This window comes from Rhodopseudomonas palustris (assembly GCF_003031265.1).
GTDB classification, from domain to species: Bacteria; Pseudomonadota; Alphaproteobacteria; order Rhizobiales; family Xanthobacteraceae; genus Rhodopseudomonas; species Rhodopseudomonas palustris_H.
The window spans coordinates 3,639,677-3,864,773 of record NZ_CP019966.1 but is presented as its reverse complement, the minus strand read 5'-3'; the positions used below and the strand labels follow the sequence as shown (position 1 = coordinate 3,864,773).

Below are 225,097 nucleotides of genomic sequence, written 5' to 3'. Positions count from 1 at the left end.
GGCCATCGCTGCAAGGGCTATTACACCCGGAGCGGCAACTTCCGCTGCTATCGCCGCTAAGACGAGCGGCTTATAAACAATCTAGGCGCGGCCATCAGGTCGCGCCTTTTTGTTTGCGACGTGTCTGGTGACGAAGCTGCTGCGCTCAGGCCTTCAGGCGATAGCCGGTCTTGAAGATCCACCACACCACCGCGAGACAGGCGAGCAGGAAGCCGAAGGTGGCGGCAAGGCTGACGGCGACATTGACGTCGGCGATCTCGTAGAAGCTCCAACGGAAGCCGGAGACCAGATAAACCACCGGGTTGAACAGCGCGATGGTCTGCCAGACCGGCGGCAGCATCGAGATCGAATAGAAACTGCCGCCCAGGAAGGTGAGCGGCGTGATGATCAAGAGCGGCACGACCTGCAGCTTTTCGAAGCCGTCGGCCCAGATGCCGATGATGAAGCCGAGCAGGCTGAACGCCACCGAGGTCAGCACCAAAAACGCGAACATCCACACCGGATGCGCGATGTGCAGCGGCACGAACAGGCCGGCGGTGGCCAGGATGATCAGGCCGAGGATAATCGACTTGCTGGCCGCGGCGCCGACATAGCCGACCGCGATTTCCAGAAACGACACGGGGGCCGATAAGATCTCGTAAATGGTGCCGGTGAATTTCGGGAAGTAGATGCCGAACGAGGCGTTGGCGACGCTCTGCGTCAGCACGCTGAGCATGATCAGGCCGGGCACGATGAAGCTGCCGTAATTGACGCCTTCGACCTGGTCGATCCGCGAGCCGATCGCGGCGCCGAACACGATGAAATACAGCGACGTCGACAGCACCGGCGACACGATGCTCTGCATCAGCGTCCGCCAAGTCCGCGCCATTTCGAACAGATAGATCGCGCGGATCGCCCGCAGGTTCATGCTCACGTCCTCACCAGGCTGACGAAGATCTCTTCCAGCGAGCTTTGGCTGGTGTCGAGATCGTGGAAGCGGATGCCGGCGGCGCGCAGGTCTTCGAGCAGCGCGGTGATGCCGGTGTGTTCGGCGCGGGTGTCGTAGGTGTAGATCAGCTTGTTGCGGTCGTCCGACAGCGTCAGGCCATAGGCGGCGAGCTGCGGCGGCACCGTGTCGATCGGGGCGTCGAGATGCAGCTTGAGCTGCTTCTTGCCGAGCTTCTGCATCAGCGCCGATTTCTCGTCGACCAGGATCAGCTCGCCATGGTTGATGACGCCGACGCGGTCGGCCATCTCCTCGGCTTCCTCGATGTAGTGCGTGGTCAGGATGATGGTGACGCCGGTCGCCTTCAGCGCGCGCACCACCTCCCACATTCCCTTGCGCAGTTCGACGTCGACGCCCGCGGTCGGCTCGTCGAGAAACAGGATCTGCGGCTCGTGGCTGAGCGCTTTCGCGATCATCACTCGGCGCTTCATGCCGCCCGACAGGGTGATGATCTTGCTGTCCTTGCGGTCCCACAGTGACAGATCGCGCAGCACTTTCTCGATATGCGCCGGGTTCTTCGGCTTGCCGAACAGCCCGCGGGAAAAACTCACCGTGTCCCACACCGACTCGAACGCGTCGGTGTGCAGCTCCTGCGGCACCAGCCCGATCAGCTCGCGCGCCGCCCGATAGTCGGTGATGATGTCGTGGCCGTCGACCGTCACGCTGCCGCCGGTCGGATTGACCAGCCCGCAGATCGTCCCGATCAGCGTGGTCTTGCCGGCGCCGTTCGGCCCGAGCAGGGCGAAAATCTCGCCGCCCATAATGTCGAGGCTGACCCCGTTCAGCGCCTTGCGCCCGGTGCCGTAGGTCTTGCTCAGATTCTTGACGGAAATGATCGGGGCCATGCGGGCTCGCGAAACTTCGGCGGGGACAGGCGGACCGCAGCCGTAACGTGCGGGCGGCTTACATAAGGACGGCTGAGGATTGGCGCAACCGACAGGACGAACAGGCCGGGGAGGGGAAAATTTCGCGTCGCGGCTTGGTGGCACCGACCCTCGCCACCTCATCGCGTCGTGGCTTCCTGGCACCGAAACCTCACCGCGTCATTGCGAGGTGGCGAAGCCGACGAAGCAATCCAGAGACCCTGTGCACTGGGTTTTTGGATTGCTTCGCTTCGCTCGCAATGACGGAGAGAGGCGGGGTTTTACTCCGCCGCGTCTGCGTCGGCGTCAAACTCGATCATCGCCACGATCGCGCTCTTGCTGGCTGCGACGAAGGCGGGGTCTTTGTTCAGTTCATCGATCGACCGCGGCGGATTGAATACGATGGTGCCGTCCGGATCTTCGGCCGCAAAGGCGAGCAGCTCGGCGGCTTCTTCTTCGGCTTCCTCGATCGTCTCGCCGGCGGTGACGACGCCTGGAATGTCGGGAAACGACACGCTGTAGCTGCCGTCGGCGTCCTGATGGATCAAGGCGACGTAGTGCACCATCACACCCGCTCCACGAAACTGTCGACCACCTTCTTCTCGCCGGCCTTGTCGAACACGATGGTGAGTTTGTTGCCGTCGATCTTAGTGACGTGGCCGTAGCCGAACTTCTGGTGGAAGACGCGGTCCTTCAGCGAGAACGCCGACTCGGTGCCGGTGGACTTGGCGACCAGTTCGCCCTCGATAGTGAAGGGGGCGCGGCGGGTGGTGCCAGACGAGTAGGACGAGCCGCTTTCGCCGAAGCCGCCGCTGCGGCCACCGTTGCTGCCGCCACCGCTGCGACCGCGCTGCGCCTGGGCGCGCTGCCAGCCCGGCGTCGAGTAGCTCGAGCCGAACGACTCGACGTTGTCGAACCGCGACGGGCCGTAGCCGCTCATGCCGCCCCAGCCGGAGCCGCCTTTCGACTCGGTGATCTCGACATTGGCGGCCGGCAGTTCGTCGAGGAAGCGCGACGGGATCGTGGTGTTCCAGGTGCCGTGGATGCGGCGGTTCGTGGCGAAGTACAACTTCGCGCGCTTGCGGGCGCGGGTGATGCCGACATGGGCCAGGCGGCGCTCTTCCTCGAGGCCGGCGCGGCCCTGTTCGTCGAGCGCGCGCTGATGCGGAAACAGGCCTTCCTCCCAGCCCGGCAGAAACACGGTCTCGAATTCGAGGCCCTTGGCGGAGTGCAGTGTCATCACGCTGACGGCGTCTTCGTCGGCGCCGCCTTCACGATCCATCACCAGCGAGATGTGCTCTAAGAATCCCTGAAGATTCTCGAACTCTTCCATCGAGCTCACGAGTTCTTTCAGGTTCTCCAGCCGGCCGGCGGCATCGGCGGAGCGATCCTTCTGCCACATCTCGGTGTAGCCGCTTTCGTCGAGCACGATCTCGGCAAGTTCGGTGTGCGCCAGCGCGTCGCGCTGCACCTGCCAGCGTTCGAAATTCTCGATCAGGCCGCGCAGGCTGCCGCGCGCTTTCGGCTTCAGCTCGTCGGTGTCGATCACCATCCGCGCCGCCTCGAACAACGGAATACGGCGCTTACGGGCGTGGTCGTGCAGCATCTGCACGGTGGCGTCGCCGAGGCCGCGCTTCGGCACGTTGACGATGCGTTCGAAGGCGAGGTCGTCGGCGGGCGAGTTGATTACCCGCAAGTACGCCAGCGCGTCGCGGATTTCGGCGCGCTCATAGAACCGCGGGCCGCCGATCACCCGATAGGGCAGGCCGAGGGTGACGAAGCGGTCTTCGAACTCGCGCATCTGGAACGACGCGCGCACCAGGATCGCGATCTCGTTCAGAGCGTGGCCCTGACGTTGCAGCTGCTCGATCTCTTCGCCGATGGCGCGAGCTTCTTCTTCCGAATCCCAGGCGCCGGTGACGGTGACCATCTCGCCGTCGACATCCTCGGTGCGCAGCGTCTTGCCGAGACGGCCTTCATTGTGCGCGATCAGGTGCGAGGCGGCGGCGAGGATGTGTCCGGTCGAGCGATAATTGCGCTCCAGGCGAATGACCTTGGCGCCGGGGAAGTCGTGCTCGAACCGCAGGATGTTGTCGACCTCGGCACCGCGCCAGCCGTAGATCGACTGATCGTCGTCGCCGACGCAGCAGATGTTTTTGGGGGGAGCGGAGGGGGCAACCACGTTGCCACTCGCTCCCACGTCATCGCCGGGCCGACGCGAAGCGTCGAGACCCGGTGATCCATCTTCTTGTGAAGCGATGGATTGCCGGGTCAAGCCCGGCAATGACGATGAGGCAGAAGGCGTCTGCGACAGCAGCCGCAGCCAGAGATACTGCGCGACGTTCGTGTCCTGATACTCGTCGACGAGGATGAACTTGAAGCGGGACTGGTAGCTGCGCAGCACGTCGGGGTGTTCGCGGAACAGCCGGATGTTTTCCAGCAGCAGATCGCCGAAGTCGGCGGCGTTGAGGATCTTCAGCCGTTCTTGGTACTGCGCGTAGAGCTTGCCGCCGCGGCCGTTGCCGAACATTGCGGCTTCGCCGGCCGGCACCTGCGACGGCGTCAGGCCGCGGTTCTTCCAGCCGTCGATTAGTCCGGCGAGCATCCGCGCCGGCCAGCGCTTGTCGTCGATGTTGTCGGCGGCGAGCAGTTGCTTGAGCAGGCGGATCTGGTCGTCGGTGTCGAGCACGGTGAAGTTCGAGGTGAGCTGCACCAGCTCGGCGTGATAGCGCAGGATGCGGCCGCCGATCGAATGGAAGGTGCCGAGCCACGGCATGCCTTCGACCGCCTGGCCGAGCATCTGGCCGAGCCGCAGCTTCATCTCACGCGCGGCCTTGTTGGTGAAGGTCACCGACAGGATCTCGGCGGGGCGGGCGCGGCCGGTGGAGAGGATGTGGGCGATCCGCGTGGTCAGCACGCGGGTCTTGCCGGTGCCGGCGCCGGCCAGCACCAGCACCGGGCCGTCGAGCGTCTCCACGGCGTCGCGCTGCTCCGGATTGAGGCCGGACAGATAGGCCGGGCCGGCCGCGGCGCGGGCGCGCGCGGCGATGCCGCCGGCGGCGGGCTGATAGCTGGAGAGGTCGAGAGGCTGGCGCTTGGTCGGATCGGTCATGCGAATCGTTTTACCACCCACAGCCGCGCTGCGGGGCTCGAAGGGGAGCCTTTAGAGCAGGATTATCCGCCGATATAGGCGCGGCGTGCCGCTATCGACAGGTTCGGGCGTGCATCCCAGGCCGGCGCAGCGGCTCGTTAAGGCGGTTTCGTTCCGATTTCTCGCGTGAAAATGACGCCTTGACACGCCGAAACTGGCCGGAACTTTCGTTCCAGCCTCGGATTGTTTCGCCAAGCGGCGCAGCCGAAACCGGCGGCGCCTCATCCCAAGAGGCAGCCGCCAGCGGGTGCCTGAGCGAAACGGAGGTCATCACATGTTGGGTTGGGTCGTGACGTTTCTCGTGGTTGCTCTGATCGCGGGTCTGCTGGGTTTCGGCGGCATCGCCGGTGCATCGATCGAAATCGCCAAGATCATCTTCTTCATCGCGATCGTGCTGTTCCTGATCTCGGCGGTGGTCAGCATCTTCCGCGGCCGCACACGGGTCTAAGACGCCGGCCGCTTCTTCGAGGGCATCGCGATGCTGCGTCCGATGCCCTCGGGTTGCGGAAGGGCCCGATGAGCTTCTGCCATCCGCGCAATACTGGCGCGGATGTCGTCTGGAAACGGCGCGACTTTCCGGCTCGCCATATCGACGTGCATCGACATGTTCTCGGATGTCGCCGACAGCCAGCCTTCCTCGGCGTGGCGCAGTTCTTCGAAGGTGTGGATCCGCTTCTCGTCCGCCGCGACGATGTAAACCGCGACCTGCACCGGGTCGCCGAGATGAATCTCTCGCAAGTAGCGAACGTGAGCTTCGGCCGTGAAGGTCGAGCCGCCGCGCGTGTTCAGATAGTCGACGCCGATCCCGAGCTCGCTCCAGATCTGGTCGATCGCGCGGTCGAACAGCACGTTGTAATAGGCCATGTTGAGGTGGCCGTTATAGTCGATCCAGCCAGGCTCGATCTGCATCACCGACGACAGGAAAGGCCCAGATACGGTGCCGATTTCGCTGCTGCGATCTACTTCCAAAGTCAATCGTACCTCCCTTGACCCCTCCGGTATCCTTTGCCACGGTCGCCCCGTTCCGAAGGAGTTTTTATCGTGGGCCTGACCATCACCAACACGCCGAAGCGCGCCGAGCCGCAGGCCGTGGCGAGCGCCATTGAAGCGCTCGCGGCGCGGTTCGGCAACCGCCTCGTCACCTCGCTTGCGGTGCGCGAGCAGCACGGCCACACCACGACCTGGCTGCCGAACCAGCCGCCGGATGCGGTGGTGATGGCGCAGGACACCGCGGACATTCAGGACACGGTGCGGATCTGTGCGCAGCACAAGGTGCCGGTGATCGCGTTTGGCACCGGCACCTCGCTCGAAGGCCATGTCAATGCGCCGGCCGGCGGCGTCTGCATCGATCTCCGCGACATGAACAAGATCCTCGCCGTCCACGCCGAGGACCTCGACTGCGTGATTCAGCCCGGCGTCACCCGCAAGGCGCTGAACGAGAACCTGCGCGACCAGGGCCTGTTCTTCCCGATTGATCCCGGAGCCGACGCCTCGATCGGCGGCATGGCGGCGACCCGCGCCTCCGGCACCAATGCGGTGCGCTACGGCACGATGCGTGACAACATCCTGGCGCTGAAGGTGGTGCGCGGCGACGGCGAGATCATCACCACCGGCACCCGTGCCAAGAAGTCGGCCGCCGGCTACGACCTGACCCACCTGTTCGTCGGCTCGGAAGGCACGCTCGGCATCATCTCCGAGCTAACCATCAAGCTGCGCGGCATCCCGGAGACGATCGCGGCAGCGTCGTGCTCGTTCCCCTCGGTCAGCGACGCCTGCCAGGCGGTGATCCTGGCGATCCAGACTGGCATTCCGCTGGCCCGGATCGAGCTGATGAGCGAATCCCAGGTCAAGGCGGTGAACGCCTATTCCAAGCTGACGCTGCCGGAGACGCCGCTGCTGCTGCTCGAATTCCACGGCAGCGAAGTCGAAGTCGGCGAGCAGTCGAAGAATTTCGGCGCCATCGCCAAGGATTGCGGCGGCGGCGACTTCACCTGGACCACCCGCCCGGAAGACCGCAACAAGCTGTGGCAGGCCCGGCACGACGCCTATTGGTCGGTGCGGGCGCTGCGCCAGGGTGACGGCGTCGGCGTCGTCGCCACCGACGTCTGCGTGCCGATCTCGCGGCTGGCGGATTGCGTCGGCGAGACCGAAGCCGATCTCAACCGGCTCGGGCTGCTGGCGCCGATCGTCGGCCATGTCGGCGACGGCAACTTCCATTGCTCGCTGCTGTGCGACGTCAACGACGCCGAAGAGCTGAAGCGCGCCGACGAGTTCATGCACCGGCTGGTGGAACGGGCGCAGTCGATGGACGGCACCTGCACCGGCGAGCACGGCATCGGCCAAGGCAAGCAGAAGTATCTGCAGGCCGAGCTCGGTCTCGAAGCGCTGCAGGCGATGCGCGCGATCAAGCAGGCGCTTGATCCGCAGAACATCTTCAATCCCGGCAAGATACTGCCGCAAGGGATTTGAACCACAACAACTTTGAGCCGTATGAATCCGCTGCTTGAAGTTGCTGTGAGTTCGCCACAGTCTGTCGCTAGGCGTTGAAATCACGAAGGAACGACGCCAGCGAGGGGCGTCACAACGCCCCCGAGGGGAAACCGCGTGCAGACGACGCTGCTCGGCCTGGCTATCGCGCTGATCCTGGCGCTGCTCGCCGCGCTGGTCGGGCCGTATCTGATCGACTGGAACCAGTTTCGCGGGCCGTTCGAGGCCGAAGCGACGCGGCTGCTCGGCGCCCAGGTTCGCGTCGCCGGGCCGCTTGATGCGCGGTTGCTGCCGACGCCGTCGCTGCGGTTGCAGCAGGTGACGGTGGGCGGCGCCAACGACGCCGGTCGGGTCGGTGCCGCCAAGCTCGATGTCGAATTCAGCCTCGGCTCGCTGATGCGCGGCGAGCTGCGCGCCGACGAACTGTCGATCAACGGGCTGTCGCTCGATCTCGGTCTCGATCCGCAGGGCCGGCTCGACTGGCCGGCGGCCGGACTGTCCAATCTCGCCGCGCTCACCGTCGACCGGCTCAATCTCACCGGCCGGATCGCGCTGCATGATGCGGCGAGCCGCAGCAATCTTGAACTCAGCGACATTGCATTCTCCGGCGAGCTGCGGGCGCAGGCCGCGGCGCTACGCGGCGACGGCAATTTCCTGCTCGGCGGCCAGCGCTATCCGTTCCGGCTGTCGACCAGCCGCGCAGCGGACAGCGACGCGATCCGGCTGCGCGCCGGGATCAACCAGGGCGCCGGCGGGATCGCGGCCGATCTCGACGGCTTGGTGAGGTTCGAGCAAAGCCGGCCCCGGTTCGACGGCACAGCTTCGCTGGCGGCGCTTGCGGCTGCGGCGGGAGAGACGCCGCGGACGCCGTGGCGGCTCGCCGCCAAGGTGGAGGCCGATCCTGCGCTCGCGCGGCTGGATCAGGTTGAGGTCTCCTGGGGCGCCGACGACCGCGCGCTGAAGCTGACCGGCGGCGGCGAAGCACGGTTCGGCGGCACGCCGCGCCTCGATGCCAAGTTGTCGGCGCGGCAGCTCGATGCTGACAGGCTGCTGGCGAAGCCCGGCGATGCTGCGCCGTCGCTGCCTTGGCTAGTGCGGCTCCGCGATCTGGCGGCGTCGTTGCCGCTGCCGCCGTTGCCGGCGCGGGTGTCGCTCGACGCCGACCAGATCATGTTCGGCAACCGCCCGGTCACCGATCTGACCGCTGAGCTGCGCGGCGGTCCGCAGGCCTGGCAGATCGAGCAGCTCGAGCTGCGGGCGCCCGGCGGCACGCGTTTGGCGCTGCGCGGCGGGGCGGGGGCTGCTGACGCGGCGATCACCGGCACGCTCGATCTGTCCGCCAGCGATCCGGATCTGCTCGCCGCCTGGCTGCAGGGTCGCACGCTGGCCGCCGGTGGCCTGACCAAGGCGCTGCGGATCGCCGGCGGGGTCCGCGCCGGCTCCGACGCTTGGGTGCTCGATCCGCTGACGGTGCAGAGCGGCGGCGACACACTGCGCGGCCGCTTCGCCTATCGGGCGCGGCGCGACGATCAGGGCGCACAGATCGACGCCGAACTGAAGGGTGACAGCGCCGATCTCGACGCCGCGCTGCAATGGGCCCGCACGCTGGCCGGCCCCGATGGCGGCTGGCCGGAGCAGGCCAGCCTCACGTTCGATCTCGGCAAGCTCAGCGTCGGCGAACAGGTGTGGCGGCCCGCGGCTGTGCGGCTGTCGTATGATCCGCACCGGATCGCGCTCGACCGTTTGAAGATCGGCACCAGCGCCGGATTGCTGGTGGAAGGCGACGGCGCCCTCGACCGCGACAACGCCGCCGGACGATTGAGCCTCACAGCGCGGGCACCGTCGCCGGGGCCGATCGCGGCGGCGATCGATCCGTTCGCGCCGGCCGTTGCGGCCCGGCTGAAGGCATTGCCTGCCGAGGCCGGTGAGGTCCGTGCCAAGCTCAATGTGTCAACCGAGAAAACCGGCGCGGCGCGGGACCACGTCGAGGCGAGCGGCTCGCTCCAACTGACTGCGCCGCAGCTCAGCGGACGTTTGACAGTGAAGGCGAGCCCGACCGCCGCGGATCTGCGCAAGCTCGATCTCGATGCGCTGGGCCGAAGCGAGCTCAAGCTCGATGGCGAGCTGTCGGTGCCTCGCGGCGAGGCGTTGATGGTGTTGCTCGGGCTCGACCGCGTGATCGCTGCCGGCGATGGCGCGGCGACGCTGCAAGCCTCGGGCACCGGCAAATGGCGCGGGGAGCTGCGCGGCAAAGCCAAGCTGACCGCGGCGCGGCTCGACGCCGAGGCGAACGGCGAGATCGAGCCGTTCGCCGCCGAGGCGAAGGCGGCGCTGTCGCTGAACGCGCGCAAGCTCGATCTGGCACCGCTGCTCGATCTGCCGGCCTCCGCCACCAGCGATGCGCCGCTGTCGCTGGCGACGCAACTGACGGTCACCGGCCGCAAATGGAGCTTCAAGGACATCGATGCCGGCATTGCCGGCTCGCGGCTGCGCGGCCGGCTGGTGCTGACCCGCGGCGAGACGGCCGAACTCGACGGCGAAGCCGGGATCGACACGCTGCCGCTCGGACCGGCACTGCGGCTCGCGCTCGGTGCCGCCGGACGCCCCGCCGAAGAGCCGCTCGGGCAGGGCTGGCTGCGCGGCTGGCGGGGCAAGATCGCGTTTCAGGCGGTGCGGGCCGAGCTGCCGGGCGGCAGCGAGCTGCAGCCGCTGCGCGGCGTGATCCGCAGCGACGGGCGGTCGCTGACGCTGGACAGCAGCGGCAAGCTCGGCGGCGGTGACGCCAAGGCGGTGCTGACCGCCAAACCGGTCGACGCCGGGGTGGCGCTCGATGCACAGCTCAGCTTGAAGGACGCCGACTCCGCGGCGCTGCGCGATGGCGCGCTCGCGCTGCCGCCAGGGAAGCTGTCGCTGCAAGGCACGCTGGCGAGCAGCGGCCGCAGTGCCTCGGCGCTCGCCGGCGCGCTGTCCGGCGGCGGCACCGTGATGCTGTCGCAGGCGGCGATCTCCGGGCTTGATCCGAGCGCCTTCGCGGTCGCGATCCGCGCCGCCGATCAGGGCCAGCCGGTCGATGCCGACCATCTGGCGAAGCTGGTCGAGCCGGCGCTGAAGGTCGGGCCGCTGAAAGTCGACAGCGCGCAGTTTCCGATCAGTGTCAGCGACGGCCGTTTCAAGCTGGCGCCGACCACGCTGCAGGCCAAGGATGCCCGCGCGGTGGTGTCGGGCGGCTACGATGTGGCGGCGGGGCAGGCCGATCTGCGGGTCGCGCTGATTCAGGCCGAGCCGGCCCAGGAGTTGCCGCCGGAGATCCGGATGTTCGGGGCCGGGCCGCCGGACCGGATGGAGTGGTCTGTCGATCTGTCGGGATTGTCGTCGTGGCTGTCGATCCGCCGGATCGATCGCGAAACCCGCAAGCTGCAGATGCTCGAACAGGGAAGCAAACCAGCCGCTGCCGTCGATCCTCAGGCACCGACTCAGTCCCCAGCCAATGCCGATCGCGCTCCGGCGCAGACCTCAAGCCTGCCGCCGCCCACCGCACCGGCGAAGTCGGATACGGCGCCGCCGGCGACTCGCGCGCCATCGGGCAATTCCCAAGCTGGGCCGAAAACCGTGCCCGAGGCTGCACCACAGCCGGCCGCTCCGGGCATCGGGCAAGGGGCTGCGATCAGCCCGGCACCGCCGCTCACGCCGCCATTGCCGGACGCCGATCCGCGTCGCGTGACACCGAAGCCGCGCGCTCAGCCGCAACGACCGTCGCAGCCTCAGCCGCAAACGTCATCTCAGCCGCAAGCATCGACCGCTGCGCCTTCGACATCGCGCGAAAAGCTCGCGCCACTGCCGCCGCCTTTGGAGATCAAACCTGCACCAGGAGACGCGCGCCCGTCACGGCCGCGTCCGCCCCTGATGTTGTCGCCCCCGAGTGCGAGGGCGACCGACTGATCAGCGCACCGATCAAACGATCAGTGCGCTGTCAGCGAGCTCTCGGTCTTGGTATCTGCCACTGCCTGCTGCTGCGCCTGCAAGGCGCGGCTGCGGAAGTAGTCGAGCACGAACAGCCGGATCGCCGAGGACAGGTTACCCTGCTGACGATTGCTGTCGATCTCTCCGACGAGCTCGGACAAAGTCATGTCCCGCACGCTGGAGATTTCCTTCATGCCGTTCCAGAACGCTTCTTCGAGGCTGACACTGGTCTTGTGGCCCGCGACCACGATCGACCGTTTCACCACCGGCGATTTCATGACGCGTCCTCGCCACCGATTATGTGTTGATCGAGCAGTTGATTGGCGCGGCTGACATGATGTTGGTCGAGCGCACGCTGCGATTTGGTCCTGCCAAATCGTGCGCGATTGGCATCTGCGAGTTTAGCGGCTGCTTCCCGCTCGGCTCGCTTCTTGAAGCGTTTCAAATTGACCACGTCGGTCATAACGTCACCCATCATCGATTAAATCGGCAACGGGCGTCGCCAGCCAGGCGGGCACGAATGCACGAAGCCATTAGAGGCTCGATCACCATCAAGAACAAAACCATATCGCTGCTTGGATGCGGTTCAACACTTATTCCGTAAATCGAATAAGGCCGCCGAACCACACCGCCGCAAGTGCAAGTTGACCAATCTGGGCGCGCAAGGGATATGATTTACATCAATTTCCGAAAGGGCATTTTTACGACTCTCGGGGCATCCCGCGAGGCTAGCCCGGATGCGTCATTTTGTCCGGCCGCACCAGCCGGTCAAAATCGACCGCACTGATCAACCCCGAGCGCACCGCTTCCTCCTTCAAGGTCGTACCACGCTGGTGAGCCGCTTTGGCGATCTTGGCGGCGTTATCGTAGCCGATGGTCGGCGCCAGCGCCGTCACCAGCATCAGTGATCGCTGCATCAGTTCGCCGATCCGCTGCTCATCGGCGCGGATGCCGTCGACGCAGTTGGTGGTGAACGAACGCGCCGCATCCGCCAGCAGCCCGATCGACTGCAGCATCGCCTGCGCCATCACCGGCTTGTAGACGTTGAGTTCGAAATGGCCCTGGCTGCCGGCGACCGTCAGCGTGGTCTGATTGCCGAACACCTGGCAGCACACCATGGTCATCGCCTCGCACTGCGTCGGGTTGACCTTGCCGGGCATGATCGACGAGCCGGGCTCGTTCTCGGGCAGGATCAGTTCGCCGAGGCCGGAGCGCGGCCCGGAGCCGAGCAGGCGGATGTCATTGGCGATCTTGAACAGCGCGGTGGCGGCGGCATTCAGGGCGCCATGCACGAACACGTAGGCGTCGTTGCCGGCGAGCGCTTCGAATTTGTTCGGCGCCGTGACGAACGGCAGCTTGGTAATCGCGGCGGCCCGCTTGGCGAACGCCTTGGCGAATTTCGGATGGGTGTTCAGCCCGGTGCCGACCGCGGTGCCGCCCTGCGCCAGCGGATACAGCTCCTTCAGCGCCGATTTGATCCGGGCGATGCTGCTGGCGAGCTGCGCCGCGTAGCCCGAGAACTCCTGTCCCAGCGTCAGCGGGGTGGCGTCCTGGGTATGAGTCCGCCCGATCTTGACGATCTTGGCGAACGCCTTCTCCTTCTTGCGCAGCGCGTCGTGCAACAGCGTCAGCGCCGGGATCAGGTCCGAAGTAATCGCCTGCGCCGCGGCGATATGCATGGCGGTCGGGAACGAGTCGTTCGACGACTGGCTCATGTTGACGTGATCGTTGGGATGCACCGGCTTCTTCGAACCGCGCTCGCCGCCGAGCAGTTCGTTGGCACGGTTGGCGATCACCTCGTTGAGGTTCATATTGGTCTGGGTGCCGGAGCCGGTCTGCCACACCACCAGCGGGAAGTGATCGTCATGGGTGCCTTCGATCACTTCGCGTGCGGCGCGGACGATCGCGCCGGCGCGGCGGTTGTCGAGCAGGCCAAGCTCTTTGTTGGTCTCGGCCGCGGCCAGCTTGACGATGGCCAGCCCTCGGATGATGCCGATCGGCATCCGCTCGGTGCCGATGCGGAAGTTCTGACGCGAACGCTCGGTCTGCGCGCCCCAGTAACGATCGGCCGCGACATCGATCGGACCGAAGCTGTCGGTCTCGCTTCGGGTCGCAGCAGAACGCGCGGGGCGGGGGGAATGGGGCGTGCGGGCCATGATCATCGTCCTGGGAGTTGAGGGTCGAAGAGGGGCGCGGCGGCGCAGGCCGGCAACGCCAAGCGCGCCGGAACGATCCAGCGCGCGGAAGACCTGATAATCGGCAGAGTCGTTACTTCTTGCGGAAGCGGTCGAGCCGCACCACTTCGGCGCCTTCGCCGGAGCGCGCAGGCTGGTCGTCGGAGGACGCGTCGCTGTCGGTGGTGGAAGTGGACGACGGCAGCGCCACAGGGGCCGGAGCCGCGGTCACCAGTTCGGTTACGTCGTCGGACTCGCCGGTCTCGTCGACCTCATCGGCGGCTTCGAATTGCAGCCCGAACTTCACTGACGGGTCGAAAAAGCTCTTGATCGCGGCGAACGGCACCACCAGCCGCTCCGGAATGCCGCCGAACGACAGCCCGACCTCGAAGCGGTCCTCGGTGACGACGAGGTCCCAGAACTGATGCTGCAGCACCACGGTCATTTCTTCCGGATACTGCGCCAGCAGCCGCGGCGACAGCTTCACGCCGTCGCCCTTCGACTGGAAGGTGATGAAGAAGTGATGCTCTCCGGGCAGGCCGTTCTGAGCGACGTCGGTGAGGACGTGGCGAAGAACGCCGCGCAAGGCATCGCGCGCGAGCACGTCATATCGGATGTGGTCGGTGGCCATGTCGTCGTCCCGTCTCGTCGTTCCGTCGCTCGGATGCCTGAAGGCTGGTTCGGCACTGGGGCGGGGCCCGACTCGCGCCGAACATCATGCTACCCCGGCTGCCGCGTATGGTCAGCACCTATCGCGGCAGAATTGTGCGGCGCCGCGCCGGAGAAACCGGCGGTAAGCCATCCTCCAGCCTGCAAAATTCTGAACGAGCAAGGCATGATTAGAATGAGTGGAGGCTTCTGTTGCCAGGTGCCTCCGAACCCCGCCTAACGGAGCTTAACCCGTTAGGGCTTTAAAATGGTCTTTCAAACTGCCTTACGCAGCCTGAGCAACCGGAGCATAGTTGTCGTTGGCAACTATTGCAGTAGCCCGATAACGGCGGAACAATACCGGGAAAAAGCGAGCCCTTTACGCCCTCGTCGATCCTATTTCGCCCCCGCCGAAACCCGCCTTTCCGAAACGAAAAGAGCGGGCTTGGGTGGAGGCGCCGGGTACCGCCCCCGGGTCCGAATGGTTTATTGCGGCGGCCATTTATTTCCATAGTCGGGTTGCCCCGACCCTCCCAATATAGGGGGCAATGTCGGCCGGCGAAAGGGCCTAGCGGCCAAGCACTTGTGGGCGGGCGGCCGGAGCTTCCGAACGGCCGGTCCAGCATCCGGGCAGCTTCGCTGTGCGCGGGCAGGGGGACGGCGGAAAAGCCGGTAGTTGTGCTCCTCGCGGCGGTCTAAAGCTTGCGAATGGCTCTTATCGATGCACCCGATCGTGATGCTGGGGGCGCCCCGGCTGCTCCGGCGCCCGGCCTCGGGGAGCTGTTCGTCGCTTTCGCCAAGATGTCGCTGGCGGGGTTCGGCGGCGTGCTGGTGTGGGCGCGGCGGGCGATTGTCGAGCAGCATCGCTGGATGACCGCCGACGAGTTCAACGAGACCTTCGCGCTCTGTCACTTCTTGCCGGGACCGAACATCGTCAACCTGTCGGTGGTGTTTGGATCGCGGTTCCGGGGTATCCCCGGGGCGGTCGCCGCGTTTGCCGGGCTGCTCGGTCCGCCGCTGCTGATCGTGACGCTGCTGGCGGTGCTGTACGCTCATTACGGCGAGCTGGAGACGCTGCGGCGCATCCTGGCCGGGGTGTCCTACGCGGCGATCGGGCTGCTGTTCGCCGTGGTGTTCAAGATGCTGGTGCCGCTGCTGCGCAAGCGTGATCCGGTCGCGATCGGTCTGCTGGTCGCGGTGTTCGTTGCGGTCGGCGTGCTGCGGCTGCCGATGCCGTGGGTGTTGGCGGTCGCGGTGCCGTTCAGCATCGCCGCAACCTACCTGCTGCGGAGACGCGCCGCATGACCGGGGCGCCTTCGCTCGGCGGGCTCGCCGCGACGTTCAGCACGATGTCGCTGTTCGCGATCGGCGGCGCCAATGCGGCGCTTCCGGAGATCCACCGCGTCGCCGTCACGCTCAATCACTGGCTGACCGAGCAGCAATTCGCCGATGCCTTCGCGATCGCCCAGCTCTCGCCCGGGCCCAACGTACTGATCGTCACGCTGATCGGCTACCAGGCCGCCGGGCTTGCTGGTGCGGTGGTGGCGACTGTCGGGATGTGCGGGCCGAGCGGGGCGCTGGCCTATGTGGTCAGCCGGCTGCTGGGCCGCGCCGGCCGATCGCCATGGCCCGGGATCATCCAGGCGGCGCTGGTACCGCTGTCGATCGGGCTGATGGCGGCGAGCGGCCTGATCCTGGCGCTGGGTTCCGACCGGTCGGCCGGGGCCGTGATCCTGACCGCGACGGTCGCGGTGCTGGCGGCGGTGACCCGGATCAATCCGCTGTGGCTGTTGCTCGCCGGCGGGGTGTTGGGATTTGCCGGCGTTGTTTGATCCAAGCCGATAGGCCAAAGACAGAAGATGCCGTTCGCGAGGCGGGCGGTGCGCAGTGCGGGGAGGAACCGATGGACGAAGCGCCGAGCGGGTTGCGTGAGCGATCGGTATTTCCGAGCTGGATCCGCGGACCGCAGGATTTCGTCGGCGGGCTGGCGCTGATGGCGGTTGCGGCCTTCGCGCTGTGGGCGGCCAGCGATCTCGGCGGCATGCAGGGCTTTCGCTTTGGGGCCGGCACGGTGCCGCGGCTGCTGGCGGTGCTGCTGCTGGGGCTGGGCGCGGTGGTCGCTGCGAGCGGGATCTTCGCCCCAGGGGAGCAACTGGCCAAATTCCATTGGCGCGGGCCTTTGTTCGTCGGCCTCGCGATCCTGTCGTTCGCGGTGACGATCCGGCCGCTCGGCCTCGTGATCGCGGCGTTCTCAAGTTTCCTGATCGCGGCGCTCGGTACGCCGGAAACGCGCTGGGGCGAGACCTTCGTGGTCGGCCTGGTGCTGACCGCGGCCTGCTGCGGGCTGTTCGTGTATGGGCTGGCGCTGCCGTTCGCGCTGTGGCCCGCGTTCCTGACGCAGTGAGGCGGGGATGATGGATCTGTTTTCCAATCTCGCGCTCGGCTTCCAGGTCGCCGCGTCGCCGACCAATTTGTTGCTCTGCCTGACCGGCGCGCTGGTCGGCACCCTGATCGGCGTGCTGCCGGGGATCGGCACCATTGCCACGGTCGCGATGCTGCTGCCGATCACGTTCGGGCTGCCTCCGGTCGGCGCGCTGATCATGCTCGCCGGCATCTATTACGGCGCCCAGTACGGCGGTTCGACCACCTCGATCCTGGTCAACATTCCGGGCGAGGCGACCTCGGTGGTGACGACGCTCGACGGCTTCCAGATGGCCAAGCAGGGCCGCGCCGGCCCGGCGCTGGCGATCGCGGCGATCGGCTCGTTCGCCGCCGGCTGCTTCGCCACCGTGCTGATCGCGCTGGTCGGTGAGCCGCTGACCCGGCTGGCGCTGGAGTTCGGGCCCGCCGAGTACTTCTCGCTGATGGTGCTGGGCCTCGTGTTCGCCGTTGTGCTGGCGCGTGGTTCGGTGCTGAAGGCGGTGGCGATGATCGTGTTCGGGCTGCTGCTGTCGACGGTCGGTTCCGACATCGAAACCGGCGTGTCCCGGATGACCTTTGACGTGCCGGAACTGGCGGACGGGCTCGGCTTCGCCACCGTGGCGATGGGGGTGTTCGGGTTCGCGGAGATCATCCGCAACCTCGACTTCGGCGCCGCGACCGATCGCGAACTTGTGCAGCAGAAGATCACCGGGCTGATGCCGACCCGGAAGGACCTGCGCGACGCCGCGCCGGCGATCGGCCGCGGCACCATCCTCGGTTCGCTCCTCGGCATCCTGCCCGGCGGCGGGGCGGTGATCGCCTCGTTCGCCGCCTATACGCTGGAGAAGAAGATTGCGCGCGACCCAAAACGGTTCGGGCGCGGCGCGATCGAAGGCGTGGCGGCGCCGGAAAGCGCCAACAACGCCGCCGCCCAAACCTCATTCATCCCGTTGCTGACGCTCGGTATTCCGCCGAACGCGGTGATGGCCCTGATGGTCGGTGCGATGACCATCCACAATATCGTGCCCGGACCTCAGGTGATGAAGAACCAGCCCGAACTGGTCTGGGGCATGATCGCCTCGATGTGGATCGGCAACCTGATGTTGCTGGTGATCAATCTGCCTCTGGTGGGTATTTGGGTGCGGCTGCTCCGCGTCCCGTACCGGCTGATGTTTCCGTCGATCGTGGTGTTCTGCTGCATCGGGATCTACTCGGTGAACAACGCCCCGGTCGATGTCATCCTGGCGGGTGCCTTCGGGCTGATCGGCTATTGGCTGGTGAAGCACGACTTCGAACCGGCCCCGTTGCTGCTCGGCATGGTGCTGGGGCCGCTGATGGAGGACAATCTGCGGCGCGCCCTGCTGATCTCGCGTGGTGATGCCTCGGTATTCATCACCCGGCCGCTTTCGGCGTCACTGCTGGTCGTCGCCGCCGGCCTGCTGATCCTGGCGGTATTACCTATGCTGCGGCGCAAGCGCGACGAAGTGTTTGTCGAGTCCGAAGGGTAATTTCAGCGCCGCTAATCCCGCATCGCCGCAACGTCGTTTTCGCCGGTTGATCTGATAGCGAGTAATTCGCTATCACCACGTCTTTCCGGCGGAGACGCACAATGAATTTGTTTGACGGAGCGAGCGCCGCGAGATGCGCTGCGATCGCCCTGATGGCACTCTGGGTGTCGCCCGCCGCGGCCGCCGAGCCGGACCGGTTGGACCAGATCGATTTTCCCGTTCGTACCGTCACCGTCGTGGTTCCGTTCGCCCGGGGCGGACCGACCGATACCGTCACACGGCTGATTACTGCCGAGATGGCGAAGACGCTCGGTCAGCCGATCGAAATCGAGAACATGCTCGGTGCCGGTGGTACGCTGGCGGCGACCCGCGTCGCGCACGCCGCGCCCGACGGCCACACGCTGATTGTCGGCCATCTTGGAACTCACGGCGCCGCGGTGGCGCTGTTCCCCAAGCTCGCCTACCGGCCCGATAAGGACTTCTCGCCGGTCGCGCTGCTCACCGAGATGCCCGTCCTGCTGCTGGCCCGCAAGCAGTTCCCGCCGAAGGACCTGAGCGAGTTCGCGTCCTACGTGAAATCGCACACCGACAACCTCAACGTCGCACATGCCGGCTTCGGCTCGGTGTCATACGCGTCGTGCCTGCTGCTCAACCGCCTGCTCAAGGTCGATCCGACCGGGGTGCCGTTCAGCGGCACCGGCCCGGCGCTGCAGGCGCTGGTGGAAGGGCAGGTCGATTACATGTGCGACCAGATCGTCAATGCGGTGCCGGCGCTGCGCGAGGGCAAGGTCAAAGCCTATGTGATTGCCGCGTCGGAGCGCGATCCGGTGGTTCCCGACATACCCACCGCCCGCGAAGCCGGGCTGCCCGGCTTCCAGGTCGGCGCCTGGACCGGCCTGTTCGCGCCGCGCGGCACGCCGGAACCGATCGTCGCCAAGATCAACGCGGCGGTCTCCCGCGCCCTCGACCAGTCGGATGTCCGGACCCGGCTGACCGACCTCGGCGCCCTGGTACCGCGGCCCGAGCAGCGCGCCCCGGTCGTGCTGGCCCAGCTCGTTCAAGACGAGATCAACCGCTGGGAAGAGGTGGTGAAGGGAAACATCCCCTAGCTGCAACCTCCGGGCGGAGGCCGATCACAGGCCTGCGTGTGGAAGGGCGGCGCAGCGGCCTTGCCGTGGCCATCGTCCCGGGCCATTTTCGCAGCCTGTCCGGATTCTCCTTAAAGCCCACGCGCCCGCAGGCCTGAACCGCCGCGTCCGCGGCATTTTCGAGCCACATCGCCGATGATCCAATATCAGGACCTGCTCGAACGCATCTTGAGCGACGGGGCGGAGAAGCACGACCGCACCGGCACCGGCACGCTGTCGGTGTTCGGGCATCAGATGCGGTTCGATCTGGCGGCCGGCTTCCCGATGGTGACCACCAAGCGGCTGCCGCTGAAGGCGATCGTCCACGAACTGCTGTGGTTCCTGAAGGGCGACACCAACATCAAATATTTGCACGATCACGGCGTCACGATCTGGGACGAGTGGGCGGACGCCAATGGCGATCTCGGCCCGGTATACGGCGCGCAATGGCGCTCCTGGCCGACCGCCGACGGCGGCTCGATCGACCAGATCGCCAACGTCGTCGAGATGATCAAGCGTAATCCGGATTCACGGCGGCTGATGGTCACGGCGTGGAATCCGGCCGACGTCGAGAAGATGGCGCTGCCGCCGTGCCACTGCCTATTCCAGTTCTACGTCGCGAACGGCAAGCTGTCGTGCCAGCTGTATCAGCGCTCCGCCGATGTGTTTCTCGGCGTGCCGTTCAACATCGCGTCCTACGCGCTGCTGACCATGATGGTGGCGCAAGTCACCGGTTTGAAGCCGGGTGATTTCGTTCACACCCTCGGCGATGCGCATCTGTATTCCAATCACCTGGAGCAGGCGCGGCTGCAACTGACCCGCGCGCCGCGCGCGCTGCCGGGGATGACGATCAATCCGGCGGTGAAGGACATCTTCGGCTTCCGCTACGAGGATTTCACCCTGACCGGCTATGATCCGCACCCGCACATCAAGGCCGAGGTGGCGGTGTGAGTAGTAACGCCGCGGAGGTGGCAGGCCTGTCGATCGTTCTGGTCGTTGCCGTCGCTGACAATGGCGTGATCGGGCAGGGCAACGCGATCCCGTGGCGGCTGAAGTCGGATCTGCAGCGGTTCAAACAGCTCACGCTGAACAAGCCGGTGATTATGGGCCGCAAGACCTATCAGTCGATCGGCCGGCCGTTGCCTGGGCGCACCAACATCGTGGTGACGCGGGACGCCGCATTCACAGCCCCGGGCGTGGTGGTGGCGCCGTCATTTACGGCGGCCGAAGAGGTCGCGCGCGGCGATGCGCTGCGGCGTTTTGCCACCGAGATTGCGGTGATCGGCGGGGCGGAGATCTACACGCAGTGGCTGCCACGCGCTGTGCGGATCGAACTCACCGAAGTGCATGCGGAGCCCGCCGGTGATACCTCGTTTCCGCCGATCAGTCCGGAACAATGGCGTGAAGTGGCACGCGAACGTCATACGGCCGGGCCGCACGACAGCGCTGATTTTTCCTATGTGACGTATCGACGCGAAACCACGTGCTGAGCGGGGGCGCGGCACCGTTTGCAATTGACAAACCTTCGTCAAGGCTTAGCTCGCAACGCGGAATGACGCGCGTTGTGCCCGGGGGGACGGTCCCCTATAAAGCCGGGCAGACTGCGGCCGTTCGGCTGCGAAGGAGATGTTTGAATGCCGTGGAAGAATCAAGGCGGAGGCCCGTGGGGTTCGGGCCCCAAGGGTCCGTGGGGCTCGGGGCCACAATCATCGGGACCGCGGCCGCCTGATCTTGAAGACCTGCTCCGTCGTGGTCAGGACCGGCTGCAACAGATCCTTCCCGGCGGCCATTTCAGCGGGCTCGGTATCGCGATCGTGCTGCTCGGCGCGCTGGCGATCTGGGGCCTGTCCGGCTTCTTCCGCGTTCAGTCGGAAGAGCTCGGCGTGGTGCTCCGCTTCGGCAAGCACGTCCGCACCGTGCAGCCGGGTCTGAACTATCACCTGCCGTATCCGATCGAGACCGTGCTGCTGCCGAAGGCGCTGCGCGTCAACACGATCAGCATCGGCATGACGCTGATGAACGATCCGGCCCGCCGCGGTGCGACCATGCACGACGTGCCGGAAGAGAGCCTGATGCTGACCGGCGACGAGAACATCGTCGACGTCGACTTCACCGTGCTGTGGCGGATCAAGCCCGACGGCGTCGGCGACTACCTGTTCAACATCCAGAGCCCGCAGGGCACGGTGAAGGCGGTGGCCGAGAGCGCGATGCGCGAAGTGATCGGCCGCTCCGACATTCAGCCGATCCTGACCGGCGCCCGCTCCACCATCGAAAACGCCGTGCAGGAACTGATGCAGCGGACGCTCGACAGCTACGGCGCCGGCGTGCTGGTGCAGCAGGTGCAGCTGCAGAAGGTCGACCCGCCGCAGCAGGTGATCGATGCCTTCCGCGACGTGCAGGCCGCGCGCGCCGACCAGGAGCGCATGCAGAACGAAGCGCAGACCTACGCCAACCGCGTCATCCCCGACGCCAAGGGCCGCGCTTCGCAGATCATCCAGAACGCCGAAGGCTACAAGGGCCAGGCGGTCGCCGAGGCCAAGGGCCAGAGCGCGCGCTTCCTGGACGTGTACGAGGAATACAAGAAGGCCCCTGCGGTGACCCGCGAACGTATCTATCTTGAAACCATGGAGCGCGTGCTCGGCTCCGCCGACAAGCTGGTCTACGATCCGGGCGCCGGCAATGCGCAAGGCATCGTGCCCTATCTGCCGCTGAACGAACTGACCCGGCGCTCGTCGCCGCCGGCAACCGTGCAGCAGAACCAGCAGCCGATGGGCGGAGGCAACCGATGAAGGCCGGAGTCGCAGGAGTCGTCGCGCTGATCGTGGCGCTGGTCGCTGTCATCGTCGGCTGGTCGTCGCTGTTCACCGTCAATCAGACCGAGCAGGTGCTGCTGGTCCGCCTCGGCGAGCCGGTGCGGGTCGTCACCGAGCCGGGTCTGCATTTCAAGGCGCCGTTCATCGATACGGTGATCAGCATCGACAAGCGGATTCTCGACCTCGAGAACCCGTCCCAGGAAGTGATCGCCGCCGACCAGAAGCGGCTCGTGGTGGATGCGTTCGCGCGCTACCGGATCAAGAACGCGCTGCGCTTCTATCAGAGCGTCGGCTCGATCCCGGCCGCCAACGTGCAGCTCACTACGCTGCTCAACGCGTCGCTGCGCCGCGTGCTCGGCGAGGTCACCTTCATCCAGGTGGTGCGCGACGAGCGTGAGGCTCTGATGGGCCGCATCCGTGCCCAGCTCGACAAGGAAGCAGAAGGCTACGGCATCTCGGTGGTCGACGTCCGGATCCGCCGCGCCGATCTGCCCGACCAGAACAGCCAGGCGGTGTATCAGCGGATGCAGACCGAGCGTCAGCGTGAAGCTGCCGAGTTCCGCGCGCAGGGCGGCCAGAAGGCGCAGGAGATCCGCTCCAAGGCCGACCGCGAAGCCACCGTGATCATCGCCGAGGCCAATTCCGAGGCCGAGCAGATCCGCGGTTCGGGCGACGCCGAGCGTAACCGGCTGTTCGCGACGGCGTACTCGAAGGACCCTGAGTTCTTCGCGTTCTACCGGTCGATGACCGCTTACGAGCAGTCGCTGAAGAGCAACGACACCCGCTTCCTGCTGCGGCCTGACTCGGACTTCTTCCGGTTCTTCGGCAGCCCGGACGGGCGGGCGGCCACGAACGGCGCTGCGCCGGCCGCGGCTGCAGCTCCGGCGGCACCTGCCGCACCGCGCTAAACCGGAACCACGATATTGCAACGGGCCGCCCACCAGCGGCCCGTTTGCTTTTGGCCTTACCCTTCGCCTGCTATGGCCGGTTAAGGCTCCGGTCAGAAGGCGCGACAAAACAACCCTGTAGAGCCGCAGTTGGATTTCAATCGGACGCGGAATTGCTCTAGAACAGGCCGATCAACAGCGGCGCGCGCTGAGCTGCGCTGGGACAACAAGGGCCGCGCGCCGGCCAGGAGGAAGCTGTCGCATGAGGTCTTTCGCGTTCGCCGACCTCCTCATCGGCGTGGGATTGCTGTTCGTTCTGGAAGGCCTGATCTTCGCGGCCAGCCCTAATTGGATGCGGCGGGCGATGAAGAGCGCACTGGAAACTCCGGACAATGTGCTGCGTGCGGTCGGCATCGGCTCCGCGGTCGGCGGCCTGCTGCTGATCTGGCTGGTCCGGCACTAAAGCGCGCGCCCGGCATTGCTGCGCCGGTGACGGTGCCGGAATGCTGTCACGACGTTTTCAACCACGACATCGGGTTTGACGCTGGTTTTCGCCGCAATCAGTGGCGCGGATAGGGTAGCTTCGTTCACCACCGATGCTTGCGCCGGTCCCAGGATCGGGCGCAGTGTTCACGCGACTGCGCTCTCTTTTGCGCACGCCAGGAGATGATTCGACCATGCCCGCTGCGATCGCCTTTAGTTCCCGGATCAGGCCCTTGCGGATCAGGCCGCTGTTCGCCGCGCTGTGCCTCGGCGCGGCGGTGATCGCCGGCCCGGCGCCAGCCTCCGCCCGCGGCCCCGAAGGGATCGCCGATGTCGCCGAGAAGGTGATCGATGCGGTGGTCAACATCTCCACCACCCAGACGGTCGATGCCAAGGGCGGCTCGGGCGAGAGCAAGGGCGGCGCTGCGCCGCAATTGCCGCCGGGCTCGCCGTTCGAGGAGTTCTTCGAGGACTTCTTCAAGAACCGCCGCGGCGAAAAGGGCGGCGGCCCGCGCAAGACCAATTCGCTCGGCTCCGGCTTCATCATCGATCCGGCCGGCGTGGTGGTCACCAACAATCACGTCATCGCCGATTCCGACGAGATCAACGTGATCCTCAACGACGGCACCAAGATCAAGGCGGAGCTGGTCGGCGTCGACAAGAAGACCGACCTTGCGGTGCTGAAGTTCAAGCCGCCGGCGGGCAAGACGCTGACCGCGGTGAAGTTCGGCGACAGCGACAAGCTGCGGCTGGGCGAATGGGTGATCGCGATCGGCAATCCGTTCTCGCTCGGCGGCACCGTGACCGCCGGCATCGTCTCGGCGCGCAACCGCGACATCAACTCCGGCCCGTATGACAGCTACATCCAGACCGACGCTGCGATCAATCGCGGCAACTCCGGCGGTCCGCTGTTCAACCTCGCCGGCGAAGTGATCGGCGTGAACACGCTGATCATCTCGCCCTCGGGCGGCTCGATCGGCATCGGCTTTGCCGTGCCGTCGAAGACCGTGGTGCCGGTGGTCGATCAGCTCCGTCAGTTCGGCGAATTGCGCCGCGGCTGGCTCGGCGTCCGCATTCAGCAGGTCACCGACGAGATCGCCGAGAGCCTGAGCATCAAGCCGGCGCGCGGCGCGCTGGTCGCCGGCGTCGACGACAAGGGCCCGGCCAAGCCGGCCGGTATCGAACCGGGCGACGTGGTGGTGAAGTTCGACGGCAAGGACATCAAGGAGCCGAAGGACCTGTCGCGCATCGTCGCCGACACCGCGGTCGGCAAGACCGTCGATGTCGTCCTGATCCGCAAGGGTAAGGAAGAGACCAAGCAGGTCACGCTCGGCCGGCTCGACGACGATGCCAAGCCGCAGCCGGCTTCGGCGAAGTCGCAGCCCGAACCGGAAAAGCCGGTGACCCAGAAGGTGCTGGGCCTCGATCTCGCCGCGCTGTCGAAGGATCTGCGCGGTCGCTACAAGATCAAGGACAGCGTCAAGGGCGTGCTGGTGACGGGCGTCGACGATGGCTCTGATGCTGCCGAGAAGCGGTTGTCGGCCGGTGACGTCATCGTCGAAGTGGCCCAGGAGTCGGTCGGCAACGCCGCCGACATCAAGAAACGGGTCGACCAGCTCAAGAAGGACGGCAAGAAGTCCGTGCTGCTGCTGGTCGCCAACGGCTCCGGCGAGCTGCGCTTCGTCGCGCTCAGCCTGCAATAAGGCGCAATGGCCGAACCGGCCCGGACCGCGCCTGCCGTCGACTTCGTCGGCGGCGCGGTCGGCTATCGGTTTCGCACCCAGGCGGGGCGCAGCCACGCGCTGCTCAAGGCCACCGGCGTCTCGCCGACCCGTCCGCTGCATGTGATCGACGCCACCGCCGGCCTCGGCCGCGACGCCTTCCTCCTCGCCTCGATGGGCGCGACGGTGACGCTGATCGAGCGGGTGCCGGAGGTGCACGCGCTGCTGGCCGAAGCGCTCGAAGCCGCACGCAGCGAGAGCGACGAACTCGCAGCGATCATCGGCCGGATGACGCTGCTGCACGGTGATGCCCGGGTGCTGCTGCCGACGCTGCAGGCCGACGTCGTCACCATCGATCCGATGCATCCGCCGCGAACCAAGACCGCGCTGGTGAAGCAGGAGATGCGGCTGCTGCGCGATCTGGTCGGCGCCGATCCGGACGTCGGCGAGCTGTTGGCTGCAGCGCTGTCGGCCGACTGCGGCCGCGTGGTGCTGAAATGGCCGCTTCGCGCCGCAGCGCCGCCGGCCGCGCGCAAGCCCTCGCATCAGATCGCCGGCAAGACCGTCCGCTACGACGTCTACGTGCGGCCGCGCGCTCCCTGACCGGCGAGTGCCCGCAGGCTTTCCGAGCCTGCGAAATTCGCATGCAGATGCGTACGGGATCGCACGCCTCAGCGCGGGCGAAGGATGTATGTTTTTCATCAACCGGTGAGCCGTGCGCTCACCCATAACAGGCGCCTGCAACACGCAGCGCGAACGCGGTCGCAACGCCGCGAGGGAGCGAAGACCGGACAGCATCGCGACAAGACGATGCGGCCGGACCAAGGAGGAAGACCCCGCATGCAATTGTTTCGGCACACACCGATCGCCGCCGCGGCTGCGCTGCTCGCAGTACTGAGCGCTGGCGCCGCGTTCGCCGGCGGCAGCTACGATCCCGGCGCCAGCGACAGCCTGATCAAGCTCGGCCAGACCATGCCGTATTCGGGACCGGCGTCGGCCTATTCGACGATCGGGCGGGCCGAGGCCGCTTACTTCAAAATGGTGAACGACAAGGGCGGCATCAACGGCCGCAAGGTCGAGCTGCTCAGCCTCGACGATGCTTACTCGCCGTCGAAGACGGTGGAGCAGGTTCGCCGCCTGGTGGAAAGCGACGAAGTACTGGCAATGTTCTCGATCCTCGGCACCGGGCCGAACATCGCGGTGCAGAAGTATCTCAACATCAAGAGGGTCCCGCAGCTGCTGCCGTTCAGCGGCGCGAGCCGCTGGAACGACGCCGCGCATTTCCCGTGGAGCACAGGCTCGCAGCCGACCTACAAGACCGAGGGCAGGATCTACGCGAAGTGGATTCTCGCCAACAAACCGAACGCCAAGATCGCGGTGATCACGCCGGCCGAGGAAGCCGGCCGCGATTATCTCGCCGGCTTCAAGGAAGGGCTCGGCGAGCACGTCAACCAGATCGTCTCGGAGGCGGTGTACGAAACCACCGACCCGACCGTCGACTCCCAGATCGTCAAGTTCAAGGCCGCCGGCGCCGACGTGCTGTTCAACGAGTGCACGCCGAAATTCGCCGCGCAGGTGATCAAGAAAGCCGCCGAGCTCGGCTGGAAGCCGCAGATCATTCTGCCGGCGGTGTCGAATTCAGTCGGATCGGTGCTGAAGCCGGCGGGGCTGGAGAACGCGGTCGGCATCGTCACTGGCGCTTACCTGAAGGATCCGGGCGATCCGCGCTGGGCCAATGATCCCGGCATGCAGCAATGGCGCAGCTGGATGCAGGCCTACAATCCCGGCGCCGATCCGGCCGACATCTTCAACGTCTCCGGCTACACCTTTGCGCAGATGATGGAGCTGGTGCTGCGCCGTGCCGGCGACGATCTCACCCGGGCTAATCTGATGAAGCAGGTGGAGGCGCTGAACGGCGTCGAGATGCCGATGTTGCTGCCCGGCATCAAGCTGCAGATGTCGCCCGATCAGCGTACGCCGATCCGGCAACTGCAGATGGCGCGCTTCAACGGCACCTCGTGGGAGCTGTTTGGCGACGTGCTGAGCGAGTAGTTGCGCGAGACCCAGGATGGGGGAGGGCGCTTGCCGCTCCCGTCCTGCTGAATGGCGTCGCGCTGTCGACGTCGAGTTATTTCCTTCAACCGCATCGTTGAGTCCATGACCGTACCGACCGGGCCGCTCGCCGGCATCCGCATTCTCGATCTCACCAGCGTGCTGTTCGGCCCTTATGCGGCGCAGATCCTCGGCGACTGGGGCGCCGACGTCATCAAGATCGAAACCCTCGACGGCGACATGTGGCGCTACACCGGGCTGTTTCGAAACCGCGGCATGAGCGGCCAGTTCATGGCGGTGAACCGCAACAAGCGCAGCCTTGCGCTGGACCTGAAGCATCCTGACGGCAAGGCGGTGCTGCAGCGGCTGATCCCGACCGCCGACGTGCTGCTCACCAACGTCCGCCCCGCTGCGATGGCGCGGCTCGGCTTCGGCTATGACGCCTGTGCGGCGCTCAATCCGCGGCTGATCTACGCCGCCGCGACCGGCTTCGGCCAGGATGGCCCATGGGCGGCGCGGCCGGCGTTCGACGAGATCATCCAGGCGGCTTCGGGTCTTGCCTCATCGATCGGCTCGGACGACGAGCCGCAATTCGTACCGAGCCTGGTCGGCGACAAGATCTGCGGCCAGGCGCTCGCTGGCGCGGTGTCGGCGGCGCTGTTCAGCCGCGAGCGCACCGGCAAGGGCCAGCTCGTCGAGGTGCCGATGCTGGAGACCATCGCCGGCTTCAACAGCATCGAGATGCTCGGCGGCTACGCGTTCGATCCGCCGATCGGCCCCTCGGGCTACAAGCGGATGAAGGAGCGCAAGCCGGTGCGTACCAAGGACGGCTGGATGACGATGCTGCCGTATTCCGGCGACAACTGGTGCGCGTTTTTCGAAGCGGTCGGCCGCTCCGAACTGATCGACGAACTCCAGGTGCGCGATCCGGTGGCGCGGGCGGAGAACATCGACCGGATCTATGCGGCGATGGCCGAGATCGCGCCGGCCCGCACCACCGCGGAGTGGGAGGAATTGCTGCTGCGCCTCGACGTGCCGCACACGGCGTTTGCCAAGATCAGCGAGATCGGCGAGCAGGAGCACCTCAAAGCCGTCGGCCTGTTCGCCGCGATTGATCACCCCAGCGAAGGCAAGCTCCGCCAGGCCCGCCCGGCGACGCGCTTCTCCGAAGCTCCGCCCAACCTGCACCGCCCATCTCCGCGCCTCGGCGAACATTCCCGCGAGGTGCTGCTGGAGGCCGGCTACCACGCCGACGAGATCGACGCGCTGGTCCAGGCGAAGGCGGTGGGGGAGGGGTGAGGCGCGCTGCTCAGGGGGCAGACGCGCCGGCGGACTGCACCCGCACCGCATCGCGCCGGATCACCTCGCGAAACCGCGCATCGGTCTGTGTCCACTCAACGACGTCGACCTTGAATGGAAGGTCCGACTCCTCGAACGCTTCCTTCAGTTCGGCAACCTTGTGGAGGCCGAGCGGATCATCTCCGAGCACGGCGAGATCGAGATCCGAATATGGCTTCGCCTGTCCACGAGCGCGCGAGCCGAAGGCGAGAACTTCCCGGTCCGGGATCTGCGTCGCCAGGATATCGCGAACCATCGCCCAGTGTTCGGGGCGCAGATCGAGCTTCAGCAGAGGCGCCGTCATGCCAGCCGCTCGGCGAGACGGTCGTAGAGTACGCGGGCTTCCGCGATGAAGCGCGGGATGCCGCCGACCACTTCCAGCGCAACGTCTTCATTGTAGGTGTGGCTGGTTTTGCTGCGCATTTCGCGGAAGCCGCGCCAGTCGGCCCATTCCCCTAGCAATAGACCCTGTTCACCCGCGGTACGGATCAGATCCTGAAAGCTCATACCGTCGATCAGCGCCGGGTTCGGCGAAGCGAATTCCAGATAGCGCTTCACCATCTTGTGCGCGATCTCGTAGGTGAACTCGAAGCGCTGCACCAAGCCGTCGCGGATCTGAGTATCGGAGATGTCGGCCTGATAACGTGCGAGCCCCTCGATCAGACGATCGAGCGCACGCTTGAGCAGCGAGATGTCTGGCTTCGTATCGGTCATCAACGCTCACCCGGCTGGTGCCGTTCGCGCCGAGCGGCGCCGCAGCGATGGGTGAACGATAGGTCGAAACGAGGGATTTTCAATCGGCCTAGGCCGGAACTGGCTGGGGAACCTGGATTCGAACCAAGACAAACAGAGTCAGAGTCTGTTGTGCTACCATTACACCATTCCCCACCGAGAATGCGCTGACGGATCAGGCATTTAGGAGTGATGCACGGGGCACACTCGACACGGTGCCGGGCGCGGCGGGAGTGGCTCGCGACGCGCCTCGGGTGTGCGGATCTTCTAGCTGCGTCGGCTCCGCCCTGCAAGAGGGTTGCTTGCGACAGATGGGGAGATTGGCGTGAAGACTGCGGCGGTTGGCCGGCACCTTAAGGGGCCACGGGCGCGATGCGCCCAGCTCGTGCTAGTTGAGATAATGTATATCCTGCATATGATATACGGGATCACCGGGCATAGAGGATGTGATGCAGGTGTCGAAATGGGGCAATAGCCTCGCCGTTAGGCTGCCCAAAGCTCTGGTCGACAAGCTCGAACTGAAAGAGGGCGATGAGCTGAACGTGGTCGACATTGTCGAACGAACGCTGGTGGTGGAGAAGGAAAACCGGCGCAAGGCGGCGGTGGAGCGCCTTTCCAAGCTGCAATGGAAACTTCCTGCCGACTACAAGTTTGATCGCGACGAGGCAAACGAGCGGTATCGCGACGAGGCGAATGATCAGTGAAGGCGTTCTTCGATACGAATATCCTCGTCTACATCACCACTTCGGACCCGCGTCAGCAGACGGCCGCAACTTGCCTGAGCAGTGGTGGTGTGGCCAGCGTTCAGGTGCTCAACGAATTCGTCCACGTAGCGCGCCGAAAGCTTCGGCAAGACTGGCCACAGATCGAAGTCGCGCTCAAGCAGCTTCGCGCCGCGCTCGATGACGTACTTCCGATCACTCTAAATACCCACGCCGCGGCCGTTGTCCTTGCACGCGATCACAGGCTGCCGTTCCACGACGCGCTGATCGTCGCGGCTGCTCAGGAGGCTGGGTGTGATGTGCTGTACAGCGAAGACCTGCAGCACGGCCGCACCTTCGGCGCGCTGCGCGTCGAGAATCCGTTTCTGTAAGGCCAGCAACGAAGCCGCTGGAGCGAGGGTAGCCTCGCTCACCTGCGCTCGGCCTCACTCCGCCGCGCGCTGGACGCGGTCGTCTTCGTCCTGGTCGACCGGGATGTGGGTGCGGCCCCAGTTGGTGAGGGCGTTGGAGAGGCGGTCGAGATAGAGGTACACCACCGGGGTGGTGAACAGCGTCAGCGCCTGGCTGACCAGCAGGCCGCCGACCATCGCGTAGCCGAGCGGCTGGCGGATTTCCGAGCCGGTGCCGGTGCCGAGCATCAGCGGCACGCCGCCGAGCATCGCCGCCATCGTGGTCATCATGATCGGGCGGAAGCGCAGCAGCGCGGCCTTGCGGATCGCCTGCTCGGGATCGAGATGCTCGTCGCGCTCGGCTGTGATGGCGAAGTCGACCATCATGATGCCGTTCTTCTTCACGATGCCGATCAGCAAGATGATGCCGATCAGCGCGATCAGGCTGAAGTCGAAGCCGAACAGCATCAGCATCGCCAGCGCGCCGACGCCGGCTGAGGGCAGGGTCGACAGAATCGTCAGCGGGTGGATGTAGCTCTCGTACAGGATGCCGAGGATCAGATAGACCACCACCAGCGCCGCGACGATCAACAGCGGCACGGTCGATAGCGACTGCTGGAACGCCTGCGCGGTGCCCTGGAAGCTGCCGCTGAGCGTCGGCGGCGTGCCCATCTCGGCCATTGCGGCCTGCACCGCTTCGGTGGCCTGGCCGAGCGCGACGCCCTGGGCCAGATTGAAGCTGATCGTGGTGGCGGGGAACTGGCCCTGGTGGCTGATCGACAGTGGCCGCACCGGCACCGTGGTCCATTTCGCGAACGCCGACAGCGGCACTTGGTCGCCGGTGGTCGGCGACTTGACGTAGATCTGGTTCAGGGTGTCGAGCCGGCCTTGCAGCTCCGGCAGCACCTCCAGGATGATCCGGTAGGTGTTCACCTGGGTGAAGTACTGCGTCACCTGGCGCTGGCCGAACGCGTCGTACAGCGTGTCGTCGATCAGTTGCGGCTTGATGCCGAACCGCGAGGCGGTGTCGCGGTCGATCGTCAGCGTCAGCGTCGTGCCTTCGGTCTGCTGGTCGGTGGCGACGTCGCGCAGTTGCGGCAGCGACTGCATCTTCGCCAGCACCTTCGGCGCCCACTCGTTGAGCTCGGTGAGGTTGGCGTCCTGCAGAGTGTATTCGAACTGGGTGCGGGTCGGCCGACCGCCGAGCCGGACGTCTTGGGCCGCCTGCATGAACAGCCGCGCGCCTTCGACCTTCTCCAGCTTCGGCCGCAACCGCGCGATAATCTCCTGGGCGCTGGCCGAGCGTTCGTCGCGTGGCTTCAGCGTGATGAACATCCGTCCGGTGTTGAGCGCGGTGCCGCTGCCGCCGATGAACATCGCGACGCTGTCGACGTCGGGATCGGCCATCACGATCTCGCCGAGCTGCTCCTGGCGCTGCTTCATCCCGGTGAACGAGATGTCCTGCGCGGCCTCGGACGCCGCGGTGATCATGCCGACGTCCTGCTGCGGGAAGAAGCCCTTCGGGATCGCAACGAACAGGTACACCGACAGTCCCACCGTCGCGAAGAACACCATCAGTGTGGTGAAGCGCCAGCGCAGCACCAGATCGAGGCCGCGCTCATAGGCGCGCAGCATCGCTTCGAACGCGCCTTCGATCCACTGATAGATCCGGCCGTGGCGCACTTCGGTGGCCGGCCGCATGAAGCGCGACGCCATCATCGGCGTCAGCGTCAGCGACACCAGCATCGACACCGCGATGGTCATCGCCAGCGTCACGGCGAATTCGCGGAACAGCCGGCCGATGATGCCACCCATGAACAATAGCGGGATCAGCACCGCGACCAGCGAGATCGAGATCGACACGATGGTGAAGCCGATTTCGCGCGCGCCCTTCAGCGCCGCGGTGAACGGCTTCTCGCCCTCTTCGATGTGGCGGGCGATGTTCTCCAGCATCACGATGGCGTCGTCGACCACGAAGCCGACCGAGATCGTCAGCGCCATCAGCGACAGGTTGTCGAGCGTGTAGCCGGCCGCCCACATCAGAGCGCATGCGCCGAGCAGCGCCAGCGGCACCGTGACGCTGGGGATGATGGTGGCCCAGAAGCTGCGCAGGAACAGGAAGATCACCATCACCACCAGCGCGATCGTCAGCAGCAGGGTGAACTGCACGTCCTCGACCGCGGCGCGGATGGTGGTGGTGCGGTCGCTGATCACCTCGACCTTGATGGCCGGCGGAATGCCGGCGACCAACCGCGGCAGCTCCGCCTTGATGTGATCGACAGTGTCGATGACGTTGGCGCCGGGCTGCTTGAACACCACCAGGAACACGCCGCGCTTGCCGTTGGCCCAGGCCGCGGTCTTGGCGTCCTCCGGCCCGGTCACCGCGTGGCCGACGTCGCGAATCCGCAGCGGGCCGCCGTTGCGATAGGCGAGGATGACGTCGTTCCAGTCCTTGGACTCGGTGAGCTGGTCGTTGGCGTAGATGGTGTAGCTGCGGTTCGGCGCGTCGAGCGTGCCCTTCGGGCTGTCGACGGTGGTGATCGCGATCTGGGCGCGCACGTCCTCGAGCGACAGGCCCTTGGTCATCAGCTTGGCCGGATCGACTTGGATCCGGATCGCCGGCTTCTGCTGGCCGCCGATGAACACCTGGGCGACGCCGGTGATCTGGCTGATCTGCTGGGCGATCTTGGCGTCGGCGTTGTCGCTGACGGTGGTGAGCGGCAGGGTGTCGGAGGTTGCCGACAGGATTAGGATCGGCGCATCGGCCGGGTTGACCTTGCGGTAGGTCGGCGGGTTCGGCAGGTTCTTCGGCAGCTGGCCGCCGGCGGCGTTGATCGCCGCCTGAACGTCGTTGGCGGCGGCGTCGATGTTGCGGTTGAGGTCGAACTGGATGGTGACCGCGGTCGAGCCCAGCGAGCTCGTCGAAGTCATCTGCGACACGCCGGGGATCTGCGCGAGCTGGCGCTCCAACGGCGTCGCCACCGACGAGGCCATGGTTTCCGGGCTGGCGCCGGGCAGGCTGGCGGAAATCTGGATAGTGGGGAAGTCGACCTGCGGCAGCGGCGCCACCGGCAGCGCAGGGTAGGCGATCAGGCCGAGAAACAGGATCCCCGCCATCAATAGCGACGTTGCGATCGGGTAGCGGATGAACGGCGCCGAGATGCTCCGGTCCATGGCTATTTCCCGGCCGGCTTGGGCTGCACCGGCGCCGCCGGTTCGTTATCGGCGACCTTGAACGCCAACGGCGTGCCCGGCTTGACCTTGTACTGGCCGCCGACCACCACCCGGTCGCCGGGCTCGAGGCCGCGCTCGACCACAGTGTTCTGGTCGTTGGCGGGTCCGACCACCAGCTTGCGCAGCTCGGCCTTGTTGTCGGCGTCGACCGCGTAGGCATACAGCCCGTCGGTGCCGTGCTGGACCGCATCGTTCGGAACCACCACGACGTCCTTCAAGGTTTTCACCAGCAGCCGGGTCTGCACCGACAGGCCGGGCCACAGCGCGTGGTTCTTGTTGGCGAACACCGCCTTGAGCCGCACCGTGCCGCTGTTGCTGTCGACCTGGTTGTTGACCACCGCAAGCGTGCCGTCTTCGGCGAAGGTGGTCTTGGCGTCGGTGGAGAGCGCGATCACCTGGAGCGGGCGGGCGGCGAGGGCGCGGTTGATGTCGAACACGCGCTCTTCCGGCGCGGTGAAGATCACAGCGATCGGCTCGATCTGCGCGATGGTGACGATGCCGGTCTGGCTCGAGGCGTTGACGATGTTGCCCTTGTCGACCTGGCGCAGCCCGGTCACGCCGGAGATCGGCGCCTTGATCGTCGCGTAATCGAGCTGGGTCTGCGCGTTCGCGATCGCGGCCTCGTCGGCCTCGATCTGCGCGGTGAGCTGCTGGACGTTGGAGCGCTGGGTGTCGGTCTGCTGCTTGGTGGCGAATTCGCCAAGCCGCACCGAGCGGCTGAGGTCGAGCTTGGCGTTGGCGAGATTGGCCTCGTCCTGCGCCTTCTTGGCCTTGGCCTGGTCCAGCGTGGCCTGGAACGGCCGCGGGTCGATCTGCGCCAGCAGGTCGCCGGCCTGGACGATCTGGCCTTCGGTGAAGGCGATGTTGTCGAGCTGGCCGTCGACCCGGCTGCGGACCAGAACGGTATTGAAGCCCTGAACGGTGCCGAGCCCGCTCAGATACACCGGAAAGTCGGCCTTCTGCGCGGTCGCCACCGTCACGGGAACCGCTGCGGTGCGGCCGGCGCCGGCTTTCGGCGTGGAGGTACCCGATTGTGCCTGCGGGGTGCCGCCCGGCGCCGCGGAGCTGCCGCTCTGGACGCGTTGCCAGCCCCAATAAGAACCGCCCGCTGCAAGCAGCAGGCACACGACAACGAAGGCCCTGCGATAGGCGCCGGGTTTGTTCATGCCCGATCCGATGTTCGGCCGGCGGTGACGGCTTCTGGCGACCGGTTCAGCCCGCGCGGCGGTGATTGCCTGGATTGAGGGGTAACTATAGCGGCAATTGCCGCCAGCACATCACAAACCGCATGACATTGCTAAACTTTCATGGAGCGGCAGGGTTCATCGAGCGGGCGCGAAGTTGGGTTGCGGCAGCGCCATCGATCGCTCGCCGGTCGTGGTGACGGGCAGGGCATGAGCTCCAGTTAAGAACTCTTCCAATTGTCAGTTGCGTGCAGCTCGGCCATACCACGGCGCTCGATGCGGCAGGGGGAATGTGCTGCCGCGCGACCGGAGTACAGAATGGAAGAGCTCAACGGCCGGATGATCGCCTGCCAGATCCTGATCACCGGGCTGATTGCGCGCGTCGCCAATGAGCAGCGCGACCCGCTGCAATTCCTCAGCGAGTTTCGCGACGAGATCCGCGCAGTGGTCCGCGGCATCCGCATCGACGGGATGGTGGATACCGAGCGGGTGCGACTCACGGCGCAGCAGACCGTCGATGAGATGTTCTCGTTGATGAAGCCGCCGAGCCCCGCGGAGTAAGTCAGCCCAGGTCTGTATGCGCCTCTCTGCGCGTCCGCACGCGCAGCGTGATGTCCACAGCGCCGTTCCATCGCATCGCTCGCTGCTCATGAAGTGAGCAACAATCGATCACTTCGAGGTGCTGAAGTACCGAGATGTGTCGCGCTTCCGGATGTTTACGGAGGCTGTTTCTTAGAATGATTTTGATCTTGAACTATTCCATCTTGTCGATCGTGACGCTTCGTTGACCCTCGATACCCCGCTCGATACCACCTTTGTTGCACTTGATTAGCGGCAGCACATCTGGGGGCGTGGGATGAACGGGGCAAAGGCACCGAGGTCGTTGCGAGCGGAAGCAACGCTTCGGACTTTCAGCGAATTCGACGGCCATCATGGCCGCAAGGTGTCGGCGGTAGCCGGCATGATCGCGGTGGCGTCGATCGGCGGCGCCGAAGCGCAGCAGTCGAGTCTGCCGGCTGTGACCGTCGATGCCCCGGTGGCACGGCCGAAACCGGCGGCGGCGCGCGCAACGCCCGATCAGGTGCGTGCCCGCACCGCGCTGCGCCGGGCGGCGCGCCGCGCGCAGCCGACCCAGGTGCAGCCGGTACCGTTTCCCAATGCCGGCACGCTGTCGGCGGATCGCAACCCCTATGCGGATGCGGCCGCGCCCTACAAGGTCGACCGGCTGTCGGGCACCAAGTTCACCGAGCCGGTGCTCAACACCCCGCGCACCGTGACGGTGCTGACCAAGGAACTGCTTGAGGACAAGAACGCGACCTCGCTGCGCGAAGTGGCGCGTTCCACCGCCGGCGTCACGCTTGGCACCGGGGAGGGCGGCAACGCGTTTGGCGACCGCTTCTTCATCCGTGGCTTCGATGCCCGCAATGACGTATTCATCGACGGCATCCGCGATCCGGCGATCTCGATCCGCGAGAATTTCTTCACCGAGCAGGTCGAGATCCTGCGCGGTCCGGCCTCGACCATGGCGGGCCGCGGCACCGCCGGCGGTGCCATCAACATCGTCACCAAGCAGGCGACCACCGAAGGCAATTTCACCAAGGCCGAAACCACGTTTGGCTCCGACGCCACCAAGCGCGTCACGGTGGATGTCAACCAGGTGCTGAGCCCGACATTGGCGGTCCGTGTCGACGGCCTGTACCAGGACGCCAAGGTTGCCGGTCGCAACTACGTCACCGACGACCGCTGGGGCACGCTGGCGGCGGTGAAGTGGACGCCGACCGACGCCATCAAGGTCACCGCCAACTACGTCCACACTGATCTCGACGGCCTGCCGGATTTCGGTGTGCCGTACAACACCGCGCTGCGCCGGCCGTCGACCGACGTCAACGTGCCGCGCGAAACCTATTACGGCTTCGTCAATCGCGACTTCCAGAAGGCCAAGCAGGATTTCGGCACGGTCACCGGTGAGTTCGCGATCACGCCGGACCTGACGCTGACCAACCGCTCGCGCGCCGCGCATTCGGTGCTCGATTATATCGGCACGCTGCCGAGCAATCCGACCGCCACCACGGTCTCGCTGGCGTCGCAGAGCCGCTATCAGACCACCGACGTGCTCGCCAACCAGACCGACCTGACCTACAAGTTCGACGTCGGCGGGGTGAAGCACACCATGGTCGGCGGTGCGGAAATCTCGCGCGAAAGCGTGATGCGCGACACCTATGCGGGCCTCACCTCGGAGCTCGCCGGCTTCCAGAGCGGCGGCCGCATCACCGTGCCGCTGCTGGCGCCGCCGAACCTGTTCGAGTTCGCCACCCAGCCGCAGCGCGCCTACAACCCGACCTTCATCAATGTCGACACCAAGTCGGCCTATGTGATCGAAACCGCCAACTGGAACGACGTCGTCATCCTCAACGGCGGCCTGCGCTACGACGACTACAACATCACCGGACACACCGCGGCGACCTCCACCGCGGTGCAGTCGGGGATGTGGAACTACAATCTCGGCGCGGTGGTGAAGCCGCTGCCTTACGCCAGCCTGTACGCCGCCTACGCGACCTCGACCAACCCGGTCGGCGCCGAACTCGACGCCTCGGGCACCGCTTACGGCGGCCTCGTGGTCAACAACGCCACCTTCCAGGCGCTGCCGCCAGAAATGAACAAGGCGGCGGAAGTCGGCACCAAATGGGAGCTGTTCGATCGCCGGCTGCTGCTGACCGCATCGCTGTTCGAAACCCAGAAGTCGAACGCCCGCGAGACCGTCGGCAACAACATCCTGTCGACCGGCGTCTATCGGGTTCGCGGTATCGACCTCGAAGCCTCCGGCAAGATCACCGACCGCTGGAGCGTGTTCGGCGGCTTGGTGCTGATGGAAACCAAGGTGCTGCAATCGATCGATCCGAATTCGGTCGGCGCGCAGCTCGCCAACATCGCGCATCAATCGTTCAACCTGCTCACCAAGTACAAGTTCGACGACCATTGGGAAGTCGGCGGACAGGCGGTGTACGCCTCCAAGATCTACGGCGGCACCTTCGCGGCGATCAACGGCAACGTGCTGCCCGAGCACTGGCGGTTCGACAGCTTCGTCGAGTTCAAGGTCGACAAGCACATGACCGCCAAGCTGTCGGTCAACAACATCTTCAACACCACCTACTACGACGCGTTCTATCGATCGAACTCGCCGTTCGTGTTCATCGCGCCGGGCCGTTCGGTCTGGCTGACGCTACGCGGCGCGCTTTAAGCGCGTCGCGAGACTGGAGCGGCCATGCTGGTCTGTATTCCCGAGGTTCTGCCGAAGTCCGAGGTCGCGGAATTCCGCCGCCTGATGGACGCCGCCGATTGGGAGGATGGCCGCTCCACCGCCGGCGCGCAGTCGGCGATGGTCAAGCGCAACGAGCAATTGCCGCCGGACAGCGATTTGGCGCGTGCGCTCGGGCGGCGGATCGTGTCGGCGCTCACCGGCAATCCGAAGTTCGTCTCCGCCGCGGTGCCGCTGCAGATCTTCCCGCCGCTGTTCAATCGCTACGCGGCGTCGGGCGGCCATCATTTCGGCATCCATGTCGACAATGCGGTGCGCGGTGATCATCTCACCGGTCTGCGTATTCGCACCGATCTGTCGGTCACGTTATTTTTGGCCGAGCCTGACGAGTACGACGGCGGCGAACTCGTGATCGAAGACACTTACGGTTCGCACGAGGTCAAACTGGCCGCGGGCGATGCCGTGCTGTATCCGTCCACCAGCCTGCACATGGTGACTCCGGTCACGCGCGGCGCACGGGTGGCGTCTTTTTTCTGGCTGCAGAGCATGATACGTGATGCGCAGGCGCGCAGCATGATCTACGATCTCGACAACGCCATTCAGGCCCTGGTCGAGCGGCTGGGACGCGATGACCCTGAAACGGTCAAATTGACCGGTATTTATCACAACCTCATCCGCTACTGGGCCGAAGTATGAACAAGTTGAGCTTCCGATCGATCGGCGTTGCCCTGATCGCACTGTCGCTGTCCGCGCCGCTCGCACCGTCCGTCGCACAACAGCCGGCGCCGCCTCCCGCCGCCACCGCACCGTCGCAACCCGCGGCTCCCGCGCCAGTCGCCACTGCTCCCGCGCCGGCCGCATCGCAGGCGCTGCCGGAGGCTGGGCATCAGCCCGGTAGCGTCACGCCCGGCCTGTCCGAGCTGTCGCCGTGGACGATGTTCCTCAACGCCGACATCATCGTCAAAATCGTCATGATCGGTCTGGCGATCTCCTCGGTGATCACCTGGACGATCTTCATCGCCAAGAAGGTCGAGCTCGGCCGCGCCCGTTTCCGGCTGCGCCGCTCGCTGAAGCAGATCGGTGAGTCCCGTTCGCTGGCCGAGGCGCAGATGGCGCTCGGCGACAAGCACAGCGTGCTGTCGATGCTGCTCGCCGCAGCGCTGCGCGAAGCGAAGCTGTCGGCCGGTCTGTCGAGCGATGAAGGCATCAAGGAGCGCGCGGCGTCGTCGTTCAGCGAGTATGTGCGCGCCGAAGGCCGTCACATGCGCCGCGGCATGGGCTTTCTCGCCACCATCGGCGCCACTGCACCGTTCATCGGCCTGTTCGGCACGGTGTGGGGCATCATGAACAGCTTCATCGGCATTTCGAAGTCGCAGACCACCAACCTTGCGGTGGTCGCCCCCGGCATCGCCGAAGCGCTGCTCGCCACTGCGATCGGTCTGGTCGCCGCGATCCCGGCGGTGATCATCTACAATCACTTCTCGCGCGAGATCAAAGTCTATCTCGAACTGGTCGCCCGCGCCTCCGGCGCTGCCGGCCGGCTGCTGTCGCGCGATCTCGATCGCAGCCACGGCAGCGCGCATCGCGCCCGCGCGGCGGAGTGAGCGATGGCTGTTTCGCTCGGCAATTCCGACGATCTCGACGACGATTTCGACGAGACCCACGAGATCAACGTCACGCCGTTCATCGACGTGATGCTGGTTCTGCTGATCATCTTCATGGTGGCGGCGCCGCTGTCGACGGTCGATCTTCCGGTCAGCCTGCCGACCTCGAGCGCCACGCCGCAGAAGCGGCCGGACAAGCCGACCTATGTCAGCATCAAGTCCGACCTTGCGGTCGCGATCGGCGAGAACCAGGTCAAGCGCGTCGATCTGGTCAAGACGCTGGACTCGATGCCGGACATGACCAAGGACCGCTTCATCTTCCTGCGCGCCGATCGTGCGGTGCCTTACGGTGAGCTGATGGAGGTGCTCGAGATGCTGCGGTCAGGTGGCTACGCCAAGATCAAGCTGGTGGCGCTGGAAGCTGTGCCGGGCGCCAAACCGGACGGCAATTGAACGCTGGCGCTGCGAGCGGCCGGGACGACTCCACATGTCCAGCGTGGCGCGGCAGGATTGCTTCGCTTCGCTCGTGACGACCGGGAAGCCCGGTTCCGATCAGATCTGGTTCCGATAAGATATTGACGAGATGTCCGACAGTTATTTCGATCGCAATGGTTCGTACCGGCTGTGGCTGATGGCCGCCGTCGGCGCTGTGGCGTTGCACGTCGGCGGCGCCGCGCTGGCGCTGGTCAGCATGCCGGAGGATGCCGACGACGACGCGCTCGGCGCGCCGGCGATCGAGGTCGGCGTCGAGATGATGTCGCCGAAGATCGAGGCCTCCGATCTGCCGCCGGGCCCGGACACCGAGGCCTCGATGGCTTCGCCGGCGCTCAACGAGCAGAAGGCCGAGGTCAAGGACTCCGACCTGCCGAAGGACACGCCGCAGGAGACCGAGGAGCCGGACCGCGTCGTCACCACCGAGACGCCGAAGAAGGTCGACGAGGAGCAGAAGGAAAAGGCGCAGCAACAGCAGCAGGCCTCGACCGAGTCGGTCGCCGCTGAAGCCACCGCGATGCCGAGCAACGAGTCCGCCAAGGAAGGTCCGCGCTCGGTCGCGCCGGCGCAGGGCGTCGGCAAGGCCGCCGCCCGCATCCGCGCCACCTGGCAGAAGGAGCTGGTGGCGTATCTCGACAAGCACAAGCGCTACCCGAAGGATGCGGCGCAGAAGAACGTGCGGATCGTCGTCGGCTTCGAACTCGACCGCGTCGGCCATGTGCTGTCGATGCGGATCGTCGAAGGCTCCGGCGACGCCGCGTTCGATCAGGCCGCGCTCGACATGATCAAGCGCTCCGACCCCGTCCCCGCACCCCCGCCGCTGGTCGCCGACGAAGGCCTGACCTTCAGCCTGCCGGTGATCTTCCGGACCAAGGGGAAGGGTTAGCAGACCCATTCCCGGTGCCGTCATTCCGGGGCGCGAGCGAAAGCTCGCGAACCCGGAATCTGCTGCGGGCAGTGACCAACGCCGTCATCGCCCGCGGAGGCGGGCGAACCAGTATTGTGGTTATCATCGACTCTCTGGGATACTGGATCCCCGCCTGCGCGGGGATGACATGCGGAGACTCGTTCGCGAACGAAGCAAGGCTTTCTCGCGCTGTCGCCAGTGGCGATGCCCGGAACGACAAACACCACTGCCAAAAGCCGTCATCGCCCGCGCAGGCGGGCGAACCCGTATTGCAGAGCCTTCGTGGTTATCATCAACGCCCTGGGATACTGGATCCCCGCCTACGCGGGGATGACACGGGGAGACTCGTTCGGGCACGAAGCAGGGCTTTTGCGCGGCACGCAGAACATCTCGGGATTCCGGGTTCGCTCGCTGACGCGAGCGCCCCGGAATGACGTTCTGTGGTAAGTAAGCGCCGCTCAATACGTCGCGCGTCCGCCGGAGATGTCGAACACCGCGCCGGTCGAGAACGCGCAGTCTTGCGACGCCAGCCACGCCACCAGGGCGGCGACTTCTTCCACCAGCACGAAGCGGCCCTTCGGGATCTTCGACAGCATGAAGTCGATATGCTGCTGGGTCATCTGGTCGAAGATCGCGGTGCGCGCCGCAGCCGGCGTCACCGCGTTGACGGCGATGTCGTAGGACGCCAGCTCTTTGCCGAGCGATTTGGTCAGCGCGATCACGCCGGCCTTCGAGGCCGAGTAGTGCGCGGCGTTCGGGTTGCCTTCCTTGCCGGCGATCGAGGCGATGTTGACGATGCGGCCGTATTTATGCGCGATCATCGACGGCACCACCGACTTGCAGCACAGAAACGGGCCGTCGAGGTTCAGCTTCAACACCCGCTGCCACTCGGCGTAGTCGGTCTCCCACACCGTCTTGTTGACGCCGGCGATCCCGGCATTGTTGACCAGGATGTCGATCTTGCCGAACGCCTGCAGCGTCGCGTCACGTGCGCGGTCGACCGCGGCCGGATCGGTGACGTCGACCGCGACGGCGATCGTCACGTCGTCGCCGATCTCCTTGGCGGTCCGCTCGGCTAGCGCGAGGTCGTGGTCCCACAGCGCCACCTTGGCCCCCGATGCAACAAACCGCTCCGCGATCGCCCGCCCAATCCCCTGCGCTCCGCCGGTGACCACGGCGCAGCGATGGTTGAGATCGATGGTGTTCATGGCTGCTGTGTCCTCCGATCCTATTCGGCAACTCCGTCATTGCGAGCGAAGCGAAGCAATCCAGGATCGCGAGCACTGAACTGGATTGCTTCGTCGCTTCGCTCCTCGCAATGACAATCTTCCATCCCAGCGAAAGGACTCACAACGTCCAACCGCCATCGATGATATGCGCGACGCCGGTGGTGAACGCGCTTTCGTCGGAGGCGAGGTACACCGCCAGCGCGGCGATTTCCTCGGCGTTGCCGAGACGGCCCATCGGCTGGCGCGACACGAACATCTCGCGGCCCTGCGGCCCGAGCGCGGCGGCGCGGCCGAGCATCGACGGGGTTTCGATCGTGCCTGGGCAGATCGCATTGCAGCGGATGCCGCGGGTGATGAAATCGACCGCGACCGCGCGCGTCAGCGCCGCCACCGCGGCTTTGGTCGCGCCATAGACGTAGCGGTTCGGTGCCGCCTTGAACACGCCGGCGGCCGACGAAATATTGACGATCGAGCCGCGGCCCGCTTCCAGCATCGCGGGCAGAAACGCGCGGATAGTGCGATGCATCGACTTGACGTTGAGGTCGAACGAGAAGTCCCAATCCGTATCCGAGCAGTCGAGCACCGTGCCGTGATGTACGAAGCCGGCGGCGTTGAGCAGGATGTCGACGGTGCCGGCCTCTCGGGCAATCGCTTCGACCGCCGCGGTGTCGCGGACATCGAGCTTCGCGGTGCGCGCGATGCCGTGCTCGGTGAGCGGCGCCAGCCCGGCGTCATCGATATCGGTCGCGAACACCTCGGCGCCCTCGCATGCAAACGCGATCGCCGATGCCCGCCCGATCCCCGCCGCCGCCGCGGTGACGAACGCGCGTTTGCCTTTCAGGCGGTCGGTCATGCTGTTTCCTCCCGACGACGTCATGGCCGGGCTTGACCCGGCCATCCATCGTTCTTCGTGTGATGATGGATGCGCGGATCAAGCCCGCGCATGACGATCATAATGGGCACGTGCCGTGCCCGGGCCGCACCCATCAATGATTATGCCGCGCCACGCCGATGGCGCCGGCGATGTTCTGGTAGCGGGTGGCGAACTCCATGCAGGCGCCGGTGGCGTGCTGGCCGACGGTCGAGCGATACAGCTCCTGCCACGGCGTCTGGTGCTTCGGATAGGCGAAGCCGCCATGGGCGGCGAGGTCGGCGCGGCGCTGCTTCAGATCCTCGTCCGAGATCAGGATGTCGGCGCTGCCCTTGTTGAGGTCGATGCGGACGCGATCGCCGGTCTTCAGCAGCGCCAGGCCGCCATTGGCGGCGGCTTCCGGCGTGGCATTGAGGATCGAGGGTGAGCCCGAGGTGCCGGACTGGCGGCCGTCGCCGATGCACGGCAGTGAATGGATGCCGCGTTTGATCAGCGCCGCCGGCGGCTGCATGTTGACCACTTCGGCGCCGCCCGGATAGCCGATCGGCCCGGTGCCGCGCACGAACAGGATGCAGTGCTCGTCGATATCGAGCGCCGGATCGTCGATGCGGTGGTGATAATCCTCCGGCCCTTCGAACACGATGGCGCGGCCCTCGAACGCGTTCGGGTCCTTCGGATTGGACAGATAGCGCTCGCGGAATTCGAGGCTGATCACGCTGGTCTTCATGATCGCGGAATCGAACAGATTGCCGCGCAGCACCAAGAAACCGGCGTCGTGCACCAGCGGCGTGTCGTAGCGATGGATCACGTCGCCATCGGGGGCGGGCGCGCCGGCGCAGTTCTCGCCCATGGTCTTGCCGTTCACCGTCAGCGCGTCCTGGTGGATCTTGCCGTGGCGCATCAATTCGCCGACCACCGTCGGCACGCCGCCGGCGCGGTGATACTCCTCGCCGAGATAGAGACCGGCGGGCTGCAGATTGACCAGCAGCGGAATCGCGTGGCCGACGCTCTGCCAGTCGTCGATCGACAGTTCGACGCCGACATGGCGAGCCAGCGCATTGAGATGGATCGGCGCGTTGGTCGAGCCGCCGATCGCCGAATTGACCACGATGGCGTTCTCGAACGCCTTGCGTGTCAGGATATCGGACGGCTTGAGATCCTCCCACACCATCTCGACCGCGCGCACGCCGGTCTCGTAGGCGATCTGGCCGCGCTCGCGATACGGCGCCGGGATCGCGGCGCAGCCGGGCAGCGACATGCCGAGCGCTTCGGCCAGCGAGTTCATGGTCGAGGCGGTGCCCATGGTGTTGCAGTGCCCAACCGACGGCGCCGAGGAGGCCACGATCTCCATGAACTGTTCGTAGTCGATCTCGCCGGCGGCAAGCCGCTCCCGCGACTTCCACACCACCGTGCCGGAGCCGGTGCGTTCGCCATTGTGCCAGCCGTTGAGCATCGGGCCGCCCGACAGCACGATCGCCGGGATGTTCACGGTCGCGGCCGCCATCAGGCAGGCCGGCGTAGTCTTGTCGCAGCCGGTGGTCAGCACCACGCCGTCGAGCGGGTAGCCGAACAGCACTTCGACCAGGCCGAGATACGCAAGATTGCGATCGAGCGCCGCGGTCGGCCGCTTGCCGGTCTCCTGGATCGGATGCACGGGAAACTCCATCGCGATGCCGCCGGCCGCCCGGATGCCTTCGCGGACGCGCTGCGCCAGATCGAGATGATGCCGGTTGCAGGGCGACAGGTCGTTGCCGGTCTGGGCGATGCCGATGATCGGCTTGCCGGACTGCAGTTCCGCGCGGGTCAGTCCGTAGTTCAAATAGCGCTCGAGATAGAGCGCGGTCATTCCCGGATTATGCGGATCGTTGAACCATTCGCTGGACCGGAGTTTGCGCCGGGGGCTGCCGGCATCGTGCTTCGTCATCGTGTCTCCCGCACCGCACACATCCTTGAAGCGGATGTTTTGAGCGCCTTTGCTGAGCATGGAACGGCGCGCATGCTGGCATGTCGCACCGCGCTACGCAATCGGCGTAGTGTGATCACGCCGGACTAATTTGCGAGCGCGACAGCGGCGAAATATTCTGCTAAGAGTTGCGTCAACATAAGTCTCACGCCGGCGGCAACGACCGCAACAAATGGCGGGACATCGGGAGGTGCTGGATGGCGTCGGTGCAGATTCACGACGTGCGTAAGTCTTTCGGCGGCTTCGAAGTATTGCACGGCGTGACTGTTCCCATCGAAGATGGTGAGTTCGTCGTTCTGGTCGGCCCGTCCGGCTGCGGCAAATCCACTTTGCTGCGGATGCTCGCAGGGCTGGAAAAAATCACCGCAGGAACGATCTCGATCGGCGAGCGCGTCGTCAACGACGTGCAGCCGAAGGAGCGGGACATCGCCATGGTGTTCCAGAACTACGCGCTGTACCCGCACATGACGGTGGCCCAGAACATGGGCTTTTCGCTGAAGCTGCGCGGCGCCGATCAGAAGACCATCGACAGTAAAGTGCGGCGTGCTGCCGACATCCTCGATCTCGGCAAATTGCTCGACCGCTATCCGCGCCAGCTCTCCGGCGGCCAGCGCCAGCGCGTCGCGATGGGCCGGGCCATCGTGCGCGATCCGCAGGTGTTCCTGTTTGACGAGCCGCTGTCCAACCTTGACGCCAAGCTGCGGGTGGCGATGCGCACCGAGATCAAGGAACTGCACCAGCGGCTGAAGACCACCACGGTTTACGTCACCCACGACCAGATCGAGGCGATGACGATGGCCGACAAAATCGTGGTGATGCAGGACGGCGTGGTCGAGCAGATCGGCGCGCCGCTGGATCTGTACGACCGGCCTGACAACAAATTCGTGGCCGGCTTCATCGGTTCGCCGGCGATGAACTTCCTCGACGGCACGCTGAAGGTGAACAGCGGCCAGCCCTATGTCGAGACCGTCAGCGGCGCCAAGCTGCCGGTGACGGCGGCGCCGGCGAATGGCAACGGCCGCCCCGTCTCTTACGGCATTCGTCCCGAGCATCTCGACTTCGCCGACAGCGGCATTGCGGCCGAGGTCGCGGTGGTCGAGCCGACCGGCTCGGAAACCCAGATCGTGGCGCGGGTCGGCGATCAGGAAGTGATCGCGGTGTTCCGCGAACGGCATCCGGTCGCGCCCGGCGATCTGATCCATCTGCAGCCGCGCGCCGACGTCGCGCATCTGTTCGACAAGGAGAGCGGCCGGCGGATCTAGAGCGTGACAGACAAATACAAGAATTGGTCGATCAACGAACCAATGCATAAAGCGGAACATAGGGAGTGAACGACAGATGACGGACTTTACCCTCGATCGCCGCACGTTGTTGAAGGGTGGCGCGATCACGTTGGCCACGGCAGCGACGATGTCCGCCGACCAGTTGCTCGGCTACGCCAAGGCCTGGGCGCAGGCCTCGCCGTGGAAGCCCGAGCCCGGTGCCAAGATCAATCTGCTGCGCTGGAAGCGGTTCGTTGAAGCCGAAGACGTCGCCTTCATGAAGATCGTCGACGCGTTCCAGAAGGCCAACAACGTAACCATCAACGTCTCCAACGAGTCCTACGACGACATCCAGCCCAAGGCTTCGGTCGCGGCCAATACCGGGCAGGGGCTCGACATGGTGTGGGGTCTGTACTCGCTGCCGTTCCTGTTCCCGAACAAGTGCACCGACGTGTCGGACGTCGCCGATTATCTTGCCAAGAAGTGCGGCGGCTGGAGCGACTCCGGCAAGGCCTACGGCATGTTCAACGGCAAGTGGATCGGCATCCCGGTGGCGGCGACCGGCGGCCTCGTCAACTACCGGATCAGCGCGGCCGAGAAGGCCGGCCACAAGGAGTTTCCGAAGGATCTCGCCGGCTTCTCCGATCTGGTGAAGGGCATGAATAAGAACGGCACGCCGGCCGGCATGGCGCTCGGCCACGCGTCGGGCGATGCCAATGGCTGGCTGCACTGGGCGCTGTGGGCGCACGGCGGCGCGCTGATCGACAAGGACAGCAAGGTCGTCGTCAATTCGCCCGAGACCGCCAAGGCGCTCGAATACGTCAAGGGGTTGTACGAGAACTTCATCCCCGGCACCGCGTCGTGGAACGATGCCTCCAACAACAAGGCGTTTCTTGCCGGCCAGCTCTATCTCACCACCAACGGCATCTCGATCTACGTCACGGCGAAGAAAGACAACAAGGAGATGGCGGAGGACATCAACCACGCGCATCTGCCCGCCGGCCTCAACGGCAAGACCCGCGAGCTGCATCTCGGCTTCCCGATCCTGATCTACAACTTCACCAAGTTCCCGCAGACCTGCAAGGCGTTCACCGCCTTCATGATGGAGCCGGAGCAGTTCAACCCGTGGGTCGAGGCGGCGCAGGGCTATCTGTCGCCGTTCCTGCTCGACTACGAGAAGAACCCGATGTGGACCGCGGACCCGAAGAATACGCCGTATCGCGACGTCGCCCGCACCGCCTCGACGCCGGCCGGCGACGCCCAGATGGGCGAGAACGCCGCGGCGGCGATCGCCGACTTCGTCGTCGTCGACATGTTCGCCAACTACTGCACCGGCCGCGAAGACGTGAAGACCGCCATGAGCAGCGCCGAACGCGCCGCGAAGCGGATCTTCAGGGCGTAACGGGGAAGAGAAGGGGTGGTGACATGCGCCGACCCTTCTCAGCCGACAAAGGCGCCACACCAATGGAAACCTTACGTTTGTCATTCCGGGGCGCGCCACTTGGCGCGAACCCGGAATCCATACTCCCGGCGGTGGTTATGGATTCCGGGCTCGCGCTTCGCGCGCCCCGGAATGACGAACGTGAAGGAGTGAGACCTTCACTCGGCCCGCAAGCGGACGGACGGAGTTAGCATGACTACACTTCAGATGCGCGAGCACTCCGGCCCCACCGCTTGGCAACGCCTGCGCACCAGCCGCAATTTCATCGCGCTGTGGTTCATGCTGCCGGCGGCGGCGTTCCTGATCCTGTTCCTGGCGTATCCGCTGTTTCTCGGCGTCTGGATGAGCTTCACCGACGCGCGGATCGGGCGCGGCGGGGTGTTCATCGGGGTTGAGAACTACGAATGGCTGTGGGACGACAGCATCTTCTGGCTGTCGGTGTTCAACACCATCCTCTACACGGTGGTCGCCAGCGCGATCAAATTCGCGGTCGGCCTGTATCTGGCGCTGCTGCTCAATCGGCACATGCCGTTCAAGGCGATTATCCGCGCCGCGGTGCTGGTGCCGTTCATCGTGCCGACGGTGCTGTCGGCGATCGCGTTTTGGTGGATCTACGACTCGCAGTTCTCGATCATCTCCTGGTCGCTGATCAAGCTCGGGGTGATCGATCAGAACATCAACTTCCTCGGCGACAGCAATTGGGCGCGCGCATCGGTGATCTTCGCCAATATCTGGCGCGGCGTGCCGTTCGTGGCGATCACGCTGCTGGCCGGCCTGCAGACGGTGTCGCCGTCGCTGTATGAAGCTGCGACGCTGGACGGCGCCACCGCGTGGCAGCGCTTCCGCTACATCACCTATCCGCTGCTGACGCCGATCATCGCGGTGGTGATGACGTTCTCGGTGCTGTTCACCTTCACCGATTTTCAACTGATCTGGGCGCTGACCCGCGGCGGCCCGGTCAATGCCACGCATTTGATGGCGACGCTAAGCTATCAGCGCGGAATTCTGTCGGGCCGGCTCGGGGAGGGCGCGGCGATCGCCACCGCGATGATCCCGTTCCTGCTCGCGGCGATCGCGATCTCGTGGTTCGGCATGCAGCGGCGCAAATGGCAGCAGGGGACCGACAATGACTGAGACCACCGCCTCCGATCCCCGGCTCGCCGTCAAAGCGGCCGCCACCGTGGCGCAGAGCGACGACAGCGAGGGAATGAGCTATCTGGAGTCGCTGCCGCGCCGGCTGGTGACGCTGTATCTGCCGCTGTTCGTCATTCTCGTCGTGCTGCTGTTCCCGTTCTACTGGATGGGGCTGACGGCGATCAAACCGGACGAGCAGCTGATCGACATGGAGACCTACAACCCGTTCTGGGTGGTGCATCCGACGCTGAAGCACATCCAGAAGCTGCTGTTCGAAACACAATATCCGCGCTGGCTGTGGAACACGATGTATGTCGCGGCAGCCTCCACCGTGCTGTCGATCGCCGCCAGCGTGCTCGCCGCCTATGCGATCGTGCGGCTGCGCTTCCGCGGTGCCGACACCGTCGGCGGCGCGATCTTCCTGGCGTATCTGGTGCCGCCGTCGATCCTGTTCATTCCGCTCGCCTCGGTGATCCAGGCTTACGGCCTGTTCGACTCGCCGCTGTCGCTGATCCTGGTGTATCCGACGCTGCTGATCCCGTTCTCGACCTGGCTGCTGATGGGCTACTTCAAGACCATCCCGTTCGAGCTCGAGGAATGCGCGCTGATCGACGGCGCCTCGCGCTGGCAGATCCTGATCAAGATCATCATTCCGCTTGCGGTGCCGGGGTTGATCTCGGCCTTCATCTTCTGCTTCACGCTTTGCTGGAACGAATTCATCTACGCGCTGACCTTCCTGCAGTCGACGCCGAACAAGACTGTGCCCGTGGCGATCGTCAACGAATTCGTCGACGGCGACATCTACAAATGGGGCTCGCTGATGGCCGGCGCCCTGGTCGGCTCGCTGCCGCTCGTCATCCTCTACGCGTTCTTCGTCGAGCATTACGTGTCGGCGATGACCGGGGCGGTGAAGGAGTGATTCTGCTCCGTCATTGCGAGCGCAGCGAAGCAATCCAGCTCAGTGCACCGAACTGGATTGCTTCGTCGCGTCGCTCCTCGCAATGACGAAGTGCGGAGATCGCTGAGGCATTGCCGCCCGATCGACCTCATCCTGAGGAGCGCGCTCTTGCGCGCGTCTCGAAGGATGGGCCACACTCGCCTCATGGTTCGAGACGGCGCTTCGCGCCTCCTCACCATGAGGGTCACTGCTCGGGGCCGGCGCGCCCTGTCAATCCACGGAGCGTTCCTTGCACATTCTGATACTCGGCGCCGCCGGCATGGTCGGGCGCAAGCTCACCGAGCGGCTGCTGGCGGACGGGCGGCTCGGCAGCCGCGAGATCACCCGGATGACGCTGCAGGACGTGGTGGCGCCGGTGCGGCCGCCGCATGCCTCGATCGCGATCCAGGTGGTGACCAGCGATCTCGCCGAACCGGGTCAGGCGGCGGCGCTGGTGGCGCATCGGCCGGAGGTGATCTTCCATCTGGCGGCCATCGTCTCGGGCGAAGCCGAGGCGGATTTCGACAAGGGCTACCGGATCAATCTCGACGGCACCAAGCATCTGATCGATGCGATCCGCGCCGAGGGCGACGACTATCATCCGCGGCTGGTGTTCACCTCGTCGATCGCGGTGTTCGGCGCGCCGTTCCCGGAGAAGATCGGCGACGAATTCCTGTCGGCGCCGCTGACCAGCTACGGCACCCAGAAGGCGATCTGCGAACTTCTGATCGCCGACTACACCCGCAAGGGCTTTTTCGACGGCGTCGGCATCCGCCTGCCGACGATCTGCGTCCGCCCCGGCAAGCCGAACAAGGCGGCGTCCGGCTTCTTCTCCAACATCATCCGCGAGCCGCTGAGCGGGCAGGAGGCGGTGCTGCCGGTGTCCGACGAGGTGATGCATTGGCACGCTTCGCCGCGTTCGGCGGTCGGCTTCCTGATCCACGCCGCCACCATGGACACCGCCGCGATGGGGCCGCGCCGCAGCCTGTCGATGCCGGGGCTGCCCGCCACGGTCGGCGAGCAGATCGCCGCATTGGAGCGGGTTGCCGGCAAGGCCGTGGTTGAAAGGATCAAGCGGGAGCCGGATCCGACCATCATCGGCATTGTCGCCGGCTGGCCACGCAACTTCTCGACCGACCGCGCGCTGAAGCTCGGCTTCACCACCGCCGAAAAGACCTTCGACGACATCATCCGGATCCACATCGAGGACGAACTGGGCGGCAAGTTCGTGAAGTAACCGCCTTGCCCCGCACCGTCATTGCGAGGAGCAGCCGGATCGGGGCTTCGCGCCGTCCAGGCACAGGCTCCGCGAGAAGCGATCCAGCTCCGTGCACGGTCTCTGGATTGCTTCGCTGCGCTCGCAATGACGCGGATGGGCCGGCGCCCGCCCTTCGTGCCGTGCCCGGCCACCATTCCGTGAGCGGGGATGTCTTTATCTGATGGTCATCCTATAATAAATCCAGGTCCGAGTTTCATCGACCTTCGAGGAGAAAACGCCATGACTGCCAGCATCGTTGGATGGGCCCATATGCCGTTCGGCAAGTTCGACGCCGAAACCGTGGAAAGCATGATCGTCCGCGTCGCAACTGAGGCGATCGCCGACGCCGGGATTGCGCCGGGCGACGTCGACGAGATCGTGCTCGGACATTTCAATGCCGGCTTCTCGCCGCAGGACTTCACCGCCGCGCTGGTGCTGCAGGCCGATCCGGCGCTGCGCTTCAAGCCGGCCACTCGGGTGGAGAACGCCTGCGCCACCGGTTCCGCCGCCGTGCATCAGGGCATCCGCGCGATCGAATCCGGTGCCGCCAAGGTCGTGCTGGTGGTCGGTGTGGAGCAGATGACCCGCACCCCGGGGCCTGAGATCGGCAAGAATCTGCTGCGCGCGTCGTACTTGCCGGAAGACGGCGACACCCCGGCCGGTTTTGCCGGCGTGTTCGGCATCATCGCCCAGAAGTACTTCCAGAAATACGGCGACCAGTCCGACGCGCTGGCGATGATCGCCGCCAAGAACCACCACAATGGCGTCGCCAATCCCTATGCCCAGATGCGCAAGGATTTCGGCTTCGAGTTCTGCCGCGCCGAAGGCGAAAAGAATCCGTTCGTCGCCGGTCCCCTGAAGCGCACCGACTGCTCGTTGGTGTCCGACGGCGCCGCAGCGCTGGTGCTGACGTCTGCCGAGAACGCCAAGGCGATGGGCAAGGCGGTCAACATCCGCGCCCGCGCCCATGCGCAGGATTTCCTGCCGATGTCCAAGCGCGACATCCTGCAGTTCGAAGGCTGCACCGTGGCTTGGCAGCGCGCGTTGGAGCAGGCGGGCGTCACGCTGAACGATCTGTCGTTCGTCGAGACCCACGATTGCTTCACCATCGCCGAGCTGATCGAATACGAAGCGATGGGCCTGACGCCGAAGGGGCAGGGCGCCCGTGCGATCAAGGAAGGCTGGACCCAAAAGGACGGCAAGCTGCCGATCAATCCGTCCGGCGGTCTCAAGGCCAAGGGCCATCCGATCGGCGCGACCGGCGTGTCGATGCACGTGCTGAGCGCGATGCAGCTGCTCGGCCAGGCGCCGGAAGGCATGCAGATCAAGGACGCCAAACTCGCCGGCATCTTCAATATGGGCGGCGCGGCGGTCGCCAATTACGTGTCGGTGCTCGAACCGGCCAAGTAACCAACAGCCGGGGGTGGGGGATGAATCTGGCGGAATGGCTTGCTGCGAGCGCCCGGCTGCGGCCGGGCGCTCCGGCGCTGCTGACGGGCACCACGGTCGATGCCGACTACGCGACGTTCGCGTCGCGTGCGGCCTCGTTCGGCGCGGCGCTGGCGCGCGATTACGGCATCGCGCCCGGCGATCGCGTCGCGTTGTTCGCGCATAATTGCACGCGCTATCTCGAAGCGCTGTATGGCATCTGGTGGGCGGGCGCGGTGGCGATCCCGATCAACGCCAAGCTGCACGGCAAGGAGGTCGCCTGGATCTGCAGCAATGCGGAAGCGAGGCTGGCGCTGATCTGCGACGACACCGCTGACACTTTCAACGAAGCCACCTGCGATCTGCCGCCCGGCATGGCGGTGCTGGCGATCGACAGCGACGGTTACGACCGTGCGCGCAGCGGCGAGGGGGCCAAGGCGCCGGTCGCGCGCGACGATCACGATCTCGCCTGGCTGTTCTACACCTCCGGCACCACCGGCCGGCCCAAGGGCGTGATGCTCAGCCACGGCAATCTCGTGGCGATGTCGCTGAGCTATCTGGCCGATGTCGACGCGGTGACGCCCGATGATGCGGCGCTGTACGCCGCGCCGATCTCGCACGGCGCCGGGCTCTACAACATGATCCACGTCCGGTTCGGCGCGCGGCACGTCGTGCCGGAGTCCGGCGGGTTCGATCCGGACGAGGTGCTCAGCCTCGGCAAGCAGCTCGGCAACGTCGCGATGTTCGCCGCGCCGACCATGATCAAGCGCCTGGTCGAGGCCGCCAAGCGCCGCGGCGAGGCCGGCGAGGGGCTGCGCACCATCGTCTATGGCGGCGGCCCGATGTATCTCGCCGACATCCGCGAGGCGCTCGGCGTGATGGGCCAACGCTTCGTCCAGATCTACGGCCAGGGTGAATCGCCGATGACGATCACCTCGCTGAAGCGCGCGCTGCACGCCGACGTCGATCATCCGCGCTATCTGCAGCGGCTCGCTTCTGTCGGCACCGCGCAGAGCGTGGTGTCGGTGCGGATCACCGGCGCGAACGGCGAAGTGCTGCCGCCGGGCGAGACCGGCGAGATCGAGGTCAAGGGCTCAACCGTGATGCTCGGCTATTGGAACAATCCGCAGGCCAATGCCGAGACGCTGAAGGACGGCTGGCTGCGCACCGGCGATGTCGGGCGTTTGGATGACGACGGCTTCCTGACGCTGTCGGACCGCTCCAAGGACGTCATCATCTCCGGCGGTACCAATATCTATCCGCGCGAGGTCGAGGAGGCGCTGCTGACGCATCCGGCTGTGCGCGAGGTGTCGGCGATCGGGGTGGCCGATCCGGAATGGGGCGAGAACGTCGTCGCTTGCGTCGTGCTCTCCGACGGCGCCGCGGCCGACGACGCCACGCTCGACGCCCACTGCCTCGCCACCATCGCCCGCTTCAAGCGCCCCAAGCGCTACGTCTATCTCGACGCGCTGCCGAAGAATAATTACGGCAAAGTGCTGAAGACGGAGCTGCGGAAGATCGTGAAGTAATTCGGCAACAACTTCCGATTCCTCGTCATGGCCGGGCTCGTCCCGGCCATCCACGCCTTCGGGGCATCGCGAAGTCAAAGGCGTGGATGCCCGGCACAAGGCCGGGCATGACGAACTGATAGGTCCGAGAATGCCAAGGTCGCAAGATGCTGGAGGCAACCCTCCGCCGTCATCGCGAGCCACCGGGTTGGCGCGATGTCGACGACGGTCGCCGGTTATCGCGTCACCCCCACCATCGCCGGACGATCGTCGCCGTTGATCCAGAGGCCGAAGGTGGTGCCGTCTTCGGTTGCGGCCGCGCGCAGCGATGCGATGCGGCCGAAATACACTGGGCCTTTCAACCAGAGGTCGAGCTGCGTCGGTGGCTCTGGTGTCGGGGCGAGGTGGCCGAGGCATTGCGCGGCGATGCGCTGCGGGTGGGCCGAGGCGGCGGCGAAGCCGGTGGCGCGGGCGTAGATATCGGCGAGGTGCAGCGGATTGTAATCGCCGGTCAGCGCCGCCCAACGCAGCCGCTCGTCGCCAGCGACAGTCCATTGCGTCAGCGGCGGCAGCGACGGCTCGATCGGGGGCGAGGCCATCGCCGCACCGTCGTCGGCGCCGTGGCTCGCCGGTCCGTCGAAGCGGCCGCGGTAATAGAACGTGGTGATGCTTTGCCACGGGCAATCCTCGCCCTGCATCAGTTGCGCCAGGACGTCGAGCTCGATGCCCTTGTCATGCACCCGCCAGCCGGTCGCCCGCACGATCAGGTCGGACGGCGTGTCGAGTTTGATCGCGCCGCTGCGGATCACCCGGTTGCGGAGCTGCAGCGCCCGCCAGATCGGCAGCGGCCAGTCCCGGCACATCAGCAGCGCCATCGTCAGCCGGAAGCCGGTGACATGCGGCGCCAGCAGCATCAGGCGGTCGGCCGTCGCCGCATCGTCGCGGCCCGCAGCGCGTTGCAAGGTCGCCAGCGCAGCGGGACTGATCTGATAGCCGCGCCAGATGAAGCTGAAATCCGGGAAGCCGTCTTTCGGATTCCAGCCGCTCGAGGGCGCGAAGGCGTTCAGCATCAGCGCCGGGCCGAATGGCGGCGCGGTGTAGGTTGTATGATGGGTGGTCATCGCCGCTCGTCTCCGCCCCAAACTGCGCGAAGTCAACGGGTCGGCGGCTGCTTGGTCAATGAGGGCGGTCAAAACCTTCCGCGTCGTGGAGTTTGTCCCGCATGGCGCCATGCCGGGCGCCGGCTTGATCTCGGCGAGCCGGTCCCGTTACATCGCCATGACGGCGCCGATCAGAGCGCCGCGAACCAGGGAAGCGAAGCGCCGCGATGGGGCCACTGGCGGGCACAACAATCGTCGACATGACGTCGGTGCTGATGGGGCCTTATGCCACCCAGATGCTCGGCGATTACGGCGCCGACGTCATCAAGATCGAATCCCCCGACGGCGACGTCACCCGGCAGATCGGTCCGGCACGGCATCCCGGCATGGGGCCGGTGTTTCTCAACGCCAACCGCAACAAGCGCAGCATCTGCCTCGACCTCAAGCACGACGCTGGCCGCGCCGCCGCGCTGCGGCTGATCGCGCGCGCCGACGTGCTGGTTTATAACGTTCGCCCGCAGGCGATGGCGCGGCTGCGGCTCGGCTATGACGACGTCGCGCCGCTCAATCCGCGGCTGATCTATGCCGGCGTGTTCGGCTTCGGCCAGGATGGGCCGTATGCGGCGAAGCCGGCCTATGACGATCTGATCCAGGGCGCCACCGCATTGCCTGCGCTGAATGCGCGCGTCGGAGACGGGACGCCGCGCTACGTGCCGAATGCGTTGGTCGACCGCATCGTCGGGCTCACCGCCGTCGGCGCGATTTGCGCCTCGCTGGTGCATCGGGATCGCACCGGCCAAGGCCAGCGGCTCGACATCCCGATGTTCGAAACCATGGCGAGCTTCGTGATGGGCGATCACATGGGCGGCCTCACTTATGAGCCGCCGCTCGATCGCGGCGGCTACGCACGGCATCTGTCGCCGGACCGCCGGCCGTATCAGACTGCCGACGGCTACATCTGCGCGATGGTCTATAACGACAAGCAGTGGATCAGCTTCCTCACCGCGGTCGGCCGCGACGATCTGCTGGCTGACGACCGCTACACCAGCTTCGCCCGGCGCGCGGTGAACATCGACGTGGTCTATGCCGAGCTGGCGCGGATCTTTCTGACCAGGACTACGGACGAGTGGGTGACATTGCTCGACGCCGCCGACGTGCCAGCGATGCGGATGCACGACCTCGAAAGCATCCTGCACGATCCGCATCTGGTCGCGACGGATTTCTTCCCCGTCGTCGAGCATCCTAGCGAAGGCGCGATCCGCGACATGAAGGTTTCGGCGACGTGGTCGGAGACCGAGGCCGAGCGCCAGCGCTTCGCGCCGCGGCTCGGCGAACACGGCGCCGAGGTGCTGCGCGAGGCGGGCTATGGCGCAGACGAGGTTGCGGATCTGCAGCGCTGCGGCGCGCTGAAGCTGCCGCAGCGGAACTAAGCGTATGAAGCAAGCAGCGGTAGTGCTCAATCGCGTTGCTGGGTGGCCGGCACAGCGCCTCTTCTCCCTCTCCCGCTTGCGGGAGAGGGCTGGGGTGAGGGTTCTTGCCACAGGCTCAGTGCCCGCGGCCCCCCACCCCCGACCCCTCCCCGCAAGGGGGAGGGGAGCGCGCTGTGCTCGACGCGTCGCTGACCGCCTTGATCACAATCGGTCTCTCGTTCGTCATTCCGGGATGCGCTGCGTCAGCAGCGCAGGCCCGGAATCCCGAGGTCGTTGCGCACAGAGATTCCGGGTTCGTGAGCTACGCTCACGCCCCGGAATGACGTTGAGAGGCCATGCGCAGCGAGAAGAGGTGTCCACGTCATGAGCTACATCACCGGCGTGGGTCTCACGCCGTTCGGCAAGATCGATGGCTCGACCACGCTCAGCCTGATGCGCGAGGCGGCGGAGGCGGCGATTGCGGATGCGGGCCTGAAGCGCGGCGATATCGACGGGCTGCTGTGCGGCTATTCGACCACGATGCCGCATATCATGCTGGCGACGGTGTTCGCCGAGCATTTCGGCATCCGGCCGAGCTATTGCCACGCAGTGCAGGTCGGCGGCGCCACCGGCATGGCGATGGCGATGCTGGCGCATCAGCTGGTCGAGAGCGGGGCGGCCAAGAACATCCTCGTCGTGGGCGGCGAGAACCGGCTGACCGGCCAGAGCCGTGATGCCTCGGTGCAGGCGCTGGCACAGGTCGGTCACCCGATCTACGAGGTCCCGCTCGGGCCGACCATCCCGGCCTATTACGGCCTGGTGGCATCGCGCTACATGCACGACCACGGCGTCACCGAGGAAGACCTCGCCGAGTTCGCGGTGCTGATGCGCAGCCACGCCATCGCCCATCCGGGCGCGCAGTTTCGCGAGCCGATCAGCGTCACCGAGGTGATGGCGTCGAAACCGATCGCCTCGCCGCTGAAGCTGCTTGATTGCTGCCCGGTGTCGGACGGCGGCGCCGCGCTGGTGATCAGCCGCGAGCCGACCACTGAACATCGTATCAAGGTGCGCGGCTGCGGTCAGGCCCATACCCATCAGCACGTCACCGCGATGCCCGCCGACGGGCCGTCCGGCGCCGAGCAGTCGATCGCGCGGGCCTGGGCGGCGAGCGGCGCTGCGGTGTGCGACGTGAAGTATGCAGCGGTGTACGACAGCTTCACCATCACGCTGTTGATGCTGCTCGAAGACCTCGGGCTTGCGGCGCGCGGCGAAGCGGCGGCGCGAGCGCGGGACGGCTACTTCTCGCGAAACGGCGCGATGCCGCTCAACACTCATGGCGGACTATTGAGCTACGGCCATTGCGGCGTCGGCGGCGCGATGGCGCATCTGGTCGAGACGCATCTACAGATGACCGGCCGGGCCGGTGATCGTCAGGTCCACGATGCCTCGGTGGCGCTGCTGCATGGCGATGGCGGCGTGCTGTCGTCGCATGTCAGCATGATCCTGGAGCGGGTGCGATGAGCGAGATGGCGATGCCCGATTGGACCGGCGGCGAGCCGACGATCACGTATCAGCGCTGCGGCGGCTGCGGCGCGGTACAGTATTTCCACCGGGATTTTTGCGCGGCCTGTGGCGGCGAGGAACTGACGACGATGGTCGCGAGCGGCGAGGGCGTGGTGTGCGCCGCGACCCTGGTGCACCGCGCCGCCACCGCCGAGGCGCGGGCGCATGTGCCGTTCAAGATCGTGCTGGTCGATTGTGCCGAGGGATTCCGGATGATGGCGCATGGCGCCAACGATCTGGTGATCGGCGACCGAGTCCGCGCCGAGTTCACCAGCTTCACCGGCCAGTTGGTCCCGATGTTCGAGAAGCTGCCGGGCTGATCGCTGGAAGTGCTGCGGCGGGCGCGCGGAGCCCGCCGCGCTTGGACGTCTCAGAAATTCAGCCGCACCACACCCGGACGACACGCTGGGTATTGGGGTCGAGCTCGACATTGCCGCGGTCGGTCCGGTAGTCGCGGGTCAGCATGTCGCCGGTGTGATAGACGCGGAGCACTTTGCCGGTCAGGTCGCATTCCGATGATGTCGCGGTGAAGATCAGCCACGGGATCGGATCGTCGTCGCCACGAAACAGGGAGATTGCCTGTGCGAGTTCTTCGGCGTCGCCGAAGGTCGCTTCCCGGGTGCTGCTGCGGGCGTGGATGCGGACACCGCGGAGCGCTTTGCTCGGGCCCCAGTAGTCGGCGGGATCGCGCGGGATGGTGGCTTCGCCCACGATCGGCGTGATCACCGGCAGCACGATCCCGGTCGGGGCGTCGGCCACAAAATCGAAGTCCTGAATGCCGTCGTCCGGTGGCCGGATGTAGAACCACGGCGACAGCCGCGGTTGCTTCCAGCCGGAGGTCGGCACCGTGCCGTGGGTGACGATGTGAATCTGCGGAGGCTTGGTCTTGACCAGGCTGAGCTCAACCGAAGTGACTTCCAATACACGCTGCATTGCAAAGCTCCTTGGTTTGAAACGCCAGGATGCTCAACCAATGCGAGTGGTGTGTCCAGGGAAATCAACCAGCAGACCGCCGCGGCGTCGGTGCTGTGACAGGCGCCGCGGCGGTAACTGCTACACGATGGGGCGGGCGAGACGCTGCCCTCCGCCGTCGCCGCGGCGGACCAGCAGCAGCGCGATCGCCAGCGTCGGGACCAGCAGGCACAGCCCGAGCGAGGTGACCTGCACCTGCGACAGCGGATTGATGCCGCCGCCCGGCGTCGCCAGCACGAAGCCGCCGATCACCAGCGCGATGCGCAGCGGCCATTCCAGCGCGCCGGCGCTACGGAGATTGCCGATGCCGACCTGATAGCCCTGGATGCCGCCGCAGATGCACAGCGTGCCCGCGGCCGCCAGCGTCAGCAGGCCGAGCGCGGCGAGATAGGGGCTCGGCCCCTGCAGCACCAGCGCCGGATTCATCACGAAGAAGAACGGGATGAAGTAGATGATGCTGCCCACCCACATCGATTCCCATCCGGTCTTCATTGCCGGTGAGCCGGCGATGCCGGCGGCTGCAAAGGACGCGATGGCCACAGGTGGCGTGATCGACGACAGCATGCCCCAATAGAAGATGAACATGTGCACCGCCATCCGGTTCAGCCCGAGCTTCTCCAGCGCCGGCGCCACCAGGATCGCCAGGAAGATGTAGCAGGCGGTGGTGGTGAGGCCGAGGCCGAGGATCAGGCTGGTGATGGCGCACATCGCCAGCAGCAGGAAGGCGTTGTCACCGGCGAGCCGCAACAGATCCGCCGCGAGGCTGGAGATCACGCCGGTCATCGAGAACGCGCCGATCAGCAGGCCGCAGCCGGCCAGGATGCCGATCAGCTCGACGAAGGTGCGGCCGTTGACCTCCAGGAAGCGGACGATGCTGCCGAGGGTCCAGCGGGTCTCCTTGGAGAAGATCTGGTTGAGCACCAGCAGCAGCGCGGTGGCGTAGAACGGCGCGTGGCTCTCGCGCTTGAAGTACAGCAGCATCACCACCAGCAGGGCGATCACGAAGGCGTAGTACCAGCCCTCCTTCAGCGTCTGCCACAGGCTCGGCAGTTCCGAGCGCGGGATGCCCTCGAGCCCGTGCCGTGCCGCATAGGCGTCGACCTGCATGAACAGGCCGATGTAGTACAGCGCCGCCGGCACGATCGCGGCGAGCGCGACTTCGGCATAGGAGACGTTGAGGAACTGCGCGATGACGAAAGCGGTGGCGCCCATCACCGGCGGCGCCAGCACCGCGCCGGTCGAGGCGCAGGCTTCGATCGCCGCCGCATAGGAGGCGCGGAAGCCGCTCTTCTTCATCACCGGGATGGTCATGGTGCCGGCGGTCAGCACGTTGGAGATGATCGAGCCGGACATCATGCCGAGCAACGCCGAGGCGAAGATGCAGACCTTGGCGGCGCCGCCGCGGAACGTGCCGCAGATCGAGAACGACAGGTTGATGAAGAACTTTCCGGCGCCGGTCAGCATCAGCGCGGTGCCGAACACCAGAAAGCCGATCACGGTGTCGGCGAACGCCTGGATCGGAATGCCGAGCAGGCTTTCGCCGGACAGCACGTGGTAGGCGGTCGCCTGTTCCAGCGTCGACTGCGAGCCGCCGAGCGGGCCGAGCCAGCGCGCACCGGCGAACAGCGGATACACCGTGAACGGAAACACGCAGAGCAGCAGGCTCCAGCCGCCGGTGCGCCGCAGCGCCTCCATCAGCAGCGCCCACATCACCAGGCCGGCGATGAAAACATGCGTCGGCGCGCCACCGAACTCCCAGCCGGCTTCGGCCGCTTTCCGGATGGCGCCCATCAGCACCAGCGCCGCCACTACAGTCGCGGCGAACAAGGCGATGTCGTAAAGCGGCACGCGGTCGAGCCGCGCGGTCGACGTGCCCGGGAAGATCAGGAAGGTGAACGGCAGCATCAGCGCAATCAGGAGATAGAAGTACTCCGTATTGAGCTGGGTGTAGCCGATGAAGAACCGCAGCGAGAACTGCTGGTTGATGCACAGCAGGATGGTAGCCGCGGCGGCGGCCACCAGCGCCCAGCGCCAGAAGCCGGTCAGGCTTCGGACGCGGGTGACTTCGGCTTCCTGCATGTTGTCGACCGAGTGCGGATCGTCGAGCACGATCCGTTTGGTCGGGCGGGCGGCGGATTCAGCAGCGCGCATGGCAATGTCCCCGGCGTTGCGATGCGTTACTCGAACCCGTTCGGCAGGCCGGCCCGCTTCAATGCCGCGGCCCTTGCTGTCATCCAGCCATCGCGGAATTCCTGATCACCGGACGGCGCCGCGGCTGCGTACTGCTTCCAAGCCGCGGCCAGCACCTCCTGGCGCTTAATCAGCCCGTCATTGTGAGTCTGATCCTCGGCGGTCCACTGGCCGGCTTCCTTCAGCGCCTTCACCGCGCCGGGATGAAACGGCACCACCCATTTCATCGTCTGGGTCTTCACCGCGAGGCCGGTCGCGCCCGGGGCGCTGTCCTTATAGGCGTCGTAGTCGACGATCATCGCCTTGGTGATCGAGTACACCTGATCGGCCGACTGCGTCGCGTACACGGTGGCGATCGGATACGGGTAGTTCGACAGCTCGATCGGCTTGCCGGGCTGGTGCGCGGCGCCGCAGCTCGACATCGCCGGATTGAAGAACGGCGCGACCTTCTTGACGCGTTCCCACGCCGCCTTGTCGGCATGCGGCATCGGCGGCCAGATCAGGCCGCGCGGCGAGTTCTCGGCTTCCTTGGCCGGGCCGGTGATCGTCGTTCCGAACGCGGCGTCGACGTCGTTGTTGACCAGGCCCTTCCACATCGCGCCGTAGCTGGCGAATTCGACGATCTTGACGTCGTCCTTGGTCAGGCCGCCATAGGCCATGATGCCGAGCGCATTCTGGTTGAGCGCCGGCGAGCCGACCACGAAGCCGACGCGCTTGCCGCGCAGATCCTTGATCTCCTTGACGCCGATGTCGGCGGCGACGCCGAGCGAGGAGCCGTTGCAGTCGACCACGCTGAGCGTGATCTGCAGCGGCTGCGGGCCCCATTCCTTGGCGCCGAACTCGAACACGCCTTCCTGCGCGAAGTAAGTGCCCGATCCCATCCAGGCGAGCTGGGCGCGGCCGTTGCGCAGCGGGGCGAGGCGGGCGACGTCGTTGCCGGCGGGCAGCACGCGGACGTCGGTTCCGTGCTTGTCCTTCATCATCTTGCCGACCGCGACCGCGATATTGAAACCGGCGGTGCCGGTGTCGTAGGCGGTGAATGCCATCGTGGTTGGTAGTTTGATGTCGTCAGCACGCGCGGCGGTTGTGGTGATCAGCGCGCAGCCCACGGCGAATGCCGCGAGCGGACCGAAACGTCCCGTCATGTTTCTCTCCCGAGCGCATCCGCTTTGCGGATTGCTTTGTTATCAGGAGAGCATGTCACCGCAGTCGAGTGATGGCAACGCGATGGCCGCGTCGTCTGCACACGACATCGACGCCGCTCTATGCGACATTACGTCCCGACATCGCGCATGACGTGCACGATGGGTCGGAATACTCGCAAAGTGATTTCAGCTTTCGATCACCGCGACGAGCTGGCCTTCGGCAACGACATCGTCGAGCGCGACGTGCAGCGACTTCAAGGTTCCGTCGGCCGGAGAGGCGACCGGGATTTCCATTTTCATCGCTTCGACAAAGACGATGTCGTCGCCTTCACCGACGCCGTCGCCGATCGACAGCGGCAGCGCACAGACGCGGCCCGCGACTTCGGTGACGATCTTAATCTCGGCCATCGGTGTTCCTCCGGTAGGTTTGTTGTTGTCGGCGCCGGGTTCCGCTGCTGCGGTCGCAGCCAAAAATCTTGCGCCGAGTGGTTACGCGTGGGGCCTTGCGCAGCGTCAAGCGATGTTGTCGGCGCAATTTGCCTGATGTAGCTTTGTCTTCAAGCGGAATTATATTCCGCCTAGCGAAACAAAGAGACGTAACAAGAAACCAAGAACGTAAGATGTGCCGGGTCGGGACGTTGGGCAGTCCCGGTGCATCGGGCATCATAACCACGCAGGATAAAAAGACATGGGACGACGCTCAGAACGACTCTGCAGGCAGGGGGATGTGGCCGGTGACGGCGATGTGATTCAGGTGGTGTCGCGCGCGTTCGACGTGCTGCGCTGCTTCGAAGGCCACGACGTCCGGCTCGGCAATCTCGAAATCTCCAACCGCTGCGGCTTGCCGCGCTCGACGGTGTCGCGTCTCACCCACACCCTGACCCGGATGGGCCAGCTGGTGTATCTGCCGCGCGATCAGAAGTATCGCATCGGCCCCTCGGCGGTCGCGATGAGCACGTCGATGACGCGCGGTCTGCAGCTGCGCAATCTGATCCGCTCGCGCCTGCAGGAGGTCGCCGACCAGATTCCCGGCACCATCGGCTTCCTGATTCCGGACCGCTTCCATCTGGTCTATCTCGAATTCGCCCGCGCCGCGCACGCGCTCGGCCTACATTCGACCACCGGCAGCCGCATCTCGATCAGCCGCACCGCGGCCGGTCACGCCTATGCGGCGTCGCTCGACGACAACGTCGCCGCCGCGCTGGTGACGGAGATCCAGCGTGAAGCCCCGGCCGATGCGGCCTTGCTGAGCGAGCGGATCGAAACCGACCGCGCGATGCTGCGCGAGCGCGGCTATGTGGTGTCGTGCGGTCTGTTCAGCCCGCACATCAACGGCATCGCAGTGCCGATCTGGTCGCCGCAGTACCAGACCTACGTGATGGTGACGATCGGCGTGCTGGCCGCGATGTACGACGAACAGCGGCTGCATGACGAAGTGGCACCGGCGCTGCTCAAGCTCGCCGCGGCGATCGAGCCGCTGGTGCAGAATGCGGATGGCGGCCTGGTGGCGGTGCGCCCGTCTGGAAACAATAACAAGAAGACGATCAGGCCGGAGGGAATGAATGAGTTGGAAGCCGGAGCTCGACGAGCTGGCCCGGCGCGAGAACTTCGCGCGGCAGATGGGCGGCATCGACAAGGTCAAGCGCCAGCATGACCAGGGCCGGCTCACGGTCCGTGAGCGCATCGATCGGCTGAGCGACGCCGGCAGCTTCCACGAGATCGGCGCCGTCGCCGGTCTCGGCGACTACGACGCCAATGGCGAACTGATCAATCTGACCCCGGCGAACTGCGTGTTCGGCCGGGCGAAGATCGACGGCCGCACCGTCGTGGTGGTCGGTGACGACTTCACCGTGCGTGGCGGTTCGGCCGATGCGTCGATCCACGCCAAGCCGCAGATGGCGGAGGAGATGGCGCACGACTATCGCCTGCCGATCATCCGCGTGATCGAAGGATCGGGCGGCGGCGGCTCGGTGAAGACGATCGAGAGCAAGGGCGCCGCCAATCTGCCCGGCGGCGTCGATGGCACCCGCTGGTACTGGTACACGACGGCGAACCTCGCGCAGGTGCCGGTGGTGGCGCTCGGGCTCGGCTCGGTCGCGGGCCTTGGGGCTGCGCGGCTCGCCGCCAGTCACTATTCGATCATGACCCGCAGTTCGGCGATGTTCGTCGCCGGTCCGCCGGTGGTGGCGCGGCTCGGCCAGGATCTCACCAAGCAGGAGCTCGGCGGCGCCGATATCCAGACTCGCGCCGGCGCGATCGATCATGCGGTCGACACCGAGGAAGAAGCCTTCGCTTGCGCGCGGCGCTTCCTGTCGTACTTGCCGTCGTCGGTGCACGAATTGCCGCCGACGCTTGCTTGCGATGACGATCCGGAACGCTCCGACGAGAAGTTGCTGAAGGCGGTGCCGCGTAATCGCCGGCAGGTCTACAAGATGCGGCCGATCATCGAATCGGTAGTCGATCAGGGCTCGTTCTTCGAGATCGGCTCGGCGTTCGGCCGTTCGATTATCACCGGCCTTGCACGACTCGAGGGGCGGGCGGTGGCGGTTCTGGCCGGCGATCCGTATCACTACGGCGGGTCGTGGACCTCGGACACCTGCCAGAAGGTCATTCGCTTCGTCGATCTCGCTGAGACCTTCCATCTGCCGGTGGTGTATCTGATGGATTGCCCCGGTTTCATGATCGGACTCGAAGCCGAGAAATCGGCGACGATCCGGCACGGCGTCCGTGCGATGACGGCGGTCAATCAGTCCACCGTGCCGTGGTGCACGATCATCGTCCGCAACGCCTTCGGTGTTGCCGGCGTGGTGCACCAGCCGGCCAACCGGTTCTCGATGCGCTACGCGTGGCCGTCGGCGTATTGGGGGTCGCTGCCACTCGAAGGCGGCATCGAAGCGGCGTATCGCGCCGACCTCGATGCCGCAGAGGACCGCGACGCCAAGATGCGCGAGATCGAGGAGCGGCTGAACAAATTGCGTTCGCCGTTCCGCTCGGCCGAGAAATTCTGGGTCGAAGAGATCATCGATCCGCGCAAGACGCGTTCGCTGCTCTGCGAATTCGCGCGCCTCGCCGAACCGCTGCGCAAGCCCGGCGTCGCGACCGGCATGCGGATGCGGCCGTAAGCCGAATCGTCATTGCGAGCGTAGCGAAGCAATCCAGGAGCTCGGTGCACTGAACCCTGGATTGCTTCGTCGCTGCGTGGCTCGCAATGGCGGCTTTCGATCAGCGGATGCTAGGCCACCGCCGGCTTGGCAGCCTTGCCGATCGTCAGCGCGGCTGCGGCGGCGATCACGCACAGGGCGCCGGCGATGAAGAACGCCGGCAGGTAGCTCGCCAGCAGGTCGCGCGACAGGCCGGCACCGAATGCGGCGGTGGCGGCGCCGAGCTGATGGCCGGCGAAAATCCAGCCGAACACCAGATTAGCACGCTCCGGGCCGAACTTCTGCGCCGTCAGCCGCACCGTCGGCGGTACGGTGGCGACCCAGTCCAGGCCGTAGAACACGGCGAACAGCGACAGGCCGTAGAACGAGAAGTCGGTGAACGGCAGCGCCAGCAGGCTGAGGCCGCGCAGGCCGTAGTACCAGAACAGCAGCCAGCGATTGTCGTAGCGGTCCGCCAGCCAGCCCGACAGGATGGTGCCGATGAAATCGAACACGCCCATCGCGGCCAGCAGGCCTGCGGCCTGCACCTGCGGGATGTTGAAGTCGGCGCACAGCGGGATCAAATGAACCTGCACCAGGCCGTTGGTCGACGCGCCGCAGATGAAGAAGGTGCCGAACAGCACCCAGAACACCCGCGTCTTGGCCGCGTCGCGCAACGCGCCGAGCGCGGCGGCGTCGATCGAGCCCGGCGCAGCCTGCGCCGACAGCGGCACCGGATCGGTGCTGGTGTCGCCATAGGGCCGCAGCCCGACGTCGCTCGGCCGGTTGCGCATTGCGATCAGCACCGCGACTGCGGCGATGCCGATCAGCGCGCAGACATAAGCCATTGCGATCCGCCAGCCGTAGCGTTCGGTGAGCGAGGCGAGGATCGGCAGGAACACGAGCTGACCGGTGGCGACGCTCGCGGTCATCATGCCGATCACCAGGCCGCGGCGGGCGACGAACCAGCGCGTCGCCACCGTGGCGCCGAGCACCAGCGCTGTGAGGCCGGTGCCGACACCGACCACCACGCCCCACAGCAGCATCAATTGCCACAGCGACGTCATCGCAAGCGATGTGACCAGCCCGATGGAGACGACCAGCAGCGCGGTCAGCGTCACCTGGCGCAGGCCGAACCGGTTCATCAGCGCTGCGGCGAACGGCGCCATCAACCCGAACAGCACGAAGCGGATCGACAGCGCGGACGAAATATCCGCGGTGCTCCAGCCGAATTCTTGCTGCAACGGAACGATGAACACGCCGGGCGCCCCGACCGCGCCGGCATTGACCAGCGCGGTGAGGAAGGTGACGCCGACCATCACCCAGCCGTAGTGAATGTTGCGGCGGGCCAGCGCGGCGGCGAGGGCGTCGGAGATCATGCGGCGGTCCTGTCGGCGAGCGCGCCGGCGGCAACGGCTGCCGGCTGATTGGAAATGATGGCCATCATATAAAATACCGGCGGCAACGCAACTCGGGGATTCCCAAGATCGCGTGAACGGCTCAGCGTTTGCGGTTGATGAACTCCGCCATCAGCGCCTGCGGCTCGCCGGTCAGGTACGACTGGCCGAACACCTTGACCGAATGCGCAACCGCCTGCGGCAGCGGCATGTCTTCCCACGCTGCCATCAGCGCCTTTTGCGCCCGCATCGCCTGCGGTGCGCCGGCGAGCAAAGCGCCGACCAGATGCTCGACTGCGGCGTCGAGCTCGCCCGGCGGCGCGATCTTGTCGATCAGTCCCCAGGCAAGAGCGGTGTCGGCGTCGATGTTTTCTGCGGCCATCACCAGATAGCGCGCGCGCGACCAGCCGATCAGCCGCGGCAGCAGGGCGGCGTGGATCACCGACGGAATTCCGACGCGCACCTCGGGCATGCCGAATTTGGCATCGTGCGCCGCGACACGGAAATCGCAGGCGGCGGCGAATTCCAGGCCGCCGCCGAGGCACCAGCCGGGAATCCGCGCGATCACCGGATAGGGCACGGCCCGCACCGCCTCGCACAGTTCCGCAAGGCCGGTGATGAAGCGCTCGGCGGAACTCTGATCGAGCGTCGCCATCTCGTTGATATCGGCGCCGCCGATCATGCTGCGCTCGCTCTGGCCGGCGACGATCAGCACGCGCAGGCCGTCATCCGCTGCGAGTTGCCGCAATCCGTCCCGGACATCGGTGATCACCGTGGTGTTCAGGATATTGAGCTTGCCGGCGTTGCAGATGGTGAGGCGCGCGACGCCGCGGGAATCGCGGTCGACGCCGCAATGGGTGTTGAGCATCTGCATGTTGGATCTCGTCAGCGAGGGGCGGGATAGGCGCGGCATCATGCCCGGCAATGCTGGGGGGCTGTCAAGCATCCAGCCGGCGCGCTTGTCGTGACCTGGGAATTATAATATGAGTATCATCATATAAAAACAGGAGCCCGCCGATGACGATGCTCGATGCCGCTGCGCCGCCCGATCTCTCAGGCTTGTTTGCGGCCGCGCAGCGCCGCAGCCGCACCGTCGATTGGCAGGAGCCGGGGCCGGTCGCGCGCGCCGCGATGACGATGTCCGGCCTCGAGGTGATGCAGGCGATCCGCGACGGCCGGTTGCCGCCGCCGCCGCTTGCGCGGCTGATCGGCTTCAAGATGGCCGAAGTGCATCCCGGCCGGATCGTGATGCAGCTCGATCCGGACCAGAGCCTGGAGAACACCGCGGGCCTGCTCCACGGCGCGATTGCAGCCGCGCTGCTCGACACCGCGATGGGTTGCGCGATCTCGACGCGCCAGCCGGCCGGGCAGGGCTCTGTGACGATGGATCTGAAGCTCAGCTATTTGCGGCCGTTGTCGGTGCGGTCCGGCACGATCATGGCCGAGGGGCGGGTGGTGAAATTCGGCCGGCAGTCGAGCTACACCGAGGGCTTCGTCTATGACGGCGCCGGCAAGCTGGCGGTGCACGCCACTGCAACTTTTGCGATGCTCGGGGGTGCGCCTGCTGCGGCGCCACATCCGCACGATTCCTGAGGTGAACCGAAACTTGAGGCAGACGCCCGCGTTCGGTGTCATAATATGATCCTGAACATGGCATGGATCGCCGATGCGCTATTCGAAGGAACATAAGCAGGAGACCCACGACCGCATCGTCCGGCGGGCGTCGGTGAAGCTGCGTGAGAAGGGCGCCCACGGCATCGGCGTTGCCGATCTGATGAAGGACGCGGGCCTCACCCACGGCGGGTTCTACGCGCATTTCGCATCGCGCGAGGCGCTGGTGATCGAGGCCTTCAGCTACGCGATGGACCGCTCCACCGAGCGCTGGCGCAAGCTGGCGGAGGAGCTGCCACCGGAGCAGCGGCTGACTGCGCTGGTCGACGGTTATCTCAGCGCCAACCACCGCGACGATCCCGGCCGTGGCTGCGCAGTGCCGGCGCTCGGCGCCGAGATTGCGCGTGAGAGCCCCAAGACCCGCAAGGCGTTCGCCGCCAAGCTCGACGACATGATCGCGATGATTGCGGCGCAATATGTCGATGCTTCGCCGAAGACGGCACGGAAGCAGGCGATGGCGACACTGGCGACCATGATGGGAACGTTGGTGTTGGCGCGGATCGCCGGCAGCGGCGAATTGTCCGACGAAATTCTCGCCGCCGGCCGCGAAGCCGCATTGGCCGAGGCCGGCGCCGCTGCGCCGAAGAAGCCGGCGCGGGTGATCACGGCCAAGCCGAAGAAGGCCGCCGCCAAGGCTGCGACACGGTCGGCCGCGCAAGACTGAAACCTGCTTGCAATCGCCTCCGGCGCGGCCAGCGGTGGCCGCATGCCGCAGCTTGGCCGCTTCCGCATTTCGGCACAGGTGTCGCGCGTCCTGGGCCTTCCCAAACCTGAAAAAATTCTGTTCAAGGGGACGAGAACACAGCCTTTCAGGAGGAAGTCCATGCGCACGGTCGGGCATTTCATCGGCGGCAAAGAGGTCGAGGGCAAGTCGGGGCGTTTCGCCGACGTGTTCGAGCCGATGACCGGCGAGGTGAAGGCCAAAGTCGCCCTCGCCACCAAAGCCGAGCTCCGCGCAGCGGTTGAAAACGCCAAGGCCGCGCAGCCGGAGTGGGGCGCCACCAACCCGCAGCGCCGCGCCCGCGTGCTGATGAAGTTCCTCGAATTGGTGCAGCGCGATTACGACAAGCTCGCCGAGCTGCTCGCGCGCGAACACGGCAAGACCATTCCCGACGCCAAGGGCGACATCCAGCGCGGCCTCGAAGTCGCCGAGTTCGCCTGCGGCATTCCGCATCTGATGAAGGGCGAATACACCGAGGGTGCCGGCCCCGGCATCGACATCTATTCGATGCGCCAGCCGCTCGGCGTCGTCGCTGGCATCACTCCGTTCAACTTCCCGGCGATGATCCCGATGTGGAAGTTCGCACCCGCAATCGCCTGCGGCAACGCGTTCATCCTGAAGCCGTCGGAGCGCGACCCCGGCGTGCCGATGGCGCTGGCGGCGCTGATGCTCGAGGCCGGCCTGCCGCCGGGCATCCTCAACGTCGTCAACGGCGACAAGGAAGCGGTCGACGCCATCCTCGACGATCCGGACATCAAGGCGGTGGGTTTCGTCGGCTCGTCGCCGATCGCGCAGTACATCTATGAGCGCGCCGCGCAGACCGGCAAGCGCGCGCAGTGCTTCGGCGGCGCCAAGAACCACGCCATCATCATGCCGGATGCCGACATCGACCAGACTGTCGACGCGCTGATCGGCGCCGGCTACGGCTCGGCGGGCGAGCGCTGCATGGCGATCTCGGTCGCGGTGCCGGTCGGCAAGGCCACCGCGGACGCCCTGATGAGCAAGCTGATCCCGCGCGTCGAAGCGCTGAAGATCGGTCCGTCGACCGATCCGACCGCCGATTACGGCCCGCTGGTGACCAAGGAAGCGCTGGAGCGCGTCAAGAACTACGTCGATATCGGCGTCAAGGAAGGCGCGACGCTCGCGGTCGACGGCCGCGGCTTCAAGATGCAGGGCTACGAGAACGGCTTCTACATGGGCGGCTGTCTGTTCGACAACGTCACCAAGGACATGCGGATCTACAAGGAAGAGATCTTCGGTCCGGTGCTGAGCGTCGTCCGCGCCCACGATTACGCCGAAGCGCTGTCGCTGCCGTCCGACCATGACTACGGCAACGGCGTCGCGATCTTCACCCGCGACGGCGACGCTGCCCGCGACTTTGCTGCGAAAGTGAACGTCGGCATGGTCGGCATCAACGTGCCGATCCCGGTGCCGATCGCCTACTACACCTTCGGCGGCTGGAAGAAGTCCGGCTTCGGCGATCTCAATCAGCACGGCCCGGATTCGATCCGGTTCTACACCAAGACCAAGACCGTCACCTCGCGGTGGCCGTCGGGCGTCAAGGAAGGCGCGGAGTTCTCGATCCCGCTGATGAAGTAAGCGCCGGCTGCCATGCAGTTCGACCTCAACGAAGACCAGCGCGCCATTCGTGACATGGCGCGCGACTTCGCGGCCGAGAAGATCGCGCCGCATGCGCTGAAATGGGATGAAGACAAGCACCTGCCGCTGGATGTGATCCGCGAAGCGGCGGCGCTCGGCATCGGCGGCATCTACATCCGCGACGATGTCGGCGGCAGCGCGATGACCCGGTTCGACGCGGCGCTGATCTTCGAAGCGCTGGCGACCGGCTGTCCGTCGGTGTCGGCCTTCATCTCCATCCACAACATGGCGGCGTGGATGATCGACAGCTACGGCTCCGACGCGCAGCGTCAGCGCTGGCTGCCGAAGCTGTGCAGCATGGAGCAGGTCGCCAGCTACTGCCTGACCGAGCCGGGCTCCGGCTCGGATGCCGCGGCGCTGCGCACCCGCGCGGTGCGTGACGGCGATCACTACATCCTCGACGGTCAGAAACAGTTCATCTCCGGCGCCGGCGCCAATGATCTGTACGTCGTGATGGTGCGCACCGGCGGCGATGGCCCCAGCGGCATCTCGACGCTGGTGGTCGAGAAGGACACGCCCGGCCTGTCGTTCGGAGCCAACGAGCGCAAGATGGGCTGGAATGCGCAGCCGACCCGCACCGTGATTTTCGAGAACGCGCGGGTGCCGGTCGCCAATCGGCTCGGCGACGAAGGCATTGGCTTCAAGATCGCGATGGCCGGGCTCGACGGCGGCCGGCTCAACATCGGCGCCTGTTCGCTCGGCGGCGCCCAGGCCGCGCTCGACAAGACGCTCGCTTACATGAAAGAGCGCAAGGCGTTCGGCAAACGGCTCGACGAATTCCAGGCGCTGCAATTCCGGCTTGCCGACATGGCGACCGAATTGGAGGCTTCGCGCACGCTGCTGTGGCGCGCCGCCGCGGCGCTCGACCGCAAGGATGCCGACGCCACCAAGCTGTGCGCGATGGCCAAGCGCTTCGCCACTGATGCCGGCTTTGCGGTCGCCAACGAGGCGCTGCAGCTGCATGGCGGCTACGGCTATCTCGCCGAATACGGCATCGAGAAACTGGTGCGTGACCTGCGCGTGCACCAGATCCTCGAAGGCACCAATGAAATCATGCGGCTGATCGTGTCGCGCAAGCTGCTCGAGGCCAATCGATGAATGGTGCCGTGACCGAACCCGATCTGATCGTCCGGCGCGAAGGCTCCGCCGGTGTGATCCGTCTCAACCGGCCGAAGGCGATCAATGCGCTGACGCTGGAGATGGCGCGTGACCTCGACAACGCGCTCGACGCCTTCGCCGCCGATCCGCAGGTCGCGCTGATCCTGGTCGAGGGCGCCGGCGAGCGCGGGCTGTGCGCCGGTGGCGACATCGTCGGGCTCTACAACAGCGCGCGCGAGGGCGGCGATCTCGGCAAGGTGTTCTGGCGCGAGGAATACATCACCAACGCCAAGATCGCGAAGTATCCGAAGCCCTATGTGGCGTTCATGGACGGCTTGGTGATGGGCGGCGGCGTCGGCATCGCCGGCCACGGCAGCCACCGCATCGTCACCGACAAGACCAAGATCGCGATGCCGGAAGTCGGCATCGGCTTCTTCCCCGATGTCGGCGGCACCTGGCTGCTGACGCGCTCGCCCGGCGAGATCGGCACCTATTTCGGTCTGACCGGCGATATCATGAATGGCGCCGACGCGATCCACGCGGAGTTCGCCGACGCCTATGTGCCGACCGCGAACTGGGCGGCGCTGCGCCAGGCACTCACCGAGGCGCCGAGCGGAGCATCGGCCGAGCAGGTCAGCGGCATCATCGCACGCTTTGCGGAGCAGCCGGCCAAGGGCCCTGCCGAACTGCATCAGGCCGAGATCGACCGCTGGTTCGGGCACGAGACGATCGAGCAGATCGTCGCCGCGCTGGAGAGCGATGCGTCGGAGTTCGCGCAAGCCGCGCTGAAGACGCTGCGGATCAAATCGCCGACCAGCCTGAAGGTGACGCTGAAGCTACTGCGCGCCGCGCGGCACAGGGCGTCGCTCGAAGAATGCTTGGTGCACGAGTATCGCGCCGCGCTGCAGGTGTTCGTCAGCGACGATTTCGTCGAGGGCGTCCGCGCCGCGGTGATCGACAAGGACCGTCAGCCAAAATGGCGGCCTGCGACGATCGCAGAGGTGACGCCGGAGATCGTAGCGCGCTACTTTGAAGATCGCGGCGACGACGAGCTGAAATTTCCGGGCTGAAGAACCGGGGACAGGCAAGGGGAGGAAGGGGACATGACGGATATCGCATTCATCGGTCTCGGCAATATGGGCGGGCCGATGGCCGGCAATCTCGCCAAGGCCGGCCACAAGGTCGCCGGCTTCGATCTGGTGGCGGCCTCGTGCGAGGCGGCGAAGGCCGAGGGCGTGAGCATCGCGCCGACCGCGATCGATGCGGTGAAGGGCGCGGGCGTCATCGTCACCATGTTGCCGGCCGGCAAGCACGTGCTGTCGGTGTGGAACGAGATCCTGCCGCACGCCGCCAAGGGCGCGCTGATCATCGATTGCTCGACCATCGACGTCGAAAGCGCCGTGCAGGCGCATGCGCTCGCCGCCAAGCACGACATCGCCTCTGTCGATGCGCCGGTCTCCGGCGGCACCGGTGGTGCCAAGGGCGCGACGCTGACCTTCATGGCCGGCGGCAGCGAGGCGGCGTTCGCGGCCGCCAAGCCCGTGCTCGAAAAGATGGGCAAGAAGATCGTGCATTGCGGCGGCGCCGGTGCAGGCCAGGCGGCGAAGATCTGCAACAACATGATCCTCGGCATCTCGATGATCGGCGTGTCGGAAGCGTTCACGCTGGCCGAGAAGCTCGGCCTGTCGCATCAGGCGCTGTTCGATGTCGCCTCGACCTCGTCGGGGCAGTGCTGGTCGCTGACCAGCTATTGCCCGGTGCCCGGCCCGGTGCCGGCGTCGCCCGCCAACAACAGCTACAAGCCGGGCTTCGCCGCGGCGCTGATGCTGAAGGATCTCAAGCTGTCGCAGGAAGCCGCCAAGGCCGCCGGCGCTTCGACGCCGCTCGGCCAGCACGCCGCCGAGATCTACGCCGCGTTCGAACAGGCCGGGCACGGCGGCACGGATTTTTCCGGAATCATCAACTACCTGCGCGAGCAGGGGCGGAAGTAAGCGTTTGATGTTTCGCACGGCGACACCTCCGTAATCGCCGTCATGCGCGGGCTTGACCCGCGCATCCATCGCTCTTCGCAATCCGATGGATTGCCGGGTCAAGCCCGGCAATGACGGGTGAACTGGCGGTGGACGCTGTGCCTCGTGATCGAGGTGTCGCCATGACCACGTTCCAGCAAGCCCGTTCGTTCCTGCTCCAACACCGCACCGATTACGCATCCGCGGTCGCCGGTTTCCGCTGGCCAGATCCGGTGCCGTTCAACTGGGCGCTCGACTGGTTCGACGCCGAACTCGCCAGTCATCCCGACAGCCGTGATCGTGCCGCGCTGTGGATCGTCGACGGCGCCACCGGCAGCGAGGTCAAGCCGACCTTTGCGGAGCTGTCGAAGCGCTCCAACCAAGTCGCGAACTATCTGCGCGCCAAGGGTCTGAAGCGCGGCGATCATCTGTTGCTGCTGCTCGGCAACGTTGTGCCGCTGTGGGAGACGATGCTGGCGGCGATCAAGCTCGGCCTGGTCACCATTCCGGCCACCACGCTGCTCACCCCGGAGGAGCTGCGCGACCGGCTCGACCGCGGCCGTGCCAAGGCGGTGGTGGCGGCGCCGGATCAGGTCGGCAAGTTCGCCGGCCTCGGCGGCGGCGATCTGCTCCGCATCGTCGTCGGCGACGCGCAGGACGGCTGGCTCGCTTATGCCGAGACCGCGCAGCAATCCGATGCGTTCACGCCGGACGGGCCGACAAAGGCCGACGATCCGATGCTGCTGTATTTCACCTCCGGCACCACCGCGAAGCCGAAGCTGGTGCGGCACAGCCAGCGCTCCTATCCGGTCGGCGCGCTGTCGACGATGTTCTGGCTCGGGCTGCAGCCGGGCGATGTGCACCTCAACATTTCCTCGCCGGGCTGGGCCAAGCACGCCTGGAGCTGCTTCTTCGCGCCGTGGAACGCCGGCGCCACCGTGTTCGTCGTCAACCAGCCGCGGTTCGATGCCAAGAGCCTGCTCGCCACCATCGGCCGCTGCGGCGTCACCACGCTATGCGCGCCGCCGACGGTGTGGCGGATGTTCATCCAGGAGAAGCTGGCGGACTATCAGGTTGCCTTGCGCGAAGTCTGCGGCGCCGGCGAGCCGCTCAACCCGGAAGTGATCGATCAGGTCAAGGCGGCCTGGGGCCTCACCATCCGCGACGGCTACGGCCAGACCGAGACCACCGCGATGGTCGGCAATTCGCCGGGCCAGAAGGTCAAGATCGGTTCGATGGGCCGGCCGCTGCCGGGCTATGTGGTCAAGATCACCGACGCCGACGGCCATCCGGCCACGGAGGGCGAGATCACGCTGGCGCTCGGTGATGCGCGCCCCGCCGGGCTGATGCAGGGCTATCAGGGCGAGGGCGGCAAGCTTTCGGGCGCCGACGGTGAGGTGTATCGCTCCGGCGATGTCGCGTTCGCCGATGAGGACGGCTATCTCACCTTCGTCGGCCGCACCGACGATGTGTTCAAGTCGTCGGACTACCGGATCTCGCCGTTCGAACTCGAGAGCGTGCTGCTGGAGCACGATCTTGTAGCGGAGGCCGCGGTGGTGCCGAGCCCCGATCCGATCAAGCTGGCGATCCCGAAAGCTTATGTGCTGCTCACCGCGAACGCCGAGCGCTCGCGCGACACCGCACTGTCGATCTTCAGGCACATGCAGGGCCGGCTGGCGCCGTTCAAGCGCATCCGCAAGCTGGAGATCGTCAGCGAACTGCCGAAGACCATCTCCGGCAAGATCCGCCGCGTCCAGCTCCGCCGCATCGAGCACGACAACGATCAGGCCGATAGTCTCCGCGGACTTGCCTTCTCCGAAGAGGACTTCCCCGAGCTGAAAGCCGCGCCGGCGAAGGAGGGGTAGTCTGTAGGATGGGTTGAGCGCAGCGAAACCCATCGGCGACGGCTGCGTGCTGCGATGGGTTTCGCCTTCGGCTCAACCCATCTACGGACTTCAAGCACGGCGTCATTCCGGGGCGCGCGAAGCGCGAACCCGGAATCTCTCTTTGCAACAAGCTCGGGATTCCGGGTTCGCGAACGTTCGTTCGCGCCCGGAATGACGTACTTCTAAACCGCGCTTACTTGTATTCGCGCTCGTCCCACCACGGGAAGTAGGGCGGCATGTCGGTGGTGATCTTGTTCTTGAACTGCGCCGGGCGCTTTTCCAGGAACGAGGTGACGCCTTCCTTGACGTCGTCGGAGCGGCCGCGCTCGTAGATGCCGCGGCTGTCGATCTTGTGGGCTTCCATCGGATCGTCGGCGCCCATCATCCGCCACATCATCTGCCGGATCAGTGCCACCGACACCGGCGCGGTCTTGGCGGCGATTTCCTTGGCGAGCGTGCGCGCGGTCTCGAGCAGCTGATCAGCGGGGACCACGCGGCTGACCAGCTTGCCGGCGAGCGCTTCCTGCGCCGGGAAGACGCGCCCGGTGTAGCACCACTCCAGCGCCTGGGCGATGCCGACGATGCGCGGCAGGAACCAGCTCGACGCCGCCTCGGGCACGATACCCCGCTGCGAGAACACGAAGCCGAACCGTGCGGCTTCCGACGCAATGCGGATATCCATCGCCAGCTGCATGGTGACGCCGATGCCGACCGCCGGGCCGTTCACCGCCGCGATCACCGGCTTCAGGCACTTGAAGATCCGTAGCGTCACCTGGCCGCCGCCGTCGCGCACCTGCGGGTCGGAGTAGTCGGTCGAGCCGTCGGCGTTGCGGCGCACCGGGCCGCGGCGGGCGTCGCGATCGAAAGTGTCGGCGCCGGAGGACAGATCGGCACCGGCGCAGAACGCGCGGCCTTCGCCGGTGACGATGATGGCGCGGATGTTGTCGTCGGCGTCGGCCTTGTCGAACGCCTCGATCAGCTCGTGCTGCATCGTCGGATTGAAGGCGTTGAGCTTGTCCGGCCGGTTCAGCGTGATGGTGAGGATTTGATCGGCCACCTCGTATTTGATGGTCTCGAACGGCATCTGGTTTCCTCCAGCGTGTTTTTGTTTGTACGAGTCATGCGCGGGCTCGGCCCGCGCATCCATCTTTATGAAGGAGATGGATGCGCGGGTCGAGCCCGCGCAATGACATTGTGCTTGGGACGCCGCGTACTTTAGCGCGGCACGACCGGCCACGGCTTCTGTTCGCCGCGCAGGCCTTCGAATGCCTTCGCCATGCGCAGCACGCCGAGATCGTCGAACCGTTTGCCGACGATCTGCACGCCGATCGGGAAGCCCGTGGCGCTGTAGCCGCCGTTGATCGAAGCGGCCGGATTCTCCGCCATATTCCAGGGCACGGTATAGAGGATGTGATCGAACGGCCGGTCCGGATCATTCCACGGCGAGGCGACGTCCGCGGCGAAGCTCACCACCGGCGCCACCGGCGAGATCAGATAGTCGATGCCGGCGAACAGCTTGGCGCCGAGTGCGCGCACCGCCATGGTCTGGTTGAAGCCGCGGACGACGTCGACGCCGCTCAGCCGCGCGCCGGGCTCGGCCCAGCGCACGATGTAGGGTAGCACCTTGGCGCGCTGCTCGTCGGAGAATAGCGCCAGATCGCTCCACATCCGCGCCCGCCAGAAATTGTCGAGCCCGTCCATCATCTCGCGGGTGAAGCCGAGTTCGACCGGCTTGATAGTCGCGCCCTGCGCCTCGAATTTAAGCGCCGCCTGGGTGACGATGGTGCGCACCTCGTCTTCCAGCTCCATGCCGAAGCCGAGATCGGTGAGCAGGCCGATGGTCTTGCCGCGCAGCGTGGTGTCGAGATCGCTCCAGTCGAAATCGTGCGGCGGCAGGCTCATGCCGTCGCGGCCGTCGGGCTGCGACAGCACGCTCATCATCAGCGCGGCGTCGTCGACAGTGCGGGTCATCGGTCCGGCGCAGCGGCCGACATAGGGCGGATCGATCGGCACGCGGCCGAGGCTCGGCTTCAGCGCGAAGATGCCGCACCACGCGGCCGGCAGCCGCACCGAACCGCCGATATCGGTGCCGAGATGCAGCGGCCCGTAGCCGGCCGCGCCCGCAGCGCCGGCGCCGGCGGAGGAGCCACCGGTGTTCTGCGACACGTCCCACGGATTGCGGGTGACGCCGTGGAAGCTCGACAGGCCCGACGACAGCATGCCGAAATCCGGCATCGTCGTCTTGCTCCACAGAATGCCGCCGGCTTCGCGCAGCCGCGCGGCGGGCGGCGCATCGGCCGCGGCCGGCGTCAGCGGCGTGATCGGCACGCCGAGCGGCCCCGGCACGCCCTCGGTGGCGACGTTCTCCTTGATCGTCACCGGCACGCCGTCAAGCAGGCCGAGCGGCTCGCCCTTGGCCCAGCGCGCGGTGGAAGCTTGCGCCGCCTTGCGCGCGGTGTCGGGATCGAATCCGTACAGCGCATTGATATGCGGCTCCCAGCGCGTCGCCTGGGCGATCACGGCTTCCATCACTTCGCTCGGCGAGAACTGCTTGCCGTAATAGCCGGCGAGCAGCTCGGTGGCCGAGAGGTCGTGCAGCGCGGTGGCGGTGGTGGCGAGGCCGTCAGACATGCGTAGCTCCGTCGTGGCCGCCGACCGGCAGCCGGGTTTCGATCAGCCGGGCGAACATGCTGGCGCCGACCGGCAGGATCTTGTCATCGAGCACGAAGCCCGGGTTGTGCAGCGGCACGTTGCCGTCATGGCCGATCCAGAAATATGCGCCGGGCACCGCCTGCAGCATATCGGCGAAATCCTCGCTGCCCATCTTCGGCGTTTCGCGGGTCTTCACGTTGGCGTCGCCGACGATGCTGCGCGCTACCTCGGCGACGCGCTCGCTGTGCTCGGGCGCGTTCACCAGCACGCTGAAGATGTCGCGGATGTCGACCTTGATGTCGACCTCGAACGCCGCCGCAATGCCGGCCGCGACCGCGCGCATCCGGGTGCGGATCAGGTTGCGGATCTCGTCGGAGAACGCGCGCACCGTGCCGGCGAGCCGCGCTTCGCCGGGGATCACGTTATAGGCTGAGCCGGAATGGATCTGGGTGATCGACAGCACCGCCGACTGCAGCGGATCGACGTTGCGGCTGACGATGGTCTGCAGCGCCTGGCCGAGCGTCATCGCGATCACCACCGGGTCCTTGGAGCGCTCCGGCATCGCGCCGTGGGCGCCGTAGCCCGAGATGGTGATGTCGAAGAAATCGGCGCCGGCCATCGCCGGGCCGGGCCGGATCGCGATCTCGCCATGGCCGAGGTCCGGCGCGTTGTGCAGGCCGTACACTTCGTCGCACGGAAATTTCTCGAACAGGCCGTCCTTCAGCATCGCGCGCGCGCCGCCGAGCCCTTCCTCGGCCGGCTGGAAGATGAAGTGCACGGTGCCGTCGAAATTGCGGGTCTCGGCGAGATAGCGCGCGGTGCCGAGCAGCATGGTGGTGTGCGCATCGTGGCCGCAGCCGTGGAAGCGGCCCGGGATGGTCGAGCGCCACGGCAGGTTGGTGGCTTCGTCCATCGGCAGCGCGTCCATGTCGGCGCGCAGGCCGATGCGGCGGCTGCCTTCGCCTTTGCCCTTCAGCACGCCGACGACGCCGGTGCCGCCGATGCCGCGATGCACCTCGATGCCCCATTGGCCGAGCTTCTCGGCGACGATGCTCGAGGTCCGCACCTCTTCGAAGCCGATCTCGGGATGGGCGTGAAGGTCGCGGCGGATCGCGGTCATTTCGTCGGCGAAGGCGTCGATACGGTCGATGGTCGGCATGCGCGGGTCACCTCGGCTGTGGCGGGCTCTATGGGACGTCTCGGGCGGCCTGCATGCAAGGAACGGGCAACAGCGGGGCAGGGCAGAGGGAGAGCGGAATCGGCATCGGCGTGAGAGAGACCGCCGCGCCCGACGCCGCAGGCGCCGTGCGTATTCCAGCCGACAATGCGGGCGATGTCAAAGCGCGCGGACGGCGAAGCCGCAGCTTCACTGCAACCCCGCTTTGCGTTGCGCCGCAGGGTCGATTATGAATGCGGCGCACTGGCGCGGAACTTGGCAAGGTCACGGCCGCCGAGCCGGACAGCCACCGCCGCAGCCGCCAGTTTTCGGCGGCCTCGCGGTCCGGGATGCGGGCGTGGCGAAATTGGTAGACGCAAGGGACTTAAAATCCCTCGGCTCGAAAGAGCTGTGCCGGTTCGACCCCGGCCGCCCGCACCAATATTAATCGTCAATGGATTTCCGATGAAAAGGCCGTTTACGAAATTCGGTAGTTTGGTTGCGGACTTGCGCCAAAGGGTGGGCATTGCCACTCGGAGTGACCTTGCCAAGCTGCTTAAAATCCCACTGCGATCGATCGACAGGTGGGAAGCGGGGCAATCTAGGCCACGAGACAAGCAAATCCCGCTCATAGCCGCCGTCCTCAAAACGGATGCGGAAGCGTTGCTTGCCGCTGCTGGCTACACCGCAAGGACGGTAGTCGCGAGCTTCGATCACCCCTTCCCAATCGATGCTCTTTCGCCTGACAGTTTCGAGCGCTTTTGTAAGTACTTCCTGCAGGCCCGATACCCGACGGCCCGCGTCGAGCGGGCTGGCGGGCAGGGGCACACGCAGGACGGTGTGGACATTACAGTCCATCTTGCCGACGGCAATTCCCACAGCTTTCAATGCAAGAGAGTGATCAACTTCGGCCCCGGAAAGGTTCGAACTGCGGTGAACGCCCATACCGTGGCCGCGTCGAAAAAGGTGCTGCTCCTGACCAAAGTGGCCAGTCCCAAGGAGCGCGCCGAGCTTCAAACTGAACCTGATTGGGAGATTTGGGATCGCGAGGATATCTCGCACATGATCCGTCAACTCCCAAAGGAGGAGCAGATCCGTCTGGTCGACATCTTTTTTCGAGGGCAGCGCTTTGCCCTCTTAGGAGAAGACCAAGCCAGCCCTTGGGAAACGACAGCGGAATTCTTTTCACCTTTTGAAAGCCCAGAGGGTCTCTTCAACCATGAATGGGTCCTAGTGGGGCGGCAGCACGACCTCACGCATATGCGCAGTGCTCTAGATGACGATAGCGTCGCAGTCGTCATACTGTCCGGCACAGGAGGTTCGGGCAAATCGAAGCTACTGAAGCAAGCCGTCCAAGAATATGAGGCCGCGCATCCCGAAACTGTCGTTCGCCATCTGTCAAGAAACGCCTCGCTGTCCAAAAAGAGTCTTGAAGATCTTGGGGATCGCCCGAAACTTCTCGTGGTCGATGATGCTCACGACCAGGATGACTTAGGGCTTCTGTTTCAGTATGCGGCAGCCCCGTCCAACGAGGCGAGATTACTGCTGGCCTTGCGTCCCTACGGCCTCACCTACCTCGAATCGCAGGCCAGCACGTTTTCCCTGGTCGGGGACAAGGTCCGGAGGGTCAATTTAGCCCCGCTTTCCCTTGAAGAAACGGAAGAACTGGCGAAGCAGGTGCTTGCCAAGTACTCCGGGCCTGAGGGGCTGGCCAAGTCGATCGCGGCTGTCACCCGAGATTGCCCGCTTGCCACAGTCGTGGGAGCTCAGATCGTCGCGAAACAGAAGCTTAACTTTGATTTCGCTCAGCACGAGGATTCATTCAGAAAGCTGCTCTTCGGGAGATTTCGCGATGTCATTGCCGGTGAAATTGGTACGAAAAGCGATGCAGCAAATATCAAAGCCATCCTTCGCGTACTTGCCTTAGTGCAGCCCTTCCATCCGGAGGACACGTCTCTTCATCAACTCATTGAGCAGATGGAGCAGATCAAAGTGCATGAAGCGATGCGCCTCATCCGTATGCTTACAGAAGCCGGCGTCATCTTCAAACGTGGCGCCCGCTATCGCCTCTCCCCCGACGTCTTGGCGGACTACTTGATTGAAGAGCATTGTGTGGGCCCAGAAGGGGGATCTACAGGCTACGCAGAGCAGGTCTTCGATGTGGCCGATCCGCGCAAATACGGAGAGCATCTTCTCGTCAACCTGGGCAAGCTCGATTGGCGGCGTGCCAATGGAGACACCAGCAATAGCAGGTTGATCGATGGCGTCTGGCGTAGATTGAAGCCACAGCATGAGCACGGTGACCCTCACATCAATGCAGTGAAAGCCGTTGCATACTATCAGCCGGCGAAGGCACTTGATTTCGTCGAAGATCTTATTCGTCGAGGCCTGTATCTTGGACAGTTGGCGGGAGTTCTTCGTCTAGCAGGATACAATCTTCAATATCTTGACCGCGTTTGCGAAGATCTTTGGGAGCTCGGCAAGGACGACAAGCGGGAACTTCACTCGGCCCCCGACCACCCCATCCGGATCCTCGCCGAAATGTGCGAGGTGCGGCCCAACAAACCCTTCGAGTACAACGAAGAGATCGTCGAGTTTGCCATTGGCTTGATGAAGACGCCGGACTCCTGGGCCCGTGTTTACTCTCCCATCGACATCCTTCGGACAATCTTCAAGACAGAGGGGCATACGACCGAGTTCAAGCAGTCCGCGATGTCGTTCGGTCCTTTCTATGTGTCCTCGGCCTTTGTGAAGCCGCTACGCGAGAAGGCATTCGATGCGTTGGTGGAATTGCTAACTGGGAAAGATGTACGGGTGGGGGTTTTAGCCGCTAACTCTCTGGCCGATGCGTTCCGCTACCCGATGGGCCTGTTCGGCGCCACTGTACCCGAGAAGACGCGCGAATCCTGGACTGGAATCTTCCTCGATCACATGAAGAGGCTTGAGGGCGTCCTTCAAGCTGGAGCGGTCGATCCCCTCGTCGCGCTCGCGGTATGGCGTTCGGTTTCTTGGCACGCGAATTATGGTCGAGGAAAGACGGCCGAGGTGGCTCGTCGGATCAAGAAGAGCCTCCCAAATACACTGGAGTTTCGTACGATTGCCGTTCTGATTGGTGGGTACGACGCTGATCTCGGTCGCTTTGACCCAAATGATTATGAAAAAAAATGGGCAGCCCATCTTGAGCGGTTGGCAAGTGACCTGTTTGCCGCTCATCCGGTTACAGAAGAGCTTCACGCATATATAGCCCAACTGCTTGAGAGAATTCGCGTCAGTATGGACAAACCCGGCGCACCTCACGCCGTCTATGGCACCTTGATTGCGGCTTCAACGGACTTCGCAAGAGCGACCATTCATGATGCAATAAGGCACGAGGCTTCCGAAACCCGAGGCTTCGTCTCGACGGCTCTCAGCACCATCTGGAACACTGATCCAGACGAGACCAGGACGCTGATTGCGCAGCTTGTTGCCGCCGGCCAGCCACCGCTTCTCGCGGAAGTGGCGCATGCGCTGGCACGAATCCTCAGAACTGAGCAGTGGGGCGAAAAGGAACTCGACGTCTTGCGTCTCCTGCTCGTTCATGAAAGTGCGCAGGTCGTTGGGGGTGCGATTGCGGCGGTCCGTTCGGTTGCCAAAGCGCGGCCGGACCTCGCCCTGGAATTTACTCGGCTTGCCAAGATCGGGGACTCGAAGGGGCTTGCAAGCGAACTGTTCACGATCTTCGCCTGGGAGCAACTCCTTGGCTTTGGGGTGCTGAAGATTGAGGATGTGCTGATGCTCTTCGAGAAGATCATGCCGCTTCCTAATCTCGAAGATCACTGGATCGAGACATTCCTTGCTCATGCATCGCAGGTGTTTCCGAGAGAGACCGCACAGTTTCTGATGAAGCGGGTGGAGGCAGCAGGAATGGAGGATTGGAGCTTCCGGCCGGTAAACCATGGGCCGTACGGAAGCGTTCCTCTGAAATTCAGGCAGTCGGACGTTTGCGGCGAGTTGCTTGTCATGCTGGCAAACTGGATGAAGGAGGCGAAGGATAGACCCTTCTCATTCCAATATCGCTCGCGGGAATTGTTCGAGGCCATGTTTGGCCCCTACGAAGGCGAGACAGTCGACTTCCTCGACAATTGGGTCAAAGCCGGTGATGCGACCGATATTGCACTGATTGCAGGCATCCTTGCCGAAGCTGATCCGGATTTTGTGTTCAGGCAGGTCGGTTTTGTTGGGCGCCTTCTTGAACGGGCGAAAATGATTAGCTCAGACGCGCAAAAGGGGGCAATCAGTGCCTTGTACCGTTCGGCCATTAGCGGATTGCGATCGGGTGTTGCGGGACAGCCGATGCCGCGCGACCTTGAGACAAAGAAGAAGTGCGAGGAGATTCTAGCCACTCTCCCCCGTTTCTCGCCTTCGTTTGAGCTGTACGACGCACTTCTGAAGGATGCGACGCGTGATATCGAGAGATCACTCAAGCAGGCGGAGGAGTGGGAGGAGTGATATGTCCTGAGGGGGCGATGGTCTGCCGGTGCCGCGTTGAGCGGCTGTGACTTTTCCGTATCCCATACCTAATATTTTTGGGGGCAAGAAAGTGGGTAATTGCCGCTACCCCAACCGCTTCACCATATGCACCACCCGTGCCCCGTTGGCGCGGGTTTCCAGCCGCTCGTGGGCATAGCCGAGCGATGCGTACAGCCGGATGTTCTCTTCGAAGCGTTCGTTGGTGTAGAGCCGCAGTGTCGAGCGGCCGGCCTCAGTAGCGATTTGTTCGGCGAGGTCCATCAGGCGGCGGCCGTAGCCGCGTTTCTGGGCGTCGGGCGACACCGCGACGTTGACGATCAGCAGATCGTCAACGCGGAGTTCGGTTTCGATCAGCGCGGCGAGGGTGCCGTCTGCTTCCAGCAGTTCGAAGCGATGCTCGCGGATCGCGACCGCGTAGTCGGCGAGCATCGGCAGCGGTTTGTAGTCGATCAGCGCCAGCCATTTGCTGTAGGCGCGCATCGTCAGGTCGGTGATTGCGTCGACATCGGCGGGCGTGCCGCGCCGGATCAGCGCGGCCATGCGATGCGTGTCGCGGCGTGCGGCCTCACCCCACTTTCGCCGCGTCCTCCGCCTTGCCGAACACCCGGTCCAGCACCGGCAGGATCGAGGCGTCGTCTTCGGCGTTCATGTCCTTCTCGGCGGCGAAATGCCAGTCGCTGTCGCGCGGCACCGGAGTCGAGGCGTCGCCGCGCTGGATCTTGGTCTGCAGGTCCGACAGTGAGCGCGACCAGTAGTGATTGAGCCTGAGCAGGTCGAGCACCGGGCGGTCGCCCTGGAACGGCCGGCCCATGGTGTCGATGGTTTCGCCCCGCCAGTATTTGTAGAGATGCACGTTGCGGATGGCGCGGATCCAGCGCGGGTTGGCGATGGTCTTGGCCGAGATCTTCGATAGCGGCGAGCGCTTGGTGAAGGCGCGGCTGATCGGCACCGGCGGCCGCTGCTCGTGGCCGGCCGAGCCGAAATACGGCGAGAACACGCCGACCGCGGGCGCGCCGTCGAACCGGCTGAGCACGTCGGTGACCTTGTCGGCGACCGGCGAGAACAGAAACTCGTCGATGTCGATGAACGCCATCCACTTTGCGTCCAGCATGTGCTGCTTGATGCAGTGGCGATACGCCGGCAGCTGCCCGACCTCGACCGGCCAATCGGTCAGCGTCACCAGGCCGCGCGCGATCCACGGCGCCAGCACGTCGCGGAAATGGTCGGTGCTGAAATTGTTGTAAAGGTAGAAATGACCGACGCCGACGGCCTCGTGGAAACGCAGCCATTCGTCGAGGAACGGCGCCTCTTCGCGGAAGATCGCCACCACGGCCAGCGTCGGCACGTCGCGCTGCGCGACGATGCGGTCGCGTGCCCGCGCCCGCCACACCCAGGGTGCACGCAGCATTTGCTTCAATCCCGACACCGCTCGCTCCTTGGAAAATCCGATCGATATTGCGGCGCGACACTGTTCCAAACCTGCCGGTTTGGCAAGGCAAGCCAGGCGCGGCGGAACGTGTGGTTACTTCACCAGTGTCACAGGTAGTTTGGTCAGGTGGACGACCTTATTGGCCACCGAGCCGAGTACCAGATTGCCGATCGCGCTGCGGCCGCGGGTGCCCATCACGATGCCGCTGCAGTTCAGATCCTCGGCGCGTTTGACGATGCGCTGCGCGGTGTCGCCGGTCAGCACCTCGGAGGTGAACGGGATATTCGCCGCGTTCAGCTTGGCGATCGCCGGCTGCAGGATGTCGTCGCTGTGCTCGCGCTGCAGCTCCTCCATCTTCTCCTTTGAGACGTACACCGCGATCTCGCCATACAGTGCCGGCTCGGGATGGGCGTACACCAGCACCAGCTCGATCGGCACGTTGTCGTGGGCGAGGGCGATCACCCAGTCCAAGGCGCGGCCCGCGTTGGCGGAGCCGTCATAGGGGAGGAGGATCTTCTGCATCGGTCGCGTCCTGTTGGCGTTTCCGGGGCGAAGCGGAGACCGTTCGCGCGACGAAAACGCGGCGAAAACAAACGAGGTTTGCGGGGCGCCACCGCGGCCACACTGCGGTCATCACAGCCTGATTTGACCGAAACCTCAACCTGGTTCACACAGCCCGTCACCATGACATCGCAACGCTCGTCCGCCTTCACCGCAGCCCGCGCCGCTGCTGCCGTCACGTTCGCCGCCCTCGGCCTGTCCGGCTGCGCCGGGATGGGCGACAGCGCGCTGTCACAGGCGTTCGTCGATCCGGCCAAATACGAGCTGTATGACTGCAAGCAGCTCGAGGCGGAGCGCAAATCGCTCGATGCGCAGCTTGCCAAGCTGGACGGCCTGATGCGCAAGGCGCAGACCGGAGCGGCCGGGCCGGTGGTCTCCGAGATCGCCTACCGCAACGACTACATCAACGTGAAGGCGCAATCCCGGCTCGCCGAGCAGACCTGGCGGGACAACCGCTGCACCCCGACGCCGGAGCCGCCGCCGGCTGCGCCGGCGCCCCAGAAGCGGGCGGGACGCGGCGCGCACTGAAGGGCGTGCAGGCGAGTTGGCGGTTTCGTGGGCGCCCTCAGAGGCGCCAGTCGTAGATCCAGCTCTGACGCGCCAGCAGCCGGTCCGGGCCGAGCGCCCGCATCGCGACATCGCGGGCGATCGCCGCGGCGCCGGGCAGGTGGTAGATCACGCCGTTCTGCCGGGCGAGCTGCTGCACCCGTTTGACCCGGGGCCGGCGCAGCGCCGCGTAGCGCTGCAGAGTGGTCGCAACCTCCGCGGCGGTGCCGCCGCGGCCCTCGCCATGGCTAGCGGCGAGACCGGCGGACAGCACGGCGGCGTCCTCGATCGCCATGCCGGCGCCCTGGGCGGCGAATGGCAGCATGCCGTGGGAGGCATCGCCCAACAGGGCGATCTGGCCCTGGTTCCACGCTCCGCCGTCCGGCATCGCGAACAGCGCCCAGCGCGTCCAGTTTTCGACGGTTCCGATCAGCGCCTTGGCGGCGCCCGCCCAATGCGCGAAACGCGCAACAATCTCAGTGGGTTCGCCGCGCGCGCTCCAGCCGCGCTGGTTCCATGAGCCATTGACCACCGCCACCAAATTGATCCGGCGCCCTCCTGAGATCGGGTACACCACCAGATGCGCCTCCGGCCCCAGCCAAAGCTGCACTCCGCGAAGCCTCTCCCCATCCGGCATCGCCTCGGCCGGAATCGTGCCTCGCCAGGCGATCAGCCCGGAAAACAGCGGTTGGATCTTCGGAAACGCCACCCCGCGGACGGCCGACCAGATGCCGTCGGCCCCGACCAGCGCTAGCGCCGGTTCCTGACCGCCGCCGGCCGACACGGTGACACCGTTGGCATGGGGCGCGACGTCCTCGACGGCGCAGCCGAGTCGGAGGTCGATCGAGGGATGGGCGGCGACCTTGGCGGCCAGCGCGGCCTGCAGGTCGGCGCGATGCACCACCCAGTAGGGCGCGCCGTTGCGGACGGCGACGTCGCCGATCGGCATCCGGACGATGGCGCGGCCAGAGCGGGCGTTGATCGCGGTGACAGCGTCGGGCACCACCGCGCAGGCGTCGAGCCGCGGCTGCAGGCCGAGCTCGACCAGAATTCGGGAGGCGTTGGGAGAGAGCTGCAGACCGGCGCCGACTTCGTCGAGGCGTTCGGTGCGCTCCAGTACGATGACTCGGAACCCCTTGGCGGCCAGCGCCAATGCGGCGGTCAGGCCGCCAATTCCGGCTCCCGCGACGATAATGGTTCGGGAGACCGCCACGTTGCGGTCAGCGTCCGATCAGGCGACCTTGTCCTTCAGCACGCATTCCGGCGGGCGGGCTTCGCCCGGCTTCAGATCGGCCGCGTAGCGATACAGCGTCGAGCAATATGGGCAGATGATCTCGTTGTCGTTACCGAGGTCGAGAAACACGTGCGGATGATCGAACGGAGGGGCGGCGCCGACGCACATAAATTCCCGCGAACCGATTTCGATCGTCGCAACGCCGGCATCGTTCTGGAAGTGGGGAACCACGTGGTCGGACATTCAGCTCACCTTTGCTGACAGCGGAGGGCAACTAACAGTGCAGCGCACCATACCGGCGCCGCTGCCTGATTCCTAGAGCGGCCGGATAGAGATTGCCCGGTGAAATTCGACACAATCCCGTGGTGTGGGAGAAGCCCTCCTTTCGTCTGATCGGTTGTGTCGAAGTGATGACGCACCATCTCCTAGGGAGAAACACGAGGACCGGATGCGGCTACAACTCGGCGTGGCGAAGTTCTGCCTTGCAATCAGCGCTGTGGCGCTGGTCGCCGCATGGCCGCACGCCCGGTACAGTGCCAAACTGATCGCCGCTCAGGATGATCCGGCGAGCTTGTCGGATCTGCAGATCGCGGAGGCTTTGTGGCGAGATCAGGGCATGATCCCGCGACAGATCGAGGCTGCACTCGCCGCGGGTGATGCTGATCTCGCGCGCAGCCTGGTCGAACTGGCCAGCGCGCATCGGGTCGCGTTGGCTGACGAACTGACACGGCGCGTCGATGATGCGGTCGCTGCGGATCGTGCGCCTGCGCAGGTGGCGACACGGTTCGCGACCGGTCTCGTCACCGGCCAGGCCGACGATCTCGCAGGGCTGTCCGGCACGATCACGGGCGATCTGTTCGTGTTCGGCGATATCCGCGACGTGATCCGCGAGGGCAAACATCTGGCGACCGGGGAGGCTGCTGATCATCTGGTGCTCGGGCTCGCGGCCGCGGGCATTGCAGTGACCGCTGCGACTTATGTCAGCGTCGGCGCAGCGGCGCCGGCGCGGGCCGGGCTGACCCTGGTGAAGGATGCGCGCAAGGTCGGACGTATCAGCGAGGGCCTTGCGAAATGGGCCGGTCGTTCGGCTCGCGAAGTGGTCGATGCGCCGGCGCTGCAACGTGCCGTCGCTGATGCGTCGCTGCTTCGCCCGGCGCAGACGCTCGATGCGGTGAAGGCTGCAGTCCGCACCGAGAAAGCCGGCGGTTTGATGCGGTTCGCCAAGGATGTCGGCAGGATCGGCGAGAAGGCCGGCACGCGCGGCGCGTTCGATGCGCTTAAGGTTGCCGAAAATCCGAAGGATGTGGCGCGGGCCGCGAAACTTGCCGAAGCGAAAGGTGGTCAGACTCGTGCGATCATCAAGCTGCTCGGGCGTGGCGCTTTGCTGCTCACGACCGGCCTGTGGAATTTCGCCTCGTGGATCTTCAGTGCGCTGATGATGCTGATCGGCTTCGTTACCTCGCTGAAGGCCGGCACCGAGCGGCTGACGCAACGCTGGCTCGATCGCCGCAAACGTAAGGCGGCCAAACGCGCGCTTGCCGCAACCAGACAGCCGCAGCCGTCCCTCGGCGCGGCATCTGCCACGGCCGAGGCATAGTGCGAGCGGTGCAGGAATGATAGAGTTCGATGCTGTTCGTTACGCTTACGCGGATCGTGGCCATGCTGGTTCGCCGACGCGGCGGATCGTGTGGCTCGGCTGCGCCCGCCCCCGGGCCTGACGAAGTAATCCTCCACGCTTATTCCCATTATCAACGACGGATACCTGATGCCGAGCTTTGATCACGCCGGAGTCAACATCGCTTACCTCGACGAAGGCGAGGGCGAGCCCATTTTGCTCATTCACGGCTTCGCATCGAACAAGAACGTCAACTGGGTGTATCCGTCCTGGCTGTCGGAATTGAAGCGCGCCGGGCGCCGGGTCATCGCGATCGACAATCGCGGTCACGGCGAGTCCAGCAAGCTGTACGATCCGAACGACTACACGCTCGAGGCGATGGCCTCCGACGCGGTGGCCCTGATGGATCATCTTAGCATCGCGCGCGCCGACGTCATGGGCTATTCGATGGGCGCGCGGATCGGCGCCAATCTCGCTCGGTGGCAGGAGCAGCGGGTCCGCTCGCTCGTGCTCGGCGGTCTCGGCATGGGGCTCCTCAGCAACGAAGGGCGTCCCGGTGAAAACGTCGCGCACGCGCTCGAGGCCGACGCGCTCGACGATGTCACCGATCCGGTTGGTCGCACCTTTCGCGCCTTCGCGGATCAGACCCGTTCCGATCGCAAAGCGCTCGCCGCTTGTATGCGCGGATCGCGCGGACTGATGAGCCGCGAGGACGCCGCGCAGATCGCCGTCCCGGTGCTGATCGCGGTCGGCACAGACGACGACGTCGCCGGCTCGGCACACGACCTCGGCGACATCATTCCGGGCTCGGAAGTGCTGGATATCCCGCGCCGCGACCACATGCGCGCGGTCGGCGACAGGGTTTACAAGGAAGGCGTGGTGGATTTCCTGGCGCGGCGCCCGTGACGGCGCCCCGCCGGTCCGGCCTTGATTCCGTCGCCGCAGCCGCCCACTTTGAAAAGGTGAGGGGTTCGCGATGATGGCGCTGGCTCTCGGAATATCGGCTGGCTTCAAGGGTTTAACGATTCTTGGCACGTGCCGAGCCGGCTTCGACAGTCGCCGCGACAGCGCCGCGGCTGGCGTGGTATAGTGTTCTGAACGACCGATCGAGAGAGCCGGCATGGTGATGCATCAGATCAATCCGCAGAGTGCGAACGTGACGGCGCTCGATCCGATCTGGGAGCGGGTGCGGAGCGAAGCCGAAGACATCGTTCGGCGCGAGCCCGAATTGGCCTCCTTCATCTTTGCGAGCGTGCTGCATCATGATCGTCTGGAAGACGCGGTGGTGCATCGCGTCGCCGAGCGGCTCGATCATGCGGCGCTGTCCGGTGATCTGATCCGTCAGACTTACGAAGACGCCCTGCGCGATCAGCCGGACATCGGCAACGCGTTTCGTGCCGATATGGTGGCGGTGTTCGATCGCGATCCGGCGACGTCGCGCTTCATCGATCCGCTGCTGTACTACAAGGGCTTCCACGCCATTCAGACGCATCGTTTGGCGCACTGGCTGTTCGGCAAGGGGCGCAAGGATTTCGCGCTGTATCTGCAGAGCCGGGCGTCGGCGGTGTTTCAGACCGACATCAATCCGGCAGCGAAGATCGGCCGCGGCATCTTCCTGGATCATGCCACCGGTCTGGTGGTCGGTGAAACCGCAGTGATCGACGACGACGTTTCGATCCTGCACGGCGTCACGCTCGGCGGCACCGGCAAGGAGCACGAGGATCGCCATCCGAAGATCCGGCGCGGCGTGATGATCGGCGCCGGCGCCAAGATTCTCGGCAACATCGAAGTCGGACACTGCGCGCGCATCGCCGCGGGGTCGGTGGTGCTGAAGTCGGTGCCGCACAACATGACCGTCGCCGGTGTGCCGGCCAAGGTGGTGGGGGAGGCCGGCTGCGCCGAGCCGTCACGCACCATGGATCAGATGATCAACGCGATTGGTCTCTGATCGGTCGAATTGCCATCGGCCTCGATTGCGGTTCGCAACTCGCCGCGAGGGGTTGCGGCAGCGGCCGTGAGAAAGTACTGACGGCGACCCCGGCCATGGCCGGTCGCGCGACGAAACGAATACCGTCGGCGCTGCGTCAGCCATCGCCCAGATGAATTGGAGATTACCGTGGACGTTCAGGAAGTCAGAAAACTCGATGCCTATCTCAAGCGGGTGTTCGGCAATCCGAAAATCCGCGTGGTGCCGCGCCCGAAGAAGGAAGATTCGGCCGAGGTCTATATCGGCGAGGAGTTCATCGGCGTGCTGTTCGTCGACGACGAAGACGACGATCGCTCGTTCCAGTTCCAGATGGCGATCCTGGAAGACGACCTGGCCGACGTCGAGTAACCGGATCTATCGCCTCAGCCGCGCACATGCATCTGCGCGGCGAGCTGCGAGATCGCTTGCGCGACGTTCCGCCACTCGGTCAGCCATTGTCGCGGAAACCTGAAGGTGAGGTCGGCGCCTTCGATCCGCATTTCGCTGAGGCACATTCCCGGCGTTTGCCGATCTCGCGTGCAGCGCGCGGCCAGTTCAGGCTGCTCCGTAGCTACGAACAGATCCTCGTTCGCGTAAGGTGAGCCTTCCAGGAACGGGCGCATTGTCAGCCCATCCGTGGTCTGCGGAGCGACCGGCGCGAGATAGCGGGGATAGATCGTGCGCAGCCGTGTCTCAGGCGCCAGCGTGTCCTGGTGTGCGGCGATCGAGACGAAAATCCGATCAATCGGCTGAAATTCGGCGATTTCCTCTGCCGTCTTATGCGTAGCGCGCTCTGGCGGCAGCAGTGACGGATACAGGAACGCGAGGTCGACGCGCTCCTGCGGCCCGGAGCGGCGTTGATACTTCACCCGAAATGCCTTGGTCGGCACATTGAACAGCGTGTCACCAATCGTCACCGGGGTGCGATCCGGATCACCGACCGTCTGCACGTGCCAAGTCGGCCACAGCAGATAGGCAACAGCCGCAATCGAGGCCGCGCCGATCGCACCGCCGATCATCAACGGGACGCGGGAATGATTGCGCCGGGCGCGGGAATCGCGCGGACGGCCCGGAAGCGACGATACCAAAGTCATGACAACGCAGACATCCGACACCACGAATCAGTTGGACTATGCCACGCGGCGAATCGGTCCCGAACGGGATTGTGCGGCGCACGTGAGTAATTCTTCTTCGGCGCGTTAACCTTTTCTTAAGGCTGTCGTGGCGCCCGTCGTCGATTTTTGCGACACCTTCAGCCTACCCATCGAGCTGGGAAGCTGATGTCGCCCGATGCGCTCAACAATCTGTTCTCGCTTCTGATCGGCTTTGCCGTCGCCGGCGCGCTGACCAGCGCCTATCAGGCGATGGCGCAGCGCCCCGCCGGCTTCAGTCTGCTGCAACAGGGCGTGGTCCCGCAGAGCTTTGCGGCACTTCCGTTTCTGATGTTCGCAGCGCCGTTTATCATCATGCGCAACACGCTGACCGGGCCGCGCACCTCCGATCTCCGGCGTGCGCAATTCGTGATGCTGGCGACTCTGCTGGCTGGGTTCTGGAGCCTGATGTCAGGAACCGTGGTTGTGATGGCGTTGCAGGCTCTCGGAGTGTTCACCTGAAAACCATTGCGTCGAGGCCGCTGCATTGTCATGACGGAGCGGACGACAGGAGACAGCGATGGCGATCTACGAACTTGACGGGCAGCGGCCTGATCTTCCGGCAGATGGAAATTACTTCATCGCTGACAGCGCCTCGGTGGTCGGCAAAGTTCGCCTCGGTAGTTCGGTCTCGGTCTGGTTTGGCGCCGTTCTGCGCGGCGACAACGAATGGATCGAGATCGGCGAGGGCTCCAACATTCAGGACGGCACGACTTGCCACACCGATCCGGGGTTTCCGCTCAAGGTCGGCAAAGGCTGCACCATCGGCCACAACGTCATCCTGCACGGCTGCACCATCGGGGACAGCGTTTTGATCGGGATGGGTGCGATCGTGATGAATGGCGCCAAGCTGGCGCGTGGCTGCGTTGTCGGGGCAGGCGCTGTGGTCACTGAAGGCAAGTCGTTTCCAGAGAACTCTCTGATTCTCGGGGCGCCGGCCAAGGTCGCGCGGACGCTTTCCCCCGAACAGGTCCTAGCGATGCTGGCAGGCGCTGGCTTTTATGTCGCCAACGGCCAGCGCTACGCCAAGGGGCTTAAGAAGATCGGGTGAGCAGAGCCGCGGCCCTCGCGGCCGGCTTCCGTCAGGTTCCTTCGGACTCGTTCGCTTCGATTGCGGTCGCGACGCGCTCATGACCGGCCGCCCACAGCGCGTGTTCTTCGCTGCCCTCGTGATAGGGATTGGATTCGGCGGGAATGCTCTGGCGCGCTGCGCGTTCGCCCAGCGTGAACGGATCCGGGTCGGCGGACATCGGCTGCTCCTTAATGTTTGCGATGCAGAGCCGGCGCTACGCTCTTGCGCAGCGCATCCTTCAAGTCGATCGGCACGCCGTGCTTCTTCAGAAGGTCGGCGAACGCCTCGTCGGCGAGCTCTTGGAGTGTCGCCATCCGATCGCGGCCGAGCTGTGTAAGTTTGTCGAGCGTGTCGTCGTCAAAGCCGATCAGCTTGCGCATCGCGTAGTCTCCGCGACGACAAGTTCCAAGGCAAGAAAACGTTCCGGAAGACAAAGGGACGGCGTCCGGGATTCGTTAGCAGGCCGGGTAAGACTTGATGAGGTTATCCAAACGCGGAGCAAGCTCGACGCGCTGGATTAAGACCTCCAAAAAAGGAAAACCTCCGGCGGGGCATCGCCGGAGGTTCCTTGGAGGTTTACAAGTTCCTTTCGTGTTAGCTTAGAAGGTGCGCTGGACGCGGAACGCGCCAGTCCACGTTCCCTGATCCTTGAGTTCATACGCCACCGCCGGCTTGGCGTTACTAACCGCGCCTGGGGTGATGGTGCCGGTGCTCTTCTGATCAAGGAAAGTGTAAATGACTTCACCCGAGAACGTGAGGTTCTTCACCGGAGTCCAACGAGTCACGGTACCGATCTGAGCGATGTTGAAGCTCGGGTCGCAGACACCCGTGTAAGTCACGTTTGCGGCGAGAGTGACGCCAGGAACGCGACCACAGATCAGATCCTTGGCGCCGCCGCTCCACGAGAAGTTAGTGTAGGAACCGAACACCGATGTCGACCAGTTCGGGTTCCAATTGTGGTTGAACGCACCACGAACGCCCCAGACGGACGACTTCTGGATGTCCGTCGAATTGCCAAACACACCGTCTCCCGAGAATCCGAGAGCCACGCTCTGGTAGGCAAGACCCGAACTGCCGTACATCGCAAAGTTGTTTGGGCTGGTACCACCAATCACGTAGCGGCTCGCGCCGTCCGCGTAAGTGGCGCTCAAGTTCAAGCTATCGCCAGCGCCCGTGGGCAAGTTCTTGAGCGACAAAGCGGCCTGAACGGCGTAGCCCCACTTGTCGTCCGGGTGTCCAAGAGTCTCAGACGCCGAACCGGTCGAGCTAGAAGTGTAGTAGCTGGCGCGAATCTGATGCGCAGCAGCCGACACTTGGAAGAGGCCCCAGGCCTGATCGACGCGCACCTGACCGACGATGTCGGGGATCTGCACGCCGCCATACGAGTTTACGCCCGGAACGCCGCCCATGTAGGCCACGGCCGAATTATTAACGCCAAGCGTCGGCGTGGCCGAAGCATTGAACGTCTGAGCTGCGATCGCGCTGACGTTGTACAGACCGCCCTGATTATAGGACGACGGATCTTCCAACGACACGGACGCGGTAACGCCGTTGCCGAACTGAGCAGTGTAGGCAACTTGGTTGATGCCGGTCGAATCGTCGTAGCCGCCGATCAGGTTGGAGGTGATGTTACCTGGCGAGCCACTCCACGGGGTGTCGAACTGCGACACGGCCTTACCAAAGGTGAAGCCCGCGAACTGGATGAAGGCAAAGTAGACGCCGACGCTGCCGTTGGCAGTGGTGTCGCTGCCGCTGGTCCAGGTGAACACCGAGTCGAAGTAGGTGCGAACAACACCGTATTCGGTTGCGGTGCGGGTATCGATATTAAGGTCCGCGCGGGACCGGAAGATCGCGTCGTTCTGCAGACGAGTGTTGTAGCCGGCAGCGCCGTTCCAGGCCGGGGTCCCCGTCATGCCCGAGGCATTGACCGCGACTTCGCCACGCACATAGCCGCCGAGCTTGATGCAGGTGTCGGTGCCCGGGATGTAGTAAAAGCCTGCGCCGTACAGCGAGCAGACCTTCACGTATTCGACCGCCTTGGCCTTCAGCGGAAGATCGGCCGCCTGCGCACCAGCGGTGGCGACGAGGAGCGCCGCACCACCGAGCATAAGGCTCTTCGCAAAATTCATCGTAAACCTCCAAGTTTGCCTTCGAAGGGCATGCCGACCGGTGTTGTGTGCCGGTACCGGCCCGCCCGTGAACCCGACTGCTCGTTGCCAGAGCATGAGCAGTTTGAGCCGGGACGACTTCGAGGTTGCCCCCCTCCGTCAGGGAACTAGATACATAACAAACATAGCTAACGGAAGGATCGAGCGATGGTGCGTCGCGTCATCGGGCGAACCTGTGGTTTTGCAGCAACAGAGTGTCACGATTCTGTCACGTCCAAATTCCGCGATCCGGGCTTGGCTGCGGCCGGCTCTATGCTCGATCACCAGTTGCGACTGGCTTGAAACGACTTTGTTTTCAGGCCATCGCAGCTGCCGCGGGAGATAGAGACGACCAACGAGCGTACGACTGGGACGAAAATTGGCACCTTTGGTCTCAGCTCAAGTTTGGGTACATAACGCAATCACGGCTGCGCCGCGATTTCGGGTTCGTCCGAGTCGACAAACAAAAAAAGACGTTTCGGGGATGATTCGGAGGGGCGGGAATGCCGCATCGGACTAGGGAGCAGCATCACGACGAAGCCGTCACGCGGCCGTCGTTGGTGAGGCAGCCGCTCCAAGCGGTGGGGGCCGAGGAACCGCCCGGTGATTCACAAGCGTGCGCGCACCGCGATTTCGGCGTGTCTCACCAGGTGATTTGGGATTTCGTCTCGATCAGCAACAATCTCGAGGACATGCGCCGCGCGTGGGCAAAGCTGTTCGGAATTAGCGGCTCGCAGTGGCTGATCTTGATGGCGATCGCCGATCTCGACCAGGGAAATGGCGTGTCCGTCGGCGACGTGTCACACAAGATCCACGCTGTCTCGACCTTCGTCACAACTCAAACCAAGATCCTGGAGCGGATGGGGCTGCTCAATCGGGTGCCCTCGACGGAAGATGCCCGCGTGGTGCTGATGTCGCTGTCCGATGAAGCGCGCACCAAGATCGACCGTCTATCGCCGCGTTGGGAAGCGTTGCATGCATATATCTTCAGTGATTTCGACGCCGAGGCGCTCAACGACGTCAAGGCCAAGCTCGAAATGCTGAAGAATAGAACCAAGGAGGCGATGCTGCGGGTGCTCGACGAGCCCTGATCGCCCATTCAGCCGGTTATCAATGTGCCCCAACGGGGTGCGGCCAGCCTTGGGGGAGGCTGGCCGCGCACGATCCGGTCTGGGACGGGGAGGGGTGGGGATTCGACCGGGTCGCGTTTCTCCTATGGGCGTCTGAGGTTCAGCGCTGCTTGGCGCTGGCGGTTGCGATTGCCGGGCGACCGTCGCCGAGTGCGACCCAGGCATTCGGATCGCTCTGCGACTGCCGCTTGACGAAGCGGTAGCCAGTCTCGGTCCAGGCGACGACTTCCTCGTTCTGGTTATCGAGGATGAACTCGCCCTTGTCGGTCTTCACCGTCAGCACCGCGTGGCCTTCATTCTTCTTGTCGCGGACCACGGTGATCAGCAGCGCTTCGCGCGGCCAGCCGGCGTCGATCAGCATTTTGCGCTTCAGCAGAACGTAGTCTTCGCAATCGCCGTAACCATCGTTGGGCAGCGACCACTTTTCGATCACGCCCCAGTGGTCCATGTCGGTCAGCGGCTTGATCGTGTCGTTGACCCAGCGATTGACCTTCAGTAGATCCTGCCAAGCAGTCTGCGTCAGCACGATGTCCCGTGCCTGGCTGCGGCTCCCGCGGCACTCCACCGGATTGTCCGAGCAGAACTCGATCCAACCGATCGGTGCGCGCGTCTCGTCGCCGACGCTGGCGTAGCGAACTCTGTCTTCGGCTTGCGCCGTCGCTGTCAGTGCGACGACGGCGGCAATCACCGCAAGCCCCCGAAATCCCCTGTTGCCCGACATTGTGGCCCCCGTTTCTTGTTGGGACCATCATTTGCACAAACGCTTTGCAGGGCCGCTAAGTCGTCGAAGTAAAGTCGAGACGAATGCAAGTAAAACTGTCGGCGCATTCGATCTATACTTGAATCGAATTTGCGTAAAATTCGAGATATCGGCAATTGATTCAAATTTGAGCTATTAACGCGCGCATCGCTGCGGCACGCGCATTTTCGCGTCGTTGCGCGACGCGCATTAACCGGCCGGAGCGTCCGGCTGCGAGCGATGTTGAGGCGAAAAAGGGCGGCAAGCGCCGGGAAAGTGAGGTGCTACGCGGCTGTGGATCGCTGCGTTCTGTTCACCGCGCGGTAACGCTGTCTTCGAGCGTTTCTTCGAGTTGCTCGTGCACGAACTCCAGCGCGAAGCCATCGTCGAGGTGACGAACGACGCGGGAGGCGACGCGGCCGAGCAGCACCTGCGAGTTCAGCGGGGGGCGCTGCTCTGCGGCAATCGCGGCGCCGGAGCGCGACATGTCGATGATGCGGCAACTCATCCGGCTGCCGTCGTCGAGCGTCAGCACGGCGATCGGGTTGCGCGGCACGATACGGTCGTGGCGGCGATCTTCCGGCAGATTGAGAATGTCGCGATTGGCGAGCCAGGTGAGCTGGGCCGCGAGCTTGTCGCGCTTACGCGGCGTTGCGGCCAAAGTCATCGCGAAGCCATTGTCGATGATACGGGTGATCTTGCCTTCGACGCGGCCGACATGGTCGAGATAGGCGATCACGCGGTCGCCGACATTGCCGATCCCCGGCGCCAACAGCGCCAGCCCGCCGGGCGACATGTTGATCACCTGGCACGGAAATTCACGGCGGTCGGGCAGCATGTAGCGTCCGAGCAGGTGAACTTTCACCCGCTGGAAACGACGACGCTCGAGCGTCGCCGGCTGGCTTTTGGGGTTCTGCAACAACAAAACTGGATTTCCGCTGGCCGGCGCGCTGCCGTAGCTTTCAGCCTAAGGCCGGCACGGTTAACGGCTCGTTAGCAGATCGCCGTCCTTGGTTGTGCCGACTGTTCACGCCGCAGATTGGGTTGTGGGCGCAACGGTTGCGATGACATGCGATCGGCAGATCACTTTGCAGGGTCTTCAAGTAACAACTCGCCTTCATCTGAAAGGCCATGTGGCGAGGCCGATGGGTGCTTCAGGCCGCGCCCGATCGCGCTGAAATCCGCGTTGTTCGATCCTGTTTCGTCGTTGGCCCGGTGTTTGCCGCGTAGTCGTACGAAGTGGACTTTGCACGGAGGGCGAAGGATTAAAGTTCCCGGGGAGCCGCAATTGCAGCGGCTTATTTAAAGGGGCCGGGGCGTAGCCAGCTGCGCTATGCCGCGCCAATTTGCGGGGCGGAGCCATGGCCTGCAGTCAATCAGCCAACGACCTGCTCGCGGCTTTGCCGGCAGCGGATTTTGAACTGCTGCGTCCCCATCTTCGCACGATCGACCTGAAATTCGGTCAGGTTCTGGTCGAGGCGGGGGCGCCGCTCGAACAGGCGATTTTCCCTCACGGCGGCATCATCTCCAGCGTGATCGGCCTCGGCAAGGACGAGGCAATCGAGCTCGCGGCGATCGGCCGGGACGGCGCGGTCGGGGCTGAGGCGGCGCACGAGACGGTGGCGACTGCCGGCGCCGTGGTTCGCTATCCGACGACCGCCTCCGCGATCGAGGTGATGCACTTCCGCTACGCCGTTGACCACAGTTCGTCGCTGCGCAGTCTGCTGCTCCGCTATCAATGGATCCGCGCCGTAAGGGCCGAACGGGTGGCGGCATGTAACGCCGCTCACTCTGCCGAAGCGCGCTTGTGCCGCCGCCTGCTGCAATCGCGCGATATGGCTGGCAGCGACTGCATGCAGCTCGGTCAGGATCTGATGGCGCAAATGCTCGGCGTCAAGCGCAACACGATTTCGCTGATCGCCCACGCCCTGCAACAGCAGGGATTGATCCGCTACAGCCGTGGGCGGCTTGCGATCACCGATGTCGACGGCCTGATGCTGCGCGCCTGCGCCTGCTACAAGACCGACCGCGGTGGCTTCGCCGCAACGGCGGTCGAGCGTCAGCCGAACCTGACGATCCCGCGGCTCGCGCCGGATTATGCCGAGTCGCCGCGACTGCCCTCGTAGACCGTCAGTCCTCGGATCACCTGAAACTTCCGCAGCTTGCGTGGTGGGAAGCGGCGTGGCTGCTGGCCGACCGTTCGCCATGAGGTCAGCCGCAGGCTCGTCAGCGGCCCGATCACTCGGGTGGCGAGGGGCGTTAGGAGGCCGGTGGCGCTTAGGGGCGTGTGGGGGCGCTGGGCGAATGGGAGGAGCAGCAGTTCCAGCGTGACCGGCGTCGCATTCGGCGCTGTGGCGAGGATACCGGCGACCACAGCGACGGTATCGCCGGATACGATGTCCAGCACCTGCTCGATCGAGCGCCGCTGCTCCAGCATGAATTGGTTGGTCAGCTTCTCGCCCTTCAGGTCATGGCCGAGCAGGGCGTTCAGCCGGGTACCGGCGAACCGGAACGGGTATCCAGGCGCGTCGCACGACACCACGAACATGTCGCCGAGCAGGCTGCGCAACGCATCCGGCTCGATCGCGCTGCGATCGGGGGCAGCGGCGCCGTCGCGTTGCTTGTCCCAATAGGCGAAGAACGCCTGGCTCGACGGATGCTTCATGGACGACCTTGGTTCGCGGTCGTCGCGCGCAGGCGGCCTTGGGACAAGACTGTCCCGAAAACGCCCGGCGCGACGCTCCCAGAGTGTTGTGCAGGACCCCTGGTGCAGCGTCCATGCCGCGCAGCTCGAATGGCCGCGCCGTACCCGGCTTTGCGTCGTTAAGGTTAAATTAACTATGGCGTTGCGCGCGCGGGAACCACCGCTACGCTGTCGGCATTCCAACGTTGGCGACTCCAGACCGCCCGCGTTGGTCGAGTTACAGGGTGGCTGAAAAACAGGCCGGCCGACGGATTGGACACGCGGGCTCGTCCGATTCGAACGCTGCTGGCACGGACCGGGGGAGAGGCTTTCTCAGGGCCTCTCCCTTTTCCGTTTGGGGGGCTTTTGGCTCCCCCGGTGTCGGCCGAACGGGCGCTGCCGCCGCTCCCCGAATTCCACTTTGCCGGAAAATGCTCTAAGGGTGCGGATCGCTCGCCCGAGCCGCTCGCAGCAGGTCGCAAGCCGTTGGATTCTCCGCTCGTATCGTCGTCGTTGCCGCCGGAGCCGCCGCAGCCGCAGCGCGAGCCGATTCTGACGCTGCCCGGGGCGGTGACCGCCTACGTGGCGCTGCTGGCGGTGATCCATCTGCGCACGCTGCTGTCGCCGGAGTTCGAGTACTGGACCATCGAGATGTTCGGCTTCATCCCGATGCGCTACGAGCAGACGCTGCTCGACTCGCCTTTCCCCGGCGGCACCGGGGCGAAGATCTGGACCTTCGTCACTTATTCGCTGCTGCACGCCAATCTCAGCCACATCGTGTTCAACGTGCTGTGGCTGCTGCCGTTTGGTAGCGCGCTGGCGCGGCGGTTCGGCAGCCTGCGGTTCTTCGTGTTCATGGCGGTGACGGCGGCGGCCGGCGCGTTCGCGCATCTGCTCACCCATTCCCATGACGTCGCCCCGATGATCGGCGCCTCGGCCTCGGTCTCCGGCGCAATGGCGGCGGCGATCCGTTTCGCCTTCGTCCGCGGCAGCTTCCTGTCGCTGCGCCGCGGCGATGCCGATGCGGCGGCGAAGGTACCGGCGCAGCCGCTGCTGAGGGCGCTGCGCGATCCGCGGGTGCTGGCGTTCCTCGGGATCTGGTTCGGCATCAACATCATCTTCGGGATCGGCTCGATTGCGATCGGCAACGAGGGCGCCAGCGTCGCCTGGCAGGCGCATATCGGCGGCTTCTTCGCCGGGCTACTACTGTTCTCTTTGTTTGATCCGGTGCCGCGGGCCCCTGAGGCGCGCGCCTGACGCGCTGCAGCAGCTCTTTGCGGTTGCGAACGGTTGGCATCTATCGCTGAATCGCCGCATTGTTGCGGTGTCATCGCACCTGGCGCTGATTTGCGCCGGGCTGGGAATGGGAGTCGGCGCCACGCTGTGCCCGCCGATTCTGTCGAGCGTCCATTCCACGCATCGCCGTGACTGATCCGCTGCAAGTGTCACAACAACAGCCGCCGGGCTCGGCAGGCGGCGTTATGGGAGGCGACCATGACCGTGCGTGCGATTCTGGAGTCCAAAGGCCGTTACATCCACACCGTCGAAGCCGCGGCGCGGCTCGCATCCGCGGTGAAGACACTAGCCGAACGCCGGATCGGCGCGGTACTTGTGATGCACGGCACGCGGCTCGAAGGCATCCTGTCGGAGCGCGACGTCGTTCGTGTGCTCGCCGACCGCGGACCGGCTGCGCTGGATGAGCCGATCGGCGCGGTGATGACGCGCGACGTGTTCACCTGCCGTCAGGACGACACCGTCGGCGAGATCATGGAGCGGATGACCGCGGGCAAATTTCGGCATCTGCCGGTGATGGAGCACGACCGTGTGGTCGGCCTGATCTCGATCGGCGACATCGTCAAATCGCGGCTGTCCGAATACGAGCACGAGCAGCGGGCGCTGCACGACTACATCAAGTCGGCCTGAGGCCGGCGGCCGAACCGACGATCAGGCGCCGGCGCCGCCCAGAAACAGCGCCCAAGCCTTGTCGAAATAGGCGTTCTGGGCGCGGGTCGACGCGTAGCTCGTCCCGCCCAGCATCGCCTCGATCATCGGTCCCATTGCGATGCTGTTGAGAAGCTGGCCCGCGAGAAAACGTGCGTCGCCTCGGGCGAGGGCGCCGGCCTTCTGCGCCTCGCTGATCAGCGACAGCAGCCGGTCCATGATCGGATCGTCGGCACGGTTGGCAACGGCCTGGCCGACCACGATCGCTTCGCTGAAGGCGATGCGCTTGAATGCGATCAGCGTGGGATCGACGTTGGTGGCGAGCAGCCAGCGCGCCGCCGCGCGAAGTTGCGTCAGCGCATCCCCGGTCTGGCTCGCCATCGTGGTCTGGAAGTGCGCGAGCGTTTGCGCCCGCGCGTGTTCGACGACGCCTTCGAACAACGCCAGCTTCGAGGGGAATCGTCGATACACCGTGTCCTTGCCGACGCCGCATGCCGCTACGACCTGCTCGACCGAGGTCGCAGCGAAGCCCTGCTGCGCGAACAGGCGCGACGCCGTTTCGATGATGTGAAGCGACTTCGCCTCGACATCGCTTTTGCGCGGACGTCCGCCTTTGGAAGCGGCGGTCAGGGTCGGCATGCAGGTCCTTGATCGTCGCGTTGGCGACGCAGCTGTTTCGAGCAATTCCAATCCCAGATTTGCAATCGCTTGGCAATCTGTCTGGACAGGACGGTCCCGTCCCGTTTATTTCCCGCCCGCCTCGAGACGAGGTATCTGGGGGAAATCGGATGGGAAGCGAGAACAAGATTGTCGTCGGCGTCGCGATTGCGTTGTCGCTGAGTGGCGGCTCCGAAGCGCTGGCGCAGAGCGCGAGCGAAGCATCAGTGCTGCAGCCGGTCACCGTGCAGCCCGCCGAGCGGCGCGCAGTGCGCCGCGCGCAGCCGGCCCCCGCGGCTCAACGCGCCGTGCCGGCGCGGACCCCGGCCCGCGAACAGGCGACGCCGGCGGCGCGTCCGGTCACCCCCAGCAACACCTCGGATCGTTACGTTGTCCGCACGTCCGCAACGGCGACCAAGACCGATACCCCCGTGCTGGAAACGCCGCAGTCGATCTCGACTATCACGCGGCGCCAGATGGACGATCAGAACGTTCAGACCGTTGCCAATGCGCTGCGCTACAGCGCCGGCGTGCTGTCGGATGCCGACACCAATTCGCGCTTCGATAGCGTCTTCATCCGCGGCTTCGGCGCGTTCGGCACCGCGACTAATTACGTCAGTTTCCTCGACGGCTTGAAGCTGCCGCGCGGCCAGGCCTTCGCCAACACAGCGATCGATCCGTTCCTGCTCGACCGCGTCGAAGTGCTGAAGGGACCCTCGGCGGTGCTGTATGGGCAGACCAGCCCGGGCGGCCTGGTCAACCAGATCAGCCGGATGCCGAGCGCAGTGCCTTACAATGAAGTCCGCGTCGAGGGTGGCAGCTATGGCCGCTTCCAGTCCGGCGTCACCAGCCAGGGCGCGCTCGATAAGGACGGCCATTGGCTCTACAGCCTGAGCGCGATCGGCCGCACCTCTGGCACGCGCTACGACAATGTCGACGAGCAGCGCTTCGCCGTCGCGCCGGCTTTGACCTGGGCGCCCGATGCGGACACGCGCTTCACCGTTCAGAGCTACTACCAGAAAGACCCGAAGGGCGGCTATTTCAACTCGCTGTATCCGACCTCGCTGGCGCCGCTGCAGTACCGGCCGTACCTGAACTCCAAGCTCAATGTCGGAGATCCCGGCTTCGACTCGTTCGAGCGTGAGCAGTACGGCATCGGCTATCAGTTCGACAAACGGCTCAACGAGGTCGTCAGCGTCAAATCGAGCCTGCGCTATTCCCACGTCGACGTCGACTTCAAGTCGCTGCAGATGAACGCACCGCTCACCGCCACCGGCACGATCCCGCGCTGGGCATTGCGCTCGATCGAAGATGTCGGCGGGCTGTCGACCGACAATCGCGTGCAGTTCGATTTCGCCACCGGCGCGCTGCAGCACAAGGTCATCACCGGCATCGATTATCAGAACACGCTCAGCAACTGGACCTACCAGCTCGGTGCCGCGACCGCCCTGAATGTCGTTAATCCGGTGTATAATCAGCCGGTCGGCTCGCTCGCCTCGCTGATCGACAATGGCCAGAAGCTGTCACAGACTGGCCTCTATGCGCAGGATCAGATCAGCCTGGGCGGATGGCGCGCGACGCTCGGCGTCCGCCACGATTGGGCCGAGCAGAGCACCGACAGCCGGCTCGCCGGATCGCGCTCCAATCAGTCGGACGACAAGACCACCTATCGGGCAGGCCTGCTGTATCTGTTCGACAGCGGCGTTGCGCCCTATGTCAGCTATTCGACGTCGTTCGAGCCCGTCACCGGCGTCGGTGTCGACGGGCAGCCGTTCATCCCGACCACGGCCGAGCAGTACGAGGGCGGCATCAAGTATCAGCCGACCTTCCTGCCGATGCTGTTCACCGCGTCGGTGTTCGACATCCGTCAGCAGAATGTGCTGAGCCCGTCATCGGTGCCGGGCTTCAACGTGCAGCACGGCGAGGTCCGGTCCAAGGGCGTCGAATTGGAAGCCCGCGGCAACGTTACCGGCGGCCTCGAGCTGATCGGCGCGTTGACGTTCCTCGACACAAGGGTGGCGCGATCATCGAATGCCCTAATCGTCGGCAACCGGCCGCAGGCCGTTCCGGACTTCTTTGGCTCGATGTGGGCGAACTACACGTTCCAGTCCGGCCCGGTCACCGGTCTGACATTCGGTGGCGGCATCCGCCATGTCGGCGCCAGCTACGGTGACGATGCCAACACGCTGCACACGCCGGCCTACACGGTGGTCGATGCGGCGTTGAAATACGATCTCGCGAATGTGACGCCGAGTTTGAAGGGCACGACGCTGACGCTCAACGTCAACAACCTGTTCGACAAGGAATACTATTCGAGCTGTTCGTCGGGGTTCTACTGTCAGTTCGGCAACCGCCGCACCGTGCTGGCCGGGATCAGGTACCGGTGGTGATGATCGACCTGAAAAGGGCGCGCCGCCGATGACGCGGCGTGCCGTTCGACTGTGGGTGTGGGTGCATCGCTGGAGCAGCCTTGTCTCCACGGTGTTCGCACTGCTGCTTTGCCTTACCGGGCTACCGCTGATCTTCAAGGACGAGCTTGGTCCCGACCTGCAGCTCGCAGCGACGACTGCGCCGCCGGGCACTGCATCAGTGGACTCGATGGTCGCGCGCGCCCTCGCGGCGCGGCCGGGCGAGGTGGTGCCATATCTGTTCTACGATCGGGAGCATCCGATCCTGAAGGTGCCGACCGCTGCCTCGATGACTGCCGATCCGGCTTCATTTCACTATCAGGTGTTCGACACCCGCACCGGGCAGCAGATCGAGATCCCGCAGCCGAACGAGGGATTCCTGTATGTGATGACGCGGCTGCATCTCGACCTATTCGGCGGCGTGCCGGGCACGCTGTTTCTTGGATTCATGGGGCTGCTGCTGGTCGTTGCGATCGTATCCGGCGTGGTGCTGTACGGTCCGTTCACGCGGCGCCTTGCGTTCGGCGTGGTGCGGACCGACGGCAGCCGGTGGCGTACCTGGCTCGACCTGCACAACCTGCTCGGCATCGTGACGCTGGCCTGGTTCGGTGTCGTCAGCTTCACCGGCGTTATCAACACGCTGGCAGCGCCGATCGAACTCGCCTGGCAGGCCAATCAGCTCGTCGAAATGGCGGCGCAGGCGAAGCCTGCCGAGATCGAGGGACAACGTGCGTCGACCGATGCCGTGCTGCGCGATGTCCGTGCCGCGGTGCCGGGGATGAACGTGATGACGGTGGCGTTTCCGGGGACGCCGTTCGCCACCCCGTCGCACGTCGCAATCTTTCTCACCGGCAATACGCCGATCACCAGCCGCATCCTCAAGCCGGCACTCGCCGATGCGTCGACCGGGCAGGTGGTCTCGGTGCGCGACATGCCGTGGTACGCGACCGCGCTGTTCATGTCGCAGCCGCTGCATTTCGGTGACTATGGCGGGCTGCCGCTGAAAATCATCTGGGCACTGCTCGACATCGCGACCATCGTCGTTCTGATCAGCGGCCTCTATCTGTGGTGGACCAAGCGCCCGCGCCGCAGGGGGGCTGTGGAAGCCGAAGGCCTCGCATCATGAGCGCGCTGCGACGGCAATGGCTGTGGCCGATTGTGTTGGCGCTCTCGACCCTGTTCGGATTGTTGGCGGCGCTGATCGGCGAGGGCGGGATTTGGCGCGGCCTATGTTGGGTCGCGCTGGCCCTGCCGCTGGGCACGATCGTACTGCACCTGGCGCGCGTTCGTCGCGGGCCGCCCTCGGCGGAGACGTCCCGCGATCTCGACTGATGGTCGGACCTGCGCTTACTCAGGTTTCGACCGGCACCGTCGCCTTGGGCTGCGGTGCGACCTCTTCGATCGCCTCGCGGATCGAATCGATGGCCCGCTCGGCGGCGCGGGCGCCGTGAGCGATGATCTCGTCGGCGCGGTGGAAGTCGAACCAGCCGATCCGGCCCACCCGCGGCGAAATCAGCAGGTCGGGGGGATCGCCGGCGAGCCGCGCCCGGGTGATGCGGTCCTGCATGATGTTGAAGGCGTCGGTCATCACCTTGGAGATGCCGGGGCGTTCCGGGCTGCCGAACAGCTCCTGCTTGACGAAGCGCTCAGGCGAGAAGAATCGCGTGAAGCCTCGTCTCTGTGCCGGAGGTTCCTCGGTTTCGGGTTCCACAACCGCGGCGGCGGCGCTGCCGTGAGAGAAGATCGTGGTGCCATGGCCAAACACGTCACTGGACACGTTGGCGGCGATGACGATCTCGGCTCCGAGCGCCCGCGCGGCCGACACCGGCACCGGATTGACCAGCGCGCCGTCGACCAGCCAGCGATCGCCGATCAGCACCGGCGAGAAGATGCCGGGCAGGGCGTAGGAGGCGCGGACGGCGTCGACGATGCGTCCATGGGTCAGCCAGATCTCGTGACCGGTCGCCACCTCAGTGGCGACGCTGGCGAACTTCTGGGTGAGATCCTGGATCAGAATCGGCCCGAGGGTGGCGTCGAGCTGCGCGGCGAGCTTGCTGCCGCCGATCAGGCCGGAGCCATTGAGCCGAATATCCAGATAGCCGAAGATGTTGCGGGGCTGCAGTCGTCGCGCCCACTCTTCGAGGGTGTCGAGATGACCGGACACATAGGCGCCGCCCACCACCGCACCGATCGAGGTGCCGACCACGACATCGGGCGTGATGCCGTGCGACAGCAGCGTGCGCAGGATGCCGATATGGGCAAAGCCGCGCGCCGCGCCGCCGCCGAGCGCCAGCCCGATGATCGGCCGGCGAATGGTATCGAGGCCGACCTTGTCCGCTGCCGGCGGGTTTGCGTGCCCGCGTCCGATCAAATTCTCCAGCACGGTGGTCTCCTCAACTCGTCAGCCACAGCAGATGTGCCGGCCCGGTCTCGACTCGCGTTTTCGGATCGTGCCACATCGCTTCAAATGCATGATTAATGCCTTGGGCGGCCGGGACTAGGGGAAAATCGTGACGCAATCACGAACAACACGCCCATACCGTTGGGTTTTCGGCCGTTTTCGCCCGGTGTGGCACCGGCTTGAATTTGCCGCGTTTTCAGTGAAAACCATCGCGATGATTTTCAGGGGTAACATCGTCGGGAGCCGGCCGCGGGGGGCGGCTCGGTGGGCACTGGTTGCGGTATGTGCGCTTGCGCTCACCCAGCCCGCTGCTGCGCAATTGTTCAGCGATCGGCCGCCGCCAGTGCCGCCGGCGTCGGTGCCGGAGCCGCCGGCCGGCGGAGCGATCAGTCTGGCGCCGCAGTCCGGTCCCGCGGCTGCCCCGAATCTTCCCGGCGCACTGACCCAGCCGCCCGTCGCCGCGGTGACCCCGCCGCCGATGTCGCCATTGCCGCCGGCTGCTGCGCCGGCTCCGCCGCAGGGCATGCTGGCGCTGGCCGCGCGCTACGGCAAAGACCAGCCGGTGATCAACAGCGGCCTGGTGTGGCGGGTGTACTCCGACAAGCCGGACGAAGGCGGCGCGATCAAACTGATCCGCGAGGATCACGGCGCGACGCCGAACATTCCGCTGCCGCCCGGCAACTACGTGGTGCATGTGGCGCTGGGTCTGGTCAGCGCGGTGCGGCCGGTGACCGTGAAGTCCGACGCCGAGCGCGAGAACTTCGTGTTGCCCGCCGGCGGCCTGCGCATCGAAGGCAAGGTCGGCAGTTCGCGAATTCCCTCCAACCAGATCTCGTTCACGATCTACAAGGGCAGCCAGTTCGACAACGCGCAGCGTGCGCCGCTGCTGCCGAGCGTTGCGGCCGGTGACGTCGCGCTGGTGCCGGAAGGCACCTATTACATCGTCTCCAATTACGGCGACGCCAACTCGGTGGTGCGCTCCGACATCCGCGTCCAGGCCGGCAAGCTCACCGATGTCACCATCACGCATCGCGCTGCGGTGATCACCTTGAAGCTGGTCAGCGAGAAGGGCGGCGAAGCGCTCGCCAATACCTCCTGGTCGGTCCTGACGCCGGGCGGCGACGTCATCAAGGAGTCGATCGGCGCCTTCCCGCGCGTCGTGCTGTCCGAAGGCGAGTACCGCGCCATCGCCAAGAACGAAGGCAAGGTGTTCGAGCGCGGCTTTAACGTCGTCAACGGCGTCGACGGCGAAGTCGAAGTTCTAGCGCGCTGATATCGCGCGCCGGATGCACGCGTAAGGCGATGGATTTCGTCATTCGCGGCGGCCGTGCGCGGACTGTCACAATGGTGAACGCGAAATAACCATCGGGCGACTTAAAACCTTCATATTCAAGCCTTTGCGCCCTGTCGGCGGCTGCGTTTACATCGTCTTAATCGGGAATAGTTCGACTGCACCGCAGTACTCATCCGCGGGGCGCTTCTCGTGTCGGCTGCCGTCACACAAGTTTCCGAAAATTCGACCAGTCAGCTTGCTGCAGACTTAACCGTCCTGCAGCGCAAGTGGTACGCGGCGATTCAGCCGGGACAGTCGCTGCCGAGCTACGAAGAGGTGATGTTGGGGAGCCTGGGGCGGCTTGCCGATCATCTGGTGCTGCTGGAGATCGACGGCGAAACGCCGGAGGTGTCGCGCACCGGCCGGTATGCGCAGCAGTGGCTCGGCGACGAGCGCTGGGACATTCCGCTCGACGCGCTGTCGCCGGACTGCGGCACCGCGCTGGCGCAGGCGGCCTCGGGCGCGCTGCAGAACAAGCGTCCGCATATCGGCACCGCGCACTGCGTCCGCGACGGCATCGTGCAGCGCTATACGCTGCTGGCGCTGCCGACCGCCTCGCGCTGGGGCGGTACGCTGGTCGGCGTCTACGTCAATGAAGAGGCGCAGCGCTACAATCTGCTCGACGCGATCTTCTCCTCGACCGACGACGGCATCGTCGCGCTGACCGCGATCCGCGGCCCCGACCGCCGGCCGTTCGATTTCCAGATTGTCCACGTCAACCAGGGCGCCTCGCAGCTGCTGCGGCACTCGGTGTCCGAGCTGCGCTGGAGCCGGCTGTCGGTCGGGCATCATTTGCTGTGCCGCGCCGAGGTCGCCAATCGCCTGATCGAGCTGGTCGACTCCGACGCCAGCATCACCTTCGCGGTCGACAGCGGCGACCGCAATCTTAGCCTCAGCGCCACCGCATTCGGCGACGTCGTTTCCGCAACTATCTCCGACGTCACCTCGCTGAAGAAGCGCGAGGAGTCGTTCCGCCTGCTGTTCGACGGCAATCCGATGCCGATGTGGGTGTTCGACGCACAGACCTTCGAATTCCTCAGCGTCAACGACGCCGCGGTGGCGCATTACGGCTATCCGCGCGAGCGGTTCGTACGGATGTCGCTGCGCGAGATCTGGCCGCGCGAAGAGTGGATCGCGCACGGCCAGACGCTGCTGGAGATGCGCGACAGCTATCAGTCCGAAGGCAATTGGCGGCACGTCAAAGCCGACGGCTCCGAGATCCACGTGCTGACCTTCGGCCGTCGCGTGGTGTTCGACGGCCGCGACGGCTTCCTGGTCGCGGTGGTCGACATCACCGAGCGCCGCAAGGCCGAGGCCAAGATCGCCCACATGGCGCACCACGACGGACTGACGAATCTGCCGAACCGCGCGCTGTATCAGCAGCGGCTGGAACAGGCGCTGGCGCAGGCCCGCGGCAGCGGCACCATGGTGGCGGTGATGTGCGTCGACCTCGACCTGTTCAAGAACGTCAACGACTCGTTCGGCCATCCGATGGGCGACCGGCTGTTGCAATGCGTCGCCGAACGGTTGCGGCAGCAGATCGGCGACGGCGATCTGGTTGCGCGGCTCGGCGGCGACGAATTTGCGATCGTGCTGACCTCGCTGGCGACCCCGAACGAGGCCAGCAGCTTCGCGGCGCGGCTGATCGAGATCCTGAGCGCGCCCTACGACATGGACGGGCTCGAAGTGGTGATCGGTGCCTCGATCGGCATCGCGCTGGCGCCGTCCGACGGCGACGAATGCGAGGCGCTGTCGCGCAATGCCGACATGGCGCTGTACCGCGCCAAGGCGGCGGGCGGCGGCTGCCACCATTTCTTCGAGAAGGAGATGGACCGCCAGGCGCAGATCCGCCGCGACATGGAGCTCGACCTGCGGCAAGCGTTCGCGCGCGGCGAATTCGAGCTGCACTATCAGCCGCTGATCGATCTCGCCGAAGACCGCATCGGCGGCTTCGAAACGCTGCTACGCTGGCGCCATCCCGAGCGCGGCATGATCTCGCCGTCCGACTTCATCCCGGTCGCAGAGGACATCGGCCTGATCGTCGGCCTCGGCGAATGGGTGCTGCGGCAGGCGTGTCTCGAGGCTTCGTCCTGGCCGTCCGACGTCAAAGTCGCGGTCAATCTGTCGCCGGTGCAATTCCGCAGCCGCAACCTGGTGCAGGTGGTGATCTCGGCGCTGGCGCAATCGAGCCTGGTGCCCCACCGGCTCGAACTCGAAATCACCGAGTCGCTGTTTCTCGCCGACAGCGAAGCCAATCTCGCCACGCTGCATCAGCTCCGCAGCCTCGGGGTGCGGATCTCGATGGACGATTTCGGCACCGGCTACTCCTCGCTGAGCTATCTGCGCAGCTTCCCGTTCGACAAGATCAAGATCGACCGCTCGTTCGTGAAGGATCTGACGCAGCGACCGGACTGCCTTGCGATCGTGCGTGCGATCGCCGGGCTCGGCCGCAGCCTCGACATCACCACGCTGGCCGAGGGTGTGGAGAGCGTCGAACAGCTCGATGTGCTGCGCGCCGAAGGCTGCCACGAGGTGCAGGGCTTCCTGTTCAGCCCGGCGCGGCCGGCCTCGGAGATTTGCGGGCTGTTGATGCGGTTCGGGCGACAGGCCTCGCAGGCTGCGTGACCAGGCGCGACCAAGGTCCGGGGCGCTGAGTTCCCGATTCGCGTGCTAAGCTGTTTGCAGGACAACTAACTGCTTCGGTCCTGGAGCACGCGCGATGTGCATTGCCTGCAATCCCGGTTTTCAATTCGCCGTCCGCTCGCTGTCGCTACCGTCGCGACGCAAGGTCCTGAAGGGCGCAGTCGCGCTCAGCGCGGGCGTGCCGTTCGTGGCCGAGGCGGTGGTATCTAGGTCGGCAAAGGCCGACGGTGGTATCAATGCGCGGCTGGCGAGCGGGCTCGGTGGTGATCAAGCCGCCGGCGCAGCGCAGCCGGTGACGATCTTCACCGCCAAGAAGTTCATCACGATGGAGCGCGGCGCGCCGGAAGCGACGGCGGTTGCTGTCGCCGGCAAGCGGATCGTCGCGGCCGGGTCGCTCGATGAGGTCAAGGCAGCGCTGGATAGTCGGCCGTTCACCGTGGACGAGACCTTTGCGGGCAAGATCGTGATGCCGGGGCTGATCGATCAGCATCTGCATCCGGTGCTCGGCGCGCTGACGCTGGCGGTCGAGGTGATCGCGCCGGAGGATTGGGTACTGCCGGGCGGCACCCACAAGGCGGCCGGCAGCGCCGACGCTTACCAAGCGCGGCTGAAGGCGGCCGACGCCAAGCTCGATAAGCCCGACGCCTGGCTCCTGACCTGGGGCTATCACGCGCTGTGGCACGGCAAGCTCGACCGCGCCGCACTCGACGCCATCAATCCGACCCGGCCGATCGCGGTGTGGCATCGCTCCTGCCACGAATTCTATCTGAACACGCCGGCGATGGCGGCGCTCGGCATCACCGAGGCGATGACGCAGAACCAGGGCAGGGCGAGCACCCAGGCCAACTGGCGCGAGGGCCATTTCTGGGAAGACGGCCTGAATTTGATGATCACGCCGATGCTCAAGGTGCTGGCGACACCGGAGCGGCTGGCCTTCGGGCTGAAACAGATGGTGAGCTATCTGCACGCCAACGGCGTCACCGCCTATATGGAGCCGGGCGCCCTGTACACGCCGGACATGTGGAAGCTGTACGAGCAAATCCTCGGCGCCCCCGAGACGCCGATGTATTCGACCTTCATCGCCGACGGCCGCGGCATCGTCGACCGGGTCGGGCTCGACGGCGCGCTCGATGCGGTGGAGGAGCAGATCGCGGTGGCGACGGAGGCGCCGGGCCGCAAGCTGATGTTCTTCCCCGGCCAGATCAAGCTGTTCGCCGACGGCGCCATCATCTCGCAACTGATGCAGATGAAAGACGGTTATCTCGACGGCCACCTGGGCGAATGGATCATTCCGCCGGACGAGCTGGAGCGCCGCGCCCGGCTGTTCTGGAATGCCGGCTACCAGATCCACACCCACGTCAACGGTGATCTCGGGCTGGAGAAGCTGCTCGACATTCTGGAGAAGCTGAAAGCCGAGCATCCGCGCGCCGATCATCGCAGCGTGATCGTGCATTTCGCCAACTCGACCGAGGACCAGGTCGCGCGGATCAAGCGGCTCGGTGCGCTGGTCAGCGCCAACCCGTACTACACGACCGGGTTTGCGGACAAATACAGCGCCGTGGGGCTGGGGCCGGAGCGGGCGGACGCGATGGTGCGCGCCAAGTCGGTGCTCGATCAGGGCGTGCCGCTCTCCTACCACTCCGACCTGCCGATGGCGCCGAGCGCGCCCTTGTATCTGGCGTGGTGCGGCGTCAACCGGCTGACGCCGTCAGGGCGCGTCGCCGGCCCCGAGCAGCGGGTGTCGGTCGATGCGGCGCTACGCGCGATCACGATCGAGGCGGCGTATTCCTGGCGCCATGAGGACCAGCTTGGCAGCATCGCGCCGGGCAAGATCGCCAATTTCACCGTGCTCGAGCAGGACCCTTACGCCGTGCCGCCGGAGCAGCTCAAGGACGTGCCTATCTGGGGCACGGTGTTCGAAGGCCGGGTATTTCCAGTCGGCCGCGCTTAGTAGGCCGGCGGCCGCGGCACGCTCAGCGCGGACCGCAGCCGGGGCGCTTAGAACCGCGTCACGATCGCGTTCAGCTCCGGGCGCGGCCGGTCTTCGATGTCCTTCGGCCGCGTGCCGATATGGATGAAGCCGGCGAGCTTCTCGTCGCCGCGCAGGCCGAGGCCGCTCAGCACTTCGGGATCGAACGCGATCCAGCCGGTCAGCCAGTTGGCGCCGTAACCAAGCGCGGTCGCGGCCGAGACGATGTTCATGCAGCTCGCGCCGGCCGACAATTCCTGCTCCCACACCGGCACCTTGGGATGCGGCTTCGGCGACGACACCACCGCGATCACCAGCGGCGCTTCCGACAGCCGGCCCTTCTCGGTAGCGATCTGCTCGGCGGTCGCTTCGGGATGCTTGCGGGCGAACACAGCGCCGATCACCTCGCCGGCGCGGGCGCGCGCGTCGCCTTCGAACACGATGAACCGCCACGGCGCGATCTTGCCGTGGTCCGGCACCCGCGCGCCGATCGTCAGGATGGTCTCCAGCTCGTCCGGCGTCGGGCCGGGCCCGGTCATCTCGCGCGGCTTCACCGAGCGGCGGGTCTTGAAGAATTCGATAGGGTCGGAAATGGCTGTTCTCCATCAGGTCCTGCGCCGCCCGCAGGCGTGATCCGCAAGGCGCGCGCGTCGGCCGGCAATCTACCGCATGTCGGCGCGAGGTTCGATCAGAACCGTACCAAATGCATCAGCCGCGGAATCGACCTTCGGCATAGGAAAAGCTTGCCGGCATTCGGCAATTGTCGCCGTCTGCGCGGTCGCCGCGGTTCACGATCGCATTGATCGGCAAGGCTTCTTTGTGGCGCGAAGTTTGCAATCCCAGCACTCGGACGGATTTGGAGTGGGGGCGCATCATGAATATCACCGACCGCCAAGGCCTTGGGCTGACGCCGTATATGCACGTGACCAAGGCGGATTCGGAGAAGTCCACCGACAAGAGCGGCCTCGCTTTCGAAGGTGACGTGTACAGCTTCGCGGACTTGATGAAGGCGCATCCCGAAGCGGTGCGCAAAGTGACGTCCCCGGAAGTCGACGAGATCGCGCGCGTCTGGCTGCAGCAGCAGGATGTCGCACCGACCGGCGCCTCCGACAACGAACCCAATGACGTCTATGCCACCGTCAAGGTTGGCAACGAGGTGGTGGCGACGCTCTACAACAGTGGCCTCGTCAAGATGAGTAATTCCACCGCGGCATCCGTGGATGGCATCGACGAGCCGTCGCTGACCGGGCCGGCGCTGGCGCAGTGGCGGGCGGAGACCTACGCCAAGCTGCTCGGCGGCAAGGTCGAGATCGCCGACACCGCCAAGTCGCAAAGCGAATGGACGCCGTGCGCCGGCAGCGAACGCCAGTACAGCCGCGCCGAACTCGACGCCGCGATCGCCGCCATGCAGAAGGGCACTACCCAATCCCCTGGCGTCGACCGTAGCGCGTAAGCGCGCGTGCGCAAATCTTGGTAAGGCGGGCGGCCGCTTAGTCAATCGCGGCTCGCGCACCTATTCGTCATCGCCGGGTTAGTACCTGCCATCTACGTCATTGCTGCACGCCCCGCCAAACACGAAGATGCCCGGGACCAGCCCGGGCATCACGTTGAAGAAATCGTGTCGAGATCTTTGCTGAACTCTGCAACAGAGTAGAGCTTAGCTCCTTCCATCAGCGCACCGACGAGTATCTGGCCTTTCAGGCACGATACTCGCCGCTAGCCGACGGCTGTTAAGCCGTCCCCCGCATCCGCTTCACGTCCGGCGGGGTCGCCTCGTCCACCAGCGCGGCGATGGCTTCGTCGGTGGGCATCACCTTCTGGCCTTCGCTGCCGAGGCGGCGGACGGAGACCGAGTGGCTCTCGGCTTCCTTTTTGCCGACCACCAGCAGGGCAGGGACCTTAGCGAGCGAATGCTCGCGCACCTTGAAGTTGATCTTCTCGTTGCGCAGATCGATGTCGGCGCGCAGGCCGGCCTTGCGCAGCGCCGCCAGCACCTTCTTGGCGTAGTCGTCGCCTTCCGACGTAATCGTGGTGACGACGACCTGAACCGGCGCCAGCCACAGCGGGAAGTTGCCGGCGTAGTGCTCGATCAGGATGCCGGTGAAGCGCTCCATCGAGCCGCAGATCGCGCGATGCACCATCACCGGCGCCTTCTTGGCGCCGTCGGCGTCGATATAGAACGCGCCGAACCGCTCCGGCAGGTTGAAGTCGACCTGCGTGGTGCCGCACTGCCAGTCGCGGCCGATCGCGTCGCGCAGCACGTATTCGAACTTCGGTCCGTAGAACGCGCCTTCGCCGGGGTTGATCTCGGTCTTGATGCGGTTGCCGCCCTTGGCCTTGATCTCGGACAGCACCGTGGCCATCACGCGCTCGGCGTGATCCCACATCTCGTCGGTGCCGACGCGCTTCTCCGGCCGGGTCGACAGCTTAACCGTCAGTTCGCCTTCGAAGCCGAAGTCGGAGTAGGTCGACAGGATCAGGTCGTTGATCTTGATGCATTCCTCGGCGAGCTGCGCCTCGGTGCAGAACACGTGCGCGTCGTCCTGGGTGAAGCCGCGCACCCGCATCAGGCCGTGCATGGCGCCCGACGGCTCGTAGCGATGCACCACGCCGAACTCGGCGAGCCGCAGCGGCAAGTCGCGGTAGCTCTTCAAACCATGCTTGAAGATCTGCACATGGCCGGGGCAGTTCATCGGCTTCAGCGCGAACCAGCGCTTGTCCTCGGCATCGTCGCCGGCCGACTGCGCCGCGAACATGTTTTCGCGGTACCATTCCCAGTGGCCCGAGGTCTCCCACAGCACCTTGTCGAGGATCTGCGGCGCGTTGACCTCGTCGTAGTCGCCGGCGAGGCGGCGGCGCATATAGCCGACCAGCGACTGGAACAGGCTCCAGCCCTTGGCGTGCCAGAACACCACGCCCGGACCTTCTTCCTGGAAATGGAACAGGTCGAGTTCACGGCCGAGCTTGCGGTGGTCGCGCTTCTCGGCTTCCTCGATCTGATGCAGGTAGGCGTCGAGGTCTTCCTGCTTGGCCCAGGCGGTGCCGTAGATCCGGGTCAGCATCGGGTTGTTGCTGTCGCCGCGCCAATACGCGCCCGCCACCTTCATCAGCTTGAAGGCGGTGCCGATCTTGCCGGTCGAGGTCATGTGCGGGCCGCGGCACAGATCGAACCACTCGCCCTGCTTGTAGATCTTGATCGTCTGGTCTTCCGGAATGGCGTCGACCAGCTCGACCTTGAACGCCTCGCCGTTGTCGGCGAACACCTTCTTGGCTTCGTCGCGGGTCCAGACTTCCTTGGTGAACGGTTTGTCGCGCGCGATGATCTCGCGCATCTTCTTCTCGATCGCCGCGAAGTCTTCCGGGGTGAACGGCTCGTTGCGGAAGAAGTCGTAGTAGAAGCCGTTCTCGATGGTCGGGCCGATGGTCACCTGGGTGCCCGGCCACAGGCTCTGCACCGCTTCGGCGAGCACGTGGGCGCAATCGTGCCGGATCAATTCCAGCGCGCGCGCATCGTCACGGGCGACGAAGTCGATCTGGGCATTGTCTTCGATCGGATCGGCGAGATCGGTCAGCGTGCCGTTCAGCGCCATCACGACGGTGCGCTTGGCGAGCGAGGGCGAAATGCCCTTGGCGATGTCGAGCCCGGTGGTGCCGCGGGGATATTCGCGGGTCTTGCCGTCGGGGAAGGTGATGGTGATCTGGTCCATGGGGGCTACCGGCTTGAGGTTGGAGAGCGTGTATTGGAAGCCGGAGGTGGACGCGGAAGGCTTGTCGCCCGAAGTCTTTTCGGTCATCGGAAGGCTCCTCTGGCTCACTCCTGCGTACGAGCGCAGGTAAGCGGAAAGGGGCTGTATAGCAGGGGAATCGGACGATTCAAGGAACCCGGACCCGGCCGCGGCGCCCATTTCGCCCTGCTGGTGTCGCGGCGCATGCCCGGTCTGGCAGAATTTTAATGCACTTGCATGGAAACCCTGCTAGCCTTCCGGAGTGTCCCGCTCGTTCGCCCCCACCGCCCTGATGCTCGGCAATTTCGTCACCGGAACCTCGGTTCTGGCGCCTGCCGGCATGTTGCCGGATCTGGCGGCCGGGCTCGGGGTGACGATCCGCGACGCCGGGCTGCTGATCACCTTCGGGGCGATCGTGCTGTGCATCGGCTCGCCGCTCACCGCCTGGCTGACCAGCCGGATCGATCGCCGGCTGCTGCTGACGACGACGCTGGCGGTGCTGGCGCTCGGCAATCTCGCCTCCGCCTTTGCGCCGAACTATACCGTGCTGCTGGTGCTTCGGCTGGCGATGCTGTCGGTCGGCGCGCTGTACACGCCGCAGGCCGCCGGCGCGGTGGCGCTGATCGTGCCGCCGGAAAGTCGCGGCGGCACCATGGCCTATGTGTTTCTCGGCTGGTCGCTGGCGGTGGCGCTCGGCGTGCCGCTGGTCACCTTCGCGGCCGATCATACCGGCTGGCGCGGCGCCTATCTCACCGTCGGCGGCATCGGGCTGATCAGCTTTATCCTGCTCTGGCTGCGGCTGCCGGGCGGCCTGACGGCGGCGCCGGTGAGCCTGCGCACCTGGGCTGCGGTGGGGCGCAACCGCCGCATCCTGACGCTGCTCGGGGTGTCGTCGCTGCAGACTTCCGGGCAGTTCGTGGTGTTCACTTTCTTCGGGCCCTTGCTCACCGGCCTGACCGGCGCCGGGCCGCGCGAGATCGCGCTGGTGTTCGCGATCTACGGCGTCTGCGGCTTCGTCGGCAACGTCATCGCCAGCCGCATCGTTGACGGCTGGGGCGCATACCGCACCTCGGCGCTGTTCACCTCGCTGATGCTGGCCGGCATCCTCGGCTGGACTTTCGGCGCCGGGCATTTCGGCGTGATGGCCGTTGCGGTGGCAGTGTGGGGGCTGGGGTTTGCGGCCTCGAACTCGATGCAGCAGGTGCGCTTGGTCACGGCCGATCCGACGCTCGCCGGCGCAACGGTGTCGCTGAATACGTCGGTGCTGTATGTCGGCCAGGCGATCGGCTCGGCGATCGGCGGCACGCTGTTCGCCGCCGGGCTGCTGCACGTCAACGGTTACGTCTCCTCCGCTGTGCTGGGTCTGGCGCTCTGCACGGTGGTGGCCGCGACCCGCGACCGCAGCGCTTGAGCGCGGCGCAGCCGCATCGCGCCGCGCTGCGACGTCTCACATAGTTGATCACGCCCAGCAGCAGCCGCGTGCCGATTAGCACCGGCGCGTGGCTCGGTGAGGCGTGCGGCGGGATCAGCACCGCGATCGCGGTGAAGACGAGGCAGGTGTGCAGCGCCAGCCGGCGGCGCAGCGACAGGGCGGGGGCAGGCGAGGCATCGATCGAACGGACGGCCATGGGAACCTCCAGGCTGATCCGCGATCGGCGGCGTCATCAGCGCACGCCGACCGCGATGGATCGGGACGTGCGTTGATTGACGTTGAACGCTTACGGCCGGCGCTGCCGGCGGCAGACCGCGGGGCGTGCGCCCCGTCGGAAGTATCAGCCGAGCCGCATCGACAGCTCGACATCGGCGGCGAAGGGCACCGACAGATAACCGTTCGCCGAATCGCGCACCCGGGCGAGATAGTCCGGGCAGTGATCGGCGTTGTCGGCGACGATCAGCGCGCCGGGCGACAGCCGGCTTTCGAGCCGGTCGAGAATATCCGCATACAGCGCCTTGGCGCCGTCGAGCAGCACCAGGTCGATGCGGTCGGGCAGATCCTTGCTGAGGGTCTGCAGCGCATCGCCTTCGCGGAATTCGACGAGATCGGCGAGATCGCCGGCTTCGAGATTGGCCTCGGCGCGGACCAGCTTGGCGTGCTCGAACTCGGTGGTGATCAGCCGGCCGCCGCCATTGTCGCGCAGCGCTGCGGCCAGATGCAGCGTCGAAATGCCGAACGAGGTTCCGAACTCGACGATGCTCCGGGCGCGGCAGCCTCGCGCCAGCATGTAGAGCAGCACGCCGGTCTCGGGCGACACCGCGAGGGCGTAGTCTTTCAACCGGCCATACAGCGTCGCGTAGTCGGTCTTGCTACGCATCAGCCGCATCGTGTCGGGTGCTAGCTGATCGAGCTGCGGCTGTGTGGCCTCGGCTTCGTCGAACAGCCGCGTCAGCAGCGGGGCCAGCGGTGAGGTGGTGAGGGTGGTCATGGCGAACTCCAAAAGGGAGTGATCAGCGCGATGTTGCGCGTCCTCAGAAATACGAATAAATATTCGCATTCGCTAATCGCATTCCCCGAGGCGCCGATGGCCGAACGCCGAAGTGGCTCAATTTCCTCGCGAAAACAGCCGCAGCAAGCGCGCTCGACCGAGCTGGTCGCGGCCATTCTGGAGGCGGCTGTTCAGGTTTTGGCGAAGGAGGGCGCGCAGCGCTTCACCACCGCGCGGGTCGCCGACAAGGCCGGCGTCAGTGTCGGCTCGCTGTATCAGTACTTCCCCAACAAGGCCGCGATCCTGTTCCGGCTTCAGAGCGACGAGTGGCGGCAGACCTCCGAGATGCTGCGCGACATCCTCGAGGATCGCCGCGATCCGCCGCCGCAGCGGCTGCGGCGGCTGGTGCATGCCTTCATCCGATCCGAATGCGATGAAGCCGAGGTGCGCGGCGCGCTCGATGATGCTGCGCCTTTGTATCGCGACGCGCCGGAAGCCCGTGCGGCCCGCAAGGCGATGGACGGCACCATGGCGGCATTCCTGCACGAGGCGGCGCCGAACAGCTCCGAGGCCGCGCGCCTGCGGGCGGCGGAGCTGATCAGCCGCACGATCGCGGCGCTTGGCAAAGACTTCTCGAGCCGCCCGCGCACGGCGGCCGAGATCACCGCCTATGCGGATGCGGTCGGCGATATGCTATGCGCTTATCTGAAGACGCTGCGACGAGGGTGAGACGATGCGCAAGCCGGTCCTGACACGGCTGCTGATAGCCTGCCTAGCTGCGACGTCGCTCGGCGGCTGTGCGGCGCTGCCGACGCCGGCGTGCCTGCCGCCATCGCAGCCGATGCTGAGTGCCGAGCTGGCATTCGGCCGCAATATCGGCGACCGGCTCGGCGTCAGCGATGCCGAGTTCAAGCGCTTCACCGCGGAAGAAATCACGCCGCGGTTTCCGGATGGGCTGACGGTGGTGGATAGCGTCGGGCAGTGGCGCGACAGCGAGCGCGGCCACATCGTCCGGGAAAAGGCCAAGCTGGTGACGCTGGTGTTCGCCGACGATCCGGCCAAGCGCGCGGCGCTGAGCGCCATCGCCGACGCCTATAAGCAGCGCTTCAAGCAGCAGGCGGTGATGATCTCGGTGCGGCCGAGCTGCGTCAGCTTCTGAGCGCAGCGGCAGTGCCGCGCTCGGTGATCTGATAATGCGTCGATCGGGGATCGACCGAGGAGCGCTTCAGCCAGCCAAGCTCGACGAGGTTTTCGAACGGCTTCTGCTCGCGCGCGCCGAACACCTGGCGGCGGCCGCCGTTGGTCTGAATATCGCGGATCAGCTTGAAATCGTCGGCGGTCGCCATCGTCGTCTCCAGCCGGGACCGCGCAAGCAGCACTCCGCACCCGTCAGCTTACGGACGTCTTGCGCGCCCGCTTCTTCGGCGTGGCCGCCGATGGATCTGCCGAAGCCGCCGCAGCGGCCTGTTCAGCCTCGCGGGCGAGCCGCAGCGCGCGCAGCCGCTCCATGTTCTTGCGAAGCGCGACGCCTTCGCGCGCGACCTCCGCCATCCGCTGCGCACCTTCCTGCTGTTCGAGCGCCTTGCGGCGAGCCCGTTCGATGCTGGTCGGGGAGGGAGTGGTAGTCTTCTTGTCAGTCATATCCGTCTCCTTCGGCACGCGCGGCAAAACCCGCTCGATCGCAGGGATCGAACGGGCCCATCTGCCGTTTCAGTACATCCGTGAAACGGAGACGCCGGATCAAGCCAGCGCGAGATTTTCCGCGCTGCTCTTGCCGCGCATTCTGTCAACCTTCACCTCGAACGAGACCTGCTGGCCTTCGGCGAGGCCGGACAGCCCGGCGCGCTCAACCGCGCTGATGTGCACGAACACGTCGTTGCCGCCGTCGTTCGGCGCGATGAAGCCAAAACCCTTTTGGCCGTTGAACCACTTTACGGTACCAGTCGTCATTTCCATTCTCCAAAGCACATCGTCCGCGCCAACGTGGCACGTGACGTTTCAACTAATCGATGACTTTGGGAAGGAGCCCGCGGGCGCATTCAGAAAGGCACAGCGGCTAATCGAATAACTAAACCGTATAGCATCTGCCCCTGTCATACAAGGACTATATTGTCGCGCGCTGCCTGCAGGGACTGCAACCGTACCGATAGAGACAATCGCAGCATCATCGCTTATCGATTAGTTCCGCTTCCTTCAGCTTGATGTTCCACTTCGCAATGCCAAGTTTCATGCTCTCCCACGATCCTGTTCTGACCTGGAGTATCGTCGCCCTCGCCACCGCAGGGGTGATCATTCGGCCGCTGCGCTGGCCCGAAGCGGTATGGGCGGTCGCGGGCGCGGTGGCGCTAGTCGTGCTCGGTTTGCTGTCATGGCAGGACGCGCTCGCCGGCGTGCGCAACGGCATCGACGTGTATCTGTTTCTGATCGGCATGATGCTGATCGCCGAACTGGCTCAGCGCGAGGGGCTGTTCGATTATCTCGCGGCGTTCGCGGTCCAGCACGCACACGGTTCGCCGCAGCGGCTGTTCCTGTTGGTGTATGTGGTCGGCGTGTTCGTGACGGCGCTGCTCTCGAACGACGCCACCGCGATCGTGCTGACGCCGGCGGTGTATGCGGCGACGCGCGCGGCGGGTGCTGCGCCGCTGCCGTATCTGTTCGTCTGCGCCTTCATCGCCAATGCGGCGAGCTTCGTGCTGCCGATCTCCAACCCCGCCAACCTGGTGGTGTTCGGCGAGCACATGCCGCATCTCGGCGGCTGGCTGCAGCAATTCACGCTGCCGTCGCTGGCGGCGATCGTCGCGACCTATCTGGTGCTGCGTCTGGCGCTGCGCCGTTCGCTCGCCGCGCAGAGGATCGAGATGCGAGTCGAGACGCCGCATCTGTCGCGCGGCGGCAAGCTCGCCGCGGTCGGCATCGGCGCGATCGCGATCGTGCTGTTGACGGCTTCGGCGCTCGATGTCGCGCTCGGGCTGCCGACCTTCGTGTGCGGCCTCGTCACCACGGCGGTGGTGTTGGCGGTCGCCCGGCAGTCGCCGGTTCCAGTGCTGAAGGGCGTGTCGTGGAGCGTGGTGCCGCTGGTCGCAGGCTTGTTCGTGATGGTCGAGGCGCTGAGCCGCACCGGCGTGATCGGCGCGCTCGGCGGCCTGCTGCGCGAGGCGGTGGCGGATGCGCCGCGGCTCGGTTCGTGGGCGGCCGGCATCGTCACCGCGATCGCCTGCAACATCGGCAACAACCTGCCGGTCGGCCTCGTCGCCGGCTCGGTCGCGGCCGACAATCACCTGCCGCGCGAGACCATCGCGGCGCTGCTGATCGGCGTCGACCTGGGACCGAACTTCTCGGTCACCGGTTCGCTCGCCACCATCCTGTGGCTGGTGGTGCTGCGCCGGAACCAGATCGAAGTCACCGCCTGGCGGTTCCTCAAGCTCGGCCTGGTGGTGACACCGCCCGCACTGATCGCGGCGCTCGCAGCGGCAGTGTGGTGATCCTCTCGGCGCTGCTAACAACGCGCCGTTCCTGCACGTCCGCGTGATCGGTTCTAGCGAGCGCAGGGGTGCCGTCTATATTGTTCGGTATCCTCCTTCGCATTGACTATCCCCACGTGAGACGTTTTGTGCTGATCCTGTTGTTGTTGCTGATCGTGCCGATCGCCGTGTCGGCCGGAAAATACTGGCTGGGCGATCGCAGCGTCGACTGGCAGAGCGCCGACCGTTCCAGCGCCGGGCTGCTGCCGCCGGCGGCGCAGAATCCCGATGCGGTGGTGCGGGTGTTTGCCGCGCGTACGGTGCGCTGGCGCGGCATCTTCGCCGTGCACAGCTGGATCGTGGTGAAGCCGGCGAACGCATCGCGCTACACCCGCTACGACTACACCGCGTGGGGCACGCCGATCCGCGTCAACGGCTTCGTCGCCGACGGTCGCTGGTTCGGCGACGAGCCGCAACTGATCGCGGCCGCCGACGGCGAGGCCGCTGCGGCGATGATCCCGAAGATCGAGGCCGCGGTGAAAGGCTATAAGCTCGCCGCGTACGGCGACTATCGCGCCTGGCCGGGGCCGAACTCCAACACCTTCGTGGCTGCGGTGATTGCGGCGGTGCCGGAACTGCGCACCACGCTGCCGCCGACCGCGATCGGCAAGGACTATCCGTGGGACGGCGGATGGGTTGCCGTGACGCCGTCCGGCACCGGTGTCCGCGCGACGCTCGGCGGTTATCTCGGCCTGACGCTCGGTTGGATCGAGGGCCTCGAACTCAACGTGCTCGGCGCCGTCATCGGCCTCGACCTGCGCCGGCCGGCGGTCAAACTGCCGGGTCTCGGCCGCATCGGTGTCAGTGCGGCGTAAGCTACGAATGTGAGCCGCAGCCGCATGGCGCGGCGACATCCGGCGGCGGTGCGTTGACGCCGCGCCAGCGGGCGTAGCGCCACGGCAGATACCAATGTGCGCCGGGCGGCGGGACTTGCGGAACCAGATCGATCCCGGACGTGCCCCACGGCTGGCAGCGCAACAGCCGCGCCAGCGTCATCCAACCGCCGGCCCACAGTCCGAACCTGCTGATCGCTTCGTCCCCGTACATCGAGCAGGTCGGATAATGCCGGCAGTTGTACCCGACCAGCGGCGACAGCGTGTGACGATACAGCCAGATCAGTCCGCGCCCGATGTTCCGCGGCAGACGCAGCACCGCTGCGATCCAATCAGTTTCGCGACTTGGTAGTTGCATGAGCAGATGCCGTTTCGATGAGCGGCGGTTTGCGCGGTTCCGTTGCGGGGAACCGCGAGGCGCCGACATTTGCGCAACACTTCACCCGAAACTCGCGGGCTGTTGAGCGCATCGCAGCAAAACGCGGTGGTGTTTGCGGTTGATCAAAGTTAGCTTTTTCACAACGGTTAAGTAACAGACACGTGACAGATTCGCGTTGGAACTTGTGACGCAGTTGCTGCCGGAGCGAAGGAAGCCAGGTTGGGACGCGCAGTTCTTTCTTGTCTGAACGGTGGGGCGCTGGGGCTGGTCGCAGCGCTCGGCATCGTTCTACTCGGGTTCGCAGCCGACAGCAGCATTCCTGTCACGGCCGGCGCCGCCAGTCTCGAAGCGCGGCGGCAGCCGATGAAGTTCGGCTGGGTCGCCTGCGATCCGGATTGCGGCGGCTGGATCAGCGCCATCGGCATTGTCACCACCGACACCCCGAAGGATTTCGAGGATTTCGCCCGCGAGCGCAAGCTCGGCGGCGCCACCGTGGTGCTGGATTCGAGCGGCGGCTCGGTCAACGACGCCATCACGCTCGGCCGGCGCTGGCGCAAGCTCGGGCTGGCCACCACGGTCGGCACCAGCGTGCCGTCGGCGTCGCCGCTCGGCAGCCGCGCCCGGATCGAGCCCGGTGCCTACTGTGAATCGATGTGCGTGTTCCTGCTGCTCGCCGGCAATTCCCGCTATGTGCCGGAAGGCGCCCACGTCCGGGTTCATCAGATCTGGATGGGCGACCGCGCCGAGGATGCCCGTGCCGCCAGCTACACCGCGCAGGACATGTCGATCGTCGAGCGGGACATCGGCCGGCTGGCGAAGTTTACGTTCGAAATGGGCGGCACCGGCGATCTGCTGTCGCTCGCCCTCAGCGTGCCGCCGTGGGAAGATCTGCATGAGCTGTCGCGGCAGGAGCTGCGTGACACCAACCTGATCACCACCCAGGCGATCGCCGATCTGTTGCCCGGCCTCGCCGGTGCATCGGCCAAGACCGTGGCATCGGCCGAGCCGAAGCCGGTCCAGGACCGCTTCACCCCGCAGCCGGCGGCCGCCACCAAGACCGCCGAAGCGCTCCCCACCGGCGGCACCGCTGCGGCACAGCCGGGGCACTGAACCAAAGCAACGTCATTCCGGGGCGCTCGCGACAGCGAGCGAACCCGGAATCCCGAGATTGCTGTGCGTTGTCTTTCACAAAGTCGAGATTCCGGGTTCACGCGCTGCGCGCGTGCCCCGGAATGACTCGGAGGGAGCTCCGCTCGCGCCCCGGAATGACTCGGGGGGAAGGGCTACGCCGTCGCCTTGGCGCCGTCGTTTTGCGCTTCGATCTGTCCGATCGCGTCGACCACCGCGTCGAAGGTCAGCAGCGTCGAGGCGTGGCGGGCCTTGTAGTCGCGGACCGGCTCGAGCATCGCGATGTCGGCCCATTTGCCGTCGGGCGGGGCGCCGTTCTCTTTCAGCATCTTGCGCACGGTCTCGCGCAACGCTTTGAGTTCGCTGGCGGTCGAGCCGACCACGTGGCTCGCCATGATCGACGAGGAGGCCTGGCCGAGCGCGCAGGCTTTGACGATGTGGGCGAAGTCGGTGACGGTGTCGCCATCCATCTTGAGGTCGATCGTCACGGTCGAGCCGCACAGTTTGGAATGCGCGGTGGCGCTGGCGTCGGGATGCTCCAGCCGCCCGATCCGCGGAATATTGCCGGCCAGTTCGATGATGCGCTTGTTGTAGACGTCGTTGAGCATGCCGCGAATTCCGATGCCGGCGCTGGGCACGCCGGTCGCCCGGAGGCGGCGACCTTGGCGGTTCCGGCTTGCCGTCTTATATAGGAAGCGTGGCTTTCGAAATGAAGCCTCGCCGTGCGGCTGACTGCGCCGCGCGGAGGCCGCGAGCCGAAATCGGTCAAACACTTGGCCGGCCGGGCTCGCCGAAGGGATCAAGACGACCGGCTGTTGTCCGCCCGTCTGCCCGGTGACACATCCGGCCCAACAAGGCCGGTCGAACGGAGAGAAGATGGACGCCAAAATCAAGCCGATCCGCGGCACCAAGCCGGCCGAAGGCCGCCCCGAATTCCAGCCCGCCGAGCTCGATCCGTCCGAGTTCCTCGAAGTCGCGGTGCAGCCCGATCAGCCGCGCCCGTCGCGCGCCGAGGCCGAAGCCGCGGTGAAGACGCTGCTGTCCTATATCGGCGAGAACACCGAGCGGGAGGGCCTGCTCGACACCCCGCGCCGGGTGGTCGAAGCCTATGACGAGCTGTTCCAGGGCTATCACCAGTGCCCGAAGGAAGTGCTGGAGCGCACCTTCGGCGAAACCGCCGGCTATGACGACTTCGTCCTGGTCCGCAACATCAGCTTCACCTCGCATTGCGAGCACCACGTGATGCCGTTCTACGGCAAGGCGCACATCGCCTATACGCCGGTGGAGCGGGTGGTCGGACTGTCGAAGCTGGCGCGTCTGGTCGACATTTTCGCCCGCCGCCTGCAGACCCAGGAGCATCTCACCGCGCAGATTGCCGCCGCGATCGACGAGGTGCTGAAGCCGCGCGGCGTCGCGGTGCTGCTCGAAGCCGAGCACACCTGCATGTCGGTCCGGGGTATCGCCAAGAAGGGCGCCACCACTTTCACCAGCCGCTACACCGGCGTGTTCCGCGACAATCCGGCGGAGCAGGCGCGGTTCATGTCGATGGTCAGGGACCGCGGCTAACGCGCGAGTCCTGCAAGGCAATTCAATCGTGTCCAGCGAATCGCGTTCAAGTTCTTCACCCGTTGCGCCCGATGATGTCGAGGAAGGCGTTGTGCTGCGCCCGAAATTCGACGCGCACGGGCTCGTCACCTGCGTCGCCACCGACGCGCGGACCGGCGACGTGCTGATGGTCGCGTTTATGAACGACGAAGCGCTCGACCGCACCATCCAGACCGGCGAGGCCTGGTACTACAGCCGCTCGCGCAAGCGGCTGTGGAAGAAGGGCGAGACCTCCGGCCACATCCAGAAGGTGCTGGAGATGCGGGTCGATTGCGATCAGGACGCGGTGTGGGTCAAGGTCGACCAGACCGGGGGCGCCGCCTGTCACACCGGCCGCCACTCCTGCTTCTATCGCCGCATCGACCGCGGCGGCGACGGCGCGCCGGTGCTGATCGAAACCGACGCCGAGCGCAAGTTCGACCCGGACAAGGTTTACGGCAAATAGCCCTGCGGAATCAGGCCAGCCGGCTGGTGACCTCGCGCTGCTGCTGCACCGGATCGGGGCCAGCATTCGCGCCGGTCGGGTCGGCGATGCTGTCGATGTAGTCCAGCGCGGCCGATCGCAATTGGCCATCCTTCAGGCTGATCACACCCGACAGCGTCTGAATGTTCATCGAGCGGGTGTTGTAGTTGCTCCAGGCGCTCTGCTGCTGCTTGCTGCCCGGGGCGCTGGCGCCCTTTTCCTTGTTGTAGAGCTCGAGCGCGGTGTTTGCCGCCTTCAGCGCGTTCAGCCCGGCGATCTCCTTCAGCTCCTTGGCGACATCAGGATTGTCGGCGAAGTACTTCTCGATCTTCGCTTTCCACGGCCCTTCGGCGGTGACGTTGCCGAATTTGTCGACCTGCAGCCTGACGGCGTCGTCGAGATTGACGTTCAATTTCTTGAACGCGTCGGTGAGCTTGGCGGTCAAGGCATCGGTACGCTTCTGCAGGCTCTCGTCGAACGACAGCGCGAGCTGTTCGGTGGCGGCCTTGTCGGCCTTGGCCTTGTCGAGAATCGCCTTGGCGCGATCGGATAGCGTGACGGTGTCGACCGCACCCGTGGCCGCGGTGGTGGCCGATTGCGATGTCGTCGATGCGGTGGCGGATGGAATCGCGCCCGCCTGCGTCTGGCTCGCCAAAAAGGCCGAGGTCCCAGCGGTGGTGGAGTTGGTGATCGCGGTCATGGCTTTCTCCCGATGACTCTGCGCCCCGGTCAAACTCCGAGCGGACTGGCATGAGTCTAGCCATCTTAGGTTAAGCGGGCGTCAAAGGCTGTATCGGGTTTCGGTCGTTAATACTGCGTTAACCATAATCCCGCAGGGTCGCCGGTGACGGAAGGGCGCTCGCAGCGGAGAGCGGGCAGGGGCTATGACGGTCGAGATTTCAAATCCGGCGGTGATGATCGTCGATCCGGCGCGGACCAAGGTCGCCGGCGCGATCAAGCAGGCTGCCGGCGCCACCGGCACCAGCTTCCAGTATCTGCTCGCCACCGCCAAGATGGAGTCGGACTTCAATCCGACCGCCCAGGCCAGCACGTCATCGGCCCAGGGCCTGTTCCAGTTCATCGAGCAGACCTGGCTCGGCACCGTGAAGGAGGCCGGCGCGCAGCTCGGCTACGGCCAATATGCCGATTCCATCACCCGCTCGGCTTCGGGCAGCTATTCGGTCAGCGACCCGTCGGCGCGCGCCGCGATCATGAATCTGCGCAACGATCCGGTGGTGTCCTCGGCGATGGCCGGGGTGCTGACGCAGTCGAACAGCTTCAAGCTCACCGGCGAGATCGGCCGGCGCCCGTCGGACGCCGAACTCTACATGGCGCACTTCATGGGCGTGGCCGGCGCCGCCAAGCTGATCAACGCCGCAAGCGACACGCCCAACGTCGCCGGTGCCGCGCTGTTTCCCTCGGCGGCTGCGGCCAACCAGTCGATCTTCTACGATCGCTCCGGCAACGCCCGCAGCGTCTCCGAGGTGTATTCCAATCTCGCGACGCGCTACGAGGCGGCCGCCAATGCACCCGCAACGCAGAGCGCGATCGCCTCGGTCGCCGGCCTGCCGGTGACGCTGGCTTCGGCCGCACCGCAAGTGCCGGTCGACAACGCCGCGTATCTGGCGAGCTTCCCAGACGTGCGCAACGTCACGCCTGCACAAGCCGGCGACGCAACGCGCACCGCGACGTCGCAGCGCGGCAACGAGCCGATGTTCCGTTCGCTGTTCCTCGGCGGCGACCGCGCCGAACCTGTATCGCCCGCGGTGCAATCGCTGTGGACCTCTCCATCGCAGACGGCCATGCCGTCACAGACGACGATTCCGTCACAGACCGCGCTACCGGATCTGCCTCGGACTCCCGAAGTCCGCACGCCGACTCCGCTCGATCTGTTCAGCGATCGCAACGGCACGTTCGCGAGCTGAGCTTAGTTCAGCCATTCCGCTTGCGGCGACTGCGCTGATTTTGCACCGAGTTCAGGAACGCCTTGTCGGCTTCGATCCGCTTTTCCAGAAACGTCGTGACCGCCTTGATCCGCGCGACGTGAAGCAGGTCTTCGTGGACCGACAGCCAGATGTCGCGCGTGGTGAACAGCTCGGGCATCACCGGAAATAGCTCGGCATTGCCGGACGCCACGTAGGACGGCAGCATCGCGATCCCTTGGCCGGCCGACACGGCAATCGACTGCGCCACCAGGCTTGTGCTGCGGAAGATCGTATGCGGCGGCCGCAGCACGTCGGACAGCCAGCGGTTTTCCTTGCTGTAGATGTAGTCCTCGATGAAATCGATGAAGGCGTGGGTTTCGAGATCCTTCACCGTCGTTGGCGGGCTCCGGCCTCCGAAATACGCATCCGTCGCGTACAGCGAGATCCGGAATTCGCCGACCTTCTTGATCGACAGTCTCTTTCCGTGCGGCCGGAAGAAGCTGACGAAGATATCCGCTTCGCGCCGGCTGAGGTCGAGCAGCCGCGTGTCGGTGATCAGTTCGATCTGGATCGACGGGTAGATTCGGTTGAAGTCAGCGATGCAACGCGTGAGATAGAAGCTGCCGATCCCTTCCATCGCGGCGATCCGCACCGCACCGCCGGCGTCCGCAGTATCGGTCCCGATCGCCTCGACGATCGAGTTCGCCTGGCTTTCCATGCCCTCGGCATATTGCAGCAGCCGCATGCCGATCTCGGTCAGCGTGAAGCCCGACTTGCTGCGCTTGAACAGCGTCGAGTTGAGGCTGCGCTCCAGCTCGCGGACGCGTCGGCTGACGGTGGTGTGGTCGACCTTCAGCTTGGCGGCGGCGCGGACCAGACTGCGCTGCCGCGCCACTTCGAGGAAATAGACGACGTCGTTCCAGTCGTACCTGATGGTGCGCTGAGTCTTCGCCACGCCCGCTGCGGTCTCCCCGGCACGGCCGGCGCCGATGTGCCGACCTTCCGCTTGTGTCCGGACAGCCACCGAACGGGACTACGCCGCGACGATGGGAGCGTACGTCTCCACCAGCCGGTTTGCAAACATGTCCACCTTCGGGATCATCATCTTCTGCCGGCAGACCGCCAGATCGATGTGCTTGGGCATCACCGCGCCGAGCTTCATGACCCGCGGCGCCGCGATGTTGATGTCCCACTGCGGGAAGCCGGTCGGCGGGATCACCACGCTGCCGCCGGGGTAGGGACTGTCGACCCGGTTGGCGAGCACGACCGCGACCCGATTGTCCTCGGCGCGCGGCACAGCGAGCAGTTCGCGCTCGAACGGCTCGCGCAGCGCCGCCGGCCATAGAATGATGTCGGCCGCGCCGATCGCGAGGCAGCGCGAGGTTTCCGGAAACACCGCGTCATAGCCGGACATCACGCCGATGCGGCCGAACACCGTGTCGAACACCGGATAGTCGAAGCCGGCGACCGCCCATTTGCGCTCCTCGGCGGTGAGATGCGTCTTGCGATAGCGCCCGATCTCCTTGCCGTCCGGCCCGATCAGCACGGTGGTCACATAGAGCCCCGCAGCGGCACGCTCGACGATCGGCGCGGCGATCAGGCAGCCGTAGCGCGCGCTGATCTTTGCCACTGCGGCAAGGTTCGCCGCGGCCTGATCGGCGGCCGCAGCCGCTTCCGCTGGTGTCAGGATGTACTGCGCACTGAACGCGTATTCGGGCAGGGTGAGCACCTTGGCGCCGAGCTTGGCGGTGTGATCGACCATGTCGAGCACCTCCGCCACGCTGCACTCGGGCGTCACGTGCATTTGCACCGCCGCCACCTTGGTCACCGATTTCGACGGGATCAGCGGACGATCGGCAACGCCATAGACCGGGGTCTTCTCATAGGGCAGCGCCATGATGCCGTAGGTCTCGGGGCGCCGGTCGGCGATCTTGTCGTTGGCGGTGTAGATCGACTTGTCGGCAGCGGCGTCGAGATCGATGGTGGCGATCGATAGGCCATGGGTGTCGTACGGCACCTTGGAGAGCACGCGGCCCTTCGGATCGACGATCATGCTGCCGCCCGGATAGTAGATCGAGCGCTCATAGCCGGCCTTGGTGGCGGCCACCAGCCACACGCCGTTCTCATAGGAGCGCGCCGGGCCCCACATGTCGGCCTGGTCCATCGCAAAGAAGTTCGCCATGTCGACGATCACCTCGGCGCCCTGCATCGCCATCGAGCGGAAGATTTCCGGGATGCGGCCGTCGAAGCAGATCAACAGGCCGATCTTGCCGAGGTCGGTATCGACCACCGGACAGCCGCGCTCGCCAAACGCGAACCAGTTCTGGTCGTGCGTGGCGAGGAATTGCTTGTGATAGTGGCAGGCGACCTCGCCCTTGCGGTCGAACATGATGCCGGTGTTGAAGATCTTCTCTTTGGCCGGATCCCATTCGGTGATGCCGCTGGCGATATAGACGCCGTGCTTGCGGCTCAGCGCCGACAGCGCCTTGACGAACGGACCCTCGGTCAGCGTCTCGGCGAGTTCGCGGCAATGCTCGGGCGAGTCGAACAGATAGCCGGTGTCCATGCATTCCGGAAACACGATCAGTTCGGCGCCCTGCCGGACGGCGTCCTCGACGTAAGTCGTCGCGAGCGCGATGTTGAAGTCGAAATCGCCCAACTTGGCGAGTGTCTGCACCGCAGCGGCGCGAAACCGGCGCTTCGTCATGTCAGTCTCCAGATTGTAGGGGTGGTTCGGATCTTTCAGGCCCGGCTCAGCCGGCGCCCGTCATTTCTTCACTTCCTGCCAGAAGCGATCGAGGCAGTGACGCTTGAGCGCCATGAATGCATCGCCGGTGGTGACGGCGCGGTCGCGCGGCCACGGCAGGCCGATCTCGACGATCTCGGCGACCTTGGTCGGGCGCCGCGTCAGCAGCACCAGCTTGTCGGCCTGCTCGATCGCCTCGTCGAGGTCGTGCGACACCAGCAGCATCGTGGTCTTCGTCTTCATGAAGATCTTCTGCAGCTGCTCGCGCATCGACATCGTCATCTCGTAGTCCAGCGCCGAGAACGGCTCGTCGAGGAACAACACCTCCGGCTCGGTCACCAATGCGCGCAGGATCGACACCGTCTGCTGCTGCCCGCCCGACAGCGTGTAGGGATAGGCATTGAGATCGATCCGGATCTCGAATTCGGCCAGCAACTTCTCGATCCGCCGCTTGCGCTCGGCGCGCGGCACGCCCATCACCTTGAGTGGGTAGTGGATGTTGTCGATCGCCTTCAGCCAGGGAAACAGCGCCTCGCGATAGTTCTGGAATACGTAGGAGATCCGCGTCTCGCTGATGCGCTGGCCATCGTACAGCACCTCGCCGGCGTCCATCGGCATCAAGCCCGAGATCATGTTGATCAGCGTGCTCTTGCCGCAGCCGTTCGGACCGAACACCGAGATGAACTGGCCGAGCGGCAAGTCCAGGTCGAAGCCGTCATAGATGACAGCGTCGTTGAAGGTCTTGCGCAGGCCGCGGATCGTCATCTTCGCCTGCCGACCTGGCTTCGCAGCGGTGGGCATAGGTGCAGTCTCGGTCATCGGCTCCGGACGCAATTGGAGGACGCTGCTCGGGCTCATTCGCCGAGATCCGCCTTGGTCAGCAGCTTCTCGCGAACGTTGATCGGCCCCGGCACCACGCCTTCGGCAACGAATACGTCGACCAGCGCCTGATAGGATTTGACGTCGGTGTCGTTGAGATCCTTGAAGCCGCGCAAGTAAGGCTGCGCCACCAGATCGAGCTGATCGGCCTTGATCGGCGTGTAGGCCGGCAGCACCGCTTTGTATTTGTTGAAGTCGGCGTTGACGAGGTCGGTGGCCTGGTCGATCACCGCAACGACGCGGCGGGCGACGTCGGGGCGCTCGGTCATGAACTTGGTCGTCATCACCGAAGCGCCGGAATAGAACGGGTCGGCGATCACGCTGGCGACCGGATTGGTCATCGCGCGCTTGGCCTTGCCGGAGGCGACCGCGATCGAGCCGACCGGCTCCAGCGACAGCGTGGCGTCGGCCGTGCCGCCGACCACCGCCGGCACCTGCATCGCGACCGCGAGGTCGACCAGCTTGACGTCCTTGTCCGGATCGAGGCCCGCCGCCTTCACCATGTGGCGGGAGATCGTCCGCCACTGGATGCCGGGCACATGGCCGAGCGTCTTGCCCTTGAGATCGGCGAAGCTCTTGATGGTGCTGTCCGGCTTGACGATCAGCCCGTCATTGATGCGGTCGACCTTGATGCCGCCGCCCTGCAGCCCGAAGATCTTCAGCTTGCCGGGAAATTTCGACTCCGCGATCATCGCGATGCCGGCGGCAGCGCCGGGCGGACCGAAATCGGCGCGGCCGGCGATCAACGCGTCGATGATCTGGTTCGGCGATTCCATCTTGGCGGAGTCGATCTCGATGCAGGCCTTCTCGAACAGCTTCTGATCGAGCGCGACGTAGTAGGCGGTGGTCTGCATGATCGGCAGCCAGGCCGCAGTGACCTTGTCCATCTTGTCGCAGGCCGCCTGCGCGCCGCCGACGGTGGAGAGCGCAGCCGTGAGCGTGGCGGCCAGCAAGAATGATTTGGACATCGTCGTCTCCTTGTGAACGAGGGCAGCGGTGCGGATCATTTGCCCGACCAGTGGATGATCGAGCGCTCGATAAACAGCAGGATCAGATTGAGGCCGTAGCCCATCGCGCCGGCGATCAGGATCGAGCCGTACATGTCGGTGAGCGAGTAGGAGATCTGCGCATCGATGATGCGGTGGCCCATGCCGTCGGTGGCGCCGATGAACATCTCGGCGACGATGATCACCACCAGCGCCAGCGACACCGCCGTGCGGAGTCCGATGAAGGTCTGCGGCAAGGTCTCGAAGAAGATGACGTCGCGGAAGATCCGCAGCGAGGATGCGCCCATCGAACGCGCGGCGAGGATGCGGGTCTGCCGCGCATTCATCACGCCGTAGGCGACATTGAACACGATCACCAGCCATGCCGCGAATGCCGCCACCGCGATCTTGGCGAGATCGCCGAGCCCGAACAGGAGCAGAAACAGCGGAAACATCGCGGTCGCCGGCGTCGAGCGGAAGAAGTCGACGATGAATTCGACCGAGCGATACACCGCTGCCTTGGCACCGAGCACGATGCCGACCGGTACGCCCGCGACGATCGCAATCGCGATCGAGTAAGCGACGCGGACCATGGTGTGCCAGAAATCCTTGGTCATGCTGCCGGACCAGATCGCAGCAGCGGTGTCGCGAAGGGTGTCGACCGGGGAGGGCAGCAGATCCTTGTTGACCCAGCCGCCACGCGCGGCCAGCCACCAGATGCCGAACAGCAGCAGCGGGCCGACAGCGAGTTCGGTCGCGCGTCGCAACCTTGCTGTGGTGGCTTTCGAGATGGCTGTTTGCACGGCGCTCTCCTGCTGATCAGGTCGAAGTCGTTAGTTAGTTCGCTCATCATCGCTGACGGCGGCGCGATGAAAATGACGAATTGTGCAACGCAATGTGCAAATCTGCATATTCAAATCGGCAGGATGAGCGATCAATCTGTAATCATACACTGTCGAGATTGTGGGCAGTCTGGCGCCTTCCGCGGCTTCGCAAGTTGCTGGGTGCCGAGCTCGGAGACGACGAGAGACATCGCGTGCGGAGCTATTCGTTCGCGGAGCGGCTGCAAGTTCGTGGTGGCACGCGGACGTCTGTGGTTGGGCAGTTTCTGCCCCACGGTGGAGCCTTAACGAAACGTCAACGAACTCAGCCGGTTATGGTGAACCCTTTGTTAAGGGGCATGGTTTATTGATCGTTTATGAGAGGCGCCGAAACAGGCGTGAGGTGAAGTTGCGTCGGCCGGAAGTGTCATGATTGTTCGGCAGTTCATCAGTTGGATCCGTCACGCACCGGCCGGCGAACGTGCCGAAGCCACCCGCGCTCTCGCCCGCGCCTGGTTGATTTCCGATCTCACGATCGATGATCGCATCGCCGCCGAAGGCGCGCTGCTATTGATGCTGGATGATCCCGCTGCCCAAGTGCGGCAGGCGATCGCCGAAGTGTTCGCATCCCATCCCGACGCTCCGCCGACGATCGTGCGTGCGCTCGCCTCCGATCAGGCATCGGTGGCGCTGCCGGTGCTGGAGTTCTCGCCGCTGCTGCTCGACGCCGATCTGGTCGACATCGTCGCCACCGGCGACAACGCCGTGCAATGCGCGGTGGCGCGGCGTTTCCAACTGCCCGCCGCGGTGTGCGCGGCAATTGCCGAGGTCGGCTCACCTGCCGCGGCGCTGGAGCTGATCGAAAACCCGCACGCCGAGCTGGCGCCGTTCTCCTGGGACCGCATCGTCGAGCGTCACGGCCATCTCGCGGCGATCCGCGAGTCGATGCTGGCGCTGCCCGATCTGCCGGCGGCGACGCGGCTGGCGCTGGTGGCGAAGCTGTCCGATACCTTGCAGCAATTCGTGGTGGCACGTGGTTGGCTCAGCGCCGACCGCGCCGCGCGCGTGACCGGCGAGGCGATGGATCGCTCCACCATCGCGATCGCGTCGCGCGCCCGCGGCGCCGATATGGCGGCGTTGATGCGGCATCTGTGCGAGACCCGCACGCTGACCGCGGGACTGATCCTGCGCGCGCTGCTATCCGGCAATCTCCTGCTGGTCGAACACGCGCTCGCCGAACTCTCCGGCACTGCGCCGGCGCGGGTTGCAGCGCTGCTCGCCGACGGCGCGCGCGCGTCGCTCAATGCGCTACTCGGCCGCGCCGGGCTGCCGGAAACCGTCTTCCCGGCGTTCCGCGCCGCGCTCGCCGCCGAGCGCGAGATCGGCTTCGTCGCCAATGAATCCAGCGCCGCACGGCTGCGCCGCCGCATGGTCGAGCGGGTGCTGACTCAGTGCGAGACCGATCCGGATGCCGCGGGCCCGCTCTTGATCCTGCTGCGCCGCTTCGCCACCGAATTCGCCCGCGAAGAAGCCGCCGCGCTGCGCGACGAAGTGATCGCCGAAGAAGCCAGCTGGCGCTACGCGCCGGTCGCGGCGTAGCACAGCCCTGCAAGCCAACGATGAGTCATTCCGGGGCGCTTGCGTAGCAAGCGAACCCGGAATTTCGCGCTGTTGAGAGCTCGGCGTTGTCACAATTTCTGGATTCCGGGTTCGCCGCTGCGCGGCGCCCCGGAATGACGAGCCATGGGCGGCCTACTCGTCCGGCGCGATGCTCGGGGCGAGGATGGCTTCGAGGTGTTCGGGGCGATCGCGGTTGACGGCGGCGAGGTAGTCGTCGGCGACGCCGCGCAGCTTGCGGTTCAGCGCCCGCTGCACTTCGGATTTCTGGCCGCCGGCGCCTTCGCGCACGATCGCCTGGATCGCGGCGACGTGGTTGGCGATCAGTTCGGCCGGGACTTTGGCGAGATCGGGCGCGTGCTCGATGATCCGGCACAGGCTGGCCGCTGTCGCGGCCGCGGCCGGAAAGCCGAAGGTGGCGGCGTCGCCCTTGATGTCGTGGGCGGCGCGAAACAGCGCGGCGCGGCTGTCCTTGGTGACGCCGTCGCGCACCAGATCAGCATGGGCGGCGGCGAGCCGCTGGCATTCCTCGGCCATCCAGTCGCCGAACTCGCCGGACAGCGAGGCCAGCGCGGCTTCGGCGCGCGCCACCGGATCGTCCGTGGTCTCGGCCGGGGCATCCTCGGCCAGCCGGCGCATCGCGCGGCGCAGCGGGTTGGCCTGGGTGATCACCTGATGGGTCGGGAAGGTCGCGACCTGAATGTCGCCGGGGCGTGGCTTGCTCATGGCTGTCGAAACGCCTGCTAGGTGTTGACCCGGGCCTTATCGAGCAGCGAGGGCTGCTGGATAATGTCCGCTTCGCCGCCGTGGCGTCGCTCCGGCCCGATATAGCCGGCGGTGGTATTGCGGCGGCGGTCGGGGCCGAAGTAATTGCGGGTGCGGATGAACGGGCGCGGGCTCGCCACCACGTTGAGGATGCGCTGATACAGCCCTTTCGACGAGATCGGCTTGGCGAGGAATTCGGTGACGCCGGCATCGCGCGCCAGCGTGACGCGGCGCTTTTCCGAATGTGCGGTCAGCATGATGATCGGCGCGTATGGATTGCCCTTGGCTTCCGGCTGCCGGATCATCTGCGCCAGCTCCAGCCCGTCGAAGATCGGCATCTCCCAATCGGTGATCAGGATGTCGGGCGAATAGTGGCTGTACATTTCCAGCGCGGTGGCGCCGTCTTCGGCCTCATAGACTTCGCGGGTGCCGAACGAGTGCAGCAGCGTGCGCAGGATGCGCCGCATGTGCGGATTGTCGTCGCAAATCAGGAAGCGCAGCTTGTTGAAGTCGATCCGATACATGGCCCGGCCCGGGAGCGCTGTGCGCCGATAAACGTTGCGTTAACGATAGCGGCGCGTCGTTAAGGAAGGGTTGAAGGGCCGGACGGCGGGCAGGCGGGCAGGCGGGAGGCGAGGGGGCGACTTTCGACTGCGACCGGATATCGCACCCTTGGCGAATCCGGCGGCGCGAGATCGCAGTGGCGGTGGAACCCGAAATCGTGCCGACTAGGGAGTGTACTGATTCGGATGGCGCGCATGACCACGACCACCCCGCATTGCCCGACCTGCAACCTTCCGCTGGAGCTGATCGGCAATCGGCCGCTGGTGCAGGGTTATCAGGTGCGCGAATACAAATGCACGACCTGCGAGACGGTGACCCACCGCGCGATGCCGTGGGACCATTCGCTGACCGAGCCGCACGGGCCGTTCTATCACGAGTAGCTTCGATGCGATCACGCCCCGCACCGGCCGGACCGTCCGCGGCACGATCGCTCCCCGACATCCCGCTTGCTGATAGAGGTCGCCGCGGCGCACGTCGCTCGCGCCGCTTAGCAGTGCGTCACGCTTGCCGTGTGCGCCCTCGTTGCGCTGCACTGCACAACAGAACGTTTAATCAGCGATTATCCATCGCACACGACAGACGCATCGGAGCGGCGATCGGTTGTTCCCGGTCATTCATGATTATGACTCCGGCGCCTAGCATCATGTATCGTTCATGCAGCGACGCAGCCGGCTGTCCCAGCCGGCCTGCGCGCCACGCGGCCCGCGGCCGTGCTCATCAAGGAAAGGGACGACCATGGGTGACGACGTCGTAGCGTTCGCAGTGTTCACGCTGATCTGCAGCGCGTTCCTCGCCGGACTGATGTTCAACTACACCCGCCGCATCAACCGCCTGCGTAGCACCGTCTCCGCCCTGACCACCCTGACCGAGCTCGTCCCGCAACCGGTGCCGGTGCGCAGCAAGAAGGGTTGATCGCCCGACCTGCGTCTTTCACAAGACGCGGGAAAGCCTCTCCTCCAGTCATTCCGGGGCGCGCGCAAAGCGCGAACCCGGAATCTCACGTCGCGTATGGCATGGCCATGCGCGACGCCGCATCGTAAAGCCTACATCCTTCGTCTCTGATCGCTTTGTGATTGCGCCGCGCCGCCGTTCGCGCGGCCCCGCCGTTGCTGCTATCACGCGCGGGGCAGGCCGGTGCCGGCCCGCAGCAGCAGACGGAGGCAAGCATGGCAGTCGACAAAGTAGCCCTGATCACCGCGGGCGGTAGCGGCATGGGAGCTGCGGCGGCGCGCCGGCTGGCCGCGGATGGCTTCCGCGTCGCGGTGCTGTCGTCGTCCGGGAAGGGTGAAGCGCTGGCGCGCGAGCTCGGCGGCTTCGGCGTCACCGGGTCGAACCAGTCGAACGACGATCTGAAGCGCCTGGTCGACCAGGCGATGGCGCAGTGGGGCCGCATCGACGTGCTGGTCAACAGCGCCGGCCACGGCCCGCGCGCGCCGATCCTCGAGATCTCCGACGAGCAGTGGCATCAGGGACTCGACGTCTATTTCCTCAACGTCGTCCGCGCGACGCGGCTGGTGGCGCCGATCATGCAGCAGCAGAAGGCCGGCGCCATCATCAACATCTCGACCGCCTGGGCGTTCGAGCCGAGCGCGATGTTTCCGACCTCGGCGGTGGCGCGGGCCGGGCTCGCCGCCTACACCAAGATCTTCGCCGACCAATACGCCGCCGACAACGTCCGGATGAACAACGTGCTTCCGGGCTGGATCGACAGCCTGCCGGCCACCGAGCAGCGCCGCGACACCGTGCCGATGAAGCGCTACGGCACCAGCGCCGAAATCGCCGCCACCATCGCTTTCTTGGCTTCCGACGGTGCCGCTTACATCACGGGGCAGAACATCCGGGTGGATGGGGGCCTTACGCGGGCGGTGTGAGGCAAGGCGCCCGGAGGGGCAGATCAATTGTTCAGCCGCAGCCTCCGCCCCAAGTCGTCCCCGCGCAGGCGGGGACCCATATCCCCTGGCTTTGCAGGTGTGGGAAGGCGTCGGCCGCAGGGCTTCCATCGAGAGCCTACGGCGTATGGGTCCCCGCCTGCGCGGGGACGACAAGCTGACACGCCGTGCCTGTGGCCATTGGGGTGCGGCCATCCACGTCGGACGGGAGCCGGCACAAATTTGATATAATTTTGTCAAGTTTCCTCCTGCAAGTTTTCAGGAGTTGGACACAATCAAACTTGAGTTCGCTCCTAGCGCCCCGAAAATGGGAAACGAAGCCGGTGAGGGTGAAGGCGTCCGGCTGAACGAGGGGAGCGGGCAACGGGAGCGATTTTCGAGCTCAGCCCGTACGTCAATGAAGACATTCGGGACAATAGCAGCTCTTTTCTTTCTGATCATTCTCGCGAAGGCGGGCGGCCTGACCGCGTTCGACCTCGCTGTGGGCGATTCGTTCAAATTCTCTATGCGGCAGCTTCTGGTCGTCGAACTCGGCCTGCTTGGCTATTTCATCTTCCTCCTAGAAGGAGTCCAATCGTCGATCATGCTCGCAAACAAGCAGTCGGAAGAGACGCTTCAGCGTACCTTCGGCGGGCTGGATCTTGCGAAGCGGCACTCGGAACGGGCCATGGCTATTCTGGCGCCGTATGTCGACCACCAGCCGATCTATGGCTTTGTGGTCGGCCGTCAAATCATCATCATTGCCTGCGCGCTGCTGTTCAAAGCCGCGTATGACGGCGCGTCCCTGAACGAGGATGAGCTCAATCGGCTGTCTGCTTTGGCGATGCATGTTCCCAGCGCAGGAATTACTGTCGCGATGTACGCGGTCGTGGACAATCGCTGGTTTTCGTTCCTGATCTGCTCGGTTGCTGTTGCCTTCGCCTTCCAGGTGACGGCGAAGGTCATGGCCCAGAACTATCCGATGCGCTTTCTCACCATGATGAAGGGCGCAATCTACGTTCCGTTGCTCGCGCAGTACCTCGGGTGTGCATCGCTTCTGGCGTGGCTGCTGAGTGCAATGAGCGCTTCCGGCCGTAGCCGTGTGCAATCTGGAAAGACGTCCTATTTCGATGGGAGGGAGGTTTCCTTCATTGACAGCGTCCAGACGTTCGAGGCGCTTACGAACGAATTTGGCGAAGCAATTCACGACCTCTCAATCGAGATCACTCGGAACCATGCCGAGCACGAATGTTGGTCGGTTCACATCCGAGCGACATATCGCGTTGTGAGCGCGGCCCACCTCTTCGCTCATGTGCTTGAGGTGTCTGATTGCAAGCTGCTGGAGTTCTCCGTCACAGCCAACGCTGGCTCACAGAATGAGCTCCATGAGCAGCGTACCGGAGTCAAGTACACGAGAGTGATCGAAGAAGGGGCCTCTGTCGAAGACATCGAAACCCGGCTCTTTGCAAGGTTTGGAAGTGAAATTCCAGCGGGAAGCTTCGTTACCTGGGATATCCAGCTCGTCACGCCAATTCAGACCACTGGCGAGCCGCCTGGGTTCTGGTTCGATCTGCCGATCCGGAAGCCAGCTCGCGAGGTCAACCTCTATGTCGAGGACAATTGGTCAGCTGACCCCGAGGCCAAGGTCCATTCAATTGATGGTGTGATCGTGCCACGCAGCGTCAAGACTATGTTGCGCCGCGAGAAAGGCAGGCGGCACCTTCACGTCAAATATCCGCCGATCGACAGTCTCCTGCGCTTTTGGTTCTGATCTATCGATCGGAGGCGCTATCCAAGGCGGGGATGCGGAAACTGTGGAAGGGGCCCCAGACGGGCTTCTTTGGCGCGTGCCTCAGCGGAAATTCGCTGATGTGCAGCGAGAGCTTCGCCCTCGGTAATGGCCGGGTGATGCCGCAACGCAACGGTCACCGGACGCCCTCCAACAAAAATTCTGCGAACATTTGGGGGGCTGGGCAACACGTCCAGCTGGCGTAGGGATTCGAGCCGCTTCATTTAGATCACCGCAAGAAGAGATGTGGAGTGCAATCGTTGTCCTGTCCGCGCTTGTCTGCAACAAGGCCGCGCGCGGGTATCAACAGCCCAATACTATATAATAGTTGCATAACTCCGTATAAATTTCAAAGGTGCCTCGTTTGACGGGGGGGCGTCTCAGGTGCCGAAAGCATTCACTGACCTTGAAATTATTCCTGAAATGTTTCGAGTTCTGCGCGGAAAGCCGTTCGATTCAGAGGATAAGGAAGGTGCCAAAGCTCTTAAGGCAAGCCTGATCACCTTCATTGAAGGTAGTGCAAGTGGTAGGCGACCGGTTGTGACGAAGATGACTGTTCACAACTGGTTTCCTCCCCGGAATTGTGCGCCGAAGAAGGAAAGTAAACGCTTTCTTTTGGAGTACCTTCGAGACCAGAAGTCTGCGGGCTTCATCGCCGATGGCATGAAGGCTGAGGGTGATGCGCTGATCAAATTTCTCAGCAGGACCGTGGAGGAGCGGCCCGCGCGCGAAGTGAGTGCCGCTGAACCGGATGAACTACTGGATTCGGCGGTTATTCACAGGTTGGGTGACCTTTTTCGTGCGAGCCGTCGCAACGGAAGGCCAGTGGTTACCGACCTGTTTCGGAACGGTGATCACAACGACGGGGCCGACTGGAGCTACTTTCTTGTGTTTCGCTATTCGACCAATCGGGGAGAGTTGCTTAAGTCGTTTCTTGTTATTCAGAGTCCTGATGCAGAATTCAACGGCTATGGCTTTAACCATTTTGTGTGGGGAGGCGCAAAAAAGGGACAGAACCGTTATGTCTTTAGAGAGTGCGAAGGAGCTGTGCTCACTCTCGAAAAGGCGTACTACTTCGTAGGATATAACTACGTCATCGGCGCAGACAAGCGAGCCGCCGACCCAGCGGTCTTCGAGAATGCCCGTGTGAAGGCCAAAGCACATCCGAACGGAATGGGATTGTTAGCGGCGGAATATGAAGAGATCACCCGTAATTGCGGCCTCTTTAGCGGCGTCGCGATGACGTTGGCCGCTGCTCATCAGCCCATTATCTCGCGCCTTGCGTTTCTTCATCTGGGAACCAAGACCAGCCTTGGCTTCGATATCTCGGATCGGGATATGCAACCTAGAGAACTCTCTCCCAAGGAGTTGGTAGGCGACCTGAAGAAGACCGTAAAGGAACTTCGGCGGCGCGGGGGGCGTGTGTTGGGGATTCAGCTGCAGGAAGCAATTGCAGAAAAAAACTGGGAAAAGAGCGGTGCGGAAGCGCTTGCGCAAAAGATTCTGGGAATGATCGACAATACTCCCGACTGGGAACGTTCCAAGGATCAGGCAGAACGTTCGAAGAGGCAAGGAGGCCGAGCAATACGTGCGGCACGGGTCAAGAGGGTTGCTGAAGGTGCTATCGAAACGTTTGGTCCCAACAGGCCCCGTGAATAGTCCTCAATGTGTACAGATAGGGTAATCGGCTGACAGTGCCGCGGTGAGCGGGCGGCGTCAGGCGGCTACTTTGGCGGCTTGTTTTTCGACTTTCTTTCCCTCCTTCTTGTGCTGTGACGCGGGCAGGTCATCGACGAAGGCGGTGGCCGGTGTGCGGCCGTTCATGCCGCGGCCTTGATGGGGCCGGCGCTGATTGTAGCCGACCAGGTAGTCGTCGAGAACGGTCTGCATCTCGTCGACGGTTTCGAACCAGGTGCGACGGCCTTCGACCCGGAAGTGCTCGTCGGGCAGGGTGCGGTGCAGGCGCTCGACGATGCCATTGGACTGCGGCCGCTTCACCCGTGTGGTGCGATGGTCGATGTCCGCGAGCTGCAAGAACAGCTCGGAGGGATGCTGGTCGGGCCGGCCGCAGAACTCCCGGCCATTGTCGGACAGCACGGTCTCGATTCTAGCGTCATGCGCCTCGAAGGTCGGCTGCACGTCAGTGTTCATCAGATGCACCGCGGTGACCGGCAGCTTGCTGGTGTAGAGCCTGGCCCATGCGTAGCGACTGTGACAGTCGATAGCGGTCAAGCAGATAGACCTTGCCGACGCCCTTGAGCACGCTGACGAAGAAGGTGTCGACGGCGACCAGAGAGCCGGTGTGCGGGGCCTCGATGTGGCGCTCCCGGAACTCCGGCGAGAACCGTTCCAGCAGTCTGGTTTGCTCCTCTGACAGCTCGATGGTGCGCTCGGCGGTGGTCTTCTCGAGCCGCAGCAGGCGCTCGTGCTTGGTCAGCAGCCCGTGGCGCTGCCACACCCCGCGGACGCCGCCGGCGGAGACCTGCACCCCCTTCAGCCGCAGCTCCTGCCCGACGCGCACCGCGCCGTGGCAGGGATGGACCAGCGCGTGGTCGAGCACGGCGGCCTCGATCTCGGCCGAGACGCGGTTGGGATGCGGTCCCCTGGCGCCGGGTAGCCGGTCGATCAGCCCTTCGGCGCCGAAGGTCTGGAAGTTGCGGCGGATCTCGTAGAATTGCTACCGGGAATAGCCCGTCAGCTTGCAGGCGCGGCTGACGTTTTGCAGATCGGTGGCGAGCTCCAGCAGCGAGAGCTTACGCCGTGCTATCTTGTCCTTGGAGGTCATGATCGTTGTCCTTGGGTTCGATTGGTCGTTTGGCGACACCATCAAACCCGCTCGGACGCGGCGTGACCACCGGAACCGGGCGCTCGGACTCTTGCGGTCCGCGCCCGGTTCTTTCGGGGCCAAACGGTCAGGAGATTGCGATCTCAGGACAAAACAGCGTCACGGGTGACCGGTGATACCGCCGACAGGCCGCACGAAGGTAATCCTAATACCCAAACTGCTCGCTCAAGATCCGTTCTTCCAGGCTATGCCCCGGATCGAACAGCATCCGCATTGCGATAGTCTTGTCGGAGATCACTTCGACGCGGCGGACGTCGCGGGCTTCGTCGTGGTCGGCGACGGCGGCGACCGGGCGCTTGTCGACTTCGAGCACGTCGATCACCACGTAGGCGGTGTCCGGCAAGAGCGCGCCGCGCCAGCGCCGCGGGCGGAATGGCGAGATCGGGGTCAGCGCCAAGAGCTGGGCGTTCATCGGCAGGATCGGGCCCTGCGCCGACAGATTGTAGGCGGTGGAGCCCGCGGGGGTCGCGACCATGATGCCGTCGGCGACCAGTTCGCTCATCCGCTCGCGCTCGTCGATGCTGATCCGTAGCCGCGCCGCCTGGTGGCTCTGGCGAAACAGCGACACTTCGTTGATGGCGTGATGGATGTGCACCTCGCCGTAGATGTCGGTGGCGCGCATCAAGAGCGGATGGATCACGGTCTCGCGCGCGGCGGCAAGACGGGCGCGCAAGTCCACCGTCGAATACTCGTTCATCAGAAAGCCGACAGTGCCGCGATGCATGCCGTAGATCGGCTTGCCGCTGCGCATCTGCTGATGCAGCGTCTGCAGCATCAAGCCGTCGCCGTCGCGCGCGACCACGACGTCGGCCTCGTGGGGCTCGGCGTTGCCATAGAGCTGCACCAGCTGCGCCAGCGCGGCCTGCGCCTCGGCGCTGGTCGAGGCGACGAAGGCGATACGGTCGGTCGCGATGCGCGGCGAAACGGGACGGGAAGAAGCGGTGCGGTCTTGCCGCGCGGACGTGCTCATCGAAGGCGGCCTCTGACGGCGGCGGACGGCTGACAGGCCATCGTGGTGCCGGCCGCCTCTCACCGTCGTCGGTCTATACGACCTGTCCGGGGGTGTCGAGGCGAGGGGGCGAGGGCGCCTGTCGGCGTCGGCACGCCACCAGCGTGCATGACCAACAATTCATGCTGATGAACGGAAGCCATCGGCGGCCGTCAGGTGCGGTTCAGTGCCGCGGCTCTAGGGTCGGCACCGTGATCGAGCACCCGGCCGCTCCGGCCCCGCGTTCGGATCAAGCGAATTTCGAACCGACTGTTCAAGGAGACCCACCATGATCAAGACCCTGTCCGCCGCGCTCGTTGCCGTTTCGATGCTGGCCGCCCCGGCGCTCGCCGCCTCCGCCGACAAGACCCCGGCCGCGCCGGCCACCACCCAGACCGCGCCGGCCGGCAAGACCGCGCAGGCCGCTCCGGTGCAGAAGCAGGCCGGCAAGCATCACGCCCAGCGCCATGTCGGCAAGCACCACGCCTCCAAGCATCATGCCAAGCACCAGGCGATGAAGCAGCCGGTCGCCAAGCAGCATCTGTCCAAGGCGTCGATCCGCCACATCGCGCCGAAGCGCGGCTGATCCTCAGCCGTCCCAACGCCCGCCGTGCCGCGCTTCCCCTCGCGGCACGGCGGGCGATTGATTTCGCCGCCCGGCGCGCTATTGCATGAGACATGCGCCGTCCCGCGATCCCATTGCCGACCTTCCTGCGCCCGCTGCGCGCCGCTTTGGCGCTGCCGCTCGCGGCGCTGCTCGGTGCTTGCGCGATCGGCGGCTCGATGTCGTTCGATACCGATCCGCCGCAGCCGTTTCCGGTGAACTATCGCAGCGAGATCCCGGCCTTCCTGCGGACCTATCTCAACAACCCGTCGGGCCTGCGCGATGCGGCGATGGCCGAGCCGGTGCAGCGGCCGGTCGACGGCCGGGTGCGCTGGGTATCGTGCCTGCGCTTCACCCCGCGCGGCGGCACGCTGCAGGACATGGCGATCGTGCATGTCGACGGCCGGCTCGACCGCGTCGCGCCGCATGCCGGCGAGCTGTGCACCGGCGTCGTTTATGCGCCGTTTCCCGAACTGGAAAAATTGTCGCGCTGATCCCGACCGGATCGCAATCTGCCGCGACTAATCTGATGCCGGCCTGGCAGGGACGGGTTCCCGAGTGTTGCGGCGTCGTCACAGTCCTGCTGAATGATTGCTACGCCGTCGCCACCGGGCAACCAAACGATTGCCATGCTGTTTTGAGCACATCGGAACGCATCGAAAGAGGGACGACGATGAAGACGATGAAGAACACTCTGCTCGGCGCAGCGGCGGTGATCGCGCTCTCCGCTCCCGCCTTTGCCGCCGACCTGCCGCCGCGGCCCTATACCAAGGCCGCGCCCGCCTATACGGCGCCCGAGGTGGTTTACAACTGGACCGGCTTCTATGTCGGCGGCCACGTCGGCGGCGCCTGGGCCGGCGATAACAACATCACCGGCAACTCCGGCCGCTTCTTCGGCGGTGTCCAGGGCGGCGCGGACTATCAGTTCGCCACCAACTGGGTGATCGGTATCGAAGCCCAGTATAGCTGGATGTCGTCGAACAACACCGGCGTGATCTTCCCGGGTGGCAGCACCGCGACCGAAGACACCCGCGGCCTCGGCTCGGTCACTGGCCGACTGGGTTACGCCTGGGGCCCGACGCTGGTTTACGCCAAGGGCGGTTACGCCTGGCGCGACAGCGATCTCAGCGTCGCCGCGCTCGGCGGCGTGCCGTCCGGCTACACCACCAGCGGCAGCCGCAACGACGGCTACACCGTCGGCGCCGGCCTCGAATACATGTTCGCGCCGAGCTGGTCGGCCAAGGTCGAGTACCAGTACTACAAGTTCGGCGATACCACCTTCACCGGCGGTCCGGCCGACGTGGTCGGCACCTCGTTCCGCAACGACGAGCACACCGTCAAGGCCGGTATCAATTACCGCTTCGGCTGGGGCGGTCCGGCGGTTGCCAAATACTGATCGGCGATCCGCTAAGTATCTATCCTACCTCACGAATCCCAGCTTCAAGGCCGGCCTCAGCGCCGGCCTTTTTGCGTCGGCCGGAAGAGGGCCGGGAGTCGGGAATCGAAGGTTAACGAGGGTTAAATCCGGCGAAAAATATCGCTTGGGACTCCAAGGCTAGAATCACCCGATGGTCCGGTCATGACATCGGGTTCCAACATGACGACGATCCTGAAAACCCGCATCGATAGCGCTCCGTTCGGCCTCACCTTGGCATTGCTGGGGGCCTGCGCGGTCAATCTCACCGTTCTGGTGCGGTGGCTGTGAGCGCTGGAATGCCTGCCGCCGCCGCGGTTGACCGGCATCAAAGCCGGCCCGCGCCGTGCAGCAATAATTGCCCAAGAGTTGCGGCGCCGCGGATGCGACGCCGCCGATCGTAGCAGCCCTTTGGGCTACTACCCCGTCCTTGCGGAGGACTGATCCGATGAGCGAGACCGACCTACTGGTAGTGGCTGCGGCCGGCCTGTCGACCTTGGTGATCTGGCTCGGCGTCGTCATCCAGGGCCGCATCGCCGCGGCGCTCGCCTCGCGGCACTGAGTCCTGAGCAACGCCAGCCGCGCTCTTGGGCGGGCTCTGAAACCAAACCGGCGCCACGCGGGCGCCGGTCATGATCGGCTGGCTCGGATCGAGCCGGGGAGGCGTGCCGCGTCAGGCCGCGCGTACCGTGCTGAGAAACTTCGCGACCTCGCTGCGCAGCCGCTCGCTGTCGCGCGAGAGCCCTTGGGCGGCCGACAGCACTTGGCTCGATGCCGAGCCGGTCTCGGTGACGCCGTGCTGCACCTCGACGATGTTCGACGACACCTGCTGGGTACCTTGCGCAGCCTGCTGCACGTTGCGGGAGATTTCCTGCGTAGCAGCGCCTTGCTGTTCGACTGCTGCCGCAATCGTCGAGGAGATCTCGGACATCTTGGCGATGGTCTCGCCGATCTCGCGGATCGCCCGCACCGACTGATCGGTCGCGCTCTGAATGCCCCCGATCTGGGCGCTGATTTCACCGGTCGCCTTGGCAGTCTGCTCGGCCAGTGCCTTCACTTCGCTCGCGACGACCGCGAAGCCGCGACCGGCCTCGCCGGCGCGAGCCGCTTCGATCGTGGCGTTCAGCGCGAGCAGGTTGGTCTGGCCGGCGATGGTGTTGATCAGTTCGACGACGTCGCCGATCCGAGCCGCGGCCGCCGACAATTCGCCGACGCTGGAATTGGTGGTGCGGGCCTGCTCGACCGCCTCGGTGGCGATCCGCGCCGAGTCCTGCACCTGGCGGCTGATCTCGGAAATCGATGAGCTCATCTCCTCGGTCGCCGAGGCCACCGACTGCACGTTGGTGGATGCCTGTTCGGAAGCCACCGCAACGCGGGTGGTGCGTTCCTGCGAACGTTCGGAGGTGCCCGCGAGCGTGCGCGCCGAGGCTTCCAGTTCGGTCGACGCCGACGACACCGTCTCGACGATCTCGCCGACCGCGGCTTCGAACGAGTTCGCCAGATTCATCATCACCGTCTTGCGCTCGGCTTCAGCCTCGCGGTCGGCGGCGAGCTTGTCGTCCGCCTCGCGCCGCGCCTTCTCGGCGAGCATCAAATGAATGTCGTTGACGGCATTGGCGATCTGGCCGATTTCGTCGCCGCGTTCGGTGCCGCTGACATCGACATCCTGGCCGCGCGCCATCGCCTGCAGATCGCCGACCAGCCGGGCGATCGGGCGGGCGACACCGAACTGCACCAGCGCGAACGCCGCCGCCAGCACCGCCAGGAATGCGCCGCCGACGATCACCACCGTCGATGTCACGGCGTTCTTTACATCGGCCGCTGCTTCATGCGAGCGCTTTGCCAGCGAGTCGTCGAGGCGTGTGGTGATGGTGCGGACGTGGTCGCGCAGCGCGTCGGTCTGCGGGATCATCGCGCGGTTGAGGCGCGAGGCTTCCTCGTTGTTGTTGGCGAGCGCTTCCTTCTCGAGCTTCGGATAGCTCTTGGTCATGATCTCGTCGAACATCGCCGCCGCCTTGTCGAAATCGGCGGCGAATTGCGGCAGCGCTTTGCGGCCGATCGCAATCTGATCCTGGAAATCCTTGTAGTTGGCGCGGACCTCCTGAACGACCTCATTCATCATCACCGGGTCGGTCTCGGCGGTGAGCCGCCAGATCAGCCGGCCGAAATTGTAAACGCGGGAGTTGACGCGAAGATTCGCCTTCATCCCGGCGACGTCCTTGTCGATCATCTCCGAGTAGATGCCGACCGCCTCGGTGGTCTTCGACGACGAGTGCCACAAACCGAACGCCGTCACCAAACCGAGCAGCAGGAAGCAGGCGAGGATCTTGTAGAGCAGTTTGATGTCCGAGAGTTTCATGGGACGGTCCGTTCGAAAATACGGGCGGGATCTTGAAAATTGGGGAGGATGCCGGGCGGACAGGCATCGCTGGCGCGATCGGCGAGGAGAGTGGCCGCCCGGCGGCCGTTCGGCCGGGCGGCGTGCCTGGATGTGCCGGGCAGGGCACCGAAGCGCGGACTCATGCGAAGACGCTCCGTTGCGAAGCACGAGTGATTTCGCGGTCCGTTTTAACGGAGTGGAACTATTCGATGGTTAATTCGGGAACTGGTACATCTACCAGTGATACGCGGCGGGGCTGATCTCCGCGGAGGAGGCGGCGCCAATGTCCACCACCCGCATTATCGTCCTGGCACCCGGTATGAATGAGCTCGCGGTGTGCGCGCGGTGGCGCGCCGAGACGTTCTCGGTGCTCAACGCCAGCGCAGCAGACGAACTGGCTTCGCTTGAGGCGTTCGTGGCAGATCCATCCGATCAGGTCGCACTGATGGCGATGCATGATGACGAGCCGGCCGGGACCGCGCTGCTGGTTCGGTCCGAGATCGCCCCGGTGCACGATGTCACGCCGTGGCTTGCAGGGCTTTACGTCGCGCCGGCCCATCGTCGCTTTGGCGTCGGCGCGGCATTGGTCGGCGCGATCGAGGACCAGGCGCGGCAGCGCGGCCACCGCCGGCTATTTCTCTACACAACGGATGCGGCGGATTACTATCAGCGGCTCGGATGGAGCATCGTCGATCGCACACGCTGGAACGGCGCCGACACGGTGCTGATGGCGATCGATCTCTAATCTTTGGGGGAGCGGTTCAGCTTGCGCCGCTGCCGCCACCAGCCGCCTCCAACTCGGCCGAGCCGATCACCGTCCAGGGCCTGCTGGCGTCCGGTCCGACCCCGAACAGGTCGATATGGCCGCATCGTCGGCATTCGTAGGTGCGATGCTCGCAGCCGTCGGCTGCAGGCGTGTTGCGCGTCAGGTTGGCCACGGCTCCGCACATCCGGCACGGATGGAAGAAGTAGTCGCGGTGTTGAAACGATCGCATGCCGGATGATTCCCTTCTGGGCGATAAAACTCAGCTTTGCAGCTCTGACGGGAGCGGTATTGCGTTACATCAAGCTTCGCGTAGTTCCAGACAGGGACTTCCAGGAGGCCGACGCGACGATTTTAGAGTATCGATCACTTGGCGGCGCGCTGCGCCTCAGCTTGGCGATGTTCCGAAAACCAGTCACATGCAGACGGAAAATTCAGCATTACGTGGAAAACGCGCTGAGCCCGTGACATCCCGAGATAGTGGGCGACGAGCTGATCCGAATAGATGCGACACTGTGGCAAGGTGCAGGGAGGTCTTGCGGATTGACCGCTCATTGGCTCTCGGATAGCGCCATGCGCCGTACTCCTGTTGCGTTCCGGGTCGCGCTGGGAGTGAAAGGCAGCAGCCGATACACAAGGAATTCCGCGAGCATGATTGTGAACCCGAGCAGCGCCGAGGTCGTCCGCCACGTGCCTCACCGTTGGCTGATCAACCAGTGGGCGAGAGCGGGCGGTCGGGTCACCGACCCCGCCATGGTGCCGTTCTCGTTCGAGCCGGCGAGCATCGACATGCCGCGTTCGATCCTGACCCGGGTGATCGGTTCGGACGAGCCGCGGTATCAAATCCTTCACTATGGATCGCTGCTGTCGGTGGCCAGCGGACTGGAGGCGCGGGGACTGTATCTCGACGAGGTGCTGTCGCCAGCAACGCGTGACTACATCCTGGCTCAATACGACCTCTGCCGCCGCATCCGTAAGCCGGTCTATTCGATCTCTTGCGTCTCGGACGTGCACGATGTGCCGGTGGACTACGAGAAGCTGCTGTTGCCGTTCACCAATGGGCAAGGCGAGGTGCATTGCATCTTCACTGCGACGCTGCTCATCAGCACCGAGGGACGGTTCGAGCGCGACGGCATCTTCGCCAATGGCGACTTTCCTGCGCCCAATTCCGTTGCGGTGTATTCAATAGACGTCGGCCGCGAGGATCACCCGCACCTTCGGGCGGCGATCTGACGGCCTATAAACCGAGATCCGATCCGCGCCTGTGGATTTGCGTTCGAACAAGTCCTTCGACCGGCGTCTCCGTATGATTTTGAACTGAGCGCACTGTGCGCCGACAGTATTCAAGATCAGGGATTCCCGCGGGGGAAAGGGGTTCGATGCAGGATGAGCTGTTTCGCGTTCTCTATGTCAGCCGAAACCGGATCGAAGGACCGCTCGATCGGCTGTCGTCGGAAATCGCCGGCATCCTGGCTACCTCCCGCATCAACAACGCCCGTGCCGGCATCACCGGGGCGCTGATCGTCAACAGCGGGTTCTTTGCCCAAGTTCTCGAAGGGCCGCGCAGCGCGGTCGAGAAAGTGTTTGAGACCATCCAACAGGACCACCGGCACAGCGACGTCCAGGTGCTGCTCGCCAGCCCGATCACTGTTCGCGCATTCCCGAACTGGGCGATGGCGTTCGTCGGGCAGTCGCCGCTCCACCAGCACGCGCTGGCCTGGCTGCAGACCGAAACCGGCTTCCACACCGGCCATCTGATCGGCGAGCGGCTCTACACCGTCGTGATGGAGATGGCCTATTCCCAAGAGGCGGGGGACGTCGCGTAGGGACGAAGCTTGCTTGCGGGGAGATGGTGCCGGCGGAGAGGATCGAACTCCCGACCTTCGGTTTACAAAACCGCTGCACTACCGCTGTGCTACGCCGGCATCGGGCAGACAGCTAGCAGCGCCGCCGCGGATCGACAAGACCGCCGCGGGTGGTTTCCAAGCGGGCGCGTGGCTTGCCGATCGAAAGAGCGCGTTAACGACGTTGCGGCGGAACGCAGCAGGCGGACCCGAAACCGTGCTCGCGCGTTAGGCTTACCGGTCGCGAGCGGCCGTGCCTTAACCCATCTGCCAGGCTTTTCCCTTACCGTTGGCGCATGTCTGATCCTTTCACCCTTCGGCGTCTGGCCCAGGCGCTCGCGCTGCTGACCGTGACCGCGGCTCCGGCTTTTGCCGAGAGCGGCGGGCGGGCGATCGTGATTCCCGGCCGGCCCGGCGTGCCGATCATCATCAACGGGCGCGACGCGTCCTATGCGACGATCGAAGGCGACTGGGGGCTGGAGAGCGGCAACCACGTGCAGCCGACGATCTATGGCAGCCGGCCGGTGGTGTATCCGGAGGTCGGCCACTATTACCCTGGCTCGAACCGGCTGCCCGGCTACGGCCGGCTGGAGGTCGAGCCGCCGGCGGACCGCAAGCTGCCGAAGCCGGCCGAGAGCTTCCATCAATCCTGGGAAGTGGAATCGCGGCCGCCGCAGCCGGCACCGCCGACCCCGATGATCGAACCCCAGGTGCTGATCGCGCCGCCGTTTGACGAGCCGCGGCCCGGTCCACGGCCGTACCGTTGATGGCCGCCCCCACGATCCCGACGACGACATCGAACAGGAGCGTAGTATGCGTACGATGATTTCCGGACTGGTCGCGGCGGTCGCCGTGGTGACCGCGAGCGCCGCACCGGCGCTGGCCTGCGGAGGAGGGCTGTTCGGCAATGGCTGCGGGCCGTGCGGCCCGGTGGTCAGCCCGTGCGGCAACGGCTACGCCACGTTCGAAACCGGCTACGGCTATGGCTACGGTACCGCGTCGTTTGAACGCCTGCCGGACCCGACCCGCTATTATTACGTCAACCAGGGCCCGGCCTATACCGGCCCCGGCCGGTTCGCGCCGCGCCCCTATTACGACGAGCGCGCCGTCTCGGTGTATCGCACCGGCACCGCCTACACCGGGGGCGCCTACGCGCACGCCATGACCCATCAGGTGATCGGCGAGCCGTCCTGGGGCCCGGCGGTGGTGCGCTATCACGGCCGCCATCACGCCCGCTCTTGGGCGCATCGCCACCATGCCGGCTGGCACCACGGCCACCGCAACCACGGCCCGGTGCATCACCCGCGCTATTGATTGATCGGTATTTCGCCAGCTTGAAAACGCCCGTCCGCAGCCGATGCGGGCGGGCGTTGTGCGTTCAGAACCTTAGCGGCGGCCCATCAGGCCGAGCCGGCTGGCCCCGATGTACAGCGCCAGTGCGGCCGCGTTGGAGACGTTGAGGCTCTTGATCTCGCCGGGCATGTCGAGCCGGGCGACGGTGTTGCAGGTCTGCCGCGTCAGCTGCCGCAGGCCCTTGCCCTCGGCGCCGAGCACCAGCGCCAGCGGCTGGCGCAGCTCGACCGCGGCGAGATCGTCGTCGCCCTCGCTGTCGAGACCCACCGTGAGGAAGCCGCGGTCGTTCAGCTCGGTCAGAGCCCGGGCGAGATTCTGCACCAGCACCAGCGGCACCAGCTCCAGCGCGCCGGAGGCGGATTTGGCGAGCACGCCGGTGGCTTCCGGGCTGTGCCGGGCGGTGGTGACGATCGCCTGCACGGCGAACGCGGCCGCCGAGCGCAGGATCGCGCCGACATTGTGCGGATCGGTGATCTGGTCGAGCACCAGCACGATGCCGTGCTGGGGCAGGGTGTCGATTCGCGGCACCTGCAGCGGATCGGCCTCGGCCAGCATGCCTTGATGCACCGCGTCCGGCCCGAGCTGGCGGTCGATCTCCGACGGCCGGACGATCTCCGGCGCGATTCGGGTGTCGATGTGCTCCTCGGCCAGCTTGCGGGCGGCGTTCTCGGTCAGCCACAGCTTGCGAATCTTACGCCGCGGATTGGCCAGTGCGGCCGTAACAGTGTGCCAGCCGTACAGGATCACGGGTCCGTCGCCATCGCGTTCGCGGGCTTCGCGGCGGAACCCGGCAGGGCGGGGTTTGCCGCGGGGCGGGCCATCGCGGCGGGAAAAGCGGGGATTCGGCAGTCTGTCGCTCATGGCGGCGCTTGTCTCACGCTCTCTTGCACAAGGCAATTTCGCTTCCACCGTCCGATATGACGAAGGAGTGTCGAAATCGTCATGGGGTTGGTTGACTTTAGGGGGCCGCATCGCCCATAACCGCGCCGCGTTGCAGGCCCGCCCGCGGGCTCGCTGCGGCTTCCGGTCCCGGTTTTGCCTGCCACAGGCGTTCGGCCGGCGGCACGGGCGGGGGAGTGTCCCGAGTGGCAAAGGGAGCTGACTGTAAATCAGCCGCCTCATGGCTTCGCAGGTTCGAGTCCTGCCTCCCCCACCATCCAGCCGATCGGTTTGCCAACGGCCGATGGTGTTTCCGCAGAGCGAAGAGCCGCGGAACGACTTTCAAAGACGATGGGTTTCGATCCGGCCCCTCAATCCGGCTAACCGATCTTCCGCCCCTGCGGTCTGTCCCTCATTCAGAGAAGCTCTCGTGCGCCCAGTTCTCCTGACGGCCTTGATTCTGATCGCGACGGCTGAAGCCGCTGTTGCCGCTCCCCAATTCGGCGGTGCGATGAAGCTGCCCGATGTAACAATTGCCGCACGTGCGACGGCAAGTGTGGATTTCGGCGCAGCCGTTCGCGATATCCTCAATGCCGAGCAGGTCATTCAGGCCGCGGTGCAAACCGGCAACGAACGGAAACTGGACGAGCAGTCCAGCCGGCTTCTTCAGCTGCAATCGACGCTCGTCAAGGAAACGGAGCAGGGTGACGCGCGTCGCGCGTGCTCGCAGGCTGCTGGCGACCTGTCGGCCGTCGCATCCCTGATGCGGCGCGCGACGCGGGGCGATGAGCCGGCGAAGGCGATGCTGGCAGCCGAAAAGACCGGGCAGTCCTACCGCGACCATCTGGCAAGCTGCGATAAGGCGATTGCCGCCGCCAATCCCAGCCGCTGAGGCGGCAATCGGTCTGGAAAGACGTCTGAGCTGCGGCCGGCGCGCGCAGTGGATTTGAAGGCCGACGGTATCAGCTACCGGTTGGTGACGTCCGGCGCGCGTTGCGGAAACTTCAGTGTGGAACAGCCGGCATCTGACCTTATCAACATGCACGGCAATGTCGCGGCTCGCGGATTTGCAACTGCTCTATTCTTAGTTACGCTCGGGGCAGTTGGATCTGGGAGGATCTCATGCGAGCTGTGATCTTGGTGGTTTTTGCCATCCTGTCGATGGCCGGTAGTGCATCCGCACAGAGCGTGGTGCCACAACGCGACATGTACGGAAATCTGGTCCGCGATCGCGGGTCGAATAACATCGGTCCGGCGGAGCGATCTCAGGCCGGCCGAGGAAACGCGAACGACTTTTCGAGCCGTCAGGGCGCGCCGAACAATGCCGGATCGCGGCCGGATAGATAGAAGCCTATCCGAACCGCCGTTTGGTCGCCGCGGCGCTTATTTGATTGAGATTTGGGTTACCACCAAATCATCGCGCGGTCTGGGCTGCCGCAAACCAGGACGTACTCACGTCCGTAACGGCGGCTCTTGCCGACCGTCTTGATGCACGCCGGATGGATCGCCAGGTTGTAGTGGAAGGGCGGGCTATCGAACGATCCGTGCAGCTTACAGAGGTAGGCATTGTCCGGACCGCAGGTGGTGACGGGATAGAGTCGGCTCCGCGCAGATGCAGGCTCAGACACTGCGATGGCTGAACTGCCCAAAATCAGCGAAATGATCGCAAGCTTACTCAAGTTCATATCAGGTCTCCGAAACCAGAATCCGAATTTCCATCAAGTATCTGCCCGAAAAGCGGGCTGCACCAGATCACGCTTGTAGCACAAGGATCGAAATCCAAGAGGCCAATCTTATCCCGGAGAGGTCAACTGGCGCTTCGCTGTGCGAGGCTACGTCAGAGGGCACAAGAAGATCGCGGCAACGCGCCTAAAGCACCATTCGCGTTCGACGGGATTGGTACAGCGTCTGTGCGAGCAGGCCGAAGAAATACCCGGCCTGGATGGCCGCCTGCGCCGCGAACACGACCACGATCGTTCTTGTGAAGCTGTATCCAAATCCGATACAGATGCCGATCGTCAGGAGCAGCACCAAGGCGAGGGCTTGAAGCAGTCCCACAAGCCGAAATTTCAGTCCAATCAAGAACCCCGCCGCCGCTAAGCCAATAGCCAAATACGCCATTACGGCCTCCCGCGGCTTCCTCCGTGGGCGTGACTCCAGCTCAGTCGAATGGATTGATAAATCATTGCCGCTCTCCCCCCAAGCGCCTTTCGAGCGCCAGCCCCACGTCAGGTGCAGCGATCAGAGCACCGCTCACTCCTGATTGCATGAACATATGACTGTCGAGCGATACTGGGTGGAACTTTGTTTAATTTGAGGAGGGTAGCTCGACTGTCGGGTCAGGAAAGTAACTGCGGATAGTATTTCCGAAAATCGCCCAGTCACTTAATGCCTAATCAAAGTTCGGAATTTGCACCAGGACTGAGACCCGGGAAGTCGGTGGCGCTCCTCGCCAGGGGGGCGATCACTCGTCCCGTGGAAGGGAGGGGCGACCAAAAGTAGGGGCGGCATAGTTCGTAGCCGGATAGCCCGTCCTGCCGGCCCTGATGACCTTCTGAACCGGCCCGGGTACCGACTATCCGGACAATGAGGGGCTGCGGAGGGCGGAAATGGGCCTTTTCGGTCACGGAAGTAGTGAATAGCACCGTCGAGTGTGGCTCAACTGCAACGTGTTTCCGCAGAATGAGGGCGGACGGGGGGAGCTTCTTCAAAAGCCTGTGCCCTATAAGTAAGGTTCTGGGAGATATTCGAGGCTCGAATCGGAGGGACCGGTCGTCTCACCTCCCGACAAGGCCGCAGATTGATGTTCGTCCCCTGGACGCGCCGACCGGCACTGGTTGACCGCGGCCCCTGTGGCGCGATTCAATGAGGTTGCGCGTGGTACGCAAGACGTTTCAGGTGCTTGCTGGTCTGCTGTTGCTGATTTCGATGTCAGCATGCTCGGTTTTGCCGGGCACGGGCCCTTCAAGTGAATCAGTTGAAAATTATGCGGCGGCCGGGGTCCGGTCGACCACGGCATTGCCTTACGCGCTGGTGGACGTCTCGGCCGATACGATCGGCTTCCTGTCCCAGCCCAACGTCGTCTCGTTCAAAGGCTCGTTCAAAGACAGGCGTCCGAAGCCTCAGCAGGTGGTCGGCGTCGGCGACGTGCTGAACATCTCGATCTTCGAAGCCGCGCCAGGCGGTCTGTTCACCCCCGGTCAATCTGCCGGTGCTCGCCCCGGTAACTTCGTCGATCTGCCGCCGCAGGCCGTGGACCAGCGCGGCAATATTTCTGTTCCTTACGCGGGCGAAGTGCCGGCGGCCGGGCGGACGCTGCCGGAAGTTCAGCAGGCGGTCGTCGCGCGGCTGCGGAATCGCGCGATTGAGCCCCAGGTCGTGGTGAGCCTCAATCAGCAGCATTCGAGCGTCGTGAGTGTTCTCGGCGACGTCAATGCGCCGGGCGTGTTCGCGCTCAACAGCGTCGGCGAGAAGCTCCTCGCTGTGGTGGCGCGCGCGGGTGGACCGAAATACGAAGCGATCGAAAGCTATGTGACGCTTCAGCGCGACGGCAAGAAGGTCAAAGTCCTCCTGAGCCGGATCGTCCATGATCCGTCCGAGAACATCTTCATCCGTCCCAACGACGTGATCTTCATCACGCGGGAAGCTCCGACCTTCACGGCTCTTGGTGCTCTCAATCAGAACGTGTTCGGCTACAATTCCGAGCTGACCTTCGACGTCGAAACGCTGACGCTGGCCCAAGCGATCGGCAAGGCCGGCGGCCTGAACGATCAGCAGTCGGATCCGGCCGAAGTCTTTGTCTTCCGCTACGAAGATCGGCCGCTGCTCGAGAAGCTCGGCGTCGACACCAACCGCTTCGTCTACGACCGCATTCCGACCATCTATCACGTCAACCTGCGTGATCCGTCCGGTATGCTGCTGGCCTCTGGCTTCCAGATCCGAAGCAAGGATGTCATGTATGTGGCGAATGCGCGGGTGGTCGACTACTACAAGCTCCTGACGCTGATCAACAACACGGCCAACACCACGTCGAACGTGTCGAACGCGGCAATCAATGTGAACGCTGCGACGAAGACTCGTTGGTGACCAATAGGACCTCTCCGATTGCTTCGGCAGTGGGCCCGGGCGCAAAGCCCGCCCACGCCGAAGCTCTCGGAAAGGTTCAGCTAGGGCTCACCCTCGCGGCGTTTGCACTGGCGCCACTGCCATTCGGCTCCGTCGATACGATCTGGGTACTGGCCTGGGTGGTTGTGCTGTCGCTCACCCTGCTCGGGCGGCCAGTGCGATCTGTTTCCCGCGCCCAATTCCGTATTTTGATTGCATTTTTGGTCGTCTGCGCCGCGTATCTGGTTGTGGCGGCGATCCAGATCATTCCCGGCGTATCGTTTGGACCGAACTCGGCCGCGTGGCAGAGGGCAGGGGAGCTCATGCAGCTCCCGACTCCTCCGAGAATATCGGCTCGCGCGGAGATCCCTGTCGTAACCGCCGGGCATTACCTGCTTCTGGTCACTTCCGTCCTTGCAGGCTTCTGGATCGGAACCTCGCGAAGCAACGCCGAGACGCTGTTCAAGGTCGCCCGCTATTCGATCCTGCTCTACGCGCTATATGGCTTGCTGGCGCGGGCGTTCACCCCGGGATTGGTGCTTTGGCAGCCGAAGACCGCCTACCACGGGGATTTGACGGCTACTTTCATCAATCACAATACCGCGGCCGCCTTGCTCGGCGCCGGGGTGATCTTGTGGGCCTGCTCGATCCAGCAGCAGCTCAGGTCCTTCGGCCCGCTTTCGCTTCGGCTGTTGATGTTGAGCCCGTCGAATGAAGCCGTCGGGATCCAGATTGCCACCCGGGCTGCAGCAGGCCTGCTGTGTTTCCTCGCGCTGCTCTCAACGGGCTCGCGCGCAGGCCTTGCCTGTGCCGTTCTGGGGCTTTTCGCGGCGATCCTCCAGATGGTCGCCGGGCAGCTCCGGCTTCGCTTCGTCTACGGCCTATTGATCGCGGCTGTGGGCCTAGTCGTGATCGCGCTGTGGCTGGCGCAAAGTCAGAGCGTCATGACCCGCGGCATGTTCGATGAAGGCCGGTGGATGGCCTACAAGCATGCTCTCCGCGTGATTGCCGAAAGCCCGATCTTGGGCATTGGCGCCGGAGCCTTTGGCGATGTGTTTCCTGCCTTTCGAGGCGGCGATATGTCGATGTGGGGCGTCTGGGACTACGCCCATTCGACACTCGTTGAAATCGCCGTCGAAATGGGCCTCCCAATCGCCCTGCTGGTCTGTATGTCGGCGATCGGCTCGCTGGTCGTTGTGGCGCGGGCCGGGACGCGTTCAGTCGGTCAAAGTCGGACCTTTCTGTGTGCCATCAGCGGCATCATGGTCATGACCTTCCTGCATTCGCTGATCGACTTTCCGCTGCAGGTTCCCGGCTACTCGATCCCCTTCGGCATCCTGGTCGGCTGTGGCCTCGCTTTGGCGACGCGGGAGCGAGGACCGGAGACGGGCGAGGCTGCGGGGCATCGCTGAGCTGATCACGGCGCTTTCTGGGAGCGCCCACGCAGCTAGCCGGGAGGCGCTGGGCTACTCGGCGGTTCGCTGAGCGGCGAGCTGAAGGCGAGCGGAGACCTTGAGGTCCGCCGGCTCGGCCATCCTTCTGCCGACGTCAAACCAGAGACGAGCATCAGCGCGAGACTGAATCTTCAGCCATTCGTAGTCGGTATTCTGCCAGGAGCGGATCGACGGCGTCAGATTGTCGAGCACAAGGTCGCCGTCTGTTGTCGAGACCAGGAGCACCAGGTGCCCAATCTGGTCGGGCGTCCGCACCACCGACAGCCGCAGCGCTCGCGCCGGCAGCCCGCTTTCAATCAGGCGATGCCTCTTAGTGACGGCGTAATCGTTGCAGTCCCCCGCCTTTGGCCCGATCGTCCAGCCGATCTTCAAATCCGATCCATAGACTTTCTGGATCGGTACGATCTCGGAATTCACGCTGCGATTGATTGCTTCCAGCAATTTGAGCGTCGATGGGGAGAGTTCGACGCGGTCGGTCGGATCGCGATCGGATGCACAATCCATCGGATAACGCATGCAGAACCGAACATGCTGAAAGGGAGCCAAAGCCGGGGTCGCCTCGGCCAGCACCTGGACAGCGCCGCTCCGGCCCGTGATAGGCCGTGCAACCGAGGGGCTGGCAACGACGATGACAGCCGCCAGCGAGAGGATCGGACAGAGCAGCTTCTTCAGCATCGAACGCAACTGATCTTGGGCTTGCCTACGGGAACGGCTGGTCCAGAGGATGCATCTGCGAAGTAAATGAACGGCTACGGATCGAGGTTAACGATCAGTGCTGCTTGTAAAGTGTGCTGTCTCAGCGGGGGCGAGCAGGCGAGCCGGGAACGTGGCTGCGGCAGCCGCTTGCCTCCAGGAGCAGAAGTCTACCAGAAGTCGGCCATAAGGCTACGGCGGCGATGAGGCTCGATGAGGGCCGCTGGAAGCGTCTTTCGCGGGTGACGCTCAGGCGTACGCCAGGCCGGCCTGCAATAATCCGAGATGACGGCGACGCCGGGGTCTTTAAATGTGGCGAGTGATCCGATGAATTGGGTAGGATTCAGTTGTGACCTTCCAGCGCAAAAACCGAGACGTTGCTTCAGTGCCGAAGCGCCTCTCGCGCGGAAGATAAGCCACAGACTGCACCAGGCGCTCTGAGCGCCCGAGGTGCTTGCAGATGTGGCCCTGGTGGCCGTCGGCCTCGAGATACCTATTACAAAGGCATGTCCGCCTTCAGATATCGTGGTTCACTTGAAGAAGAAGAGCCAGACTGCGGCGACCACGTTTTCCAGCGAGAGACCCAAGCCGATGACGAGCAGTCCGATCCATGCCAACAGGGTGGCCGCGTTGAGAGCGACCAGGATCTTAAATACGCTCTTGCGTTTCGGATGAGAGATGAGATCGGTGCTCACGTCTTTGGTCTCGGCGAATTGTCTGTTGCAGTGTTCCTTTGTCGCTCCAGTTACGCGCTGAGTTCACGTCACAGAACGCTTCACCCTAACTGTCTCAATATGCGCCGTACGCGGTGAGCAGTGTCGGGATGGTGACCAGGATGATCCGTAGATCGAGGCGATGCGACCAGTTGTTCGCATAGTACGAGTCGAGGGCAACGCGGCGATCATACGTCGTGGTGTTGCGACCGCTGACTTGCCAAAGTCCCGTCAGTCCCGGACGGCACGCCAAATATTCTGCCGCGCAGTGTCCGTAACGGCTGAGCTCTTCCTCAGTGACGGGGCGCGGCCCCACGATGCTCATTTCGCCCTTCAGCACGTTGAAGAGTTGCGGAAGCTCATCCAGGCTTGATTTGCGAAGTGCGGCTCCGACCAATGTAATGCGGGGATCGCGGCGCAGCTTCTGCGTCAACCGCCATTCCTCGGCCGCCTCCGGATCGCTCTCCAACAGCCTTTGAAGCCGCTCATTGGCGTCGGTGGCCATGGTCCGGAATTTGAGGCAGTCAAATCGCTGTCCGTTGAAGCCGACACGTCGGTGGCGGAAAATCGCCGGTCCGGGAGACGAGATCATCGTCGCGAAGTAGCACAGAAGTAACAGCGGAGCCAAAATCAGCAAGCCCGAAAGCGCCAAGAGAAGATCGAGGGTTCTCTTCGATGCGCAACCGACCGGAGTCGGTCGACTCCTGTCGGCGAGATCAAGCTCCGTATCTGTTCTCAGCAATCCATCCATCGTCGCACTCTCAAAGCCGCCCGTAGATGTCCAGATGAACTGTCACTCAAAGTGTTATTGAATTGAATGTTTATCAAATTGCGGATGGTGAATAAACTGTTGATCGCACCATTGCCGATGCAAGTTCGCGTTAAGATAAATCGCGCTGTTGACATATAGAGCAACAAACCGCCTCGGATCGCGAAAGTCGCGTCCCAACAGCGCTTTCAGACATCATTGGAAATGTTTGCTCGTCCCAGAAATGACGCTGGCTCAGGCGTTGCGGTGATGTCGTTTCAGTGGATATCGAGCTCGTCAGAGTCGAAGACTCCGAGTGGCAACGTTCTCGAATTTGCTCTTTGCCAAGTCCCTAACGGCCTGCGCTATTGCGTGCCGAGTGTCTGCCGATGCAATTGCCTGACGTGGCATCAGAGTTCGCGAAGTAATAGGTCGTGGCTTGTCACTCTGAAGAATTCGATGGTGTGGCGGTCGCTGCTTAGGAGGTCGTTCGCTCATCCGGCTGCGCGGTGCTCGGCGAACTGTGTCGAGGCGTCCTTGGGGCCGTCGAGCGGATTGCTAAGGTCGCCCCGCTGCCTTTGCACTCATGATTGGAGCGGATGCGATGAAAGCATTCGGCGTTCTTCCCCGCGAACTGACTCCCTGCGCCGGATTTGCAGAGCAGGGAGGTTGCTTTGTGTTGCTGGAGGGGGGCGAGGGCTTGCCGTCAATGCGCGGGCCTGCCGGCTCTCTCAGGCTGTATGCTCTCGGTGTCTGGAGGGCTGAGGAGGGGAAGTCTGCTGTCCCCGCATTTGCCGCGGCATCGAAGCGATGGGTCAGGGCAAGAGTTTCGTCACGGCTGCCTTGAAGCGCAACTGGGTGCGGACGTCGAGCTGCTCGACCTGGGTGTCCAGAAACTCTTTCACCCCTTGGTGAGATCGCGCGTAAGCCTGGGCTGGCAGCTCCACATATCCATCCAGCAGTAGTTGGCGAAACTCGGAGACAATCTTGCTTCGTGTTGCATCCGGGGCGAGTGAGGCAACCGGAGCTGCAACTGCGATCCGCCGAACAGCAATCCAGGCTTCGCGCGGAGACGTCTCGTAGGAGCGTTCGAGTAAGGCGAAGGTATCTGCGTCGAGCCGCCCAGCCTGCACCGCCAGGCCAAACAGAACCAGCCAGGCGAAGGACTCGGTCGGGGCGCAGGAGAGGGACTGATCGGCGCGGGTTCTGAGATCCGTGGTCCTGCGATCGAACTCATTCGTCGCCCCGGTCCGGAGTGCGGCGTCGGCGAGCGGGATCTCGAGCATGATCAGCGCGCGTTGCGCACGGGTGTCGCAGGCATCAAGCGCATGAGCTGAGCGACTGTTCAGTACCGTGGAGCTGAAGCTGTCGTCGAATGTCTTGAAGCGCAGAAGATGGTCGGTAAATGCCTCGAAGCGATCGATCGCGATTGCGCGGTGAAAGTTGGCGACCGCCCAGCCGATACCGATCACACCGATCGTAAAACATACGAACTTGAGCGTCGTAGACCGACGAGCATCTGAGGACGTCAATTTGCGGTCTGCTCGTTCTCGTGCTTGGGAGCACCATAGTAATAATAACTGTGGCTGCGATACGAGTAGCCCTCGAGACGGCGCATGACGTCTTCGTCCGTCTTGTTGAGGACGGCACCCAGTAGCCGCTCTGACAGGGAGCGAGAGACACCGACCGCGCTACGGACTTCGTCGCTCATGGTCGCTCCCCACTCGACAACCAGGACGAAGGCGTCGAACAGGTGCGCCGCGGCCTTGACGTCGACCACCGGAAGAATGGGGGGCAGGTCGACGATGATGTACTCGTAATTGCCTGCGGCAGACTTCAACATCCGCTTCACAGAAGGCGAGGTCAGCACGTCCGCGCTGTTGATCGGCTTCATCTCGGTCGCCGATGGCAGAAAATCGAACTTGTAGACCGGATCCGTGACGACCAGGTCGCTCAATTGGAGCTGATCGGCGACGAGTTCGAGCAGGCCGCGCTTGTTCTTATAACCGAGCGTTCTGCTCAGAGACGGATTGCGCAGGTCGCCGTCGATCAGCAACGTTCGCGCGCCGCTCTTCGACAAGAAGGCTGCAAAGCTGGCACAGATCGTTGTCTTGCCTTCTCCGGGGCGGGCGGACACGATGCCGATCACGCGTCCCCCACCGGGGCTCAGGTCAATCGCAACCTTGATATGGCGGAGCGCTTCTGCGGTCGCCGAAAACGGCGCAACGTCATTAATCTTCTCGAAGGCCGCAGAATTCGCCGGGCTTTTCTCGCGAGGTTGACCCGAGACGTTGTCGCGGCGATGAACGAGCTGCTTCACCGCCCGCGACAGCCGGGAGGAGGTTGTCGCGGTCTGGGACGCGAGAGACGGATCCGCGAAGGACGGGATGATCGCAAGGCAGCTGGTGCCCAGGATGGTTTCCAGTTGCGCTCGGGTGTGGATCCGGCGGCTCATCCGATCGCGCGCGAAGGCGGCGAGGATACCCAATGCCAAGCCTGATATGGCGGCGAGGGCGAGGGTCAGATTGGTTTTGGGCGAACTGCGGACCGAAGGCGGCGAGGCAAGGGTGACCACTCGCGCCTCGGTCGACGGAAACGACTGCTGCTGAACCGACTGGGTAAACCGCGTCAGGAAGGTCTCATAGATGCCACGGTATGTGGTGGCTGCGGTTTCGAGCTCTCTCAGATGGACCTGCGCCTGGCGTGTTCCGGTCGATAATTGAAAAACCTCGAGCATGCGTTTGTCGATCGAGTCTTCCTGCGTCTTCGCGATCTGGACTTCGCTGCGGTAGCTTTCGGCAATCCGGCTGACTTCATCCCAGATGGCCTGCCGAACGTTGGCCATTTCTGACCTGAGATTGCGCGCGGCCTGATGGTCAGGTCCGTAACGCGAGCTCCATTCGGCTTCCTTGCTCTGGTTGTCGAGATACTGCTGACGAAGGCGGGTAATAACCGGGTTGCTGAGGGCGTCGGTCACCACCGGATCGGGAATTTCATTGCTTCCCTTTTCCTGTCGTAGCTCGAGAACGCGGGTGATCCGCTCCAGCTTGGCTCGGGCTTGACTGGTTTCGGCTCGGGCCTTTGCAAGCGCGATGCCGAGCTGATCGAGTTCCAGGTCGCTCGCGAGTTTGCCGTCGCCATTCACGATGATCGAATTGCTCGACTTGAAGTCCTGAACCGCCCGATAGGCATCGCTGGCCTGCTGGCGGAGTTCTCCGATCCTCTGCTGCAGCCACTCGCTGGCGCGCCGGGTCGCTTCGAACTTGGCCTGGATCTGGTCCTCGATGTAGGCGTCCGCAAACGCGTTGGCGATGGCGGCCGCTTTCTCCGGCACCAGCGACGTGAACGAAATCTGCTCGATATAGGATCGCCCGAGCCGGATCACCTTGAGATTGTCTTTCACCCGGCTGAGCGCACGTGCCTCGAGTTCGCTGGGCGTGAGCTGCGGCGAGATCGGGCCATCCAGATCCAGAAGCTGATAAAGCCGGTTGCGAAGTCCGGTGCCGGACCCGATGAATTCCGGGTCCTCGTTCAGGCGAAGCTTTCGAATGACCTGCAGGGCCACCTTTTCGGACTTCGTCGTCTCGATCTCGCTTTCGACCGATGCATCCTCGACCATCCGGTTCTCGGTCGCAAACTCCGACTGAGTCCAGGTGACACGTTTGGTGTCGATGATCATGTCGGTTTGGGCGGTGTATCGAGAAGGTGCCGCGGCCAAATAGGCGAGCGCGAGCGCGATCGAGAACACCGTCACCAGGCCGATGAAGCGCCAGTGCCGGGCAACGAAATCGCTGACGTCCAGCAGGGAGAGCGCGTCCTTCCCGGTGCCAATACGAGGCAGGCTACCATCTTGAAGAGGCTGACCGGCGAAGTTCATACGGCAGTCCTAAACCGTCATCGGCGTTGATACGGAGAATACGAGTGACAGGCGGGGTTCAGCGTGTAGCGCTGACCGATCCGCCGGCCGTGACTGACTTGACGTTGTTATCAGTGCCATCGACGGCAACGATAGCGCGGGCGCCGGCGGTGATCTGCGTCAGCAGCGAAGTCCCACCACCGACAGCGGGATTCAGGTTAACGCGAGCCGAGCGGTTCGGGTTGTTAATGATGACACTCCCTGCGGAGCTGGTCGCGGAGGCGGCCGCCGCGGCCGTGGCCGCAGTCGAAAGATCTCCTGCGATCGCCGCGAATGTCGCCTGGAATTCACCATCCGGGAGCGAGGCGACAGCTTGCTGAATCAGCTGGGCGGACTGAGCATCGATCGTCGTGCAGGCGGTGGCCGCTTGCGCAAGGCCAGCCGCGATCGCCGTCTTAAGTCGCGGCGGTGCACTTGCTACTAACTTCACGATGTCCATCGCAAGTGTCGCGTCGGTGCCGACCAAGTCTCGAACGGCCGTTTCCACCGCGCGACCGTCCGTCGTGGGATTCAGCACAGCCTTCGGATTTGATCTGAACTGTGCGATCGCCTGATCAGTGAGCGGCGGATTGATACAGGCGGCTGATGCCGACCAGCTATAGAAGGGGATGGAAGAAACAGCCGCTAAAAGCGCTATGCGACCCAGCCTGCTCGCCATCTGACGACTCCAAGGTACTGTTTATGAATATAAATTTTGTAGTTTTTAGATACATTAAACGCCCAATAGGTTCAACAACGGTCGCCGGTTATAGTTGATTGTGATCAACCAGAGGGCTCGCGATCGAGCCCAGTATGACTATGAAAGATAAAGGGAGTTTCCTTCGTGTTGACATGTATGTCACCGGAGGCAAATAGGGGGATATGTTGAATCCGAGTAGCGGTACCTGTGGGCGAAAGGCTAAAGCGGCGTGAGCAGATGGGGCGGGAAAGCTGAACAGGATCTCGGTTCAGGGAAATTTGAGCGCTGGTTGCCCTTTCTGCCCGCCGGGTTGCGGATCTATGCGGTCGGTGACGTGCACGGCAGGGCCGATCTCATGGAGCGGCTGTTTCGCCTGATCGATGATGATCTGGCTAAGCGCCCGGTGGTTCGCTCCGTGTGTGTGTTCCTCGGCGACTACATCGATCGTGGGCCAAAATCGCGCGACGTCATCGACAGCCTGATCCGGAGATCGCGTGAGAGAGAGCTTGTTTTTCTCCGCGGCAACCATGAGGCCGTCGCGATCAAATGCCTGTCCGATGAAGGCGTCTTCGAAAACTGGATGCGCCGCCTCGGCGGGGTCGAGACGCTAGTGTCCTACGGCATAGAACCGAAGAAGGTGCTGTCAGAAGCGGGTATTGCAGAATTGCAGTCGGCGTTCCGGGACAGTCTTCCGGATGCGCATCACCGGTTCTTGAAGGGACTGCAGAGCACGTTTTCCTGCGGCAACGTATTCTTTGCCCATGCCGGCGTGAAACCAGGCGTTGCACTCTCCGACCAGTCCGAACGAGACCTGCTCTGGATACGCGACGAATTCCTGTCGTCGACGGTGAACTTCGAAAAACTGGTTGTGCACGGTCATACGCCGGTTCAGCGGATTGATGTGCGATCGAACAGGATCAATATCGATACCGGCGCCTTCGCCACCGGGCATCTGACGTGCTTGGTGGTGGATCGCGATGCTCTTAAGGTGCTGGCGACCGGCTAGCCTCTGTTGCGCGCGGATGCTTCCGCCCTTGCTGCCAACAGCTGGTCGATGTGCGAGCGGAAGCCGTTAAAGAACGCCTGTTTGCCGAACCGGGCGGCATGATTGGCGATTTTGGCCGGATCGATTTCGATGTCATCGAGCTGCAGGATCGCCGCGCGGATTTGCTCGACCTCCTGTGCCTGAAAGAACAGCCCGGAGAGTCCGGGTACGACGGTTTCGGTTGCTCCGCCTTTTCCGAATGCGATCACCGGGCGCCCGGCCGCCATCGCTTCCACCGGCACCATGCCGAAATCTTCCTCGCCGGGGAAAATCAGCGCGCGGCAGTGCATGTAGTGGTCCCTCAAGACCTCGAAAGGTTGGGCCCCCATGACGGTCACATTCGGCCCGGCGATCCGCTTCAACTCGCTCAGCATCTCGCCGCCGCCGATCACCACCAGCTTTCGGCCGATCTGGTTGAATGCTTGTACCGCCAGATCCGGGCGTTTGTAGGATACGAGCTCGCCGGCCATCAGGTAATAGTCGCCCAGCTCTGATGCGGGGACAGGTGTGAATGCGGCGGTGTCCACCGGTGGATGGATGACGACGGAGTCTCGGCGGTAGTAACGGCGGACCCGGTCTGCGACCGTCGCCGAGTTTGCGATGAAGCTGTCGACGCGGGATGCGGTCGAAACATCCCACATTCGCAAATAGTGAGACAGCGGCGGCATTAGCAATTTTGTGAGCCGGCCGGCGCCATTCCGATAGTCGTGATACATATTCCAGATGTACCGCATCGGCGTGTGGCAGTAGCACACGTGCAGGGCATCCGGTGGTGCGATAATCCCTTTGGCGGGCCCGGACTCGCTGCTGATGACCAAGTCGTAGCCGCTCAGGTCGAGGTGCTCGAGCGCGAGCGGCATCAGCGGCAGGTACGACTTATACATTGAGCTGGCGCGGGGCAGGGAGTTGATGAACGAGGTCGTCACGCGATGACGACGAATCCGATCACTGACCGCGTCGGGGACGAACACATGAGTGAAAATATCGGCCTGCGGGTAGAGTTCGCACAGAGCCTCGATCACCTTTTCGCCGCCCCGCATCCCGACGAACCAGTAGTGTACGATCGCGACCTTCAACGGATTTCACCCCAGGTTACGGCGTTTCTGTTCACGGATCGCGGCGTTGCTCGACATCCACTCGACCGACCTGCCGAAACTGCCAATGGCGCTGCCGCAAGCTCTCGTCGCTCTTGCGGAGCTTGGCGTTCGTCAGAATCTTTCGGGCCTTGTTGATGACACGTGCGCTCTGCCAGGCCACGTTCTCCAAGCCTTGGACCTCAACTGTATGTGGAGGCATCGGGATGGAAGTTGGCGAGAACCGCTCGATGATCGGGTAGGGAAAGATCGAGTAGATCGGCAGCTGTGTGATCCAGAACGAATCCATGGCCAAATCGACGGTAGCGCGGATCGACCGGTAGCTGTCGAGGAAGCGCTGCGCCGCCATGCGCGACATCAGATAGGCTTGGGCGCCTGCCGGGCTTGTGGTGAAGCGGACGATCGACCGGTCGTAGAAGAAGCCGAGATGAACTGCCTTGGCGTAATGTTTGCCGAACAGCCGGACGTATTCCAACCCGTTGTCGGCGCAGAAGGCACAGAACTGGTCGAGCGGAAAATCGGTATCGAAGATGATGTCGTCTTCGAGCACCAGGATGTACTCGGCCTGGTTGCTGTCGACAAACTGATGGAGGATCGCGGCGTGGCTCGAGCAGACGGCAATTTCCGGAGGAGACAGATTTCGTCCGAAGTTTCGCCGCAGCTCGGCGCTGTCGTAGTGCAAGTTGGGGCACATCAGCGAGGCGTGGGCATCGAAGTACTGCCAATCCAGCGACGTCTTGCTGAGCATGGTGGTCATCTGGCTCCGGCGCGCGGTGGCAGTCGGTAAGCTCAAGACGACGATTTTGACCGATGGGTTCATTGCCTGTGGCTTTGATCTCGGAGCATCCAGCGTGACCTCGAAAACGTCGCGCTGAATGCACGCATTCGGGTGTCTCTAGGACGCCGCCTTGAGAAGGGACCGTCCACGCCATTCCATGACTGGAATCGGGTATTGCGGACCGAGCGAGACGCGGCAGGTTCGCGCCAGGATGTCGAGAGTCCGGCTGCACATGTCTTCCGAGTATTGGATGTCTCGCTTGGCCCACTTCCACGGATTCATCCGATCATCGAACGTGCGCTGCGTCATGATCGGTCGCCAATTAGTATAGACGTGACGGCCGGTGTCGATCAGTCGGTCCACGCCTCGGTTCTGAGCGAATTTCTTGGCATCTTCCGCTGTATCGAGGATCACCGTCAGTCCGGCAGCGTTCGCCGGATCATTGTGCGGCGAGACTCTGAGCTTATTGCTCTTGGACAGGTGCTTCACCATGATCGGGTAGCGCGCACGCAGGCGGGAAATTAAAGGGTCGAGCTTGGGCAGCTGGGCGTGAAGGACCGCGCCGGTCAACTCCGAGACCTTGAAGTTCATGCCGGTGAACGGCGCTTCGTTGGACTCATAAGAGTACTCCCGCGTGTAGCTCCCGGCATCGTGGAACATTCGCGCGCGAGTGAAAAGACGGTCGTCGTTGGTCAGGACCGCGCCGCCCTCGCCGGAATTGAGATTCTTGAATTGATTGAAGCTATACGCGCCGGCATCGCCGATCGTGCCGACACGGCGCCCTTTGTAAGTGAGCCCGACGGCCTGACAGGCGTCTTCAATAATCTTCAGCCGATGCTCGCGAGCAATCGCGACGATCGAGTCCATGTCACATACCAGATTGAGCATGTGAACCGGCATGATCGCTTTGGTATACGGCGTGATCTTCCGCTTGATGTCTTCCGGATCGATCGTCAGGCTTTCGTTGACGTCGACGACGATCGGAACAGCACCGACCATGAGCGGGGCGATCGCGGTCGCCACCCAGGTGTAGGCGGGAACGAGTACCTCATCACCGGGGCCGATGCCTGCCGCCGCCAACGCTGAGATCAGCGCGCTCGTTCCGCTGTTCACCGTCAGCGCGTGCTTGACGCCGATCTGCTTCTCGAGATTTTGCTCGAACTGGGTCGTGTAGCCTTGTTCGCCTCCGCGGTAACGTAACAGTTGACCGCGAGCGACTACCTTCGTTAACGCGAGCCACTCCGAGAATCCAACGCGCGGCATTCGAGGACCCCAATTCGTTGCATTTTGTCCGAAGTTTATCCGTTGTACGTATCGGAGCAATGGGCGATCAGCAAGTGATCGGTCTAAACATAATGAATCCGCGAGACTGGTTCGACGATCTGTGTGTGTCCACAGTCACATTGCGTGAGTGATCGTTGAGAGTGCGCGATGGCGCCAAAACAGGCGGCCTGATGTACCGCCGCTCAGCAATTCCGGTGCGTGCTTAGGCTTCATATACATGTGGCGCGGCGCCCGCGTTTGAAGTCAGAAAACAGAGTTTACCTTATGCCGTCAACCGCCTCTGACGGGATTGGCCTGTTGCTTCCTGCAATCCTCAACAGTTGCCTTCCCACCGGCAGTTCCCCAGGTAGCGCTGCATTGTGACGTCAGCAGTCCGTCCGGTGGAGGCTTGTGGTGCCACACTGTTCGGCGGAGCAGACCCGACTGCCGCTGCGGTTAACCCACTCGGATCTTCGCCAAGATGTTTGTTGCGGAAGAGACGGAACGAGATCAGCATGGATCGAAGACGAAGAAAATGAGCGTCGTGTTGTAAACTGCCGATCGGAGGCGGTTGGACCAGTGGGTGTCTATCTCGGGAGCGCCAAACGTTGACGTGCTCTGTTGATATAAATGTCAACAGTAGGCGGCTCGATGCGATCCAGTTGCTTCGTGCGTTCGCGGCCACCGCGGTTGTGTTTACTCACGCGACGACCCGGATCGGCTATATGTTCCCAGAGGGAAAAGCGAGCTCGCACCTGTTTGATGGGACTTCCGGTCAGGTCAGAGTTGGCGATGCTGGCGTCGACCTGTTCTTCGTGATCTCCGGCTTCGTGATGCTGTATGTGCATCGGAACGATTTCGGCCAGCCGGGATCGGTGACAGGATTCTTCAAAAAGCGGATCGCCAGGATCGTGCCGCTGTATTGGTTGCTCACCACGGTGGCGGTGTCGGTCACGGTGCTGTCGCCGGCGTTATTCACAACGCATTATGCAGTGGCCGACCCGGCATGGATCGCCGGCTCGTATCTGTTCCTGCCCATTCCCGCTCCCGGACGGGAGTTGTCGCCTGTCATCGGGGTGGGGTGGACGCTGAATTACGAGATGTTTTTCTATCTGGTCTTCGGGCTGTTGCTGACGTTACCGCGCCAACTGGCGCTACCATTGTTGCTCGCGTCGTTTACCGTTCTGGTCGGCATGGGATCCGCGTTGGCTCCGGCAGCGCCTTGGGCGAAATTCGCAACGAGTTGGCTGCTGCTGGAGTTTCTGCTGGGGATCGGGGTCGCCTATTGGAAGCTCTCGGGAGGCCAGCTGACGACTCCGGCCGCGCGCGTTCTGGCCGCCTTGTCACTGGCCGTTTTGTTGGCAACTGTGTATTGGACGCCGGACGAGCAGGGCGCTGGTCGGTTTGCATTCTGGGGTATCCCGGCGGCGGGGATCGTCGTTGCGGCGACGAATCTCGACTTGGGGCAGGGACGCCAGCGTCGGCTGGCCGCGGTGCTGGGCGACGCGTCTTATTCGATCTATCTGTTTCAGGTGTTCGCGCTGCCGATGTGGGGGGGCGTGATGTCCCACCTAGGTTTCGGAATGTTGCCGTTCGATCTCAATGTGGTGATCTTGACCATTCTGGTCGTTGCGAGCGGCGTCCTCGGCTGGGCATTTATCGAGCGACCTCTGAGCCGCGCGATCAAGCCGCTGTTGCTTGGGCCGCCACAGAGGGATCATTCGGTCGGGGAATTGCGGTCGTGAAGCCTGTTGCCGGAAGATGCTCCAGTACTTGCCGGGTTTCTCTGTTGCGAGCCCGCGCGATCGTGCAACCGCGCAACTGCAGGGCGATGATCGCTCACCCCTTTGCCAGCGCGGCGTCGCGGGTCTGATGTCTGGTGGGTGATGGGCTCCGAGAGTCACGCTGAGGCGCCGTTTGGTGCGCGAGCCGCGGCGAGCGCCGGCCTGCTGGTCGCCTCGCGCCTGATTACGCGGTGCATCGATCTGATCACCCTGAGCCTGTTGGGACGGCTGCTGACGCCTGCCGACTTTGGCATCGTAGCCATCGCGATGTCCGTGATCTTCATCGTCGAAGCGGTCATGGAAATCCCGATCGGCGTGGCGCTCGTCAGAGTGCGAAATCCCACCGAACGACATTACGACACGGCCTTCACCGTGGGGCTGTTGAGGTCCTGTATCTTGATGGCGGTGGTGATCGCGTTGTCGTGGCCGATCGCCGAACTGTATCGGGACGAAAGGCTGATCTGGTTGATTTCGGCGCTCGGCACCGCGCCGGCAGTCCGGAGCCTGGGAAGCCCGCGGATCACTGAGTTTACCCGTCGGATGGATTATCGGCCGATCGTTGCTTTGGAGGCGATGGGTAAGCTGACGTCGCTTGTAGTGTCGGTGGTGGTGGCTTGGTGCACGGGCTCGTATTGGGCGATCGCTGTCGGGACGATTGCGACGCCGCTCACGATAGCTGTCGCGAGCCACATCGCGTTCAGGTATAGGCCGCGTCTGTCGCTGGCGGAATGGAGTGCATTCTCTGCCTTCGTACGCTGGTCCACGATCAATCAACTGGTCGGGGCTATGAACTGGCAGATCGACCAGTTGATGCTGGGCCGGATGGTGAGCCGTCAGGACCTCGGCCGGTTCTCCATGGCATCTAATCTGGCGTCGTTGCCGACCCAGGTGATCATCGTTCAGCTTCTCAATCCGCTCACCGTGGCGTTTTCGCTGATCCACGACAATCCTGCGCGATTGAAGGATGCGTATCGAGCAAGCGCTGCGATGATCGTCTGCGTTGGTCTGCCGGTGCTGATCGGACTTGGCCTCGTTGCGGATCCGTTGATCCGCCTGGTGCTGGGCGAAAAATGGACGGTGATTTCGCCGATTGTATCATTCATGGCGTTGTCGATTATTCCATCGCTGTTCGTGTCGCCACTATCGCCGCTGTTGATGGCGTTGAACCGGACGCAGGCGCTGTTCCCGATCGCCCTATCGGAATTGCTCTTCAAGATGCCGATTTTGTTGGTCGCGATCTGGCTGTTCGGGATGGAAGGGGCGGTCGGGATGAGAATGCTGACCGCGTTATTCGTGGCAGCGGTTTCGATGCGGGCGGCACAACAAACGATCGGCTGGGCGGCATGGAAGCAGGTCGCGGAGCATTGGCGTTCGATCGTGGCGGGCGCGTTGATGGCGGCTGCGGTTTATCCGCTCACGTGTGACCTGGAACACGAGCCGCAAATTGTTCTGATGGCCGCGAAGTTGGTGGGGGCCGTTCTGTTGGCTGGGGCGGTCTATGCCGTTGCCATCCTGGCGCTTTGGTTTGTCGCAGGGCGACCAGCAGGCGCCGAAGCGAAAATCCTGCATCTCGTCCGATCAGTGATCAGGCGGTAGATCGACAGCGATTGCCGAACTTCGGCCTGATCGGAGCGCATTCGCGATCGCGGTGGCTGTGTTGGCGACGTCAATGCGAGCGGTAAAATAATCCGCGTCGGAAGTCACTGGCGAATGGAAAGAATGTTCTTTGGGTGATCCCGTCCGATCACCAAATCCAGGATGCCTATCCAGTTTCCCTTGCAGCGTCCTCTGCGATCGATCCACGGCTCGGGCTTGAAGGCGCGAACATGGTTCATTACCAGATTGCGCGCGATCAGTCGGATCCCGGCTTTGATAGACAAGGTCCCCTTCCGCATCAGATAGACCGGGTTGACGATCTGCGAATAGCCGAGGCGTACGCCCGCCAGACGAGCGGCTTTGACACCCTGATGAACTCCGGCAAAGGCGGTGGTCAGGGCGAGGCTGCCTCGGCGGCCCACGCGTGCCGCGAAATCGATATCCTCTTGCCAAGCGTAGAGCGGCAGGTTCTCGTCGAAGCGCTCGGCCCCGATGGCAGCGCTGCGATACACCATGTTGCAGCCATACAGCCCATCGAGCGCACAGATTACTTTGGCCTTGGGCCTGCCGTTCCGATCGTTGGCGACGACCAGGGCGATGGCTTCTTCATACGGAATCCCTGCGGTGTTGATCCCATCCGCCAGCAGCGATCCATTCACGGCGACCACTGCAGGATGGTGCTGGAAGAAATCCTCGATCCCCTCGAGGCAATAGGCCGAGGGGACATAGTCATCGTCAAAGAACGCGATGATGTCTGTAGAGCCAAGGAGCAACTCCAGCGCAGCGTTTCGCTGCACGGGAAGTCCCGGGCTGCAGTAGACAACATCGGCGCCCGGCAGCATCGAATCCGAGGACGGAAGGTCTGACGGCTTCACGACCGCAAATACGAACCGGCTTGGCTGGAGGGTCTGTCGGAGAATGTGATCTTTCCAGCGACCAAGCTCCTCGGGGCGACCGGTGCTTGCGACGACCACCGCGATCCTGGTCGACGTCGTCGACCCGTCAACGGGGCTTTCGCTATTTGTCTTCGGCGACGTGTCGAATGACATTGCAGAGATCCGCCCCGGCTTTCCGCCACGTAAAATTCGCTGCCTGCGCTACCCCTTCGGCGGAGCGCTCCAGCCAGAATGGAGCCGAGGCCGCGAGCGACCTGATCGCTTCGATCCACTCCCTGGGATTGTCTGCCGCCGCGTAGAGCGCCCCTTTCCCTGCGACCTCGGGAAGGGCACCGCAGGGCGCGACGATGGCCGGGCAGCCCAAAGCCATTCCTTCCAAAGGTGGCAGGCCGAAGCCCTCCGTGGTCGATGGAAATGCTACGCACAGCGCCGCTTCTAAGAGGGACCGTAACTCACCGTCGGTCACGGATCCTGCAAACACGACATTGGCTGGAATGTTGGGGGACAAGCGGTCAAAGTCGCGGCGATCATGTCCGCCAAACAGGACGAGCTTGATGTCGCCAAGCTCCGGGCTGGAGAAGGCGTCCAGCAGAACCTTGATATTCTTGTGCGCCTGAGTGGAAGACAGCGCGACCACAAAACGCCGCCGCGCAAGCGAGAGACGATCGATGATCTCGGGTGCTCGGGGGTACGTCAGGACGTGATCGACACCGTTATGGATCACCGAAATGCGCTCGGCATCGGCGACGCCGGCTCTCGCCAGTTGCTCGGCGGAGAAATGGGACACTGTCAGAATGCGGCGATGTCTGCGCCCGATCAGCGGCAGAATGGTCTTATACCACGTGCGAAAAGCAGCCGAATAGGACTTCGGCGTGATGAACACTTGTGCATCATGGATCATGGTGATCGCGTTGCCGATCGCCACCGGTCCAAGATTGCAGAGGTTGAGCAGCAGATCGGATCGGGCGGCGCGGGGCAGGTCGATCTGCTCCCACAGCTGCCCGCGCAAGCGGCCATAGCGCTCAACGTGAACGCCTTGCGTGCCGTCCGGTGCGGACTTGGGAGCAACGATCGTCGGTGAGGTCGAAAATACGCCGTCCAGGAGATCCTGGTTCAAAACGATCTGGCGAATAAGCTGATCGGCGACCCGGTGGACGCCGGTAGGTCGCGCTGTCAGGAACTTCCCGTTGATCGTCAGTCGACGAAAGGGCAATGGGTTCACCTAATGCGATCTCCAGAACGCCTCTCGCGTCCTGGCCAACTATCGATCTGCCGACCGCGCCAGATAGTGTCAAGACAACTGTAGAGGGAATAAGATCGCCCGTGCTTGTTTGTTTGGGACAATGGTAAATTCATGGGGCGCTCCTAATGGGAATGGGCGCAAGGCGTCGATCAGCCCGTGGGCATGCGATGATGCTTGAGTTAGTAGGCGATGCGCAGAGTCCGGCGGTCGCCAGGACATCATGGCGGCCACTCCCTACTGCCTGTCCTGATAGCGTAGCTCGGATCGCTCTATTCGCGTACGTGGTCTGGTGCCGCGTCTGGACTGGCGGGATCGGTCCGATCATCGGGACAAGCGGCAGGCTGCACAGCCGCCGGACGGGCATGGCCGGTTCGAAGGAGACGTTGACAGATTTGACTAAAGCGAGAAACTTCAGCGTGGCCGAGCCTCAATGAGCTCCGGCCGCCGACAGCAAGAGAAAGGCTCCGGGGCAGCACCATGACGATCGAAGTCATCGGAATGATCACGCTCGCGCTCGGCGTGATCTGCCTCTTTCAGCCTGTATCTTTCATCATTCACGCCTTTGTATGCTCGATCCTGCTCGGCGCGGCCGCCGCCTTCACGTTGCCGAGCCTGGGCGGCACCAACGTCACCCCATCGCATTTGCTGTTAGGGTTTCTGACGATCCGCATTCTTGCCGAACCGGGTTGTCGGAGCCGACTGTCCGATGCCCTGGCGATAGGGACGCCTGGATTCTGGCTGGCGCTGATCGTGATCGACTGTTTGGTCTCGGCGTATTTCATGCCGAGGCTGTTTGCCGGAGACACCTTCGTCTATCCGGTGCGAACCACCGGCTACATGGTGGTGCTTCAGCCCGCGACGTCGAACTTCACGCAGTCGGTCTATCTGGTCGGAGATCTGGTCTGCTTCGTTCTGATCTGGGCGTATGCGACTTCCTACGTGGGAAGAAGCCAGTTAGGGAGTGCCGCCATCCTATGCGTCGCCGCCAACCTGGCCTTCTCGGTCGTCGACCTCGCCACCTATTATTCGAACACCACTGAAATCTTGTCGTTCATCCGAAATGCCTCCTACGGGTTGTTGACCGAGGTGGAGCTTGCGGGCTCGAAACGACTGGTCGGATCGTTTACCGAGGCGTCCGCGTTCGGATCGATGACGGTCGCGTTCTTTGCTTTCACGTTCCAGCTCTGGCTTTGTGGAGTTTACCGGCGCTTGTCGCTGGTCCTGGCCGTGCTGTCCCTCGGCGCGGCGCTGCTTTCGAAATCGTCAACGGCCTATGTCGGGCTCGCGGTGGTGCTGGGCATCTTCTATTTCCAGATCGTCTCGGCGTCGTTCTCCGGCGCATTGCGTATTGAATCGATGGTTCTGCTGGCCGGGGCGCCGTTCGTGGTGGCGTTCATCATCCTGGGAATTCTCGCCGACGATCGTGCATCGAGCTATGTGGCAGACATTCTCAACGAGTTGGTGTTGAACAAACTGTCGAGTTCCTCGGGGGTCGAGAGATCGCTTTGGAACAGACAAGGGCTCGAGAACTTCTTCGACACCTTTGGGTTCGGCGTTGGCAACGGCAGCATGCGAGCGTCGAGCTTCCCGATTGCGGTGCTTGCGAGCCTTGGAGTGGTTGGAAGCGTCCTCTTCGTCGGGTTCTTTCTGTCGGTGTTCTTGGCGAAAGACGGTAACGGTGTGGACGTGAGGGACGAGGGCTACAGAAAGGCAGCCAAGGTCACTTGTGCGGCGATGTTGGTGACGCAGGTTCTGGCTGGCGCGCTGACAGACCTGGGGCTGCCGTTCTTCATCTTCGCGGCTTTAGCCTGTGCCAAGCGCGATGCGTTGTCGAGAGTGAGGTCGAGCACCAGCTTGGCGCTCGAATCTGGGCTCGGTGTTCTCGCAGCGGCACGCCGATCCGGCGCAAGAGGACTATAGCAAGGTCTGTCGAATACGGTCGGCAAGACGGACCGCAAAGGCCACGATCATAAGAGTTGGATTGGCGTGGCCACTGGTCGGAAAGATCGAGCTTCCCGCGACGTAAAGACCGCGAACGCCGTGCACTTGGCAGTGTTCGTCGACCACGCCTGATCGCGCCGACGCCGACATCCGCGTGGTCCCCATGCTGTGCGCCATGTCGATAATCACGGCGTCGTTGAATGCGCCTTTCGCGACCCATGGTTCCAGGATCGGCTTCGGTAGCTGCACGTGCGCGAAAGCCGACTGCACGATGTGGCCGAGGCGCATGATGGTTCGGCGCTCGTCAGCGTTGATCCGCCAATCGACCCGTGGCAGCGGCAGGCCCAACTTGTCTGTCTTCTCCGACAGCGTGATGCGACTGTCGGGATCAGGCCGCTGCTCGGATATGGCGTCGATCCACACGTCGGTCACCTTGTGCGGAACGCCGCGGCTGAGGAAGTCGTCCGCGGCCACATTGGGCATGTACCGAATGGCGGTTTGGACGATGAAATCCTTGACGGCGACCGGAAGCCGGTTGCTCGACAGCAGCTTCATGGCGGCGCCCTTGCCGAGGAGACCGGCGCCGGCGATGGCACGCATGGCATCCTTGACCTGTCGCTGGCTCTTGCCGGTGAGGAGCCGTTTGACGGCGTCCCATGGGTCGTCCGCCGCATGCTCCGGCATGAAATAGATCGCGGAATTCAAGAGATGTTCTCGCTCCTGCATCTCAGGCGTGATCGCGAGGCCATGCATGTACATCGAAGTGCGGCCGCTGTTGCGGAGGCCGTAGAATCCAAAGCGCCGCATGATCTGGTTGGCGTTCGATCCGCCGAACCTGGCGATCCGCGCGCCGGCATGGTCCATCAGGAAGCGCCCCACCAGATCGTGCTGATTGCCAACTCCGTTGGGGTGGACCGTGGTTGAAGCGAGCAGAAGGCGCGCATTTTCGATACCGCCTCCGGCGATCACGGCGGCCTTTGCGTGCACGGTGTGGCGTTGCCCGTCGATTGTCGCGATCTCCAATCCGCGAAACCCGTCTCCCTCCTGGATCAGATCGAGGCGTGTCGCAGTCGCGTTGAGCAGAACGCGAATGTTGTCGGCTTCCACCCTGAGAAAGTCGGCGCCGAACCGCATAATGTCGAGAGGATCGATCCGGGATCGCGAAAACTGCCAGAAGAACGAGCGAAGCCCCTGCGTGCCGAGTTGGGGTTCGGGAGGTGAAATGCCGAGCAGGGCCCAAAGGGTGTCGTCGTAACGGTTCGGTCCGAGGTTCAGAATGTCGGCTGCCCGATCAAGAAACGGATCGAGGCTGGATCGGTCTATCGGCCAGCCGGAATGCGGGACCCATGCACGCTCCTGAAAATCGATGCCATCGAAAGCTGCCGACTTTCCTGCCCAAGCATGTGTCGAGCCCCCGAGCGCTCGACAGCGGACACCATAAGGTTGCTGGTCCTGAGTCCAGGAGCGGCAATTGGCGCCGTGAAAAGCAATCCTCTTCTGAATCTGGTGAGGGGCGTTCGGTTCGCCGATGCTCTCCAGCGTCGAGAGCTCGGTTGCTTGAGGGGCCTCTTCAAGCAACCCGCTCTCGACGATCAGGACGCGTAGCGGAGCACCTCGCAACTCGCGCGCTACGGTGAGGCCTGCTGGGCCGCCTCCGATGATGACGAGGTCGGCCTCAAAACGAGTATCGGCGCTGAAATGAGCAAGGTTCTCGACAAGCATGATGTCAGCCTACCAGCCTGTGCTGAAGCCGGGAATCTCTTTCACCGCGGGCTGCTCTCACAGAGACTCATCTGTTCAGGGAAGATGTATGCCTGAGGGGGAGGGCGTTGCGTTGCAGTTGCTATAGCGATGTGGAGGGGCTTGCGTCCGTATGCTGGTGAAGCGATGCCGCCTGGGACAGAACGGATCGCCAGACCCGTAGGGCGTTCTCCGTTGAAAATCTCGCAATACTCGTTCGCATCTGATCCAAGCGCTGCGCCTTCTCGTCCTCGCTCATATCTGCGATCTGATGCATTCCCTGAGCGATCGCGTCGACATCCCGCGGGTCGACGAGGATCGCTGATGGGCCGGCGACCTCTTGGAGAGCTCCTCCTCGGCTCAGCAGCGGTATTACCCCATAATGAATCGCCTCGGCTGCCGGTAAGCCGAAGCCCTCAAGTAAACTTGGGAGGATGAATCCTTCTGCGTTGGAGTACAGCCAAAGAAGCTGGGGATCGTTGACGTACCCCGGGATGATGACGCCGGGGGTGCGGTCTGCGGCGGCGATGACGTGTTCGGCGCCAGGCTCCGGGCCGCCGCAGATCACATAGCTATACCCCTTCTCGGCGAGGCCGGTTCGTCCGAAGGCCTCGATCGCCCGCAACTGGTTCTTGCGAGTTCCCAGGCTGCCGACAGACAGAAAGAACTTGCCCGGGATAGATGTCACCGGTTGCTGGTCCGAGGAGCCCGAAGTGAACCTGATCGGCGGATACAGAACGCCCAGACAAGGGAAATCGTCGCCATAGAGCAGCTTGAATTCCTCGCACGAGCTTTCACTGGCGAACAGAAGATGCGGCTTGGCCTCCGCAATGCGATCGAACGCCGCCCGGTAGATCTGCTCGACACCATCCGCGTAAAAGGCCGGATGGGTCAGGGGGCCGACGTCGTGGCACAGGATGATATCGGTTTCGCGCAGGTCGTGGATGAGGACTTCTCTTGGATCGGTAAAGACGATCGGCAGCCTGTTCCGGCGCGACAAGAAGGCTGTGAGTGTCCGGGGATGCCGAACCCGGAGATCGATTTCGACGACGGCCAGACGGCCCAGGATACGGGCAATCAGCCCGGCGGGAAGCCGGTCTAATCCGAGCCTCCAGTAATACACCTTCCGGATCAGATCCTTCGAGCCGGCGATGAGATCGCCGCAGAAGAAGAACTTACCGGTCCTGTTGTTGAGCGCCAGCGTGAAGTCGCAATCGACAAGTCCTGGTTGACCAGACATGCGTAGCTCTTGTTCAGTCTTCAGCCGATCGGCGCCCGATGATGGCCTGATCGGAGGCGTGTGTCATGGCCGTTTTTCCACGCGAATGTCCTTGACCAGAAATTCGCTGGGCGAGGCAATTGCGTTTATTCGGAAGTGCCAGCCCCACTGGCCGACGAAATTCGCGTCATCGATCGTCCATGTCAATTCCTGCCAGTCCGTTTCGCTTGGTATCTCGCGATAGGAAGCGTTGACGTAACCCTTCTGGGATTCATAGTCCAAGCTGAAGCCTGCCTTCGGACTTCCAGGCAGCCGTTTGACCGTTGCGCTGATCTGCAGCCGGCGGGTGCCCCACGGAGCGAATTGCGGCGATACCGCGAAATAGGCGTAGTGACCTTCATTGTTCGCGACGGAGAAATCGAGCCGCCGCGAGGTCGAACCCTCGTCCGCGAACACCTGGGTGGTCTGCGGATTGATCTGCTGGAGACCGCCGCCGCGATTGGTCTCACCAAGAGAGATCGTGACGGTATCCACCTTCGAATAGTCGACATCTTGCAGGATCGGCAGGTCGCGGTTCTTTTTTGCCTGCTGCACGATCGCGTCCGGAAGCTTCGAAACGAACAGGGGCGTGGACGACAGGCTGAGGGGCTTGCCGGCATCCAGAGTGACCTCCGAGCCGTCGGTACGCGTGACCAGAACCGGCGACTGGAAGGTTGGTTCAACCGTCTTGTTCGAGGTGGTCCAAGCGGCCAGTACGGGACCTTGTCGGCCCTCGAAGACAAAGCCCAGACCGTCAGCGTCCGCTCGGACCCATCCAATATAGGCTGGGCGATCGCCCAGCAGACGGATCAGGGTTGTAAGCGCCTCGAATGAGAGCCGCGGTGAAAAGTCCGTGCGAAGCAATCCGTGGTCTGCCTGATCGTGATAGGCCGGCCCTCGCGCCTCGAACCAGAAGATCTTCTCGAACCCGGAGGCGAGCGCGAGCACGTAAGCTTTTGTCAGCAGTCGCGATTGGCCGGCTTCAGATCTCGATTCAGTGGTTGCGACGGCGCCGACTTCCGATATCCACAGCGGGAGAGAGTTGTCGAGGTTATGTGAGGCAAGCATCCGCCGCAGCGTCGATGCCATTGCCATAAACTCGATCTCGCCTCCAGCCTCCAGCAGATCGAGCTTTTCGTAGGGGTGCACGCAGATGAAATCGAAATGTCCGGCCGCGCCCGCTTCGATCGCGCGCTCCAGAAAGTTGACGTCGAAATTTGCGACGCTAACTCCGATCTTTGCCGATGGATCGATCCGCTTTGCGGCAGTCGACGCCTCCTTGACTAGCTCGGCGTAGATGGACGGATTTCCGTTAACGGCGAAGCTGCCGTTGAACTCGTTCCAGATCTCCCAGTGTTTCACTGACCCGCGATAGCGCTCGACGATGGCGCCGACATAGTCTTTCCAGTACTGGATGTCCTTAATTGGGAAAGCGCGCGTGCCGCCATCGGCGGAGGCCCAGGGCGCCAGATAGGCCAGCGGATAGAGGAGGCTGATGCCGTTCGCCGTTGCATCGCTGACGAGCCGGTCCGACGAAGCCCAGTTCCAGGTGCCTTGAGTCGGCTGAATGGTCTGCCATTCCTGGAAGGCCCGCAGCCATTTGACGCCCGCCTTCGCCAGGATCGGATTAAACCGGCGATGATCATCAAGCCATTCGGCGCCGGTGGCGACGCCCCACGGGCTGGTCTGTTGTTCGGTGCGATCGCCGGTCGCATCCGAGGCGAGGGTACTTCGCTGACCAAGGGCAGCGCCGGCAGCCATGATGGTCGCCGTCACCACAATCGGTACCCACCAGCGTGCTCGAGCGCGGAGCTGACCGAAAAAGGATGTGGGGCGCCCAAGACGAGCGCGGTCGAACGCCATTCTGTCTTGTCTCACTCGATCAAGTTGTGACTGCCAGGTGGTCTGAGATGTCCGAGCAGGAGGTGCATATCCTGCTCGCCGGCCCAGATGCTCATGCATCCGCTCTCACAGGAGCACCGCCGGGGACTACTGTGGTCCGGCGCATGATCCGCAGATATTGCTTTTCAAACGACCCGACCAGAGACTTCAGTTGCTGAGCGGGACGCTCCACAAAGTGCCATGACATCGCCGCGAGGATCGCTGCGAGCGGCACGCATACCAGGATGTTGATCCACCAGACGCGGCCGGACGGAATCATGGCTGCGAAGGTCTGTTGGATGACAAATCCGTACAGGTACATCCCGTACGAGTAATCGCGGTCGCGCACAATTGCGAGGCGCCGCGGTGTGGTGAGGCCTAGGAAGATCGCGACATAAGGAACGACCAGCGCGCCAAAATATTCGCCGCCGTAGCGGGAGTACATCCCGAGCAACGCAACCGCCGTGGCGCCCCAGAATACGGACCAGCGCCACGGAATTTCATAGCGGTAGTAATATAGCGACAGGCCGACGATCCCCGAGATCATCAGGGCGAAACCCGGAACGTTGCCGTTGAAGGGCAGATATTGCCATCCATGCCACCACAGGCGGGCGACGAAATGAAATACGATCAGCACGACAACCGAGATCGGACCCAAGATGCGATAGCGTTGCACGCCGGCAATGGCCAGCAGACCGATCGCCCCATAGGTGTACAACTCGAAAGGGACGGTCCAGAGTTGAGCGTTGACGATGTCGGGCTTGGGATTGTCTTGAAACACGCCTGGAAGAAGATAGTGGATCTCGCCAATCGCGTTGAGCAGGTAGAGGAAGAACAGCTTGTCGGTGAAATAGTCGCTCAATGCCAGTGTGGTCAGCATCGGGCCGATCAGAAATGCGGACAGCAGCACCTCTACGGTAAGCGCCGGGAATATTCTTATCGCCCGAAGTCCAAAGAACTTGATGAGTGTCTTGCAACGATCCAGGCTGGCGGCAACCAGAAACCCGCTCACTCCGAAGAACATCGGAAGCACAGATCGCAGGAATGGCCGCGCGGGCGTGTCCCACATGGCGGCATCCGCGGCTTGCCCATAGCTCGTCAGCACGCTGTGCGTCGCGATCACCATGACCGCGAGCGAGACCTTCATGTAGTCGAAGCCGGAAGGGCGTCCGGCGCTTGCATCAAGGCGGTCTCCGAGTGATTGCAATGACATTGCGCGATACCCAGTGATCGTTGACAAGGATGCATTCGGCGTTGAACAGCTTGGCGTTCAACGTAGTGCAGAAATATCGTGATCGCGGTGCGCGAAGTCGCATCGTAGTTCGTGTGCGACGTTGGGTCGTTGCGCTACAACATCATTGTAGTTTTTTGAGAGCCTTTCAAGTGCGAGTTAGCCTCTCATCAAATTGTGCGCGTGAGAGAGGATGGCGTGCGAAGTGTCCGGCTCGCAATGGTTGTTCCGCAGGCATTGGTGTCGAGCGACGACGGTTGCGATGGTTCCTTGCAGCGCTCGCGAGGCGCGATGAGTGGAGTGTGTTGACATATAGGTCAACGCTCGCCGTCGCAGAAACTATCGTTGATCGGGATCAGGCTCGCGTGATCGATCTGCGTTAGCGCTTTCGCTTACAGTCGGGTTAAGAGTAAGCTTAATATGCGAGGCAGATTGCCGTTAGTTGGTTGCAAGGGTAGGGATAGTCATGGCGAGCACCGTGGTTATCAAAGAAGGATCTGGCAGGGACGCGGCCGCGGCATGCACCGTTCCAGATGTTCTTCAGCAGATTGCCCAACGTTTTCCGGAATCCGTTGCCGCCATTTCCGAGCGTGGGCGGATTACCTTTGGCGAGTTTGAGTTTCGTTCGAACCAATTGGCACGATTGCTTGTCAAAAGAGGTGTGAAGGTTGGCTCGATTGTTGTCCTCCTGACTGGGCGCTCGATCGATACGTTGATCGGCATGACCGCGATTTTGAAGGCGGGCGGAGTCTATATGCCCCTTGATATCGGTCTAGGCCCGGAAGCGATCGGCGGCGCCATCCAGGATGCACAGCCGACGCTGGTTTTGACGGAGCATCAACCGGCTTTGATTGACGCGATCGAGCAGCGCCGCCTGAGTGACGAGCTCGATGCCTCGCGGCTTGAGCCCGGTGATCCGTTGGCGCTTGATCTGACGCCATCCTTGCCGGCCTATGTGATGTTCACGTCGGGATCGACAGGGCGGCCGAAGGGCGTTGTGGTGCCGCATCAGGCCATCGTCAGGCTGGTTGTTGATACGGATTTCATGACGTTGTCGCCCGCGACCGTGATGCTGCATGCGGCGCCGTTGGCGTTCGATGCCTCGACTCTGGAAATCTGGGGGCCGTTGCTGAACGGCGGACAGGTGGTCATCGTCGAAGATGCGGTGCTTTCGGTCGAGCGGATCGCCGAGACGCTGGGGCGTTTTTCGGTCAATGCGGCCTGGCTCACCGCCGGTCTTTTCCATCTGATGGTCGACGAGCGACCAGAGGCGTTGTCGGGGCTCACGACCCTGCTGGCCGGCGGCGACGTTCTTTCGCCGGTGCACGTTCGTCGTGCGATGGCACTGCTGCCGGACTGCACGATCGTCAACGGGTACGGGCCCACCGAGAATACGACGTTCACGTGCTGCTATTCGATCCCGCGGACCGGCTGGGGCGATGGGCCGGTGCCGATCGGCTTTCCGATTTCGGGCACGAGTGTGCACATTTTATCGGATGCGCTAGAGCCCGTTCCGGACGGTGAGGAAGGTCAGCTTTGCGCGGGTGGGATCGGGCTCGCGCTCGGCTACCTCAATCGCCCGGAGCTGACCGCAGAGAAGTTTGTCGTTGATCCGTTGTCTGACGATCCGAAGGCTCGGCTTTATCTCACCGGGGATTACGTCCGTCGCCGGAGCGACGGAGCGATCGAGTTCCGTGGTCGGCGGGACCGTCAGGTCAAAATCAACGGCGTGCGTATCGAGCTCGACGGCGTGGAGCAGGCGCTGCGGCAGGATCCGGTCCTGGCCGACGCGGCGGTGGTTCTGTCCGCAGATCGAGGCGACGTAAAGCGGATTGTCGCTTTCTTGAAGCCGCTGCCAGGTGACGCTGCCGATGATCTTGAAGCCGGCATCATCCGCAGACTCAAAGAGCAATTCCCGGCCCAAGCGATCCCATCAACGATCAAGATCGTGGATGAGTTGCCGCTCAACAAGAACGGCAAGATCGACAGAGCGAAGCTGCTGAGTGACCTGATCGCGACGGAGCAGCTGGGCGCGCGTGCCGACGATGAAGACTTCTCTGACGATAGTGTCGGATCGATCGTGGCTGAGATCTGGGGCGCATTGCTGGGCAAGTCGGTCGATGCCAGGGCGAACCTGTTCGATCTTGGCGCGACGTCGCTGCAGATGATCGCGGCGCACGAGCGCATTCAGGCGGCGATCGGGATTCGATTTCCAGTTACGGACCTGTTCGCCCATCCCAGCATCGCCGAATTCCAGGCTTGTCTGGACGGAGCCTCGCATCGGTCGCTCGCCATTGCCGGAGCGGCGCGTGGACGCAGGCAGAGACGTGCGATGAGTGCGGCGTATGGCGCGCTCAATGTTCGGAGCCATCACGCATAGGGCTAGACGGAGCTGAGGCGAGATGTCGGACAGTAATGAGATCGGCTTCGCGATAGTGGGACTTTCTGGTCGCTTTCCAGGCGCACCCGACGTTCAGAAGTTTTGGCAGAACATTAAAGCGGGGCGCACGAGCGTTTCGCGTTTCTCGCCTGAAGAGCTGGAAGACTCCTTCGCGGCCCAGGAGCGTGCCGATCCCGACTTTGTCGCGGCCAAGCCTATTCTGGACGACGTCGATCTGTTCGACAGCGAATACTTCGGGATGTCGCCGCGTGAAGCGGATTTGACAGATCCGCAGCAGCGGATTTTCCTCGAGATCTGCTCCGAGGCGTTGGACGATGCGGGGTATGACCCGGAGCGTTATCAGGGGGCGGTTGGCGTCTTCGCCGGCGCCTCGCTGAACACCTATTTCTTGCGGCACGTCTGCCCCGATCGGACCGCCCTCGAGCGGTTCACGTCGCAGTTTCAGGTAGGCTCCTATTCGGAGCTACTCGGCACGCTCAATGACTTCGTTGCGACGCGGGTCGCCTACAAGCTCAATCTCAAAGGACCGGCAGTTTCAGTCCAGAGTGCCTGTTCGACCTCGCTTCTTGCCGTCGCGCAAGCGTGCGAAAGTCTCGCGGCTCTGCAGTGCGACATGGCATTGGCCGGCGGCGTCTCCGTCACGTTCCCCCAGAAACGCGGGTACATCTATCAGGACGGCGGAATTGCCTCCCGCGATGGCTCCTGCCGGCCGTTCGATGTCGATGCGGCCGGGACCGTGTTCGGCTCCGGTGCGGGCGTGGTGGCAATCAAACGGTTGGCGGATGCCGTCGCTGATCGCGACGCGATCTACGCGGTGATCAGAGGTTACGGCATCAATAATGATGGCGCAGCCAAGGTTGGGTTCACGGCTCCCAGCGTCGGCGGGCAGGCAGAGTGCATCGCGGCCGCGCTCGCGATGGCCGGATTCGAAGCGGAATCGATTGGCTACGTCGAGTGTCACGGCACCGGCACGCCGCTGGGTGATCCGATCGAGATCGAGGGGCTGTCGCAAGCGTTCGCTGAAGCTTCTACCGGTGCGATCGAAGACCGCAACTGCACCCTGGGATCGGTGAAGGCAAATGTCGGTCACCTGGATGCCGCGGCGGGCGTGACAGGGCTGATCAAAACCGCCTTGATTCTTGACCACGGCATTGTGCCGCCTCAGGCAAATTTCTCCGAGCCGAACCCACACCTGGATCTCGCGAAGCGGGGATTCCGGGTGGCGACGGAGTTGCAGGAATGGCCTCGGGGAGATGCGCCGCGCCGCGCCGGCGTCAGCGCCTTCGGGGTCGGAGGCACCAATGTGCATCTGTGCCTGGAAGAGTCACCACCGACTGCGGCGGAGAGCTCGTTGCCGGTCGAGAGTGCTGTGGTTCTCCGGCTGTCTGCCCGGTCCCCCACTGCATTGGAGGCGATGCGGCTCCGGCTGGCCGATCATCTCGAGGCGGCAGTGCAGCGTGGCGAGCGCATTGGCTTGAACGAACTCGCCCACACTCTGGCCGCGGGACGGCGAACGTTCGATCGGCGCTGGGCGGTTGCGGTGAACTCCGTGGAGGGAGCGGTTCAGTCGTTGCGGGAAGTCCGCTCCGACCCCCGACCTTCATCGCTTCGACCCGGCGCGGTTTTCATGTTTCCCGGCCAGGGCGCTCAGTACCCGGGGATGGGGCGTTGGCTCTTCGAGTCCGATCGCGAATTCCGCGCTGATGTCGAGCTCGGGGCGGCGATCGTTAAGGAACACCTTGGCGTCGATATCCTGGCCGTGCTGTTCGACGATCGTGATGTCGAAGATCATGCCATCCGATCGACGACGTTGGCGCAGCCGGCGCTTTTCCTCATCGAATATGCTCTGGCACAGCGTCTGCTCCGGTCCGGTATCGAGCCGAAAGCGATGATCGGCCACAGCCTCGGCGAGTTGGTCGCGGCGGCGCTGGCGGGCGTGATGTCGTATCAGGATGCGCTCAAGCTTGTGGTGCATCGCGGACGGATCATGCAGGCCCAGCCGCCCGGCGCTATGCTCAGCGTGCGGTTGGCGACAAGCGAGCTGTTGGCGCACCTGCCAGTCGGGGTCGAGATTGCGTCCGACAATTCGCCCCGTCTCAGTGTCGCCAGCGGTCCTTTTGAAGCTGTGGAGGAGCTCGAGCGCCGGTTGGAGAGGGCGGAGATTCCCCATCGACGTCTCCACACGTCACACGCCTTCCATTCAGCAATGATGGATCCGGTGGCAGTCGAGCTCGAGAAGGTTGCGGCCGGGATTCCGCTCCGGCCACCGAAGCGTCGGCTGATCTCGACCGTCACTGGAACCTGGATGACCGCGGCGGAGGCCACGTCACCGGCCTATTGGGCCCGTCAATGCCGCGAGCCTGTCAGCTTCCGCGCCGCGCTTAACACGCTGATCGATACGATATCCGAGCGGGTGGATTGTCTGCTGGTGGAGGTCGGCCCGGGTCGAACGCTGTCGACATTTGCAGGGGCCTCATCGTCCGCGTCGAAGGTCCGGGCGATCGTTACGACCGCACCGGACTATGCGGAGCGAAACGACGAAGAGCTCACCTTCGCTCAAGCGCTCGGAGATCTGTGGGCACACGGCGCGAGGCTGAAATCCGATGTTCGTCCAGCCGCGGGTGCCGCACGGCTGCGATTGCCAAGCTATCCGTTCGAGCGCACGCGCCATTGGATCGCGCGTCCTGCTGCGGCCGGTCCTGAGATGATCATGCCAGTCGCATCGGCCCGAGGAGACGCGTTCCCTCAGACCGTTCCTCCGCAGGAGGCGCGTAGCGATCAGGATGGTCTGCGTAGTGTTTCGATGGAGAGTAAGATGTCGGGTGACGAGGTCTCGAAGGCGCTGATCAAGGCGCTTGCGGCTATTCTGTCAGATGTCTCGGGACGACCTCTTTCGGATCAGGAAGCGGCGACCTCGTTCATTTCACTTGGGTTCGATTCCTTACTGCTCGGTCAGGTCGCGCAGCGCGTCAACAAGTCGTTTGGGGTGAAGATCACGTTCCGGCAGTTGATGCGAGATCTCAACTCACTGGACGCCCTGGCTGCGATGTTGAAGGTCTCGGCACCGGCCGACAAATTGCCCCAGGCCGAGCGAGCAGCCGTGAAGCCCCAGGTGGCGATGGTCGAGCGGCCGGCAGAGGCTGTGTTGTCGAAAGGCCCGCCGGCGCCGGTGGTGGCGGGAGCCACGGGAGTCGAGGCATTGCTTCGCGAGCAACTGCACTCGATGGAGCGGATTTTTGCTGCTCAGCTTGCGGCGGTCGGCAAAGAACAGCGCGTCGCTGTCGAGTTGCCTGTTGCGGCGGCGCCGGCCGATAGCAGCTCAGGGAGCGCGGCTGAGACTACCCTTGTGATGCCCGACACGGGTGAGGAAGGGGGCGGGCGGTTTAAGATGTATCGCCCCGGCGCGGCCGATGGCGATCTCGCACTTGCACCGGAGCAGCGCTCCTACATAGAGAATCTTGTCCGGCGCTATAACGACCGCACTCCTGGATCGAAGTCACGCGCTCAGGCGTCGCGCAGAGTTCTTGCCGATCCCCGGACCGCGAGCGGCTTCAATGCGCAATGGAAGGAGATGGTTTACCCGATCGTGTGCAAGCGGTCGAAGGGAGCGTCGATCTGGGATGTCGACGGCAACGAGTACATTGATTTGGTGAATGGCTACGGCCAGACGATGTTCGGCCATGTCCCGCCATTCGTCGCCGCCGCGTTGCACGCACAGTTGGAAGACGGATTCGCGATCGGACCGCAGACCGAACTGGCCGGGGAAGTCGCGGCGCGAATTAGCGCCATGACCGGCAATGAGCGGGTCGCCTTCTGCAACACCGGTTCCGAAGCTGTCATGGCCGCCATCCGGGTGGCCCGCGCTGTGACCGGACGACAGAAGGTCGTCGTGTTCAGTGGCGCCTATCACGGTCAGTTCGATGAGGTTCTGATCAAGTCGTGCCGCGCGGGGAGCGTCCCCGGTGCGCTTCCGATCGCGTCCGGCATCCCGGCCGAAAACGTCGGACAGATGATCGTTCTGCCGTACGGCCATCCAGCAAGCCTCGAGCTTGTCAGTCAAATGGCCGACGATCTCGCCGCCGTTATCGTCGAGCCGATTCAAAGCCGGCACCCGGCTTTGCAGCCGCGAGACTTCGTGGCGTCGCTGCGAGAGCTGACCGCGAAGAGCGGGACGGCGCTGGTTTTCGACGAGGTGGTGACGGGCTTCCGGGTCGACCCCGGTGGCATGCAAAAAGTGTTCGGCATCAAGGCTGACCTAGCGACCTATGGCAAAGTGCTGGGCGGAGGAATGCCGATCGGGGTGGTCGCAGGCCGCGCGGATTTCATGGACGCGCTGGACGGCGGCTTCTGGCAATATGGCGACGACAGCGAGCCGGAAGTCGCGCCGACATTCTTCGCCGGAACGTTCGTTCGGCATCCGATGGTGCTCGCCGCAGCACGCGCTGTGCTTGAGCACATCAAACGGAACAAGGCTGAGATCTATGCGCCCTTGGCGCAGCGCACCGGGCAGCTTGTCGATCGGATCAATTCGCACCTCGACAATTACGGACTACCGACACGGGCTGAGACCTGTGCGAGCTGGTTCTTTGTCGATGGTTCACCTTTGGGGCGGTTCGCTGGCCTGTTGTTTGCCGAGCTTCGCCTACAGGGCATTCATGTCCACGAGGGTTTCCCGTGTTTTCTCACGACTGCACATGAGGCCGTTCAGTGCCAAGCGATCGACGGCGCGTTCGAACGAGCGATAGGGGCCTTCGCGGACGCCGGGCTGATCACGGGAGAAGCCAAAAGCTTCACCAAGAAGTCCACCAGTCTCGGTGACGACGAAGGGCTTCAGGCGCGGAAACCCAAAACAGTACCCCTGACCGAGCCTCAGATGGAGGTGCTGCTCGCGGCGCAAATGGGCGATGCAGCCTCGATGGCGTTCAACGAGTCGGTCAGCATTCGCTTCGATGGGCCCGTCGTCGAGAGTGCGTTGATCAAAGCGGTCGAAGAAGTCGTGCGGCGCCACGAGGCACTTCGTAGCCGTGTCGTTGACTTCACCGGCATGCTCGAGATCAGTCCGGATTTCGTGCCCAAGGTGCCGGTCATCAAGCTCGACGAGGCCAACGCCGATGCCGAACTGGCGCAGTGGCTGGCCAAGGATGCAAGAACGCCATTTGACCTTTTCAAGGGGCCGTTGGTTCGTGCCAGCGTTCTGTGTGTGGGGTCTGGCATCCACGTGCTGGTCTTCACCGCGCATCACATCATCTGCGACGGCTGGTCGATGAACGTCCTGCTCGGTGACTTGGCCGAGATCTACAATGCTTATCGGGAGGGAAGAACGCCGTCGCTGGTGCCTGCCGCGAGTTTCGCCGAACATGCTGCGGAGCGGCCGCGGCCGTCTGCGTCCACGGTTGAGTTCTGGCGAAAGCAGTTTGCGGATGTGCCGGTCGCCTCGGAGCTTCCGCTCGACCGCCCACGCCCGGAGGTCAAGAGCTTCCTCGGTGCATCTCTGCGCGAGCGGTTGGGGCAGGACCTCTGCGGCGGGGCGAGAGAGCTGGCCAAACGCCAGGGCGTAACCCTGTTCACGGTGCTGTTTGCCTCGGTGCAGACTCTGTTCGCGCGGCTTTGCGACAATGAGAGCGTTGTGTTGACCGTCCCGATGGGCGGCCAGGCATTGCTGGATCGGCAGGATCTGGTCGGGCACTGTGTGAACTTCCTGCCGGTGCCGGTCGCCGCTCGGTCGGCGGTCTCCTTCTGTGAACACTTGAAGCATGTCGACGAGAAGCTGAACGAGATCTTCGATCACCAGGACTACACGTTGGGATCGTTGGTCCGTGATCTGGACATTCCCCGTACCATCAACCGGACACCGCTGTCGGACATTCAGTTCAATCTTGAACGGGTCGGCTCTCGGCTGACATTCCGCGGCGCCGACACGCGCGTCGATACCAATCCAAAGGCCTTCGTCAATTTCGACATCTTCATCAACATGATCGAAACGGACGACGACATCACGATCGAGGTCGATTTCGCGACCGATCTTCTGGATCGGACGACGGTGTCGGGATGGCTCGATCAACTCCGCAAGATCTTGGGACAAGCGCTCGAGCAGCCCCAGATCATCCTGCAGGACCTGAAGCTGCAGAAGCCAACCGTTCCTGGGACTGCAGGCGGAACGACCTACGCACTGCAAGCCTCGCGTTTCGACATTCCTCTGGTGGAGATGATCGAGCGGAACTGCGACCTTACGCCTGACGCGGTTGCGGTGGAGTACGAGACGGAAGTTCTGCGCTATCGCGATCTGGAATCGAGGAGCAATCGTATTGCGGGGCTGTTGAGAGCGCTGAATCCGGCCAACGGAGCCCGGGTCGCAGTTGCGGTTCAACGGGGCCTTGATCTGCCGGTCGCCTTAGTCGCGGTCGCGAAAGCTGGGCTCGCCTACGTCCCGGTCGATCCCTCACTTCCCGTGGCTCGGATTCGGCAGATGGCTGAAGCGGCCGAGGTTGCGGCGTTCATCACGTCAGGAGGGGACTGTCCGGTTGCGGCCGAAATGGGGGTGCCGGTGATCGATCTCGTGCGAGATGCCGCACAGATCGATGCAGCATCGTCCGCTCGTCGCGGACCGGTACCCTCGCAGGAGGTGCTGGACTCGACCGCTTATGTGATTTTCACGTCCGGCTCGACCGGAACGCCCAAGGGCGTGGAGATCACTCACCGCGCACTCGCCAACTTCCTCGGTTCGATGGCGGTCCGGCCAGGCTTCGGAGCCGATGATCGGATCGTCGCAGTGACCACGGTGTCGTTCGACATCGCGGTTCTCGAGCTTCTTCTGCCGCTGTATTGCGGCGGACGGACCGTGATCTGCAGCAAGGACAGGTTGCTCGAGCCCGAGAGCGTCGTGCGGTTGATTGAAACCAGCGCTGCGACGATCGTTCAGGCCACACCGACGCTTTGGCGCGTACTTCTTGAAGCTGGTTTGCAGCCTTCGCGCCCGCTTCGCGCATTGAGCGGCGGGGAGGCGCTGCCGCGCGATGTTGCCGAGAAGCTGATCGCCGCAGGCTTCGAACTGTGGAACATGTATGGGCCGACGGAGACCACGATTTGGTCGGCCTGCGGACGGATTGTCGATGCCAGCCGGCCGATCGTCATCGGCGAACCAGTGGCTAATACTGATCTCTACATCCTGTCCGATGACGGAACGCAGGCGCCAGTCGGCACCCCTGGGGAGTTGTGTATTGGCGGACTTGGTCTTGCAAAGGGCTACGTCAACCGGCCGGATCTGACAGCCGCAGCGTTTCCCGTGATGTCGTTGCAGGATGGGGAAGCGGTGCGTCTGTATCGAACCGGCGATTTGGCCACACGCTTGGCGGACGGCAGCATTCAACTGCTCGGCAGACGCGATCAGCAGGTGAAGATCCGCGGCTTCCGCATTGAGTTGGAAGAGATCGAGGCCGTGCTGCGCACCTGTCCAGAGATCTTGGACGCCGCGGTCATGGTCGAGAATGCCGGCACTGCCGACGCCGCGCTGGTGGCTGCCTTCGTGGCGAAGCCGGGCATGACGGTGAGCATCGACAGCCTGCAGCAGACAGCGCAGCTCAGCCTGCCTCACTACATGGTTCCCAACCGCTTTGTCGCGGTTGCCGAAGTGCCCAAGACCGCAAACGGCAAACTGGATCGGAAGGCGCTATCGGCGACGATCGTCAGTCCGTCGATCGTCGTCAGTTTCATCGACAAAGCGGAGGCGCGCGACGAGCCGGCACCGGAGGTTCTGACCAAGGTGATCTCGATCGTCGAGGCCGCGTTGAATCGAACCGGGATCAAGCCGGACGACCGGGTTTTCGCGCTCGGTGCGACCAGTCTGCACGTATTCCGGATGGCTGCGCGGTTTTCCGAAGCGAAGCTGCCGATCCGGGCGCAAGATCTGATGACCAATCCAAGCATGGGCGATTTGGCGCGGCGAGCTTCCGTCGCGGCAAAAGCGCAGTCGTCCGACAAGAAGACGCCATCGCTCGCAGAGTTTCGGCGTTCCTCGAGCCGCGTGAGGACAACATGAAGACGCAGGTCCCCTCAGCAGTCGGACAAGAGCCGGGGATTGAACCGGTCCGCTGCACCAGCATTCAAGAGCGGTTTCTCGAACTGCAGAGACGCAATCCAGGCTCTTCGCTGGCCAATATCGCGATGCGCTGGCAGATGAAGGGAGCGGTGCGCGACCAGACGCTCCAGAAGGCGCTGGACTTTCTCGCCGATCGACACGAGGCGCTCCGGACGAGATTTGAACGCTCGGCCGACGGCTACTCACAGATTGTCGTCGACACTTCGCCGAAACTATCGCTGATCGATCTGTCGCAGCTGTCGAGCGAGCGCTATCAGGCGGAGGCGGAGCGGCTTGCGTCATTGGAGGCGAGGGCGGCGTTCGATCCTGTGGTCGCGCCGCCGTGGCGAACGACCGTGCTTCGGCGCTCGCCGAACGAAGCGATCCTGCTGCTAACGATCCATCACGCCATCGCAGATCTCTGGTCGGTCGGACTGATCGCGCACGAATTTGCCCAGGTGGTCGATGCACTGGAGCGCGGTCAAAGGCCAGACTGCCGCGAGTTGAACCTTCAGTACGTGGACTATGCGCAGTGGCAGTCGGCGTTACTGGCGAGCGACGGCCTGACCGAGGAGCGGCAATACTGGCGCGGCAAGCTGTCGGGGCTGTCACCTTTGGACATCAAACCGACCAGGCAGCCCGTGCTCGATGCCGGCCGCAACGGCGAGATTAGGAGCCGTGTTCTTCCGAGGCTGTTGACGGATGCGCTGCAATCACTGGCGCAGCAGGAAGGCTTCACGATGTATGGGCTGACGTGTGCGGCCCTGACGCGCGCGCTGGGCCGCAAGCTGGAGGCCGACGAGATCGTCATCGGGACGCAGGTCGCCAACCGTGATGATCCGTTGCTGTTCGATCTGGTCGGCCCCGTGGTCAACACTGTGGTCCTGAGGCTCGGAATCGAGGCGGGGAGCGATCCGCTCACGCACGCGCGCCGCATCAGGGACGAGGTCTCGCAGGCGCTGGCGAACAAGGCGCTGCCTTTCGCCGAGATCGCCGCCGGCATCGAACTGTCGGATCGGAAAGATCTGCCGCTCGGCTACGCCATCAACTTCGCCGCCGGCAATGTCGAGACCGGCCAGGCCGGCGTGATCCGGCATGGCGACTTCGAACTGGTGTCGCTGCCGTCGGCGACGACGGGCTGCCTCTACGAATTCAGTTTCTTCTTGGTGGAGCGGCAGGAGGGGTGGCGGATCTCCTGCGAGTACAATACCGACCATCACGTCGCTGCCGCTGCTGATGCGCTGCTGAAAGCGTGGTCGGAGGAGATGGAAGCTCAGGTTGCTCCGATCGAGAGCGACCCGAAGAGCGTTGCGCCCGCTTTGAAGGGCGATCAGCCGGCCGGTGATATCGTTGCGCCTCTTGCGCTTTCGCTCGAACGCAGGATGCCGAACCGCCGTCCTACGCGACCCTATTTTCAGCCGTGCGTGCTGCAATCCGACGGCAAGCTGCCGCCGATCTTCGCGTTGAGCAATCGGTCCTTGTACTATCCTCTGGTAGAGCGGGTAGCGGCGGGGCGTCCGTTTGTCGACTTGCAATGGGCGGATGACGCCGAGTTGCCGCCGCTCGATCAGGACAGCATTTGCAGGATTGCGGCCGACGCGGTTCGGCAGATCCGGGCACACGATCCGGTCGGTCCGTACTATCTGATCAGCCTCTGCCTGATGGGCAACGTCGCGCTCGAAGTTGCGCAGCAACTGAAGAGCCTCAATGGCGAAGTGTCGGTGATCTTTCTGCTCGATACGGTCGCGCCCGGCTACGTGGAATCGATGAGCCGGTTCGACCGTTTCCTCAGGCGAGTCCAACTGACTGACAGGATCATCCCCGATCTGCTCGCACGGATCCGGAAGGTCCGGTCCGGGGACATGAGCCTTGCGGCTGCGATGTCGCAGTACTCGATCGTCAGGAACAATCCACTCGTTCGATTGATCGGCCGCGGCGGTGATGCGCCACGTCCGAGAGCCACCAACGAGGATTTCCTCAATCACGGCCTGATGGATTATCTGCTCGACGCCAGGGCCTTGTATCCCTGGAAGCCGTATGACGGCGAAGTCGTGCTGTTCCGTAGCACGAAATCGCGCGTCGGACGGTTGTTCGAGCGCGGCCTCGGATGGAACAAGGTCGTGAATGGGCAACTGCGGATCTTCGACGTTCCTGGTGCACACGACGACATGACCCGCGAACCCGCGGTCGCCACTATCGCCGAATACATGAGCTGGATGATCGATCGGCGGGAGGGCCGCTGGTCCGCAAAGCGCTCCGTGGGCTGAGGACCGATGTCGTCGGCGAGTAATTATCACAACGTGTCTGTCGGAGGCTCCCGGCGGGGGCTCGGCTGAACGATGCGCTGCGGTGCCGTCGTGCTTCTCATCGCTCTGGTAGGGTTGGTATCGGCAGCGCTGGTCGGAGGCTCGCTATGGGCCGAACGTCACGCCTCGAAGCTCGTCAGGCCAACCGATCAGGCGCGTGTCGGAGAAGTCGTCTTGACGGATTCCACCCGTGACACCGGGACTGCTGTCCGCATCTGGAGGCCGCACAATCCGGTGCCGCGTCCTGCGGTGAGGGCGGGCGCTTCTGATCGGGGGCTGCCGCTGGTGGTTTACGTCCCCTCGTGGGGAGGGCGCCGATCCGAGAACGATGTGTTGCTCTCCACGATCGCCAGCGCAGGCTTCATCGTCGTCGCCATGGACGACATCAGCCACGATCCGCCGGATCCCGCGACGGACGCTGCCGACGAGACGGTTCGGTTGGCGCCTTTCAGCATGCAAACCGCGCAGGACTACGCAAGCTTCCCGACCACCAGTGAGCGTAGAACCCGGCTGGGATATGACAAGCTGCAGCGGGTCTTGGCTGCGCTCCGCACCGGACAAGCGTCAACGATGCTCGAGGGAGTCGATTTCTCCCGGATTGCGGTGGTCGGCTATTCGTTCGGCGGGGCCGTCGCGGCGAGGGCGCTCGCGCTGGATCGGCAATTGGCGGCCGGCGTCGATCTCGACGGCTGGGTGATCCACACTCCTGCAGCCGCCGGGCTGAAGCGGCCGTTCTTGGCGGTATACGCGTCACTGCCATCTGCCGAACGGACATGGTCGCATCGACCGAACTACGAGACCAAGATCGGATGGGAGGATTTCGGCTGCCTGCTGACGCTGGCGCGCTCGTCAGGTTCGGACGTGTTCATGGTCGACGGCGCGAAGCACGCGGACTTCTCCGATCAGCTCTATGCCGAAGGTCGCTGGCGCGATTGGCGGCCGTGGGCCCCCAGACGTATTGCGCCCGAGCGGATGCATGCGATCATCGATACGCTCCTGGTGCAGTTTCTTGTCGGGCATCTGATTCAGCGCGGAAGCCCGCCCAGGATCACTTTTGCAGAGGTCAGGTCGGTGACGGAGATCGAAAGCCTCATCCCGAGCGGGCCGCGGCCGGGCGCCAGTTCGGCCAACTAGATCAGGCACTGCACGATGAGCGAACCGGTTGAGATCTGGGAGATCAGCTTCGACGAAGCCGGGGAGGTGGATTGGCAACTCCTGGATCCGCGCGAGACCGCTGCGGCTGATGCGTTCATCCATGCTGACGACCGTTACCGCTACGGTGTGATCCACAGCGCGTTGCGGCTACGGCTTTCCGAGCTCCTCGGAATGTCGGCGGAGGCCGTTCCGATCGTCGTGGGAGCCCACGGCCGGCCGTTCGTTGCGGGCCGCGCCGCCGAGATCGATTTCAACCTCTCGCACAGCCGGCGGACCGGGCTGATCGCGATCTCCAAGGCGGGGACCGTCGGAGTCGACGTCGAGGATCGTGACGTCGCCGCGGACTATTCCGAAATGATCGATACGATCTTCGAGCAGCACGAGGCCGTTTGCCTGCATCGCTTGGAAAGATCGGTCCGCAATGACCTCTTTCTGCGTGGATGGACCCGCAAGGAAGCGGTGGCGAAGGCGGTGGGAACGGGCTTTCTGCTCGACCCCAAGCTGTTCCAGGTGCCGCTGGACGATAGCGGCAGTTGGACCGTTTCGGTGCGCAGCCCGATGACTCGCCGGCTCGCGCTGATTGATCTGAGCTCGGATGCCAGGGCGGCCGCTGTTGCCGGCGTGGCGCTGCCGGCTCGCCCCCGCGTCCGCAGATTCCGATTCGAGCGGACCCTCCGGGCGCGTGCGGCCGCCACCCGCTAGACCTTAGGCTCCTCCAGACCGTGGCAGGGCGGTGCGGTAGCTGATAGCCGCTGGAGGCCTGCTTACCGGCAGTCGGGGCTTAGTCAGGCGGCAAATCCCGTTCAATCTGTCCTTTTCTGACGCGAAGGGGCCGATAGTCGTCGTCGATTTGCAAGCTCACGTTAACCTTTGACGCTCATTGTCACGATATTGGGCGGAGGGGGCAATGAAGAGCTCTGGAATTTCATTCTCCGAAGTTCCCGAATCGGCCTTCGGACGTACGGACGACGATGCCGGCCCGCCATCGGGCCCGCTGGCCGAGCTCCAGTATTCGTCTCCTTGGCCCTGGGTGGCCGCGATCTTCATCAGCTCTGGACTGTGGGCCGGTATCGGCTGGCTGATCTTCGCCTGATCTCCGCCAGTGAAATCTGGACCCGATCTGTGCTGCTGCGTCATGAGCGCCGGCATGGCTTGATGGCATCATTCGACATCGAGAGCTGAGTCGCTCTGCAGGCCGAGGCCGGCGGGCCGGCCTCTTACGATTTCGAAAGGAACCGCGTCCGATACTGAGTGGATCGAGGGGGAGCACCGATGCGGACCATCCGGATACTGTCAGTCGCCACCGTTCTCATCGCCGCCTATCAGCCGGCCTGGGCCAGCGAGGCCTATGTGAGCCAGCCCACCGGTGGCAAGACGCAGCAGGCGCCGACCGCATCAGCACGAACCACGGCAGTCCCAGTGACGATCGAAAGCGCCGCGCGTTTGATGAAGGCGGCTGCCAAGATGCCTGATCCCGGCACGGCGAACGTGTCGATGATCGCTCAGATCGGTACTTTGAACTCGGCGCTTCTGGCGCAGGTGGGCGGGGGGAATGCCTCGTACATCATCCAACAGGGCTCCCAGAACAGCGCCATCGTCAGCCAGCGCCGGTAGTCGAGACGGTATGCGGTCCGGCCGGGTGTGTACCGCCGCCGAAGCCTTCGCCATTTGCGGCTGGCGGTGCTAAGGACGGGGACCGAGAGAATCGTCCGGGGGGCGGACGATCTCCCATCGCGAGGGTGCAGCAGATGTCATACCCGGCAATGCTATTGGCGGCGATGAGCGTCGGTGGTCTCGTTTGGGAGAGCGGCGCGGTCAAGTCGTCCGCGGCCGACCGGGCCGGGACCTTCCGGGTCGCCAACGAGGTCTATGTCCAGCAACCGCATGGCATGCTTCCGCCGCTTGCGGCCCGCGCCGGGGAACCCCCCAAGCTCTCACCGGAGAGCGGGTTGGTTGCTCCGAAAACCGCCCCGGGCGGTCTGAAGCCTGACGCGCCGAAAAAGAAGGGCTCGCCCGAACTGAGTGGTGGATCGCCCGTTCCGGCCGGCAGCAATGGCCAGGTGTCCTGCGATCCGAGCAATGCGTCGTCGCAAGCCTGCTACAGCGCCACCCAGCAAGCCAGACCGCCGACACGCTGAGATCGTCTCGGCGAGCACCGTCGCCGCCTGCTGAGCGTTGCTACCGAGGTCGTCGCTGCCTAAAAGGGCAGGGGCGCATTGGGGAATAGCGTCGGGACGAATGCTCTCGGCCCGCACCGCGCCGATGCTTTCAGCCGATCGACACGTCAGATCTGCGCAGGGCGAGCTTCATCGCGCTCGGGCGATTTCTTAGACAAGCGGGCGCCGCCGAGACTGCGAAATATCAGTCCCGGATCACATGCCGGCCGGAGCGACCGGAACAGCTGCTTTCCGTTGCAGCTCGAGTTCGCGCATGAAGGCGGTGCCGGCAGCCGGATCCTTGAAGTTCCAGAGATCCTTCTTCACGCCATCGAAGATCAGCGAGTAGACGGCGAGCTGGATGCCTTCACGCACCGCCAAGGTCGTCGGAGAGTTCTTGGTGAAGCCGACATCGGCCTGCAGCAAGCTGTCGATCGCCACATACTTGAAGCCGGTGCCGCTGACGTTGACGGAGTAGATGATCTTCGTCGTCGTGACGGCGGCGAGAACACGGCCGGTCTGGACGCTCACAGCGCGCAGCGACACCGTGACGATGTCCTGCCGGTACTGCATGTTGCCACCGAGACCGAGGTAGTTCGCGCCGATGCCGCCGGTGGTCTCGTTGGTGTCGTATCCGACAATGCCGCCTTCGAGCAGCACGCCGGCGAATCGCAGCGGCGGTAGGCTCTGAGCCTTGTCGCCCTGCAGCGCCGACCGCGTGTTCTGAATGATCTGGCGTTCCTGCAGCAGCGGCTGCAGGTCGGCGCGTTCCGCAACGTCGAACCATTGCCCGCCGCCGGCGGTCAGCAACACGTCGGTGAGAATCGAGCTGCCGCCTTGGGTGACGGCGCGGGAGAACTCAGCGAAGTTGTCGTTCGACTTGTTCTGACCGGTGAGGTCCGGGAAGTTGTAGACGGCGACGTCGAGCTTCTTGGTCGGAGGAGGAAGCTGCTCCAGCACGACGCCGGTCTTCGTCGACGCCACCATCGTCGCCTGCGGAGTCACCGGGTCCTTATCAGTCCCGGTGATAGCGCATCCACCCAAGGAAACAGCCAGCAAGACACACGCCAATGATCCGGCTCTGCTATCCATCGCCGCCGCCCCCCGTTTAACTAACTTAATACTGACCAAGCAATGTTGATGCTCGGTTACGGGCTGGTCGAAGCTGTGGTCGGCGTGCCGCCGATCACGATCACGGACGAACCGCTGCCGACATTGCTGAGCGCCGAGCTCAAGCCGGAGAGGTCGGGCGTGTTGTTGCTGCCGGACTTGGTGCCCATGCCCTGAGCCTGGGCGGTGCTGAGAAGGAAGTTGCCGTTGAGCGGATTGCCGTTGAAGGTCGGGCTGACGGGCCGATAGATCTGTTCGGTCGCGAAGCTGGGCGCTGTGAGAATCGCCAACGCGGCAGCGGCTAGCAGAAACTTCGACTTCATCCTACCCTCCTATAAGCTACAAACAATTCTTCTCAACGTCTGATCGGCAGGCCTCCGATCACCAATGCGCCGTTCGGTAATCGTCCGACCAGGAGGTTCAGCGGCGCTGCACCATTTCCCTGCAGGACGCCGACCGACGTTCCTGACGTACCAAGTAACACAAGATTGGATTGAAGGTTGTTGCCAGCCTGCAACACGCCGACTGCATTGTTGTGTCCGCCGATGATGCCGACGTTGGAGACGTTACCAAAGCCGCTTTGGGCCTGGAAAACCGAGTTATACGAGCCGATTTGCAACGTACTCGCGTAATTTCCGCCAGTTATTTTCGGCGTGGCCATCTCCGGCAGGGACATCTTCTGTCGATTACCGTTAGCAAAATTTGCAGCGGTGCCGTTGCTGAGCGAAGAGGGCGCTAATCCGATCACGGGCGTACCGCCGTTGCCGGTAGCCTGTGAAATATAGGCTGTTTCCGCGTGTGCGATGGTCGCTTGTCCAAGGCCTGCGGCTGCGACGGCCAGCGCGGCCGCCATCGAGGAGAACCGCGATTTCATGGTGAAACACATGATACGCTCCCTTGATTGGATCTTATCGTTAGTTCGGCCCGAATTTTCGCTTCTGGTGACTGGTCGATGATGACGCTGGTCAGCACCTGGTCCGTAGGGCCGGTGAGTTCGAAAGTTCCGCTCTGGGCGTTTTGACTCACGCCGCTTGTCGATTGTTTGAAGACGTTCAGTTGATACTCGCCAGCCGCGGCGCGCTGCGCGTGAAGCACCGCGTCGATCCGTAGAAGGTTGCGGTCCGGCGTATTCCTGATCTCGCAGTCGAGTTCTATCGTCTTGCTCGCGTTGGCGGCGGACGACCAAGTCGAAATCAGCAGCAGGCCCGCACTGCATCGGGTGAGGCGACTGAAATTTCGTGGCGCGACAAACATCGAAATGACGACTCTGGATCTGTGTGAATGAGTTTGAACTAATCGCCTTGCGTGCTGCGGAATTGGAAAGTGATCGTCGTCCACTTCGGGTTCTTTTCGGCGAAATCATTCAATCAGCGCCGCTCATCGCCGAGGTTTGGATAGTTAAACGAGGTTTAATTGCCTCCACAAGAGTGGACTGTGAGTTGAATTAATTTGTCATCGGCCGGGTGGCTGTGTCGGCCAAAGAATCAAAAGAGTCACGATTTTTCGGCGTTTTGTGCACTGCTTTTGCCGGAAATCCGACCGCGTTGACATATGAGTCAACACTGGCGAGGCGGCGGTTCCGTGCCGCGTTGACCTGTATGTCAACGCGCCAGGTAGCAATCGACCGTTAGTGTCTCGATTCCTCAAAAACCGACGTGTTAGCTGGCTGTTAGTTCGGTCCGCGGTTCGCGGTTAGGTTGACAGTTAAAGTAAACAACCGGTTTACGGTTGTCCGAATAGTTAAGTTGGAGTTAAATCGATTTTGAGGGCGGCGATGGTCGTCGACCCCGCTTCGGATAACAGGGAATAAAAACATGCGTATGCTGACAACGTTGGCCGTCCTGTTGGCCACGACGTCGCTGGCTTCCGCCGCGAGCAATGAGTCGTTCATTCTGCAGGCTGGATCGACCAACCACGCGATCGCCGGTCAGACCGGTGGTAACAACAAGCAGGGCACCGTCCAGGTCGGCCGCGGCAACTCGGCGCTGACCGCGCAGAGCGCAGCTCCGTCGAAGACCAACGAGTCGGGCGTGCTGCAGATGGGCGTGCAGAACGGCGCCGTTGCGCTGCAGACCGGCGGCAACAACAAGCAGGGCACCGTGCAGGGCGGCGTGCGCAACTTTGCCGTCACCTCGCAGAAGGGCCGCCAGAGCGCCGCTAACCCGAACGATTCGACGACCGCCCAGTTCGGCGCGTTCAACGGCTCGATCGTCAATCAGAAGGACGGCAACAACAAGCAGACCACGCTGCAGGTCGGCGGCAGCAACTTCGCGGCGACCTCGCAGGATAACGCCGGCAACAACAAGAACACCTCCTCGACCACCCAGCTCGGCGCCTTCAACAGCGCGCTGGTCGGCCAGACCGGCGGCAACAACAACCAGAACACTCTGAGCGTCGGCGTCGGCAACTTCGCCGCCACCAGCCAGACCGGCGCTGCCGGCCGCACCAACGAGTCGTCCACCCTGCAGTTCGGCAACTTCAACCGGTCGTTCGCCGGCCAGGCCGGCGGCGGCAACGATCAGGGCACGCTGCAGTTCGGCTACGGCAACCTGTCGGCGACTGGCCAGAACGCCAACGCCCAGGGCGCAACCAACTCGTCGTTCACCACGCAGTTTGGCATCGGCAACAAGGCGGTGACCCTGCAGAGCACCAAGGGCTCGCCGAGCTCTCAGGCGGTTGGATCCAAGACGACCACTCTCACGACCAGTGAGAAGTATTGGGTTCCGACCGGTTGGACGTCCTACGCGACCTATCAGCCGGGTAGCACAACCAGCACGGCTCCGGTTTCGTATACCGCGCCTGCCACGTATGGCGGGGTGAACAACGCATCGACGCTGCAGGTCGGCAAAGGCAATACCGCATTCACGGTGCAAAATTCGGAAGGAACGCGTACCGGTGCCAGCACTTCAGTTACCGTCCCCGTTTTGGTGGGCAGTGGCTTCAAGTCGAATGGACAGCCCGGCGTAAGCCCTGTTTTCGGGGAGAAGACCGTTGCGTATAACTTCCCTCAAGCGGTCGCTCTGAACGGTGTGAACAACAACGCCGCGACCGTCCAGGTCGGCAAGAAGAATGCGGCGATCACCCTGCAGGATGGCGTCAGTGCGAGCCTCCTTCCGGTGTCGAACGACTCGCTCGTCGCGCAGTTCGGCGAAAAGAACGGCGCGCTTGTTAGCCAGCAGAACGGCCTGAACGGCCAGGCCACTATCCAGCTCGGTGACCGCAACAGCGCCGTCACCCTGCAGAAGAACGCCCCGGTGTCCGGCACGGTGAATGCCGCGGCGACTATCCAGGCCGGCTCGAAGAACCGCGCCTTCACCAACCAGGTCGCCAATCCGCTCAACGCCGGCGCCAACGGATCGCTGATTGCCCAGTTCGGCAACAGCAATACTGCGGTCGCGGCCCAAAGCACCGGGCTGCAGCCGATGATCGGCGCTCTGAGCATGAACACCCAGGCGACGATTCAGGTCGGTACCGGTAACTACGCCGTGACCGCCCAGAACAGCGCGACCGTGACCAACACCTCGGTGACGGCGCAGTTCGGCTCGCACAACGTTGCGTTCACCTCGCAGCACTAAGATGCCTTCGGACGGCGGGACCTTGGTCCCGCCGTCTTTTCTCCAGGCGGCCGAGTACCGTGGCCGCATCTGCCATCGTCAAGATTCTGCAGGTTTCACTCAGGAAGTGGCCTTTAGGGCGCGCGAAATCCTTAATAGACCGGTCCGGTATCTTGTTCCGTTGAACCGTTGTGCGGCCAAAACATACTAAATCTTAGGGCCTGGGGGCCCGCTGCTTGGTGGGATGGATATTCGGCAACACTCCGCCTGTATTCATTCAGCAAGCCAACAAAAAAGGGCTGTCAACCTGTCCGCTTTGGTGCACAATAAACACTACTTGCAAGTGATAGGACGGCGCTTTGTATTGAGGATCGCGGCTGGGTAGGAGGTTCCGCAGTGACGTCTTATCATTTTGATATCGGCGGTCGTGCGCAGAAGGCAGGACGATTTATTGCCCGCGTACGCGACGAATTGCTCAAGGTTCTTTCGGAAAAGAAGAGGGACGGCCTGACCCAACAGGCACTCGCCAAACGCCTCGGCGTCAATCGTTCCGTGATCAATCGCCAGCTCTCCGGCGAAAGCAATCTCACCTTACGCAGCCTCGCTGATCTGGCCTGGGCCATGGACATGGAGCTTTCGTTCGAGCTCCGCCAGCCTGAACGGCATCCCGGACAGAACGAGCCGGTGACGACGTCGACGCTCAGCTACGGACAGATCAAAGTCGTTAATATCCGCTCGGTGAAAAACGACTGCATCCCGGACCAGCGCGCGCGCAACTCCAATTATCAGAGTTTCTCGGGCGCCGCGGAGTAGGGCTGTCATGGCTTTCCCGGACACAGCGGTTGTTGTCAGGATCTCCTGAGCGGCCCGACCGCGCGACAATCCGATCATGTTGCGGTCGTCAGGTCAGATCATTTGATCTTCGCCGAAGCATTGGATGGTGAGCGGCCGCTGTGCCGCAAACCGCGTGTTCGGTCTCTCGCATTATCGACCGTGCCGCAGATCGTTGCGCGATGTTTCTGATCATTACAACGACAAGGCCAGTCTCTGGTCCGCGGTGAGGCCCTCGGGCATCGGAGCGCGCCAATCTCGATCGCCACCCAACCGCGCGACTTTCAAAGTGAGCTCTAGAGCATCTCTGCTTTTGACAAAATCAGGACCGAACTTCCTAGCGGCCGCAGCTTGTAGAGCCTCATGGTGAGGAGGCGCGAAGCGCCGTCTCGAACCATGCGCCGCAGGCGATGTGGCTCCTCATCCTTCGAGACGCCCGGCTTTGCCGGGCTCCTCAGGATGAGGACTTCGGGCGCTTGGCAAAGGCCAAATCCGCTTCAATCAATCGATGAAGCGCTCTAACGCTTGAGACAGGCGCTGCTTGTTGGCAGCACTTTCGAGGCGTCGCCCCGATTCAGTAAGAGACAGAACAACTCTGGAATTGAGGGCTGGGCGTGCGACGCGCGGCCTGCGGTCGGATCTTCATCAGCGAAGTCCGGTGCGAACGGGGAGGGAATCCGTCAATGCGACTGGTTGCGGCTTAGGTCTGCGCCGGAGTCTTGCTCACGGCTGGCTCGACCTCGGCAAAGTCGTCGATCGCGGCAACGGCGATCGACGGGAAAGTTCAGTTGATGGCGGCTGGTCCGTGCTCGAGGGCGACCTGAGGCGCTGCTTGCGACGAGACGGCGAGCGATCCGAGATGTAGTTCGGTGGGGCTGTCGTTGATGACGGCGCGCACGTGGATCATGCCCGGCGATTTGATTTCGCAGGGTGAAAAAATCAGGCTTGCCGCCACCACGATGTAGGGCATCATCGGCTGATCTTTCGGCAGGCTGGTGAGAAGATTGATCTGGTCCTGCAGCGCAGGCACTTCAATGGTCTCCTCAGCGATCGGCCTGTCTTCCCCCGGCAGATAGCATCGGACCCGCAGAGATTTGTACGGCTGGTCGGCGGGCGAGAAGACGTTGAAGTGCACACACAGCTTGGGCAGCGACAGCGGAAACTCGTTGGTCACGAACATCGCCGAGTTGTAGCACCCGATAAAGCTGAGTTTTCCGCCGGCCTCGGTCCGAATGTCGTCGCAGAAGATGCAATAACCGTATCGTTCCATTTGAGCTCGCTTGAAAAAAGGGTGTCAGAAAAGCATGTGGGCCAAAAGGCCTGCTGAGTCTGTTGTCTCAGTCGGCGCGCAGGGCCGGATCGAGCATTCTAGCCCGTGTCGTCCGAACATTCCGATCGAAAGATCGATCGGTTTCAGTGTCGGATCGGTCCCAACGGACATCCATCACTGCGGTTCGACACCGATCCGGGCCCGACAGAATTAATTTCCGTGCTGCGCACTTTGCGGGATCGGATAGCGACGAGACCGCCCCGTCGAACGGGCCAGCTAACTGCCCGGCCGGCACGGCCATTAGGTGTTCGCGCGCCGGCGAGGCCCCGGAAACAGCAACGCTTATTGAGGTAGCAAAGCGCGTAGTGACTGTTGAATAGCCGCCATCTTCACATTGAAATGACGTCATCGGGTGAACTCCCTGTGACACACAGGGTAGCACCTATACCCAATTCTCGTCGAATTCGGCGGACTGATGTACGGTAACCTTTATATAAATTGTGATCTTTTACGTGATCGGTCCAATCGCCGAAAACTGCCACGAAACAGTCCTTGCGCAAGAACCATCCGAAGATGCGCACGTCGGGGGTCTTCAACTCCCACACGGCACTTTGCTCGACGCGTATCATCCTGAATTGACGGACATAAACCAACGGTCGTCCGGAAATATAGGCGTAGAACAGCGCATCGACCTGTTCGGCGGGTGTCGCTTCGCCGAGCCTCTGCTCCGGCTCAGCGCCCCCCAACAAGTTCTCCAGCCATTCGATGAAATTCGGGGTGCCATACAGCAGCCGAGCCGGCTGCGCGCCCGCTCCGAGATCCACCTCGATCCGTCGTATCGCCCCTTGCCGCAGCAGATCCTCGATCGTCACGTGTCCCCGCGCGCTCCCCTTACGATCAGACTCTGTTGCTCCGTAGCGCCCGCCAGAGTACCGCCGGCGTCCACAGAGCTGCCGGAGTCCCCACCGGCAGTCCGACCAGATTCCCCTGCAATTTCGGTCACCTCGTGGCCGAAATTTGCAATTCACGCTTTCGTCCAGCGCCCCGTCGATCGGCGCGCATCCTCCGACAGCACCAGCGACAGCTCAAGATAGACTGCAGCCGATGGTTGTGTGAGTGCTTTCTGCGCCTCATTCACAGCGAGCATTTGCCGGTCATTGCCCTACCGATTTTCAATTCCCGGAGCGCTCGCTGGGCGTCGAGATCATTGTGCGAGGTTAACTCCGGCGAGGGCAGGGCGCGCGCGCCGCGATCCACATTGGAGAAGGCATAACGTTAATAAATACCTTCCGGATTGGCTAAGAATCTCAGCACTTCATCATAGATTAAGTGCCCGCATGATCGCCGTCAGACGGCAGACAAACGGCTCAACCAACCGCTGGCTGAGGCGAGCGTTCGGGCCGGCCGCGAGCTCCTGGACGCCCCGGGTCAGCGCCACCCCGGAGCTGTGCGCCTCGGCTGATGATCGATCCCAGCGGGCGCGGGCATGGAAGCCATTGGATATCGGTTTGTTGCGAAATGGTCGGTCCACGAGCGGGCAAGCCGGGTGCCGCTGCGGCCGGACCTGAACGATACGTACTGGGGCTTGTTCTTCGTGCTCAACGCCGACCGCCGGCAAACGGCCGCTCCTCGATAAGCTCTTCGTCTTCGCCACCCGACCCACGGAATGCCGATCATGTCATCGCGACTGGTTCGTCGCGTGGATAGTGTCGAGCGAGTCGAGGTCGCGTGTACCTGTGCCGAAGAATTAGTCGGGTCATCGGCACGTTGACATATATGTCAACGCACTTTGTTGAAATAACTGATGATACCGCTCAGCCTGCGAGCGAAGTGCTCTTTTACCAGCTTTTTCCCGGCTCAGTTAACCGTTGACTAATCAGTTTGTTGCCGGCCGCCTCCAAAAGGTGTTCGATCCTCACTCTGGGCGTGGGCGGTGAACAGCCCGCATCTGGTTCATAGAGGGGTGAGCCATGCTCCAACGATTGCTTTATTTCATTGCCGGCGTCGACCGGGAGCTGATCGCCCGCTGTCCGCCAACCGACCGAATTTGGGCGATGCAGATCGGCTTCTCGCTCTGCCTGTCGTTCCTGGTGGTGTTCGGCGTCTCGTACTACGCCCTCGGCTATATCGTCGGCTCGACCGCGCTTCGATCCTCGATTGCGGTCGTGATCGCGCTCACCGTGATGATGTTCGACCGTGCGCTGTTTCAGTCAGACTGGTTCGTGCAAGGCGCGTTCTGGCTGGACGACGATCAGTCGAAAAAGGTCGGGGAGGGGCTGAGGCGTTCGGTTTGGCAGTTCGTCCGCATCACGGCGCGCCTCGCCATCTCGCTCGGACTGGCCTGGGTCATCGCTCTGTTTCTCGAGCTCGCGCTATTCTCCGACGCCATCTCCCAGAAGATCGATCGGGATCGGGTCGCGGGCAATCGTCCGATCTACGAGCAGATCGACAAATATGCGTCGGGGCTGGATCGCGAGATCGCGGAAAGTCGCGCTCAATTGACCGCCATCGAACAGCATCAGCGGGAGCTGCTGGCGCAGGCGCCGCTTCCCTCCGATAGTCCAGCCGCTGCGGACCCCGAGGCCGACCGCGAATTGAAGGCGCTGGCTGAACGCGAAGCCACCGTCCGCGGTGAGGTCAGGGAGCTGGAAGCGACGATCAGGGATCAGTCTCTCGATATGAGCGCGGAGCAGTTCGGAGAGAAGCTGCGCCCGACGAATAGCGGGCGGGCCGGCGCCGGAAGACGCTATGAACTCGCCAAGAAGCAGAAGGAAGCTGCCGAGACGCTGCTGCAGTCGCGCCAGGCTGAGCTGTCCGACATCGTTGCGCGGCGCGAGCGCGTGAAGAACGACGCGGCCGCGCGGCTGGCGGCGGACATCGCGCAACGCGACGATCAGAAGCAGGACTTCGCCGCAAAACGCGTAGCGATCCAGAAGCAGGTCGACACCGCGCGCGCCAACCTGCAGCTGCTGGAAAGCCAGCGCGAGGCCAAGGTTCAGCGCTATCGCGAACGCACTCTGGAAGGCGCGTTCGTCCAGCAGAGGAAGGACAGCAACGATCCGCTGGTGCGGCTGACCGCCTATCAGGCCTTGAAGAGCGATCCGCAGGAAGGCCAGGCGATCACCCTGTTCTCGTGGATGATCCGGCTGTTTGTGGTGTTTCTCGAAATCGTGCCGGTGGTCACCAAGATCTTCTTCTCGCCGCCGAGCATGTATGCGATCAACGTCCAGTCGCAGCTTAAGTCTGCGCGGGTCGCCGCACGGTCGATGACGTGGAAGCTGGCTGAGGACGAGCCGGAGCACGATCGGAAGATGCCGGAGCCTGTCGCGCCGATCGAGCCGGCTCATGCCGACGACCGTGTGACCCCGATATTCCCGAGGTTCGAGCCACCCGAGACGGTCCGCGCGCCATCGAATCCAACGGCAAGACGACGATGGGGCCTGCCTGTACGGAAAGCCAAGGAAGAATATCCGGCGCCCACCAACGACCAGGCGATCGTTGCGACGATCCCGGTGCCCGCAGACATCAACGACAAGACCGAGGCCCAGCTGGCGGATGAGGTTTCAGGTGCGCCAGTGGCCGCGGTGGAGCGCGTGCCCTCGGTGGAGGAAACCGTCCCCGCCAGCCCGCCCGAGGAGGCCGAGCGCGTGGTGGTGGTTTACAACGGCGGCGGTATGCGTGACGTCGGTCCTGGCTCGCACGCGCCGGCGGAGACCGAGATCGCCACGCCGCGTCGCGCCTGACAGAGACGATGAGAGTTACGCCATGGGCTGAGTCTTTCGATCTGTGCGAGGCCGCATCTTCGGGTTGAGCGTGATGCGATCTCTCCAATAGATCCGGGATCGAGGCTTGTGGCGTTCCTGGACCTGCGGCGGTGGGGCCGCGAGGTGGACGTGTTCGGTCATCCTGGGGGAGGCGTGTTGACTCGACAATTCGTTGCAACCACAAAGAGATCGTAATCAGAGTTGGGTGTCTTCGATGAGCGCTGTCGGGAAGTCTGCGAACGATCCTCGGTGTGTCCCCCTGATCATGTGCGGTGGCGCCGGGACGCGGCTATGGCCGGCCTCCCGTGAGGTGCGTCCGAAGCAGTTTCTGCCGCTGTTCGGGCCGCGCTCGACGTTCCAGGAAACGCTGCTGCGGGTGTCGGACTCGACGCTTTTCGGCCGGCCGATCATCATCACCAACACCGCCTACCGCTTCATGGTCCGCGACCAACTCGCGGAGATCGGGATTGAAGCCGACGTCCTGCTCGAGCCGGCGCGGCGGGACTCCGGTCCCGCGATCGTGGCGGGCGCAGCGTTCGCCGAGCAGCGTGAGCCGGGCGCGATCGTGCTGGCGCTCGCGGCCGATCACGTGGTGCGGGACAAGGACGCCTTCATCGCGGCCTGCCGCGACGGCCTGGCCGGCGTCGCCGAAGGCCGGATCGTGACCTTCGGGGTGAAGCCGGAGCGTCCCGCGACCGAGTACGGCTACATTTCTCCCGGCGATGCGATCGTCGGCAAGGTCCGCAACGTCGCCAAGTTCGTCGAGAAGCCGGACCTCGCCACCGCCGAAGGCTATGTCGCGGCGGGCTATCTGTGGAACAGCGGCAACTTCATGTTCCCGGCGGCGGCCCTGCTCGAAGAATACAATGCGGTCGATCCGGACAGCGTTGCGACCATCACCGAGGCGGTGACGACGGCCGGCCGCGACCTCGGATTCGTGACGCTGCCGGAAGCCTCGTTCGGCAAAGCCAAGCCGATCTCGATCGATTACGCGGTGATGGAGAAGACCAAGCGCGCCGCGGTGGTGCCGGTCGATTGCGGCTGGTCGGACGTCGGATCCTGGCGCGCGGTGTGGGAGCTCACCGCCAAGGATGGCGGCGGCAATGCCGCGCAAGGCCCCGCGGTGTTCGAAGATTCCCGCAATTGCCACGTGTCCAGCGATCACACGCTGGTCGCGCTCGAAGGCGTTGATGATCTGGTGGTCGTCGCGACCCAGGACGCGGTGCTGGTGTCGCGGCAGAAGGACGGCAATGGACTGAAGCGGCTGGTCGCCAAGGTCAAGACGGTAGCGCCCGAGGTCACCGACCACCACGCCCAGGTCCATCGCCCGTGGGGCTCCTATCGTTCGCTGGATTCCGGTGACCGGCATCAGGTCAAGCGTATCATCGTCAAGCCCGGCGAGCGGCTGTCGCTGCAGAAGCATCACCACCGCTCCGAGCATTGGATCGTGGTGCGCGGCACCGCCCAGGTGACGGTCGACGAACTGATCAAGATCATCCACGAGAACGAGTCGATCTACATTCCGATCGGTGCCACTCACCGGCTGGAGAACCCGGGCAAGATCACGCTCGAGCTGATCGAAGTGCAGACCGGCAGCTATCTGGGCGAAGACGACATCATCCGGTTCGACGACGACTATCGTCGGTCGTAAGACGATCGCCGTCCCGCCGCGCCCCTCCTTGTTGCGAAAGACCGCCATGTTCCCGACGCCGCAGCCGCTTCTGACGGCCAACACTTACGCCTATGAATCCGAGCCGATGGTGAAGCCCACCGGCTTCCGCGAATACGACGCGCGCTGGCTGTTCGGCCAGGAGATCAACCTGATGGGGGTGCAGGCGCTCGGCATGGGGCTCGGCACGCTGATCGCCGAACTCGGCCGGCCGCAAGAGATCGTCACCGGGCATGACTTCCGCGGCTATTCGGCCTCGATCAAATACGCGCTGATCGCCGGCCTGATGGCGTCCGGCTGCAAGGTGCACGACATCGGCCTGGCCGTGACGCCGATGGCGTATTTCGCGCAGTTCGAGCTCGACGTGCCGTGCGTTGCGATGGTCACCGCTTCGCACAACGACAATGGCTGGACCGGCGTCAAGATGGGCGCCAACCGGCCGCTGACCTTCGGCCCCGACGAGATGAATCGGCTGAAGGAGATCGTGCTCGGCGCAGCGTTCAAGCAGGGCGCCGGCTCGTATGTGTTTCATCCGAACTTCCCGGCCCGCTACATCGGCGATCTCACCAAGCATGCCAAGCTGAAGCGCAAGCTCAAGGTGGTGGTCGCCTGCGGCAACGGCACCGCCGGCGCGTTCGCCCCGCAGGTGATGGAAGCGATCGGCTGCGAGGTGATCCCACTCGACACCGAGCTCGATCACACCTTCCCGAAGTACAATCCCAATCCCGAAGACATGGAGATGCTGCACGCGATCCGCGACGCGGTGCTGCAGCACAAGGCCGATCTCGGGCTCGGCTTCGACGGTGACGGTGACCGCTGCGGCGTGGTCGACGACACCGGCGAGGAGATCTTCGCCGACAAAGTCGGCGTGATGCTGGCGCGCGACATGTCGGCGATCCATCCGAACGCGCGCTTCGTCGTCGATGTCAAATCCACCGGCCTGTTCGCCACCGATCCGGTGTTGCAACAGCAGGGCGCCCAGACCGAGTATTGGAAGACCGGCCACTCTTACATGAAGCGCCGCACCAATGAGAGCAAGGCGCTGGCGGGCTTCGAGAAGTCTGGCCACTTTTTCTTCAACGCGCCGCTCGGCCGCGGCTATGACGACGGCCTGGTGTCGGCGATCGCGATTTGCGAGATGCTCGACCGCGCGCCCGGCAAGTCGATGTCGCAGCTGAAAGACGCACTGCCGAAGACCTGGTCGTCGCCGACGATGTCGCCGCATTGCGCCGACGAGGTGAAGTATCGCGTGATCGACGAGGTCGTGAAGCACTTCGAAAAAGCGCAGAACAACGGCGACAAGGTCGCCGGCCAGCCGATCCGCGATCTCGTCACCGTGAACGGCGTCCGCGTGACTTGCGAAGACGGCAGCTGGGGCCTGGTCCGCGCCTCGTCCAACAAGCCCGAGCTGGTGGTGGTGGTCGAGAGCCCGGTGTCGGAGCAGCGGATGCACGACATGTTCGAGGCCGTGAACGTCGTGCTGCGCCAGCATCCAGAAGTGGGTGCGTATAACCAGACGATCTGAGCCCGATCGCCCGGCAAGACCATGCATGGCTAAGCCAGCGGCGCTGAACGCCTAAAGGGTGTCTGCAGAGTTCAGGAAACTGCCATATGACAGGGCAGGTTGGCGGCGTCAGCCGTCACCGTCGCCCTAGGAGGAGGCGGTTGCCGGAGCCAGAGCCACGAGCGAGCCGAGGCCTCTGACATATCCGACACGGTCGGCCGGAGTCGGCTGCCACCAATCAGAGATCAGCTGCTCACGTCCTTTATAGTGCGTGATAAGATCAGTAAACGGACGCTCATTCAGCGGGATCGCGGATTCCAGCTTGTAGATCGACCTGGTGCCCTCCTGTGCATCGAGCTCATCGCTGAAGCGCTGGATTTCCAGACCGCGATAGTTGGGCATCATGTGAAGGAAGCCCAAATGGGCCAGCCGGCTGAGCTGCAGGAGTTCGATCACCGACAGGTCGACGCGGATGTAGCCCTCGGCCGGTGCCATCATCTCGACGCCTTGCGCCTGGCCCTTCGAACAGCAGGCTTCGCCGATGGCGTCAGCCAGAATCGAGAGCTGAAGATGGTAACGCTCGATATCCTTGGCTTTCAGATGGGGACGCTGGCTGAACATCGCTTTGATGTCGGCCATCGCTTTCGAGACCCCCTCGGGGGTTGCTCTGGCGGCCATCTCGTAGTGGCGGCCAATCCCCCGGACGATCTGCCGGACGGCTTCGTCCATGCCCCTAATTCGCCCGTGCTGGTAGTATGATCTAGCCGAAGACCAGCACGCCCACAAAAGGGCGGCCAGAAGGCCGACGACTATCAGCAGAACGATCATTCCAGCCCCCGCTTGAATGTCTCGAAGCAAGCCCCTTAGCGCAGTCCCGTGTCACTGTAATGAGTTCTGGTAATTCAATGGTAAACTAATCGGCGGCGGCGCAAAGTGTCGCGAGGGGAATCGTCCGAGTAATTCCCGTGGGATGATTGCATCGGGATGACGATGTGTCCGCGCCGTCTGGGGGCCGATTGGTGAGTTCGATCCGGCCCAAGTATTTCAACGGGGCAGCTAAGAACTAGCCCCGCTGGGATCGGTCAAGCGGCCGAGAGACAGCGTGCCTACGCCGGGACGGGCGAGTCGCGCGCGCCCGGTCATTGCCCTCAATGCCTTCATCCTTTCCCTGCTAAGACGCTCGCCAGCAGCTCCTTGGCGCTGTTGGTGAGGACGCTGCCGAGTTCGGGTTCGCTGCCCATCATGGTCATGAAGTTCTTGGCGTCTTTCAGCGTGATGTGGGGCGGCAGCGGCGGGACGTTGGGGTCGGTGTAGGCTTCCAGGATCACCGGGCGGTCGGCCGACAAAGCCTCGTCCCAAGCCGCGCCGACGCGGTCGGGGTTGTCGACGAAGATGCCCTTCAGCCCGATCAGTTCGGCGTAGCGGTGGTAGGGGAAGTCGGGAATGCTCTGGGTGGACTCGGTCTTGCCGGCGCCGAGCTGGATGCGCTCCTCCCAGGTCACCTGATTGAGGTCGCGGTTGTTCAGCACCAGCACGATCAGCCGCGGGTCCGACCACTGCTTCCAATATTTGGCGATGGTGATCATCTCGTTGAGGCCGTTCATCTGCATTGCGCCGTCGCCCATGCAGGCGATCACCGTGCGGTCCGGATAGGCCATCTTGGCCGCGACCGCGTAGGGCGTACCGGCGCCGAGCGAGGCGAGGCCGCCGGATAGCGATCCCTTCATGCCGCGACGCATCTTCAGGTCGCGCGCGTACCAGTTCGCCACCGATCCTGAATCTGCGGTGACGATGGCGTTGTCGGGCAGCCGCGGCGAAAGCTCCCAGAACACCCGCTGCGGATTGAGCGGTTCGGCGCTCTGCAGCGCGCGGTTCTCCAGCGTCTTCCACCACGAAGCCACACCGCGCACGATGCCGCGCCGCCACGAGGTCTCGTCCTTCTGGTTCAGCAGCGGCAATAGGGCACGCAGCGTCCTGGCGCTGTCGCCGATCAGGTTGACCTCCATCGGATAGCGCAGGCTGAGGCGGCGGCCGTCGATGTCGATCTGAACACCGCGGGCGTCGCCTGGCTTTGGCAGGAATTCGCTGTAAGGAAACGACGAGCCGACCATTAGCAGCGTGTCACAGCCCTTCATCAGGTCCCAGCTCGGTCGGGTGCCCAGCAGGCCGATCGAGCCGGTGACGAACGGTAGGTCATCGGGCAGGGCGGCCTTCCCGAGCAGTGCCTTGGCGACGCCGGCCTGCAGCCGCTCGGCCACCGCAATCACCTCGTCGGTGGCGTCGAGCGACCCGGCGCCGACCAGGATCGCCACCTTGCTGCCGGCGTTCAGCACCTGCGCGGCGGCCTTCAGGCCGGCTTCATCGGGCACCTGCGCCGGGTAGGCGTGGCCGATGCCGGTGTGGGTGGCGCCGTGCGCCATCGGCGGGTCTTCGTAGTCGAGGCCCTGCAGATCGTTCGGCAGGATCACGCAGGCGACGCCGCGCTTGTCGTGGGCGATCCGCACTGCGCGGTCGATCAGATGGCGCACCTGCGACGGGACGCTGGCGGTCGCGACATATTCGCTGACTTCGTCGAACAGCGTCTGCAGGTCGACTTCCTGCTGATAGTCAGCCCCGATCGCACTGCGCGCCTGCTGGCCGAGCAGTGCCACCACCGGCACGTGATCCATCTTGGCATCGTACAGGCCGTTGAGCAGGTGGATCGCGCCCGGCCCTGAGGTCGCGTAGCACAGCCCGACCTCGCTGGTGAACTTGGCATGCGCCGACGCCATGAACGCGGCCATCTCTTCGTGGCGGACCTGGACGTATTCGATGCGGTCCTTGGCTTTCTCCAGCGCGACGTCGAGACCGCCGACACCATCTCCCGGATAGCCGTAGACCCGCCGCAGGCCCCACTCGGCCACTCGCTGCCAGACGAATTCGCTCACATTCATGTCGATGACCCGTGTTTGCGCGCGCCGTCGCGGGGGCGACGGTGCAAGTGCGGGATCAACGATGGCTTGGAGCAAACGTTGCAGCGCGGGGCGACAGCGGGGGATGCGGCGCTGCCGGTCTCACCGCCTTTTGAGGCGGCCTTCGTCAGGCCGCGCCGGTGAGGCGCAGGATCGCCTGCACGACGAACTGGCTCGATTGCGCGATGAACTGCGTGGCAATGCCGATGCCGGCCAGCGGCAGGATGAAGATCAGCCCGAGCAGGATCAGCATGCCGTAGGGCTCCACCCGGGCCAGCGGATGAGCCAGCACCCGCGGCAGGATGCCGACGGCGATCCGGCCGCCGTCGAGTGGCGGGATCGGCAGCAGGTTGAAGATCGCCAGCACCACGTTGATCAAGAGCGCATTGACGAGGTTCTGCGCCAGCCACTGGCCGGCTTCACCGGGCACATAGCCGACGACGTGAAACGCCAGCGCAGCGACTGCCGCGAGAATGAGATTGATCGCCGGACCGGCCGCAGCAACCAGCACCATGTCGCGGCGCGGATTGCGCAGATTGCGGAAGTTCACCGGCACAGGCTTGGCGTAGCCGAACAGGAACGGCGATTGCATCACCAGCAGCAACAGCGGCAGCAGCACGGTGCCGAACGGATCGATGTGCTTGATCGGGTTGAAGCTGACCCGGCCGAGCATCCAGGCGGTGTTGTCGCCGCACAGCTTGGCCACATAAGCGTGGGCAGCTTCGTGGAACGTAATCGCGATCAGGAGCGGCAGCGCCCAGACCGAGATCACCACCATCATGTTGGACAACGAGCCTGTCATGTCGATCCACTCGGGTTGGGATCGATCGGAAAGCCGAAGATCCGAAGCGGGAACCAGCGAGATATAGAAGCCACGCCGACGCTGCGCCAGCGCCGGCGGCGATGATGGACTCAAAGTAATCCAGCACCTTGCGGCAGCAGCTGTTTATCTCCTCTTAACCATCGGCACCTTGGAGCGCCGCGACGGAGCGCCGAACCAATTGGTGGAACCCGCCGGAACCTGATGCATTAGCGCTGGCCGGCAAGCGGAACCTGGCTTGCCGCAGCTCCCGTAAGCGTCATCGTTCGAGACACGCCGCATGACCACGTTGCCGCCGCATGCTCCGCCGCCCCCGCGTCCGCCGGGGCTTGATCCACTGGCCCGCGAGCAGGCCCAGATCCGCCGGGCACAACGCACCGACCGCCTGCTGCGGATCGCGATCGTCTGGCTGCTGGTGCTGGCGACGTTCTGGGTGGCGCAGCCTTATCTCAGCGCGCTGTGGTTCTCGGCAACGGGCCCGCGGACCGTCACGGCGCGCGGTGAGCTGGCGCCGGCCGAGAAGGCGACAGTCGAGCTGTTCAAGCAGGTGTCGCCCTCGGTGGTGCACGTGTTCGCGCAAAGCAGCCAAAAGGTATCGCCGTTCTTCGCGCAGCAGGAAGCGCCGGTGCAGTCCGGCTCCGGCGTGATCTGGGACGCCGCCGGCCATGTCGTCACCAACAATCATGTCATCCAGAACGCCAGTCAGCTCGGCGTCCGGCTGGCCTCGGGCGAGTTCGTCACCGCGCGGGTGGTGGGGACGGCGCCGAACTACGACCTCGCGGTGCTGCAGCTCGAGCGGCCGCACACGCCGCTGCGCCCGATCGCGATCGGCAGCTCGGACGATCTGCAGGTCGGGCAGGCGACCTACGCAATCGGCAATCCCTACGGTCTCGAACAGACGCTCACCACCGGCATCGTCAGCGCATTGCGGCGGCGGCTGCCGACCGCAGCGGCCCACGAGGTGCGCGGCGTGATCCAGACCGACGCGGCGATCAATCCCGGCAATTCCGGCGGCCCGTTGCTCGACAGCGCCGGCCGGCTGATCGGCATCAACACTGCGATCATTTCCGGCTCCGGCGCTTCGGCCGGCATCGGCTTTGCGATCCCGGTCGATGCGGTCAATCGCGTCGTCACCGCACTGATCACCAACGGCAGCGTGCCGGTGCCGGGCATCGGCATCGTCGCAGCTCGCGAGACCGAGACCGCGCAGCTTGGGATCGACGGGGTGGTGATCCTGCGCACGCTGCCGGATTCGCCGGCCGCGAAAGCCGGCCTGGAAGGTGCGACCGACGACGGTTACGTCCGCGATGTCATCACGGGGGCGAACAGCGCGCCGATCCACAGCATGTCGGATCTCGCCGCGGCCCTGGAAGAGGCCGGGATCGGCAGCGACGTTAAACTGACGGTCGAGCGCGACGGGCGCAGCCGGACCGTCATCGTGAAGGTCACCGACATCTCGCAGCGTCGGCGCACCTGAGGCGCCGACTGTGCGACTAATCGGAACGAATGCCCGCGCCGCCGATTGTTGCAGCAATTGGAGGTGAACGATGGGAAAGGCTTATTACGACATCATCGGCAGCGACAACCGCTGGGGTATCCGCCACGACGACGACCCGACCGGCGCCTATTCCAGCAAGGAAGCGGCGTTCGAGGCCGCCTGCGCCGCGGCGTCCAACGCGATCAAATTCGGCCACGAGGTGCGGATCACCGTGCCGGGCAACGAAGGTTCGGAAACCAATCTCGGCGTGATCACGAACTGAACGGCATCGTTCGAAATTAGAAGAGGTTCTGTGTCTCAGGCGGTCGGGTGCAAGCTCGGCCGCTTTTGCCGTTGTGAGGAGTGCCAATTTTGCGTCATTGCTAGGAGCGAAGCGACGAAACAATCCGGACGCTCCGAGGAGGAGCCTGGATTGCTTCGCTGCGCTCGCAATGACTGAGAGTGAGGCTCCTAGACGTCGCGCCGAATGGCCTCACGCCACCTTTGGCAGTGGGGCCGCTGTCGCCGCGGCCTGATCGGTCACCTCATGGGTGATCACTTCGAAGTTCAGCAGGTTCGCGGTGCCGAACGAGGTGGAGATCGCAACGTCGGCGGCGTCGCGGCCGCGAGCGATGACGATGCGGCCAATCCGCGGGGTATTGTGCCTCGCGTCGAAGGTGTACCAGCGACCGTCGAGATAGACTTCGAACCACGCGGAGAAGTCCATCGGTGCCGGATCCTGCGGCACGCCGATGTCTCCGAGATAGCCTGTGCAATAGCGCGCCGGAATGTTCATGCAGCGGCACAGGGCGACCGCAAGATGCGCGAAGTCGCGGCAGACGCCGGTCTGTTCGGCGTGACCTTCGGAGGCGGTGCGGTCGTTGCGGGCGAACTGATAGCCGAAGGTGATGCGATTGTGGACGTAATCGACGATCGCCTGCACGAGCTCCCAGCCCGAGGTGATGCCGCCGAACAGTGACCAGGCGAGGTTCGACAGTTTGTCGGTGTCGCAATAGCGGCTGCCGAGCAGATACACCATCACCTCATCGGGCAGTTCGGCGACGGGGATTTGACGGGCGCCGGGTGCAGCCTCGTCGGGCAGCCCGGAGTCCTCGATCAGGAAGTCATTGCTGATATCGATGCGGCCGGAGGGCGCGACGATCCGGGTGCAGACGTTGCCGAACATGTCGGTGAAGTCGTGCGCGGGCACGTCCGGCGAAAACCGGATGACGTGCTCGCCGATGACGTGCTGGGCGCGCGACGGATGCACGCTGAGCAGCAGATTGATCGGCGTTTCCTGGAAGCAGTGGAAAGCGATGTTGTATCCGGCGCGAATGATCACCTGCAAAGCTCCGTTGCTGATCGAGAAAGGGCCGATGCGATCGGCCCTGTGTTGTGTTCTCAATCGCGGACCGAACCTGGTGTTCCCGATCAGGTGTGTCGACGGTTGCGCAAATTAGTGGCAGCACGCCGGCGATGAAATGGCCGGCGTGCTGCAGCTTATTCGGTCAGTCCGAACAGCAGAACGGACCGCGCGGTCACTTGATAAACCTCGCCGCAAGCGAACTGCTCGTCTGGAATGCCGCTCGGCAGGTTGGTGTCGATCAGCAGCGACCACTTCGAGCCGTGCGGCACCTCCGGCAGGGTGAATTCGACGACACCGTCGAAGCTGTTCATCACCAGCAGCACGGTGGCATCCTCGCCGTGCCGGCGGATGCCGGTGGTTGGGGCGCGGCCGTCGAGCAGCATGCCGAAGCATTTGACGTTGGGATCGTCCCAATGCTCCTGCTGCATCTCGCCGCCATTGGCGTTGATCCAGGTGACGTCCCGAACCTCGAGCGCCTCGTCGTATTGCCCGGTGAGAAACCGGCTGCGCCGCAGCGTCGGGTAGGTCCGGCGCAATTCCAGTAGCCGTTGGGTAAAGGCGCGCAGATGCTGCGCGGCCTCATCATGGTCCCAATGCACCCAGGAGATTTCATTGTCCTGGCAGTAGGCGTTGTTGTTGCCGTTCTGGGTGCGGCCAAACTCGTCGCCGGCGAGCAGCATCGGCGTGCCTTGCGCGAGCAGCAATGTCGCCAGCATGTTGCGCTTCTGGCGTTCGCGAAGGGCGAGGATAGTCTCATCGTCGGTAGGGCCCTCCACGCCGCAATTCCACGAGCGGTTGTCGGAGTGGCCATCGCGATTGTCCTCGCCATTGGCCTCGTTGTGCTTGTCGTTGTAGCTCGCCCAGTCATTCAGGGTGAAGCCGTCATGCGCGGTGATGAAGTTCACGCTCGCCCAGGCGCGCCGGCCCTGGCGGTTGAACACGTCGCCGGACGCCGACAGCCGCGGGGCCAGCGCCGCAGCCGGAGCTTCGCCGCGCCAATAATCGCGCACGGTGTCGCGGAATTTGTCGTTCCATTCCGCCCAGCCCGGCGGGAAGCCGCCGACCTGATAGCCGCCGGGGCCGCAGTCCCACGGCTCAGCGATCAACTTCACCGAGGCGAGCAGCGGGTCCTGCATTACGGCTTTCAGAAAGCCGCTCTGTTCGTCGAAGCCGTAATGCTCGCGCGCCAGGATCGTCCCGAGATCGAACCGGAAGCCATCGATGTGCATTTCTCCGGCCCAGTAGCGCAGGCTGTCATTGACCATCTGGATCACGCGCGGATGCGTGAGATTGACGGTGTTACCGGTGCCGGTGTCGTTGATGTAGTAGCGCTTCTGCTCCGGCAGCAGCCGGTAATAGCTGGCGTTGTCGATGCCCTTGAACGACAGCGTCGGGCCGAGCTCGTTGCCCTCGGCGGTGTGGTTGTAAACCACGTCGAGGATCACCGCGAGGCCGACATCATGCAGCCGCGCCACCATCTCTTTGAACTCGCGCAAGCTGTTGGGCACGTCGGCGGCGTAGCGTGGATCTGGCGCGAAGAAGCCGATGGTGTTGTAGCCCCAATAATTCACCAGGTCCTTGTCGAGCAGATAGCTGTCATTGACGAAGGTGTGGATCGGCAGCAGCTCGACAGCGGTGATGCCGAGCGACGAGATGTAATCGACCACCGGTTTGGTGCCGAGGCCGGCGTAGGTGCCGCGCAGATGCTCGGGCACCTCCGGATGCAGCTTGGTAAAACCCTTGACGTGGGTTTCGTAGATGATGGCCTGGTCCCACGGTACGAATTTGCGGCCGGGTTCGCCCTTCCAGTCGAAGTCGGGATCGACCACCACGCATTTCGGCACGAACCGGGCGCTGTCGCGCTCGTCGAAGGTGGTGTCGTCACCGCTCTCCATCACATAGCCGAACACGGCCGGATCCCAAGTCAGCGAGCCGGCGTGGGCGCGCGCATAAGGATCGAGCAGCAGCTTGTTGGGATTGAAGCGGTGGCCGTTTTCCGGCTCGTACGGGCCATACACGCGATAGCCGTAGAAGGTGCCGGGGCCGACATCGGGGATGTAACCGTGAAACACCTCGTCGGTGTATTCGGGCAGCTCGATCCGCCGCTCTGTGTCGCCGTCGAACAGGCAGACTTCCACCTTGGTGGCGTTGGCCGAGAACAGCGCGAAGTTGGTGCCATTGCCGTCCCAGCACGAGCCGAGTGGGAAGGGCAGGCCTTCACGAGCGGTGGAGGAGTCGTTGACCACCTGATAGGGCGGCGGACCTTCGGGCTTGGTCGGCGTTTCGGGGGCGGTGATTTTCGCCGGCGGCTCGAGCGTCTCGGTGGCGTCGGTCATCGCCCGGCCTCCGTGATGAGAGAGGCGGCGCCGGCGCAAAGCGCCCGGTCGAAACGGAAAAAAGCTGATCGTGTCGTCATTTGATACGGTCCCCCAAAACGATCTTCACCGACAATGCGGGAAGCCGGAATCCGGTTCCAAGGTCCGGAAGAACGGCGCCCGCCCGTGTGCATCAGGTCGGGCCCCGCGGGGGCCGGTCCGTCGTTGTGGCCCGGCAGCACGAACTGCCGGGCCGACGTTCTTATTTCTTTCCGTGTTACTTTGCGGACTTGGACGACTGCGAGGTGGTGTTGGTGCGGTCGCGCTCGAGCTGCTGGGCCATCTCGAGATGGTGCTGCAGCTTCGGCAGCGTGGTGCCGGCCCACTTCTTCAGGGCGTCATTGTCGCCGCCCTTGGAGTAACGCTCAAACAGCGAGACGGCGTCCTTGTGGGCGGTGACCTGCTGCTCGTCGAAGGTCTCGCTGAATTCGGCGCCGTTGGCGTTCTTCAGCTTGTCGAGCTTGCTCTGATGGGCGGAGTCGAGGGCAGTCGGCAGCTCTGCCTTGACCTTGCCGTCCGACACCATCGCCTTCAGCTCGCTGGAGGTCTTGGTGTGATCGGCGATCATCTGCTTGGCGAACGCCTGTTCGGCGGCGTTGCCCTTGCGTTCGGCGAGCTGGTTCGACTGGATCTCGAACATGTCGCTGATCGCCACCTGCTTGACGAAATCCGCCGTGGACGGCGATACGCCGAGCACCGAATTGATGCCGGTCTTCTCGGTGACCGATTGCGCCAGCGCCGGGGTGGCGACCAGCAGACAGCCGAGAACGAGTGCGGTCCGGTTCATGCGATTATTTCCTTTCAGCTTGCGGCTTTACGATTGACGCCCTTGCGGAGCGCCACGGTGTTGAGCTTGGTGTTGGCGGCCTTTTCCTCGTTCAGATTGGTGGTGAGGAAACGCACGATGTCGTCGTGGCCGAGCTCCTCGGCCCACGCGATCAGGGTGCCGTAGCGGGCGATCTCGTAGTGCTCGACCGCCTGCGCGTTGGCGACGATCGCTGCGTCGAGCACGGTCTTGTCGGCGATCTCGCCGGCGGTCTCGTCGGATTCTTTGATCAGGCCGTCGATCGCCGGGCAGT

Annotated in this window: 203 protein-coding genes, 4 tRNA genes, 1 other RNA gene and 1 pseudogene (2 of these 209 cut by a window edge); 114 read left to right on the top strand and 95 right to left on the bottom strand. The window is 64.1% G+C overall.

The window, feature by feature from the left end; all coding sequences use genetic code 11:
• On the top strand, positions 1-60 hold the final stretch of the coding sequence (locus RPPS3_RS18030) for a hypothetical protein (protein WP_107345289.1). Its footprint begins 288 nt before the window's first position; the window shows 60 of its 348 coding nt (coding positions 289-348); the start codon falls outside the window, past its left edge; it ends in the stop codon at positions 58-60.
• 85 nt (positions 61-145) lie between these two features.
• On the opposite strand, the gene RPPS3_RS18025 is transcribed toward RPPS3_RS18030, so the two are convergent.
• From RPPS3_RS18025 to RPPS3_RS18010, 4 genes are all read right to left on the bottom strand, one after another.
• Positions 146-907, bottom strand: a complete 762-nt coding sequence (locus RPPS3_RS18025; RefSeq protein ID WP_107345288.1) for an ABC transporter permease — start codon at positions 905-907, stop codon at positions 146-148.
• Between the two features lie 2 nt (positions 908-909).
• Positions 910-1,830 (bottom strand): ABC transporter ATP-binding protein, encoded by a 921-nt coding sequence (locus RPPS3_RS18020; protein ID WP_107345287.1) that lies wholly within the window; start codon positions 1,828-1,830, stop codon positions 910-912.
• A 299-nt stretch (positions 1,831-2,129) separates the two neighbouring features.
• The gene (locus RPPS3_RS18015) at positions 2,130-2,414 is read right to left on the bottom strand and encodes a type II toxin-antitoxin system HicB family antitoxin (RefSeq protein ID WP_107345286.1); all 285 of its coding nucleotides are present in this window, start codon (positions 2,412-2,414) and stop codon (positions 2,130-2,132) included.
• The gene (locus tag RPPS3_RS18010) at positions 2,414-4,960 is read right to left on the bottom strand and encodes an ATP-dependent helicase (RefSeq protein WP_107345285.1); all 2,547 of its coding nucleotides are present in this window, start codon (positions 4,958-4,960) and stop codon (positions 2,414-2,416) included. The genes RPPS3_RS18015 and RPPS3_RS18010 overlap by 1 nt, the downstream gene beginning before the upstream one ends.
• A 313-nt stretch (positions 4,961-5,273) precedes the next feature.
• Here RPPS3_RS18010 and RPPS3_RS18005 point away from each other — a divergent pair, with 313 nt between their 5' ends.
• Entirely contained in the window at positions 5,274-5,447 is a 174-nt protein-coding gene (locus tag RPPS3_RS18005; RefSeq protein WP_107345284.1) for a DUF1328 domain-containing protein, read from the top strand.
• Here RPPS3_RS18005 and RPPS3_RS18000 read toward each other — a convergent pair.
• Positions 5,444-5,974, bottom strand: a complete 531-nt coding sequence (locus RPPS3_RS18000; RefSeq protein WP_107345283.1) for a thioesterase family protein — start codon at positions 5,972-5,974, stop codon at positions 5,444-5,446. The two genes, RPPS3_RS18005 and RPPS3_RS18000, sit on opposite strands and share 4 nt — an antisense overlap.
• 66 nt (positions 5,975-6,040) lie before the next feature.
• Here RPPS3_RS18000 and RPPS3_RS17995 point away from each other — a divergent pair, with 66 nt between their 5' ends.
• Positions 6,041-7,468, top strand: coding sequence for an FAD-binding oxidoreductase (locus RPPS3_RS17995; protein WP_107345282.1), 1,428 nt, complete (start codon positions 6,041-6,043; stop codon positions 7,466-7,468).
• Between the two features lie 135 nt (positions 7,469-7,603).
• A complete protein-coding gene (locus RPPS3_RS17990; protein WP_107345281.1) occupies positions 7,604-11,425 on the top strand; it encodes an AsmA family protein in 3,822 nt (1,273 codons plus the stop codon).
• 20 nt (positions 11,426-11,445) lie between these two features.
• On the opposite strand, the gene RPPS3_RS17985 is transcribed toward RPPS3_RS17990, so the two are convergent.
• The 5 genes from RPPS3_RS17985 to ssrA all read right to left on the bottom strand — a co-directional run bounded on the left by RPPS3_RS17985 (position 11,446) and on the right by ssrA (position 14,836).
• Positions 11,446-11,724, bottom strand: coding sequence for a ribbon-helix-helix domain-containing protein (locus RPPS3_RS17985; RefSeq protein WP_011159041.1), 279 nt, complete (start codon positions 11,722-11,724; stop codon positions 11,446-11,448).
• Positions 11,721-11,909 (bottom strand): DUF4169 family protein, encoded by a 189-nt coding sequence (locus RPPS3_RS17980; protein ID WP_107346670.1) that lies wholly within the window; start codon positions 11,907-11,909, stop codon positions 11,721-11,723. The genes RPPS3_RS17985 and RPPS3_RS17980 overlap by 4 nt, the downstream gene beginning before the upstream one ends.
• 265 nt (positions 11,910-12,174) lie before the next feature.
• Complete coding sequence (gene fumC, locus RPPS3_RS17975; protein ID WP_107346669.1) at positions 12,175-13,602, bottom strand: class II fumarate hydratase; 1,428 nt, start codon at positions 13,600-13,602, stop codon at positions 12,175-12,177.
• 112 nt (positions 13,603-13,714) lie between these two features.
• Positions 13,715-14,251 (bottom strand): SspB family protein, encoded by a 537-nt coding sequence (locus tag RPPS3_RS17970; protein WP_107345280.1) that lies wholly within the window; start codon positions 14,249-14,251, stop codon positions 13,715-13,717.
• Between the two features lie 216 nt (positions 14,252-14,467).
• Positions 14,468-14,836: a transfer-messenger RNA gene (ssrA, locus tag RPPS3_RS17965) on the bottom strand.
• 140 nt (positions 14,837-14,976) lie between these two features.
• Between ssrA and RPPS3_RS17960 the strand changes: the two genes are divergently transcribed.
• The 14 genes from RPPS3_RS17960 (at position 14,977) to RPPS3_RS17895 (ending at position 28,579) form a co-directional block, all read left to right on the top strand.
• Positions 14,977-15,573 (top strand): chromate transporter, encoded by a 597-nt coding sequence (locus RPPS3_RS17960; RefSeq protein ID WP_107345279.1) that lies wholly within the window; start codon positions 14,977-14,979, stop codon positions 15,571-15,573.
• Entirely contained in the window at positions 15,570-16,100 is a 531-nt protein-coding gene (locus tag RPPS3_RS17955) for a chromate transporter (RefSeq protein ID WP_107345278.1), read from the top strand. Before RPPS3_RS17960 ends, RPPS3_RS17955 begins: the two co-directional genes overlap by 4 nt.
• A gap of 71 nt (positions 16,101-16,171) precedes the next feature.
• Positions 16,172-16,672, top strand: coding sequence for a tripartite tricarboxylate transporter TctB family protein (locus tag RPPS3_RS17950; protein WP_107345277.1), 501 nt, complete (start codon positions 16,172-16,174; stop codon positions 16,670-16,672).
• 7 nt (positions 16,673-16,679) lie between these two features.
• Positions 16,680-18,197, top strand: coding sequence for a tripartite tricarboxylate transporter permease (locus RPPS3_RS17945; RefSeq protein WP_199852151.1), 1,518 nt, complete (start codon positions 16,680-16,682; stop codon positions 18,195-18,197).
• 101 nt (positions 18,198-18,298) lie between these two features.
• Entirely contained in the window at positions 18,299-19,306 is a 1,008-nt protein-coding gene (locus RPPS3_RS17940; RefSeq protein WP_107345276.1) for a tripartite tricarboxylate transporter substrate-binding protein, read from the top strand.
• A 174-nt stretch (positions 19,307-19,480) separates the two neighbouring features.
• The gene (locus tag RPPS3_RS17935) at positions 19,481-20,275 is read left to right on the top strand and encodes a thymidylate synthase (protein WP_107345275.1); all 795 of its coding nucleotides are present in this window, start codon (positions 19,481-19,483) and stop codon (positions 20,273-20,275) included.
• Positions 20,272-20,814: a dihydrofolate reductase gene (locus RPPS3_RS17930; RefSeq protein WP_107345274.1), complete on the top strand. Its 543-nt coding sequence runs from the start codon at positions 20,272-20,274 to the stop codon at positions 20,812-20,814. Before RPPS3_RS17935 ends, RPPS3_RS17930 begins: the two co-directional genes overlap by 4 nt.
• Positions 20,815-20,958: 144 nt before the next feature.
• Complete coding sequence (gene hflK, locus RPPS3_RS17925; protein ID WP_107345273.1) at positions 20,959-22,113, top strand: FtsH protease activity modulator HflK; 1,155 nt, start codon at positions 20,959-20,961, stop codon at positions 22,111-22,113.
• Complete coding sequence (gene hflC / locus RPPS3_RS17920) at positions 22,110-23,045, top strand: protease modulator HflC (RefSeq protein WP_107345272.1); 936 nt, start codon at positions 22,110-22,112, stop codon at positions 23,043-23,045. The genes hflK and hflC overlap by 4 nt, the downstream gene beginning before the upstream one ends.
• A 241-nt stretch (positions 23,046-23,286) precedes the next feature.
• Positions 23,287-23,487 carry a DUF2065 domain-containing protein gene (locus RPPS3_RS17915; protein WP_107345271.1) on the top strand — a complete coding sequence of 67 codons (201 nt, stop codon included), beginning with the start codon at positions 23,287-23,289 and terminating at the stop codon, positions 23,485-23,487.
• Between the two features lie 214 nt (positions 23,488-23,701).
• Positions 23,702-25,210 carry a Do family serine endopeptidase gene (locus tag RPPS3_RS17910; protein ID WP_107345270.1) on the top strand — a complete coding sequence of 503 codons (1,509 nt, stop codon included), beginning with the start codon at positions 23,702-23,704 and terminating at the stop codon, positions 25,208-25,210.
• A gap of 6 nt (positions 25,211-25,216) precedes the next feature.
• Positions 25,217-25,831, top strand: a complete 615-nt coding sequence (locus tag RPPS3_RS17905; protein ID WP_107345269.1) for a class I SAM-dependent methyltransferase — start codon at positions 25,217-25,219, stop codon at positions 25,829-25,831.
• Positions 25,832-26,068: 237 nt separating this feature from the next.
• A complete protein-coding gene (locus RPPS3_RS17900) occupies positions 26,069-27,280 on the top strand; it encodes an ABC transporter substrate-binding protein (RefSeq protein ID WP_107345268.1) in 1,212 nt (403 codons plus the stop codon).
• A 105-nt stretch (positions 27,281-27,385) separates the two neighbouring features.
• Positions 27,386-28,579: a CaiB/BaiF CoA transferase family protein gene (locus RPPS3_RS17895; RefSeq protein WP_107345267.1), complete on the top strand. Its 1,194-nt coding sequence runs from the start codon at positions 27,386-27,388 to the stop codon at positions 28,577-28,579.
• Positions 28,580-28,589: 10 nt separating this feature from the next.
• Here RPPS3_RS17895 and RPPS3_RS17890 read toward each other — a convergent pair whose 3' ends face one another.
• The 3 genes from RPPS3_RS17890 to RPPS3_RS17880 form a co-directional block, all read right to left on the bottom strand.
• A complete protein-coding gene (locus RPPS3_RS17890) occupies positions 28,590-28,922 on the bottom strand; it encodes a nucleotidyltransferase family protein (protein ID WP_107345266.1) in 333 nt (110 codons plus the stop codon).
• Entirely contained in the window at positions 28,919-29,332 is a 414-nt protein-coding gene (locus RPPS3_RS17885) for a nucleotidyltransferase substrate binding protein (protein ID WP_107345265.1), read from the bottom strand. The genes RPPS3_RS17890 and RPPS3_RS17885 overlap by 4 nt, the downstream gene beginning before the upstream one ends.
• A gap of 100 nt (positions 29,333-29,432) precedes the next feature.
• Positions 29,433-29,506 (bottom strand) — tRNA-Gln (locus RPPS3_RS17880).
• A 293-nt stretch (positions 29,507-29,799) separates the two neighbouring features.
• On the opposite strand from RPPS3_RS17880, the gene RPPS3_RS17875 reads away from it, so the two are divergent.
• Together RPPS3_RS17875 and RPPS3_RS17870 are read left to right on the top strand one after the other, a co-directional pair.
• Positions 29,800-30,054 (top strand): AbrB/MazE/SpoVT family DNA-binding domain-containing protein, encoded by a 255-nt coding sequence (locus RPPS3_RS17875; protein WP_107345264.1) that lies wholly within the window; start codon positions 29,800-29,802, stop codon positions 30,052-30,054.
• Positions 30,051-30,443 (top strand): PIN domain-containing protein, encoded by a 393-nt coding sequence (locus RPPS3_RS17870; RefSeq protein ID WP_107345263.1) that lies wholly within the window; start codon positions 30,051-30,053, stop codon positions 30,441-30,443. The genes RPPS3_RS17875 and RPPS3_RS17870 overlap by 4 nt, the downstream gene beginning before the upstream one ends.
• A 54-nt stretch (positions 30,444-30,497) precedes the next feature.
• Here the strand turns inward: RPPS3_RS17870 and RPPS3_RS17865 are convergent, their stop codons facing one another.
• Positions 30,498-33,635, bottom strand: a complete 3,138-nt coding sequence (locus RPPS3_RS17865; protein ID WP_107345262.1) for a multidrug efflux RND transporter permease subunit — start codon at positions 33,633-33,635, stop codon at positions 30,498-30,500.
• 2 nt (positions 33,636-33,637) lie between these two features.
• Positions 33,638-34,861, bottom strand: a complete 1,224-nt coding sequence (locus RPPS3_RS17860) for an efflux RND transporter periplasmic adaptor subunit (RefSeq protein ID WP_107345261.1) — start codon at positions 34,859-34,861, stop codon at positions 33,638-33,640.
• A 336-nt stretch (positions 34,862-35,197) separates the two neighbouring features.
• Here RPPS3_RS17860 and RPPS3_RS17855 point away from each other — a divergent pair, with 336 nt between their 5' ends.
• The 6 genes from RPPS3_RS17855 (at position 35,198) to RPPS3_RS17830 (ending at position 41,117) form a co-directional block, all read left to right on the top strand.
• Positions 35,198-35,440, top strand: coding sequence for a hypothetical protein (locus RPPS3_RS17855; protein ID WP_011159021.1), 243 nt, complete (start codon positions 35,198-35,200; stop codon positions 35,438-35,440).
• A 295-nt stretch (positions 35,441-35,735) separates the two neighbouring features.
• A complete protein-coding gene (locus RPPS3_RS17850; RefSeq protein ID WP_107345260.1) occupies positions 35,736-38,117 on the top strand; it encodes a TonB-dependent receptor in 2,382 nt (793 codons plus the stop codon).
• A 24-nt stretch (positions 38,118-38,141) separates the two neighbouring features.
• Positions 38,142-38,831 carry a Fe2+-dependent dioxygenase gene (locus tag RPPS3_RS17845; protein ID WP_011159019.1) on the top strand — a complete coding sequence of 230 codons (690 nt, stop codon included), beginning with the start codon at positions 38,142-38,144 and terminating at the stop codon, positions 38,829-38,831.
• A complete protein-coding gene (gene exbB / locus RPPS3_RS17840) occupies positions 38,828-39,739 on the top strand; it encodes a tonB-system energizer ExbB (RefSeq protein WP_107345259.1) in 912 nt (303 codons plus the stop codon). The genes RPPS3_RS17845 and exbB overlap by 4 nt, the downstream gene beginning before the upstream one ends.
• Positions 39,740-39,742: 3 nt before the next feature.
• On the top strand, positions 39,743-40,192 hold the full coding sequence (exbD, locus tag RPPS3_RS17835; protein ID WP_107345258.1) for a TonB system transport protein ExbD: 450 nt from the start codon (positions 39,743-39,745) through the stop codon (positions 40,190-40,192).
• A 130-nt stretch (positions 40,193-40,322) separates the two neighbouring features.
• Positions 40,323-41,117, top strand: coding sequence for an energy transducer TonB (locus RPPS3_RS17830; protein WP_107345257.1), 795 nt, complete (start codon positions 40,323-40,325; stop codon positions 41,115-41,117).
• Positions 41,118-41,596: 479 nt separating this feature from the next.
• On the opposite strand, the gene RPPS3_RS17825 is transcribed toward RPPS3_RS17830, so the two are convergent.
• The 3 genes from RPPS3_RS17825 to RPPS3_RS17815 form a co-directional block, all read right to left on the bottom strand.
• Positions 41,597-42,346 (bottom strand): SDR family NAD(P)-dependent oxidoreductase, encoded by a 750-nt coding sequence (locus tag RPPS3_RS17825; protein ID WP_107345256.1) that lies wholly within the window; start codon positions 42,344-42,346, stop codon positions 41,597-41,599.
• Positions 42,347-42,485: 139 nt separating this feature from the next.
• The gene (locus RPPS3_RS17820; RefSeq protein ID WP_107345255.1) at positions 42,486-43,220 is read right to left on the bottom strand and encodes an SDR family oxidoreductase; all 735 of its coding nucleotides are present in this window, start codon (positions 43,218-43,220) and stop codon (positions 42,486-42,488) included.
• A gap of 133 nt (positions 43,221-43,353) precedes the next feature.
• Positions 43,354-45,162 (bottom strand): IlvD/Edd family dehydratase, encoded by a 1,809-nt coding sequence (locus tag RPPS3_RS17815; protein ID WP_107346667.1) that lies wholly within the window; start codon positions 45,160-45,162, stop codon positions 43,354-43,356.
• Between the two features lie 236 nt (positions 45,163-45,398).
• Here RPPS3_RS17815 and RPPS3_RS17810 point away from each other — a divergent pair, with 236 nt between their 5' ends.
• The 7 genes from RPPS3_RS17810 to RPPS3_RS17780 all read left to right on the top strand — a co-directional run bounded on the left by RPPS3_RS17810 (position 45,399) and on the right by RPPS3_RS17780 (position 54,190).
• The gene (locus RPPS3_RS17810) at positions 45,399-46,463 is read left to right on the top strand and encodes an ABC transporter ATP-binding protein (protein ID WP_107345254.1); all 1,065 of its coding nucleotides are present in this window, start codon (positions 45,399-45,401) and stop codon (positions 46,461-46,463) included.
• A 76-nt stretch (positions 46,464-46,539) separates the two neighbouring features.
• Positions 46,540-47,865 carry an ABC transporter substrate-binding protein gene (locus RPPS3_RS17805; protein WP_107345253.1) on the top strand — a complete coding sequence of 442 codons (1,326 nt, stop codon included), beginning with the start codon at positions 46,540-46,542 and terminating at the stop codon, positions 47,863-47,865.
• A 231-nt stretch (positions 47,866-48,096) separates the two neighbouring features.
• Positions 48,097-49,038 (top strand): carbohydrate ABC transporter permease, encoded by a 942-nt coding sequence (locus tag RPPS3_RS17800; protein WP_107345252.1) that lies wholly within the window; start codon positions 48,097-48,099, stop codon positions 49,036-49,038.
• Entirely contained in the window at positions 49,031-49,957 is a 927-nt protein-coding gene (locus tag RPPS3_RS17795) for a carbohydrate ABC transporter permease (protein ID WP_107345251.1), read from the top strand. The genes RPPS3_RS17800 and RPPS3_RS17795 overlap by 8 nt, the downstream gene beginning before the upstream one ends.
• 268 nt (positions 49,958-50,225) lie before the next feature.
• Positions 50,226-51,212: a D-erythronate dehydrogenase gene (gene denD / locus RPPS3_RS17790; RefSeq protein ID WP_107345250.1), complete on the top strand. Its 987-nt coding sequence runs from the start codon at positions 50,226-50,228 to the stop codon at positions 51,210-51,212.
• A 261-nt stretch (positions 51,213-51,473) separates the two neighbouring features.
• The gene (locus tag RPPS3_RS17785) at positions 51,474-52,643 is read left to right on the top strand and encodes an acetyl-CoA acetyltransferase (RefSeq protein WP_107345249.1); all 1,170 of its coding nucleotides are present in this window, start codon (positions 51,474-51,476) and stop codon (positions 52,641-52,643) included.
• A gap of 20 nt (positions 52,644-52,663) precedes the next feature.
• On the top strand, positions 52,664-54,190 hold the full coding sequence (locus tag RPPS3_RS17780) for a class I adenylate-forming enzyme family protein (RefSeq protein ID WP_107345248.1): 1,527 nt from the start codon (positions 52,664-52,666) through the stop codon (positions 54,188-54,190).
• Between the two features lie 215 nt (positions 54,191-54,405).
• On the opposite strand, the gene RPPS3_RS17775 is transcribed toward RPPS3_RS17780, so the two are convergent.
• Positions 54,406-55,290 (bottom strand): MaoC/PaaZ C-terminal domain-containing protein, encoded by an 885-nt coding sequence (locus tag RPPS3_RS17775; protein ID WP_107345247.1) that lies wholly within the window; start codon positions 55,288-55,290, stop codon positions 54,406-54,408.
• A gap of 206 nt (positions 55,291-55,496) precedes the next feature.
• Here RPPS3_RS17775 and RPPS3_RS17770 point away from each other — a divergent pair, with 206 nt between their 5' ends.
• From RPPS3_RS17770 to RPPS3_RS17755, 3 genes are all read left to right on the top strand, one after another.
• Complete coding sequence (locus RPPS3_RS17770; RefSeq protein ID WP_107345246.1) at positions 55,497-56,699, top strand: CaiB/BaiF CoA transferase family protein; 1,203 nt, start codon at positions 55,497-55,499, stop codon at positions 56,697-56,699.
• A 363-nt stretch (positions 56,700-57,062) separates the two neighbouring features.
• A complete protein-coding gene (locus tag RPPS3_RS17760) occupies positions 57,063-58,199 on the top strand; it encodes a thiolase family protein (protein WP_107345245.1) in 1,137 nt (378 codons plus the stop codon).
• Positions 58,196-58,561 (top strand): Zn-ribbon domain-containing OB-fold protein, encoded by a 366-nt coding sequence (locus RPPS3_RS17755; protein WP_107345244.1) that lies wholly within the window; start codon positions 58,196-58,198, stop codon positions 58,559-58,561. The genes RPPS3_RS17760 and RPPS3_RS17755 overlap by 4 nt, the downstream gene beginning before the upstream one ends.
• Before the next feature lie 58 nt (positions 58,562-58,619).
• On the opposite strand, the gene RPPS3_RS17750 is transcribed toward RPPS3_RS17755, so the two are convergent.
• From RPPS3_RS17750 to RPPS3_RS17735, 4 genes are all read right to left on the bottom strand, one after another.
• Positions 58,620-59,174: a hypothetical protein gene (locus RPPS3_RS17750; RefSeq protein ID WP_107345243.1), complete on the bottom strand. Its 555-nt coding sequence runs from the start codon at positions 59,172-59,174 to the stop codon at positions 58,620-58,622.
• Positions 59,175-59,294: 120 nt separating this feature from the next.
• Positions 59,295-61,364 (bottom strand): TRAP transporter permease, encoded by a 2,070-nt coding sequence (locus RPPS3_RS17745; protein ID WP_107345242.1) that lies wholly within the window; start codon positions 61,362-61,364, stop codon positions 59,295-59,297.
• A gap of 26 nt (positions 61,365-61,390) precedes the next feature.
• Positions 61,391-62,548: a TAXI family TRAP transporter solute-binding subunit gene (locus RPPS3_RS17740; protein WP_107345241.1), complete on the bottom strand. Its 1,158-nt coding sequence runs from the start codon at positions 62,546-62,548 to the stop codon at positions 61,391-61,393.
• A 186-nt stretch (positions 62,549-62,734) separates the two neighbouring features.
• The gene (locus tag RPPS3_RS17735) at positions 62,735-62,956 is read right to left on the bottom strand and encodes an acetyl-CoA carboxylase biotin carboxyl carrier protein subunit (RefSeq protein ID WP_011158998.1); all 222 of its coding nucleotides are present in this window, start codon (positions 62,954-62,956) and stop codon (positions 62,735-62,737) included.
• 280 nt (positions 62,957-63,236) lie between these two features.
• On the opposite strand from RPPS3_RS17735, the gene RPPS3_RS17730 reads away from it, so the two are divergent.
• Together RPPS3_RS17730 and RPPS3_RS17725 are read left to right on the top strand one after the other, a co-directional pair.
• The gene (locus tag RPPS3_RS17730; RefSeq protein WP_107345240.1) at positions 63,237-64,202 is read left to right on the top strand and encodes an IclR family transcriptional regulator; all 966 of its coding nucleotides are present in this window, start codon (positions 63,237-63,239) and stop codon (positions 64,200-64,202) included.
• Complete coding sequence (locus tag RPPS3_RS17725; RefSeq protein WP_107345239.1) at positions 64,111-65,670, top strand: acyl-CoA carboxylase subunit beta; 1,560 nt, start codon at positions 64,111-64,113, stop codon at positions 65,668-65,670. The genes RPPS3_RS17730 and RPPS3_RS17725 overlap by 92 nt, the downstream gene beginning before the upstream one ends.
• 110 nt (positions 65,671-65,780) lie before the next feature.
• On the opposite strand, the gene RPPS3_RS17720 is transcribed toward RPPS3_RS17725, so the two are convergent.
• Both RPPS3_RS17720 and RPPS3_RS17715 read right to left on the bottom strand, forming a co-directional pair.
• The gene (locus RPPS3_RS17720) at positions 65,781-67,067 is read right to left on the bottom strand and encodes an MFS transporter (RefSeq protein WP_107345238.1); all 1,287 of its coding nucleotides are present in this window, start codon (positions 67,065-67,067) and stop codon (positions 65,781-65,783) included.
• Positions 67,068-67,188: 121 nt separating this feature from the next.
• Positions 67,189-67,959: an enoyl-CoA hydratase gene (locus RPPS3_RS17715; protein ID WP_107345237.1), complete on the bottom strand. Its 771-nt coding sequence runs from the start codon at positions 67,957-67,959 to the stop codon at positions 67,189-67,191.
• Between the two features lie 143 nt (positions 67,960-68,102).
• Between RPPS3_RS17715 and RPPS3_RS17710 the strand changes: the two genes are divergently transcribed.
• From RPPS3_RS17710 to RPPS3_RS17680, 7 genes are all read left to right on the top strand, one after another.
• Positions 68,103-68,678: a PaaI family thioesterase gene (locus tag RPPS3_RS17710; protein ID WP_107345236.1), complete on the top strand. Its 576-nt coding sequence runs from the start codon at positions 68,103-68,105 to the stop codon at positions 68,676-68,678.
• A gap of 73 nt (positions 68,679-68,751) precedes the next feature.
• Positions 68,752-69,420 carry a TetR/AcrR family transcriptional regulator gene (locus RPPS3_RS17705; RefSeq protein WP_107345235.1) on the top strand — a complete coding sequence of 223 codons (669 nt, stop codon included), beginning with the start codon at positions 68,752-68,754 and terminating at the stop codon, positions 69,418-69,420.
• A gap of 159 nt (positions 69,421-69,579) precedes the next feature.
• Positions 69,580-71,076, top strand: coding sequence for a CoA-acylating methylmalonate-semialdehyde dehydrogenase (locus RPPS3_RS17700; protein ID WP_011158992.1), 1,497 nt, complete (start codon positions 69,580-69,582; stop codon positions 71,074-71,076).
• 12 nt (positions 71,077-71,088) lie between these two features.
• A complete protein-coding gene (locus RPPS3_RS17695; protein WP_107345234.1) occupies positions 71,089-72,234 on the top strand; it encodes an isobutyryl-CoA dehydrogenase in 1,146 nt (381 codons plus the stop codon).
• Positions 72,231-73,304, top strand: coding sequence for an enoyl-CoA hydratase/isomerase family protein (locus RPPS3_RS17690; protein WP_107345233.1), 1,074 nt, complete (start codon positions 72,231-72,233; stop codon positions 73,302-73,304). The genes RPPS3_RS17695 and RPPS3_RS17690 overlap by 4 nt, the downstream gene beginning before the upstream one ends.
• A gap of 33 nt (positions 73,305-73,337) precedes the next feature.
• The gene (gene mmsB / locus RPPS3_RS17685) at positions 73,338-74,225 is read left to right on the top strand and encodes a 3-hydroxyisobutyrate dehydrogenase (protein ID WP_107345232.1); all 888 of its coding nucleotides are present in this window, start codon (positions 73,338-73,340) and stop codon (positions 74,223-74,225) included.
• A 161-nt stretch (positions 74,226-74,386) separates the two neighbouring features.
• Positions 74,387-76,108, top strand: a complete 1,722-nt coding sequence (locus RPPS3_RS17680; protein WP_107345231.1) for an AMP-binding protein — start codon at positions 74,387-74,389, stop codon at positions 76,106-76,108.
• A 214-nt stretch (positions 76,109-76,322) separates the two neighbouring features.
• Here the strand turns inward: RPPS3_RS17680 and RPPS3_RS17675 are convergent, their stop codons facing one another.
• From RPPS3_RS17675 to RPPS3_RS17665, 3 genes are all read right to left on the bottom strand, one after another.
• Positions 76,323-77,213, bottom strand: coding sequence for a crotonase/enoyl-CoA hydratase family protein (locus RPPS3_RS17675; RefSeq protein WP_107345230.1), 891 nt, complete (start codon positions 77,211-77,213; stop codon positions 76,323-76,325).
• A 131-nt stretch (positions 77,214-77,344) separates the two neighbouring features.
• Complete coding sequence (locus RPPS3_RS17670) at positions 77,345-78,760, bottom strand: amidase (protein ID WP_107345229.1); 1,416 nt, start codon at positions 78,758-78,760, stop codon at positions 77,345-77,347.
• A complete protein-coding gene (locus RPPS3_RS17665) occupies positions 78,753-79,940 on the bottom strand; it encodes a M20 aminoacylase family protein (RefSeq protein WP_107345228.1) in 1,188 nt (395 codons plus the stop codon). Before RPPS3_RS17665 ends, RPPS3_RS17670 begins: the two co-directional genes overlap by 8 nt.
• 349 nt (positions 79,941-80,289) lie before the next feature.
• Between RPPS3_RS17665 and RPPS3_RS17660 the strand changes: the two genes are divergently transcribed.
• Positions 80,290-80,378: transfer RNA gene (locus RPPS3_RS17660), tRNA-Leu, on the top strand.
• Between the two features lie 24 nt (positions 80,379-80,402).
• Positions 80,403-84,425 (top strand): helix-turn-helix domain-containing protein, encoded by a 4,023-nt coding sequence (locus RPPS3_RS17655; protein WP_107345227.1) that lies wholly within the window; start codon positions 80,403-80,405, stop codon positions 84,423-84,425.
• Between the two features lie 105 nt (positions 84,426-84,530).
• Here the strand turns inward: RPPS3_RS17655 and RPPS3_RS17650 are convergent, their stop codons facing one another.
• From RPPS3_RS17650 to RPPS3_RS17640, 3 genes are all read right to left on the bottom strand, one after another.
• On the bottom strand, positions 84,531-84,986 hold the full coding sequence (locus RPPS3_RS17650; protein WP_107345226.1) for a GNAT family N-acetyltransferase: 456 nt from the start codon (positions 84,984-84,986) through the stop codon (positions 84,531-84,533).
• A 25-nt stretch (positions 84,987-85,011) separates the two neighbouring features.
• Positions 85,012-85,854 (bottom strand): glycosyltransferase family 92 protein, encoded by an 843-nt coding sequence (locus RPPS3_RS17645; RefSeq protein ID WP_234819986.1) that lies wholly within the window; start codon positions 85,852-85,854, stop codon positions 85,012-85,014.
• 114 nt (positions 85,855-85,968) lie between these two features.
• Positions 85,969-86,397, bottom strand: coding sequence for a universal stress protein (locus RPPS3_RS17640; RefSeq protein ID WP_107345224.1), 429 nt, complete (start codon positions 86,395-86,397; stop codon positions 85,969-85,971).
• Between the two features lie 162 nt (positions 86,398-86,559).
• Between RPPS3_RS17640 and RPPS3_RS17635 the strand changes: the two genes are divergently transcribed.
• Positions 86,560-86,964 (top strand): twin-arginine translocation pathway signal, encoded by a 405-nt coding sequence (locus RPPS3_RS17635; protein ID WP_107345223.1) that lies wholly within the window; start codon positions 86,560-86,562, stop codon positions 86,962-86,964.
• 37 nt (positions 86,965-87,001) lie between these two features.
• Here RPPS3_RS17635 and RPPS3_RS17630 read toward each other — a convergent pair whose 3' ends face one another.
• Together RPPS3_RS17630 and RPPS3_RS17625 are read right to left on the bottom strand one after the other, a co-directional pair.
• Positions 87,002-88,195 (bottom strand): FAD-dependent monooxygenase, encoded by a 1,194-nt coding sequence (locus RPPS3_RS17630; protein WP_107345222.1) that lies wholly within the window; start codon positions 88,193-88,195, stop codon positions 87,002-87,004.
• 18 nt (positions 88,196-88,213) lie between these two features.
• Positions 88,214-88,459: a zinc-finger domain-containing protein gene (locus tag RPPS3_RS17625; RefSeq protein WP_011158974.1), complete on the bottom strand. Its 246-nt coding sequence runs from the start codon at positions 88,457-88,459 to the stop codon at positions 88,214-88,216.
• A 205-nt stretch (positions 88,460-88,664) separates the two neighbouring features.
• On the opposite strand from RPPS3_RS17625, the gene RPPS3_RS17620 reads away from it, so the two are divergent.
• From RPPS3_RS17620 to RPPS3_RS17605, 4 genes are all read left to right on the top strand, one after another.
• Positions 88,665-89,813, top strand: a complete 1,149-nt coding sequence (locus tag RPPS3_RS17620) for a hypothetical protein (protein WP_107345221.1) — start codon at positions 88,665-88,667, stop codon at positions 89,811-89,813.
• A gap of 168 nt (positions 89,814-89,981) precedes the next feature.
• Positions 89,982-90,737, top strand: coding sequence for an alpha/beta fold hydrolase (locus RPPS3_RS17615; protein WP_107345220.1), 756 nt, complete (start codon positions 89,982-89,984; stop codon positions 90,735-90,737).
• A gap of 214 nt (positions 90,738-90,951) precedes the next feature.
• On the top strand, positions 90,952-91,779 hold the full coding sequence (gene cysE, locus RPPS3_RS17610) for a serine O-acetyltransferase (protein ID WP_107345219.1): 828 nt from the start codon (positions 90,952-90,954) through the stop codon (positions 91,777-91,779).
• Between the two features lie 168 nt (positions 91,780-91,947).
• Positions 91,948-92,166, top strand: coding sequence for a DUF3126 family protein (locus RPPS3_RS17605; protein ID WP_012496853.1), 219 nt, complete (start codon positions 91,948-91,950; stop codon positions 92,164-92,166).
• A 14-nt stretch (positions 92,167-92,180) separates the two neighbouring features.
• Here the strand turns inward: RPPS3_RS17605 and RPPS3_RS17600 are convergent, their stop codons facing one another.
• Entirely contained in the window at positions 92,181-92,891 is a 711-nt protein-coding gene (locus RPPS3_RS17600; protein WP_107345218.1) for a hypothetical protein, read from the bottom strand.
• A gap of 186 nt (positions 92,892-93,077) precedes the next feature.
• Between RPPS3_RS17600 and RPPS3_RS17595 the strand changes: the two genes are divergently transcribed.
• The gene (locus RPPS3_RS17595) at positions 93,078-93,410 is read left to right on the top strand and encodes a DUF6949 family protein (protein ID WP_107345217.1); all 333 of its coding nucleotides are present in this window, start codon (positions 93,078-93,080) and stop codon (positions 93,408-93,410) included.
• 58 nt (positions 93,411-93,468) lie between these two features.
• The gene (locus RPPS3_RS17590; RefSeq protein WP_107345216.1) at positions 93,469-93,999 is read left to right on the top strand and encodes a gamma carbonic anhydrase family protein; all 531 of its coding nucleotides are present in this window, start codon (positions 93,469-93,471) and stop codon (positions 93,997-93,999) included.
• 31 nt (positions 94,000-94,030) lie between these two features.
• Here the strand turns inward: RPPS3_RS17590 and RPPS3_RS24655 are convergent, their stop codons facing one another.
• The 3 genes from RPPS3_RS24655 to RPPS3_RS17580 form a co-directional block, all read right to left on the bottom strand.
• Positions 94,031-94,198 (bottom strand): hypothetical protein, encoded by a 168-nt coding sequence (locus RPPS3_RS24655; RefSeq protein ID WP_199852150.1) that lies wholly within the window; start codon positions 94,196-94,198, stop codon positions 94,031-94,033.
• 10 nt (positions 94,199-94,208) lie between these two features.
• Positions 94,209-94,400, bottom strand: a complete 192-nt coding sequence (locus RPPS3_RS17585) for a hypothetical protein (protein WP_107345215.1) — start codon at positions 94,398-94,400, stop codon at positions 94,209-94,211.
• 219 nt (positions 94,401-94,619) lie between these two features.
• Positions 94,620-96,149 carry a porin gene (locus RPPS3_RS17580; RefSeq protein ID WP_107345214.1) on the bottom strand — a complete coding sequence of 510 codons (1,530 nt, stop codon included), beginning with the start codon at positions 96,147-96,149 and terminating at the stop codon, positions 94,620-94,622.
• A 521-nt stretch (positions 96,150-96,670) separates the two neighbouring features.
• On the opposite strand from RPPS3_RS17580, the gene RPPS3_RS17575 reads away from it, so the two are divergent.
• The gene (locus tag RPPS3_RS17575) at positions 96,671-97,258 is read left to right on the top strand and encodes a MarR family winged helix-turn-helix transcriptional regulator (RefSeq protein WP_107345213.1); all 588 of its coding nucleotides are present in this window, start codon (positions 96,671-96,673) and stop codon (positions 97,256-97,258) included.
• A gap of 139 nt (positions 97,259-97,397) precedes the next feature.
• Here the strand turns inward: RPPS3_RS17575 and RPPS3_RS17570 are convergent, their stop codons facing one another.
• Together RPPS3_RS17570 and RPPS3_RS17565 are read right to left on the bottom strand one after the other, a co-directional pair.
• Positions 97,398-98,018 carry a transglutaminase-like cysteine peptidase gene (locus tag RPPS3_RS17570; RefSeq protein WP_107345212.1) on the bottom strand — a complete coding sequence of 207 codons (621 nt, stop codon included), beginning with the start codon at positions 98,016-98,018 and terminating at the stop codon, positions 97,398-97,400.
• Between the two features lie 331 nt (positions 98,019-98,349).
• Positions 98,350-98,961, bottom strand: coding sequence for a PilZ domain-containing protein (locus RPPS3_RS17565; RefSeq protein WP_408016670.1), 612 nt, complete (start codon positions 98,959-98,961; stop codon positions 98,350-98,352).
• Between the two features lie 436 nt (positions 98,962-99,397).
• Here RPPS3_RS17565 and RPPS3_RS17560 point away from each other — a divergent pair, with 436 nt between their 5' ends.
• A complete protein-coding gene (locus RPPS3_RS17560; RefSeq protein WP_107345211.1) occupies positions 99,398-100,162 on the top strand; it encodes a Crp/Fnr family transcriptional regulator in 765 nt (254 codons plus the stop codon).
• Here the strand turns inward: RPPS3_RS17560 and RPPS3_RS17555 are convergent.
• Positions 100,132-100,701 (bottom strand): PAS domain-containing protein, encoded by a 570-nt coding sequence (locus tag RPPS3_RS17555; protein WP_107345210.1) that lies wholly within the window; start codon positions 100,699-100,701, stop codon positions 100,132-100,134. The two genes, RPPS3_RS17560 and RPPS3_RS17555, sit on opposite strands and share 31 nt — an antisense overlap.
• Positions 100,702-101,205: 504 nt before the next feature.
• On the opposite strand from RPPS3_RS17555, the gene RPPS3_RS17550 reads away from it, so the two are divergent.
• Both RPPS3_RS17550 and RPPS3_RS17545 read left to right on the top strand, forming a co-directional pair.
• Positions 101,206-101,976 (top strand): rhomboid family intramembrane serine protease, encoded by a 771-nt coding sequence (locus RPPS3_RS17550; protein ID WP_107345209.1) that lies wholly within the window; start codon positions 101,206-101,208, stop codon positions 101,974-101,976.
• A 237-nt stretch (positions 101,977-102,213) separates the two neighbouring features.
• On the top strand, positions 102,214-102,642 hold the full coding sequence (locus RPPS3_RS17545; protein ID WP_107345208.1) for a CBS domain-containing protein: 429 nt from the start codon (positions 102,214-102,216) through the stop codon (positions 102,640-102,642).
• Between the two features lie 21 nt (positions 102,643-102,663).
• Here the strand turns inward: RPPS3_RS17545 and RPPS3_RS17540 are convergent, their stop codons facing one another.
• On the bottom strand, positions 102,664-103,299 hold the full coding sequence (locus tag RPPS3_RS17540; RefSeq protein ID WP_107345207.1) for a TetR/AcrR family transcriptional regulator: 636 nt from the start codon (positions 103,297-103,299) through the stop codon (positions 102,664-102,666).
• 149 nt (positions 103,300-103,448) lie between these two features.
• Here RPPS3_RS17540 and RPPS3_RS17535 point away from each other — a divergent pair, with 149 nt between their 5' ends.
• Genes RPPS3_RS17535 through RPPS3_RS17525 form a run of 3 tightly spaced genes read left to right on the top strand, consistent with a single transcriptional unit; the run spans position 103,449 to position 107,057 of the window.
• Positions 103,449-105,707 carry a TonB-dependent siderophore receptor gene (locus tag RPPS3_RS17535; protein WP_107345206.1) on the top strand — a complete coding sequence of 753 codons (2,259 nt, stop codon included), beginning with the start codon at positions 103,449-103,451 and terminating at the stop codon, positions 105,705-105,707.
• Between the two features lie 28 nt (positions 105,708-105,735).
• On the top strand, positions 105,736-106,851 hold the full coding sequence (locus RPPS3_RS17530; RefSeq protein ID WP_107345205.1) for a PepSY-associated TM helix domain-containing protein: 1,116 nt from the start codon (positions 105,736-105,738) through the stop codon (positions 106,849-106,851).
• On the top strand, positions 106,848-107,057 hold the full coding sequence (locus RPPS3_RS17525) for a hypothetical protein (protein ID WP_107345204.1): 210 nt from the start codon (positions 106,848-106,850) through the stop codon (positions 107,055-107,057). The genes RPPS3_RS17530 and RPPS3_RS17525 overlap by 4 nt, the downstream gene beginning before the upstream one ends.
• A gap of 19 nt (positions 107,058-107,076) precedes the next feature.
• Here the strand turns inward: RPPS3_RS17525 and RPPS3_RS17520 are convergent, their stop codons facing one another.
• Positions 107,077-108,108: a patatin-like phospholipase family protein gene (locus RPPS3_RS17520; protein WP_107345203.1), complete on the bottom strand. Its 1,032-nt coding sequence runs from the start codon at positions 108,106-108,108 to the stop codon at positions 107,077-107,079.
• Positions 108,109-108,340: 232 nt separating this feature from the next.
• On the opposite strand from RPPS3_RS17520, the gene RPPS3_RS17515 reads away from it, so the two are divergent.
• From RPPS3_RS17515 to RPPS3_RS17505, 3 genes are all read left to right on the top strand, one after another.
• Positions 108,341-109,399 (top strand): hypothetical protein, encoded by a 1,059-nt coding sequence (locus RPPS3_RS17515; protein ID WP_107346665.1) that lies wholly within the window; start codon positions 108,341-108,343, stop codon positions 109,397-109,399.
• A 210-nt stretch (positions 109,400-109,609) separates the two neighbouring features.
• Entirely contained in the window at positions 109,610-112,084 is a 2,475-nt protein-coding gene (locus RPPS3_RS17510; RefSeq protein WP_107345202.1) for a putative bifunctional diguanylate cyclase/phosphodiesterase, read from the top strand.
• A gap of 94 nt (positions 112,085-112,178) precedes the next feature.
• On the top strand, positions 112,179-114,053 hold the full coding sequence (locus RPPS3_RS17505) for an amidohydrolase (RefSeq protein ID WP_107345201.1): 1,875 nt from the start codon (positions 112,179-112,181) through the stop codon (positions 114,051-114,053).
• Between the two features lie 47 nt (positions 114,054-114,100).
• Here the strand turns inward: RPPS3_RS17505 and RPPS3_RS17500 are convergent, their stop codons facing one another.
• Both RPPS3_RS17500 and RPPS3_RS24520 read right to left on the bottom strand, forming a co-directional pair.
• Positions 114,101-114,664, bottom strand: a complete 564-nt coding sequence (locus tag RPPS3_RS17500; RefSeq protein WP_107345200.1) for a nitroreductase family protein — start codon at positions 114,662-114,664, stop codon at positions 114,101-114,103.
• A gap of 115 nt (positions 114,665-114,779) precedes the next feature.
• Complete coding sequence (locus RPPS3_RS24520) at positions 114,780-114,947, bottom strand: hypothetical protein (RefSeq protein ID WP_159060693.1); 168 nt, start codon at positions 114,945-114,947, stop codon at positions 114,780-114,782.
• On the opposite strand from RPPS3_RS24520, the gene RPPS3_RS17495 reads away from it, so the two are divergent.
• Entirely contained in the window at positions 114,946-115,524 is a 579-nt protein-coding gene (locus RPPS3_RS17495; protein ID WP_107345199.1) for a hypothetical protein, read from the top strand. The genes RPPS3_RS24520 and RPPS3_RS17495 overlap by 2 nt on opposite strands.
• 277 nt (positions 115,525-115,801) lie before the next feature.
• Here the strand turns inward: RPPS3_RS17495 and thrS are convergent, their stop codons facing one another.
• Positions 115,802-117,865: a threonine--tRNA ligase gene (gene thrS / locus RPPS3_RS17490; RefSeq protein ID WP_199852149.1), complete on the bottom strand. Its 2,064-nt coding sequence runs from the start codon at positions 117,863-117,865 to the stop codon at positions 115,802-115,804.
• Positions 117,866-118,088: 223 nt separating this feature from the next.
• On the opposite strand from thrS, the gene RPPS3_RS17485 reads away from it, so the two are divergent.
• Positions 118,089-119,207, top strand: coding sequence for an MFS transporter (locus RPPS3_RS17485; protein ID WP_107345197.1), 1,119 nt, complete (start codon positions 118,089-118,091; stop codon positions 119,205-119,207).
• Between the two features lie 361 nt (positions 119,208-119,568).
• On the opposite strand, the gene RPPS3_RS17475 is transcribed toward RPPS3_RS17485, so the two are convergent.
• Positions 119,569-120,219 (bottom strand): O-methyltransferase, encoded by a 651-nt coding sequence (locus RPPS3_RS17475; RefSeq protein ID WP_107346664.1) that lies wholly within the window; start codon positions 120,217-120,219, stop codon positions 119,569-119,571.
• Between the two features lie 96 nt (positions 120,220-120,315).
• On the opposite strand from RPPS3_RS17475, the gene RPPS3_RS17470 reads away from it, so the two are divergent.
• Positions 120,316-120,948 carry a TetR family transcriptional regulator gene (locus RPPS3_RS17470; protein WP_107345195.1) on the top strand — a complete coding sequence of 211 codons (633 nt, stop codon included), beginning with the start codon at positions 120,316-120,318 and terminating at the stop codon, positions 120,946-120,948.
• Positions 120,949-120,952: 4 nt separating this feature from the next.
• On the top strand, positions 120,953-121,378 hold the full coding sequence (locus RPPS3_RS17465; RefSeq protein WP_107345194.1) for a DUF3574 domain-containing protein: 426 nt from the start codon (positions 120,953-120,955) through the stop codon (positions 121,376-121,378).
• Here the strand turns inward: RPPS3_RS17465 and RPPS3_RS17460 are convergent.
• The 3 genes from RPPS3_RS17460 to RPPS3_RS17450 all read right to left on the bottom strand — a co-directional run bounded on the left by RPPS3_RS17460 (position 121,368) and on the right by RPPS3_RS17450 (position 122,169).
• On the bottom strand, positions 121,368-121,565 hold the full coding sequence (locus RPPS3_RS17460; protein WP_107345193.1) for a TenA/THI-4 family protein: 198 nt from the start codon (positions 121,563-121,565) through the stop codon (positions 121,368-121,370). The genes RPPS3_RS17465 and RPPS3_RS17460 overlap by 11 nt on opposite strands.
• A gap of 43 nt (positions 121,566-121,608) precedes the next feature.
• Positions 121,609-121,860 (bottom strand): transcriptional regulator, encoded by a 252-nt coding sequence (locus tag RPPS3_RS17455; protein WP_107346663.1) that lies wholly within the window; start codon positions 121,858-121,860, stop codon positions 121,609-121,611.
• A 99-nt stretch (positions 121,861-121,959) separates the two neighbouring features.
• Complete coding sequence (locus RPPS3_RS17450; protein ID WP_107346662.1) at positions 121,960-122,169, bottom strand: cold-shock protein; 210 nt, start codon at positions 122,167-122,169, stop codon at positions 121,960-121,962.
• A 278-nt stretch (positions 122,170-122,447) separates the two neighbouring features.
• On the opposite strand from RPPS3_RS17450, the gene RPPS3_RS17445 reads away from it, so the two are divergent.
• On the top strand, positions 122,448-123,701 hold the full coding sequence (locus tag RPPS3_RS17445; RefSeq protein WP_107345192.1) for an arsenic transporter: 1,254 nt from the start codon (positions 122,448-122,450) through the stop codon (positions 123,699-123,701).
• Between the two features lie 116 nt (positions 123,702-123,817).
• Complete coding sequence (locus tag RPPS3_RS17440) at positions 123,818-124,555, top strand: DUF3750 domain-containing protein (RefSeq protein ID WP_234819983.1); 738 nt, start codon at positions 123,818-123,820, stop codon at positions 124,553-124,555.
• A gap of 1 nt (position 124,556) precedes the next feature.
• Here the strand turns inward: RPPS3_RS17440 and yidD are convergent, their stop codons facing one another.
• On the bottom strand, positions 124,557-124,931 hold the full coding sequence (yidD, locus tag RPPS3_RS17435) for a membrane protein insertion efficiency factor YidD (protein WP_107345190.1): 375 nt from the start codon (positions 124,929-124,931) through the stop codon (positions 124,557-124,559).
• Between the two features lie 240 nt (positions 124,932-125,171).
• Between yidD and RPPS3_RS17430 the strand changes: the two genes are divergently transcribed.
• On the top strand, positions 125,172-126,062 hold the full coding sequence (locus RPPS3_RS17430) for a hypothetical protein (protein ID WP_107345189.1): 891 nt from the start codon (positions 125,172-125,174) through the stop codon (positions 126,060-126,062).
• 173 nt (positions 126,063-126,235) lie between these two features.
• Here the strand turns inward: RPPS3_RS17430 and RPPS3_RS17425 are convergent, their stop codons facing one another.
• Positions 126,236-126,688, bottom strand: coding sequence for an iron-sulfur cluster assembly scaffold protein (locus RPPS3_RS17425; RefSeq protein ID WP_012496819.1), 453 nt, complete (start codon positions 126,686-126,688; stop codon positions 126,236-126,238).
• A 268-nt stretch (positions 126,689-126,956) separates the two neighbouring features.
• Here RPPS3_RS17425 and folE point away from each other — a divergent pair, with 268 nt between their 5' ends.
• Both folE and hisI read left to right on the top strand, forming a co-directional pair.
• Positions 126,957-127,646 carry a GTP cyclohydrolase I FolE gene (gene folE, locus RPPS3_RS17420; protein WP_107345188.1) on the top strand — a complete coding sequence of 230 codons (690 nt, stop codon included), beginning with the start codon at positions 126,957-126,959 and terminating at the stop codon, positions 127,644-127,646.
• A 28-nt stretch (positions 127,647-127,674) separates the two neighbouring features.
• A complete protein-coding gene (gene hisI, locus RPPS3_RS17415; protein ID WP_107345187.1) occupies positions 127,675-128,130 on the top strand; it encodes a phosphoribosyl-AMP cyclohydrolase in 456 nt (151 codons plus the stop codon).
• 10 nt (positions 128,131-128,140) lie between these two features.
• Here the strand turns inward: hisI and RPPS3_RS17410 are convergent, their stop codons facing one another.
• Positions 128,141-128,848: a hypothetical protein gene (locus RPPS3_RS17410; protein WP_107345186.1), complete on the bottom strand. Its 708-nt coding sequence runs from the start codon at positions 128,846-128,848 to the stop codon at positions 128,141-128,143.
• Positions 128,849-129,032: 184 nt separating this feature from the next.
• On the opposite strand from RPPS3_RS17410, the gene RPPS3_RS17405 reads away from it, so the two are divergent.
• On the top strand, positions 129,033-130,073 hold the full coding sequence (locus RPPS3_RS17405; protein WP_107345185.1) for a transglycosylase SLT domain-containing protein: 1,041 nt from the start codon (positions 129,033-129,035) through the stop codon (positions 130,071-130,073).
• A 7-nt stretch (positions 130,074-130,080) separates the two neighbouring features.
• Here the strand turns inward: RPPS3_RS17405 and RPPS3_RS17400 are convergent, their stop codons facing one another.
• From RPPS3_RS17400 to RPPS3_RS17380, 5 genes are all read right to left on the bottom strand, one after another.
• Positions 130,081-131,028, bottom strand: a complete 948-nt coding sequence (locus RPPS3_RS17400; protein ID WP_107345184.1) for a LysR family transcriptional regulator — start codon at positions 131,026-131,028, stop codon at positions 130,081-130,083.
• A gap of 78 nt (positions 131,029-131,106) precedes the next feature.
• Entirely contained in the window at positions 131,107-132,780 is a 1,674-nt protein-coding gene (locus tag RPPS3_RS17395; protein WP_107345183.1) for a carbon-nitrogen hydrolase family protein, read from the bottom strand.
• A gap of 60 nt (positions 132,781-132,840) precedes the next feature.
• Positions 132,841-133,620: an ABC transporter ATP-binding protein gene (locus RPPS3_RS17390; RefSeq protein WP_234819982.1), complete on the bottom strand. Its 780-nt coding sequence runs from the start codon at positions 133,618-133,620 to the stop codon at positions 132,841-132,843.
• Positions 133,621-133,673: 53 nt separating this feature from the next.
• On the bottom strand, positions 133,674-134,666 hold the full coding sequence (locus tag RPPS3_RS17385) for an ABC transporter substrate-binding protein (RefSeq protein WP_107346661.1): 993 nt from the start codon (positions 134,664-134,666) through the stop codon (positions 133,674-133,676).
• Positions 134,667-134,701: 35 nt separating this feature from the next.
• Complete coding sequence (locus RPPS3_RS17380) at positions 134,702-135,487, bottom strand: ABC transporter permease (RefSeq protein WP_107345181.1); 786 nt, start codon at positions 135,485-135,487, stop codon at positions 134,702-134,704.
• Between the two features lie 447 nt (positions 135,488-135,934).
• Between RPPS3_RS17380 and RPPS3_RS17375 the strand changes: the two genes are divergently transcribed.
• Positions 135,935-137,104, top strand: a complete 1,170-nt coding sequence (locus RPPS3_RS17375) for a DUF2336 domain-containing protein (RefSeq protein ID WP_107345180.1) — start codon at positions 135,935-135,937, stop codon at positions 137,102-137,104.
• A gap of 153 nt (positions 137,105-137,257) precedes the next feature.
• Here RPPS3_RS17375 and RPPS3_RS17370 read toward each other — a convergent pair whose 3' ends face one another.
• Together RPPS3_RS17370 and RPPS3_RS17365 are read right to left on the bottom strand one after the other, a co-directional pair.
• Positions 137,258-137,848, bottom strand: a complete 591-nt coding sequence (locus tag RPPS3_RS17370) for an Hpt domain-containing protein (protein WP_107345179.1) — start codon at positions 137,846-137,848, stop codon at positions 137,258-137,260.
• Between the two features lie 17 nt (positions 137,849-137,865).
• Positions 137,866-138,411 carry a response regulator gene (locus RPPS3_RS17365; protein WP_011158922.1) on the bottom strand — a complete coding sequence of 182 codons (546 nt, stop codon included), beginning with the start codon at positions 138,409-138,411 and terminating at the stop codon, positions 137,866-137,868.
• Between the two features lie 234 nt (positions 138,412-138,645).
• On the opposite strand from RPPS3_RS17365, the gene RPPS3_RS17360 reads away from it, so the two are divergent.
• The 5 genes from RPPS3_RS17360 to RPPS3_RS17335 all read left to right on the top strand — a co-directional run bounded on the left by RPPS3_RS17360 (position 138,646) and on the right by RPPS3_RS17335 (position 143,767).
• Entirely contained in the window at positions 138,646-138,831 is a 186-nt protein-coding gene (locus RPPS3_RS17360) for a hypothetical protein (RefSeq protein WP_234819981.1), read from the top strand.
• Positions 138,832-139,186: 355 nt separating this feature from the next.
• Positions 139,187-139,363: a hypothetical protein gene (locus tag RPPS3_RS24650; RefSeq protein WP_011158920.1), complete on the top strand. Its 177-nt coding sequence runs from the start codon at positions 139,187-139,189 to the stop codon at positions 139,361-139,363.
• A 254-nt stretch (positions 139,364-139,617) separates the two neighbouring features.
• The gene (locus RPPS3_RS17355) at positions 139,618-140,322 is read left to right on the top strand and encodes an SDR family oxidoreductase (RefSeq protein ID WP_107346660.1); all 705 of its coding nucleotides are present in this window, start codon (positions 139,618-139,620) and stop codon (positions 140,320-140,322) included.
• A 325-nt stretch (positions 140,323-140,647) separates the two neighbouring features.
• Positions 140,648-142,090 (top strand): hypothetical protein, encoded by a 1,443-nt coding sequence (locus RPPS3_RS17350; protein WP_159060692.1) that lies wholly within the window; start codon positions 140,648-140,650, stop codon positions 142,088-142,090.
• Between the two features lie 402 nt (positions 142,091-142,492).
• Positions 142,493-143,767, top strand: coding sequence for a hypothetical protein (locus RPPS3_RS17335; RefSeq protein ID WP_159060691.1), 1,275 nt, complete (start codon positions 142,493-142,495; stop codon positions 143,765-143,767).
• Positions 143,768-143,824: 57 nt separating this feature from the next.
• Here the strand turns inward: RPPS3_RS17335 and RPPS3_RS17330 are convergent.
• Both RPPS3_RS17330 and RPPS3_RS17325 read right to left on the bottom strand, forming a co-directional pair.
• Positions 143,825-144,893: pseudogene (locus RPPS3_RS17330) on the bottom strand (IS481 family transposase).
• 205 nt (positions 144,894-145,098) lie between these two features.
• Entirely contained in the window at positions 145,099-145,923 is an 825-nt protein-coding gene (locus RPPS3_RS17325) for an NAD kinase (protein ID WP_234819980.1), read from the bottom strand.
• A gap of 307 nt (positions 145,924-146,230) precedes the next feature.
• Here RPPS3_RS17325 and RPPS3_RS17320 point away from each other — a divergent pair, with 307 nt between their 5' ends.
• The 5 genes from RPPS3_RS17320 (at position 146,231) to RPPS3_RS17305 (ending at position 148,521) form a co-directional block, all read left to right on the top strand.
• Positions 146,231-146,527, top strand: a complete 297-nt coding sequence (locus RPPS3_RS17320; RefSeq protein WP_107345173.1) for a His-rich protein BRANT — start codon at positions 146,231-146,233, stop codon at positions 146,525-146,527.
• A gap of 92 nt (positions 146,528-146,619) precedes the next feature.
• Positions 146,620-147,039 (top strand): hypothetical protein, encoded by a 420-nt coding sequence (locus RPPS3_RS17315; protein ID WP_107345172.1) that lies wholly within the window; start codon positions 146,620-146,622, stop codon positions 147,037-147,039.
• A 188-nt stretch (positions 147,040-147,227) separates the two neighbouring features.
• The gene (locus RPPS3_RS17310) at positions 147,228-147,941 is read left to right on the top strand and encodes an outer membrane protein (protein ID WP_199851837.1); all 714 of its coding nucleotides are present in this window, start codon (positions 147,228-147,230) and stop codon (positions 147,939-147,941) included.
• Positions 147,942-148,124: 183 nt separating this feature from the next.
• Positions 148,125-148,250 (top strand): hypothetical protein, encoded by a 126-nt coding sequence (locus tag RPPS3_RS24830; protein WP_012496802.1) that lies wholly within the window; start codon positions 148,125-148,127, stop codon positions 148,248-148,250.
• A gap of 157 nt (positions 148,251-148,407) precedes the next feature.
• On the top strand, positions 148,408-148,521 hold the full coding sequence (locus RPPS3_RS17305) for a hypothetical protein (protein ID WP_012496801.1): 114 nt from the start codon (positions 148,408-148,410) through the stop codon (positions 148,519-148,521).
• 111 nt (positions 148,522-148,632) lie between these two features.
• On the opposite strand, the gene RPPS3_RS17300 is transcribed toward RPPS3_RS17305, so the two are convergent.
• Positions 148,633-150,318, bottom strand: a complete 1,686-nt coding sequence (locus tag RPPS3_RS17300) for a methyl-accepting chemotaxis protein (protein ID WP_107345170.1) — start codon at positions 150,316-150,318, stop codon at positions 148,633-148,635.
• A gap of 304 nt (positions 150,319-150,622) precedes the next feature.
• On the opposite strand from RPPS3_RS17300, the gene RPPS3_RS17295 reads away from it, so the two are divergent.
• Positions 150,623-151,084, top strand: a complete 462-nt coding sequence (locus RPPS3_RS17295) for a GNAT family N-acetyltransferase (RefSeq protein ID WP_107345169.1) — start codon at positions 150,623-150,625, stop codon at positions 151,082-151,084.
• A 16-nt stretch (positions 151,085-151,100) separates the two neighbouring features.
• Here RPPS3_RS17295 and RPPS3_RS17290 read toward each other — a convergent pair whose 3' ends face one another.
• Entirely contained in the window at positions 151,101-151,334 is a 234-nt protein-coding gene (locus tag RPPS3_RS17290; protein WP_107345168.1) for a hypothetical protein, read from the bottom strand.
• Between the two features lie 5 nt (positions 151,335-151,339).
• Between RPPS3_RS17290 and RPPS3_RS17285 the strand changes: the two genes are divergently transcribed.
• The 3 genes from RPPS3_RS17285 to RPPS3_RS17275 all read left to right on the top strand — a co-directional run bounded on the left by RPPS3_RS17285 (position 151,340) and on the right by RPPS3_RS17275 (position 152,928).
• The gene (locus RPPS3_RS17285; protein WP_107345167.1) at positions 151,340-151,570 is read left to right on the top strand and encodes a hypothetical protein; all 231 of its coding nucleotides are present in this window, start codon (positions 151,340-151,342) and stop codon (positions 151,568-151,570) included.
• A 75-nt stretch (positions 151,571-151,645) separates the two neighbouring features.
• On the top strand, positions 151,646-152,335 hold the full coding sequence (locus RPPS3_RS17280; protein ID WP_234819979.1) for a hypothetical protein: 690 nt from the start codon (positions 151,646-151,648) through the stop codon (positions 152,333-152,335).
• A 146-nt stretch (positions 152,336-152,481) separates the two neighbouring features.
• Complete coding sequence (locus tag RPPS3_RS17275; RefSeq protein ID WP_107345165.1) at positions 152,482-152,928, top strand: BLUF domain-containing protein; 447 nt, start codon at positions 152,482-152,484, stop codon at positions 152,926-152,928.
• Positions 152,929-152,952: 24 nt separating this feature from the next.
• On the opposite strand, the gene RPPS3_RS17270 is transcribed toward RPPS3_RS17275, so the two are convergent.
• Positions 152,953-153,027, bottom strand: a tRNA-Thr gene (locus RPPS3_RS17270).
• A gap of 215 nt (positions 153,028-153,242) precedes the next feature.
• Here RPPS3_RS17270 and RPPS3_RS17265 point away from each other — a divergent pair.
• Both RPPS3_RS17265 and RPPS3_RS17260 read left to right on the top strand, forming a co-directional pair.
• Positions 153,243-153,713: a hypothetical protein gene (locus tag RPPS3_RS17265; RefSeq protein ID WP_107345164.1), complete on the top strand. Its 471-nt coding sequence runs from the start codon at positions 153,243-153,245 to the stop codon at positions 153,711-153,713.
• Positions 153,714-153,759: 46 nt separating this feature from the next.
• On the top strand, positions 153,760-154,260 hold the full coding sequence (locus RPPS3_RS17260; protein WP_107345163.1) for a hypothetical protein: 501 nt from the start codon (positions 153,760-153,762) through the stop codon (positions 154,258-154,260).
• 72 nt (positions 154,261-154,332) lie between these two features.
• Here RPPS3_RS17260 and rlmB read toward each other — a convergent pair whose 3' ends face one another.
• Positions 154,333-155,160, bottom strand: a complete 828-nt coding sequence (rlmB, locus tag RPPS3_RS17255) for a 23S rRNA (guanosine(2251)-2'-O)-methyltransferase RlmB (RefSeq protein ID WP_107345162.1) — start codon at positions 155,158-155,160, stop codon at positions 154,333-154,335.
• 209 nt (positions 155,161-155,369) lie between these two features.
• Between rlmB and RPPS3_RS17250 the strand changes: the two genes are divergently transcribed.
• Positions 155,370-155,455 (top strand) — tRNA-Tyr (locus RPPS3_RS17250).
• 153 nt (positions 155,456-155,608) lie between these two features.
• Complete coding sequence (locus RPPS3_RS17245) at positions 155,609-156,070, top strand: hypothetical protein (RefSeq protein ID WP_159060690.1); 462 nt, start codon at positions 155,609-155,611, stop codon at positions 156,068-156,070.
• A 511-nt stretch (positions 156,071-156,581) separates the two neighbouring features.
• On the opposite strand, the gene RPPS3_RS17240 is transcribed toward RPPS3_RS17245, so the two are convergent.
• The gene (locus tag RPPS3_RS17240; RefSeq protein WP_107345160.1) at positions 156,582-156,863 is read right to left on the bottom strand and encodes a hypothetical protein; all 282 of its coding nucleotides are present in this window, start codon (positions 156,861-156,863) and stop codon (positions 156,582-156,584) included.
• 184 nt (positions 156,864-157,047) lie between these two features.
• Positions 157,048-157,299: a hypothetical protein gene (locus RPPS3_RS17235; RefSeq protein ID WP_107345159.1), complete on the bottom strand. Its 252-nt coding sequence runs from the start codon at positions 157,297-157,299 to the stop codon at positions 157,048-157,050.
• 897 nt (positions 157,300-158,196) lie between these two features.
• Between RPPS3_RS17235 and RPPS3_RS17230 the strand changes: the two genes are divergently transcribed.
• Entirely contained in the window at positions 158,197-159,264 is a 1,068-nt protein-coding gene (locus tag RPPS3_RS17230) for a polysaccharide biosynthesis/export family protein (protein WP_234819978.1), read from the top strand.
• Positions 159,261-160,694 carry an O-antigen ligase family protein gene (locus RPPS3_RS17225; protein WP_107346658.1) on the top strand — a complete coding sequence of 478 codons (1,434 nt, stop codon included), beginning with the start codon at positions 159,261-159,263 and terminating at the stop codon, positions 160,692-160,694. The genes RPPS3_RS17230 and RPPS3_RS17225 overlap by 4 nt, the downstream gene beginning before the upstream one ends.
• Positions 160,695-160,748: 54 nt before the next feature.
• Here RPPS3_RS17225 and RPPS3_RS17220 read toward each other — a convergent pair whose 3' ends face one another.
• The 6 genes from RPPS3_RS17220 to RPPS3_RS17200 all read right to left on the bottom strand — a co-directional run bounded on the left by RPPS3_RS17220 (position 160,749) and on the right by RPPS3_RS17200 (position 167,464).
• Positions 160,749-161,411 (bottom strand): transglutaminase-like cysteine peptidase, encoded by a 663-nt coding sequence (locus tag RPPS3_RS17220; protein ID WP_107345157.1) that lies wholly within the window; start codon positions 161,409-161,411, stop codon positions 160,749-160,751.
• A 548-nt stretch (positions 161,412-161,959) separates the two neighbouring features.
• A complete protein-coding gene (locus tag RPPS3_RS24515; RefSeq protein ID WP_159060689.1) occupies positions 161,960-162,124 on the bottom strand; it encodes a hypothetical protein in 165 nt (54 codons plus the stop codon).
• A gap of 94 nt (positions 162,125-162,218) precedes the next feature.
• Complete coding sequence (locus tag RPPS3_RS17215) at positions 162,219-162,893, bottom strand: sugar transferase (protein ID WP_107345156.1); 675 nt, start codon at positions 162,891-162,893, stop codon at positions 162,219-162,221.
• An 812-nt stretch (positions 162,894-163,705) separates the two neighbouring features.
• A complete protein-coding gene (locus tag RPPS3_RS17210; protein WP_107345155.1) occupies positions 163,706-164,362 on the bottom strand; it encodes a hypothetical protein in 657 nt (218 codons plus the stop codon).
• Between the two features lie 56 nt (positions 164,363-164,418).
• Complete coding sequence (locus tag RPPS3_RS17205) at positions 164,419-166,767, bottom strand: polysaccharide biosynthesis tyrosine autokinase (protein WP_107345154.1); 2,349 nt, start codon at positions 166,765-166,767, stop codon at positions 164,419-164,421.
• Positions 166,768-166,825: 58 nt separating this feature from the next.
• Positions 166,826-167,464: a hypothetical protein gene (locus tag RPPS3_RS17200; protein ID WP_107345153.1), complete on the bottom strand. Its 639-nt coding sequence runs from the start codon at positions 167,462-167,464 to the stop codon at positions 166,826-166,828.
• A 250-nt stretch (positions 167,465-167,714) separates the two neighbouring features.
• On the opposite strand from RPPS3_RS17200, the gene RPPS3_RS17195 reads away from it, so the two are divergent.
• Entirely contained in the window at positions 167,715-168,491 is a 777-nt protein-coding gene (locus RPPS3_RS17195) for a metallophosphoesterase family protein (protein WP_107345152.1), read from the top strand.
• Here the strand turns inward: RPPS3_RS17195 and RPPS3_RS17190 are convergent.
• From RPPS3_RS17190 to RPPS3_RS17180, 3 genes are all read right to left on the bottom strand, one after another.
• Positions 168,488-169,606, bottom strand: a complete 1,119-nt coding sequence (locus RPPS3_RS17190; protein WP_107345151.1) for a glycosyltransferase — start codon at positions 169,604-169,606, stop codon at positions 168,488-168,490. The two genes, RPPS3_RS17195 and RPPS3_RS17190, sit on opposite strands and share 4 nt — an antisense overlap.
• Positions 169,607-169,637: 31 nt before the next feature.
• Complete coding sequence (locus RPPS3_RS17185) at positions 169,638-170,444, bottom strand: glycosyltransferase family 25 protein (protein ID WP_107345150.1); 807 nt, start codon at positions 170,442-170,444, stop codon at positions 169,638-169,640.
• 75 nt (positions 170,445-170,519) lie between these two features.
• On the bottom strand, positions 170,520-171,665 hold the full coding sequence (locus RPPS3_RS17180; protein ID WP_107345149.1) for a DegT/DnrJ/EryC1/StrS family aminotransferase: 1,146 nt from the start codon (positions 171,663-171,665) through the stop codon (positions 170,520-170,522).
• 608 nt (positions 171,666-172,273) lie between these two features.
• Between RPPS3_RS17180 and RPPS3_RS17175 the strand changes: the two genes are divergently transcribed.
• Both RPPS3_RS17175 and RPPS3_RS17170 read left to right on the top strand, forming a co-directional pair.
• Complete coding sequence (locus RPPS3_RS17175; protein ID WP_107345148.1) at positions 172,274-173,410, top strand: acyltransferase family protein; 1,137 nt, start codon at positions 172,274-172,276, stop codon at positions 173,408-173,410.
• Positions 173,411-173,551: 141 nt separating this feature from the next.
• On the top strand, positions 173,552-175,045 hold the full coding sequence (locus tag RPPS3_RS17170; protein WP_107346657.1) for a lipopolysaccharide biosynthesis protein: 1,494 nt from the start codon (positions 173,552-173,554) through the stop codon (positions 175,043-175,045).
• A 104-nt stretch (positions 175,046-175,149) separates the two neighbouring features.
• Here RPPS3_RS17170 and RPPS3_RS17165 read toward each other — a convergent pair whose 3' ends face one another.
• Together RPPS3_RS17165 and RPPS3_RS17160 are read right to left on the bottom strand one after the other, a co-directional pair.
• Positions 175,150-176,094 carry a glycosyltransferase family 2 protein gene (locus RPPS3_RS17165; RefSeq protein ID WP_107345147.1) on the bottom strand — a complete coding sequence of 315 codons (945 nt, stop codon included), beginning with the start codon at positions 176,092-176,094 and terminating at the stop codon, positions 175,150-175,152.
• Positions 176,063-177,163 carry a glycosyltransferase family 4 protein gene (locus tag RPPS3_RS17160; RefSeq protein ID WP_107345146.1) on the bottom strand — a complete coding sequence of 367 codons (1,101 nt, stop codon included), beginning with the start codon at positions 177,161-177,163 and terminating at the stop codon, positions 176,063-176,065. Before RPPS3_RS17160 ends, RPPS3_RS17165 begins: the two co-directional genes overlap by 32 nt.
• Before the next feature lie 498 nt (positions 177,164-177,661).
• On the opposite strand from RPPS3_RS17160, the gene RPPS3_RS17155 reads away from it, so the two are divergent.
• Complete coding sequence (locus RPPS3_RS17155; RefSeq protein ID WP_107345145.1) at positions 177,662-179,104, top strand: hypothetical protein; 1,443 nt, start codon at positions 177,662-177,664, stop codon at positions 179,102-179,104.
• Here the strand turns inward: RPPS3_RS17155 and RPPS3_RS17150 are convergent.
• The 4 genes from RPPS3_RS17150 to RPPS3_RS17135 form a co-directional block, all read right to left on the bottom strand.
• The gene (locus RPPS3_RS17150; protein WP_107345144.1) at positions 179,099-180,847 is read right to left on the bottom strand and encodes a GMC oxidoreductase; all 1,749 of its coding nucleotides are present in this window, start codon (positions 180,845-180,847) and stop codon (positions 179,099-179,101) included. The two genes, RPPS3_RS17155 and RPPS3_RS17150, sit on opposite strands and share 6 nt — an antisense overlap.
• 121 nt (positions 180,848-180,968) lie before the next feature.
• The gene (locus tag RPPS3_RS17145; protein WP_107345143.1) at positions 180,969-182,105 is read right to left on the bottom strand and encodes a glycosyltransferase; all 1,137 of its coding nucleotides are present in this window, start codon (positions 182,103-182,105) and stop codon (positions 180,969-180,971) included.
• A 63-nt stretch (positions 182,106-182,168) separates the two neighbouring features.
• On the bottom strand, positions 182,169-183,986 hold the full coding sequence (locus RPPS3_RS17140) for an endo-1,4-beta-xylanase (RefSeq protein ID WP_107345142.1): 1,818 nt from the start codon (positions 183,984-183,986) through the stop codon (positions 182,169-182,171).
• 91 nt (positions 183,987-184,077) lie between these two features.
• Positions 184,078-185,151: an acyltransferase family protein gene (locus tag RPPS3_RS17135; protein ID WP_234819976.1), complete on the bottom strand. Its 1,074-nt coding sequence runs from the start codon at positions 185,149-185,151 to the stop codon at positions 184,078-184,080.
• A gap of 550 nt (positions 185,152-185,701) precedes the next feature.
• On the opposite strand from RPPS3_RS17135, the gene RPPS3_RS17130 reads away from it, so the two are divergent.
• From RPPS3_RS17130 to RPPS3_RS17095, 8 genes are all read left to right on the top strand, one after another.
• Positions 185,702-187,615 carry a non-ribosomal peptide synthetase gene (locus tag RPPS3_RS17130; RefSeq protein ID WP_107345140.1) on the top strand — a complete coding sequence of 638 codons (1,914 nt, stop codon included), beginning with the start codon at positions 185,702-185,704 and terminating at the stop codon, positions 187,613-187,615.
• Positions 187,616-187,637: 22 nt separating this feature from the next.
• On the top strand, positions 187,638-195,671 hold the full coding sequence (locus RPPS3_RS17125; protein ID WP_107345139.1) for a hybrid non-ribosomal peptide synthetase/type I polyketide synthase: 8,034 nt from the start codon (positions 187,638-187,640) through the stop codon (positions 195,669-195,671).
• Positions 195,668-197,977: a condensation domain-containing protein gene (locus RPPS3_RS17120; protein WP_107345138.1), complete on the top strand. Its 2,310-nt coding sequence runs from the start codon at positions 195,668-195,670 to the stop codon at positions 197,975-197,977. Before RPPS3_RS17125 ends, RPPS3_RS17120 begins: the two co-directional genes overlap by 4 nt.
• 90 nt (positions 197,978-198,067) lie before the next feature.
• Positions 198,068-199,150, top strand: a complete 1,083-nt coding sequence (locus RPPS3_RS17115; protein WP_234819975.1) for a dienelactone hydrolase family protein — start codon at positions 198,068-198,070, stop codon at positions 199,148-199,150.
• Between the two features lie 15 nt (positions 199,151-199,165).
• Complete coding sequence (locus tag RPPS3_RS17110; protein WP_107345136.1) at positions 199,166-199,873, top strand: 4'-phosphopantetheinyl transferase family protein; 708 nt, start codon at positions 199,166-199,168, stop codon at positions 199,871-199,873.
• Between the two features lie 205 nt (positions 199,874-200,078).
• On the top strand, positions 200,079-200,264 hold the full coding sequence (locus RPPS3_RS17105; RefSeq protein ID WP_107345135.1) for a hypothetical protein: 186 nt from the start codon (positions 200,079-200,081) through the stop codon (positions 200,262-200,264).
• Between the two features lie 179 nt (positions 200,265-200,443).
• Complete coding sequence (locus RPPS3_RS17100; RefSeq protein WP_107345134.1) at positions 200,444-200,785, top strand: curlin repeat-containing protein; 342 nt, start codon at positions 200,444-200,446, stop codon at positions 200,783-200,785.
• 134 nt (positions 200,786-200,919) lie between these two features.
• Positions 200,920-201,309 (top strand): hypothetical protein, encoded by a 390-nt coding sequence (locus tag RPPS3_RS17095; RefSeq protein ID WP_107346656.1) that lies wholly within the window; start codon positions 200,920-200,922, stop codon positions 201,307-201,309.
• A 234-nt stretch (positions 201,310-201,543) separates the two neighbouring features.
• Here the strand turns inward: RPPS3_RS17095 and RPPS3_RS17090 are convergent, their stop codons facing one another.
• Genes RPPS3_RS17090 through csgH form a run of 4 tightly spaced genes read right to left on the bottom strand, consistent with a single transcriptional unit; the run spans position 201,544 to position 203,775 of the window.
• Positions 201,544-202,419: a CsgG/HfaB family protein gene (locus RPPS3_RS17090; RefSeq protein ID WP_107345133.1), complete on the bottom strand. Its 876-nt coding sequence runs from the start codon at positions 202,417-202,419 to the stop codon at positions 201,544-201,546.
• A 56-nt stretch (positions 202,420-202,475) separates the two neighbouring features.
• A complete protein-coding gene (locus RPPS3_RS17085) occupies positions 202,476-202,760 on the bottom strand; it encodes a curli assembly protein CsgF (protein ID WP_107345132.1) in 285 nt (94 codons plus the stop codon).
• A gap of 32 nt (positions 202,761-202,792) precedes the next feature.
• Complete coding sequence (locus RPPS3_RS17080; protein ID WP_107345131.1) at positions 202,793-203,323, bottom strand: hypothetical protein; 531 nt, start codon at positions 203,321-203,323, stop codon at positions 202,793-202,795.
• A complete protein-coding gene (gene csgH / locus RPPS3_RS17075) occupies positions 203,308-203,775 on the bottom strand; it encodes a curli-like amyloid fiber formation chaperone CsgH (RefSeq protein ID WP_234819973.1) in 468 nt (155 codons plus the stop codon). The genes RPPS3_RS17080 and csgH overlap by 16 nt, the downstream gene beginning before the upstream one ends.
• Positions 203,776-204,251: 476 nt before the next feature.
• Between csgH and RPPS3_RS17070 the strand changes: the two genes are divergently transcribed.
• Complete coding sequence (locus RPPS3_RS17070; protein WP_107345129.1) at positions 204,252-206,012, top strand: beta strand repeat-containing protein; 1,761 nt, start codon at positions 204,252-204,254, stop codon at positions 206,010-206,012.
• Between the two features lie 375 nt (positions 206,013-206,387).
• A complete protein-coding gene (locus RPPS3_RS17065; RefSeq protein WP_107345128.1) occupies positions 206,388-206,804 on the top strand; it encodes a helix-turn-helix domain-containing protein in 417 nt (138 codons plus the stop codon).
• Between the two features lie 802 nt (positions 206,805-207,606).
• Here RPPS3_RS17065 and RPPS3_RS17060 read toward each other — a convergent pair.
• Positions 207,607-208,092: a hypothetical protein gene (locus RPPS3_RS17060; RefSeq protein WP_107345127.1), complete on the bottom strand. Its 486-nt coding sequence runs from the start codon at positions 208,090-208,092 to the stop codon at positions 207,607-207,609.
• Between the two features lie 389 nt (positions 208,093-208,481).
• Positions 208,482-208,964, bottom strand: a complete 483-nt coding sequence (locus RPPS3_RS17055) for a hypothetical protein (RefSeq protein ID WP_107345126.1) — start codon at positions 208,962-208,964, stop codon at positions 208,482-208,484.
• A 1,098-nt stretch (positions 208,965-210,062) separates the two neighbouring features.
• Between RPPS3_RS17055 and RPPS3_RS17045 the strand changes: the two genes are divergently transcribed.
• The 3 genes from RPPS3_RS17045 to RPPS3_RS17035 all read left to right on the top strand — a co-directional run bounded on the left by RPPS3_RS17045 (position 210,063) and on the right by RPPS3_RS17035 (position 215,050).
• Positions 210,063-211,835 (top strand): DUF4407 domain-containing protein, encoded by a 1,773-nt coding sequence (locus tag RPPS3_RS17045; RefSeq protein ID WP_107345125.1) that lies wholly within the window; start codon positions 210,063-210,065, stop codon positions 211,833-211,835.
• A gap of 235 nt (positions 211,836-212,070) precedes the next feature.
• On the top strand, positions 212,071-213,507 hold the full coding sequence (locus tag RPPS3_RS17040; protein ID WP_107345124.1) for a mannose-1-phosphate guanylyltransferase/mannose-6-phosphate isomerase: 1,437 nt from the start codon (positions 212,071-212,073) through the stop codon (positions 213,505-213,507).
• A gap of 46 nt (positions 213,508-213,553) precedes the next feature.
• Positions 213,554-215,050: a phosphomannomutase/phosphoglucomutase gene (locus tag RPPS3_RS17035; protein ID WP_107346655.1), complete on the top strand. Its 1,497-nt coding sequence runs from the start codon at positions 213,554-213,556 to the stop codon at positions 215,048-215,050.
• A 126-nt stretch (positions 215,051-215,176) separates the two neighbouring features.
• Here the strand turns inward: RPPS3_RS17035 and RPPS3_RS17030 are convergent, their stop codons facing one another.
• From RPPS3_RS17030 to RPPS3_RS17020, 3 genes are all read right to left on the bottom strand, one after another.
• Entirely contained in the window at positions 215,177-215,758 is a 582-nt protein-coding gene (locus RPPS3_RS17030) for a hypothetical protein (RefSeq protein WP_234819972.1), read from the bottom strand.
• A gap of 428 nt (positions 215,759-216,186) precedes the next feature.
• A complete protein-coding gene (locus RPPS3_RS17025) occupies positions 216,187-217,962 on the bottom strand; it encodes a thiamine pyrophosphate-requiring protein (protein ID WP_107345122.1) in 1,776 nt (591 codons plus the stop codon).
• Positions 217,963-218,107: 145 nt separating this feature from the next.
• On the bottom strand, positions 218,108-218,782 hold the full coding sequence (locus tag RPPS3_RS17020; RefSeq protein WP_107345121.1) for a site-2 protease family protein: 675 nt from the start codon (positions 218,780-218,782) through the stop codon (positions 218,108-218,110).
• A 298-nt stretch (positions 218,783-219,080) separates the two neighbouring features.
• Here RPPS3_RS17020 and RPPS3_RS17015 point away from each other — a divergent pair, with 298 nt between their 5' ends.
• Both RPPS3_RS17015 and RPPS3_RS17010 read left to right on the top strand, forming a co-directional pair.
• Positions 219,081-220,277 carry a S1C family serine protease gene (locus RPPS3_RS17015; RefSeq protein ID WP_107345120.1) on the top strand — a complete coding sequence of 399 codons (1,197 nt, stop codon included), beginning with the start codon at positions 219,081-219,083 and terminating at the stop codon, positions 220,275-220,277.
• 70 nt (positions 220,278-220,347) lie between these two features.
• Positions 220,348-220,560: a hypothetical protein gene (locus RPPS3_RS17010; RefSeq protein ID WP_107345119.1), complete on the top strand. Its 213-nt coding sequence runs from the start codon at positions 220,348-220,350 to the stop codon at positions 220,558-220,560.
• 210 nt (positions 220,561-220,770) lie between these two features.
• On the opposite strand, the gene RPPS3_RS17005 is transcribed toward RPPS3_RS17010, so the two are convergent.
• The 4 genes from RPPS3_RS17005 to RPPS3_RS16990 form a co-directional block, all read right to left on the bottom strand.
• A complete protein-coding gene (locus RPPS3_RS17005; RefSeq protein ID WP_107346654.1) occupies positions 220,771-221,619 on the bottom strand; it encodes a transglutaminase-like domain-containing protein in 849 nt (282 codons plus the stop codon).
• 158 nt (positions 221,620-221,777) lie between these two features.
• Positions 221,778-223,979: a glycogen debranching protein GlgX gene (gene glgX / locus RPPS3_RS17000; RefSeq protein ID WP_107345118.1), complete on the bottom strand. Its 2,202-nt coding sequence runs from the start codon at positions 223,977-223,979 to the stop codon at positions 221,778-221,780.
• A gap of 256 nt (positions 223,980-224,235) precedes the next feature.
• A complete protein-coding gene (locus RPPS3_RS16995; RefSeq protein WP_107345117.1) occupies positions 224,236-224,805 on the bottom strand; it encodes a DUF4142 domain-containing protein in 570 nt (189 codons plus the stop codon).
• A 14-nt stretch (positions 224,806-224,819) separates the two neighbouring features.
• Positions 224,820-225,097 carry the 3' portion of a ferritin-like domain-containing protein gene (locus RPPS3_RS16990; RefSeq protein ID WP_107345116.1) on the bottom strand. Its footprint extends 232 nt past the window's final position, so 278 of the gene's 510 nt are visible here — the last part of the coding sequence; its start codon lies beyond the right edge, outside the window; its stop codon occupies positions 224,820-224,822.

What these genes read in the sequence shown, in the direction of transcription:
- hflK (WP_107345273.1), top strand. Translation starts at nt 20,959, where the DNA reads ATGCCGTGGAAGAATCAAGGCGGAGGCCCGTGGGGTTCGGGCCCCAAG.
- RPPS3_RS17760 (WP_107345245.1), top strand. Translation starts at nt 57,063, where the DNA reads ATGAGCTACATCACCGGCGTGGGTCTCACGCCGTTCGGCAAGATCGAT.
- RPPS3_RS17355 (WP_107346660.1), top strand. Translation starts at nt 139,618, where the DNA reads ATGGCAGTCGACAAAGTAGCCCTGATCACCGCGGGCGGTAGCGGCATG.
- RPPS3_RS17640 (WP_107345224.1), bottom strand. Translation starts at nt 86,397, where the DNA reads ATGCAGAAGATCCTCCTCCCCTATGACGGCTCCGCCAACGCGGGCCGC.
- RPPS3_RS17470 (WP_107345195.1), top strand. Translation starts at nt 120,316, where the DNA reads ATGGCCGAACGCCGAAGTGGCTCAATTTCCTCGCGAAAACAGCCGCAG.
- RPPS3_RS16995 (WP_107345117.1), bottom strand. Translation starts at nt 224,805, where the DNA reads ATGAACCGGACCGCACTCGTTCTCGGCTGTCTGCTGGTCGCCACCCCG.
- RPPS3_RS17010 (WP_107345119.1), top strand. Translation starts at nt 220,348, where the DNA reads ATGGGAAAGGCTTATTACGACATCATCGGCAGCGACAACCGCTGGGGT.
- RPPS3_RS17290 (WP_107345168.1), bottom strand. Translation starts at nt 151,334, where the DNA reads ATGCGATCGTTTCAACACCGCGACTACTTCTTCCATCCGTGCCGGATG.
- RPPS3_RS17655 (WP_107345227.1), top strand. Translation starts at nt 80,403, where the DNA reads ATGAAAAGGCCGTTTACGAAATTCGGTAGTTTGGTTGCGGACTTGCGC.
- RPPS3_RS17555 (WP_107345210.1), bottom strand. Translation starts at nt 100,701, where the DNA reads ATGAAGCATCCGTCGAGCCAGGCGTTCTTCGCCTATTGGGACAAGCAA.
- RPPS3_RS17635 (WP_107345223.1), top strand. Translation starts at nt 86,560, where the DNA reads ATGACATCGCAACGCTCGTCCGCCTTCACCGCAGCCCGCGCCGCTGCT.
- RPPS3_RS17140 (WP_107345142.1), bottom strand. Translation starts at nt 183,986, where the DNA reads ATGGCGTTCGACCGCGCTCGTCTTGGGCGCCCCACATCCTTTTTCGGT.
- RPPS3_RS17590 (WP_107345216.1), top strand. Translation starts at nt 93,469, where the DNA reads ATGGCGATCTACGAACTTGACGGGCAGCGGCCTGATCTTCCGGCAGAT.
- RPPS3_RS17700 (WP_011158992.1), top strand. Translation starts at nt 69,580, where the DNA reads ATGCGCACGGTCGGGCATTTCATCGGCGGCAAAGAGGTCGAGGGCAAG.
- RPPS3_RS17810 (WP_107345254.1), top strand. Translation starts at nt 45,399, where the DNA reads ATGGCGTCGGTGCAGATTCACGACGTGCGTAAGTCTTTCGGCGGCTTC.
- RPPS3_RS17100 (WP_107345134.1), top strand. Translation starts at nt 200,444, where the DNA reads ATGCGGACCATCCGGATACTGTCAGTCGCCACCGTTCTCATCGCCGCC.
- RPPS3_RS17515 (WP_107346665.1), top strand. Translation starts at nt 108,341, where the DNA reads ATGATTTTCAGGGGTAACATCGTCGGGAGCCGGCCGCGGGGGGCGGCT.
- RPPS3_RS17830 (WP_107345257.1), top strand. Translation starts at nt 40,323, where the DNA reads ATGTCCGACAGTTATTTCGATCGCAATGGTTCGTACCGGCTGTGGCTG.
- RPPS3_RS17365 (WP_011158922.1), bottom strand. Translation starts at nt 138,411, where the DNA reads ATGTATCGGATCGACTTCAACAAGCTGCGCTTCCTGATTTGCGACGAC.
- RPPS3_RS17815 (WP_107346667.1), bottom strand. Translation starts at nt 45,162, where the DNA reads ATGACGAAGCACGATGCCGGCAGCCCCCGGCGCAAACTCCGGTCCAGC.
- RPPS3_RS17070 (WP_107345129.1), top strand. Translation starts at nt 204,252, where the DNA reads ATGCGTATGCTGACAACGTTGGCCGTCCTGTTGGCCACGACGTCGCTG.
- RPPS3_RS17310 (WP_199851837.1), top strand. Translation starts at nt 147,228, where the DNA reads ATGAAGAACACTCTGCTCGGCGCAGCGGCGGTGATCGCGCTCTCCGCT.
- RPPS3_RS17455 (WP_107346663.1), bottom strand. Translation starts at nt 121,860, where the DNA reads ATGACTGACAAGAAGACTACCACTCCCTCCCCGACCAGCATCGAACGG.
- fumC (WP_107346669.1), bottom strand. Translation starts at nt 13,602, where the DNA reads ATGGCCCGCACGCCCCATTCCCCCCGCCCCGCGCGTTCTGCTGCGACC.
- thrS (WP_199852149.1), bottom strand. Translation starts at nt 117,865, where the DNA reads ATGACCGAAAAGACTTCGGGCGACAAGCCTTCCGCGTCCACCTCCGGC.
- RPPS3_RS24520 (WP_159060693.1), bottom strand. Translation starts at nt 114,947, where the DNA reads ATGATGCGCCCCCACTCCAAATCCGTCCGAGTGCTGGGATTGCAAACT.
- folE (WP_107345188.1), top strand. Translation starts at nt 126,957, where the DNA reads ATGGACGCCAAAATCAAGCCGATCCGCGGCACCAAGCCGGCCGAAGGC.
- RPPS3_RS17285 (WP_107345167.1), top strand. Translation starts at nt 151,340, where the DNA reads ATGATTCCCTTCTGGGCGATAAAACTCAGCTTTGCAGCTCTGACGGGA.
- RPPS3_RS17620 (WP_107345221.1), top strand. Translation starts at nt 88,665, where the DNA reads ATGCGGCTACAACTCGGCGTGGCGAAGTTCTGCCTTGCAATCAGCGCT.
- RPPS3_RS17595 (WP_107345217.1), top strand. Translation starts at nt 93,078, where the DNA reads ATGTCGCCCGATGCGCTCAACAATCTGTTCTCGCTTCTGATCGGCTTT.
- RPPS3_RS17200 (WP_107345153.1), bottom strand. Translation starts at nt 167,464, where the DNA reads ATGGCGAGCAGGCTGGGTCGCATAGCGCTTTTAGCGGCTGTTTCTTCC.
- RPPS3_RS17260 (WP_107345163.1), top strand. Translation starts at nt 153,760, where the DNA reads ATGCGTACGATGATTTCCGGACTGGTCGCGGCGGTCGCCGTGGTGACC.
- RPPS3_RS17625 (WP_011158974.1), bottom strand. Translation starts at nt 88,459, where the DNA reads ATGTCCGACCACGTGGTTCCCCACTTCCAGAACGATGCCGGCGTTGCG.
- RPPS3_RS17715 (WP_107345237.1), bottom strand. Translation starts at nt 67,959, where the DNA reads ATGCAGATGCTCAACACCCATTGCGGCGTCGACCGCGATTCCCGCGGC.
- RPPS3_RS17955 (WP_107345278.1), top strand. Translation starts at nt 15,570, where the DNA reads ATGACCGGGGCGCCTTCGCTCGGCGGGCTCGCCGCGACGTTCAGCACG.
- RPPS3_RS17895 (WP_107345267.1), top strand. Translation starts at nt 27,386, where the DNA reads ATGACCGTACCGACCGGGCCGCTCGCCGGCATCCGCATTCTCGATCTC.
- RPPS3_RS17370 (WP_107345179.1), bottom strand. Translation starts at nt 137,848, where the DNA reads ATGAGCAAGCCACGCCCCGGCGACATTCAGGTCGCGACCTTCCCGACC.
- RPPS3_RS17135 (WP_234819976.1), bottom strand. Translation starts at nt 185,151, where the DNA reads ATGAAGGTCTCGCTCGCGGTCATGGTGATCGCGACGCACAGCGTGCTG.
- RPPS3_RS17665 (WP_107345228.1), bottom strand. Translation starts at nt 79,940, where the DNA reads ATGCCGACCATCGACCGTATCGACGCCTTCGCCGACGAAATGACCGCG.
- RPPS3_RS17390 (WP_234819982.1), bottom strand. Translation starts at nt 133,620, where the DNA reads ATGCCCACCGCTGCGAAGCCAGGTCGGCAGGCGAAGATGACGATCCGC.
- RPPS3_RS17485 (WP_107345197.1), top strand. Translation starts at nt 118,089, where the DNA reads ATGCTCGGCAATTTCGTCACCGGAACCTCGGTTCTGGCGCCTGCCGGC.
- RPPS3_RS17890 (WP_107345266.1), bottom strand. Translation starts at nt 28,922, where the DNA reads ATGACGGCGCCTCTGCTGAAGCTCGATCTGCGCCCCGAACACTGGGCG.
- RPPS3_RS17385 (WP_107346661.1), bottom strand. Translation starts at nt 134,666, where the DNA reads ATGTCCAAATCATTCTTGCTGGCCGCCACGCTCACGGCTGCGCTCTCC.
- RPPS3_RS24650 (WP_011158920.1), top strand. Translation starts at nt 139,187, where the DNA reads ATGGGTGACGACGTCGTAGCGTTCGCAGTGTTCACGCTGATCTGCAGC.
- RPPS3_RS17305 (WP_012496801.1), top strand. Translation starts at nt 148,408, where the DNA reads ATGAGCGAGACCGACCTACTGGTAGTGGCTGCGGCCGGCCTGTCGACC.
- RPPS3_RS17155 (WP_107345145.1), top strand. Translation starts at nt 177,662, where the DNA reads ATGACGATCGAAGTCATCGGAATGATCACGCTCGCGCTCGGCGTGATC.
- RPPS3_RS17530 (WP_107345205.1), top strand. Translation starts at nt 105,736, where the DNA reads ATGACGCGGCGTGCCGTTCGACTGTGGGTGTGGGTGCATCGCTGGAGC.
- rlmB (WP_107345162.1), bottom strand. Translation starts at nt 155,160, where the DNA reads ATGAGCGACAGACTGCCGAATCCCCGCTTTTCCCGCCGCGATGGCCCG.
- RPPS3_RS17080 (WP_107345131.1), bottom strand. Translation starts at nt 203,323, where the DNA reads ATGTGTTTCACCATGAAATCGCGGTTCTCCTCGATGGCGGCCGCGCTG.
- RPPS3_RS17825 (WP_107345256.1), bottom strand. Translation starts at nt 42,346, where the DNA reads ATGAACACCATCGATCTCAACCATCGCTGCGCCGTGGTCACCGGCGGA.
- RPPS3_RS17780 (WP_107345248.1), top strand. Translation starts at nt 52,664, where the DNA reads ATGAATCTGGCGGAATGGCTTGCTGCGAGCGCCCGGCTGCGGCCGGGC.
- RPPS3_RS17945 (WP_199852151.1), top strand. Translation starts at nt 16,680, where the DNA reads ATGATGGATCTGTTTTCCAATCTCGCGCTCGGCTTCCAGGTCGCCGCG.
- RPPS3_RS17180 (WP_107345149.1), bottom strand. Translation starts at nt 171,665, where the DNA reads ATGCCGCGCGTTGGATTCTCGGAGTGGCTCGCGTTAACGAAGGTAGTC.
- RPPS3_RS17740 (WP_107345241.1), bottom strand. Translation starts at nt 62,548, where the DNA reads ATGACGGGACGTTTCGGTCCGCTCGCGGCATTCGCCGTGGGCTGCGCG.
- RPPS3_RS17785 (WP_107345249.1), top strand. Translation starts at nt 51,474, where the DNA reads ATGACTGCCAGCATCGTTGGATGGGCCCATATGCCGTTCGGCAAGTTC.
- RPPS3_RS17900 (WP_107345268.1), top strand. Translation starts at nt 26,069, where the DNA reads ATGCAATTGTTTCGGCACACACCGATCGCCGCCGCGGCTGCGCTGCTC.
- RPPS3_RS17750 (WP_107345243.1), bottom strand. Translation starts at nt 59,174, where the DNA reads ATGCAGCGTGTATTGGAAGTCACTTCGGTTGAGCTCAGCCTGGTCAAG.
- RPPS3_RS17570 (WP_107345212.1), bottom strand. Translation starts at nt 98,018, where the DNA reads ATGTCGGGCAACAGGGGATTTCGGGGGCTTGCGGTGATTGCCGCCGTC.
- RPPS3_RS17025 (WP_107345122.1), bottom strand. Translation starts at nt 217,962, where the DNA reads ATGAATGTGAGCGAATTCGTCTGGCAGCGAGTGGCCGAGTGGGGCCTG.
- RPPS3_RS17540 (WP_107345207.1), bottom strand. Translation starts at nt 103,299, where the DNA reads ATGCCGACCCTGACCGCCGCTTCCAAAGGCGGACGTCCGCGCAAAAGC.
- RPPS3_RS17645 (WP_234819986.1), bottom strand. Translation starts at nt 85,854, where the DNA reads ATGCTGCGTGCACCCTGGGTGTGGCGGGCGCGGGCACGCGACCGCATC.
- RPPS3_RS17985 (WP_011159041.1), bottom strand. Translation starts at nt 11,724, where the DNA reads ATGAAATCGCCGGTGGTGAAACGGTCGATCGTGGTCGCGGGCCACAAG.
- RPPS3_RS17505 (WP_107345201.1), top strand. Translation starts at nt 112,179, where the DNA reads ATGTGCATTGCCTGCAATCCCGGTTTTCAATTCGCCGTCCGCTCGCTG.
- RPPS3_RS17360 (WP_234819981.1), top strand. Translation starts at nt 138,646, where the DNA reads ATGACCACGACCACCCCGCATTGCCCGACCTGCAACCTTCCGCTGGAG.
- RPPS3_RS17915 (WP_107345271.1), top strand. Translation starts at nt 23,287, where the DNA reads ATGAGGTCTTTCGCGTTCGCCGACCTCCTCATCGGCGTGGGATTGCTG.
- RPPS3_RS17205 (WP_107345154.1), bottom strand. Translation starts at nt 166,767, where the DNA reads ATGAACTTCGCCGGTCAGCCTCTTCAAGATGGTAGCCTGCCTCGTATT.
- RPPS3_RS17695 (WP_107345234.1), top strand. Translation starts at nt 71,089, where the DNA reads ATGCAGTTCGACCTCAACGAAGACCAGCGCGCCATTCGTGACATGGCG.
- RPPS3_RS17150 (WP_107345144.1), bottom strand. Translation starts at nt 180,847, where the DNA reads ATGCTTGTCGAGAACCTTGCTCATTTCAGCGCCGATACTCGTTTTGAG.
- RPPS3_RS17575 (WP_107345213.1), top strand. Translation starts at nt 96,671, where the DNA reads ATGCCGCATCGGACTAGGGAGCAGCATCACGACGAAGCCGTCACGCGG.
- RPPS3_RS17145 (WP_107345143.1), bottom strand. Translation starts at nt 182,105, where the DNA reads ATGTCTGGTCAACCAGGACTTGTCGATTGCGACTTCACGCTGGCGCTC.
- RPPS3_RS17535 (WP_107345206.1), top strand. Translation starts at nt 103,449, where the DNA reads ATGGGAAGCGAGAACAAGATTGTCGTCGGCGTCGCGATTGCGTTGTCG.
- RPPS3_RS17800 (WP_107345252.1), top strand. Translation starts at nt 48,097, where the DNA reads ATGACTACACTTCAGATGCGCGAGCACTCCGGCCCCACCGCTTGGCAA.
- RPPS3_RS17855 (WP_011159021.1), top strand. Translation starts at nt 35,198, where the DNA reads ATGGAAGAGCTCAACGGCCGGATGATCGCCTGCCAGATCCTGATCACC.
- RPPS3_RS17035 (WP_107346655.1), top strand. Translation starts at nt 213,554, where the DNA reads ATGTTCCCGACGCCGCAGCCGCTTCTGACGGCCAACACTTACGCCTAT.
- RPPS3_RS18005 (WP_107345284.1), top strand. Translation starts at nt 5,274, where the DNA reads ATGTTGGGTTGGGTCGTGACGTTTCTCGTGGTTGCTCTGATCGCGGGT.
- RPPS3_RS17845 (WP_011159019.1), top strand. Translation starts at nt 38,142, where the DNA reads ATGCTGGTCTGTATTCCCGAGGTTCTGCCGAAGTCCGAGGTCGCGGAA.
- RPPS3_RS17690 (WP_107345233.1), top strand. Translation starts at nt 72,231, where the DNA reads ATGAATGGTGCCGTGACCGAACCCGATCTGATCGTCCGGCGCGAAGGC.
- RPPS3_RS17770 (WP_107345246.1), top strand. Translation starts at nt 55,497, where the DNA reads ATGGGGCCACTGGCGGGCACAACAATCGTCGACATGACGTCGGTGCTG.
- RPPS3_RS17560 (WP_107345211.1), top strand. Translation starts at nt 99,398, where the DNA reads ATGGCCTGCAGTCAATCAGCCAACGACCTGCTCGCGGCTTTGCCGGCA.
- RPPS3_RS17615 (WP_107345220.1), top strand. Translation starts at nt 89,982, where the DNA reads ATGCCGAGCTTTGATCACGCCGGAGTCAACATCGCTTACCTCGACGAA.
- RPPS3_RS17320 (WP_107345173.1), top strand. Translation starts at nt 146,231, where the DNA reads ATGATCAAGACCCTGTCCGCCGCGCTCGTTGCCGTTTCGATGCTGGCC.
- RPPS3_RS17030 (WP_234819972.1), bottom strand. Translation starts at nt 215,758, where the DNA reads ATGGACGAAGCCGTCCGGCAGATCGTCCGGGGGATTGGCCGCCACTAC.
- RPPS3_RS17495 (WP_107345199.1), top strand. Translation starts at nt 114,946, where the DNA reads ATGAATATCACCGACCGCCAAGGCCTTGGGCTGACGCCGTATATGCAC.
- RPPS3_RS18010 (WP_107345285.1), bottom strand. Translation starts at nt 4,960, where the DNA reads ATGACCGATCCGACCAAGCGCCAGCCTCTCGACCTCTCCAGCTATCAG.
- RPPS3_RS17040 (WP_107345124.1), top strand. Translation starts at nt 212,071, where the DNA reads ATGAGCGCTGTCGGGAAGTCTGCGAACGATCCTCGGTGTGTCCCCCTG.
- RPPS3_RS17235 (WP_107345159.1), bottom strand. Translation starts at nt 157,299, where the DNA reads ATGGCGTATTTGGCTATTGGCTTAGCGGCGGCGGGGTTCTTGATTGGA.
- RPPS3_RS17315 (WP_107345172.1), top strand. Translation starts at nt 146,620, where the DNA reads ATGCGCCGTCCCGCGATCCCATTGCCGACCTTCCTGCGCCCGCTGCGC.
- RPPS3_RS24830 (WP_012496802.1), top strand. Translation starts at nt 148,125, where the DNA reads ATGACATCGGGTTCCAACATGACGACGATCCTGAAAACCCGCATCGAT.
- hflC (WP_107345272.1), top strand. Translation starts at nt 22,110, where the DNA reads ATGAAGGCCGGAGTCGCAGGAGTCGTCGCGCTGATCGTGGCGCTGGTC.
- RPPS3_RS17090 (WP_107345133.1), bottom strand. Translation starts at nt 202,419, where the DNA reads ATGGATAGCAGAGCCGGATCATTGGCGTGTGTCTTGCTGGCTGTTTCC.
- RPPS3_RS17465 (WP_107345194.1), top strand. Translation starts at nt 120,953, where the DNA reads ATGCGCAAGCCGGTCCTGACACGGCTGCTGATAGCCTGCCTAGCTGCG.
- RPPS3_RS17680 (WP_107345231.1), top strand. Translation starts at nt 74,387, where the DNA reads ATGACCACGTTCCAGCAAGCCCGTTCGTTCCTGCTCCAACACCGCACC.
- RPPS3_RS17095 (WP_107346656.1), top strand. Translation starts at nt 200,920, where the DNA reads ATGTCATACCCGGCAATGCTATTGGCGGCGATGAGCGTCGGTGGTCTC.
- RPPS3_RS17085 (WP_107345132.1), bottom strand. Translation starts at nt 202,760, where the DNA reads ATGAAGTCGAAGTTTCTGCTAGCCGCTGCCGCGTTGGCGATTCTCACA.
- RPPS3_RS17885 (WP_107345265.1), bottom strand. Translation starts at nt 29,332, where the DNA reads ATGACCGATACGAAGCCAGACATCTCGCTGCTCAAGCGTGCGCTCGAT.
- RPPS3_RS18020 (WP_107345287.1), bottom strand. Translation starts at nt 1,830, where the DNA reads ATGGCCCCGATCATTTCCGTCAAGAATCTGAGCAAGACCTACGGCACC.
- RPPS3_RS17600 (WP_107345218.1), bottom strand. Translation starts at nt 92,891, where the DNA reads ATGACTTTGGTATCGTCGCTTCCGGGCCGTCCGCGCGATTCCCGCGCC.
- RPPS3_RS17020 (WP_107345121.1), bottom strand. Translation starts at nt 218,782, where the DNA reads ATGACAGGCTCGTTGTCCAACATGATGGTGGTGATCTCGGTCTGGGCG.
- RPPS3_RS17045 (WP_107345125.1), top strand. Translation starts at nt 210,063, where the DNA reads ATGCTCCAACGATTGCTTTATTTCATTGCCGGCGTCGACCGGGAGCTG.
- RPPS3_RS17220 (WP_107345157.1), bottom strand. Translation starts at nt 161,411, where the DNA reads ATGCTGAAGAAGCTGCTCTGTCCGATCCTCTCGCTGGCGGCTGTCATC.
- glgX (WP_107345118.1), bottom strand. Translation starts at nt 223,979, where the DNA reads ATGACCGACGCCACCGAGACGCTCGAGCCGCCGGCGAAAATCACCGCC.
- RPPS3_RS17525 (WP_107345204.1), top strand. Translation starts at nt 106,848, where the DNA reads ATGAGCGCGCTGCGACGGCAATGGCTGTGGCCGATTGTGTTGGCGCTC.
- RPPS3_RS17720 (WP_107345238.1), bottom strand. Translation starts at nt 67,067, where the DNA reads ATGATCTCCGACGCCCTCGCCGCCGCGCTGGCCCGCCGCAACATTCAC.
- RPPS3_RS18015 (WP_107345286.1), bottom strand. Translation starts at nt 2,414, where the DNA reads ATGGTGCACTACGTCGCCTTGATCCATCAGGACGCCGACGGCAGCTAC.
- RPPS3_RS24655 (WP_199852150.1), bottom strand. Translation starts at nt 94,198, where the DNA reads ATGTCCGCCGACCCGGATCCGTTCACGCTGGGCGAACGCGCAGCGCGC.
- RPPS3_RS17905 (WP_107345269.1), top strand. Translation starts at nt 25,217, where the DNA reads ATGGCCGAACCGGCCCGGACCGCGCCTGCCGTCGACTTCGTCGGCGGC.
- RPPS3_RS17215 (WP_107345156.1), bottom strand. Translation starts at nt 162,893, where the DNA reads ATGGATGGATTGCTGAGAACAGATACGGAGCTTGATCTCGCCGACAGG.
- RPPS3_RS17960 (WP_107345279.1), top strand. Translation starts at nt 14,977, where the DNA reads ATGGCTCTTATCGATGCACCCGATCGTGATGCTGGGGGCGCCCCGGCT.
- RPPS3_RS17940 (WP_107345276.1), top strand. Translation starts at nt 18,299, where the DNA reads ATGAATTTGTTTGACGGAGCGAGCGCCGCGAGATGCGCTGCGATCGCC.
- RPPS3_RS17970 (WP_107345280.1), bottom strand. Translation starts at nt 14,251, where the DNA reads ATGGCCACCGACCACATCCGATATGACGTGCTCGCGCGCGATGCCTTG.
- RPPS3_RS17405 (WP_107345185.1), top strand. Translation starts at nt 129,033, where the DNA reads ATGACGGTCGAGATTTCAAATCCGGCGGTGATGATCGTCGATCCGGCG.
- RPPS3_RS17950 (WP_107345277.1), top strand. Translation starts at nt 16,172, where the DNA reads ATGGACGAAGCGCCGAGCGGGTTGCGTGAGCGATCGGTATTTCCGAGC.
- RPPS3_RS17475 (WP_107346664.1), bottom strand. Translation starts at nt 120,219, where the DNA reads ATGACCACCCTCACCACCTCACCGCTGGCCCCGCTGCTGACGCGGCTG.
- RPPS3_RS17060 (WP_107345127.1), bottom strand. Translation starts at nt 208,092, where the DNA reads ATGGAACGATACGGTTATTGCATCTTCTGCGACGACATTCGGACCGAG.
- RPPS3_RS17670 (WP_107345229.1), bottom strand. Translation starts at nt 78,760, where the DNA reads ATGTCTGACGGCCTCGCCACCACCGCCACCGCGCTGCACGACCTCTCG.
- RPPS3_RS17820 (WP_107345255.1), bottom strand. Translation starts at nt 43,220, where the DNA reads ATGACCGACCGCCTGAAAGGCAAACGCGCGTTCGTCACCGCGGCGGCG.
- exbD (WP_107345258.1), top strand. Translation starts at nt 39,743, where the DNA reads ATGGCTGTTTCGCTCGGCAATTCCGACGATCTCGACGACGATTTCGAC.
- RPPS3_RS17580 (WP_107345214.1), bottom strand. Translation starts at nt 96,149, where the DNA reads ATGAATTTTGCGAAGAGCCTTATGCTCGGTGGTGCGGCGCTCCTCGTC.
- RPPS3_RS17910 (WP_107345270.1), top strand. Translation starts at nt 23,702, where the DNA reads ATGCCCGCTGCGATCGCCTTTAGTTCCCGGATCAGGCCCTTGCGGATC.
- RPPS3_RS17460 (WP_107345193.1), bottom strand. Translation starts at nt 121,565, where the DNA reads ATGGCGACCGCCGACGATTTCAAGCTGATCCGCGATATTCAGACCAAC.
- RPPS3_RS17545 (WP_107345208.1), top strand. Translation starts at nt 102,214, where the DNA reads ATGACCGTGCGTGCGATTCTGGAGTCCAAAGGCCGTTACATCCACACC.
- RPPS3_RS17710 (WP_107345236.1), top strand. Translation starts at nt 68,103, where the DNA reads ATGACGATGCTCGATGCCGCTGCGCCGCCCGATCTCTCAGGCTTGTTT.
- RPPS3_RS17745 (WP_107345242.1), bottom strand. Translation starts at nt 61,364, where the DNA reads ATGCGCGCTGCTGAATCCGCCGCCCGCCCGACCAAACGGATCGTGCTC.
- RPPS3_RS17775 (WP_107345247.1), bottom strand. Translation starts at nt 55,290, where the DNA reads ATGACCACCCATCATACAACCTACACCGCGCCGCCATTCGGCCCGGCG.
- RPPS3_RS17865 (WP_107345262.1), bottom strand. Translation starts at nt 33,635, where the DNA reads ATGGACCGGAGCATCTCGGCGCCGTTCATCCGCTACCCGATCGCAACG.
- RPPS3_RS17585 (WP_107345215.1), bottom strand. Translation starts at nt 94,400, where the DNA reads ATGCGCAAGCTGATCGGCTTTGACGACGACACGCTCGACAAACTTACA.
- RPPS3_RS17450 (WP_107346662.1), bottom strand. Translation starts at nt 122,169, where the DNA reads ATGACGACTGGTACCGTAAAGTGGTTCAACGGCCAAAAGGGTTTTGGC.
- RPPS3_RS17300 (WP_107345170.1), bottom strand. Translation starts at nt 150,318, where the DNA reads ATGAAACTCTCGGACATCAAACTGCTCTACAAGATCCTCGCCTGCTTC.
- exbB (WP_107345259.1), top strand. Translation starts at nt 38,828, where the DNA reads ATGAACAAGTTGAGCTTCCGATCGATCGGCGTTGCCCTGATCGCACTG.
- RPPS3_RS17935 (WP_107345275.1), top strand. Translation starts at nt 19,481, where the DNA reads ATGATCCAATATCAGGACCTGCTCGAACGCATCTTGAGCGACGGGGCG.
- RPPS3_RS17850 (WP_107345260.1), top strand. Translation starts at nt 35,736, where the DNA reads ATGAACGGGGCAAAGGCACCGAGGTCGTTGCGAGCGGAAGCAACGCTT.
- RPPS3_RS17165 (WP_107345147.1), bottom strand. Translation starts at nt 176,094, where the DNA reads ATGTCATTCGACACGTCGCCGAAGACAAATAGCGAAAGCCCCGTTGAC.
- RPPS3_RS17735 (WP_011158998.1), bottom strand. Translation starts at nt 62,956, where the DNA reads ATGGCCGAGATTAAGATCGTCACCGAAGTCGCGGGCCGCGTCTGTGCG.
- RPPS3_RS17110 (WP_107345136.1), top strand. Translation starts at nt 199,166, where the DNA reads ATGAGCGAACCGGTTGAGATCTGGGAGATCAGCTTCGACGAAGCCGGG.
- RPPS3_RS17705 (WP_107345235.1), top strand. Translation starts at nt 68,752, where the DNA reads ATGCGCTATTCGAAGGAACATAAGCAGGAGACCCACGACCGCATCGTC.
- RPPS3_RS17325 (WP_234819980.1), bottom strand. Translation starts at nt 145,923, where the DNA reads ATGAGCACGTCCGCGCGGCAAGACCGCACCGCTTCTTCCCGTCCCGTT.
- RPPS3_RS17875 (WP_107345264.1), top strand. Translation starts at nt 29,800, where the DNA reads ATGCAGGTGTCGAAATGGGGCAATAGCCTCGCCGTTAGGCTGCCCAAA.
- RPPS3_RS17125 (WP_107345139.1), top strand. Translation starts at nt 187,638, where the DNA reads ATGTCGGACAGTAATGAGATCGGCTTCGCGATAGTGGGACTTTCTGGT.
- RPPS3_RS17650 (WP_107345226.1), bottom strand. Translation starts at nt 84,986, where the DNA reads ATGGCCGCGCTGATCCGGCGCGGCACGCCCGCCGATGTCGACGCAATC.
- RPPS3_RS17425 (WP_012496819.1), bottom strand. Translation starts at nt 126,688, where the DNA reads ATGCTCAACGACGTCTACAACAAGCGCATCATCGAACTGGCCGGCAAT.
- mmsB (WP_107345232.1), top strand. Translation starts at nt 73,338, where the DNA reads ATGACGGATATCGCATTCATCGGTCTCGGCAATATGGGCGGGCCGATG.
- RPPS3_RS17395 (WP_107345183.1), bottom strand. Translation starts at nt 132,780, where the DNA reads ATGACGAAGCGCCGGTTTCGCGCCGCTGCGGTGCAGACACTCGCCAAG.
- RPPS3_RS18025 (WP_107345288.1), bottom strand. Translation starts at nt 907, where the DNA reads ATGAACCTGCGGGCGATCCGCGCGATCTATCTGTTCGAAATGGCGCGG.
- RPPS3_RS17275 (WP_107345165.1), top strand. Translation starts at nt 152,482, where the DNA reads ATGCAGGATGAGCTGTTTCGCGTTCTCTATGTCAGCCGAAACCGGATC.
- yidD (WP_107345190.1), bottom strand. Translation starts at nt 124,931, where the DNA reads ATGCAACTACCAAGTCGCGAAACTGATTGGATCGCAGCGGTGCTGCGT.
- RPPS3_RS17240 (WP_107345160.1), bottom strand. Translation starts at nt 156,863, where the DNA reads ATGAACTTGAGTAAGCTTGCGATCATTTCGCTGATTTTGGGCAGTTCA.
- RPPS3_RS17755 (WP_107345244.1), top strand. Translation starts at nt 58,196, where the DNA reads ATGAGCGAGATGGCGATGCCCGATTGGACCGGCGGCGAGCCGACGATC.
- RPPS3_RS17130 (WP_107345140.1), top strand. Translation starts at nt 185,702, where the DNA reads ATGGCGAGCACCGTGGTTATCAAAGAAGGATCTGGCAGGGACGCGGCC.
- cysE (WP_107345219.1), top strand. Translation starts at nt 90,952, where the DNA reads ATGGTGATGCATCAGATCAATCCGCAGAGTGCGAACGTGACGGCGCTC.
- RPPS3_RS17730 (WP_107345240.1), top strand. Translation starts at nt 63,237, where the DNA reads ATGGGACGACGCTCAGAACGACTCTGCAGGCAGGGGGATGTGGCCGGT.
- RPPS3_RS17860 (WP_107345261.1), bottom strand. Translation starts at nt 34,861, where the DNA reads ATGAACAAACCCGGCGCCTATCGCAGGGCCTTCGTTGTCGTGTGCCTG.
- RPPS3_RS17805 (WP_107345253.1), top strand. Translation starts at nt 46,540, where the DNA reads ATGACGGACTTTACCCTCGATCGCCGCACGTTGTTGAAGGGTGGCGCG.
- RPPS3_RS17725 (WP_107345239.1), top strand. Translation starts at nt 64,111, where the DNA reads ATGAGTTGGAAGCCGGAGCTCGACGAGCTGGCCCGGCGCGAGAACTTC.
- RPPS3_RS17015 (WP_107345120.1), top strand. Translation starts at nt 219,081, where the DNA reads ATGACCACGTTGCCGCCGCATGCTCCGCCGCCCCCGCGTCCGCCGGGG.
- RPPS3_RS17105 (WP_107345135.1), top strand. Translation starts at nt 200,079, where the DNA reads ATGAAGAGCTCTGGAATTTCATTCTCCGAAGTTCCCGAATCGGCCTTC.
- RPPS3_RS17295 (WP_107345169.1), top strand. Translation starts at nt 150,623, where the DNA reads ATGTCCACCACCCGCATTATCGTCCTGGCACCCGGTATGAATGAGCTC.
- RPPS3_RS17445 (WP_107345192.1), top strand. Translation starts at nt 122,448, where the DNA reads ATGCTCTCCCACGATCCTGTTCTGACCTGGAGTATCGTCGCCCTCGCC.
- RPPS3_RS17795 (WP_107345251.1), top strand. Translation starts at nt 49,031, where the DNA reads ATGACTGAGACCACCGCCTCCGATCCCCGGCTCGCCGTCAAAGCGGCC.
- RPPS3_RS17375 (WP_107345180.1), top strand. Translation starts at nt 135,935, where the DNA reads ATGATTGTTCGGCAGTTCATCAGTTGGATCCGTCACGCACCGGCCGGC.
- RPPS3_RS17675 (WP_107345230.1), bottom strand. Translation starts at nt 77,213, where the DNA reads ATGCCGTTCGAGACCATCAAATACGAGGTGGCCGATCAAATCCTCACC.
- RPPS3_RS17980 (WP_107346670.1), bottom strand. Translation starts at nt 11,909, where the DNA reads ATGACCGACGTGGTCAATTTGAAACGCTTCAAGAAGCGAGCCGAGCGG.
- RPPS3_RS17265 (WP_107345164.1), top strand. Translation starts at nt 153,243, where the DNA reads ATGTCTGATCCTTTCACCCTTCGGCGTCTGGCCCAGGCGCTCGCGCTG.
- RPPS3_RS17185 (WP_107345150.1), bottom strand. Translation starts at nt 170,444, where the DNA reads ATGAACCCATCGGTCAAAATCGTCGTCTTGAGCTTACCGACTGCCACC.
- RPPS3_RS17120 (WP_107345138.1), top strand. Translation starts at nt 195,668, where the DNA reads ATGAAGACGCAGGTCCCCTCAGCAGTCGGACAAGAGCCGGGGATTGAA.
- RPPS3_RS17350 (WP_159060692.1), top strand. Translation starts at nt 140,648, where the DNA reads ATGGGAAACGAAGCCGGTGAGGGTGAAGGCGTCCGGCTGAACGAGGGG.
- RPPS3_RS17410 (WP_107345186.1), bottom strand. Translation starts at nt 128,848, where the DNA reads ATGACCGCGATCACCAACTCCACCACCGCTGGGACCTCGGCCTTTTTG.
- RPPS3_RS17170 (WP_107346657.1), top strand. Translation starts at nt 173,552, where the DNA reads ATGGGCTCCGAGAGTCACGCTGAGGCGCCGTTTGGTGCGCGAGCCGCG.